General features: G+C 51.6%; 199 protein-coding genes and 2 pseudogenes (2 of these 201 only partly in view). 166 read left to right on the forward strand and 35 right to left on the reverse strand.

Translation table 11 applies throughout. The features are described 5' to 3' along the window. From NST43_RS13235 to NST43_RS13245, 3 genes are all read left to right on the forward strand, one after another. Nucleotides 1-523 carry the 3' portion of an enoyl-CoA hydratase/isomerase family protein gene (locus tag NST43_RS13235; protein ID WP_339224831.1) on the forward strand. Its footprint begins 314 nt before the window's first position, so only the last 523 of its 837 coding nucleotides appear in the window; its start codon lies off the left edge, out of view; its stop codon occupies nucleotides 521-523. A gap of 17 nt (nucleotides 524-540) precedes the next feature. Then, nucleotides 541-1749 (forward strand): L-serine ammonia-lyase, iron-sulfur-dependent, subunit alpha, encoded by a 1209-nt coding sequence (locus NST43_RS13240; protein ID WP_339224832.1) that lies wholly within the window; start codon nucleotides 541-543, stop codon nucleotides 1747-1749. Between the two features lie 192 nt (nucleotides 1750-1941). After that, entirely contained in the window at nucleotides 1942-3102 is a 1161-nt protein-coding gene (locus NST43_RS13245; protein ID WP_339224833.1) for a Gfo/Idh/MocA family oxidoreductase, read from the forward strand. Between the two features lie 71 nt (nucleotides 3103-3173). On the opposite strand, the gene NST43_RS13250 is transcribed toward NST43_RS13245, so the two are convergent. Further along, entirely contained in the window at nucleotides 3174-4067 is an 894-nt protein-coding gene (locus NST43_RS13250) for an AraC family transcriptional regulator (RefSeq protein ID WP_339224834.1), read from the reverse strand. Nucleotides 4068-4191: 124 nt separating this feature from the next. Between NST43_RS13250 and NST43_RS13255 the strand changes: the two genes are divergently transcribed. From NST43_RS13255 to NST43_RS13265, 3 genes are all read left to right on the forward strand, one after another. Then, nucleotides 4192-5079, forward strand: coding sequence for a sugar phosphate isomerase/epimerase (locus NST43_RS13255; RefSeq protein WP_209986214.1), 888 nt, complete (start codon nucleotides 4192-4194; stop codon nucleotides 5077-5079). Between the two features lie 15 nt (nucleotides 5080-5094). Further along, nucleotides 5095-6165: a Gfo/Idh/MocA family oxidoreductase gene (locus tag NST43_RS13260; protein ID WP_209986217.1), complete on the forward strand. Its 1071-nt coding sequence runs from the start codon at nucleotides 5095-5097 to the stop codon at nucleotides 6163-6165. Nucleotides 6166-6469: 304 nt separating this feature from the next. Beyond that, the gene (locus NST43_RS13265) at nucleotides 6470-7021 is read left to right on the forward strand and encodes an SAM-dependent methyltransferase (protein WP_339224836.1); all 552 of its coding nucleotides are present in this window, start codon (nucleotides 6470-6472) and stop codon (nucleotides 7019-7021) included. Between the two features lie 96 nt (nucleotides 7022-7117). Here the strand turns inward: NST43_RS13265 and NST43_RS13270 are convergent, their stop codons facing one another. Beyond that, on the reverse strand, nucleotides 7118-7324 hold the full coding sequence (locus NST43_RS13270) for a DUF1657 domain-containing protein (RefSeq protein ID WP_209986222.1): 207 nt from the start codon (nucleotides 7322-7324) through the stop codon (nucleotides 7118-7120). 219 nt (nucleotides 7325-7543) lie between these two features. Between NST43_RS13270 and NST43_RS13275 the strand changes: the two genes are divergently transcribed. From NST43_RS13275 to NST43_RS13305, 7 genes are all read left to right on the forward strand, one after another. Continuing rightward, the gene (locus tag NST43_RS13275) at nucleotides 7544-8404 is read left to right on the forward strand and encodes a DUF421 domain-containing protein (RefSeq protein ID WP_339224837.1); all 861 of its coding nucleotides are present in this window, start codon (nucleotides 7544-7546) and stop codon (nucleotides 8402-8404) included. A 114-nt stretch (nucleotides 8405-8518) separates the two neighbouring features. Next, the gene (locus NST43_RS13280) at nucleotides 8519-9496 is read left to right on the forward strand and encodes an aldo/keto reductase (protein ID WP_339225411.1); all 978 of its coding nucleotides are present in this window, start codon (nucleotides 8519-8521) and stop codon (nucleotides 9494-9496) included. A gap of 163 nt (nucleotides 9497-9659) precedes the next feature. Then, nucleotides 9660-10637, forward strand: a complete 978-nt coding sequence (locus NST43_RS13285) for an AAA family ATPase (RefSeq protein ID WP_339224838.1) — start codon at nucleotides 9660-9662, stop codon at nucleotides 10635-10637. A 3-nt stretch (nucleotides 10638-10640) separates the two neighbouring features. Further along, nucleotides 10641-11729, forward strand: coding sequence for a DUF58 domain-containing protein (locus NST43_RS13290; RefSeq protein WP_339224839.1), 1089 nt, complete (start codon nucleotides 10641-10643; stop codon nucleotides 11727-11729). Next, nucleotides 11726-13057, forward strand: coding sequence for a hypothetical protein (locus tag NST43_RS13295; protein WP_339224840.1), 1332 nt, complete (start codon nucleotides 11726-11728; stop codon nucleotides 13055-13057). The genes NST43_RS13290 and NST43_RS13295 overlap by 4 nt, the downstream gene beginning before the upstream one ends. Before the next feature lie 43 nt (nucleotides 13058-13100). Further along, complete coding sequence (locus NST43_RS13300) at nucleotides 13101-13508, forward strand: MerR family transcriptional regulator (protein ID WP_339224841.1); 408 nt, start codon at nucleotides 13101-13103, stop codon at nucleotides 13506-13508. A gap of 102 nt (nucleotides 13509-13610) precedes the next feature. Further along, nucleotides 13611-14576, forward strand: coding sequence for an alpha/beta hydrolase (locus NST43_RS13305; RefSeq protein WP_339224842.1), 966 nt, complete (start codon nucleotides 13611-13613; stop codon nucleotides 14574-14576). Nucleotides 14577-14621: 45 nt separating this feature from the next. Here NST43_RS13305 and NST43_RS13310 read toward each other — a convergent pair whose 3' ends face one another. The 3 genes from NST43_RS13310 to NST43_RS13320 form a co-directional block, all read right to left on the reverse strand. After that, a complete protein-coding gene (locus NST43_RS13310) occupies nucleotides 14622-14948 on the reverse strand; it encodes an AzlD domain-containing protein (protein ID WP_339224843.1) in 327 nt (108 codons plus the stop codon). Next, on the reverse strand, nucleotides 14939-15703 hold the full coding sequence (locus NST43_RS13315) for an AzlC family ABC transporter permease (protein WP_339224845.1): 765 nt from the start codon (nucleotides 15701-15703) through the stop codon (nucleotides 14939-14941). Before NST43_RS13315 ends, NST43_RS13310 begins: the two co-directional genes overlap by 10 nt. A 571-nt stretch (nucleotides 15704-16274) precedes the next feature. Continuing rightward, nucleotides 16275-18338, reverse strand: coding sequence for a beta-galactosidase (locus tag NST43_RS13320; protein ID WP_339224846.1), 2064 nt, complete (start codon nucleotides 18336-18338; stop codon nucleotides 16275-16277). A gap of 144 nt (nucleotides 18339-18482) precedes the next feature. Here NST43_RS13320 and NST43_RS13325 point away from each other — a divergent pair, with 144 nt between their 5' ends. The 5 genes and pseudogenes from NST43_RS13325 (at nucleotide 18483) to NST43_RS13345 (ending at nucleotide 25616) form a co-directional block, all read left to right on the forward strand. Then, entirely contained in the window at nucleotides 18483-19316 is an 834-nt protein-coding gene (locus NST43_RS13325) for an AraC family transcriptional regulator (RefSeq protein WP_339224848.1), read from the forward strand. Between the two features lie 184 nt (nucleotides 19317-19500). Continuing rightward, complete coding sequence (locus tag NST43_RS13330; RefSeq protein WP_339224849.1) at nucleotides 19501-22101, forward strand: hypothetical protein; 2601 nt, start codon at nucleotides 19501-19503, stop codon at nucleotides 22099-22101. Nucleotides 22102-22155: 54 nt separating this feature from the next. Further along, nucleotides 22156-22815: pseudogene (locus NST43_RS13335) on the forward strand (ABC transporter ATP-binding protein); the annotation flags it as partial. A 281-nt stretch (nucleotides 22816-23096) separates the two neighbouring features. Further along, nucleotides 23097-24488, forward strand: a complete 1392-nt coding sequence (locus NST43_RS13340; protein WP_209986254.1) for an ABC transporter permease — start codon at nucleotides 23097-23099, stop codon at nucleotides 24486-24488. 27 nt (nucleotides 24489-24515) lie between these two features. Further along, a complete protein-coding gene (locus NST43_RS13345; protein ID WP_209986256.1) occupies nucleotides 24516-25616 on the forward strand; it encodes an efflux RND transporter periplasmic adaptor subunit in 1101 nt (366 codons plus the stop codon). 107 nt (nucleotides 25617-25723) lie between these two features. Here the strand turns inward: NST43_RS13345 and nagZ are convergent, their stop codons facing one another. Next, nucleotides 25724-27061: a beta-N-acetylhexosaminidase gene (gene nagZ, locus NST43_RS13350; RefSeq protein ID WP_209986259.1), complete on the reverse strand. Its 1338-nt coding sequence runs from the start codon at nucleotides 27059-27061 to the stop codon at nucleotides 25724-25726. 115 nt (nucleotides 27062-27176) lie between these two features. Between nagZ and NST43_RS13355 the strand changes: the two genes are divergently transcribed. From NST43_RS13355 to NST43_RS13415, 13 genes are all read left to right on the forward strand, one after another. Then, the gene (locus tag NST43_RS13355; RefSeq protein WP_209986262.1) at nucleotides 27177-27680 is read left to right on the forward strand and encodes a ferritin; all 504 of its coding nucleotides are present in this window, start codon (nucleotides 27177-27179) and stop codon (nucleotides 27678-27680) included. A 321-nt stretch (nucleotides 27681-28001) separates the two neighbouring features. After that, complete coding sequence (locus NST43_RS13360; RefSeq protein WP_209986265.1) at nucleotides 28002-28865, forward strand: cation diffusion facilitator family transporter; 864 nt, start codon at nucleotides 28002-28004, stop codon at nucleotides 28863-28865. A gap of 408 nt (nucleotides 28866-29273) precedes the next feature. Further along, nucleotides 29274-30179: an NUDIX hydrolase gene (locus NST43_RS13365; RefSeq protein ID WP_209986268.1), complete on the forward strand. Its 906-nt coding sequence runs from the start codon at nucleotides 29274-29276 to the stop codon at nucleotides 30177-30179. A gap of 120 nt (nucleotides 30180-30299) precedes the next feature. Next, on the forward strand, nucleotides 30300-30713 hold the full coding sequence (locus NST43_RS13370) for a hemerythrin family protein (protein ID WP_209986269.1): 414 nt from the start codon (nucleotides 30300-30302) through the stop codon (nucleotides 30711-30713). 123 nt (nucleotides 30714-30836) lie between these two features. After that, complete coding sequence (locus NST43_RS13375) at nucleotides 30837-31277, forward strand: HIT family protein (protein ID WP_209986272.1); 441 nt, start codon at nucleotides 30837-30839, stop codon at nucleotides 31275-31277. Nucleotides 31278-31324: 47 nt separating this feature from the next. Beyond that, nucleotides 31325-32146 (forward strand): Rpn family recombination-promoting nuclease/putative transposase, encoded by an 822-nt coding sequence (locus NST43_RS13380; protein ID WP_339224850.1) that lies wholly within the window; start codon nucleotides 31325-31327, stop codon nucleotides 32144-32146. 178 nt (nucleotides 32147-32324) lie between these two features. After that, entirely contained in the window at nucleotides 32325-33512 is a 1188-nt protein-coding gene (locus tag NST43_RS13385) for a metallophosphoesterase (RefSeq protein WP_339225412.1), read from the forward strand. A 171-nt stretch (nucleotides 33513-33683) separates the two neighbouring features. Further along, nucleotides 33684-34130, forward strand: coding sequence for a MarR family transcriptional regulator (locus tag NST43_RS13390; RefSeq protein WP_339224851.1), 447 nt, complete (start codon nucleotides 33684-33686; stop codon nucleotides 34128-34130). Nucleotides 34131-34253: 123 nt separating this feature from the next. Continuing rightward, nucleotides 34254-35075, forward strand: coding sequence for an SDR family oxidoreductase (locus tag NST43_RS13395; RefSeq protein WP_339224852.1), 822 nt, complete (start codon nucleotides 34254-34256; stop codon nucleotides 35073-35075). A gap of 109 nt (nucleotides 35076-35184) precedes the next feature. Next, on the forward strand, nucleotides 35185-35862 hold the full coding sequence (locus tag NST43_RS13400) for a response regulator transcription factor (protein WP_339224853.1): 678 nt from the start codon (nucleotides 35185-35187) through the stop codon (nucleotides 35860-35862). Further along, nucleotides 35859-37247 (forward strand): HAMP domain-containing sensor histidine kinase, encoded by a 1389-nt coding sequence (locus NST43_RS13405; RefSeq protein ID WP_339224854.1) that lies wholly within the window; start codon nucleotides 35859-35861, stop codon nucleotides 37245-37247. Before NST43_RS13400 ends, NST43_RS13405 begins: the two co-directional genes overlap by 4 nt. Before the next feature lie 281 nt (nucleotides 37248-37528). Further along, nucleotides 37529-38653 (forward strand): ABC transporter permease, encoded by a 1125-nt coding sequence (locus NST43_RS13410; RefSeq protein WP_339224855.1) that lies wholly within the window; start codon nucleotides 37529-37531, stop codon nucleotides 38651-38653. Next, on the forward strand, nucleotides 38650-39339 hold the full coding sequence (locus NST43_RS13415) for an ABC transporter ATP-binding protein (protein ID WP_339224856.1): 690 nt from the start codon (nucleotides 38650-38652) through the stop codon (nucleotides 39337-39339). The genes NST43_RS13410 and NST43_RS13415 overlap by 4 nt, the downstream gene beginning before the upstream one ends. Nucleotides 39340-39405: 66 nt before the next feature. Here NST43_RS13415 and NST43_RS13420 read toward each other — a convergent pair whose 3' ends face one another. Both NST43_RS13420 and NST43_RS13425 read right to left on the reverse strand, forming a co-directional pair. Continuing rightward, nucleotides 39406-40260, reverse strand: a complete 855-nt coding sequence (locus tag NST43_RS13420; protein WP_339224857.1) for an SDR family oxidoreductase — start codon at nucleotides 40258-40260, stop codon at nucleotides 39406-39408. Nucleotides 40261-40308: 48 nt separating this feature from the next. After that, nucleotides 40309-41001, reverse strand: a complete 693-nt coding sequence (locus NST43_RS13425) for a GntR family transcriptional regulator (RefSeq protein WP_339224858.1) — start codon at nucleotides 40999-41001, stop codon at nucleotides 40309-40311. Between the two features lie 154 nt (nucleotides 41002-41155). On the opposite strand from NST43_RS13425, the gene uxaC reads away from it, so the two are divergent. Then, nucleotides 41156-42565, forward strand: coding sequence for a glucuronate isomerase (uxaC, locus tag NST43_RS13430; RefSeq protein WP_339224859.1), 1410 nt, complete (start codon nucleotides 41156-41158; stop codon nucleotides 42563-42565). Between the two features lie 556 nt (nucleotides 42566-43121). On the opposite strand, the gene NST43_RS13435 is transcribed toward uxaC, so the two are convergent. After that, on the reverse strand, nucleotides 43122-43955 hold the full coding sequence (locus NST43_RS13435) for an AraC family transcriptional regulator (protein WP_339224860.1): 834 nt from the start codon (nucleotides 43953-43955) through the stop codon (nucleotides 43122-43124). Nucleotides 43956-44113: 158 nt separating this feature from the next. Between NST43_RS13435 and NST43_RS13440 the strand changes: the two genes are divergently transcribed. Genes NST43_RS13440 through NST43_RS13455 form a run of 4 tightly spaced genes read left to right on the forward strand, consistent with a single transcriptional unit; the run spans nucleotide 44114 to nucleotide 48247 of the window. After that, entirely contained in the window at nucleotides 44114-45277 is a 1164-nt protein-coding gene (locus NST43_RS13440; protein ID WP_339224861.1) for a Gfo/Idh/MocA family oxidoreductase, read from the forward strand. 53 nt (nucleotides 45278-45330) lie between these two features. Next, the gene (locus tag NST43_RS13445; RefSeq protein ID WP_339224862.1) at nucleotides 45331-46107 is read left to right on the forward strand and encodes a sugar phosphate isomerase/epimerase; all 777 of its coding nucleotides are present in this window, start codon (nucleotides 45331-45333) and stop codon (nucleotides 46105-46107) included. Beyond that, nucleotides 46104-47192 carry a Gfo/Idh/MocA family oxidoreductase gene (locus tag NST43_RS13450; protein ID WP_339224863.1) on the forward strand — a complete coding sequence of 363 codons (1089 nt, stop codon included), beginning with the start codon at nucleotides 46104-46106 and terminating at the stop codon, nucleotides 47190-47192. The genes NST43_RS13445 and NST43_RS13450 overlap by 4 nt, the downstream gene beginning before the upstream one ends. Nucleotides 47193-47230: 38 nt before the next feature. After that, the gene (locus NST43_RS13455) at nucleotides 47231-48247 is read left to right on the forward strand and encodes a Gfo/Idh/MocA family oxidoreductase (RefSeq protein WP_339224864.1); all 1017 of its coding nucleotides are present in this window, start codon (nucleotides 47231-47233) and stop codon (nucleotides 48245-48247) included. Between the two features lie 180 nt (nucleotides 48248-48427). Here the strand turns inward: NST43_RS13455 and NST43_RS13460 are convergent, their stop codons facing one another. Continuing rightward, on the reverse strand, nucleotides 48428-48988 hold the full coding sequence (locus NST43_RS13460; protein WP_339224865.1) for a TetR/AcrR family transcriptional regulator: 561 nt from the start codon (nucleotides 48986-48988) through the stop codon (nucleotides 48428-48430). Between the two features lie 357 nt (nucleotides 48989-49345). Here NST43_RS13460 and msrA point away from each other — a divergent pair, with 357 nt between their 5' ends. Next, complete coding sequence (gene msrA, locus NST43_RS13465) at nucleotides 49346-49858, forward strand: peptide-methionine (S)-S-oxide reductase MsrA (RefSeq protein ID WP_339224866.1); 513 nt, start codon at nucleotides 49346-49348, stop codon at nucleotides 49856-49858. Nucleotides 49859-50173: 315 nt separating this feature from the next. Then, a complete protein-coding gene (locus tag NST43_RS13470; protein ID WP_339224867.1) occupies nucleotides 50174-51547 on the forward strand; it encodes a glycoside hydrolase family 64 protein in 1374 nt (457 codons plus the stop codon). Here NST43_RS13470 and NST43_RS13475 read toward each other — a convergent pair. After that, nucleotides 51528-52364: a hypothetical protein gene (locus NST43_RS13475; RefSeq protein ID WP_339224868.1), complete on the reverse strand. Its 837-nt coding sequence runs from the start codon at nucleotides 52362-52364 to the stop codon at nucleotides 51528-51530. The two genes, NST43_RS13470 and NST43_RS13475, sit on opposite strands and share 20 nt — an antisense overlap. 81 nt (nucleotides 52365-52445) lie before the next feature. Between NST43_RS13475 and NST43_RS13480 the strand changes: the two genes are divergently transcribed. The 10 genes from NST43_RS13480 to NST43_RS13525 all read left to right on the forward strand — a co-directional run bounded on the left by NST43_RS13480 (nucleotide 52446) and on the right by NST43_RS13525 (nucleotide 67397). Continuing rightward, nucleotides 52446-53165, forward strand: coding sequence for an HAD family hydrolase (locus NST43_RS13480; RefSeq protein ID WP_339224869.1), 720 nt, complete (start codon nucleotides 52446-52448; stop codon nucleotides 53163-53165). A 485-nt stretch (nucleotides 53166-53650) separates the two neighbouring features. Continuing rightward, on the forward strand, nucleotides 53651-55564 hold the full coding sequence (gene thrS / locus NST43_RS13485; RefSeq protein ID WP_339224870.1) for a threonine--tRNA ligase: 1914 nt from the start codon (nucleotides 53651-53653) through the stop codon (nucleotides 55562-55564). A 60-nt stretch (nucleotides 55565-55624) separates the two neighbouring features. After that, nucleotides 55625-56221, forward strand: coding sequence for a GNAT family protein (locus tag NST43_RS13490; RefSeq protein ID WP_339224871.1), 597 nt, complete (start codon nucleotides 55625-55627; stop codon nucleotides 56219-56221). Nucleotides 56222-56580: 359 nt separating this feature from the next. Beyond that, a complete protein-coding gene (locus NST43_RS13495) occupies nucleotides 56581-57471 on the forward strand; it encodes a hypothetical protein (protein ID WP_339224872.1) in 891 nt (296 codons plus the stop codon). After that, entirely contained in the window at nucleotides 57468-58973 is a 1506-nt protein-coding gene (locus tag NST43_RS13500; RefSeq protein WP_339224873.1) for a hypothetical protein, read from the forward strand. Before NST43_RS13495 ends, NST43_RS13500 begins: the two co-directional genes overlap by 4 nt. 12 nt (nucleotides 58974-58985) lie before the next feature. Then, the gene (locus NST43_RS13505; protein WP_339224874.1) at nucleotides 58986-59744 is read left to right on the forward strand and encodes a DUF6063 family protein; all 759 of its coding nucleotides are present in this window, start codon (nucleotides 58986-58988) and stop codon (nucleotides 59742-59744) included. Continuing rightward, the gene (locus NST43_RS13510) at nucleotides 59731-64242 is read left to right on the forward strand and encodes a hypothetical protein (RefSeq protein ID WP_339224875.1); all 4512 of its coding nucleotides are present in this window, start codon (nucleotides 59731-59733) and stop codon (nucleotides 64240-64242) included. The genes NST43_RS13505 and NST43_RS13510 overlap by 14 nt, the downstream gene beginning before the upstream one ends. 41 nt (nucleotides 64243-64283) lie before the next feature. After that, nucleotides 64284-65117, forward strand: coding sequence for an aldo/keto reductase (locus NST43_RS13515; protein WP_339225414.1), 834 nt, complete (start codon nucleotides 64284-64286; stop codon nucleotides 65115-65117). 129 nt (nucleotides 65118-65246) lie between these two features. Continuing rightward, a complete protein-coding gene (locus tag NST43_RS13520) occupies nucleotides 65247-66737 on the forward strand; it encodes a TPM domain-containing protein (RefSeq protein WP_339224876.1) in 1491 nt (496 codons plus the stop codon). A gap of 150 nt (nucleotides 66738-66887) precedes the next feature. Next, a complete protein-coding gene (locus NST43_RS13525) occupies nucleotides 66888-67397 on the forward strand; it encodes a GNAT family N-acetyltransferase (RefSeq protein ID WP_339224877.1) in 510 nt (169 codons plus the stop codon). A gap of 146 nt (nucleotides 67398-67543) precedes the next feature. Here the strand turns inward: NST43_RS13525 and NST43_RS13530 are convergent, their stop codons facing one another. Further along, a complete protein-coding gene (locus tag NST43_RS13530; protein WP_339224878.1) occupies nucleotides 67544-68362 on the reverse strand; it encodes a DUF4303 domain-containing protein in 819 nt (272 codons plus the stop codon). Nucleotides 68363-68536: 174 nt separating this feature from the next. On the opposite strand from NST43_RS13530, the gene NST43_RS13535 reads away from it, so the two are divergent. The 4 genes from NST43_RS13535 (at nucleotide 68537) to NST43_RS13550 (ending at nucleotide 72736) form a co-directional block, all read left to right on the forward strand. Next, nucleotides 68537-69676, forward strand: coding sequence for a phosphodiester glycosidase family protein (locus tag NST43_RS13535; protein ID WP_339224879.1), 1140 nt, complete (start codon nucleotides 68537-68539; stop codon nucleotides 69674-69676). A 127-nt stretch (nucleotides 69677-69803) separates the two neighbouring features. Then, nucleotides 69804-70736 carry a LysR family transcriptional regulator gene (locus tag NST43_RS13540; protein ID WP_339224881.1) on the forward strand — a complete coding sequence of 311 codons (933 nt, stop codon included), beginning with the start codon at nucleotides 69804-69806 and terminating at the stop codon, nucleotides 70734-70736. Between the two features lie 15 nt (nucleotides 70737-70751). Further along, the gene (locus NST43_RS13545; RefSeq protein ID WP_339224883.1) at nucleotides 70752-71870 is read left to right on the forward strand and encodes a 5-methyltetrahydropteroyltriglutamate--homocysteine S-methyltransferase; all 1119 of its coding nucleotides are present in this window, start codon (nucleotides 70752-70754) and stop codon (nucleotides 71868-71870) included. A gap of 416 nt (nucleotides 71871-72286) precedes the next feature. Further along, the gene (locus tag NST43_RS13550) at nucleotides 72287-72736 is read left to right on the forward strand and encodes a GNAT family N-acetyltransferase (RefSeq protein WP_339224884.1); all 450 of its coding nucleotides are present in this window, start codon (nucleotides 72287-72289) and stop codon (nucleotides 72734-72736) included. 14 nt (nucleotides 72737-72750) lie between these two features. Here the strand turns inward: NST43_RS13550 and NST43_RS13555 are convergent, their stop codons facing one another. After that, on the reverse strand, nucleotides 72751-73983 hold the full coding sequence (locus NST43_RS13555; RefSeq protein ID WP_339224885.1) for a hypothetical protein: 1233 nt from the start codon (nucleotides 73981-73983) through the stop codon (nucleotides 72751-72753). 80 nt (nucleotides 73984-74063) lie between these two features. Continuing rightward, on the reverse strand, nucleotides 74064-74279 hold the full coding sequence (locus NST43_RS13560; RefSeq protein WP_339224886.1) for a hypothetical protein: 216 nt from the start codon (nucleotides 74277-74279) through the stop codon (nucleotides 74064-74066). A 417-nt stretch (nucleotides 74280-74696) separates the two neighbouring features. Between NST43_RS13560 and NST43_RS13565 the strand changes: the two genes are divergently transcribed. From NST43_RS13565 to NST43_RS13645, 17 genes are all read left to right on the forward strand, one after another. Further along, complete coding sequence (locus tag NST43_RS13565) at nucleotides 74697-75416, forward strand: YebC/PmpR family DNA-binding transcriptional regulator (RefSeq protein ID WP_209990275.1); 720 nt, start codon at nucleotides 74697-74699, stop codon at nucleotides 75414-75416. Nucleotides 75417-75553: 137 nt separating this feature from the next. Then, the gene (locus NST43_RS13570) at nucleotides 75554-75733 is read left to right on the forward strand and encodes a hypothetical protein (RefSeq protein WP_339224887.1); all 180 of its coding nucleotides are present in this window, start codon (nucleotides 75554-75556) and stop codon (nucleotides 75731-75733) included. Between the two features lie 349 nt (nucleotides 75734-76082). After that, the gene (locus tag NST43_RS13575) at nucleotides 76083-76361 is read left to right on the forward strand and encodes an NUDIX domain-containing protein (protein WP_339225415.1); all 279 of its coding nucleotides are present in this window, start codon (nucleotides 76083-76085) and stop codon (nucleotides 76359-76361) included. Between the two features lie 108 nt (nucleotides 76362-76469). Beyond that, on the forward strand, nucleotides 76470-77234 hold the full coding sequence (locus tag NST43_RS13580) for a TSUP family transporter (RefSeq protein WP_339224888.1): 765 nt from the start codon (nucleotides 76470-76472) through the stop codon (nucleotides 77232-77234). 23 nt (nucleotides 77235-77257) lie between these two features. Then, nucleotides 77258-77698 carry a GNAT family N-acetyltransferase gene (locus NST43_RS13585; protein ID WP_339224889.1) on the forward strand — a complete coding sequence of 147 codons (441 nt, stop codon included), beginning with the start codon at nucleotides 77258-77260 and terminating at the stop codon, nucleotides 77696-77698. Further along, nucleotides 77695-78867: a DHHA1 domain-containing protein gene (locus tag NST43_RS13590; protein WP_339224891.1), complete on the forward strand. Its 1173-nt coding sequence runs from the start codon at nucleotides 77695-77697 to the stop codon at nucleotides 78865-78867. The genes NST43_RS13585 and NST43_RS13590 overlap by 4 nt, the downstream gene beginning before the upstream one ends. A gap of 139 nt (nucleotides 78868-79006) precedes the next feature. Continuing rightward, the gene (locus NST43_RS13595) at nucleotides 79007-81358 is read left to right on the forward strand and encodes an ABC transporter permease (protein ID WP_339224892.1); all 2352 of its coding nucleotides are present in this window, start codon (nucleotides 79007-79009) and stop codon (nucleotides 81356-81358) included. A gap of 266 nt (nucleotides 81359-81624) precedes the next feature. Next, entirely contained in the window at nucleotides 81625-82401 is a 777-nt protein-coding gene (locus NST43_RS13600) for an ABC transporter ATP-binding protein (RefSeq protein WP_339224893.1), read from the forward strand. A 22-nt stretch (nucleotides 82402-82423) separates the two neighbouring features. Then, the gene (locus NST43_RS13605) at nucleotides 82424-83104 is read left to right on the forward strand and encodes a response regulator transcription factor (protein ID WP_209990293.1); all 681 of its coding nucleotides are present in this window, start codon (nucleotides 82424-82426) and stop codon (nucleotides 83102-83104) included. After that, entirely contained in the window at nucleotides 83091-84377 is a 1287-nt protein-coding gene (locus tag NST43_RS13610; RefSeq protein WP_209990296.1) for a HAMP domain-containing sensor histidine kinase, read from the forward strand. The genes NST43_RS13605 and NST43_RS13610 overlap by 14 nt, the downstream gene beginning before the upstream one ends. Before the next feature lie 29 nt (nucleotides 84378-84406). Beyond that, nucleotides 84407-85240, forward strand: coding sequence for a GNAT family N-acetyltransferase (locus NST43_RS13615; RefSeq protein ID WP_209990299.1), 834 nt, complete (start codon nucleotides 84407-84409; stop codon nucleotides 85238-85240). Nucleotides 85241-85268: 28 nt separating this feature from the next. Further along, nucleotides 85269-85829, forward strand: coding sequence for an AAA family ATPase (locus NST43_RS13620; protein WP_209990303.1), 561 nt, complete (start codon nucleotides 85269-85271; stop codon nucleotides 85827-85829). A 95-nt stretch (nucleotides 85830-85924) separates the two neighbouring features. Then, nucleotides 85925-86908 (forward strand): aldo/keto reductase, encoded by a 984-nt coding sequence (locus NST43_RS13625; RefSeq protein ID WP_209990306.1) that lies wholly within the window; start codon nucleotides 85925-85927, stop codon nucleotides 86906-86908. Nucleotides 86909-86917: 9 nt separating this feature from the next. Further along, a complete protein-coding gene (locus NST43_RS13630) occupies nucleotides 86918-88954 on the forward strand; it encodes a translation factor GTPase family protein (protein WP_339224894.1) in 2037 nt (678 codons plus the stop codon). Then, a complete protein-coding gene (locus NST43_RS13635) occupies nucleotides 88947-89348 on the forward strand; it encodes an NUDIX domain-containing protein (RefSeq protein ID WP_209990312.1) in 402 nt (133 codons plus the stop codon). The genes NST43_RS13630 and NST43_RS13635 overlap by 8 nt, the downstream gene beginning before the upstream one ends. 185 nt (nucleotides 89349-89533) lie before the next feature. Continuing rightward, entirely contained in the window at nucleotides 89534-89959 is a 426-nt protein-coding gene (locus NST43_RS13640; protein WP_209990314.1) for a DMT family transporter, read from the forward strand. Between the two features lie 18 nt (nucleotides 89960-89977). After that, complete coding sequence (locus tag NST43_RS13645) at nucleotides 89978-90481, forward strand: DMT family transporter (RefSeq protein WP_339224895.1); 504 nt, start codon at nucleotides 89978-89980, stop codon at nucleotides 90479-90481. 107 nt (nucleotides 90482-90588) lie between these two features. On the opposite strand, the gene NST43_RS13650 is transcribed toward NST43_RS13645, so the two are convergent. The 3 genes from NST43_RS13650 to NST43_RS13660 form a co-directional block, all read right to left on the reverse strand. Then, nucleotides 90589-92118, reverse strand: a complete 1530-nt coding sequence (locus NST43_RS13650) for a collagen-like triple helix repeat-containing protein (protein ID WP_339224897.1) — start codon at nucleotides 92116-92118, stop codon at nucleotides 90589-90591. A 246-nt stretch (nucleotides 92119-92364) separates the two neighbouring features. Beyond that, nucleotides 92365-93420, reverse strand: coding sequence for an anthranilate phosphoribosyltransferase (locus NST43_RS13655; protein WP_339224898.1), 1056 nt, complete (start codon nucleotides 93418-93420; stop codon nucleotides 92365-92367). 12 nt (nucleotides 93421-93432) lie between these two features. Next, nucleotides 93433-94029 carry an ANTAR domain-containing protein gene (locus tag NST43_RS13660; protein WP_209990328.1) on the reverse strand — a complete coding sequence of 199 codons (597 nt, stop codon included), beginning with the start codon at nucleotides 94027-94029 and terminating at the stop codon, nucleotides 93433-93435. A gap of 339 nt (nucleotides 94030-94368) precedes the next feature. Here NST43_RS13660 and nirB point away from each other — a divergent pair, with 339 nt between their 5' ends. The 5 genes from nirB (at nucleotide 94369) to NST43_RS13685 (ending at nucleotide 99356) form a co-directional block, all read left to right on the forward strand. Next, the gene (nirB, locus tag NST43_RS13665; protein ID WP_339224899.1) at nucleotides 94369-96798 is read left to right on the forward strand and encodes a nitrite reductase large subunit NirB; all 2430 of its coding nucleotides are present in this window, start codon (nucleotides 94369-94371) and stop codon (nucleotides 96796-96798) included. A gap of 18 nt (nucleotides 96799-96816) precedes the next feature. After that, nucleotides 96817-97128: a nitrite reductase small subunit NirD gene (gene nirD, locus NST43_RS13670; protein ID WP_076086655.1), complete on the forward strand. Its 312-nt coding sequence runs from the start codon at nucleotides 96817-96819 to the stop codon at nucleotides 97126-97128. A gap of 38 nt (nucleotides 97129-97166) precedes the next feature. Next, complete coding sequence (locus NST43_RS13675; protein ID WP_339224901.1) at nucleotides 97167-98036, forward strand: formate/nitrite transporter family protein; 870 nt, start codon at nucleotides 97167-97169, stop codon at nucleotides 98034-98036. Continuing rightward, on the forward strand, nucleotides 98033-98800 hold the full coding sequence (gene cobA, locus NST43_RS13680; protein WP_339224902.1) for a uroporphyrinogen-III C-methyltransferase: 768 nt from the start codon (nucleotides 98033-98035) through the stop codon (nucleotides 98798-98800). The genes NST43_RS13675 and cobA overlap by 4 nt, the downstream gene beginning before the upstream one ends. Nucleotides 98801-99035: 235 nt before the next feature. Then, on the forward strand, nucleotides 99036-99356 hold the full coding sequence (locus NST43_RS13685; RefSeq protein ID WP_209990338.1) for an iron-sulfur cluster biosynthesis family protein: 321 nt from the start codon (nucleotides 99036-99038) through the stop codon (nucleotides 99354-99356). A 63-nt stretch (nucleotides 99357-99419) separates the two neighbouring features. On the opposite strand, the gene NST43_RS13690 is transcribed toward NST43_RS13685, so the two are convergent. Next, nucleotides 99420-100178: an SDR family oxidoreductase gene (locus NST43_RS13690; protein ID WP_339224903.1), complete on the reverse strand. Its 759-nt coding sequence runs from the start codon at nucleotides 100176-100178 to the stop codon at nucleotides 99420-99422. Nucleotides 100179-100313: 135 nt separating this feature from the next. Here NST43_RS13690 and NST43_RS13695 point away from each other — a divergent pair, with 135 nt between their 5' ends. From NST43_RS13695 to NST43_RS13705, 3 genes are all read left to right on the forward strand, one after another. Next, nucleotides 100314-101699, forward strand: coding sequence for an FGGY family carbohydrate kinase (locus NST43_RS13695; protein ID WP_339224904.1), 1386 nt, complete (start codon nucleotides 100314-100316; stop codon nucleotides 101697-101699). Between the two features lie 345 nt (nucleotides 101700-102044). Beyond that, nucleotides 102045-102680, forward strand: a complete 636-nt coding sequence (locus NST43_RS13700; RefSeq protein ID WP_339224905.1) for a type 1 glutamine amidotransferase family protein — start codon at nucleotides 102045-102047, stop codon at nucleotides 102678-102680. A gap of 131 nt (nucleotides 102681-102811) precedes the next feature. After that, entirely contained in the window at nucleotides 102812-103729 is a 918-nt protein-coding gene (locus tag NST43_RS13705; RefSeq protein ID WP_339224906.1) for a class I SAM-dependent methyltransferase, read from the forward strand. A 4-nt stretch (nucleotides 103730-103733) separates the two neighbouring features. On the opposite strand, the gene NST43_RS13710 is transcribed toward NST43_RS13705, so the two are convergent. Next, complete coding sequence (locus NST43_RS13710; RefSeq protein ID WP_339224908.1) at nucleotides 103734-104318, reverse strand: hypothetical protein; 585 nt, start codon at nucleotides 104316-104318, stop codon at nucleotides 103734-103736. A gap of 226 nt (nucleotides 104319-104544) precedes the next feature. Continuing rightward, the gene (locus NST43_RS13715; protein ID WP_339224909.1) at nucleotides 104545-105018 is read right to left on the reverse strand and encodes a hypothetical protein; all 474 of its coding nucleotides are present in this window, start codon (nucleotides 105016-105018) and stop codon (nucleotides 104545-104547) included. Between the two features lie 205 nt (nucleotides 105019-105223). On the opposite strand from NST43_RS13715, the gene NST43_RS13720 reads away from it, so the two are divergent. The 9 genes and pseudogenes from NST43_RS13720 (at nucleotide 105224) to NST43_RS13760 (ending at nucleotide 115863) form a co-directional block, all read left to right on the forward strand. Next, nucleotides 105224-105706 (forward strand): GNAT family N-acetyltransferase, encoded by a 483-nt coding sequence (locus NST43_RS13720; protein WP_339224910.1) that lies wholly within the window; start codon nucleotides 105224-105226, stop codon nucleotides 105704-105706. 156 nt (nucleotides 105707-105862) lie between these two features. Next, complete coding sequence (locus NST43_RS13725) at nucleotides 105863-107995, forward strand: deaminase domain-containing protein (RefSeq protein ID WP_339224911.1); 2133 nt, start codon at nucleotides 105863-105865, stop codon at nucleotides 107993-107995. A gap of 11 nt (nucleotides 107996-108006) precedes the next feature. Then, entirely contained in the window at nucleotides 108007-108414 is a 408-nt protein-coding gene (locus NST43_RS13730) for a hypothetical protein (protein ID WP_339224912.1), read from the forward strand. A 420-nt stretch (nucleotides 108415-108834) separates the two neighbouring features. Next, nucleotides 108835-108942: pseudogene (locus NST43_RS13735) on the forward strand (DUF2004 domain-containing protein); the annotation flags it as partial. A 51-nt stretch (nucleotides 108943-108993) separates the two neighbouring features. Next, on the forward strand, nucleotides 108994-109275 hold the full coding sequence (locus tag NST43_RS13740; RefSeq protein WP_339224913.1) for a hypothetical protein: 282 nt from the start codon (nucleotides 108994-108996) through the stop codon (nucleotides 109273-109275). A 122-nt stretch (nucleotides 109276-109397) separates the two neighbouring features. Next, the gene (locus tag NST43_RS13745) at nucleotides 109398-109748 is read left to right on the forward strand and encodes a hypothetical protein (RefSeq protein ID WP_339224915.1); all 351 of its coding nucleotides are present in this window, start codon (nucleotides 109398-109400) and stop codon (nucleotides 109746-109748) included. Between the two features lie 35 nt (nucleotides 109749-109783). Next, nucleotides 109784-110773 carry a deaminase domain-containing protein gene (locus NST43_RS13750; protein WP_339224916.1) on the forward strand — a complete coding sequence of 330 codons (990 nt, stop codon included), beginning with the start codon at nucleotides 109784-109786 and terminating at the stop codon, nucleotides 110771-110773. A 32-nt stretch (nucleotides 110774-110805) separates the two neighbouring features. Continuing rightward, nucleotides 110806-111501: an Imm3 family immunity protein gene (locus NST43_RS13755; RefSeq protein WP_209990356.1), complete on the forward strand. Its 696-nt coding sequence runs from the start codon at nucleotides 110806-110808 to the stop codon at nucleotides 111499-111501. 453 nt (nucleotides 111502-111954) lie between these two features. Continuing rightward, entirely contained in the window at nucleotides 111955-115863 is a 3909-nt protein-coding gene (locus tag NST43_RS13760; protein WP_339224917.1) for a CARDB domain-containing protein, read from the forward strand. A gap of 200 nt (nucleotides 115864-116063) precedes the next feature. On the opposite strand, the gene NST43_RS13765 is transcribed toward NST43_RS13760, so the two are convergent. Beyond that, nucleotides 116064-116909, reverse strand: a complete 846-nt coding sequence (locus NST43_RS13765) for an SAM-dependent methyltransferase (RefSeq protein ID WP_339224918.1) — start codon at nucleotides 116907-116909, stop codon at nucleotides 116064-116066. A 429-nt stretch (nucleotides 116910-117338) separates the two neighbouring features. Between NST43_RS13765 and NST43_RS13770 the strand changes: the two genes are divergently transcribed. From NST43_RS13770 to NST43_RS13840, 15 genes are all read left to right on the forward strand, one after another. Then, entirely contained in the window at nucleotides 117339-119129 is a 1791-nt protein-coding gene (locus NST43_RS13770; RefSeq protein WP_339224919.1) for an ABC transporter ATP-binding protein, read from the forward strand. After that, entirely contained in the window at nucleotides 119123-120874 is a 1752-nt protein-coding gene (locus NST43_RS13775) for an ABC transporter ATP-binding protein (protein WP_209870508.1), read from the forward strand. Before NST43_RS13770 ends, NST43_RS13775 begins: the two co-directional genes overlap by 7 nt. Before the next feature lie 55 nt (nucleotides 120875-120929). After that, nucleotides 120930-121994, forward strand: coding sequence for a radical SAM protein (locus tag NST43_RS13780; protein ID WP_339224920.1), 1065 nt, complete (start codon nucleotides 120930-120932; stop codon nucleotides 121992-121994). Between the two features lie 205 nt (nucleotides 121995-122199). After that, entirely contained in the window at nucleotides 122200-122631 is a 432-nt protein-coding gene (locus NST43_RS13785; RefSeq protein WP_339224921.1) for a lasso peptide biosynthesis protein, read from the forward strand. Between the two features lie 22 nt (nucleotides 122632-122653). Next, nucleotides 122654-122929, forward strand: coding sequence for a PqqD family protein (locus NST43_RS13790; protein ID WP_339224922.1), 276 nt, complete (start codon nucleotides 122654-122656; stop codon nucleotides 122927-122929). Beyond that, entirely contained in the window at nucleotides 122926-123933 is a 1008-nt protein-coding gene (locus NST43_RS13795) for a hypothetical protein (protein WP_339224923.1), read from the forward strand. Before NST43_RS13790 ends, NST43_RS13795 begins: the two co-directional genes overlap by 4 nt. A gap of 42 nt (nucleotides 123934-123975) precedes the next feature. Beyond that, a complete protein-coding gene (locus NST43_RS13800; RefSeq protein ID WP_339225416.1) occupies nucleotides 123976-124917 on the forward strand; it encodes a nucleotidyltransferase family protein in 942 nt (313 codons plus the stop codon). 35 nt (nucleotides 124918-124952) lie between these two features. Continuing rightward, entirely contained in the window at nucleotides 124953-125615 is a 663-nt protein-coding gene (locus NST43_RS13805; RefSeq protein ID WP_339224924.1) for a hypothetical protein, read from the forward strand. A 28-nt stretch (nucleotides 125616-125643) separates the two neighbouring features. Next, a complete protein-coding gene (locus tag NST43_RS13810) occupies nucleotides 125644-126027 on the forward strand; it encodes a VOC family protein (RefSeq protein WP_209870528.1) in 384 nt (127 codons plus the stop codon). 13 nt (nucleotides 126028-126040) lie between these two features. Continuing rightward, on the forward strand, nucleotides 126041-126283 hold the full coding sequence (locus NST43_RS13815) for an acyl carrier protein (protein WP_339224925.1): 243 nt from the start codon (nucleotides 126041-126043) through the stop codon (nucleotides 126281-126283). 15 nt (nucleotides 126284-126298) lie between these two features. Then, entirely contained in the window at nucleotides 126299-127861 is a 1563-nt protein-coding gene (locus NST43_RS13820) for an HAD-IIIC family phosphatase (RefSeq protein WP_339224926.1), read from the forward strand. 13 nt (nucleotides 127862-127874) lie between these two features. Continuing rightward, on the forward strand, nucleotides 127875-128873 hold the full coding sequence (locus NST43_RS13825; RefSeq protein ID WP_339224927.1) for a hypothetical protein: 999 nt from the start codon (nucleotides 127875-127877) through the stop codon (nucleotides 128871-128873). A gap of 276 nt (nucleotides 128874-129149) precedes the next feature. Continuing rightward, nucleotides 129150-130700, forward strand: coding sequence for a peptide ABC transporter substrate-binding protein (locus tag NST43_RS13830; RefSeq protein WP_339224928.1), 1551 nt, complete (start codon nucleotides 129150-129152; stop codon nucleotides 130698-130700). A 200-nt stretch (nucleotides 130701-130900) separates the two neighbouring features. Then, nucleotides 130901-131671, forward strand: coding sequence for an NAD(P)H-dependent oxidoreductase (locus NST43_RS13835; RefSeq protein ID WP_339224930.1), 771 nt, complete (start codon nucleotides 130901-130903; stop codon nucleotides 131669-131671). Between the two features lie 153 nt (nucleotides 131672-131824). Beyond that, nucleotides 131825-132646 carry a chromosome condensation regulator gene (locus NST43_RS13840; RefSeq protein ID WP_339224931.1) on the forward strand — a complete coding sequence of 274 codons (822 nt, stop codon included), beginning with the start codon at nucleotides 131825-131827 and terminating at the stop codon, nucleotides 132644-132646. Between the two features lie 55 nt (nucleotides 132647-132701). Here the strand turns inward: NST43_RS13840 and NST43_RS13845 are convergent, their stop codons facing one another. After that, nucleotides 132702-133685: an SHOCT domain-containing protein gene (locus NST43_RS13845; RefSeq protein WP_339224933.1), complete on the reverse strand. Its 984-nt coding sequence runs from the start codon at nucleotides 133683-133685 to the stop codon at nucleotides 132702-132704. A gap of 231 nt (nucleotides 133686-133916) precedes the next feature. Between NST43_RS13845 and NST43_RS13850 the strand changes: the two genes are divergently transcribed. The 25 genes from NST43_RS13850 (at nucleotide 133917) to NST43_RS13970 (ending at nucleotide 167595) form a co-directional block, all read left to right on the forward strand. Continuing rightward, nucleotides 133917-136577 (forward strand): sensor histidine kinase KdpD, encoded by a 2661-nt coding sequence (locus NST43_RS13850; protein WP_339224934.1) that lies wholly within the window; start codon nucleotides 133917-133919, stop codon nucleotides 136575-136577. Further along, a complete protein-coding gene (locus NST43_RS13855) occupies nucleotides 136570-137286 on the forward strand; it encodes a response regulator transcription factor (RefSeq protein ID WP_173127303.1) in 717 nt (238 codons plus the stop codon). Before NST43_RS13850 ends, NST43_RS13855 begins: the two co-directional genes overlap by 8 nt. A 228-nt stretch (nucleotides 137287-137514) precedes the next feature. Next, the gene (locus NST43_RS13860; protein WP_339224935.1) at nucleotides 137515-137841 is read left to right on the forward strand and encodes a hypothetical protein; all 327 of its coding nucleotides are present in this window, start codon (nucleotides 137515-137517) and stop codon (nucleotides 137839-137841) included. A 327-nt stretch (nucleotides 137842-138168) separates the two neighbouring features. Next, on the forward strand, nucleotides 138169-139845 hold the full coding sequence (gene kdpA / locus NST43_RS13865; protein WP_339224936.1) for a potassium-transporting ATPase subunit KdpA: 1677 nt from the start codon (nucleotides 138169-138171) through the stop codon (nucleotides 139843-139845). A gap of 18 nt (nucleotides 139846-139863) precedes the next feature. Next, complete coding sequence (kdpB, locus tag NST43_RS13870) at nucleotides 139864-141897, forward strand: potassium-transporting ATPase subunit KdpB (protein ID WP_339224937.1); 2034 nt, start codon at nucleotides 139864-139866, stop codon at nucleotides 141895-141897. Nucleotides 141898-141913: 16 nt separating this feature from the next. Then, nucleotides 141914-142543, forward strand: a complete 630-nt coding sequence (gene kdpC / locus NST43_RS13875) for a potassium-transporting ATPase subunit KdpC (RefSeq protein ID WP_209990391.1) — start codon at nucleotides 141914-141916, stop codon at nucleotides 142541-142543. Then, nucleotides 142530-144851 carry a universal stress protein gene (locus NST43_RS13880; protein WP_339224938.1) on the forward strand — a complete coding sequence of 774 codons (2322 nt, stop codon included), beginning with the start codon at nucleotides 142530-142532 and terminating at the stop codon, nucleotides 144849-144851. Before kdpC ends, NST43_RS13880 begins: the two co-directional genes overlap by 14 nt. A gap of 170 nt (nucleotides 144852-145021) precedes the next feature. Then, complete coding sequence (locus NST43_RS13885; protein WP_339224939.1) at nucleotides 145022-145963, forward strand: 2-dehydropantoate 2-reductase N-terminal domain-containing protein; 942 nt, start codon at nucleotides 145022-145024, stop codon at nucleotides 145961-145963. A 333-nt stretch (nucleotides 145964-146296) separates the two neighbouring features. Further along, entirely contained in the window at nucleotides 146297-146782 is a 486-nt protein-coding gene (locus tag NST43_RS13890; RefSeq protein ID WP_339224940.1) for a nitroreductase family protein, read from the forward strand. Nucleotides 146783-146826: 44 nt separating this feature from the next. Next, complete coding sequence (locus NST43_RS13895) at nucleotides 146827-148572, forward strand: ABC transporter ATP-binding protein (RefSeq protein ID WP_339224941.1); 1746 nt, start codon at nucleotides 146827-146829, stop codon at nucleotides 148570-148572. Continuing rightward, nucleotides 148556-150397 carry an ABC transporter ATP-binding protein gene (locus NST43_RS13900; protein WP_339224942.1) on the forward strand — a complete coding sequence of 614 codons (1842 nt, stop codon included), beginning with the start codon at nucleotides 148556-148558 and terminating at the stop codon, nucleotides 150395-150397. The genes NST43_RS13895 and NST43_RS13900 overlap by 17 nt, the downstream gene beginning before the upstream one ends. 695 nt (nucleotides 150398-151092) lie before the next feature. Then, a complete protein-coding gene (locus NST43_RS13905; RefSeq protein WP_209990409.1) occupies nucleotides 151093-151773 on the forward strand; it encodes a response regulator transcription factor in 681 nt (226 codons plus the stop codon). Further along, nucleotides 151770-153524 (forward strand): HAMP domain-containing sensor histidine kinase, encoded by a 1755-nt coding sequence (locus NST43_RS13910; protein WP_339224943.1) that lies wholly within the window; start codon nucleotides 151770-151772, stop codon nucleotides 153522-153524. The genes NST43_RS13905 and NST43_RS13910 overlap by 4 nt, the downstream gene beginning before the upstream one ends. Before the next feature lie 40 nt (nucleotides 153525-153564). Beyond that, nucleotides 153565-154089 carry a CDP-diacylglycerol--serine O-phosphatidyltransferase gene (gene pssA / locus NST43_RS13915; RefSeq protein WP_339224944.1) on the forward strand — a complete coding sequence of 175 codons (525 nt, stop codon included), beginning with the start codon at nucleotides 153565-153567 and terminating at the stop codon, nucleotides 154087-154089. Nucleotides 154090-154095: 6 nt separating this feature from the next. Then, nucleotides 154096-154590: a DedA family protein gene (locus NST43_RS13920; protein WP_209990417.1), complete on the forward strand. Its 495-nt coding sequence runs from the start codon at nucleotides 154096-154098 to the stop codon at nucleotides 154588-154590. Nucleotides 154591-154715: 125 nt separating this feature from the next. Further along, nucleotides 154716-157835, forward strand: coding sequence for a GNAT family N-acetyltransferase (locus tag NST43_RS13925; protein WP_339224945.1), 3120 nt, complete (start codon nucleotides 154716-154718; stop codon nucleotides 157833-157835). 20 nt (nucleotides 157836-157855) lie between these two features. Next, nucleotides 157856-158728, forward strand: a complete 873-nt coding sequence (locus NST43_RS13930; RefSeq protein ID WP_339224946.1) for a TatD family hydrolase — start codon at nucleotides 157856-157858, stop codon at nucleotides 158726-158728. A gap of 382 nt (nucleotides 158729-159110) precedes the next feature. Next, complete coding sequence (locus NST43_RS13935; RefSeq protein ID WP_339224947.1) at nucleotides 159111-160238, forward strand: FAD-dependent oxidoreductase; 1128 nt, start codon at nucleotides 159111-159113, stop codon at nucleotides 160236-160238. A 161-nt stretch (nucleotides 160239-160399) separates the two neighbouring features. After that, nucleotides 160400-161998: an ABC transporter substrate-binding protein gene (locus tag NST43_RS13940; RefSeq protein WP_339224948.1), complete on the forward strand. Its 1599-nt coding sequence runs from the start codon at nucleotides 160400-160402 to the stop codon at nucleotides 161996-161998. Then, the gene (locus NST43_RS13945; RefSeq protein ID WP_339224949.1) at nucleotides 161995-162984 is read left to right on the forward strand and encodes an ABC transporter permease; all 990 of its coding nucleotides are present in this window, start codon (nucleotides 161995-161997) and stop codon (nucleotides 162982-162984) included. The genes NST43_RS13940 and NST43_RS13945 overlap by 4 nt, the downstream gene beginning before the upstream one ends. Beyond that, the gene (locus tag NST43_RS13950) at nucleotides 162981-163850 is read left to right on the forward strand and encodes an ABC transporter permease (protein WP_339224950.1); all 870 of its coding nucleotides are present in this window, start codon (nucleotides 162981-162983) and stop codon (nucleotides 163848-163850) included. The genes NST43_RS13945 and NST43_RS13950 overlap by 4 nt, the downstream gene beginning before the upstream one ends. Further along, on the forward strand, nucleotides 163847-164611 hold the full coding sequence (locus tag NST43_RS13955) for an ABC transporter ATP-binding protein (RefSeq protein WP_339224951.1): 765 nt from the start codon (nucleotides 163847-163849) through the stop codon (nucleotides 164609-164611). Before NST43_RS13950 ends, NST43_RS13955 begins: the two co-directional genes overlap by 4 nt. Then, nucleotides 164602-165354, forward strand: coding sequence for an ATP-binding cassette domain-containing protein (locus NST43_RS13960; protein ID WP_339224952.1), 753 nt, complete (start codon nucleotides 164602-164604; stop codon nucleotides 165352-165354). The genes NST43_RS13955 and NST43_RS13960 overlap by 10 nt, the downstream gene beginning before the upstream one ends. A 25-nt stretch (nucleotides 165355-165379) precedes the next feature. After that, nucleotides 165380-166444, forward strand: coding sequence for an aminotransferase class V-fold PLP-dependent enzyme (locus NST43_RS13965; protein WP_209990443.1), 1065 nt, complete (start codon nucleotides 165380-165382; stop codon nucleotides 166442-166444). Next, nucleotides 166441-167595, forward strand: coding sequence for an amidohydrolase family protein (locus NST43_RS13970; protein ID WP_209990446.1), 1155 nt, complete (start codon nucleotides 166441-166443; stop codon nucleotides 167593-167595). Before NST43_RS13965 ends, NST43_RS13970 begins: the two co-directional genes overlap by 4 nt. Before the next feature lie 393 nt (nucleotides 167596-167988). On the opposite strand, the gene NST43_RS13975 is transcribed toward NST43_RS13970, so the two are convergent. Continuing rightward, nucleotides 167989-168924, reverse strand: a complete 936-nt coding sequence (locus NST43_RS13975; RefSeq protein ID WP_339224953.1) for a hypothetical protein — start codon at nucleotides 168922-168924, stop codon at nucleotides 167989-167991. 236 nt (nucleotides 168925-169160) lie between these two features. Here NST43_RS13975 and NST43_RS13980 point away from each other — a divergent pair, with 236 nt between their 5' ends. After that, nucleotides 169161-170012: an HAD family hydrolase gene (locus NST43_RS13980; protein WP_339224954.1), complete on the forward strand. Its 852-nt coding sequence runs from the start codon at nucleotides 169161-169163 to the stop codon at nucleotides 170010-170012. Nucleotides 170013-170312: 300 nt separating this feature from the next. Further along, a complete protein-coding gene (locus NST43_RS13985) occupies nucleotides 170313-171794 on the forward strand; it encodes an Lsa family ABC-F type ribosomal protection protein (protein ID WP_339224955.1) in 1482 nt (493 codons plus the stop codon). 8 nt (nucleotides 171795-171802) lie between these two features. On the opposite strand, the gene NST43_RS13990 is transcribed toward NST43_RS13985, so the two are convergent. Then, nucleotides 171803-172720: an AraC family transcriptional regulator gene (locus NST43_RS13990; protein ID WP_339224956.1), complete on the reverse strand. Its 918-nt coding sequence runs from the start codon at nucleotides 172718-172720 to the stop codon at nucleotides 171803-171805. Between the two features lie 178 nt (nucleotides 172721-172898). Here NST43_RS13990 and NST43_RS13995 point away from each other — a divergent pair, with 178 nt between their 5' ends. From NST43_RS13995 to NST43_RS14005, 3 genes are all read left to right on the forward strand, one after another. Next, nucleotides 172899-173879, forward strand: a complete 981-nt coding sequence (locus NST43_RS13995; protein WP_339224957.1) for an aldo/keto reductase — start codon at nucleotides 172899-172901, stop codon at nucleotides 173877-173879. A gap of 252 nt (nucleotides 173880-174131) precedes the next feature. Next, complete coding sequence (locus tag NST43_RS14000; protein ID WP_339224958.1) at nucleotides 174132-176942, forward strand: glycoside hydrolase family 2 TIM barrel-domain containing protein; 2811 nt, start codon at nucleotides 174132-174134, stop codon at nucleotides 176940-176942. 180 nt (nucleotides 176943-177122) lie between these two features. Beyond that, the gene (locus NST43_RS14005) at nucleotides 177123-177443 is read left to right on the forward strand and encodes a MazG-like family protein (protein WP_339224959.1); all 321 of its coding nucleotides are present in this window, start codon (nucleotides 177123-177125) and stop codon (nucleotides 177441-177443) included. Between the two features lie 68 nt (nucleotides 177444-177511). Here NST43_RS14005 and NST43_RS14010 read toward each other — a convergent pair whose 3' ends face one another. Together NST43_RS14010 and NST43_RS14015 are read right to left on the reverse strand one after the other, a co-directional pair. Continuing rightward, the gene (locus NST43_RS14010) at nucleotides 177512-177934 is read right to left on the reverse strand and encodes a GNAT family N-acetyltransferase (protein ID WP_339224960.1); all 423 of its coding nucleotides are present in this window, start codon (nucleotides 177932-177934) and stop codon (nucleotides 177512-177514) included. A gap of 52 nt (nucleotides 177935-177986) precedes the next feature. Next, a complete protein-coding gene (locus tag NST43_RS14015; RefSeq protein WP_339224961.1) occupies nucleotides 177987-178880 on the reverse strand; it encodes a LysR family transcriptional regulator in 894 nt (297 codons plus the stop codon). A 158-nt stretch (nucleotides 178881-179038) separates the two neighbouring features. Here NST43_RS14015 and NST43_RS14020 point away from each other — a divergent pair, with 158 nt between their 5' ends. From NST43_RS14020 to NST43_RS14060, 9 genes are all read left to right on the forward strand, one after another. Then, nucleotides 179039-179833 (forward strand): SDR family oxidoreductase, encoded by a 795-nt coding sequence (locus tag NST43_RS14020; protein ID WP_339224962.1) that lies wholly within the window; start codon nucleotides 179039-179041, stop codon nucleotides 179831-179833. 464 nt (nucleotides 179834-180297) lie between these two features. After that, nucleotides 180298-181005: a response regulator transcription factor gene (locus NST43_RS14025; RefSeq protein WP_209990477.1), complete on the forward strand. Its 708-nt coding sequence runs from the start codon at nucleotides 180298-180300 to the stop codon at nucleotides 181003-181005. Continuing rightward, a complete protein-coding gene (locus NST43_RS14030) occupies nucleotides 180983-182407 on the forward strand; it encodes a HAMP domain-containing sensor histidine kinase (RefSeq protein ID WP_339224963.1) in 1425 nt (474 codons plus the stop codon). The genes NST43_RS14025 and NST43_RS14030 overlap by 23 nt, the downstream gene beginning before the upstream one ends. 24 nt (nucleotides 182408-182431) lie before the next feature. Next, a complete protein-coding gene (locus NST43_RS14035) occupies nucleotides 182432-183019 on the forward strand; it encodes an AAA family ATPase (RefSeq protein ID WP_339224964.1) in 588 nt (195 codons plus the stop codon). Between the two features lie 129 nt (nucleotides 183020-183148). Next, the gene (locus NST43_RS14040) at nucleotides 183149-184219 is read left to right on the forward strand and encodes a hypothetical protein (RefSeq protein WP_339224965.1); all 1071 of its coding nucleotides are present in this window, start codon (nucleotides 183149-183151) and stop codon (nucleotides 184217-184219) included. A 117-nt stretch (nucleotides 184220-184336) separates the two neighbouring features. Continuing rightward, nucleotides 184337-184681 carry a YojF family protein gene (locus NST43_RS14045; protein WP_339224966.1) on the forward strand — a complete coding sequence of 115 codons (345 nt, stop codon included), beginning with the start codon at nucleotides 184337-184339 and terminating at the stop codon, nucleotides 184679-184681. A 23-nt stretch (nucleotides 184682-184704) separates the two neighbouring features. Continuing rightward, nucleotides 184705-185418 (forward strand): bacillithiol biosynthesis deacetylase BshB2, encoded by a 714-nt coding sequence (gene bshB2, locus NST43_RS14050; protein ID WP_339224967.1) that lies wholly within the window; start codon nucleotides 184705-184707, stop codon nucleotides 185416-185418. 16 nt (nucleotides 185419-185434) lie between these two features. After that, nucleotides 185435-185977 (forward strand): GNAT family protein, encoded by a 543-nt coding sequence (locus NST43_RS14055; protein WP_339224968.1) that lies wholly within the window; start codon nucleotides 185435-185437, stop codon nucleotides 185975-185977. A gap of 56 nt (nucleotides 185978-186033) precedes the next feature. Beyond that, complete coding sequence (locus NST43_RS14060) at nucleotides 186034-186342, forward strand: hypothetical protein (RefSeq protein WP_339224969.1); 309 nt, start codon at nucleotides 186034-186036, stop codon at nucleotides 186340-186342. 141 nt (nucleotides 186343-186483) lie between these two features. Here the strand turns inward: NST43_RS14060 and NST43_RS14065 are convergent, their stop codons facing one another. Then, nucleotides 186484-187884 carry an MFS transporter gene (locus NST43_RS14065; RefSeq protein ID WP_339224970.1) on the reverse strand — a complete coding sequence of 467 codons (1401 nt, stop codon included), beginning with the start codon at nucleotides 187882-187884 and terminating at the stop codon, nucleotides 186484-186486. Between the two features lie 111 nt (nucleotides 187885-187995). Between NST43_RS14065 and NST43_RS14070 the strand changes: the two genes are divergently transcribed. From NST43_RS14070 to NST43_RS14080, 3 genes are read left to right on the forward strand one after another with little or no spacing between them, the layout of a single operon-like run. After that, a complete protein-coding gene (locus tag NST43_RS14070; protein WP_339224971.1) occupies nucleotides 187996-188868 on the forward strand; it encodes a LysR family transcriptional regulator in 873 nt (290 codons plus the stop codon). A 22-nt stretch (nucleotides 188869-188890) separates the two neighbouring features. Further along, nucleotides 188891-189577, forward strand: a complete 687-nt coding sequence (bshB2, locus tag NST43_RS14075) for a bacillithiol biosynthesis deacetylase BshB2 (protein WP_209990507.1) — start codon at nucleotides 188891-188893, stop codon at nucleotides 189575-189577. A gap of 28 nt (nucleotides 189578-189605) precedes the next feature. Further along, nucleotides 189606-190217, forward strand: coding sequence for a sugar O-acetyltransferase (locus NST43_RS14080; protein WP_339224972.1), 612 nt, complete (start codon nucleotides 189606-189608; stop codon nucleotides 190215-190217). A 9-nt stretch (nucleotides 190218-190226) separates the two neighbouring features. Here NST43_RS14080 and NST43_RS14085 read toward each other — a convergent pair whose 3' ends face one another. From NST43_RS14085 to NST43_RS14095, 3 genes are read right to left on the reverse strand one after another with little or no spacing between them, the layout of a single operon-like run. Further along, nucleotides 190227-190931, reverse strand: a complete 705-nt coding sequence (locus NST43_RS14085; RefSeq protein WP_209990510.1) for a lactate utilization protein C — start codon at nucleotides 190929-190931, stop codon at nucleotides 190227-190229. Continuing rightward, the gene (locus NST43_RS14090) at nucleotides 190928-192355 is read right to left on the reverse strand and encodes a LutB/LldF family L-lactate oxidation iron-sulfur protein (protein WP_339224973.1); all 1428 of its coding nucleotides are present in this window, start codon (nucleotides 192353-192355) and stop codon (nucleotides 190928-190930) included. Before NST43_RS14090 ends, NST43_RS14085 begins: the two co-directional genes overlap by 4 nt. Next, entirely contained in the window at nucleotides 192352-193101 is a 750-nt protein-coding gene (locus tag NST43_RS14095) for a (Fe-S)-binding protein (protein ID WP_339224974.1), read from the reverse strand. Before NST43_RS14095 ends, NST43_RS14090 begins: the two co-directional genes overlap by 4 nt. A 168-nt stretch (nucleotides 193102-193269) precedes the next feature. On the opposite strand from NST43_RS14095, the gene aldA reads away from it, so the two are divergent. The 15 genes from aldA to NST43_RS14170 all read left to right on the forward strand — a co-directional run bounded on the left by aldA (nucleotide 193270) and on the right by NST43_RS14170 (nucleotide 209712). After that, nucleotides 193270-194715 (forward strand): aldehyde dehydrogenase, encoded by a 1446-nt coding sequence (gene aldA, locus NST43_RS14100; protein WP_339224975.1) that lies wholly within the window; start codon nucleotides 193270-193272, stop codon nucleotides 194713-194715. 270 nt (nucleotides 194716-194985) lie between these two features. After that, the gene (locus NST43_RS14105) at nucleotides 194986-195360 is read left to right on the forward strand and encodes a BlaI/MecI/CopY family transcriptional regulator (RefSeq protein ID WP_209990519.1); all 375 of its coding nucleotides are present in this window, start codon (nucleotides 194986-194988) and stop codon (nucleotides 195358-195360) included. Nucleotides 195361-195369: 9 nt separating this feature from the next. Then, nucleotides 195370-196797, forward strand: coding sequence for a M56 family metallopeptidase (locus NST43_RS14110; protein WP_339224976.1), 1428 nt, complete (start codon nucleotides 195370-195372; stop codon nucleotides 196795-196797). A gap of 163 nt (nucleotides 196798-196960) precedes the next feature. Then, nucleotides 196961-197572, forward strand: a complete 612-nt coding sequence (locus NST43_RS14115) for a class I SAM-dependent methyltransferase (RefSeq protein WP_339224977.1) — start codon at nucleotides 196961-196963, stop codon at nucleotides 197570-197572. Nucleotides 197573-197965: 393 nt separating this feature from the next. Beyond that, nucleotides 197966-199204, forward strand: coding sequence for an FprA family A-type flavoprotein (locus tag NST43_RS14120; RefSeq protein WP_339224978.1), 1239 nt, complete (start codon nucleotides 197966-197968; stop codon nucleotides 199202-199204). Nucleotides 199205-199220: 16 nt separating this feature from the next. After that, complete coding sequence (locus NST43_RS14125; protein ID WP_339224979.1) at nucleotides 199221-200435, forward strand: FAD-dependent oxidoreductase; 1215 nt, start codon at nucleotides 199221-199223, stop codon at nucleotides 200433-200435. Between the two features lie 26 nt (nucleotides 200436-200461). Continuing rightward, nucleotides 200462-200644: a rubredoxin gene (rd, locus tag NST43_RS14130; protein ID WP_076075525.1), complete on the forward strand. Its 183-nt coding sequence runs from the start codon at nucleotides 200462-200464 to the stop codon at nucleotides 200642-200644. A 46-nt stretch (nucleotides 200645-200690) separates the two neighbouring features. Then, complete coding sequence (locus NST43_RS14135; RefSeq protein ID WP_209990535.1) at nucleotides 200691-201401, forward strand: Crp/Fnr family transcriptional regulator; 711 nt, start codon at nucleotides 200691-200693, stop codon at nucleotides 201399-201401. A gap of 187 nt (nucleotides 201402-201588) precedes the next feature. Beyond that, nucleotides 201589-202275: a response regulator transcription factor gene (locus NST43_RS14140; RefSeq protein ID WP_339224980.1), complete on the forward strand. Its 687-nt coding sequence runs from the start codon at nucleotides 201589-201591 to the stop codon at nucleotides 202273-202275. Continuing rightward, entirely contained in the window at nucleotides 202272-203390 is a 1119-nt protein-coding gene (locus NST43_RS14145; protein WP_339224981.1) for a HAMP domain-containing sensor histidine kinase, read from the forward strand. The genes NST43_RS14140 and NST43_RS14145 overlap by 4 nt, the downstream gene beginning before the upstream one ends. Nucleotides 203391-203423: 33 nt before the next feature. Next, nucleotides 203424-205754 carry an FtsX-like permease family protein gene (locus NST43_RS14150; protein WP_339224982.1) on the forward strand — a complete coding sequence of 777 codons (2331 nt, stop codon included), beginning with the start codon at nucleotides 203424-203426 and terminating at the stop codon, nucleotides 205752-205754. Nucleotides 205755-205758: 4 nt separating this feature from the next. Then, nucleotides 205759-206517: an ABC transporter ATP-binding protein gene (locus tag NST43_RS14155; RefSeq protein WP_339224983.1), complete on the forward strand. Its 759-nt coding sequence runs from the start codon at nucleotides 205759-205761 to the stop codon at nucleotides 206515-206517. Nucleotides 206518-206634: 117 nt separating this feature from the next. After that, a complete protein-coding gene (locus NST43_RS14160; RefSeq protein WP_339224984.1) occupies nucleotides 206635-207726 on the forward strand; it encodes a PRK06851 family protein in 1092 nt (363 codons plus the stop codon). Nucleotides 207727-207935: 209 nt separating this feature from the next. Then, nucleotides 207936-208709, forward strand: coding sequence for an endonuclease/exonuclease/phosphatase family protein (locus tag NST43_RS14165; protein WP_339224985.1), 774 nt, complete (start codon nucleotides 207936-207938; stop codon nucleotides 208707-208709). A 139-nt stretch (nucleotides 208710-208848) separates the two neighbouring features. Continuing rightward, entirely contained in the window at nucleotides 208849-209712 is an 864-nt protein-coding gene (locus tag NST43_RS14170) for a glycerophosphodiester phosphodiesterase family protein (RefSeq protein WP_339225417.1), read from the forward strand. Between the two features lie 153 nt (nucleotides 209713-209865). Here NST43_RS14170 and NST43_RS14175 read toward each other — a convergent pair whose 3' ends face one another. Next, nucleotides 209866-211041, reverse strand: a complete 1176-nt coding sequence (locus NST43_RS14175) for a serine hydrolase domain-containing protein (protein ID WP_339224986.1) — start codon at nucleotides 211039-211041, stop codon at nucleotides 209866-209868. 209 nt (nucleotides 211042-211250) lie between these two features. Here NST43_RS14175 and NST43_RS14180 point away from each other — a divergent pair, with 209 nt between their 5' ends. Further along, the gene (locus NST43_RS14180; RefSeq protein WP_339224987.1) at nucleotides 211251-214757 is read left to right on the forward strand and encodes a glycosyl hydrolase 53 family protein; all 3507 of its coding nucleotides are present in this window, start codon (nucleotides 211251-211253) and stop codon (nucleotides 214755-214757) included. Nucleotides 214758-214907: 150 nt separating this feature from the next. On the opposite strand, the gene NST43_RS14185 is transcribed toward NST43_RS14180, so the two are convergent. Beyond that, nucleotides 214908-215870: an HTH domain-containing protein gene (locus NST43_RS14185; protein WP_339224988.1), complete on the reverse strand. Its 963-nt coding sequence runs from the start codon at nucleotides 215868-215870 to the stop codon at nucleotides 214908-214910. A 97-nt stretch (nucleotides 215871-215967) separates the two neighbouring features. Here NST43_RS14185 and NST43_RS14190 point away from each other — a divergent pair, with 97 nt between their 5' ends. Next, the gene (locus NST43_RS14190; protein ID WP_339224989.1) at nucleotides 215968-216453 is read left to right on the forward strand and encodes a GyrI-like domain-containing protein; all 486 of its coding nucleotides are present in this window, start codon (nucleotides 215968-215970) and stop codon (nucleotides 216451-216453) included. 25 nt (nucleotides 216454-216478) lie between these two features. Further along, the gene (locus NST43_RS14195; RefSeq protein WP_339224990.1) at nucleotides 216479-216943 is read left to right on the forward strand and encodes a phage tail protein; all 465 of its coding nucleotides are present in this window, start codon (nucleotides 216479-216481) and stop codon (nucleotides 216941-216943) included. Between the two features lie 123 nt (nucleotides 216944-217066). On the opposite strand, the gene NST43_RS14200 is transcribed toward NST43_RS14195, so the two are convergent. Together NST43_RS14200 and NST43_RS14205 are read right to left on the reverse strand one after the other, a co-directional pair. Continuing rightward, a complete protein-coding gene (locus NST43_RS14200; RefSeq protein WP_339224991.1) occupies nucleotides 217067-218311 on the reverse strand; it encodes an MFS transporter in 1245 nt (414 codons plus the stop codon). Further along, nucleotides 218308-219144, reverse strand: coding sequence for a helix-turn-helix domain-containing protein (locus tag NST43_RS14205; RefSeq protein WP_339224992.1), 837 nt, complete (start codon nucleotides 219142-219144; stop codon nucleotides 218308-218310). Before NST43_RS14205 ends, NST43_RS14200 begins: the two co-directional genes overlap by 4 nt. Nucleotides 219145-219386: 242 nt before the next feature. Between NST43_RS14205 and NST43_RS14210 the strand changes: the two genes are divergently transcribed. Next, nucleotides 219387-220010 carry a lysozyme inhibitor LprI family protein gene (locus NST43_RS14210; RefSeq protein ID WP_339224993.1) on the forward strand — a complete coding sequence of 208 codons (624 nt, stop codon included), beginning with the start codon at nucleotides 219387-219389 and terminating at the stop codon, nucleotides 220008-220010. 80 nt (nucleotides 220011-220090) lie between these two features. Here NST43_RS14210 and NST43_RS14215 read toward each other — a convergent pair whose 3' ends face one another. Next, a complete protein-coding gene (locus tag NST43_RS14215) occupies nucleotides 220091-220825 on the reverse strand; it encodes a DUF1835 domain-containing protein (protein WP_339224994.1) in 735 nt (244 codons plus the stop codon). Nucleotides 220826-221026: 201 nt separating this feature from the next. Here NST43_RS14215 and NST43_RS14220 point away from each other — a divergent pair, with 201 nt between their 5' ends. From NST43_RS14220 to NST43_RS14235, 4 genes are all read left to right on the forward strand, one after another. After that, on the forward strand, nucleotides 221027-227422 hold the full coding sequence (locus NST43_RS14220; protein ID WP_339224995.1) for a GDSL-type esterase/lipase family protein: 6396 nt from the start codon (nucleotides 221027-221029) through the stop codon (nucleotides 227420-227422). Between the two features lie 504 nt (nucleotides 227423-227926). Further along, nucleotides 227927-228223 (forward strand): transposase, encoded by a 297-nt coding sequence (locus NST43_RS14225; protein ID WP_339223802.1) that lies wholly within the window; start codon nucleotides 227927-227929, stop codon nucleotides 228221-228223. Nucleotides 228224-228234: 11 nt separating this feature from the next. Continuing rightward, nucleotides 228235-229092 (forward strand): IS3 family transposase, encoded by an 858-nt coding sequence (locus NST43_RS14230; protein ID WP_339225375.1) that lies wholly within the window; start codon nucleotides 228235-228237, stop codon nucleotides 229090-229092. 364 nt (nucleotides 229093-229456) lie between these two features. After that, nucleotides 229457-230686: the 5' portion of a BNR-4 repeat-containing protein gene (locus NST43_RS14235; protein WP_339224996.1), read on the forward strand. 42 nt of this gene lie beyond the right edge of the window; the window shows 1230 of its 1272 coding nt (coding positions 1-1230); it begins with the start codon at nucleotides 229457-229459; the stop codon falls past the right edge of the window.

Genomic DNA, 230686 nt, shown 5'->3' on the forward strand with positions numbered 1-230686 from the left:
ACTTAGAATGATTGAAAATATGGTTCAGTGCATCGACATCCCCACGATTGGGGCGGTTAATGGCACTGGCGCACACTGGCAGCTGGGAACGCTTTGTGATATTACGATCTGTGCGGAAGACACGGCGTTCTTCGATGCCCATTATCTGGGCGGTGTTCCGCCTGGAGACGGAATCGTCCTGGCACTTCAAAGGATACTGGGAACCAAGAAAGCGGCATACTATGCATACACGGGCTTGAACATTAATGCTCAAGAGGCATTAGATCTCGGTCTGGTCAGTGAGGTGCTGCCTCGTGAACAGCTTCTTCCACGGGCATGGGAGCTGGCAGAGCTGATCATGCAGGCACCCCGCTCAACAAGACATCTTACGCATTCGATTGTGTCGCACCCGTGGAAACAAGCTTTTGCAGAGAATCAAGGTCTTCAGCTTACCCACCAATTGGTTGACATGGCTATTGATGAAGAAGGGATTCATGAGCGGCTGATGAAGTTTAAGGAACGTTTTCAGAGGAATGACAACTGAGAAGGGATAAGGGTGCTATGAGATCGTTGACTGAGCTATTTAAGATTGGCAGCGGACCGTCCAGCTCCCATACCATGGGACCGGAGAAAGCGGCCGGAATCTTCAAAGCAGAAAATGAAGACGCAGACCAGTTCAAGGCGTTGATCTATGGTTCCCTTGCCAAAACAGGTAAAGGCCATATGACGGACAAGGCTATTATTCGGGCACTCTATCCCGTCCGGACGGAGGTTCAATTTGTTCCGCAGCCTGACTTTGATTTGCCTCATCCCAATACAATGGACTTGTTCGCTTACAAAGACGGTCAGCAAACAGCCTCCATGCGTGTTGCCAGTATCGGTGGTGGGGAGATCGTGATTGATGGGCGGGAGGAGACGCGGGGACCTGATGTCTACCCGGAGAACAGCTTTGCCGAGATCAGTGCCTATTGTAAAGCGAATCATATCCGCTTAAGCGATTACGTCGAGCAGCATGAAGGCCTGCAGATCTGGGAGTTCCTCCAAGGCATCTGGGAAGCGATGAAGCGGTCGATCGACGAAGGACTGTCTGTCACAGGTATTCTGGAGGGCGGCCTGAATGTCGAGCGCAAGGCGAAATATCTGTATCATCAGGGGACTGTGGATGAGAGCCCGGAGACGCGGGAGAACCGGATCGTCAGCGCTTACGCTTTTGCCGTCAATGAACAGAATGCGGCTGCCGGTACAGTCGTAACGGCTCCAACCTGCGGGGCCTGCGGTGTTGTACCCGCCTCGCTCGGTTATATGCAGGAGAAGCTGCAGGTCCCGGACGAACGAATTCTCCGGGCGCTGGCCGTCGGCGGGCTCATTGGCAATCTGGTCAAGCATAACGCCTCGATCAGCGGTGCTCAGTGCGGCTGCCAGGCGGAGGTGGGCACGGCTTGCTCTATGGCAGCGGCAGCGCTGGCTGAGCTGTCCGGGATGGAGATCGGCCAGATTGAGTATGCGGCGGAGGTTGCCATGGAGCATCACTTGGGGTTAACCTGTGATCCGATTAACGGATTGGTTCAGATTCCTTGCATCGAGCGGAATGCGGTCGGTGCGATGCGGGCGATCAATGCGCTGAGTCTGGCTAAGTTCTTGTCAGGTACCCGTAAAATATCCTTTGATCTGGTTGTACAGACCATGTACGAAACTGGCCTGGATATGAACAGCAGGTACCGTGAAACTTCAGAGGGCGGGCTCGCTAAGTTCTACAACATGGGCAGTTAACTGATAATGATATCGCTCTAGACGAGGAACGTCCCTTGCTGCCGGTTGGCAGAAGGGGCGTTCTTTCGTTTTGCGGGAGGATCTGTAGGACGGAGCCTGGTGTATGAAAAGAAGTGATTTGACGGAGGGCGGCCGGGATGAGAAAATGTATGCGTGTACATGCAGCAGTGAATTAAGTAGAGGAGGCACCAAATGGAACAGCTACGCATTGGAATGATAGGTTATAAATTCATGGGCAAGGCCCACAGCAATGCTTACCGCAGCCTGCCGATGTTCTTCCCCAAGGCAGTTAAGCCGCACATGTCCGTCATCTGCGGACGTAATGAAGAAGCGCTGAAGGAGGCGGCAGACCAACTGGGCTGGGCAGAGAGTGTAACCGACTGGAAAGAACTGATCGGGCGTGACGATATTGATCTGGTCGATATCAACGCGCCGAGCAATGCCCATAAAGAAATTGCCCTTGCGGCTGCGGCAGCAGGCAAGCATATCTTCTGCGAGAAGCCGCTGGCCCTGAACCTGGAGGATTCCCGCGAAATGCTGGAGGCTGCCGAAAAGGCGGGAATTGCGCATATGATCGGCTTCAACTACCGTTTCTCCCCGGCGGTGCGGCTGGCGAAGCGTCTGATTGAGAGCGGCCGGTTGGGCACAATCTATCACTTCCGCGCGTGGTTCCTGCAAGACTGGATTCTCGACCCGGAATTCCCGCTGGTCTGGCGGCTGCAGAAAGAGATTGCCGGCTCGGGATCGCATGGTGATCTGGGGGCGCATCTGATTGATCTGGCTCATTTCCTGGTAGGGGATGTGCAGGAGGTCATCGGCATGAGCGAGACCTTTGTCAAGGAACGGCCGCTGGCCATGGAAATGACAGGTCTGAGTGCTAAGGCAGGCAAGGATGCTCCACGCGGTCCGGTAACCGTAGACGATGCCACGTTGTTCCTGGCCCGTTTTGCAAACGGTGCCCTGGGCAGCTTTGAGGCTACACGTTTTGCTGCCGGACACCGGTCTACTAATTCTTTTGAGATTAACGGCAGTCTGGGCAGTGTGAAATTTGACTTCGAGCGGATGAATGAGCTGGAGGTCTATCTGACCTCGGATGACGAGGATGTGCAGGGCTTCCGCCGGGTGCTTGCGACCGATCCGTCCCATGACTATGCGGAGGCCTGGTGGCCGCCGGGTCATACCATCGGGTTCGAGCATACATTCATTCATGAGATGCTGGAGCTGTCGAATGCCATTGAGGAGGGACGCCAGCCGGAGCCGAACTTCAAGGACGGCGTGAAATGTCAGGCGGTACTTGAAGCTGTAGAACGTTCGATTGAGCAGCGGCGCTGGGTTCCGATATCTGAGATGTAAGTACATCCGCACAACAAACACCGCCGAGCGCTCCGGGCTTTGGCGGTGTTTTTGCACATAGGGCTGATTGGTTACTCCTGCTTCCGAGCCTGGGAAGGGGTTAGACCCTTGTACTGCTTGTACAGCTTGGTGAAGTAATTCGGATTGTCGCAGCCGACACGGCCTGAGATCTCGGTAATCGTCAGGTCAGTCTCCAGCAGCAGCCGCTGCGCCTCATCCATTCTGCAGAAATTCACATAATCGATGAACGTCCGCCCGGTGAGCTTCTTGAAGGTTTTGCAGAAATGAAAAGGGTTCAGATTCACGAATTTGGCAGCAGCCTCAATCGACATCTTCTGATCGGCGTGGTTCTCCAGGTGTTCCAGCAGCGGCTTGAAGCGCTCCCGGTGGATGGAATGGCGTTCGCTGTGCTCCCGCTCGCTGCGCTGCCGGGCCGGGAAGGCCCGGGACATCAGGGTGAAGAACAGGTGCAGCTGATTCTTGACCACGAGTTGAAAGGCCGGCTGTTTCGCCTCCACTTCGGCAATCACCCGCTCCAGTAAATGATAATAAGCGGCGCATTCAGGCTGCTGGGCGGCGGGCATCACAGGGAACTGATTCAGATTATTGAGGTACGGAGCTACGAATTGCTCATGCTGGGAATCCTGGTTCCGGTCCTTGAACAGCGAGGCATGGAAGACAATCGAGACATACGACAGGTCACCGCTGCACTGGCTATAGCCGACATGAAGCCCGCCGGACGGCACCATAAGGACATCCCCCGGCCCGGCCTCATAAGGCTTACTGTCCACATGGAAAATAGCCTGACCTTCGCGCATAATGATGATCTCGAAATGCTCATGCCAGTGCAGAAACAGGATGTTCTGTTCAGGCGCTACCTCCCGGCAGGTGTTGAAGAACAGACGGAACGGATACGTTTTCTCTTCCAGCCTGGGATATTCCTTAAGTTCCTTCGGATAGGTCATGCTTGGTTCAACTCCCGCAAGATTCAGCTAGTTTAGCACAAGATAAGTAGAGATTTTGCCCAAAATGAGCGATATACTAGGAATGTTGCATTAACTATAAACCAATATTGGAGTGGCATACAAGATGCAGGATACATTAAGAATCGGAACACTGGTTGGAGGTGGGGATGCGCTCAGAGTCATTCCTCAGATTATAGGGCATGGATTCGAATCCTTCAGCTTAACCTTCTGGCAGACTACGGGAACTACCGATCTGGCGGAAACAGCGGCACGGTTGCGTGAACTGGCTGCGGAGCATGATTTCACGATTTCTTCAGTCGGCATATTTGGGAATCCGCTTACAGGGACAGGCGACAATTCAGATACGCTTGCCAGCTGGGAACGGCTGATCGATCATGCCCATTTGTTCGGGACGGACCTGGTCTCCGGCTTCACCGGGCGTCTGCCCGGCGTATCTATAGATGAGTCGATTCCGAAGTTCGCTGAGGTGTTCGGTGAGTTGTCGAAGCGGGCGGCGGAGCGCGGGGTCAAGATCGCTTTTGAGAATTGCTCGATGGACGGGAACTGGCGGGCAGGGGACTGGAATATTGCGCATAACCCTACAGCCTGGGAGAAAATGTTCAACGCGGTCAATGCCGATAATCTCGGCCTGGAATGGGAGCCTTGTCACCAGATGGTGCAGCTGATTGACCCGATTCCGCAGCTGCGCAAATGGACGGATAAGATCTTCCATGTCCACGGCAAGGACGCAACCATCGCCTGGGATATTATTAAGGAATACGGAATCCACGGGCCTAAGCCTTATGTGTGGCACCGGACGCCGGGCTTCGGGGATACGAACTGGACAGATGTGATCTCGATTCTTCGTCAGGCCGGGTATAAGGGAACGATCGATATCGAAGGCTGGCATGATCCTGTCTACCGTGACGATCTGGAGATGACCGGTCAGGTTCATGCACTGAATTATCTCAAAACCTGCCGGGGCGGCAGCTTCATCCCGAACCCGGTGTAACTGGAGGAAAGAGTGATGACAGCAGGACATCGTGTGGTTGTGGCGGGTTGCGGGGCTATGGCTAATGAGTGGATCACCTATGCACTGAAGCATGTTGATGGAATAGAGATTGTAGCGCTCGTGGATATCCGGCCGGAGTCCGCTCAGGCCATGGCAGAAAGGCACGGGCTTACTTGCCCGGTATTTACTGAATTGGAGCAGGCGATTGCGGATACAGCAGCTAATCTGGTATTCGATGTGACGGTGCCGTCCAGCCATTACAGTATTGCTAGTACGGCGCTTGAGGCAGGTTGCCATGTGTTCGCGGAAAAGCCGCTGGCGGAGACGATGGAGCAGTGCAACTCAATCGTCAGCATCGCTGAACGTACCGGCAGGAGCCACGCGGTGATGCAGAACCGCCGGTATGATCCGCGCATCCGCTCATTGCGGGAGCTGATAACTTCAGGGGGTATAGGGCGGACAGGCTCTATCAGCGCGAATTTCTTTCTGGCTCCGCATTTCGGCGGCTTCCGGGATGCGATGGACAGCCCGCTGCTGCTGGATATGGCGATTCATACCTTCGATCAGGCCCGCTATATAAGTGGTGCTGATCCGGTAAGCGTGTATTGCCAGGAGTTCAATCCGCCGGGATCGTGGTATGCAGGGAATGCGGCGGCTGTCTGTATTTTTGAAATGTCGGACGGCTCCGTGTTCTGTTATCAAGGCTCCTGGTGTGCGGAAGGCGCGCCTACGTCCTGGGAAGCTTCATGGCGGGTTCAAGGTGAAAAGGGCGCTGCTATCTGGGATGGCCGGGATCTGCCTTATGCCGAGGTGATTAGTGCCGGGAGTGAACACTCCGGCCAGTTCCTCCATGAATTCGAGCAGGTCGAAGCGCCGGAGGTACAGATGGAGGAGACCTTCCATCAGGGCTGTCTCGATGAAATGTTCCGTTCGCTGGCAGAAGGCCGTCCGGCCGAGACGGATTGCCGCGATAACCGCTACAGCATGGCCATGGTGCTGGGCGCTCTGGAGAGTGCGCGGACAGGCCGCAAGCTGAGTATTGGAGAATTCATAGAGGGCGCTAAGCTGACGGGGAGTAAGGAGTAGGAGATTTTAGAGTAAGGGTTAAGGATCAAGTAAGGGATTACGGTAAAGGATCTACAGGGATATTATTAGGGCAGCCGCGAGGCTGCTTTTTTTCTCGTTGGCGTGTCAACGAGAAAAACCAAACACAATTGGACTGGGCGCGCCTCGAAATTAAGACGCGTTTTTCCACTTGTTGGGTGAAGTTTCAAACTGTTTTGAAGTCACATAATTCCATATTCTCCTCACATCACTGTATTCCAGATCTGTGCAATGAAGATTAGAATAAATACCAGACAGTGGATGTAACTTACAAGGAGTGATTCCGATGGATGAGCAGTTAAAAGTGGTGATTGGGAGCGGCGGAAGTCGGCATAATCAGGGGTGGCTGCATACGGAGGAGAGGGAGCTTAATCTTTTGCAGGATGAACAGTGGGCCAACAGGTTCAAGAAAAGCTCCATAAAAGCCATCCTTGCGGAGCATGTCTGGGAGCATCTGACGTATGAGGAGGGGATACAGGCGGCAAGAATCTGCTATCCTTATCTGGCACCTGGCGGGTATATACGCTGTGCTGTGCCGGACGGGTATTTTCCGGATGAAGCTTATCAGAAAATTGTACAGGTCGGGGGACCGGGTCCCCTGGATCATCCCGCGGCGTCTCACCGCATCGTACATACTTACAATACCCTGCGAGGCATGTTCACGGCTGGCGGCTTCAAGGTCAAACTGCTGGAATATTGCGATGAATCCGGGCAGTTCCATTATAACCACTGGGATGAGAGCGGAGGTTTTATCTACCGTTCCAAGCGCTTTGACCACCGCAATACAGAGGGAAGGTTAGGTTTTGTCTCGCTAATAGTAGATGCCGTTAAGAGATGACACACAGCATCCGCTCCTAACAAAAAAGGCTGATTCCCGCAGCACTACTCGCTACGCAGAGATCAGCCTGTCCTTCATTCAATCAACCCGCCCGGGCTAGAAGCCCCGGTATTGCGGTTCTTCCTTTTCCAGCTCAGTTACGCGTCCTTCTACTTGCTGGACAACCTGCTGGGTCTGCTCGGCCGCTTGGGTGAACAGGGTCTTGGCTTCTTCATTCTGCGTTTCCATGGCGAATTGCTCCAGGCTGGCCTGGGCGCTTTTCAGCGAAGCTACGCAGGTCTTGACTTGTGAGGCGACTGTCATCGGTATACCCTCCTCCATATCATCGAAATGGATCATAATCCACGGATTCTAGTATCTGCAATCCCGCAGCTCATATTCTGGGAAATCACTCCAACCTCACAAGAGCATAATCAACCGGCACAAAATCTTTTGGTTAATTCACCCCTAGTTTGACAAATACTGAAGCTGAATGTTTGACTACACAGAGCATGAAATATCACAATACAGGGGGTTATTCGAATGCCTGAAGCGCTGGAGGTTGTCGTACGGACCTTGTTTGCTGTGGTCGTAATGTTTTTTTTAACCAAAATACTCGGCAAACGGCAGGTTTCGCAGTTGTCTTTTTTTGAATATATTACGGGAATTACGGTGGGGAGCTTGGCTGCGTACATCTCGCTGGACACGGATAAGACCTGGCATCTGGGCCTGATTGCCTTAGGCGTCTGGGTTGCCTGTTCGCTGGGAATCGAATATCTGCAGATTAAGAGTAAGAAGGCCCGCGATTTCATTGACTTCAAATCGACGGTGCTGATTAAGGACGGCAAGATTCTGGAGAATAATATGAAAAAAGAGCGTCTGAGTGTCGACGAGCTGCTGGAGGAATTGCGCAAAAAGGATGTCTTCAAGGTGGCCGATGTGGAATTTGCGATTATGGAATCGGATGGTGCGATTAATGTGCTTTTGACCAAGGAGAATCAGCCCTTCACCCCCAAGGATCTGGGGATAAAGGTCGCCCCGGAGAAGGAGACGCTCGCTGTGATTATGGATGGTGAGATTCTGGACGAGCCTCTGGATACGCTGAATCTGTCACGGAAATGGCTGCAGACCGAGCTGGAAAAGCTGAATCTGACCGTGAAGGAGGTTTTCCTCGGGCAGGTAGATTCATACGGTGAGCTTACCGTGGATCTCTATGCCGACAATGTGAAGGTGCCGCAGCCGCAGGATAAACCTCAGCTGTATGCGCTGCTGAAGAAATGCGAAGCCGATCTGGAGCTGTTCGGTCTGTCCACCAAGAACAAAGCGGCGAAGCAAATGTACGGAAATTGTTCAGAGCAAATGCAGGAGCTGCTGCAGAAGCTGAAGCCTTTTATCCAGAACTGACAGCCCAATGCTTGAACGGGACAATAGGGGACATTTTCCATTCATGCGTTGTAGAGGTATACTATAATCGATTTCATAGGATCTACTTCAAGTATAGGGAGGATGCTATCGATTATGGATTATGTGAAGCTGGGGACGACCGGACTGGATGTATCACGGATCTGCTTAGGGTGTATGAGCTATGGGGTGCCGGAGCGCGGTACCCATCCTTGGTCGCTGAATGAGCAGGAGAGCCGGCCGTTTATCCGCAAGGCGCTGGAGCTGGGCATTAATTTCTTCGACACGGCTAATATCTATTCGGATGGGACCAGTGAAGAGATTGTCGGACGGGCCCTCAAGGAGTTTGCCTCCCGTGACGAGATCGTGCTGGCCACCAAGGTGCACGGGCGCATGCGTCCCGGCCCCAATGGCGGCGGACTGTCGCGCAAAGCCATCCTGAGCGAAATCGATCACAGCCTGAAGCGGCTGGGCACAGATTATGTGGACCTGTATCAGATTCACCGCTGGGACCCGTCCACGCCGGTTGAGGAGACGATGGAAGCCCTGCATGATGTGGTCAAAGCGGGCAAAGCCCGCTATATCGGCGCTTCCTCCATGCCTGCATGGCAATTCCTTAAGGCACTGCATACCGCTGAGCGCCATGGCTGGACCCGGTTCGTATCGATGCAGAACTATGTGAATCTGCTGTACCGGGAGGAGGAGCGGGAGATGCTGCCGCTGTGCGCCGCGGAAGGAATCGGTGTGATTCCCTGGAGTCCGCTGGCCCGCGGCCGTCTGACCCGGGACTGGCAGGAGACAAGCGCCCGCTCGGAGAGTGATCAGTTCGGCAAGCTGCTGTATTCACAGACGGAGGAAGCGGATCGGCTGGTGGCCCTGCGGCTGAAGGAGATTGCGGAGCAGCGGGGAATTCCCCGTGCACAGGCGGCACTGGCTTGGGTTCTGCAGAAGAAGCCTGTCACGGCGCCGATTGTTGGAGCAACCCGGATGAGCCATCTGGAGGATGCCGCCGCAGCGGTATTGGTTACCCTCACCGATGAGGAAATCCGCCGGCTTGAGGAGCCTTACGTGCCTCATCCGGTGATGGGCTTTTAGCACAGGCATTCTATGATAATGTGATTTGAACAGGAGCCGGATGACGGCTCCTTATTTGTTCGTCCTCGCTTGGAATACTCACTATTATATAATGTAGGCGCTTTCTGGTATGATTAGCTTATATGTACATACCTTTTTTTGGAATAGGATGGTGTTATTATTCATGAATCTTCAAGAAGCAACCGCTCTAATTGAATCGATCCGAAGTAATCTGGCAAAAGTTATTGTGGGCAAAGAGGGCGGCGTGAATCTGCTGCTGACCGCCTTGCTGGCGAATGGTCATGTGCTGCTGGAGGATGTGCCCGGCACCGGAAAGACACTGCTCGCCAAAACACTGGCCCGTTCCCTGGACTGCACGTTCAAGCGGATTCAGTTCACGCCCGACCTGCTGCCGTCCGACTTAAGCGGCATCAACTACTATAATCAGAAGAGCGGTGAATTTCAATTCCGCCCAGGTCCGGTATTTGCCAGCATTCTGCTCGCGGATGAGATCAACCGGGCCACGCCGCGCACCCAGTCCAGCCTGCTGGAGTGTATGGAGGAGCGGCAGATTACGATTGACGGCGTGACGCATGAGCTGGAGCGGCCGTTCCTGGTCATTGCTACCCAGAATCCGGTGGACAGCCAGGGGACCTTTCCGCTGCCGGAAGCGCAGCTGGACCGGTTCCTGATGCGGATTACCAGCGGGTATCCGACATTTGAGGAAGGGGTACATATCCTCCAGAGATTCCGCCAAAATAACCCGCTGGAGGATACCGCTGCGGTGGCTACGGCCCGGCAGATTCAGGACATTCAACGTCTGGCTGCGGAGGTTGCCGTCAGTGACGAGCTGCTCGCTTATATGATGCGCGTAGTCGAGGCCACACGCACCTCCCCGGCGGTCCGGCTGGGAGCAAGCCCCCGGGCAGCTTTCGCCCTGCTGCGCGCTTCGCAGGGATACGCACTGATCCAGGGCAGAAGCTACTGTATTCCAGATGATATCAAAGAAGTTGCTGTTGCCGTGCTGGCGCACCGGCTGATTCTTCAGCGCGGCCCCGGAGTCCGTGAAGGCCAGTCGGCAGAGGTAGTGCTTCAGGTGCTGCGTGAAATTGAAGTGCCTGCTGAGCCTGCAGTCTTGTCCAGAGGCGGAAGGGTGGAGTAATCCATGTCGCTGCCGTGGTTCATTGCAAGTACGTTCATCCTGCTGGTCCTGATCTCGCTGGTCTATGACCGGAATGCACTGAAGAAGGTCAGTTATACCCGTTACTTCTCTGCCAAAGCGGTGTACGCCGGTGAACAGGTAGAGATGGTTGAGGAGATTATGAACAAGAAGCTGCTGCCGCTGCCGTGGCTGCGGCTGGAATCCAGCATAGCCAAGGGGCTTGAATTCGGTAACCAGGAGAATCTGGGCATCAGCAGCGGAGAGATTTCCCAGAATCATGTCAGCCTGTTCTTCCTGAGGTCTTTCCGCCAGATCAAACGGCGGCATAATATCACTTGCAAGGAGCGGGGCTTGTTCGTCCTGGAGACGGCAACCATGACTACCGGCGATCTGTTCGGACTGAGCCGCAGCGCCAAGACCTTCCCGCTCCATCTGGAGCTGCTGGTCTACCCCGGACTGCTGCGTTTCCATGACCTTCCGTTGCCGGTTCACAGCTGGCTTGGAGAGCTGCCGGTCAAACGCTGGATTGTTGAAGATCCGTTCCTGACCGCCGGTACAAGAGAATACAGCGCCGGGGATTCCCTGGCGAGCATTAACTGGAAAGCGACAGCCCGGACGGGAAGTATGCAGGTGCATCGGAAGGATTACACCGCCGATTCCCGGCTGGTCATCTGCCTGAACGTGGAGACCAGTGAGTCCATGTGGAGAACGGTTACCGATGTGCAGCGCATAGAGCTGGGTATCCGCTATGCGGCGACTGTGGCCGAGTATGCGATCAGCCACGGTATTGAGGTCCGGTTGCTCAGCAATGGAAGACTGGACGGCAGCGGGGCAAGAGATTCGGTTGATACCTGGTCCATTGCCCATACCGAGGAGTTCCTTGGCCTGCTGGCCAGACTGAATCTGGACCGGACTGTGCCTATGAGCAGGCTGATGGAGATCGAAGCGGACAAGGGTGAGGGAAATATGGATTATCTGATCATTACCTGTCACCGGGGAGCGGAGCTGCAGCTGGCAGCATCGGGATTAAGCTTCCTCGGAAACGGTGTAGAGTGGCTGGATATTCCTTCTGAAGGGGGCGGTGAGCTATGACTTCCCGAATTCCGGATGCCTTCAAAGAAAACTTCGCCATATGGATGTCAGCCTTCATCGAATGGCTGCTGCTGCTCCCGGTATGGCTGGTGCTCCAGACTTATTTCCAGCCGGAGGCCCAAGCAATGCGCTGGATCTATCTGCTGCCGGTACTGGCCGCAGCCGGTGTGCTGCTACGGGAGATATGCAACCGCCGCTGGAAGCAGCTCCTCGCGGCGCTGGTTCTCGGAGCAATATCAGCGGCGTTAACCGGTACGATGACACTTATAGGTCTTCCGCTGGCAGCCGGAGCGGCAGTGTCTGCCTTCCTTGGCATGACAGCAGCCACAAGGGTGAACCGGCTGTGGCTGTATATCAGCGGGATCATGCTGTATTTTGTCGCTTCCATTGCCTTCTCGCGCATCCCCGGTCTCCAGCCGAGTGCCCCGGTGCTCACCTGGAGCGGCAGCTTGTGCCTGATCCTGGCACTGCTGGCTACGAACAGCACCCACCTGCGTTATAGCTCCTTGAACGGAGGTGCAGGAAATCTGCCTCAAGGACTGCGGCGGCATAACCGGATGTTCGTGGTCGGCTTCATTATCCTGGCAGCACTGCTTGCAGCGGGGGGCGGCAGGGCGGTTGGGATGCTGCTATGGAATATGACGCGGGCATTCTTCGCCTGGCTCAGCCGGTTATCCTCCGGTTCCGAGGAGGCACCGCCAGCAGAAGCTCTGCCTGAGGCCATCCCTCCCATGCCGGCAGCGGAGCCGGGTGAACCGGGCTTGCTGTCGATGATTCTGAATATAGGCTTCTATATTCTAGGGGCGGCAGCCATTCTTGCGGTACTGTATTTTATCATGCGTTGGTTATACAGAAATACAGGAGGCATCCTGCGCAGAACGATGGACAGGCTATTATCCCTGCTGCGCAGAGAGACACCAGCGGCTTCGGGGTATCAGGATGAGGAGACCAGCCTGTTCAACTGGGAGCAGACCGTCCAGGACTTCCGCCAATACGTGCGTTCCAAGCTGACACCAGCCAGCCGAAGGGACCGCTGGGAGGGGATGGACGGAAGCCGCGAGCGTATCCGCTGGCTCTACCGGCACTGGCTGCGGGCCAGACATGCGGAAGGGTATGAGGTGAAGCCCTACCTGACCCCGCAGGAGACAGCAGCTGATGTAGCCGCCTGGTCGCAAGGCCAGAAACGCTCAAGCAAACAGTCTGGCGGAGATGCCTCTGTCAATGACCGGCTGCTCGGCCTATATAACAAGGCCCGCTATACGGAGGAGGAGCTGCCTGAACTTACTGCCGCTGAGGCGGCAGCGCTTAAGGAGCAGTTGAAGCTGTAGCAGCTTCATCACGTTCAGCGAATACGGGAAAGGAGCGGCAGGCATGACCCCTTATCTGCGCGGTGAGCTGGCTAAAGAGGCTCAGATTAATATAGAAACACTCAGGTTCTATGAGAAAAACGGGCTGATCCCGCTGCCGCAGCGTTCAGCAGGCGGATATCGGCTGTATCCGGAGGAGACGCTCCTCCGGATTGCTTTTATCCGTAATGCCAAGAACTGCGGGTTCACACTTCAGGAGATCAAGAAGGCACTCGTTAAATCTGCCGACCGCAGCATCGGAATCAGTGATTTCGCCGAAGTCATTGAGCGGAAGATCGCCGCTGTCGATCTGGAGATTGCCCGGAGGAACGAGACACGCAGTCAGCTTGAAGCGTTAAAGTCCGGCATTCTGTCTCAAGACAGGCACCCGGGCGTGCAGGATACACTTGCTATGTTGAACATGAATGATTAATTCGCTGCCACCTGTAATACTTGAGGAATTGCCGCTTGACTCTGTATACAGCTACAGGGTTTATAGTATGGGCATCCCAGGATAACAGGAGGAATTACACGTATGTTGTATCCGAGCAGCACCCTGATTGAACAGTTGCAGGCCATTAGAGCTTATCTGAAAAGCAATAATAGTTACTCCAGAAGACAGGTTCAGGAGATCCGGGCGGCGGCAGTGGAAGCTTCCAGGCAGTTACCCATACTTGAAGGCGTGAAGGTTAAACCGGTTGAGGCGGAGACCTTCAGCGGAGAGTGGGTCAGGGCGGAGGGGGAAAGTCTACTAAGTGAAGGACAATTGCAACCCACGAAGAACAAGGTGATTCTATATTTTCACGGTGGAGGGTTCGTGTCTGGCAGCTGCGAGATCTATAGGGGTCTGGCAGCCCGTCTATCTGAAGCAGCTGGGGGAATTACCGTTTTAACTGTGGAGTACCGGCTTGCACCGGAGTTCTGCTACCCGGCAGCCAATGAGGATTGCCTTGCCGCTTACCGCTGGCTACTGGAACAAGGCGTTCATGCCGGGAATATCATAGTCTGTGGAGATTCCGTCGGAGGCACGCTTGCGCTGATGACCTTGATTACGCTGCGGGACCAGGGGGGCAAGCTCCCTGCCGGTGCCTGCCTGCTATCTCCCCATGCCGATCTTGTTCATTTGGATGGGGAGTCGTATGACAGCCGTGCGGGAACGGACCCGACAGGAAGCCGGGAAGCGAATCAGAGAATGATTGTGGAATATATGGGGGACTACAACGGTGCATGGCCTGCAATATTATCACCGCTAAGAATGGATCTCGGGGGCTTGCCGCCCCTGCTCATACAGGCGGGCGATCATGAGGTGCTGCTGAGTGATGCAGAACGCTTGGCTGAACAGGCAAGGGCGGCGGGCATCACTGTAGAGCTTCAAATCTGGGAGAACATGTGGTGCGCCTTTCAGCTGATGGCTGCCATGCTTCCTGAAGCGCAGCAGGCCATCGGAAATATAGGCAGCTTCATTAAGAAAGTATTGCAGTTGGAGGGCAGGCAAGATTAGCGCCGCAGCCTGAATGGGATCGTACAGCGTATCCAGTGGACGGGGTCAGAACAGCAGACGCAACAGCATCAGCGTCATAATACCGGTCAATACGGTGGCCAGCAGGCTGCGTGTCTTGACGGCTACCCAGAAGGTGGGGAGGGCAGCGATTAGCTCCACATTGGTAGACAGGACTGCGAACCTGCCGCCGGTTACGAGCAGCTCTTGGGCAACCAGTGCAGCCATGACGGCAATCGGCACATAGCTCAGCCAGCGCATGCCCCATTCCGGGATAGCGATCCGGCTTAGCAGCATCAGGGGAAGGACACGCGGAATGAAGGTGACGAGCGCGGCTCCGAGAATGATTATGGCAATATCCAGTCTTATTTCCATTGTTCCATCACCACTCCAATCGTTGAGGCTACCAGCGCCGCAGCTATAACGCCCATGCTGGGTGACCACAGCACTGAGACGAGCACGGCGACCACAGCGGCCGCTAGGCCGACAGTGATATCCAGTTTATACTTGCGCCGGCCCATAATGGTTAGGACCGGCAGTCCGATGAACATGGCTGGCAGGGCGAAATCCAGTCCCCATTTCTCAGGGCTGGATATCCATTGACCGAGAATAGCACCAGTGATATTAGCCAGGAACCAGTTCAGATAAGCGGTAATATTCAAGCCGTGCATCCATCTCTCGCTGATTTGCTTCCTTGTGGCGCTCTTCTGAATGGCTACGCCGAAGGTCTCATCTGTAAGCAGCGAGCCGATCAGCAGGTTGCGCAGCGGGGGCAGATGGCGGAAGTAAGGCGACAATGCTGCGCTTAACAGCAGATGGCGCAGGTTAACCAGCAGAATCGTAATGACAATACCGGAGGCGCTGCTCCCGGCGGCAATCATGCCTGCGGCAATGAACTGGGCCGAACCGGCGTATAGGATGATGGAGATCATGGCGATTTCGGCAAGGGTCAGCCCCGCTGTTTTCTCCACAACGCCTGCGGCGAACCCGATGCTGAGATAACCGAGCAGGGTGGGTAGGCAGTCCTTGACCCCTTGCCAGAACGTATCGCTGTTCTGCGGAACGCTTGGGCTATCTGTAACCAGGCTGCCGCCGGATAGCGGCTCCTGATGAATGGATTCAGGCTTCATGGGCATACTCCTTCAGGTTCATGGAATAACGACAAGTACAGCGTCAGATTTAAACTAGTGGATGGGGCGCTATCATACCTGAATGAGTACAGGAGTGGAGCCCCCTACAGGTGTCATTCCCAGATGAAGACGAGAGTTGTCCATTAGGGACGTTGGCCTGACGTAACGGACTGAGGTGCGCTTATTCTGGTATAAAGTCACCACTTGGGCAAGTTATGGACCTCATGGAGCTTATTCATGGAATTTCTACTCCTAAACCTCTCGTAGAGAGACGATAAGGGCTACTCAGTCCGTTAAACCGCAAAAAGTGGCGTTTGACTGGGGATAGGGTCTCTCAGGTCCGTTAGGAGCACACTCGAACGGCCGGTGATGTTTCGTTTTACGGAACCTCCGGGATTCGACTCTATTCACAGAATTACATCGGATACTCTACTATCGCCGATAATAAATACATTGTATTAATATCTAATAATTCCTAGCGAATTGCAAGGGAATATGAGCTGTAACTGTAAAAAGGGTTCCGCCGTCCACAGAGCGATCTGCGGCAGCGGAACCCTTTTGGAGTTCATGGTTATTTCAAGACCAGTACACCGAACCCTTCCATCGTGTAGCTCCCCGACAGGGTCTGGCCGCTTAAGAGATCCGTCTTGGCTGTCTTAAGCACAATCTGTGCGGGTTCTTCGCTGTAGTTGAGCAGGAAGGCGACACCGGAAGAGGCGTCTTCCCCCATAGCACGAATCTGCAATTCAACCTCTGGCGGCAGCTCCGCCCAATCGGCGGCTGGCGAGACCAAACCCAGACCGCCAAGTATCTGCAGCACAGCAGGCTCATTGAACACGGCGCCGTAATACCATACTTCGCCTTTGCCCCTGGTGTTGCGGGTTACCGCCGGTTTGCCGGCATAGTAGTCGGACGCATAGGTTGCTATGACCTCGACGCTGTCCTCTTCCACCTGCAGAATGTCATTGAAGGCATCTGCACCGGTCAGTGCTTCAGGATCATGGTTCCAGCGGATGGAGGTAGGCTTGCGCGTTCCTTTGACCAGCGTGAATTCTTCCACGGTTACCCCGCACATCTCCTGCGCCGCTCCGGGAAAAGGCCGCATGTAGCATTGTCCGGTAATATCCTTATAGCCTGTGCGGCAGCCGAAGACCAGCTTCCCGCCTTGCTGTACATACTGGTCCAGCAGGGCCGCCGTATCATCGGTCATAATCGCCGGATGCGGGTAGACCAGCACTTCATAACGGGCAAGCTCTGCAAGGGTTGTATGGCTGCGCAGGTACAGAACGTCATTCGGAATATGCTTCCGCTGCAGAGCCTTGAACCATTCCTTGTTGCTCTGCCACATAAACGGGCCGTGCCAGACATCATATTCCCCGTCCCACTCATTGTCATAATCACGTACGATAGCAACGCTCGCCTGAGTCCGGCTGCCGATGAACTGCTGTCCGATGCTGGCCAGCTCGCGGCCGATCTGCTCCGCTTCCCTTACCCTCCGGTTAGGCTGGTTATGGTAGTCGTTCAAGCCGTGCCAATAGATCTCATTGCCCATCGTAGCGGTCCGCCAGCGGAAATAGAGCAGCATGTCAGCGCCGTGGGCGACGGACTGGTATGTCCAGAGACGCATCTGCCCCGGCTTTGGTGAAGGCATGTCCAGCCGGTTGACCCAGCCCCCGGGACCGGATTGCTGTTCCATGACACAGAAGTTGCTGCTGACCGAACGTACAGCCGACAGGGACAGGCCCCAGCCGCGGTCAAGCATCGGGTTCACCTCAGCCGGATCGAAGCCGATGGTGGAGAATTGCGGGTACGAGTCATAGCTGAAGAAATCCAGCAGCTCGTCATTCAGCTCATGGCTGTCCAGATGTCCGAACAGACCGTTCGTGGTAACCCACTGATTAGGGGCCAATTCCCGGAGGATATCTGCCTGGATTTTGGCGAAATGGATGGTGTTGTCAGAGATGAAGCGCTTCTCGTCCAGAGCCTGGTGCGGATTCGGCTGATTCGGTGAAGGGGTAGGCCGGGTGAGGCAGACCTGAGACCAGCTCGTATAGGTCTGATTCCAGAACACCGTGCCCCAAGCCTGATTAAGCTTGTCCAAGGTGACATACTTCTCCTGCAGCCAGAGGCGGAAGGCCTGATGATCACTCTCCGAGTAGAATACATTGATCTCACAGTTCAGCTCGTTGTCAATCTGCCAGCCGACAACGCCCGGATGATTGCCGTAATGTTCAGCAAGCTTCGTTACAATTCGGGCACAGAGCTCACGGTATTTGGGACTGCTGTAATTGTAATGGCGGCGCATGCCGTGCTGTAGCGTCACACCTTCATAAGTAACATTCAAGGCCTCAGGGTACTTCTCTGTAAGCCAGGCAGGTGGAGTGGCCGTAGGCGTTCCCAGAATGACCTTCAGCCCGTAGCTGTGTGCCATGTCGACCGCACGGTCAAACAGATCGTATTGAAATACGCCTTCTTCCGGTTCAAAAATGGACCAGGCGAACTCAGCCAGACGTACAATGGTGAATCCGGTTTCAACCATACGCCGGTAATCGTCAGCCCACATGGATTCAGGCCAGTGCTCGGGATAATAGCAGACGCCCAGTTCAAATCGTTCTGCTGCAACAGGTTTCTTCATCTTAACCTCCAAGTGTAAAAATATGCTTTAATTAAGCTACCAATCTATTGTATTATCAGCAGTGTATCCACTTATATAACAGAATATTGCTATTATATCATTATATTGCGTGCTTGATTCAGCGCAGGGCAGGAGGAGATTCACATGAGAAAACACTGGGTTCTGCCGCAGCCCGCTTATGCCCACTATGTATGTTATCCGGAGATGCTGGGGCATTACAGCGACTTCCCGGAGCATGCAGAGCGCAGAAGCGAGGGGTTCTTGAACAGCTATAATCTCCACATGGTTTTCGGGGGAGAAGGATATGTGTTTCAGGGAGGGGAGCGGATATCCATGAGGCGGGGCAGCGGGTTTCTTTTTCCTAGGGGGGCTTATCAGCAGTACGGTTCTGATCCCGGAGCCGCCTGGGATGTGCGCTGGATGCACTTCGCCACGACTATGCCTCTGCCTATGCTGGAGGAGGCGGATCAGTCACGCGGCTACTTCTTCACCTTTGATCCCGCCACCGGCTATGAAGCGCTCTTCGAGGAAATGTACCGGCTCAGCGCAGGCTATGAGACCCGGAGTGAACCGCGCCTCTCCACATTGCTCTATGAGATTCTGGTTACGCTGATGCAGAACTCCGAGCCGCTCCACGGCTCCGTTCCGCTGGAGATCCGGCATTCCATCCGGCTTACAGCCGACAGGATCTACAGTGAGTGTGAGCGGCCCTGGACGCTAGAGTCTATGGCTAGACTTGCCGGTTATAGCAGCTACCATTTTCTTCGCCTGTTCCGCAGCATTATGGGCAAGACGCCGAACCGGTATTTGAGCGATTGCCGGATGGCCCGGGCCAAGCTGCTGCTGGCTTCCACCAAACTGTCCGTTGCACAAATTGCGCTGCAGAGCGGCTTTCAACAATCGAGTTATTTCATCAAGGTGTTCAGACAGCTGGAAGGGATGCCGCCGAACCAATACAGACGTTCCTTTAACTCATAGAATCAAGTCTTTTTAGGACCAAGTATTAAGAAAGTTTGTTACATTTATGGCAGAGTTCACGCCGCGACAGTCTTGATTATGTGACAGAAAGTTACAAATGGAAACAAAGGGTTACAAAGTGGATACAAATTCCACGCGCCAAGCAACTATACTATTGCTAGTAAATACATCTGGAGGGAAATAAATGAGAAAGTATAGAGTTACATATGCTGCATTGCTGGTGAGTTCACTCGTTGCCGGCCAGGTGGCTGGCAGTATCACTGCGCCTGCTGCACATGCAGCCCCGGCGGCGAAGGCCCCCGCAATATCCGCTCCGGCGGCATTCAAGTTCAATTCCGTTCCCATGGGTGCCGGAGTGACCGCAGTACTGGAGAATATCAACATATGGAGCCAGTCCAGCGGGAACATCTTGTCATACACACTTAAATATACGAATTCCGGCAATTCAAGCGCAAGCTTAATGCATTATTTCTCACGCGTGGTCACTCTTGGTGGGTCAGTGCTTCCAGGTAATCCCTTAGGTGCGGATGCCCTGAAGAAGAAGGTCGGCGCCAAAGAAACCCTTAGCGTGACCTACTATGTAAATGTGGGACAAACCTCCTCTTTGCAGGGGATCAAAATCTCGATGCTGGTCTGGGATGCCAAGGCGAAGGGGTACCTGAAGCAGACGGGATCTTTTGGAGTGCCAGCTAATTATTCAACTACAGCTGCAGTTGGAACAAGCCTGAATACAGCCATGAACGACATCCCCGTTGCAGCTAGTGCAGATTCCCTCCAGCTCTATAAATACAGCGGCAAGGTTTATGCCAAAGTAGGGGTCAGTCTGACCAACAAGGGCAATAAAGTCCTCAGTGATCCGGGCTATTCGGCTTATCTGGTATCAGCCAGCGGCACCTCCTTCGAGCTGGCGCTGAGCGGCACACAGGCCGATTATAAGATTCAGCCGCAAGAGAAGCGGAGCATTTATTATATTACCGAAATCCCGGCCTATCTCAAAACAGATAATATGAAGCTGCAATTCACGAAGAAGGATGAGACCGCGAAGCTGGAGCTGGCAAAATCCTCTTATAAGCTGCCCGCAGCAAGCTCGCCTGATCTGGTAGTGGGCAGCGGGGTAGTCAAAAAGATTGTAGTCAATAACAACACAGTAGACACGCTGCTCCGCAACGCCAATGTGTACGCACAGGATGCAGATGCGGTATGGACGTTCCAGATGCAGCTTAAGAATACCGGCAACAAGGCGGTAACCCTGCCAAGCTACGACCTGGCGGTCAAATCGGTGAAGGGCAAGGTCTTTCCGGTGAATTCCAAAGGCGTAAGCGGAGTCACCCTCAAACCTCTCGAGACCAAAATCGTACCGCTTACGGTTCGCGTACCGCTTGAAGTCGATCAATCCGGACTACAGCTCATGATGATAGAATCGGTAGGCGCAGAGAGCCCAAGTGTACCTGATCCGAGCGGAACCGGCGAGACACCCGGGAATACCGGGACACCGTCCACTGCGGCTCCTGCAACACCGACTGCCAAAGTGATTTTCCCGGTCGCCTACTTCGTCATTCCATACGCACTTCGTACGGAAGTCATGTCCGGCCAGGAGTATATGACCACGAATTCATACGGCTCCTTCTCATACAGCATTCAATCTCTGCAGCGCTATCCTTGGAGAGATGATGACATCGTAGCTGCCAGACTGAGAATCACTAATACCCAGAACGTGTCTCTTACGCTGCCTGAGCTGAAGGGAACCATTAAGCTGGATAAAGAAAACCTGCCCGTGACTACAGAGCTGTATTTGGACAATAAGGATACTTCTGTCCTGGCGCCAGGGAAGTCGGTGGAGCTGTATGTACTCGGCAAAATCGCCTATACCTCTGAGTTTCAGAATATGCGGATTGCTCTGAACGGCACACAGAATTCAGAGACCGTTCCGTTCCTGGATGTCAGCGTCAACAACTCGATTAACAGTATTCCGACCATCGAGAAGGGCAAGAGCTACACCATTAGCGGCAAAGGCAAGACGGCCAGTGTACAGGAGAACCGGACAACGATCTATCAAGGGGAGAGCCACAATCTGGTATACACAGAGCTCTATCTGAGCAGTGAGGAGAAAAGACAGAGCAAAATGGCCCGTCTCCAGGCTTACTATAAGACCAAGGACGGCCAGTATTTCGAAGCGGGCACCAGCCAGTCGGAGAACAGCGCGTCTCCGGGTGCCAAGCAGCTCGTAGTCCTGTGGGCCAAGGTGCCTAAGGCTACAGACCTCGCGGATGCCGCGCTCTACCTCGGTTCCGGTATCAAAGAAGGCAAGCTGATCGAGGCCAAGGAGGAAGCAACCGGATTCGTCAATGTGGCAGCACTGCAGCTGAATCCGCAGGCTAACGTACCGAAGAATACGCTGGAATCTACGGTCTTATATCCTTATACGATTTCTGTTCTGACCTCTGAAGGCAAGCGGATGAAGTCATCGGATACCTTGGACATTACTATGAACTACAGCCTGAGGAAGGATAACCTCTACGATGCAGGCGTTCTGGAGCATAAGCTGATTCTGCAGATTACCGATCCGTTCGGCATCGCTACCGAGAAGGTTCTTACACTGGGGACAGACTTGATTGAAGGGACGAACAACCAGTATTCCTTCTCCCTCAGCAGACCCGTGTACAAGACGATGGACGGCGGCGCTTATAAGTTAGCTTTCTATGATGAATTCCAGGGTGAACGTCTGATGCTGGGCAGCCAGGCCTTTGGAGTCACTAACGTGGTTCCGAACAAGACACAGGAATAATCGTCATTCGCTCAACTACAACATTCTTGTATTTTTAAAAAAGGAGCAGCTTCCATGTTGCGTGTTGAAGATATTACGCATTCGTACAAAAGCGGTAATGAATGGACATCCGTTCTTCATAAAATCAATTTCGTTGTCAAAAAAGGGGAGATGGTTGCACTGCTGGGCAGTTCAGGGTCCGGTAAGTCAACGCTCCTCAATCTGATGGCCGGCTTGATGAAGCCGACGGAAGGCCATATCTACATTGCCGATCAGGATATTGTGAAGATGGGCGAGAATAAGCTGGCCGAGTTCCGCCGCAAGAATATCGGATTTATTTTTCAGGCCTATGAGCTGATTACCAGCCTGACAGTCCGCGAGAACGTGGAGCTTCCGCTGGTCTTCCAGTCAGTATCGCCCAGGGCCCGCAAGGCCAAGGCGCTTGCACTGCTGGAGCAGGTGGGGATTCCCGACAAGGCGGATGTGTTCCCCTCACAGCTCTCCGGGGGACAGCAGCAGCGCGTCAGTATCGCCCGGTCACTGATCACAGAGCCGTCGGTCATCTTCGCCGATGAACCGACGGGGAATCTGGATTCCAAGACTGAAGAGGAGATTATCGGCATTCTGCTGAACCTGAACCGTACGATGAAGACGACATTTATTGTCGTTACGCATGAATATAAGGTGGCTGAACAAATGCAGCGGATTTTCACGCTGAAGGACGGCTTCCTGGTCACTGAAACGCAGGCAGAACCGCACATAGAACCGCACACAGTAACAGAGCCGCAGATCGAACCGCAGCTTGAGCTGCAGACTGAAGTACAGATTGAAGAGCAAATCGCTGAGGAAGCTGAACCGCAGACCATGGTAGAGGTTGAAGAACAATTAGCTGCAGGAGCTGAACAGGAAGCTGTAGAGCCAATACCGCAGACAGCAGCAGTGGATGAAGATCCGCCAGCTGATGAATCTGAACACCAGACCGCTGCGGAAGCTGATCCTGCAGAGGGAGGGAAGCCGTGAAGATCAGAGACATTTCACGGATGGCCTGGGAACAGGTCAAACGGCGCAAGGTGGTTACAGGTCTGTGTATGACCGGGATTTCCATCGGCTGCGCAGCCATTATTGTAGCCCTGAGCGTAGGTCAGTCTGCACAGGTCTATGTGACTGAACAGGTGAACCAGAATTTCAAAATGGATGAAATCATGGTCTCGCCGGGCGGCGGGCCTCCAACGAACGGGAAGAGCGGAGGTGGAGGCGGCGGATCGGGTGAGGTGAATGAGAATCTCGACCCCGGCAAGCTGACCGACCAGAAGCTGAAGATTATCCAGGGGCTGAATCATGTGAAGGCGGCTTCGCCTTTTCATCAAGCAGGATATCTGCAGATGGTAACCATAGACAACAAGATCTCCGATGTTCAGGTCGTTGTCGCCGATTTACAGAAGCTGACGGCGTACGACCACAAGTTCAAGCAGGGAGGGGCGAATGGTCAGCTCGGATCCATTGTGCTCAATCACGGGGCTACACTGGGCCTGATTGACCTGGAGACCCGGCAGAAACTGTTCGATCAGATGAGTACCGATCCGTTCAACCAGGAGCTGTACCAGCAATATGACAAATTAGCTACTGTGCCTACTGAACTGTACCGCAAGCAGGTTCAGATTCAGGCGCAGGACTATAGCTCTACATCACCGGTGTTCAAGCTTAGCTCGCCCCTGCAGATCTCCGGAATTCTGGCGCTTCCCAAGGGAATGGATGAACTGCGGTCATCCTATGAGAAGATTATGTATGTGTCTCCCGAGACCGCACAGCAGCTCTCGAAGGAGCTTGCATTCGATAATTCCACCACCAGTGTGCTTACACTCCCGCCGGAGGGCAGCTATAACTCGATTACAGTCAAGGTGGACGACGTGGCGAACATCAAGCCGGTAGAGCAGATGATTCAGAAGCTGTCACTGAGTGCTCAAGACAATCTGTTCCAGCAGGAGATGCTGAAGGAGCAATTTGATATGATCAAAATGGCGGCGCTCGGCATCGGGGTATTCATCCTGATCATCGCCTCCATCTCCATCATAGTGGCCATGACCATGTCCACCCATCAGCGGCGGCGCCAGATTGGGATTATGAAGGTCCTAGGGGCCAACATGGGGCAGATCCGTAATATGTTCATTACCGAAGCTGCACTTTTAGGGCTGCTCGGGGGCATGCTGGGCGTCGCTTTCTCCTATTTAATTGTCATGGCGCTCAACAAGCTGGTGGGCAGTGCAGGGGATGGGATGAATTTCTTCATTCCGACGACGAATCTGCCGATCGGGATATCCTTTGCCATTATGACCGGCGTGCTGTCGGGGATCTATCCTGCGATCAGCGCCTCCAGAACCGATGCATTAACTGCTATTAAACGAGACTAACCCTATGCTAGAAAGGAAGCCGAAACGATGAAGAGGACTCTAAAGAAGAGCCTGAAATGGATCATAATCTTAGGTATCATCGGAACTGCCGGTTATTTTGGATATACCAAATTCTTCAAGGCTGATGAGACCGCAAATCTCCCGGTTGAAGAGGTGCAGGTGATCAGCTTCCCGGTAACGGAAGAGACGTTAACCAGCTCCGTGCAGATCAAAGGCAGATCGCAATATCAGAAGGAGACGCTGGTATATGCCCCCTTTGCTTCCAAGGTCACTTCCTGGAAGGTGGAGAATGGGGCCCAGGTGAAGAAGGGCCAGGTGCTCTTCACCCTGGATCAGAGCACACTCCGTAATGAGATTGCGACGGCGGAGGCAGCCGCCCGTAAGGCGAAGCTGGAAGGGGAGCTGAACGCTTTTGTCAGCCAGCAAGAGGATGATTCATTGGCCCCGGCCGGTACAGAAGCGGAACGGCTGAAAGCCTTGGCTGCCCAGGAATCCGCCCGTCTGAGTGAGGAGCTGAACCAGGTGAATGCCGAGATTCAAGCCAAAGAGCTTACGGAGAAGAAGGCGAAGCTGAACACTGCGGTATACCATGCACCGGAGAACGGCATCTTTCTCTTCGACAGCAGTGCGGAACGGCCGCAGACCGTCACCGACAATCAGTACATCGGTAAGATTGTGGACACGAACAAGGTAGAGTTCATAGCACAGGTCGGGGAGCAGGACATCTTCCGCATCAAAAAGGGCATGAAGGTGAAGGTGAAGATGACCGCTGTAAAAGATCTGGTCCTGGACGGAGAGGTAACCGGAGTGGCCAAGTTCGCTACGACGACCACCGGACAAAACACGGCAGGCCAGCTTCCGCAATTCGAGGTGGTCATCTCCATGCAGCCGGACGAGCATTTGATGGGCGGCCTTAGCCTGAGTGGAGACGTAGAGACTTCGCGCAAAGAGAAGGCGGTAGTTGTATCCAATATCGCCGTCATCCGTGAAGGGGATCTGGCCTTCGTTATGGTGGACAAAGGAAACGGCCAGTACGTACGTAAAGAGATCAAGACCGGAATGGAAACGACGGATAAAACAGAGGTGCTGTCGGGACTGAAGGCAGGAGACACCGTGGTTCTACAATAGTTAGCAGTTGTTAGAAGTAGTTGAAAACAGCTGAAAGCCCCAAACCCGGGTATTAACCGGATTTGGGGCTTTTCTGCGGATTGTAGCCTGAGTGGGGGCAGCAGTTGTTACTTCCGTATGAACGGCTTACGCCAAGCCTGGATGTCACTGTTCAGTCCGGCGAGATCTGGCAAGGACACCGCTTCGTCCGTTAACTGATACTTGGCCTTCAGCGCCAGAATACGGTAGACACTCTCATCAATGCGGGATTCAGAAATCTTGCCGTTCTTGACACTGTCCAGCAGTGCGGTCCGTACGGCCTGTTCGTTCTTGTACTCATGAGCGACCAGGAGGATGTCACTTCCGGCCAGTACGGTGTCTACTGCGGCAGCCGGGAGGCTGTAGTTCTTGACAATAGCGCCCATCGTCAGATCATCCGTAATCACAACCCCGTCATATCCCATCTGTCCGCGTAACTGCTGGCCGATAATCACTTGGGACAGAGAGGCAGGCTTGTCCGGGTCGAGCTTCGGATATAGAATATGGGCCACCATTACAGCATCGGCCTTCTCCCGGATTGCTGCCTGGAATGGCAGCCATTCCAGTTCTGCCAGCTGGGCCTCTGTCTTGTTGATGACCGGCAGCTCCAGATGAGAGTCTACTGAGGTATCTCCATGGCCCGGGTAGTGCTTGACTACAGGAATGACGCCTTCACGTTCAAGCCCCTGCATCTCGGCAATGCCAAGCCGGGTGACCAGCTCTGCGCTGCTGCCGAAGGAACGGTCACCAATCACCGGATTATCCGGGTTGCTGTTGATGTCAAGCACGGGCGCGAAGTCCATATTGAAGCCGGAGGATTTCACCGCCCGGGCAAGCAGTTCGCCCATCGTTCCCGCAGCAGCGGCGTTGTCTCCGCTGCCGACAGCAGCGTTCGAGGGGAAGGTAGCGTAATCATCAGGAAGACGGCTGACCTTGCCGCCTTCCTGATCGACACTCATGAACAGCGGCGCGGGATTCCCCGCATTGCTCTGCTTCAGGGCGTTGGTCAGCTGCACCAGTTCCTTTAAGTTGCCGACATTATTGGAGTACAGAATGATTCCGCCCACCTTATCTTCGGCAATCATCTTCCGCGCTTCAGCTCCTGCCGTTTTGCCTTGGATGCCGACCAGCAGCATCTGCCCGATCTTCTCCTCCAGGGTCATTCCGGCGAGCTTCCGGGAGATGGGGTCAGGAGTGGCCGAAGCCGCTGGTGACGGTGTCGCTGGAGCTTCGGTTGCCGCAGGCGTCTGTGCAGCAGCCGGGGAGGCTGACACCGCTGCCGGAGCGGAGCCGGTGGTGCTACCCTGTGCGGAATTTCCATTCCCCTCGCAGCCGCTTGCCAGAAGCAGGCAGGCGGAGGCGGCGAGCAGGAGGAGAGAGCGGCGGGGGTACTTATTTTTTATTTTTTGGCGGCTGAACCATTTCATCGGGGGAATCTTCCTTTCGATTGCGGTTTGGCGGATAAGGATGATAGAATGAACAAGACATTACATAAGCACTGCTTCAAGCATAATCAATACTATAGGATGAGGTGACCTGTCAATGAAAGAGCAATTAATGAACTCGCTTAATGAACAAATGAATTTCGAATTCTATTCTGCTCATGTCTATCTTGCGATGGCGGCGTATTGTTCCGGTGAGAGCCTGGACGGCTTCGCCAATTTCTTCCTGGTGCAGGCTGAAGAAGAACGGTTCCATGCCATGAAAATCTACAAATTCCTGAATGACCGCGATTACCGGGCCACCCTTGCGGCGATGCCTGAACCGAACAATGAGTATAGCTCCATGCTGGATGCGTTCGAGCATGCCTTCGCCCATGAGCAGCAGAACACGAAGAAATTCTATCATCTGGCGGATCTGGCCCTGGATGAACGGGAGCATGCGACGATCTATTTCCTGAAATGGTTCATTGATGAGCAGGTGGAAGAAGAGGCGCTCTTCAGCAACATTATCGCCAAGCTCAAACGGATCGAAACCGACAGCAATGCCTTCTATATGCTGGATGCAGAATTTGCAGGACGGTCGTTCACTCCGCCAGCGGAGTAGAGGACAGCCAGTGTAACCGACCATACGCAAGCTCAGCGGCGTTCTCCTGAAGAGGGGAAGCCGCTTGTTTTTGTGCGCCGACTTAGGGTTTCCATATAGTTAGACTACGTTTTTGGGGAAAAGTTACACGGCCTGTCAGCAGCAGATGAGCTGCAAAGTTGAACAAGGGCAAAGAATGTAGGGGACCGCAACTTACTTCCGGCTTCCCAACTCTATTTAGCGGGGTTAACTCTTGCGCTGTCCGGCAACACTGTTTCTCTAGACCCACCCGTAAGTCAGCGTGTAGTATGGAACAATACTAATCTTTGGAGGTCCTTTTTCTTGGAAAATTACAGCGACATCAAACAAAGTGAAAAAGGAGCATGGCTAAGTCTTTTAGCATACATACTCTTATCTGCCGTCAAATTATTCATAGGAACGGTGTCAGGCTCTCAGGCACTCCTTGCTGACGGGCTGAATAACAGCACCGACATTATTGCTTCCCTGGCTATCCTGACCGGGCTTAGGATTTCCCGCAGACCCCCGGATTCCAACCATAGCTATGGTCATTTCAGAGCAGAGACAGTTGCCGCACTGGTCGCCTCTTTTATCATGATTGCTGTAGGCTTCCAAGTGCTCTATCAGGGTGTGAACAAATTCATTCAGCCTTCGCTGGAGACCCCTGATCTGATTGCCGCGTGGACGGCAGCTGCCTGTGCTGTGGTGATGATCGCCGTATACCGTTACAACATCAGGCTTGCCCGCAACCTGAACAGCAATGCAATGCATGCAGTGGCGCAGGATAACCGTTCGGATGCGTTGGTCAGCATGGGAGCCTTTGTCGGTATTATCGGCTCACAGTTTGGAATTCCCTGGTTAGATCCGCTCACTGCCACGATTGTCGGATTGCTGATCTGCAAGACGGCCTGGGATATTTTCCGCAAAGCTACACATGACCTCACCGACGGCTTCGATGCCGGTAAGCTTGAGCTGATGAAGCAGACGGTCGCGGAGATTGAAGGCGTGGAGTCAATTAAAGATATCAAGGCCCGTATTCACGGCAATAATGTGCTGGTAGATACCACAGTGCTGGTGGATTCCAATCTGAATGTGGTGCAGAGTCACGATATTACCGAGGAGATCGAAGATCAGCTTAAGGACCGTCATCAGGTCGCTACCGTGCTGGTCCATATCGAACCAATGTGATCAACAGGTGCACAACAAGAATAAGTTACATGAATTGCCTTGCTTTCGGGTGGGGCGATTTTTTTGTGTTAGATAAGGCGCACTAAAGAAATTAACGAAAAGCAAAAAGAAGCGGAGGGGAAATTTGGAACTGTAGGAGCGATAGCGATCGCCTTTGTCACCGGATTTCTACCACGAATAGTGGTTTAAATCAAGAAATCTGGGGGCGGGCAGCGGCCGGAAGTCCAAATGTTCACCGCAGCGACAACCAAGCTTCGAGTTCAAACCTTGAGTACGTCTTATATAGATTGGGAAAAAACGTTCTTCCCCCGGGCCCAGACTTGCCCGCATTCCAGGAACATGTATATAATATCAATATGTTATTAACAAACGAATCCTATTAATCAATTCAAGACAAGGAGAATATCCATGCCAAATCAACCGTTCACCGACCCTAACGGCTTAAACGAGGAGCAATTCCTGCAGAATTATAATGCGGGCAGCTACGAACGTCCGTCTGTCACCGTCGATATGCTGATTTTCACCGTGATGGAGCAGGAGCAGAATAACTACCGCAAGCTGGCGGATAAGTCCTTGCAGCTCTTGCTGATTCAGCGCGGGGAGCATCCTTTTCTGGGACAATGGGCCTTGCCCGGAGGGTTCGTAGGGATCAGCGAGAGCGTAGAGGAAGCAGCCCGCCGGGAGCTGTACAGCGAGACTAATATCGATAACATCTACATGGAGCAGCTGTATACCTGGGGCGATGTAGACCGTGATCCGCGGATGAGGGTGATCAGCTGCTCCTACATGGCGCTCGTGGACCGCAAGGCTCTGGACGTACAGGCAGGGGATGATGCAGCCGCAGCCGCCTGGTTCGACGTCTCGTACCACATTCTGGAGACCCGCCGTGAGGCGCTGGAGCAGGACGTCCGCCAGGAGACACTGGTGGAGATTATACTGGAGAGTGAGCAGGAGAAGCTAAGCGGGGTGATCAAACTTACGGAGACTATTCAGGGGCATGTCCGCCAGGTCAGCCGTGAGATCGTGCGCAGCGCGGGGTTTTCTTTTGACCATCTGCTCATGGTGCAGTATGCCATCGAACGTCTGCGCGGCAAGGCGGAATACACGGATATCATCTTCAATCTCATGCCGCCGCTGTTCACCTTGTCCGAGCTGCAACGCGTCTATGAGATTATCCTCGGCAAAGAGCTGCTCGCCGCCGCCTTCCGCCGCAAAATCGCAGAGCGGGTCATCGAGACGGATCAGAGCACCCGGGATGCCGGACACCGTCCCTCGAAGCTGTACCGGTATAACCGGGAGTGGAATTTATTTTGAGAATGCCCTCCTGTCCGGCAACGCTGCCTTGTGATGTTGTTAATAGAACTTTCATAGGGAAAAGCAGACAATTAGTTATATTTTGACTATTGTGTTTATGGAAAAGGACAGGGTGAGCCTATGATTAGCTGGAAGGATTCGTATGATATCGGAGTAGAAAAGATTGATTGTCAGCACAGACAGCTGCTGATGAAGCTGAATGATTTTTTTGAAGCCTGCAGCAACCAGCAGGGCAAAGAAAAGATCGAAGAAACGCTGAGGTTCCTCAAGGACTATACCGTGGAGCATTTCGGCAGTGAAGAGCAGCTGATGAAGGATATCGACTTCCCGGAGCTGTCGGAACACCAGAAGACCCATGCAGAGTTCGTGCAGACGGTGTTGGAACTGGAGGAGACGATCAAGACCAAGGGCGTATCCGTCTTATCCACAATCAAGCTGAACCGGACGCTGACAGACTGGCTGATCAATCATATTCATAAATGCGACAAGCTAATCGGTGAATGCATCGCTGCCAAGGGGAACCGGGCGGTCTAACTGAATGATCGGAAACAAGGAGATGCTGTAAGGCATTTCTTTTTTTATGTTAGCTGCTTGGACCGGATGTATACGAATTGATATTATCATAGTATTCATTGTGTTTAAGGGGGGAGGATCATCATGGATTGCCTGGGCTGTAGAATTGCGAACGGGCTGGAGCCTGATCTGAATATCGTCTATGAGAATGAATATATAACCTGTGTACTCGATATCGATCCCTTCAATGAAGGTCATACCCTGATTCTGCCGAAAAAGCACTATTGGGACGTCGATGAGATGGATGCGGAAACTGCACACGCAATTATGGAGGCTTCACAGAAGCTCTCCGCGCTGCTCAAATATCTGTACCAGCCGGACGGGATCAGAATTATTGCTGATGGCGGTAAATTCAACGATCTAACTCACTATCATATGCATGTCATTCCCCGGTATGAGGGGGACGGGCTACTGTGGGGAGAACCGCTGCACCCGGACGGAGCCGGGGAACGGCTGGGGGAGACGAGACGGAGAATGGTAGAAGTGTTGGTGAATGAAGCCAAGGGAAGTATGTTTAATCAGTAAGGATAAAATGGTATACTGAAAATAATCAGGAATGGAGTGAGAGGCTCATGCTTGAACTGCTTGATCCGCGAGTAGATGTTATTTTTAAACGAATCTTTGGCAGCGAGCATAATAAGGATGTACTGCTGGCTTTTCTGAACAGCACATTCCGCGAGGCGGGCGAACCCCCTCTGACTGAGATTGTCTTGCTTAATCCTTACACGGAGCCTGACAGTCCGAACGATAAGCAATCGATTATGGACATTAAGGCGAAGACGGCGAAGGGCGAGCTTTTAAATATTGAAATGCAGTTATTTAACCCATACCATATGGAAAAACGCACACTTTTCTATTGGTCTGAAATGTATTATCATCAGATTCCTAAAGGCGGAAATTACAATACGTTGAGGAAATGCGTGACTATTAATATACTGAATTATTCATGTCTGCCTAATGACCGTTATCATAGTGTATTTCATCTGCGAGAGGACCGTACGGGAATTCCGCTGCTGGATGATATTGAAATTCATGTAATTGAGCTGACCAAGCTGAGTGAACATGCGGTAGAGCTTGAAGAAGGCGGACTGGTGAACTGGCTGCTGTTTCTAAAGGGAGTCGATCAATCCAACTGGGAGGTGCTGACCATGAAAGAGCCGATGCTAAAAAAAGCGATGGACACCCTGGAATTTCTGAGCCAGGATGCGGCAGCGCGAATGGCTTATGATGCCCGGATGAAGGCGCTGAGCGATGAACATTCTCGTATTGAAGGAGCCAAGGCCGAGACGAGTAAAGAAATTGCCATTAAACTTCTGGAGCGCGGCATAGACCTGCAAACCATTTCCGATGCCACCGGGTTATCGCTTGAAGAAATTAAGGGACTGAGACAATAAGCGAAAGCACGCATTCTATCTACGGCAGCCGCAGGGCTGTCTTTCTTTTTTTATCCAAGGGGAACTCAGGTTTATCACAGGTTGACGGCACAGTTTATACCTGGTGAATACTTTGTGTTATGATTTGAAGTAGATAGGATAGAAACTTACTTTAAGGGAGTGGAATGAAGTGAGAAACATGCGGATGCTGGCCGGGGCTGCGGTCATGGTGCTGGTGCTTGGACTGGTGAATGTCTATATTGGATGGCATCTGTCCGTATTGCTCCAGGCATGGCTGCCGGGGATGAATATTGCTGCGTACTGGACTGTCTTTCTTGTCATTTCCTTCTCTTATATGATTGGCCGGGTGCCGCTGCCGCAGGCGCTGAGACCGGTAGGCAGGTTGTTCAAAGTGATCGGCTCTTATTATCTGGCTTGTATGGAGTTCGCGGTGATCATGCTGCCGCTGACCGATTTGCTCTATGGTGTGCTGGTGCTTGCAGGCGTAGGACTCTCCGCATTCGTGACGGAAGCAGGGACTACAGTGCTGGTATTGCTCGCCGTCTTCCTGATCTGGGGATCACGCAATGCCTGGAGTACTGTGGTGCGGACCCACCGGCTTAAGGTGGACAAATCCATCGGAACCAGCGTTCCGCTGACGGTAGCAGTAGCCTCCGACCTCCATCTGGGCAACATTGTCGGCAACCGCCATCTACGAAGAATGGTCAGGGAGATGAACGCGATGAACCCGGATATCGTGCTGCTGGCCGGGGATGTGCTGGATGACAGCATTGAGCCTTTTCTCCGCAATGGGATGGAGCAGCAGCTGAAGCAGCTGAAGGCACGTTATGGAGTCTACGCCGTGCTGGGGAATCACGAATACTACGGCGGCTCGATTGCGCAGTATACGGAGGTTATGCGGAGTGTCGGCATTCAGGTGTTACAGGATGAAGTGGTGGAGACGTCGGGAGTCTACGTGGTCGGGCGCAAAGACAAGACTGCCGAGCACATGGAGGGTGGACGGCTCAGCGTGGAGACTCTTCTACATGGAGTGGACCGCAGCAAGCCGATCCTGATGATGGATCATCAGCCGACCGGCTTTGGGATCGCTTCACAGGCTGGAGTGGATGTGCTGCTGTCAGGACATACCCACCGGGGGCAGATTGCACCGAATCACTGGATTACCAGACGTTTGTTTGAACTGGACTGGGGATATCTGCTCAAAAACAAGCTGCATGTCATTGTCTCTTCCGGCTACGGAACCTGGGGGCCGCCGATCCGGCTGGCCAGCCGCTCTGAACTGATCAAGCTGGAAATTGTGCTGGATGGCAGCATGAGCTATGGTGAAGACAAGGTGTCAGCTGCGGCTAAGCCTGTTTTGATCTAATGTAATTCTGCATGTGGCTGTATCGATCCCTCTGCCTTTCTTAGGAAGGATAGGGGGTTTTTGTTTAACTAAGAGGGAGTTGTTCTGTTTCTTTTGACAATCCGGACAGAATCAGCTACTCTATCTGTAGATATAGTTAAGCTATTAACTAAATGGAGTTGACGACTGCTAATGGATGATTTACAAAAGTTTGTGCTTGAGCTGCCGCTTGAAAATGAGGTTTTCTTCGCCTTGGTGGGAGCGACTGCCGGCACTGTGGCCGTCTCCGAGAAATACTGGCAGGCGCAGGGGCTGAACGGGGCAAGAATCCGCGTTCTGGTTGAGATTGCGAAGCAGGGAGGATCGATCCTGCCCTCACTGCTTGCTGAGCGAATCGCGGTAACCAAAGCCAATATCAGCCTGCTGCTGACTCCGCTGGAGAAGGATGGCTATATTACGAGGGCGGCTCACGCACAGGATGGGCGTAAGACGGTCATTTCACTGGCCGAAGCAGGTAAGCGCCTGCTGCTGGAACAGCTGCCGGGGAACCGGGAAGCGGTTGCGGCAGTAATGAACCGGCTGGATGAAGGGGAGCTGCACCTGCTGCTAGGGCTGCTGAACAAGCTGAGCAGAGGATAGAAGGTCTGGAATGTTTCACTTGCCTGGAGGCTGCCCGCAGACAGAGATTATATATAGCGGCTTGAATATGCCGATGGATATGTGAAGAAATCTGATTTCAATAAGGAAAGGGTGTTATCGCCTATGACGACAATAATGATTACGGGAGCAAACGGGCAATTGGGGAGTCTGATTCTGGAGAATCTGCGCAGCCGCATCCCTGTAGGGCATATCATTGCCGGAGTAAGAAGTGTTGAGCAAGCTTCTTTTATCCGGGAGCAGGGAATTGAAGTCCGCAAGGTGGATTATGATGTGCCGGAATCACTGAATGAAGCTTTTGACGGGATTTCACGGCTCCTGCTGATCTCCAGCTCGCACACGGATGATAATGTTCGTCTGGCTCAGCATAAACGGGTGATTGATGCGGCCGTGCGAAGCGGGGTGGGGCATATTCTCTACACGGGCTTTGCCTTCTCACAGCAGAGATCAGATCCGGGCAAGCCGGATAATGTGCATACCCTGACGGAACAGGCGATTATGGAGTCCGGGATGGAATATACCTTTTTGCGCAATGCTCTTTATATTGATTTCGTTGGGGTGCTGGGACTGAAGGAGGCGCTCTCCAGTGGAGAGTTGGTGACGGCACCGGGAGAGTGGAGGTTCAACTCGGTTGGCCGCCGGGACCTTGCATTGGCTGCTACTGCTGCTGTACTTGGCGAAGGGGGAGCAGGCAACCGTATCTATGAATTGACCGCTCCGCAGACCTGGGATTTTGGCGATCTGGCTGAGGTTCTGACAGAGGTTGCCGGGAAGCCGGTGGTGCACCGCCAGGATGACGGAGTTCAGCACTGGATCTATGCTTTTATGAGCAAGCTGGATACTTCGTCTACCTCCGGAGATCTGGAGCGGCTTATGGGCAGACCGGTCACCCCGCTGAGGGACAGCATTCTGCCTTTTATAGTGTAGAACGTACTGGCCTAACTGAGCTTGTTGGTGTGGAGTCCTATTGTTTTGAGCAGGGTTTGTTGCTAGTATGATGACATTGATCAGGCAAGCCGGAGGGAGCGTATGTAAGTTGAAAAAGATACTGGTAGCCGACGACGATGTTCATATCCGCACGCTGCTGCGGCATGTTCTTACCAGAGAGGGATATCAAGCGATAGAAGCCGGAGACGGGCTGGAAGCGGCGGCACGCATGAAGGAGCAGACGGTCGATCTGGCGGTGGTGGATGTGATGATGCCGCATATGGGCGGATTGGAGCTGTGTGCATACATAAGGGAGAACTACGATATTCCCGTAATTCTGCTGACGGCCCGTCAGCAGCTCAGTGATAAGGAGCAGGGTTATCTGCACGGGACGGATGATTATGTAACCAAGCCTTTTGAGCCGGAGGAGCTGCTCTTTCGCATCAAGGCCTTGTTCCGCCGTTATTCCATCGCCTCAGATGACCGGATTCGCCTGAATTCGCTGGTGATAGACCGTAAGAATTACGAGATCAGTGACGGGACAGAGGTGCTGCTGCTGCCGGTGAAGGAATTCGAGCTGCTGGCTCAGCTGGCCCAATATCCGGGACGCCTGTTCACGCGTGGTGAGCTGATTGAGCTGGTCTGGGGAGCGGACTACGAAGGGGACGAGCGGACGGTGGATGTGCATATCAAACGCCTGCGTCAGCGGTTCAGCGAATACCAGAACGATTTTATCATCCGTACGGTCCGGGGAATTGGCTACAAAGTGGACATGGTGAACCCATGAGATCGCTCTATGTAAGGATGAGTATTATCTTCTGCTCGGTGATTATGATCAGCAGTGTGCTGGGATTTCTGGTCTCCAACCTGTATTACCAGTCACAAATCAAGCCGAAAAATGATGCTAAGCTGACCCGGATGGCCATAGGTTTGCAGCAGTTTATTGAGGATCACCCGGATGCGGTGGAAGAATATCTCCTGAGTACGGCTTCCCTGGGGTACAAAATGTATCTGGTCAATGCTGGCGGAGAAGAACGCTTCTACGGCCTGCCTTTCCGCAAAAATGACCTCAAGGAGGAGTCGCTGCGCAAGGTGTTGGACGGGGAGATCTACCATGGGGTGGGGAATTTCCCCGGCCAGCTGTTCGTGACCGGCTTTTTCGATAATCAGCTCAGCAATTCCATTGGGGTGCCGGTCCATATTAACGGGGAGACCTATGCCTTGTTCATGCGTCCGGATGCCCAGGTGCAGTTCGGGGAGCTGCGGATCTTTTTTGTCGTGATCATTGGGGTCATTATTCTGCTAAGCCTGTGGTTCATGCTGATTACTGTATTTCATGTGGTGCGGCCGATCACCCGGCTGACCGAGGCCACGCTCCTAATCTCCAAGGGGCGCTACGACATCAAGCTCTACACCGCACGCCGCGACGAGATCGGCCAACTGGCTTCCCACTTCATGACGATGAGCCGAGAACTGGAACGCACGAACCGGGCAAGACAGGAATTTGTCGCCAATGTCTCGCATGAGATTGAATCGCCGCTAACCTCTATTCAGGGCTTCGCTCATGCGCTCCAGGATGGTACCCTGCCGGAAGCTCAGCGTCTGGAGTATCTGTCTATTATCGGGGATGAGAGCCGGCGGTTGTCCATGCTCAGCACGCAGCTGCTCACCTTGTCCTCGCTGGACTATGACGAGCATGCCCTGCAGAAAAGAAGCTTCGATCTGCGCGCCCAGCTGCGCCAGGTAATTCAGATTATGGAGTGGCATCTTACGGAGAAGGAGCTTGCGGTACGGCTCCATGCCGGAGAGATCACGCTTGCGGGTGATTCCAATCTGCTCTATCAGGTGTGGATGAATCTGGTGACGAATGCGATCAAATACACCCCGGTGGGCGGGACCCTCAGTATCGCAGCGCATGTGGAAGGACAGCAATGTATAGTAACCGTAACCGATAACGGTGCGGGTATTCCGGCGGAGCAGCTGCCGATGATCTTCGACCGGTTCTATAAGGTGGACCAGTCGCGCTCCCGTGAGCCAGGCAGCAGCGGGCTGGGACTGGCAATCGCTCAAAAGATCGTCCAGGCGCATGGCGGAACCATCGAGGTGACGAGCACAGTAGGAGAAGGAACTACGTTCACTGTTTCTTTGCCCTGCCACCCTGCCGCTATATAAGTTGAACTGAAAATTTAGAGTTAAAGGAAAAGTGGCGGAGGGGAATTTTGGAACTGGAGGAGCGGTAGCGTCCGCCTTTGTATTTGGATTTCTACCGCGAAGAGCGGTTCAATCAGGAAATTCAAATACAACAGCGGCCGGAAGTCCAAAACTTCTCTGGAGTCACGGCAATCCCAAAACATAGACTTATAAGTTCAATCTATATAGTGTAATTCTCTATTCATACTCCGTTCATCTTCACTCGCTAAACTGTGGATATACAGATTAGAAGGAGTGGTTATATGTTCTTGGCAATTCGGGAGATGAGGCACTCCAAAGCACGCTACAGTCTCATTATGGTGATTATGCTGCTGGTCTCATTCCTGGTGCTGTTCGTCACCGGCCTGGCCAGAGGTCTTGCTTATGCCAATATTTCGGCGCTGAAAAATATGCCCGCCAATTACTTTGCCGTGCAGAGCGACGCGGATCATACCTTCAGACGTTCACAGTTAACGGATACGGAGCTTGCAGCTGCCCGGTCGGTAGCCGGAGAGGCGAATGCGACTCCGCTGGGGGTACAGACCAGTACAATTATGGCTGCCGGTGCAGACATTAAAGCGGATATTACGTTTTTTGCCGTAGATATGACGGGGATGCTGGCTCCTGAAGTAACGGAAGGCGCCGGATTCACCAATGAGGTGCAAGGGAGCGCGGTTGCAGACTCCAAGCTGGAACAGTCCGGCGTTACCATTGGCAGTACGATCCGTGATCAGGCTTCCGGCATGAGCTGGACGGTTACCGGCTTCGTGAAGGACAGCTCCTATAGCCATACTCCGGTGGTCTATATCAATCAGCTGGACTGGCAGGCGATGAAACAGGGAGCGGTTCAGGGAGGCGGTAGCTCAGGCAATGCCAATGCCCCTTACAATGTTATTGCGCTGGATGTAACGGCGGCTCAAGCTGCGCAGATTGCGGATCAGCAGCAGTCCATAGAGGTAATTACACAAAAACAGGCGATCGCCAGTGTTCCCGGATATTCCGCCGAGCAGAATTCGCTGCTGATGATGATTGTGTTCCTGTTCGTGATTGCTGCAGTAGTTCTTGCTGTATTCTTCTATGTCATTACGATCCAGAAGACCAGCCAATTCGGCATTCTGAAGGCGATGGGGACCAAGATGTCCTATCTGGCCTGGAGTGTAGTCGGTCAAGTGATGCTGCTGTCTGTCGCCAGTCTGGCGCTGGGCATTCTGCTTACGCTTGGGATGAATATGGGCCTGCCCGACACAATGCCGTTTGAGCTGGATGGACAGACGATGGCGATGACAAGTCTGCTGTTCATAGGGATGTCCTTGCTGGGCTCGTTAATTTCGGTAGCAAGAGTAGCCAAGGTGGATGCCTTGGAAGCGATAGGGAGGACTGGAGCATGAGTGCGAAATTAGTGATGAAGGAGGTAACCAAGACTTACGGGGATGGGGACGGGGCGATGACTGTTCTGAACCATCTGGATCTTACGGTGAACGAAGGCGAATTCATAGCAGTACTGGGACCATCCGGCTCCGGGAAAAGCACGTTTCTCTCCGCAGCCGGTGCGCTGCTTACGCCCACCAGCGGAGAGATCCTCCTCGACGGCGAGTCGCTGCGTGACAAGGACAAGGGGGAACTGACGGAGCTGCGGCTGAAAAAAATCGGCTTCATGTTCCAAAGTGCGCAGCTGTTGCCGTTCCTGAAGGTAGAGGAGCAATTGCTCTATGTAGCAAAGCTGGCTAAGCTGAGCCAAAAGGAAGCGAAGGTGCGCGCCGCCTATCTGCTGAAGCGTCTGGAGATCTGGGAACGCCGCAACCATTACCCCGAACAGCTGTCCGGGGGCGAAAAGCAGCGGGTAGCGATTGCCCGGGCGTGGATGAACAAGCCAGCCATTCTGTTCGCCGATGAACCAACGGCCAGCCTGGATTACAGCCGTGGCCGCGAAGTCGTGCGGATGATCGCCGACGAGGTGCGGAGCGAAGGCAAGGCCGCCGTGATGGTAACTCATGACGAACGGATGCTGGACTGGTGTGACCGGGTACTGCATCTGGAGGATGGTGTGCTGGTTGAAGCGCATAGCCTTAATTAATTGGAACTGAACCCTGGGGACGGGGTTCAGTTTTTTTAAATGCCGGTTTCCCGCTGCAGAATGCCTTCACACGCCAGAGTAGGACATAAACCCGCCATCCACCGGCACGGTGATGCCGGTCACAAACCCGGACATTTGCTCATCGGCCAGCCAGAGCAAGGTGCCGAGCAGATCCTCCGGTGTGCCGAAGCGGCGCATCGGGGTCTGGGAGATGATTTTGAGCGAACGTTCGGTTAGTTCACCCTTCGGGTCCTTCAGCAGCTGTTCATTCTGCGCGGTGACGAAGAAGCCGGGGGCGATAGCATTCACCCGTATGCCGGATTCAGCCAGATGCACCGCAAGCCACTGCGTGAAATTGTTGATGCCTGCCTTGGCCGCGCTGTAAGCCGGAACCTTGGTGAGTGGAGAAGCGGCGCTCATAGATGAAATGTTGATTACCGCAGCTCCGGGGCGTCCGAGCATCTGCTTGGCGAAGATTTGGGTTGGAATTAATGTTCCAGTCAGATTCAGGTCGAGGACCGTGCGGAAGCCGCTTACGGACAGATCGAAGAAGGAGACGACATCGGGATTCTCCAGGTCTCCCGGCTCTAATGTCTCCTTGGTGGTGATCGCCGAAGGCTGATTGCCCCCGGCTCCGTTGATTAACAAGTCGCAAGGACCCCACTGCTTAAGAATCTCTTCTGCTGCCTGCCGGACACTCCCGGCATCCATAACATCGCAGGCCAAGGCCAGGGACTGGCCGCCCCCGGAAGTGATCTGTGCAGCCAGAGCCGCTCCCTTGGCCACCGTACGGTTCAGGATGGCGACCTTCACGCCTTGACGGGCCAGCTCCAGCGCCATGGCGCTGCAGAGGGCTCCGGCTCCTCCGGTAATTACAGCGGTTTTGCCTGCCAGTGCAGGCTGTAATGCCAACTCGGACATAGTGATCCAACCCTTCTTGGTGAAAGTATGATCGTGCGTCAGGTTATATCAGTCTGCGGATCTTTGCTTATAATACTGCGGATATTTCTCCATCAGCATCTCCTGGTCGGCGATCGTCAGGGCCATATGCTCCTGCATAATCTGATCCCCTTGCTGAATACTATGCTGCTCAATGGCTTCATATAGACCATAATGCTGCCGGTACAGATGCTCCCAGTTGTGATCCGCCGTGAGCTTGAGCATCCGGCTGCGGTTCAGGTGAACCTTGATCTGCTGGATGACCTCCCAGGTATTCTTTTTATTGCAGCCCATGAAAATCACATGATGGAACTCTTCGTCCAGCATGAACATTTCTTTATAGTCCTGGTCCTCGATGCAGAGCTTCTGCTTGTCCAGATTAGCCTTCAGTTCAATAAGATTCCTGGCCTGGAAGTTGCTGCACGCTTCCCGGATGATTGCCCGCTCCAGATGCTCACGCATGAAGCGGGCTTCTTCCACGAGCTCGGAATCAATCAGGGAGACGACCGTGCCCCGCTGGGGATATACGGCAAGCAGGCCCTCCTGGGCCAGACGGACAAAGGCCTCACGGACCGGGGTGCGGCTGACATTGAACTTCAGTGAAATCTCCTTCTCCGAAATCCCCGTTCCGGGCGGCAGCTCCAGCAGCAGAATCTGATTCTTCAGTGAACGATACACGATGTCCCTAGTGGAGAGTGCTTGTGTACCGATAGTGTATTCCATCGTGTAACCCTCCTGTTATCGATTTTGTAAGCACTACCATACTACCATACAAGTATGGTAGTATGGTAGTGCGAATGGGCAGAAGCAACTGCTGTCCGCTTACGGACAGTATCTGTGGCCCGCCAATATCATTGACGAGAGGCTGGAGAACAATATGAGTACCTCATCTTTTATTCATGACGACTGGCTGCTGTTAAGTTCAAGTGCACAGAGACTGTATCACGATTATGCCGCCGCAATGCCGATTTATGATTTCCATAGTCATCTGAATCCGCAGGAGATCAGCAGTAACCGCAGGTTCCGCAATATCGCTGATCTTGCCTTATCCGGGGACCATTACAAGTGGCGGGCGCTCCGCTGGCTGGGCGTAGACGAACAGCTAATTACCGGGAATGCGCCGGACAAAGACAAATTCATGATCTGGGCGCGTTCCCTGCCTGAGATGGTGGGCAATCCGCTCTACCACTGGACCCATCTGGAGTTGAAGCGCTACTTCGGGATCGACGAGCTGCTCTCCAAGGAGACAGCGGACAGTGTATGGGAACGCTGCAATGAGCAGCTCCAGGGAGATGAACTGACTACGCAGGGAATTCTCAAAAAACTCAAGGTCAATGTGGTCTGCACAACGGATGATCCGATTGATTCACTGGAGCATCACATTCAGCTTAAGAAGGATCATGCGCTTCAGACGGTGGTTGCGCCAACCTTCAGACCGGACCGGGTACTGAATATCCGTGATGATGGGTTCACTGGATACGTGAGCCTGCTTGGTGAGGCGAGCGGTCTTGAAATCCACGATTACTCCGGGTTCCTCCAGGCTGTTACAGCGCGGATCGATTATTTCCATAAGCATGGCTGCCGGCTGTCAGATCAGGCCTTCGGCGAGCTGCCGCATGCCCAGTCTACAGAGCATGAAGCGGCCTACATATTCGCCCGGGCCTTCAAAGGGGAAGAGATCAGCCCGCACGAGGAACAGAAGTTCCAGAGCCATACGCTGATCAAATTAGGCCGGCTCTATCATGAGCGGGGCTGGAGCATGCAACTGCATATCGGAGCGCTGCGCAACAACAACGCACGTATGTTCAGTGCCATCGGCAAGGACAGCGGCTTCGATTCTATTCTGGATTTCAATATGGCCCGCAGCCTCAACGCGCTGCTGAATGAGCTGGATGCCAGCGGACAGCTGCCGAAGACCATCGTCTACACGCTGAACCCTTCGCAATATGAGATGATCGCCACCGCAATCGGCAACTTCCAGGGGGACGGCATCAAGGGCAAGGTGCAGATGGGCTCCGGCTGGTGGTTCCATGATCAGAAGGAGGGCATGCTGCAGCAGTTGAAGGCACTCTCCAGCATCGGGCTGATCAGTCCATTTGTCGGCATGCTGACTGACTCCAGAAGCTTCCTCTCCTTCACGCGCCATGAATACTTCCGGCGCATCCTCTGCAACCTGTTCGGCACGTGGATGGAAGAGGGAGACCTGCCGCGAGATTATGCCTTGATCGGCCGGACCATTGAGAATATATGCTACAACAATGCGGATGCGTATTTCGGGATCAAGTAGGCGGGCGTCCGCCCGTTCCGTTGTTTAAGTCTAAGGTGTTCCATTCCAAAAACAGCAAGACTCCTAAAGGGTGGAGGCTTGCTGTTTTTGTTGTATATGGCTTGCAAGGGGAGCGAAGGCATGCTGATCTTAGTGAGGTGGTGTGTGGCGGAAGCTAGTTGGATAAACGTCATCTAATACCGCGGCAAACCCTGAATCTGGAGAATTAGTTGGAAAAACCGAACTTAATCCCACTGAAAATGTGGGTTAACAGGAGATCCAGCAGAATTAAGTGCCGAATTTCCACTTAGTCCCGATCAAGCAGCTCCAGCAGGAAAATTAAGCTACAAAAATCCAACTGCTATGTCCCCCACACAGGCGGAAGGGGCCACATAACAGTCAGGATCAGCACTTGTTGTCCTACAGGCGGAGGGAGATGCATAACAACCGGGTCCAGCAACGGATCAACTCGCAGTATAAATGGATGAATGGTACATCGAATCTCGGCAACGTGAAAAAGCGGAAGCGTCCATCCAAACCTGCTAATGTTGATCGTACTTAGGTACTAATTAGCCCCCTACCTCGTACTGCTCCGGTAAGCAGACGGGGATACGCCTGTCGACTTCTTGAACACCTTGGAGAAGTGGGCCAGCTCCATGCCGACCTGCTCAGCGATACTGGAGATGCTGAAATCGGTGTAGGAGAGCTGCCTCTTGGCCAGCTCCATCCGTTTCAGCTGGACGTACTGCATCGGCGGAACACCGATGAATTTCTTGAAATAGGGAATGAAATAGTTCGGGTGCAGATGGACCCGCTCTGCCAGCTCCTCCACCGTCAGCGGCCGCATTAACCGTTGATCGATGTAGCCCAGCACATTTGCCAGCTTACCCTGGTCGCTCGTATGCGTCAGATCGTCAAGGAAATTGCTATATCCTCCCGATTCCAGACAGAGGGACAGCAGCGTAAGCAGCGCGGCCTGCGTCCGCAGGGTAGCGAGGAAGCCGGTATCCTGAAACCATTCAATCATCTCCGCGAACATCGTCCGGGTGGCCTCCGGATCAGGCACATCACAGATATAGAGCTTATTCGCCGAATGAAACAGCGGCCATTCCCCGATCTGCGCATCGAAGTGGCAATAGTAGCGTGTATAAGGATCATCACGTGAAGTATCCGTGGTCTGGGTGGAGCCTGCGGGCATAATCATCAGCTGTCCGGGTCTCGGATAGTACGTCACTCCGTTGATAATCACCTTGCCTTCGCCGGAATCAATATAGTACAGCCGGTTGAAGGCAGGGGTCTCATTCGTCCGGTTCCATCCCGGATATCTGCTGGTTAACTGGGCATGGGTAACGGTAACCGTCAGGTTGTGCAGCAGGCGTCCGGTCAAATTACCGTTCGCAATTATATTCATGTCTGGGCTCCTCCATTAAGGATATAAATCTATTATAACGCTTCCATTTATCCAATACATCTTATTATTATACAAATATACCTTAATTACAGTCATGTTCACCACCGGCAAATAGGGTTATCCTCATAACATAAACTGTTTCAGGAAGGGAATGGGAGATGGATAAGGTACGTTATGGAATTATTGGCGTTGGGGGTATGGGGCGGACCCATGCACAGAGTCTGCTGAGTGATATTAAGGGGGCCGAGCTAACCGCCGTCTGCGACATCAGCCCTGAGCGGCTGGAATGGGCAGAGGAGCTTTTGCCGGATCATGTGCAGCGCTTTCTGTCGCCGGAGGAACTGTTCAAGTCCGGGGTCATTGATGCGGTGATGATTGCCACCCCGCATTATGATCATCCGCCGCTGGCGATTGAAGCGCTGGGCTACGGGCTGCATGTTCTGATCGAGAAGCCTGCCGGTGTCTATACGAAGGCAGTACAGGAGATGAATGACGCCGCAGCGAAGTCTGACCGCAAATTCGGAATTATGTATAACCAGCGGACGAATCCGCTCTATCAGAAGCTGAGAGAATTGATTCAGTCCGGGGAGCTGGGAGAGATCCGGCGCACGAATTGGATTATCACCAATTGGTACCGCTCTCAGAGCTACTATGATTCCGGCGGCTGGCGGGCGACCTGGGGCGGGGAAGGCGGCGGAGTGCTGCTGAACCAGGACCCGCACCAGCTTGATCTCTGGCAGTGGACTACCGGAATGATGCCTAAGCGGGTACGCGCTTTTTGCCAGTTCGGGAAGTACCGGAATATTGAGGTTGAGGATGATGTGACCGCCTACGTGGAGTATGAGAATGGCGCAACCGGGCTGTTTATCACGACTACAGGGGAAGCACCGGGGACGAACCGGTTCGAGATTACAGGCGACAACGGTAAAATCGTCATCGAAGACGGCACGCTGACCTTCTTCCGCCTTCGCACCCCTGAGCCGAAGTTCAATGCGGAATATACCGGGGGCTTCGGAGCGCCGGAATGCTGGAAATGCGAGATTCCGGTGGACTCCGGAAATGGAGAGCAGCATAAGGGGATTCTGCGTAACTTCACCAATGCGATTCTGCATGATGAGCCGCTATTGGCTCCGGGGGAAGAGGGCATTCACGGGCTGACCCTGTCCAATGCCATGTATCTGTCTGCGTGGACCGACAACTGGGTGGACCTGCCGATCGACAGCGAGCTGTTCTATGAGAAGCTGATGGAGCAGGTGGAGAATTCGACTTTTCAGAAAGCTCCGGTCAGCCAGAAAGCCCTTGATGTATCGGGTACCCACTAGATTAACTTTACTCTCTTACGCCAATTAAACTTATCTAGGAGTGGATGAATACAATGAACCGTTCAACGATTGCCGCCCAAATGTATACCCTGCGTGAATATACCCAGACGCCGGAAGCCTTGCGGGAGAGCCTGCGGAAGGTGAGCAGCATCGGGTACCAGGCTGTCCAGATCTCCGGGATCGGTCCCATGGACCCTAGGCTGGTGAAGGAATATGCCGATGAATTTAATCTGAAAATATGTGCGACACACGTTCCCTGGGACCGGCTGGTGAATGATCTGGATGCACTCGCCGCCGAACATAAGCTGTGGGACTGCAAATACATCGGTCTTGGCTCGCTGCCTGCGGAATATCAGACCAGCCAGGAGGGCTACCGCACCTTCGCCAAGCTGGCTTCCGGCATTGCACGTACACTTAAGGAAGAGTATGGTCTGCAATTAGTTTATCATAATCATGATTTTGAATTTGAACGTTTTGACGGTCTGACCGGTATGGATGTGCTGCTGCAGGACAGTGATCCGGAGGTCTTCGGGTTCGAGCTGGATCTATACTGGGTTCAGGCGGGGGGCGGAGATCCTGTAGAGTGGATTCACAAGGTGGAAGGCAGAATGCAGGCCGTGCATTTCAAGGATATGACTATTCTAAACCGTAAGGCTGTGTTCGCTGAGATTGGCGAAGGCAATATGAATTATGGAGCGATTATTGATGCCTGCCGCAGGACGGGTGTGGAATGGCATATCGTAGAGCAGGATGTATGCCAGCGTGATCCGTTCGAGAGCCTGGAGATCAGCCTCCGGCATCTGCATTCCAGATTGGAGGTGCAAGCATGAGCCGCAAGGATGGAATGATGTATGCCCCGGTACATGAGGCGAAGCCAGTGGTGGGACCGGGTGAATTCGTAATCGCCGCGCTGGCACTGGATCATGGGCATATCTACGGGATGTGCAACGGGCTGGTAGAAGCGGGAGCCGAGCTGAAGTGGGTATACGATCCTGATCCCGAGAAGGTAAAAGCGTTCCAGAACAAGTATCCCGGCGTCAGAGCCGCACGCTCTGCTGAAGAGATTCTTGAAGATCCTGAGGTCCGGCTCGTAGCAGCAGCGGCCGTTCCTTCGGAGCGCGGTCCGCTCGGTCTGCGCGTGATGGCACACGGGAAGGATTATTTTACAGACAAATCTCCGTTCACTTCTCTGGACCAGCTCGCGGCAGCACGCCTTCAGGTGGAGCAGACGGGGCAGAAATACATGACGTATTACAGTGAAAGACTGCATGTAGAGAGCGCTGTCTATGCCGGTCAGCTGGTGCAGCAGGGGACGATTGGCCGTGTGCTTCAGGTCATGGGACTGGGTCCGCACCGGTTAAATGCACCCAGCCGGCCGGAATGGTTCTTCCAGCGTGACAAATACGGCGGCATTCTCTGTGATATCGGCAGCCATCAGATTGAACAGTTCCTCTTCTATGCGGGCTGCCGTGATGCCAAGGTACTGCACAGCAAGGTCGCCAACTACAACAATCCGGCCTACCCCGAGCTGGAGGATTACGGTGATGCTACGCTGGTTGGGGATAACGGGGCTACACAGTATTTTCGCGTGGACTGGTTCACTCCGGCTGGGCTCGGGACCTGGGGCGACGGACGGACGATCATTCTCGGTACGGAAGGCTATATCGAACTGCGCAAATACAGCGATATCGGCCGCTCCAGCACCCCGGATCATGTCTTCTGGGTAGACGGCGAGGGAGAGCATTATGAGCATGTGGCCGGGAAGATCGGCTTCCCGTTCTTCGGTGAGCTGATTCTCGACTGCCTGGAACGGACCGAGAAGGCGATGACCCAGGAGCATGCGTTCAAGGCGGCTGAGCTGTGTCTGGAGGCACAGCGGCAAGCGGTGAATCTGACCCCGGATACGCTCAAATAGTTGCAGGACAGCTAGCAGAAGATCGGAAGGTGGTTAAGATGAATACCAATGGAGCAGCGATTATCGGCTGTGGGGCGATTGCCCCGCTGCATGCCAGAGCCATTGCTTCGATAGAGAATGCGCAGCTGGTAGCCGTGGTGGACAGTGACCCTGTTCAGGCAGCACAGTCTGCTCAGGATTACGAATGTGAAGGCCTGACAGATTACAGGGAACTGCTGGAACGTGCAGATATCGGCATCGTCCATCTCTGCACGCCACATCATCTGCATGCCGGAATGGCGGTAGAGCTGCTGAAGGCCGGCAAGCATGTGTTAACCGAGAAGCCCATGGCGCTGGATGTGCCTTCGGCCCGTTTGATGCAGGAGGCGGCGGAGCATGCAGCGGGTCAGCTGGGTGTAGTGTTCCAGAACCGCTATAATGAACCTTCGGTGCGGATCAGACAAGTGATCGATTCCGGCAGCCTGGGCAGTCTCCTCTGCATGAAGGGTCTGGTGACCTGGACCCGGAGTGAAGAGTATTACACGCACAGTCCATGGAGAGGCCGCTGGGCTACGGAAGGCGGAGGGGTATTGATCAATCAGGCTATCCATACCCTGGATCTGCTGCAATGGTTCGGCGGTGACATTGATTCCGTGAAAGGCAGTGTTAGCACCGATGTGCTGAACGATGTCATTGAGGTTGAGGACAGCGCACATGCGTGTATCGATTTCAAGAACAAGGCACGGGGACTCTTCTACGGAACCAATGCCTATCAGGCCAATTCGCCGGTGGAGCTGGAGCTGGTCTTCGAGCAAGGGACCCTGCAGCAGCGCCGGGACAGTCTCTATCTGTGGAAGGATGGTCACGAGACGCTGCTCTGTGAGCCGCAGAACATCAGCAGCGGCGGGAAATCCTACTGGGGCACCGGGCATTCACGGTTAATTCATGACTTCTACGCCCACATCCGTGAAGGCCGCAGGTTCTGGATTGACGGTGCTGAGGGCATCAAAGCGCTCACACTGATTGCAGAGATTTATAAGTCCTCGGGGAGCCGTAATCTGGTCCCTCAGGTCTAGTATTCTTGAGCCGGCTGATGCCGGAATAGGCTGTCTCCTATGCAGAGGTTCTGCTTGGGGATAGCCCTTTTTGAAATATAGAATTTATAGGTTGCACACGATAAATTATCCTTCTATTTCTCGTTGAAACGGTACCGTCCTTTAAAAGGACGGCAAAGCCGTTTCCACTTGTGTTAGCCGCTATAGCTTAATCGCAAGCCAACATGCTTCAATGGTCTGCTGAATCTGCTGCTCGTTAAGCGGGTACTTTTCATCCAAATAGCCCTTGATCACAGCAGTCAATATCCCGTAGATCAGCTGATAGCACAGGCATACATTCATTTCCCGGATGATCCCCTGCCGCTGACCTTCTTCAATGATGGAGAAAATCTCTAAGGTGGAGGGGGCTGGCGTGTTCCGCAAATCCTCGGAAATATAGGGTGAGGAGCAATAGTTCTCAGTGAAATCAACCTCTTTGGGGTAGTGCAGCGAGTAGTTGGCTGTATTCTTCAGGAGGCTCTTCACACGCTCATAGATCGTTAATCCAGAGTCATAGCCGTTCATGACGAACTCATTTTTATGTATGCGGACTTTGAGGTACAGCTCATTGACCAGTTGCTCTTTGTTCTCGAAATAATGGTAGAATGTGCTGGAGCCGACATTGGCTCTTTTGAATATTTTAGCAAAAGTAACAGATTGTAAGCCCTCTTCAGTAATCAAATCAAGGGTTGCCTGAAGAATATCATCGCGTTTACCCATCATTACACCTCGTTACGGAAAAATCATTCTATAGAATAGTACAACTCCTGCAAGGAATTGTCAATTCACAGAATATGTATTCTACTCTCAAGTATCAAAAAGATAGATTTTGTGGTGAAATAGACAATAAGAAAGCTATTTATTAGTCATTATTCTGCAAAAAGGAATTTCCATTCCGAACACACTTGAAGTTTAATTATTCTCTTTCTGAACTATCAATAGAATAAACATTCTATTTCTTGAGTTTATCTAAGGGGCAGGCCTAGCGATCAAATTGACTTTCAGACCATTAGGCATTATCTTCAAATACAGGGTTTAACAAGAGTCAGCAGATGAGAGACAGGGAGTGGGAGATAGGCTATGGAACAGGCAATGTTTGCCGGAGGCTGCTTCTGGTGCATGGTTACACCGTTCGAAGAGCTGCCCGGCATTCACGGGATTGTATCAGGTTACGCCGGAGGAACGGTAGAGAACCCTACTTATGAGCAGGTGAAGACCGGAACAACCGGTCACTATGAGGTGGTTCAGATCACTTATGACCCGAAGCTGTTCCCTTATGAGCGGCTGCTGGAGCTGTTCTGGCCGCAGATTGACCCGACGGATGACGGCGGGCAGTTTCAGGACCGGGGAACACAGTACCGCACGGCGGTATTCTACTATACGGAAGAGCAGCGGCTGGCTGCGCTGGCCTCCCGGGAGCAGGTGGCGGTTAGCGGCAGATTTGAGGGGCCTGTGGTGACGGAGATTCTGCCTGCACCTTATTTTTATCCGGCCGAGGACTATCATCAGGACTATCACAAGAAGAACCCGAAGCACTATAAAGAGGACCGCGAGCAGTCCGGGCGGGATACCTTTATTTCGCAGCATTGGTAGAAGCGGATACGGAATATTGAACGAAGAAAAGCCTATAACCACCTGATGTCTGGGGATTATGGGCTTTTTGTTATTTTCGCAGCATAAAACCAAAATATGGGAACCTGAATCCGAAATTCCATGCCTACTAAATGGAGAAAAGCGCTACTATAATGATAGTTGTAAACGCATACATTAATAGGCAATTCTGGCTCTTACCCGGAGGAAAGGAGGGAAGGTCTCAGAGAGGCAGCTACTGAATACTGAACGGCCGTTAGCTTCCTGTGGTTCAAGGTAATGATTACAGCAGTACCACTATAATTCAGGAGGAATATGATGATGCCCAAAAAATGGCGTATGTCCATGCTTGTGTTCGTGCTTCTGCTCTCCTGCCTGCCCATGTTTGGCTCCAAGGCTGCCGCCGCCGATTATACCCAGGGGGTTGAACTGTCGGGCACTACAGCGACGATCTGGTTCAAATCCACAGTAAATACCAGTTGGGTGGATGTCCATTACAAGGTGAATTCCGGGACTCAAAGTAATTTCCGCTCAACGTATAACAACAGCAAAGCACGTTATGAGCAGGTGGTTACAGGAATCGCCAGCGGCACAGTACTCTCTTACTTCTTCACCTACAACAACGGAACTCCGGCTTATGACACCGGCTGGTTCAACTACACGGCAGGAACCGCACCGACAACCGGGCCGACAACTCCGCCTTCCGGTTCTTCCGGCTCGATCTATTCCATTGCCGCCTCCTCGATTCCAACCCCGCCGAGTGGGGCCGTATCCGTCAAGGTCATGAACGGAACGGGCGGAGCCTATCCCGACAACCAGATATACTGGGGTGTGATCGGCATCAATCCGGTCAATGGCAAATGGAGTTATCTGGATCTCAGCGGCAATCTGGTACCCATCTCCAATGCGCTTAATAATGCCTCCGGCCGTCTGACCAAGAACGGGGTTAACTATGCCAACATCTATCACACAATTAATCAGGCTTCCTGGGTAACGCTGCCCAAAATCACCTCCGGCCGCATGTTCCTCAGTGTCGGCACACCGCTGTACATCAAGACTTATGATGACGGCTTTGCCGGGCCGGATATTGATAACCCGACCGATCCTAACCGTAATCTCTATTTCGACTTCGTCGAATTCACCGTAGATGCTACAGGCTATCACGGCAATACGACACGCGTAGATGCCTTCGGCTTCCCGATCCAGCACCGGCTGGTAGGCTTGTCTGGCGGCTATGACAAGACGGTAGGCGAGCTGGAATCGGAGACACGGGCCGGCATTTTCACCAAATACCAGAATGAAGTCCCGTCTGCCTTCAAATCACTGGCAACCGATCAGGCACCTTACCGTATTATCGCTCCGGTCCATGGATCGTTTAGAGCCGGAGGGGCCAACGCGAATTACTTCGCAGGATATTCCAGCTATAGCACCCAGGATATTCTGCGCAATGACGGTTCGCTAATTGATGCCGCTACTTCCGCTGCGATCAACCGCCATGTCTACACCACTAGTAACTGGAACAACGTAGCGAACTATTACAATGCGGCTCCCGCCAACTTTTATGCGAAATTCTGGCATGACCACAGCATCAGCGGCTTAGCCTACGGCTTCCCGTATGATGATGTCAACGGACAGGCCGCCTATCTCGAAGTCGGCGATCCCAAAGGCTTGATTATCCGCGTGGCCTGGTAAGCATGGAGCCGATGCCTTCCTGCAGTGCAGCTTCCTCAATCATCAGCAAATGAGTGATATCGTGTAGAGAGCCGGTCCTGAATATAAGCAGGCTGCCGACTCTCTCACACGATTGAAGCTGGGAATACAGGGAAGGATCATCATCCAGCGAAGGGAAAACCACACTCGCAGGCACAGGCTCATATCCGGCAAAAGCCCATTCACCGATTCGTGCCATCGTTTCAGGATCAAACAAAAAGAACCGCTCATTCGTATTTTGCGTGAGGACTTGACCGTTCTGAAGATAGAGCATGCCATACCCCGGATAATGGTCTTCTTCCTCATACTCATCATCGTAGTCCCCATCGTTCAGGCCCTGTTCCTCTAGCAGCTCCAAGGCTGGATAGGAGAAACAGGCATACACCTGCGCATCATTCTCCAAGGTGAACAGCTGGCTGCCGTCAGGATGCCAAGCGGGTGAGAGATAACATCCCTGCGGGAACATCTCCCGGCTGCATAACCCGTCCTGCTGAATAAACAATTCATACACGGATATACCATCCTGACCGGCCGCAAGCTCCAGCGTTACAGCATCCGACCCGGGGATATCCATCAGCCGCAGGGCACTGTCACCGAAGGGATCTTCCAAGTCTAGTGAATGTGCCAACGTTCCGTCCCCACTATGAAACAGCGAAATCCGCAGATTTTCTTCATCCAGCCTATCTACAGACCAGATTAGACCCCCATCACGTGAGAAAAGAACACATACATACGCCCCGGCTTTGCTCCACAGCAAGCGGCCTGTAAAGTCTCCTGCGCCCATTGCCGCATTCTCCATAATGAAAGCCGCCAGCTCCTGATCCTTGAATTGCCCTGAATTATAGCATCCTGAGGATGGAAAATAAACAGGAAGAAAGGTATGATAGATAGCAATTGCACAAGAGGGGAGCATCAGGGAGAGATGAAGGACAGCTTGAAGCACATCTTATTTGATCTGGACGGCACACTGACCGATCCCAAGGAAGGCATTACCAAAAGCGTGGAGTATGCGCTTAACCAATTCAGCATCGAGGTGGAGCATCCTGACCTGCTGATTCCGTACATAGGCCCGCCGCTATATGATTCTTTTATCGAAATTCAGGGCTTCACGGCGGAGGCAGCGGCACAGGCGGTGGAGTTCTACCGGGAGCGTTACCGGACGCTGGGGATGTTCGAGAATCATGTCATTCCAGGCATTCCAGAGCTGCTGCAGAGCTTGAGAGCCAAGGGGTTCGAGCTGTATGTGGCGACCTCCAAGCCTATTGTATTCGCTGAGCAGATCCTCCGGCATTATGAGCTGGACGGGTTCTTCAAGTATGCGGCAGGCAGCAATCTGGACGGGACACGCTCGAAGAAGCGTGAGGTCATTCAGCATGTGCTGGAGGAGAATAATCTTCTTGCTTCGCAGTCGCTGATGATCGGGGACCGGGAGCATGACATTATCGGGGCAAAAGCCTGCGGTGTAGCTTCAGTGGGCGTGTTGTTCGGCTATGGTTCCGGGGAGGAATTATCGGCGGCCGGAGCGGATTATATTGCGCATACAGTGGAAGAAGTGGGGGATATTATTCTGCGGTTGCAGCGGAATGAGCTCAATGAGTAAGGCCCATGGGTTGCGGGATTAAGGGACTAAAAGTTTAAAGAACTAAGCGGTCAAACGGGAAGCGGATTTCAAGTTTTTTTCTGCGCGGTATTGACTTTTGACGAAGGCCGCGCGTATTATGTAACCAGCAACACTAAACCTAAGGCAATGACTAGAGACAGGATATCCCGTGAGGACTGACCAGAGAGAGAAGTGCAAGGTGCGAGCTTCTTACAGAGACCAGCCGGATGTTACCCCTCTATAGCCGTGATACTGAACCCTCCTGCTGTTAGCGAGGCTGTAAATGTCACCGCCCCATCCCCGTTAACGGATGCCATGAGGATTGTACTGATCACGTTTCCGCCGAACAGCCGGGGGTGAAGTGACGTATAATCGAATTAGGGTGGAACCACGAGCTTAAGACGCACTCGTCCCTTTCCGGGATGAGATGCGTTTTTTTGTGTTCAAATATACTAATATAAACTCAAGAAATGGAGGCCATAATCATGGAGATTCAAGTGCAGCTGCCGGATGGAGCAATTAGGAGGTATTCGCGTAACACCACAATTGCGCAGATTGCGGAGTCGATTAGCGTAAGTCTGAGAAAGAATGCAGTAGCCGGCAAAATCGATGGCAGACTCGTTGACCTTGATTGTCCGGTTGAAGGGGACAGCCTCGTGGAGATCGTGTTAGCGGACAGCAGCGACGGGCTGATGATTCACAGACACAGCACAGCCCATGTGATGGCCCAGGCGATCAAACGGATCTATGGAGAACGGAACGTGAAGCTGGGCATTGGTCCAGTGATCGAGGACGGCTTCTATTACGATATAGATATTGCCCAGCCCCTGTCCAGCGAGGATCTTGCTGCGATTGAGCGGGAGATGGGGAAGATCATCAAGGAGAACCTGCCGATCTGGCGCCGGGTGGTGAGCCGGGAGGAAGCGGTGCAGTTCTTTGAACAGCTGGAAGAGCCGCTGAAGCTGGAGCTGATCCGGGATCTGCCGGAGGACGCAGTAATTAGCCTGTATGAGCAAGGTGAATTCACGGACCTGTGCCGGGGGCCGCATCTGCCCTCCACTGGCCGGATTAAGGCGTTCAAGCTGCTAAGTGTAGCAGGTGCCTACTGGCGCGGAGATGCTGACAATCAGGTGCTTCAGCGGATATACGGCACGGCTTTCCTGAGCACAGCCCTACTTGAGGAGCATCTGCACCTGCTGGAGGAAGCGAAGAAACGGGATCACCGCAAGCTGGGTAAGGAGCTGGAATTGTTCATGTTCTCCGAGGAAGCGCCGGGCATGCCGTTCTACCTGGCCAAAGGGATGCTGATCCGCACAGCGCTGGAGGATTTCTCCCGCAAGCTGCAGCGTGCCGACGGGTATGAAGAGGTCCGCTCACCACTGATGATGAACCGCCGTCTGTGGGAGCAATCCGGACATTGGGATCATTACAAGGATGAGATGTATTTCACGAAGGTGGATGAGACAGATTTTGCACTGAAGCCGATGAACTGTCCGGGACACATGCTGATCTACAAGAACAGCCGCCGTTCCTACCGGGATCTGCCGATCCGCATTGCGGAATACGGCCAGGTTCACCGCCATGAATCCTCCGGCGCGTTGAACGGGATGATGCGGGTCCGTACTTTTTGCCAGGATGATGCCCATTTGTTCGTGCTGCCGGAGCAGATTGAGTCTGAGATTACACGGGTGCTGGAGTTGATCGATCAGTTCTATTCCATCTTCGGATTCGAGTACAAGGTCGAGCTGTCTACACGCCCGGAGGATTATATGGGGTCCGAAGAGCTCTGGGATCAGGCGGAGGAGTCGCTTGAACGGGTGCTGAAGAAGAATGGAATCGAATACCGGGTGAATGCGGGAGATGGTGCTTTTTACGGACCGAAGATAGATTTCCATGTCCTCGATGCCCTGAAGCGGAGCTGGCAATGCGGTACAATTCAACTGGATTTCCAGATGCCCGAGAAGTTCGACCTGACTTACATTGGCGAAGATAACAACAAGCATCGTCCGGTTGTCATCCATCGTGCGGTGTTCGGCTCCATTGACCGGTTCATGGGTATTCTTACAGAGCACTATAGCGGAGCGTTCCCGCTGTGGCTGTCTCCGGTGCAGGTCAAGCTGCTGCCAGTCTCTGTGGTTCATGACGAGTATGCCGAGCAGGTCAGAAGACAGCTGGCGACAGCCGGACTACGGGTGGAGGTAGATTCCCGGAATGAGAAGCTGGGCTACAGAATCCGTGAAGCTCAGCTGGAGAAAATCCCTTATATGCTGGTGCTGGGAGATCAGGAGCAGAATGACGGAACAATCTCGGTACGAAGCCGTGCGGATAACACATTATTCACACTGAACGCCCAGGAGTTCATTCAGCAACTGACAGCTAAGATTGACGGCTGGGAATAAATCGCTTCATATATAATAGGTGAAAAGTATAATAGGTAAAAAGATATAGGGGGAAGTCAGTTGACAGCAATAGAAGCAGGCCAGCTTGCAGGCAACGTAATCCGGCTTGTGCCTTTGACGGAGGAGCATAAGCCTGAGCTTATGAAGTTGCTGCACCATCCGCGGATCTGGGAGTACACCTGGAGGCGGATCAGCTCAGAGGAAGAGGCAGGACAACTGGTGGATGCGGCTCTGGCGAATCAGGCGGCAGGCGAGGATATTCCTTATGTGATGGTGGAGCAGACATCCGGCCGGATCGTAGGGACTACGCGGTTGATGCATCTGGACCGTAGGCATCGTAATGCAGAGATCGGCTGCACCTGGATCTCACCGGAATATTGGAGAACTGCGGTGAATACGGAGTCGAAGCTGCTTTTGCTGAAATATGCCTTCGAGGTGCTGGGGCTGATCCGGGTGGACTTCTCCATTGTCAGTGACAATCTGCGCTCGCAGCGTGCCATTGAGCGGATTGGAGCGGCCTTGGAGGGCGTCCTGCGCAAGCATCGGATCACCGCTGACGGTACAGTTATGGACAATATGCTGTACAGTATTATTGATGAGGAATGGCCTGCGGTGAAGAAGAATCTGCAATATCTAGTGAATGAGAAATACAAATAGCGCTTTAACATAGAGGGGTCCCTGCGCGGGCTCCTCTATTTATTTTGCAAATAGCCATATCTATGAAAGATTGATATAATAGAATGACATGAGAATAGAAACATACATTCCCATTTTCCTTCACCCTGCGGTGCGGATTTGGGTTTATGTTATGTTGTGAGGGTGATGGGATGAAAGAGCGTATTAAGCAAGTGTTAGAAGGCAAGTTTAGAAATTCTCACACAGCCAGAAGCATAATCAGGATTAAGAAGCTGGAAGAAGCAGTTACGAAATCTTTTGCTTATAATACAGACTATTATCAAGAAGGTGGACTCTCAGCGTTTGTCAGAGGAATTGAAGGACTATTAACAGAGGGATATTTGACCCCTATTATAAAGAAGACAAAGTATAGTTCTACTCATCTGGAAGAAGCCTATTGGCTGGCTGCACCTCCTTCCTCTCCGGCTAGATGGAGCGAGACGGCCATGATGCGGGTCATCGGCGCGAAAGGGCTGAATCTGGATTACTACCGGAATCATCCTGAAGCCCAGACGGTGGACACGTGGAAGTACATAGAACGGATATATGAATTTTTGCGAACAGCAGAGAACAGGGAGACGATTACTCGGGAAGAGCGCTCGCTGGAGCTTTTTGATCAGGAGAAATATTTGGCAGAATCGGAGGGGAAACAATTTCTGTCCAGACTGGGCATGAACTTAGAACTGCTCCGTGCCGAGATTGTACGTGAAGATTTCGAGGCATATATGGTGCCGGATAGACCTATACTTTGTATCCTTATTTCAGAGAACCATTCTTTCTATCAATCTGCCAAAAGATTAATGGTGAAAGGTACGACAGTATGCGGCTTGCAGCCGGACATGCTGATCTACGGCGAAGGCTGGAAGATCGTCAGTAGTCTGTCTTATCTGGAGGAACGGGGGATCGATCTGTGTGAAGCGCAGCTGCTCTATGTGGGAGATATGGACAAGAAAGGCTGGGAAATCTACGGCAATCTGAAGCTCAGCTATCCCGAGCTGAACTTGAAGCTGGCATTGCCGGTGTATCGTTCCTTGCTCAGCAACGCCACTCGGTCGTACGATTATGTGAAAGAACAAACTGACTGTCCTCTGCCTCATCTGGAGCAGGTGCGTCAGGAGTTCTCTGCTATTCCGGGACTACTGTTGTGTATGAATACCCTGCTTACTGAGAACAAGAGGATTCCGCAGGAAGTCTTAAATTATGAAGTGATGGCGAGGTTGGCAAGAGGATGAACTGGAATGATTTCGGAGAACGAAATAAGCGGCTGAACCCCTTATGGAGTCTGGGCGCAGGCATGAATCTGGGTGAGCTACAGCCGTATAAGGAAATGATTGCGCTTAGTGTGCTGCTGCAGGTCTATTATCTGGAGCTGGAATCGAATGAACAGCGTGCCAGGGAGGATCTGGTGGATCTGGCCTGGAGCTCGCTTGAGCGCTTCGGCATAGCGAAGCTGGGCAGCCCGGAATCGGTCGAACGGCTGGTAGACGGACTGCTGTGGAGCGGCAGCGGCGGGGATTTCGAGGCCCATTATTATGATGACCACACCCGGCAGATCGGGGTCCAGAAATACAAGTATTTCACCGTGGACGAGGATGCTACGCGTATCAGCTGGGAGGAGAACGGGACTACTATTTACCGGCTCTCCGAGTATGCGATGGAGCTGATCTTCATGAGCCACGAGATTATCGACGAGTTCCAGGTCAGCATCAAGCTGCTGGAGATTCAGATGCATATCAAGCATGGACGGGTTACCCGGGCGATGCAGGATGTGAACGAGCTGATCTCACGCGTGCGCAAAATGACCCAGCAGCAGCAGGAGTATCGCAATGCGCTGCGCCGTAATCCGAAGCATATCTTCAGCGAATACGGCACCCAGCGGCATGAGCGTCTGGAGGAGATCCACCAGCAATTTGACGAGGAACGCAAGCAATTCGATAATATACACCGTTCGCTGGCCCGGCTGGCCAATGATGAGAAGGATGTCATTGATTTCAATGAGCTGCGTCAGCTCTCCGAGCGGGTGGAGCTGTCCCGGCGGGTGCATGATGAGCTGGCCGAGGTCGTGCTGAGCATCTTCGAAGCGGAGACGAATCTGCGGCTGAACTTCCCGGAATTATTCTGGGGAGCAGCGGGCTTCAACTTCCGCACCCATGTGTGGGAGGAATGGGTGAAGCCGGAAGGGCTGCGGGATGGGGATAGCCTGGAGGGCCTGATCAGCGGGCTGTTCTCGCCCAGTCAGGATTTCATCTATCCGCTGGCTTGGGCCTGGGAAGAGCAGGAGGTCGGTTTCCTGCCGGAGGATACGCCGGAGGCGCCGGATGAACCCGGGGAAGATGAGGACATCCATTATATGCCCAAAGGCATTCCCTGGACTGAGGTATGCGAGCTGTGGCTGCCCGTCATAGCCGGAGTGGCTGCGCAAGGCAGCTTCACCTTCACTGCGGAGGCGTTCACGGAGCAGGAACAGCGGCGCTGGGCGGATTGCCCGAATGCCGTGGATTTGTGGGTGCAATTTTTCCATACCGTAATTACTGTTGAGGCGCAGGATGCAGAGGGCCACGGCGTGGCGGACGAATGCCAGAAGCTGCTTCAGCGGCTGATGGCCGAACATCCTGAGCTTGAGACGCTGCGTGGCAAGCTGCTGCGTACAACTATCCGTCCGGGCCAACAGGAGAGTATCCGCTTGCCCGGCCTTGAGATCAGCCCTTATACCATTAATATAGTAGAGAAGTGAGATGATACGGATATGAGTTATTCCTTAGAGCAAGTTCAGCAGGCATCGCGGCTGTTCTTCGACCTGCTTCGCCGCAAGGTGATTCCGCTGGATGATCCCGCTGCCGCCGAATGTCTGCAGGATACAGCTGCTTATGATGCCCTGCAATATGTAGCCAAAGAAGCCGGCTGCCGGATTATGAATTCCGGTCACCGCCTGCACCTGCTCGTGAGTCCGATCGGCTCCGGATTCGCCAGTAACTTCACTCAGCTGCGCAATAAATATTCACGGATTGAGCGCAAGACACATCTGCATATCATTAACGTTATTATTCTTGTCTTCCTGGCGGAGATGGATCAGGATGAGCAGCACTTCAAGCCGGGACAGGACAGCATGTCCTATATTCAGTTGTCGGATCAGGTATCCGAGCTGTTCCAGACCTGGGTTGGGATGGATGAGGACGGCAGCTTTAGCAAGCAGTGGCGCCTGGATATCCAGGCGATGCACAAGGTGTGGACCAGCCTCTACATGCAGACCAAGAGCCAGGAGGAAGGCGATTCGCTCAGCCGGGGAGCCGGTTCACGGATCGGTCTGATCCATGAAGGCATGAAGCTGCTGGAGGAAGAGCATCTGGTGTTCATCTCCGAGAATGAGAAGCGGATATTCCCCCGGGAAGAGCTGTACGAGCGGATGCGTTATCTCTACCACGATGTGGACCGGTACAAAGAGCTGAAGGCTCTGGTTGGCCGCACACTCAGCGGACAGGAGGGTGAAGCCCATGCCGCGCATTGAGCGAATCCGCATCGCCGGACTCAAATACGAGAAGATGCTGAAGAAATATGAGGATATGATCCTCGATATGTGTAATGAAGAAGGCCCGGCCAATACCCTGATTACGCTGATGAACGGCGGGGGGAAGGGTGTTCTGCTGCAATCGATTTTCCAATTGCTGATGCCTAGAGCCGCCTGGGGCAAGAATAATGAGAACCAGGTCGAGGCTTTTTTTCATAATCACAAAAAACAGCTGAAGCCCTACACCTTCCATGTAGCCATCGAATGGCGGCTCGACGATAAGGAACGGACGGAGTATATCACCACCGGGATCGCAATGACTGCCCAGCACTCCATGGACCAGCTTGAGATCAAAGTGGATTATCTGCTGTACGCGCTGCTGAAATATGAGGAGACGGCTGAGCTTACACTCTCCACCCTGCCCTTATATGATCATGAGCTGAACAGTCCCGCGAGCTTCGAAGCGATTCAGCAGTTTGTACGGGAGCGGCGGGGTGAGATTAACGTCTACGGCAGCAGCAGCTCCGATCTGAAGAAATACTATGCCTACCTGGCTGACCATGATATCCATATCGAAGAATGGCGTAATATGCGCAGAATCAACGGTGAAGAGGGCGGCATCAAGGGCTATTTCCAGAAAAATGATGCCTTCACCAATCATAATCTCTTCGAGCGGCTGATTATCCCGGAGATCGGTTCCAGTATGGGGGGAAGCCTGGGCGAGGATGAAGGCTTGCTTCAGCGGATGTTCGTGGATACCGCTACGGTTGCACAGCGGCTGCCGATGCTGGAGCAGCGTGAGCGGGCTTTTGCCGAGTTCACCTCTCTTGCGGCTCCTTTGTATGAAGCGGTGAAACTCGGAACGGAGGCGGACCTCAGCTTCCGGGAGACCGAGCGGCTAGGAGCACAGCTCTATACCGTTATTCATGATGAACTGAAGCAGGCGGAAGACAAGCGCCGCAGAAAGGCGGAAGAGCAGGCCGGACATTATCTGGAAGCGAAGACGCTCAGATTCGAGAGCGATAATCTGAATTATCTGCGGCTGAAGGAAGAGCATGACGGCAAGCAGGAGCACTTCAGAGCCGTCTCGGACAATCAGACACGGGCCAAGCAGCGTCTGGAAGAATCGAAGCAGAGAGAGAAGTCGCTGGAGGTCGCCCATTATCTGGCCCGGCGCAAGCTACAGCTCCGTCAGATGGAGCAGTGGCAGAAGGAGATAGAAGCCATCGAAGGGTCGCTTGCGATGAAGGAACGCCAAGAGGTAATTCAAGGTGCCAAGCAGGAGCTGCGGGTACAGTGGGAGCAGGTATACCGGCTATGGCAGGCGAAAAGCCTCTTCTACAGCGGACAGCAGCAGTCCCATGCAGCGGAAGAGCAGATCCTGCGTACAGGCAGGGAAGAGTTCCTGGTGGATCTGGGTAGGCTGGATGGGAAGCTGCGGGAATTAACAGCCATGATCCGTCAGTATACAGAGGATCTGGGCGAGTTCGCTTCCCGCCACGGGCAGGAAGCCGCCCACTCACCGGCAGCCGCCCTTCAGCGTACGCTGATTGCGGTCAGAGGACTGGCTGAGCAGATTGATGCCTTGAACGAACAGCGCAAGACCGCTGAAGACCAGAAGCTGCTCCTGCATACGCAGTATACCCGGCTGGCTGAGAAGCTGCTGGGGGCCGAAGCTCAGGCAGAGGAGCTGACCGGGCGAATCGAAGCGCAGATGAACAAGGAATCACAGCTCTGGTCACAGCTCGTAGTGCTGCTGGAGATGTACGAGGAGCATCAGCGCTTAGGCGCGACAGCTCTATTCGAAGCGAAGCCTCTAATCCAGGAGCGGTTCATCCGCAGGCTGGAGGATACCGAGCAGCAGACGAAGCGGCTGCGGCGGGATTATTATCAGCAGCTGCTGGATGTTGAGCTGCAGCAGGAAGCCTACTGGCTGCCTAACCATGATATTGTAACGGTGAAGGATAGGCTGGATGCCCTCAAGATTAGTTCCATGACCGGCACCATGTATCTGAACGATCAGCCTTATCTGGTCCGCGAGGAGGAGCTGGAACGCCATCCGCTGCTTCCTTACGGCCTGATTGTCACGAAGCGTGAAGCGGCTAAGCTGCAGCCGGAGCTGCTTAAAGAGCTTCTGCTTAAGGCTCCGGTTCCGATCTTCGTGCGCGAGGAGATGGCGGAGGGCGGTAGAGACGCCTTCCTGCTGCTGGCGCATCAAGGGCCGCAGATGATATTGCAGCCGGATCATTTTCAGGAGTGGAAGCGGGGGATGGCCTCCAGACTCCGCGAGCAGGAGGAGGAGCTTCAGGCGGAGGAAGCATATCTCGCCAAGCTGAGATACGCCCGGCAGGAATATGAACGTCTGCATCAGGGCGAGCATACCGTAAGTCTGCGGAGCAGACAGAAGAGTGCGGAGACCCTGCTGCAGGAGCTTCGCAGCCAGCTGAATGAAATGAACGCAGAACAGGCACGCTATGATGAGGTTCTGGCTGGATTTTCCAGAGACCTGTCGGCCTGTGAAGCGGATAAGTCCGAGCAGGAGACCCGGGCGGCGGCTCTGCGGGAGTGGAGTGAGCGGAGCCGGAAGCACGAGCTGAACTATACAGACAAGCAAAAGTCTGTGGAGCAGAAGAATAATTTGAGCAAAGAGATTGCAGTTAAGGATCAGCAACTCACCCGGCTGAAGGCGGAGATGGACAGCCTGGCCTTACAGCGCGAGAAATGGATCGGGGATGCCCGTTATTCCGTATTCCCGCGGCTGCAGAACTGGTTCCCGGATATAGAGTTCCCCGGTGAATCTGCGGGTGCGAAGGTTCAGGGTGCTGATGCTAAGGCAGATGAAGCTGCTGCTGATGAAGTGCTAAATGAGACGGTACAGGACAAGCTGTTGCAGTTGCTCAGTACGGTTGAGAGTCTTCAACAGTCGCTAAGCCAGAATGAGCTGGAGATCCGCACAAGAACAGCCCAGATCAAAGCAGCCAGAGAACAACTGGGCGAGCTGGAGGCTGCTGTGCAGCAGGTAGATGCTAGATGGCCGTCTGCCCCCGAGCCGCAGGAGTCACCGGATATGATTCAGTCCGCCAGAGTCCGCCAGAAGAGCGACACGATGATTCTGGACGAGGACTACCAACAGCTCCGTGATTCCTTCATCCGCTGCCAGACCGAGCTTGACAGCCTGCGCAAAGAGCTGGGCAAGTCCGAGAAGGCGATCAAGGAGAAGCACGAACGGACGGTAGAGCTGTGGCATGAGCCGCTGGAACAGAAGGAGGAAGAGATCAGTCTGCGGGTCCGGGAGAATGAGCATCTGCTGAATACCAGTAAGCAGGCGCTGGCTGCCATGGATCAATGGCTGCTCATTCTGGGCAATCAGAGCCGGATCATGGATACCCATGTCGAGAACCGTGTGCCGCTCCGGGAGGTGCCGGAAGAATTGCAGCTGAGTGTACGGGAGAGCTGCGAGACGCTGGTGGAGGATTGGCTGCAGCGCAGCAAGGAGAGCCGCAGCCAGCGGGCAGATATCTCCCGCAAGGTGAAGGAAGAGAAGACTGAGCTAAGCGGCAAGGTGGCCAAGTCCGGCTGGAATGCAGATCTTGAGACCAAGATTCAGGAACGCCTGAACAATGTTCACTGGGATGATTTCGCTATCGCCTTGCAGGTACTGGATTCCATGCTTCAGAGCTCGCGTGATCAGATGGAGAGCATCCGCAGCGATAAAGAGGATATGGAGCTGTCCCGCAAGCTGTGGGTAGGCCGGGCAGCCAAGCGTGTGGTGCAAATCGTTGATATTCTGAAGCGAATGGAACGCCGGATGATCATTCACAATGAGAACGGCCATGCCTTCCCGCTGGTTAAGCTGAATTACAAGAATATTAATGTTCCACGAACGACCGATGACATCGAACCGCTGGTCAGCGAATATTTCAACCGCTGCATCAGCAGCCTGCTGGAGCGGTTCCCGAAGATGGAGCAGGTTCCGGCTTCAGCCGTCAGAGAGCTGATTAACGATGGACGCATGGTGTACGCGGCGTTGCAGAACCGCTTCCCGGTGTTGCAGGTGTATAAGCCGGTGACGGAGAATTACTTCCTGTATGCCGCTCCCGAGGACTATCATTATTCCGATTGGGAGGTCATCAACCGCGGCGCGCTGGATGAGGCGGTAGGCAGCGGCGGACAGCGCCAGTCTGTTCAGCTGCTGGTGGCGATGATGATTATGACCCACAAGCGTGTTAACCGGGAAAATAAAGGCTGGACGGTCTTCCTGTACGATAACCCGTTCGGTGAGATGGTCTCGAATAACGTGCTTGATCCGGTCTTCGAGATCTCGAAGGCGCTGAAGTTCCAGTGGCTGATCGTCACGCCGCCGGAGCTGGTCAAGAATGATGTCAGCATCCGCTTCGGCGTGTATTGGCAGCTGTATTTTGGCGGAGATAAAGGGGATGCCCTGGATTCGACTCTGATCAAAGGCGGGCGCAAGCTGATCCCTGCTTCATTATTCTAGATAAGCTAACAAAACAAATCCAATAGACAGGTGGTAGTATGATCATGATGAATCTTAAATCGGCAACGAAATTAGCTAACGGTGTAGAAATGCCATGGTTCGGGCTGGGCGTCTTCAAGGTACAAGAGGGCCAGGAGGTTATTGATTCGGTCAAAGCAGCCATCAAGGCCGGTTATAGAAGTATTGATACCGCATCCGTATATGGAAATGAAGAAGGGGTCGGACAGGCTATCCGTGAATCGGGAGTTGCGCGTGAGGAGCTGTTCATCACCACCAAGGTATGGAATACAGAGCAGGGCTATGATTCTACACTGGCCGCATTTGACCAGAGCTTAAGCAAGCTGGGACTGGATTATGCCGATCTCTACCTGGTACACTGGCCGATCCGGGCCAAATACAAAGACACCTGGCGCGCCATTGAGAAGCTGTATGCAGACGGTAAAGTCCGCGCCATCGGAGTATCCAACTTCCAGATCAATCATCTGGAGGATCTGCTGGCTGACGCTACCGTGAAGCCGATGGTCAACCAGGTGGAGCTGCATCCGCTGCTTAACCAGCTTGAGCTCCGCGAATATTGCAAGGCGCAGGGCATTCAGATTGAAGCTTGGGCCCCGCTGGCCCAAGGGCATCTGCTGGATAATGAGGTACTGGCTGATATTGCAGCCCGACACAACAAAACACTGCCGCAGGTCATCCTGCGCTGGGATCTGCAGAACGGAATCGTGACGATTCCGAAGTCGGTCAAAGAGGAGCGGATTATTGCGAATGCCGATATTTTTGACTTCGAGCTGTCTGAAGAGGAGATCAGCCGGATCAACGGCTTGAACCGCGATCAGCGCTTCGGCTCTCACCCGGACCGGTTCAATAACGAGTAAAGGGCCCGGCGGTCTCTTTCGAATATTTGCTAGATTCGGACATACACATAAGAGAGATGGAACTATTAGTCCATCCTGTGCGTAACCGATATAGTAATAGAAGAGATTTGAGAAGCCGGAGGGGTAATTATGAATCGTAAAAGTATACAAGCAGCACTTACCGCCATCCTGATGATTGTGCTTCTGCTGCCGCTGGCACCCGGGCGGGCGGAGGCTGCTGTTCCGAAACATTCAGAATCATTCTATGTGAATGACTTTGCAGGCGTAATTGATGAGAAGACCGAGAATTATATGGTCAATTACGGGGTGAAGCTGCATCAGAAGACTGGAGCCCAGGTGGTGCTGGTCACCGTGAATTCGACGAACGGCGTCTCTATGGAGAAATATGCGACCTCGCTGTTCAATTCATGGGGAGTCGGCTCGGCGGATAAGAACAATGGACTGCTGCTGCTGCTCTCCATTAAGGACGATGATTACTGGGCCGTTCCCGGCAAAGGACTGGAGACTGAGCTGAACAGTGGTGTAATCTCGAAGATTCTCTCGGCATCGCTGGAGCCGGACTTTGCTGCCAAGAAGTATAGCGCCGGTGCTAATAAAACCTATGGCTCCTTCATTCAGAAGCTCGGCGGAAGCTACTCGGAAACACTAGGCACCCGAAGCTATGTCTCGGACAATGCGGGCGTCCTCCCACAAGTCACCAAGGATTATCTGAACCAGTCTAGCAACCGTTACGCGGCTACCACCGGGAGCGGAATCTATGTTGTAACTGTTAAGAATACTGGCGACAAAAGCCTGCAGGATTACACCTATGCGAAGTTCGCCGGTGTTGCAGCCGGACCCAGGGATGTGATGCTGGTGCTCGATATCGGCGGGGATAACTATCATGTGCTACAGGGCAAGTCGATCGACAGAGTGCTGACGAATGACCGGATCAGCGGGATTCTGAATACGGTGCTGGAGCCGAAATTTGCGGCAAAAGATTACGCAGGCGGCGCAACGGGGACAGCGAATGCCTTCTACAGCTTCTTCCTGGCGCGGGCAGATGCTGCTTCGGGAAAAGCCGCAGGCAGCTCCGCATCCGCAGCAGCCTCCACCGTCAGCAAAGCACCTGTGACAGCGAAGGAACCAGTGGAGCTGGTGCCTGTCTCCAGATCGAAGGGGATGATGATTCTCGGGATTTTCCTGGTTCTTGTCGCACTAATCAGTCTCGTGGCTGCTTCGCGCAACCGTTATGTTGCCCGTTACGGGACACGGATAAATCCGCATAACCCGCGCAATATCCGGCGCTACGGCGTCTGGACCGGCCAGCCTGGTTATGGCTACAGCCAGAGAAGAAGATACCGGCGGCCGCACCATCACTCCTCCTCGGGGAGCAGCTCATCCAGCTCCAGCAGCTTCTGGGGCAGTAACTCCGGGGGCGGCGGTTCTTCGAGCGGAGGGGGAGCGGGGCGGTATTCCTCGCGTGACGACGATGATGACGATGACAGAAATCATGGCGGTGGCGGGTCCTCAGGCGGCGGCGGAGCCGGCCGGTATTCCTCCAACGATGACGACGATGATAGCAACTCCGGGGGCGGCGGCAGTGCAAGCAGTGGTGGCGGTGTGGGCAGACACGGGTGAGCCTGGCACTCTAACCCGTTAAGGGTTAGGCGTTGTTCGTCCACATGCTGAAGTGCAACACGCACAGAATGGACAAGTGGGGGAAGCCGTGCAGAGATGCGCGGCTTTTTTTCAAAAGCACAGTGCAACTGGAAAGGAATGATTGACTTTATGAGTACTTCTATAAGGGTCCGCCGGATGAAGTCCGAGGACATTACATGGATACATGAAGGGCTGGCCCCGCATGATGTCAGCAAACCCGTAGAGTATATTGAACAGTGTTGGAAGGAAAACGAAGGGGAGAAGCGGCTTACGCTCGTAGCCTTTCGTGAGGATGAGTTTGCAGGCTGGGGACATATCGTGTATACCTCAAACTATCCTTATTTTGCAGAAAATCATATTCCAGAGATTCAGAATCTCGATGTGATCTCTACCTTACGAAAACGCGGCATAGGGAATGTGCTGATGGAAGCCCTCGAAGCAGAAGTGTTCGCTACATTCGATACGATTGGAATTGGGTTTGGACTGTATGCCAGCTACGGTACTGCACAACGGCTGTACACCAAACGCGGCTACATTCCGGATGGCCGGGGACTCATGTATGACAACCTGCCCGCTGTTCCTGGAAGCCAGGTTCGGGTGGATGATGAGCTTACGCTATACTTGACAAAATCAAGGTAGAGCACGAATTACCATTACAATAGCGGTAGTCAGGGATATTAATGTCCGGGCTGCCGCTATTAGGTTTCTTTAGATTTCAGCATCATAGCGTGCCAAAAAATCAGGAACCCATTGAGGATTTGTCATAAGCGCCACCGATTCATACTCTAATTCCTCAGCAACTCATCGTCGGTCATGGATACAAAGAAGGTAATGTCCTCTTTGGTTTGATTATATTTTGTGAATAAATCGTCCTTGGTTTCATTAACAACCTTGGCAATGATTTTGACCATTTCATCTTTATATTGGTATACATTATCCTCTGCATATAAAAAACGGCTGATATGATTGAAATGCGAATGCTCTCCATATTGAAATTCGGAAATTCCCCATTTGTAATAAAGCTCTGTTTCAGCATCATCACATAAGCCTTCACTTGTCATATCGGCAATATGTCTGGCAAGTGATTGCTCTGTATTGACAGCAAGGAACAGAGTGACAAAGTCGCTATCCGTCCCGACTGCACAGACATATACCTTCTCATGTGCTACTTCCTCTAAAATAGCTTCAAGGTCAGCCACAAAGCCCTCGCGAATCCGTTGTTCAAATTCAGTTAGAAAATCGTTCATTATAACCCTCCTTATATTACGAAATGGTGTTAATTCTGTTCGTGCGAGTGCTTGCATCTCTATTAATTCAGAGCCGTTCATACCCCAGCCGGTTTGTCCTAAGGTTAGGTGAGGAAGGTAGCTGTCCAGCTCAAAATAACGGGCGATAAGCTCTGGTGAAGGTGAAACGGCCCTTACAAGTCTACTATGTAACTCTGATAAATGCTGCGAACGAACGCCTAAACCTATGACAGAATCTCCTATACTTATCGGAGCATTCAAAGATAACTCAAGCGGCGAACATGAGGAACAAACTCTTTTCACGTGCTGCAACCACTCTAAATCCTGATATAGTCCGCCCTGAGCTACTGCATTCAAGCTCCTCTTTTCCTTTGTATCCTTATGCTTAGAATATAACTTCACTCTACCATAAATTAGAAGCAACTTTACTAGTTTACAGTTTCTGGACAGAGTTAAACAAACTGAAACTTTTAAATCAGAGATTTCGTCTATCATGGAAGTTGTGAGTTTATAGACTTAACCATTATCAGTATGTTAGGGAGGATTTCAGAAGTGAGCTCTTTACCACAACGTTCTACTGTCCGCAAGAAGAAGAAGCCAGCGCCGAAGCGCAAGAAAAGGGGTTTTTTCCGTACACTCTTCAGGGTGTTCATGGTCTGTTTCATTCTAGTTATAGCAGCCGGAGGCTGGCTCTATTTCGCACCGTCGGCCAAGAATACACGCTTCCTGATCGCAGATACGCTGATTACAACTCAACACCGGCACTGGGCCAAATATATTATCGGCGAAGAGGAACTGAAGCACCGCGTCAGTGATTATACCAAGCGCTTCGAGGAGATGGGCGACGAGGTTGATACCCATGAGATCAAGCCTGAGCCTGTAAAGGAAGCTGAGCATACACCGCTCGTCCAGATTGAAGAAGTCACGGGCAGCGGCTATAGCGGCTATGTCATGATTGTGAACGACCCCAAGAAGGTACGCCTGGGTGTACCGGGCAAAATCGGCTCCGGAGAAAAGGTATCCAGCATGGTGGCACGGACGGGGGCTATCGCCGGGGTCAACGGCGGCGGCTTCGCCGACCCGAACTGGAAGGGCAATGGCTTCAAGCCGATCGGGCTGGTGATCTCGCAAGGGAAGCTGTTCTACAATGGACTGGGCGGCAAGAAATCCACTCAGATTGTCGGCATCGATAAGGAAGGCAAAATGGTCGCCGGTAACTACACTCTGGATCAGCTCAGCAAGATGGGGGTGCAGGAGGCGGTTTCTTTTCAGCCACGGATTATTGTGAACGGTAAAGGCCAGATTAAGAATGCCGCCGAAGGCTGGGGCATCGCGCCAAGAACAGCAATGGGCCAACGGGCAGACGGTGCGCTCATCTTCGTAGTGATTGACGGACGGCAGCCGGGCTACAGCATCGGAGCGAACCTGTATGATGTGCAGCAGATTATGCTGAAGCATGGAGCGGTCATCGCGGCCAATCTGGACGGGGGATCTTCGACGGTGCTGGTGAAGGACAATGAGATTGTCAACAAGCCCTCTTCGCAGTATGGGGAGCGTTACTTGCCAACAGCATTCCTGGTATTCGATGACCCCGAGAACGCGAAGATCAAGAATATCTGGGAAGGGCTGGACCCGTCCAAGATCGACGCAGGCAAGAAGCGCAGCCAGTAACATCCGCTAGGCCGCCTGCTTCAATAATCTATAGTAGATCAGACGCGGCAGGTGTGCTAGGATAACAAGTAAATTCTTATTTTGCTGAACCTGCCAGGTGAAGTCCTTGATCGGAGGGGGAAAAGGTTTGACTTTGCAGCAGCTCCGCTACGCGATTGAGATTGCGAACAGCGGTTCTATGAATGAAGCGGCCAAACGGTTATTTGTGTCGCAGCCCAGCCTCTCGAATGCTATCAAGGAGCTGGAGAGCGAGCTTGGCATCACGATTTTTGAACGGAATAACCGGGGGATCAGTATCTCTGCGGAAGGCATGGAATTCCTGGGCTACGCCCGGCAGATTATTGAGCAGACCGAATTCATGGAGAACCGCTATACCGGCAAGAAGCGCAGCCCGATCTATTTCTCGGTATCTACACAGCATTATGCGTTTGTTACGGATGCTTTTGTGAAGCTGATGAAGGAGAGCAAGGTGCAGGAATACAATTTCAGCCTGAGAGAGAAGCAGACCTATGAGATCATCGAGGATGTGCGTACCCTGCGCAGCGACATTGGGATTCTGTATATCAATGAGAGCAACTATAAGATCATGAACAAGCTGTTCAGTGACGGGAACCTGAAGTTCACCCCGCTGTTCAATACGAATCCGCATGTCTATGTGCGGGCAGGGCATGTATTGGCTGCAAAAGAGTGGATCACGGCGGAGGATATTCATCCGTATCCTTACATTACTTTTGAGCAGGGGGATAACAATTCGCTGCATTTCTCGGAGGAGATGCTTAGCTTCACGCAGATTGAGAAGAATATTAAGGTGACCGACCGGGCCACGCTGACTCATTTGCTGCTCGGAAGCGATTCGTATACCGTAGGGACCGGGATTATGGCCTCTGAGCTGGATGATGCGGGGCTGATCACGATTCCTTTTGACAGCAAGGAAGTGTTCTCAGTCGGCTGGATTGCCCACAAGGACCGCAAACCGAGTGAGATTATGTCTACATATATTGATATTCTGAATGATCTGGTGTCGGGTAATGTTTTCGAGCTTGAATCTTTCTTACTATAAGAGCAGGAGGGACGTATGAGCAGTCCAGTTATCGGATCGACTAGAAACGCACCGCCCTTCCGCTACGACATTGTCGGGAGCTTCCTGCGTACAGATGCGATTAAGAATGCGCGCAGCCTGCATGTAAAAGGTGAACTAACTGCGGGACAACTGCAGGAAATTGAGAATGCGGAGATTCTGAAGCTGCTGGAGCAGGAGAAGGCCCTTGGGCTGAAGGCTGTCACAGACGGCGAATTCCGCCGCTCCTGGTGGCATCTGGACTTCTTCCTCGGGATCGAGGGGACAGGCAAGATCACTCTTGGCGGTACTCCCGGCGCTACCAAAGAACAGCTGAACCGCGCTGAGAGCTTTAGAATTACCGGTAAAATCGCCTTCGGAAACCATCCTATGATCGAGGAATTCCGCACCTTGCAGCAAATGGCCGGAGAGACGCTGGCCAAAATGACGATTCCTGCACCCTCTTTGTTCCATTTCGTGCAGGAGTATAACGGAAACGATGTTTATTCCGATACCGAAACGCTGTACGGAGATATCATTCAGGTGTACCGGACGGCGATTCAGGCCTTCTATGATGCCGGTTGCCGTTATCTGCAGCTGGACGATACCACCTGGGGGACGCTGTGCAGCGGCAGACATCGTGCTCATCTGCGCAGCAGGGGCGTTGACCCGGATCAGCTTGCGAAGGATTACGTCCGGCTGATTAATGAGAGCATTGCCGGCCGCCCGGCGGACATGACCATTGCCCTGCATGTATGCCGGGGCAATCTCCGCTCCACCTGGTTCGCCGCCGGCGGGTACGGGCCGGTCGCCGAGGAGCTTTTCTCGAATACGAACGTGGACGCGTTCTTCCTCGAATACGACAATGAACGCTCCGGCGACTTCGAACCGCTGCGCTTCATCCGGGACCAATTCGTTGTACTGGGACTGGTGACAACCAAGCATGGTGGCCTGGAGAGCAAGGAGCAGCTCATCGCGCGTATCGAAGAAGCTGCACAGTATGTAGACATCAACAAGCTATGCCTAAGCACACAATGCGGCTTCGCCTCTTCGGAGGAAGGCAATATTTTGACGGAAGAAGAGCAGTGGGATAAGCTGCGGCTGGTGATTGAGACGGCGAATGAGGTTTGGGTGTAGTGTTGGATTAGTTGGGATGAATTGAGTGGGGAGGATTGCCGGGGGCGGCGATCCTCCTTTTTGTATGGCTCTAAGCAGCGGCCGGATAATAGGTGGATTTCATCCACTTGCTGATGAAGGAACAGACTTTGTTGGGGCAGCAGTTGGATAAATGACACTTAATTTCTCGCATATTATGCCGTAGCGGCCTATCCCGATGCAGTAGTTACTGTTTTTCCACTTGTATACCTGAAACTACTAGAAACAGGGGATTTAAGATACATTATTCCATTTGTTTGCTGCGGAGGGCGGGTGTGTTCTGTGTGCTTGTAATTCTAGAAGCTGTAGTCTTCTTTTTAAACCATTGTGTACCCATCACAGGGATTGCATCTACAGTATAATGTTGGAAGCGGATTTATATGTCTGGAGGGAATATCATGGTTATTGAACTACGACCTGTATCGGTCGAGAACTGGTATGATTGTACGCAGTTAAAGGTGAAGCAAGAACAGGAAAGTATTTTTCCTGCGCCGGTGGTGAATTGGATTGCAGAATCGAAATTTGTACAAGAGTATGAACTGCGGGCCATCTATTCAGGAGCTGCGGTGGTAGGATTTATTGTCTTTTGCACAACTCCCGATGAAGACGGTAACTGCTGGATACCCGCCCTAATGATTGATGAGCATCATCAGGGAAAGGGTTATGCCAGACAAGCAATGGGACAGTTAATCGAGCATATGCGAAATGAAGGGTGTACCCGATTAATGATCGGACATAGACCTGACAATCAGATTGCCGGATCGCTGTATGAGTCGCTTGAATTCCAAAAGGTCAGTGAAGAGTTATGTGACGGTGAGGTTGTGCGTTGTTTGGAGCTTAATCAATAATAGGGTATTAACTTCTATCTCACTGTTGCTGCGGAAAATTTCAAATTTGACATGTTTATATAATACAATTTAGGTTCGAGCTCCTCTCCGGTGTTGGGGTCTTTATATCTCATTGTGATTAGGAGCTTGTCATTATATCTCGAAATATTAATCATATAATACCTTTTGTCATCAGCATTAAACGTAGTTTTTCTCATCGTGCCGTCTGAGTAACTTAATAGATATAAGTCGTTTTTTTTGCCAAACGATTGATAAAATAAACCTGAGAGTTCACTTTTTGCAGATTCTGAAGACATTTCAAATTCCGGATTAACCTCTATAATAGGACGCAGAGATTTATTTTTTATTTTTCCCAAAAATCTTGTGATACTAAAATTCGCATAGTAGATATAATTGTTGGCAACAACAAAATTAGATACCCCTTGACGCAATTCATTCTGAGTCGCATCCGTAGAATTGGGTGAAATCGTCGACACATCCACGCTATTCTGGAATTTCATGTCATGATCGTATACATCCAGAAACAACTCTGATTTACCATCCGAGTCTATTTTTAAACGTAGTAATGAAATTGTATTCTCGTCAGATGTGATTTGCCGGATGGCTTCACCTGTATTTGCTTTGTCATCAAAGTCAAATTTCTTAAGAATTTTTCTCTCCATCGTTTCTAAATTATATTCTTCTAACTCCGAACCGCCAGCAGCGATCACTCTAATCATTAATAATTTTTTATCCACAGCGGTCATGCTGTTATAAGGAAATCCGCCTGATTCAGAAAAAACTACGGTCATAGTATTACTCTTTAAGTCTATTTTATAGAGACGAAGTGTTCTGCTTGTAATATCCGATATATCACCAGTTGTGACAAACATGTATAAAGAGTTATCAATGAAGGTTGTATCATACTTAGCTTCATATGACCAATTATTAACTGTACCTAGTTTTACATTTTCTTTTGTTTTAAAAATGTAACGATAATAATCCATTTCGGATATCGAGTCAACTGACCCCGTTGGGATCTTATTGTAGATTATACTGTCATCGGTTAGCACTAACGCTCCATAACGTTCAATTTTTCCGATTTTTGTGTTGTTAATGTCATAAATTGAAATGGCTTCATTTGAAATTGAAGCATTGGGGTTAAGTGTTTGTTTTAAATCTTGTGTTTTTTGATTTTTGGCATCGTCATCACAACTACATAGTATCAATATAAAAATCAAGCCAATTAACCCTATTATTCTTTTCAAACAAACCCTTCCTTTTCGTAAATGCTATTTACTTGAATTCGAGAGGTGTTTGTATAACAACACCTCTCGATTAATGAATTTTACCAAACTACCATAGTAGAAACAGAACTAGCCATAGCTGCTGTTTTTTCGTAAAAAGATGGCCATCCAGATTGTGTTCCGCCAAGTGGATCGGCAAATTGCACAATGGACTTGTCGTTATAAATTGCATTAACCTCCAAATTGTGACCAGTTGTTGCATAATGCCAATTTGCTCCAGTCGAATTTGAAATCCCCACCGACGAAGGTGCTTTCATAGTTACGACGTCGTAATATAAATTATTGAACAGTAATTATTTTGTGACTGTTGATAGATAGTAAACGTACCTGGTATTGAAATCCTAGTTGCTGATGCTGCTCGAGCTTGATTCCCGAGTTCTTCTGCAACATTCTCCGCACTCTGGATTTTCTCGTTTATCATCTCCTGTTCATTTTTAATACTTTGCAATATTCTTGATTTGAAAATGCCAATGCTAACAAATATTACTATACTCCTCAACCCATAATACGCCAATATATGTTATATGTTTTCATAAATGTAATTATGTTCGACGCACGCTGGCCTTACTCGATTTGTGAAGGAGCGCCGGACGGCCCTTTACGGGATCGATTGAAGAGAGGTATAATGTACAGGACTATTTAACATCAAATGTTGGAAAGCGAGCGGTAACGATATGGGTCGTAAATGGAATAATATTAAGGAAAAGAAAGCATCCAAGGATGCTAATACAAGTAAGGTCTACGCCAAGTTCGGGGTAGAAATCTATGTGGTTGCCAAGAAGGGTGAGCCTGATCCGGAATCCAACCGGGCGCTGAAAGTGGTTCTGGAGCGTGCCAAGACCTACAATGTGCCGAAGGCGATTATTGACCGTGCCCTGGAGAAAGCCAAAGGCAGCGGCGATGAGAATTACGTAGAGCTGCGTTATGAGGGCTTCGGTCCAAGCGGCTCGATGATTGTAGTCGATGCGCTGACGAACAACGTCAACCGTACAGCTCCGCTGGTTCGCTCTACCTTCAGCAAGAACGGCGGCAATATGGGCGTCAGCGGATCGGTTACGTATATGTTCGATCCAACGGCTGTCATCGGGGTGGTAGGTAAATCTGCGGATGAGGTGATGGAGCTTCTAATCGAAGCAGACCTGGATGTCCGCGATGTGCTGGAAGAGGATGAGGCGGTAATCGTATACGCGGAACCGGACCAGTTCCATGCAGTGCAGGAAGCCTTCCGCAGCGCAGGGATTACCGAATTCACGGTAGCTGAGCTGACACTGCTTCCTCAGAATGATGTGGAAATTCCTGAAGATGCACAAGCCCAATTCGAGAAGCTGATCGACGCGCTTGAAGATTTGGACGATGTACAGCAGGTTTATCACAACGTGGATTTGGGAGAATAGAATACGCTGCATGACTAAGCGGACAAGCTGATTTCAGGCTTGCCCGCTTTTCACTGTCTATATGTTGTATATTATCTGCTGATCTTTGCCACAATAAGCCCGAAGTGAACAGCATACTACCTGGAGGAGGCTATATAGTGGAAGAGTACACACAGCCGGACAAGAATCTGGTCAATACTGTCAAGGAGCTTGATCAGGAGCCGGTCACCAGTCAGGAAGCCCAGCAGATGGAACAGAAGAAGAGTGACATCCGCAAGGAATCTCTGAGGGACGATAGAACAACCTATAAGAAGAATGAGCAGAATACGTATAAGTGAAGTGATTGTAACGGCGGACAAGTCATGAAGTAAGCAAACGGCGGTGAGGTAAGCTCACCGCTTATTTGCATTAGATCATTATGAAGCAGTGTAACCTTCTTCTAATGATATACTAATTTGTAATATGATATATTCGGGATGCAGCTGCAAACAAGTGTTCGAGTATCCCCGATAAGAATAAGGAGGAAGAAGCCTTGGAACCCTTTCGTGTAATGTGCGTTGTACACGTATTCCTGATCAGAAACGGAGAGATTCTGCTGCTTAGACGCAAGAATACCGGTCATCATGACGGGAGTATGGACTGCCCGCCGGGAAGCTTGATGGCGGCGAGCCGCTTCATGCCGCCGCCATCCGTGAGGTCCGGGAAGAATGCGGCGCTGTTATTGCTCCCGCAGATCTTACCATGATTGGTACGATGCATCTGCATACCTCCGGGGACGAACGGATCGATTTCTTCTTCAGGGCGGAGCAATGGACCGGGCAGATTAGCAACATGGAGCCGGACAAATGTGATGTTCTGCGCTGGTTCCCGGTTGATGATATTCCGGATAATGTAATTCCTTTTGTTCTGGAAGCCTGGAAGAAGTTCAGGGACGGCGTCTGGTTCGCTTCTTATGGCTGGAAATAACCGCTATTGAAGCTCACAAATCTATGGCACAGGCTTGAAAAATTGTGTATGCTGGAGGGTGTTTACTGAAACAAAATGATACTTACATAGCGGGAGGCTTTAAGCTGAATGGAAGACTGGACGCTCAGTATGGTTCTTATATTGGTGGTATGCGGATTTCTGGCCGGATTAATTGATTCTGTAGTGGGCGGCGGCGGACTGATCGCGATTCCGGCACTGCTGTCGGTGGGGATTCCGCTTCCCTTGCTGCTCGGCAGCAGCAAATTGGCCGGATCGATGTGTTCGCTGACCAGCACCGCCTCGTTCGTGCGTTCCGGCAAAATCAATTTCAAGCTGGTCCGCACCCTCATCCCGTTATCCGTCATTGGGGCGATGGCCGGAACGCTGACTGTCCGTCAGGTGCCTTCCGAGTTCCTGAAGCCGCTGGTGATCGTGATGCTGATCGTAATTACAATCTATACCTTGTTCAAAAAAGCCTGGGGAGACGTCTCCACCTTCTCTGCAAGCAACGGTAAATTACGTCTGGCGGGAAGCATGGCAGCGCTGGTTATAGGCTTCTATGACGGGTTTTTCGGCCCGGGAACGGGGTCGTTTCTGATTTTTGCTTTTCTGATGATGGGGTTTGAATTTGTCACCGCCGCAGGCAACGCCAAGATCCTGAATTTTGCCAGCAACATCACCAGCCTGCTTACGTTCATTGCCCTGGGCTCTGTCAGCTACACCCATGGGCTAATTCTGGGGATTCCGATGGTGATCGGAGCCATTGTCGGCTCCCGGATGGCCATCCGCAATGGAGCTGCGTATATTCGGCCGTTATTCATTACAGTGACTGTGATATTGATTGGCAAGCAGATATGGGATACGATGCACTAAGCACAACTAATGGAGTGGATGAGATGGAGATCAAACTTATACATAAGGAAGAAGTCTGGAAGCTTAGGCATGAAGTAATGTGGCCCGAGCGGGAGCCGGATTATATTAAGCTGGCAGATGACGATCAGGGCAAGCATTACGGGCTGTATGTGGAGGATCGGCTGGTCTCGGTGTTATCTCTGTTCGTCAACGGCACAGAAGCACAGTTCCGCAAGTTCGCCACCCTGGAGCTGGAGCAGGGCCAGGGCTACGGAAGCAAGCTGCTGAAGACGGTCCTTGCGGAAGCGGAGCAGGCGGGGGTGCGGCGGATTTTCTGTAATGCCAGAACCTACAAGGCTGGCTTCTATAAGAAATTCGGCATGCAGAGGACGGATGAAGTGTTCAGCAAAGGCGGCAAGGATTATGTGGTCATGGAGAAGTTCTTCGGACCTGCAACGGATGCGAAGGGGGAGCTTAAGGGATGACCAAGAAGCTATATTATGATTCAGCTTATATTCAAGAATGGAGTACCGTGATCACCTCCGCGATGGAGCGTGAAGACGGGATCTATGTGAAGCTTGCAGAGACGGCCTTCTACCCGCACGGCGGTGGACAGCCTTGTGATACGGGAACCATCGGCGGGATTGCTGTACTGGATGTGGTGCTGGAGGATCAGGAGGTGCTGCATAAGGTAGCACAGCTTCCCGGGCAGACTGAAGTTGAATGCGTAATCGACTGGACACGGAGATTCGACCATATGCAGCAGCATAGCGGCCAGCATCTGCTGTCGGCGGTATTCCGCGAGCTGTATCAGGCATTGACACTGAGCTTCCATCTGGGCAGCGTCTATGCCACGATTGACCTCGAAATGCAGGAACTGTCAGCGACGCAGCTGGCGGAGGCTGAACAAGAGGTGAACCGTCAGATCTATCTGAACCGCGCAATTACCAGCTACTTTGTGACTGCAGAGGAAATGGCCAGACTGCCGCTGGTGAAGCTGCCCAAGGTAACGGAGGATATTCGGATTGTTGAGATTGAGGGTGTGGAGCACAATGCCTGTGGAGGAACCCATGTCTCTTCGACCGGTGCTATAGGAATGATTAAGCTGCTGCGGTCCGAGAAGCAGAAGGGCAATATCCGGATTACCTTCAAATGCGGCAACCGCGCGCTGGATGAATTCAATGATAGTCTCCAAATCCTGAGTAAGCTGTCTGTTAAATTTAATACCGGCAAGGACGAAATCATCGACCGGATAGAGAAGTGGGAGCAAGAGCAGAAGCAGCTTCAGACTGAACTGGCTGCCATGAAGGAGCTGAACGATAGTTATCTGGCCCGCGAGCTGTTATCTTCTGTGGAAGCTGGCTGCCAGGTGATCACCCATATCTCCGATAACAGGCCGCTTAAGGATTTGCAGAGTCTTGCGGCGAAGCTGACGGCGCAGACTGAGCTTCCGGTGCTGCTGCTGAGTGCGGCGGAGAATAAGGCAGTGCTCGCGCATAGCGGATCTGCGGATTTCTCGTGCGGCGCCTTCTTCAAGGCTCACCTGGGCGAATACCACGGCAAAGGCGGGGGCAGCGACAAGCTGGCTCAGGCCGGATTCCCTTCATGGGAAGCGGCGCAGGCGTTCTATGATTTTGCCAGACAGCAGTTCTAATCAAGACAAGCCAAGAGCTATGGGAGTGTGTATTCCTTAGCTCTTTTTTTGTGCGGATTATTAGTAGGTCCACTTAAGGATTATTTAATAATTGCCCCCTTATAATCAGGACAGAGCTTGACGAAGGGAGAAAACAAACGTGTTCCTGACTATTCTAAAAAAGGATTTGCGGCGTAAAAAGGTGATGAATACCGTTCTGCTCATACTCATTATCCTGGCCTCGACACTCGCCGCAAGCAGCTCCAGCCTGATGTATTCCACCTCCAGTGCCCTGGACAGCTTCATTGAAACCAGCAAGGTGGCGGACCTCAATGTTACGCTGGCCAATACGCCCCGCTATAATACGGCAGTGCAGGACTGGGTGAAGCAGGAGAAGAAGGTGGAAGCTGCTTATACAGAGCGGCAAATTAGTCTGTCACTGGAGCAGATTACGATGCCTGAAGGCCGCAAGAGCTTTTCCGGAAATATAAGCTTCGTGTTGGCTACTATTCCAGAACAGGTGAACCGGGTCTTCGGTGAAAACAATGAGCCTTACAAGCTTCAGCCAGGGGAGCTCGGCCTTCCGGCCAGTCTGATGCTGAGCAGCGGTATCCAGGCGGGTGAGCAGCTAATGATCCAGTTCGGCGGGATCAAGAGAACGTTCACGGTGAACGGTTACTTCAAGGATGCATTCATGGGGGCTGATCTGCTGGGCCTGAAGCGTATCCTGTTGTCTACAGAGGATTTCAGAGAAATAGAGAAGCAGCTGCCCGAAGATACGCTGATGAATCTATGGAGCTTCATGGCGGTGCCGGGTGTAGATTCAACTGAGATATCCGTTTCCTTTGCGAACAGTGATCTGCCAGTTAACTTTGAAGTCGATAAGGCTCTGGTGACGATGACTTATATGACCGACCGGATTATCTCTGCGATGATGTTCGCGATCAGCGTCTTCCTGATCTTCATTGCCTTTCTTACCCTGCGGTTCACGATTGTCTCCACCCTGCAGGATGAATACAAGGAGATTGGCGTTATGAAAGCAATCGGGTTCAGATCCCGGGCGATTAAGCAGCTCTATTTGACAAAATACACAGGTCTGGCCTGCCTTGGCGGCATTCTCGGGCTCGGCATCAGTCTCCCGCTTACAACGCTGATGTCCCGGCGGACTTCACAGTATATGATTCTGCCCGGAGGCAGCACCAGTATCATGATCTCGGCGCTCAGCACGGTGGTCATGATCGCTTTCATTCTGTTGTTCTGCTTACTCTGCATGCGCAAGATTAACAAGGCATCGGCTATTGATGCGATCCGGCAAGGCCAGACCGGGGAACGCTTCAAGGCTTCCCGGAGCATTCATCTCCATCGCAGCCGCTTCCTGCCGCCCCCGTTCTTCCTCGCTCTGAGCGATGTGATGAACCGGTTGAAGAGTTACACTGCTCTTATATTGACGCTGATCTTAAGCACGGCGATTATCCTGATTCCGGTCAATCTGACCAATACGATCGTTACTCCTAAATTCCTGGAATATTTCGGTACGGTCGGTGCAGACTTTTATACCAAGTCAGTGATTGCAGAGAAGACCGTGGAACAGATCCGGCAGGAAAAAGAGCTCCTCACGCAACGCCTGAAGGATCAGGGCTTCGAGGTCACGCTTGCCGCGAATTATGCGGTATTGACCAAATATATCTCCGATAACGGGCAGGAGAACCGGCGGATTAACGGCCAGAAGAATGATCAGAACGTGTCGGTTGAGATTCTGGAGGGAACGGCCCCGATTCTGGGGAATGAAATCGCCATTACGACCATCATGTCCGAGAAGTACGGGAAGCAGGTCGGCGACAATATCACGTTTGAAATTGACGGGGTACCCGGTACCTTCATGATCAGCGGACTGTTCCAGAGTATCTCCAACGAGGGGTATGCGGTCTGGATTGCCCGGGACTATGAGCTGAAGATGGTATCGACTTATCTGTTCTCCGGCGATCTCCAGACTCCAGAGCCAGAGAAGGCCGCGATGATGAAGGCCATTCAGCAGCAGTTCCCGGAACAAGGTATCAAAACATCGCTCGAAATGCTGGAAGAGATCACCGGCGGCTTCATGGGCCAGCTCCAAAGCATCAATGCGCTGCTTACAGCAATCATCTGCTTGATTACGTTCTTCATCACCAGCCTGTTCGTCAGACTGATGATTGCGAAGGAAGTGTACGGCATCGCGGTCATGAAAAGCATCGGCTTCACGAATGCCGCTATCCGGCTGTGGCAGGTATTGCGTATTCTGATCATCATGGCTGTCTCGCTGGTTCTGGGTGTGATCGCTGCGAATACCCTCGGCGGCCGCCTGCTGGGTCTCATCTTCCGGATCTTCGGCCTGACGAGCCTGGAGATGAATATACTCCCGCTTCAGGTCTATCTATGGTATCCGCTGCTGATCCTGGCCGTTGTTATGCTGGCCGTATACACCAGCTGCGGCCAAATCAAGCGTGTGCAGATCTGGAATATGAATAAGGAATAAGCGATTGGATTCTACAATAAGAATCACGGGAAATAACGAAAAGCGAAAGGAACGGAGGGGAAATTTGGAACTGGAGGAGCGGTAGCGTCCGCCTTTGTCAACGGATTTCACCCGCGAAGAGCGGATTGAATCTAGGAAATCTGTTGACAACAGCGGCTGGAAGTCCAAATGTTCACCGCAGTGAAGATTAAGCTTAACGTTTAAATCTTAGAGATTCTTATATTAGATCCAAGCGTTTAATTTAAGAGAAGAGAAGGAGTGGCGAAATGGCAGCAGTACTCGAAGTAAGCAATCTATGCAAAACCTATATCGTCAATAAAGGACAGAACAATGTCCTGCGGAATATTAATTTCACGCTTCATGCCGGGGAGTTCGTATCTGTCATGGGGCCGTCCGGTTCGGGCAAGTCCACGCTGCTCTATACCGTCAGCGGGATGGACCGCCTTACAGCGGGAGAGGTGGTCTTCGACGGGCAGAGCCTCTCCCGGCTCTCCGAGAAAGGCATGGCCGAACTGCGTCTGCACCGCATGGGATTCATCTTCCAGCAGATGCATATGCTAGGCAATCTCTCGATTTATGATAATATTATTCTATCAGGCTATCAATCGCTGAGCGGTAAGGACAACGGACGCAGCCGCAGCGAGGTGAATGAATATGCCGATGAGCTGATGCGGAAGCTGAACATCATTGAGACGGCAGGCCATGACATTACGGAGGTGTCCGGCGGTCAGCTGCAGCGGGCCTGCATCTGCCGGGCGCTCATTAACAAGCCGGCGATGCTGTTCGCCGATGAGCCGACAGGTGCGCTTAACTCCAAAGCCGCACAGGAAGTGATGTCCGAGCTGTGCCGGATCAACCGTGAAGGGACCACACTAATGATGGTTACTCATGATGTGAAGGTAGCCGCACAGAGTGATAAGGTACTCTATATGGTGGACGGCAATATTCAGGGGGAGCATGTGCTGGGCAGATTTTTGCCGGAGCAGGGTCTCAGGGAACGTGAACACAGCCTGACGGGCTGGCTGATGGAGATGGGCTGGTAGCAGGCAGCAGGGGGAGATAGCCGTGGCGGACATTCTGATCATTGAGGATAATGCGGAGCTGGCGGAGGTGATGAAGGATTTTCTGGAGGTGGAGGGATATTCCGTGTGTAATACGGCTTCCGCTGAAGAGGGATTGGCTTATTTGGAGGCGAATGCCGTCAAGCTGCTGCTGCTCGATATTATGCTGCCCGGGCTTGACGGCTTCACAGTGTGCAGACTCGCCAGGGAGAAGTTCAATCTGCCGATTCTGATCATGAGCGCACGCCACGGGGACGAGAATAAGATTATCGGTCTGGAGCTGGGGGCGGACGACTACCTGGAGAAGCCCTTCTCGGTGCCTCTGCTGACGGCCAAGGTCAAGGCGCATCTGCGGCGGAGTTATGATATGAACGAGAACAAGCTGCTGCTTACCGATGGCGAACTTACCGTGAATCAGACCTCCAGGGTGGTATATCGAAGCGGCCAGCCGCTCGGGATGACAGCCAAAGAATACGAGCTGCTGGTGCTGCTGATGGGCAACAAGGGCAAGGCGCTGCGCAAAGAGTGGCTGTTCCAGCAGGTATGGGGAGCAGACAGCTTCAGTGAGCCGTCCACGCTGACCGTACATGTGAATAAGCTGCGGGACAAAATCGAGCCTAACCCCAAAGAGCCGAGGCGTATCGTTACCGTCTGGGGGGTCGGATATAAATATGAGGGCATTTAACAGGCTGATGCTCTGGACGGTTCTTATCGGGTTGACGCTGATCGCCGCTCTGAACGGATATGTATCCTACAAGAAGACACAAGAGCCAGGTAAGGCATACCGGGTAGAGATCAACCGGATCTTAGACGAGGTGAGGAGCGGAATTCGGCCGGAGGATATCGTGCTGGATCAGAACCGTTATACATACGTGAACGGATTAAGCTGGATAGGGAAGGGTGAGGGGGCGGAGGCTGTCCAGCAGTTTTTTGCCGGTACAGACATTGCGGGAACCCATGAGTTCATGATCAAACCTGTCTATGAAGAGCAGCAATTGGCGGGGTATTTACGCTTCTCTTACCGGATGCCCGGGCCGGACTACAGTATTCCGCTGGTGCTGAATCTGTTCCTGCTGGCGGCGCTTGGAGCGGTGATGGTGTTGCTGTTCTATATCCGCAAGCAGATTCTGCGGCCGTTCCATATCTTGCAGGAATTACCCTATGAGTTATCCAGAGGTCAGGTGAACATAGGCATGAAGGAGCACCGGAGCCGGTTCTTCGGCCGGTTCATCTGGGGGCTGGATCTGCTGCGGCAGACACTGGATGCCCAGAAGCAGACCAATCTCCGCCTGGAAAAAGACCGCCAGACCCTCGTCGCCTCCCTGTCGCATGAGCTCAAAACACCCGTCGCCACGATCAGGCTCTATGCCAGCGCCCTGGAGGGCAGTCTGTATGACAGCGAAGTCAAGCGGCACACAGCCGCCCGGCTGATCGGCCAGCAAGCAGAGCAACTGGAGCAGCTGATTGGCGGTATGATTACCGCTTCAGTCTCCTCTTTGCAGAATATACAGGTTGTTCCGGGAGAGTTCTATATCAGCGGACTGATCCGCACCGTCATCCATAACCACAAGGGACGGCTGGAGCTGCTGAAGACGGAGCTGGAGGTAGGAGAATATCAGGACAAGCTGCTGCTTGGGGATGAAGAGCGGCTGCTTGAGGTGCTGAACAATCTGATTGAGAATGCCATCAAGTATGGAGACGGGAAGTCCATCTCTATTACCTTCCGTGAGGAGGATTACCGCCAGCTGATCGTCATTGAGAATTCGGGGGCCCCGCTGCTCCTGAGCGAGCTGCCCCACATCTTCACCAGCTTCTGGCGCGGCTCCAACGCCGATGGCAAGCCGGGCAACGGCCTGGGTCTCTTCATCTGCAAGCAGCTGCTACAGAAGATGGGCGGCGATATCTTCACGGAGCCGCTGGAGCGGGGGATGCGGTTTGTGCTGGTGCTGCGGTATTGAAGTGAGATACATACATGGAGGGAAGCGTAATGAATGAGCTGAATAAGCTTTTGGAGCTGCAACCTGAGAATTTTGCCGCAGTTTATGATTTTTATGCCGGTACGAAGCATCACCTTCCTGCCTTATCCGTCCTGCTTGAGAATTATCCCGGGCGGGTATTTGCTGATCATACGGAAGCGCCGACACTGGCTGTGGTATGGGCTACGGGGAGATGGATGTATGCTGCCGGAGATATCAGTGCTGAGATTAACCGGCTGAAGCTGATGGGCTTTTTGCAGACGGTAGTTGTGCCTGATTGCCTGCAAAGACAGGAGAAAGGGTTCGAGATCTATACGGAAGATAGTGATTCATGGACGGAACTATTGACGCTTGAGATTGCCGGACTGAGCGTAGACAGACATATGGAGTCGGTCTATGAGTTCAATAGCGAACGATTTGTTCAGCTGAAAAACAGGCGTGCTGCTATCCCCTTGGAGGGAGAGCTATCTGTCGCCTGCGAGGAATTTCCCGTGCTCGCCCTACCGGAGCATAACAGGTCTGCAAGAGATGACAGGTTCGTTGGGCTGACAACCACTGGTGCTGTAGTGAAGGTTAGGGATAAGGTAGTCTCCATTTGTAAAAATAACGGCTTCAGCGTGAATAACAGGTACTTCATTGATGTAGATACTTATGCAGAATCGGAGCGCGGGAAGGGCTATGCTACGCTCGCCGCTGTATCATTAATTAGTCACTATCTCGTTCAGGAAATGCTTCCCTTATGGGAAACAACTCATGAAAATGTGGCTTCACATAAGCTCGCGCTGAGGCTTGGCTTCGAGCCGGTGGAGAGTTATCCGGTATTTGCTTTTGTCATGGAAGGATAATACCTATTAACGTTAAGGAGTGGTATTAATGAAGAGGTTAGCAATCCTTACAGTCGGTAAAACGCATAGCGGGAAGACCACATTTGCCAGAGAATTAGAGCGGTGCTTACCTGAATCAGTTGTTATTGACCGGGATGATCTGGCTGAATTCATCAATACCCGGTACGAAAGTCTGCTGCCCAAGCAGGGGGCGAATACGCTCAAGGACGCCCTGACCCGAACGTTAGTGGATTATGCCGTTCATGAGTCGGAGCAGCACATTATCATGTGTAACGCTAACTCCAATAAGGAAGGCCGACTGCGAATGCTGGATTGGTTTCACCAGAAGGGATTGGTTAGTGTGCTGGTATATTTCAACTTGCCTGATGAGATGCTGTATTCGCGTATAGCGAGTAGTGAACGGAGTACAACTATCCTTAGAAAATCAAACAGCTTCGACGTATTGCTGACCCGGCAAATCGCGGATTCACATAAGGGACTGGCGCAGCCGCCAACGGAGAGTGAATCGGAGCATCTGTTTGTAATCAACGACAGCGATGAAGTACCCGGCACGATTCAGCAGATCGTCCAGCTTGCAGGCGGGAAGTGAAGTCCGGCCGCCAACTGGACCTGACCGCCCAAACCCTTCATAATAAGAAGAGTTGTGAACGGTTCCACACAAACTCATAAACGGAGGTTCATAGGATGAAATACCGCGAACTGGGAAATACGGGTCTGTCTGTTAGTGAGGTCAGCTTTGGCACTTGGGCGATTGGCGGGGATTGGGGCAGCAGCAAGGATGAAGACGGGCTGAGAGGCTTAGAGGCGGCGATGGAGCAGGGCGTGAATTTCTTCGATACCGCAGATGTCTATGGCGGCGGCCATGCGGAGGAGCTGCTCGCCAAGGCGACCCGGGGCAAGCAGGATGAGATACATATTGCCACGAAGTTCTGCCGCGCCGGAGATATCCATGACCCGGAGAATTACTCCACGCGCCGGATCAGTGAATACTGTGAGCAGAGCCTGCGGCGTCTGGAGCGGGAAGCGATTGATCTGTATCAGATCCATTGTCCGCCGATAGAGATTCTGCGCGATGGCAGTGTGTTCGCAGCGCTGGACCAGTTGAAGGCCGAGGGTAAAATCCGTCACTACGGTGTCAGCGTAGAAACTATCGAGGAGGGCTTGCTCTGCCTGGAGTATCCTGGCGTTGCGGCGCTTCAGGTGATCTTCAATCTGTTCCGGCAGCAGCCGGCACAGGTGCTATTGCCGCAGGCTGCGGCCAAGGGTGCAGGAATTCTGGTGCGCCTGCCGCTGGCCAGCGGTCTCTTGACCGGCAAGTTCACGGCGTCCAGTACCTTCCAGGAGAACGACCACCGCAGGTTCAACGCGAACGGGGAGCAGTTCAATGTGGGCGAGACCTTTGCCGGTCTGCCTTTTGGTAAGGGAGTGGAGCTGGCGCAGAAGCTGGATTGGATCGCTGAAGGACGCGGTAATATGGCACGGGCCTCCATGCGCTGGATTCTGGATCATCCGGCAGTCAGCTGCGTGATTCCGGGCTTCAAGAATGAGGCTCAGGTAAATGATAATCTGGCCACACTGGATGTACCCTCCTTCAGCCCAGGGGATATGGAGCGCCTGGCTGCCTTTTACCAGTCAGAGGTGGTTCCGCATATCCGTGGAGAGGTGTAGCGGTACTCTATGAATATAACTGTCGGACTGCTCGCCCATGTAGATGCCGGGAAGACGACCTTCGCCGAGCAGCTGCTCTACCATACCGAAGCCATCCGCAGCAGGGGGCGTGTGGACCATCAGGATACGTTCCTCGATACCCATGAGATTGAAAAAGCACGCGGGATCACCGTCTTCGCCGATCAGGCGGAGTTCACCTATAAGGATGCCCGCTATTTCCTGCTGGATACGCCGGGCCATGTCGATTTCTCCCCGGAGATGGAGCGCTGTCTGCAAGTGCTGGACTATGCAGTGGTGATTCTCAGCGCGGTGGAGGGTGTAGAGAGCCACACCGAAACGCTCTGGCAGCTGCTGCGCCAGCACCGGATTCCGACCCTGTTCTTCATTAACAAAACCGACCGTGCAGGCAGTGATCCTGAGCGAGTCCTGGAAGAGATCCGGCAGCTGCTTAGCGGTGATGCCTTGCTGTTGCCGGAGCAGCCGGAAGCTGCGTGGACCGAGGAGACGAAATCGTTCCTTGCCGAACGCGAGGAGACGCTGCTGGAACCTTATCTTGAAGGCACGCTGACGGACAGCGATTGCCGCAGTGCGCTGAGGTCTATGGTGAAGCGCGGAGAGATTTTTCCGTGTATGCAGGGCTCTGCGCTGCTGGACCAGGGCGTGGGTGAGTTTCTGGAGGTTCTGGATGCGCTCACCTTCACGGAGTACGATCATAGGCTGCCTTTTGCCGGGAGGGTCTACAAGATCCGCCACGATGCCAGAGGGACCCGCATCACCTACATCAAAGCCCTTCAAGGCGTGCTGAAGAACCGCGAGAGCTTGGCGTATGGACCCGAAGCGGAACAAACTTCCGAACGGATTACCGGAATACGCAAGTATAACGGTACCGCATATAGCGCTGCTGACTGGGCTGCCGCCGGGGAGCTGTTCGCCGTTGTCGGCCTAAGTTCCGTGCTGCCGGGTGCGGGAGTGGGTGCACTTCAGGACGCGCAGGGCAGCGGACTTATTCCCACCCTGAAATCCAAGGTGCTCTTCAAGCCGCCCGTGCACCTGAAGGAGCTGATGCATGCCTTCGGACAGCTCGGTGCGGAAGATCCGTCACTGAATGTAAGCTGGGATGAAGATCTCCAGGAGCTGCATATTCATGTGATGGGCGGGATACAGCTTGAGATTCTGGAGCAGATCGTGGGGGAGCGGTTTCAGCTTAAGATCTCTTTTGGCCCGCCGGAGATTCTCTATAAGGAGACTATTGCCGGTACGGTCTATGGCTGCGGGCATTTCGAGCCCCTGGGCCACTACGCCGAGGTTCATCTGATGCTTGAGGGAGGGGAACGGGAGAGCGGGATCACCTTCATTAACCGCTGCCACCCGGATGATCTTGCGGCAGGCTATCAGCATCAGATTGAGCAGCATCTGCTGGAGAGCGGCCATCACGGCCTGCTGACCGGTTCCCCGCTCACGGATCTGAAGATCACCCTGCTTACAGGAAGGGCGCATAATAAGCACACGAGCGGCGGTGATTTCCGGGAAGCGGCGTACCGCGCCTTGCGCCAGGGGCTGGAGCAGGCAGAGAATCTGCTGCTGGAGCCGGTCTACGACCTGAAGATCCGGATAGATCCGGACGATGTGGGAAAGGTTATGAGTGATATCCAGCAAGCCGGCGGCCGCTTCAATCCCCCGGATATTACACCGTCCAAGGCGGTAATTACGGGCACAGTTCCGGCGGCAAGCTTCATGAATTACGGGGTGAGACTGGCGGCGATGACGCAGGGCAAGGGAGCGATGTCGCTCAGAGTAGCCGGATATGAGCCCTGCCACAAGACCGGGGCGGTGGTGGAGCAGCGGAATTATAATAAAAATGCAGATCCGGCCTATTCCTCGGCGTCTATTTTTTGTGCCAAGGGTGAGGGGTATGCTGTACCCTGGGAAGAGGCCGGAGCGCATATGCATATTCAAGCAGCAAGCAGGAACGGGTACACGGTTCTTAAGAGAGCAGTACCGTTTCAGCGTGAAGTAGAAGGAAAGGTGCAGATTAACAATGACTAATGTAATAGATAAAGTAGCCTGGATCTATGTTGTGGACGGCAAGGTGCTGGGTGCGCGTTCCACAGGCAAGGACACCTATTATTTCCCCGGCGGCAAGCGGGAGCACGGTGAAGGTGATGCCGAGACCCTGGTCCGCGAGATTGAAGAGGAGCTGTCGGTGCAGATCCTGCCGGAGACGATTGCGGAGTTCGGAAGCTTCGAGGCCCCGGCCCATGGCAAAGCGGAAGGCGTCCTCGTGCGAATGACCTGCCTGACCGCAGATTTCACAGGCGAGCTTGCCCCGGCTTCGGAGATTGAAGAGCTGGCCTGGTTAACCTATAAGGACATAGACCGGGTGTCGGCGGTCAGCGTCGTCATCATGGACAAGCTGCGGGAGATGGGCCTCATCTCCTGAATATAGAAGAGAGAGTAAGCCCGTTTTGAGCCGGAACCCGGCCTGAAACGGGCTTACTCTCTCTTTAGCAGGGCGATGCAGGCGGCGCGGCAAGCACACTTTTACCGAATAGGACATATGTCCTTCCCGAATCCGGCGAACTGGCTTTTAATAAGTACAGAGAAGCAAAAAGAGGAGAGAGACAGATGAGAGGGATACTATTCGCATTTTTGGCCGGGGCCTGCATTACACTTCAGGGGGTAGCCAATGCCAGAATCAGCCAGGATATCGGCACGTGGCAGGCTGCCACCATTACCCAGCTTACCGGATTCATTATGGCGTTAGCGATAGCGCTGGTGGTACGGGACGGCAAAAAGCACGGCTTCCGCAAGGTACATCCGTTATACATCAGCGGCGGCGGTCTGGCCGCCTTCGTGATTTTCAGTGAGGTGACGGCCATTCAGAACATTGGGGTTACGCTTACGATCTCGGCGCTGCTGATTGCCCAGCTCTGCCTGACCTTTATCATTGATATCAGGGGCTGGTTCGGAGTCGTCCGGCAGAAGATGAAGCTTCCGCAGTTTATCGGCATCGGGATGATGATTCTCGGGGTAGTTGTACTGAAGTTCTAAACGAAGGGGGCAAGAGAAATGTTAACAGGGTTAGTACTTGCACTGATCGCGGGGGCGCTGGTCAGTTTACAGAATATTTTCAACACTAAAGTCAATGAACAAACAGGCTCTTGGTCGACCACTACACTAGTGCTGGGCATGGGCTTCGCCGCTTCCCTCGTCATGGGGCTGATTATGGAAGGGAAAAATATGTTCACGCTGCAGCACATGCAGCCCTGGTACTGGTTAAGCGGAATGATCGGCGTGGGGGTCGTAATCTGCCTGGTCCAGGCTACCAGAATCCTTGGTGCCACCTATGCCATCTCGATTGTACTAACTGCCCAGCTTGGCTTCGCCTTGCTCTGGGATTCCATGGGCTGGCTGGGGTTGGCGAAGGTTCCGTTCTCGTTCAACCAGCTAATCGGCGTGCTTATTATCGTAGGCGGGATATTGGTGTTCAAGCTGGGTGGAGGGCGTGAGCCCCAAGCTCAAGAAGACCACTCTGGAGCAGAGCATAAGAAGCATGCAGTGGAATTGAAGTAGGCTTGCTGGAGATCAATAATGAATGATTCCAGAAACAAACAAGAAGCGCATGTTCGTGAATAACACGGGCATGCGCTTCTATTGTCTGCAGATAATGGCAGCTTAGATTAACGGGAGTCCTGTATCGTAGCAGTGCTGTTATTAGCGCTAAGAGCTGTCAACGGATCAAACGGAGGACCTGTAATCGTTCCAACGAGCAGTGCGATATCCACAGCATTCACCGGACTCCCCCAGGCGTTGCCTGAATACACCATAACGGCCCGGTCATTTACGAAGCCGCGTGTATTGTAAACAATGTTATTAATGACCTCACCCGTTGCGTTCTGATTAAAATAGGCTGGCTGGCGCAATGAATAAAAAACATTGTTCCGCATGATCAAATTGGTCATGTTGTTGGCAGCTGACACTAACCCCCGGTTTACCACCCAGCCGGAGGAAGGTCCGGCCTGCGGCGGACCATAGATCACATTATTGATGATGGTATGATTGGTTCCCGCCACTTGAATGAACTCAACAGCATATGGGTTATCACTCGTTATGGTCAGGCCATCGATCGTCACTCCGCTGCCGGTAACAGTAAAGACGATGACCGCTGCCTGAAGAATAATCAGGCTATTTGGAAATCCTTTTATGGTTACACCTGCTTTACTAATTCCGATATTAGCCGTTATTGGATACGTCCCGCCCATAATATAAACTGTACCATTGGGTGATACGGCTGTCACACCCTGTTGAATGGTACCAAAAGGGCTGGCTTGTGTCCCGTTTCCCCCAACAGCTCCTGCCTGGACGTATACCTGAAAAGGATCTGGCAGTACTGTTCCCGTAGCCCCTGTGGTTCCAGTAACTCCTGTAGCCCCCGTAGCCCCAGTAGCCCCCGTAGCCCCCGTAGCCCCCGTAACACCAGTAGCACCCGTAGCCCCAGTAGCACCCGTAGCCCCAGTAACACCCGTAGCCCCTGTAACTCCAGTCCCCGTAGCTCCAGTCGCTCCAGTCGGTCCAGTGGCACCCGTCGCTCCAGTCGCACTGCCAGAGGGACCAGTTTCTCCTGTAGCCCCAGTCAACCCTGTCACTCCTGTCACTCCCGTAACCCCTGTAGCTCCAGTCATTCCGGTAACTCCTGTAGCCCCAGTCAACCCGGTAACCCCTGTAGCTCCCGTAGCACCTGTAGCCCCAGTCAACCCGGTAACTCCTGTAGCCCCCGTAGCCCCAGTCCCTCCTGTAGCCCCGGTCAATCCAGTAGCACCTGTCACCCCCGTGGCTCCAGTCGCTCCAGATATGCCTGTTCCACTTCCTATCATTTCTGAAGCTACTAAACGATGAGCTGTAACAAGCGCCCCGGTACTGCTTTTGCCCCATGATGAAGCTGCGAAGTTCGCGGAACTCACACCTGTGAAGGTGATCACAAAGTCAAAGCTGAAATTCGCATAATAATTATTGGTGGCTACTCCATTTGGAGCAAGCGAAATAGATTGACTGACATACAATGTTCGGCTTCCATTCAGCATATATCCTTGAATCGTTACTGAGGCGAAATTGGAAGGGTCGCTATTTTCGAGCTTAACGGTTAATGATTGGGTAGGTCTTGTCCCATTTACTGGATTGTTTTCAATGGGACCAGTGGATAGAACAGCCATTGTCATTCCTCCTAATAATCTGATAATTGTGTAAAGCACTCGAATCCCGGTTGTTTAATATATTCAAGGAAAGGTGAAAGGTTCATAGATGTAATAAAATAGACAAAATAGTTGAGATTAGGAGATTCGAAGCCTTTGTTTGATACAGGAGTGCTAATATTCGATCTATTTTCAATAGTAGCTGAATGACGCACTGAAAAAGCAGACTGATGATCAGTCTGCTTTCATTGCTAGAGCTAGTGTCCGTCAAGCCTGGGCTTGCCCAAGAGAAGCCGCTGTGCTGCAGAGTATTGCACTTTTCCATTTTGAATACGCGGTCCATGCCCGCCCGTTATCCAGCAGAGGCTTACAGGTATAGACGCCTTCCTCAATAGAATTCACACGCCCGGTGGCATGCAGTCTCGCAGCGGCGTTCAGCAGCGTCTGGTTGTAGTAGGCCATGTGCCCGCCGCCTTGCAGGACCTCCTCTGCTATACGGAGCTGCCGCAGAGCCGTCCACTCCTGCTCCTCAGGGAGTGTCACCTCCAGGCCAAGCGCCTCGGGGTCAATGATATCCAGCTCCGCTGCTCCATCCTGAATCCGGTATACGCGGTTCGGCCGGTCAATGTACAGATCCTCCGAGCCTTCCACACCCTGCACCACCAGCCCCTGCTGATAGCCGAGCTTCACAATGAGCCGGGAGATCCGGTCGAATACCGTATTATGGAATATCCCGAATACAATAAACGGTGAGCAGGAATAGTCAATCAGCTTCTCAGCCGTATTAAAAATCGTCCGCATGCCAATGTCCTCACGGAGTCCGCGAAGCTCCCCCAGCGGCGGGCACCACTGCTCCGACTTCACGAACAGAACCCCGCTGGCTTCAGCGGCATGAACCGCGTTGCTGCGGCTCAGTCCGGCTATATCCACTCCGCCGGCCTGGATAATATCCTGTAGCGTAATGCCCCATTTGGGCGGCAAACCCGCTGAACCATGCAGGGTAACCGACAGACCTGCGGCTGACAGCAGAAAGGCCGTGGGGAAGGTTGCGATGAATGAATGCACTCTCCCGTCATACGGACCGGCACAGTCGATTCCCTGGTGAACAGGCTCACGGAAGGCGTATTTACGGCAGACTGCTACAAAAGCCTCCAGCTCCTCCAGGCTCTCCAGCTTCATGCGCTCTGCAATCAGGAACGCGCCGATCTGCACCGGCGAAGCGGTCTGACAGAGTATGGCTTCCGCCGCATATTCGGCTTCCCCGTAGCTTAAATCCTTCGCACCGCGTTTGCCGCGGGCAACTTCCTTGAGAATATTAATCATATGGCGTTCTCCTTAAGTTTGATCCTGCAGCATCTGGTAGACCTTGACGATGGAGGTAGCTACATCGACGATCCGTTTGCGTTCATTCATCGCCTGCTTGCGCAGCAGGTCGTAGGCTTCCGATTCGCTGATATTCTTGGCCTTGGACAGAATGCCCTTGGCCATATCAATCCATTTGCGTTCCTCGATCCGGGAGAGCAGCTGCTCCCGTTCCTTCAGCCATTGCTTACGCTCGAAGCATTGCCTGGCACTGAAATGAAGCGTCCAGTGAATCTCCGGCGGCTTCATGGCAGGGGACAGAATGCCGTCCACCATAATATCGTCGCCGCAGGCAGAGACGGAGAGGTTAGCGGTATGCGGGGTACACCACCAGATTACCGGCGCGATCCTTTGCCGCACCAGCAGGGATCTCCAGTGGCTGATATCCGTCACCGGAAGATTGAGGATGAAGGCGTCGGCGTCGCCGATGAACGGAGCGGCCTGCTCCGGTGATGCTGCGGTTCCTACTACATAGCCGCAAGAGCTTAAGATGTGGTCAGGGCCTCCAGAGGAGCGCGCTTCTGCGGGATTCTCTGTTCCGGCAGGTTCTATAACCAACAGGGAATGCATGGGGGACGACGCTCCTTTTACCTAAGAATAGAGACATCTTGAATGATTGCTGACAATCCAATTAGAGGATAGAATATGTTATATTATATAACACGAATTCAGTATTCTTGTCGATAAAATAAATTAATTAAATTTTATATGTCATAATTATTGACGTATCGTAGACGGCTGTAGTATAGTCGTTTTAACAAATTCAACAATTCACGAATACAACGATGTATTCGGCTGAAGCGGCAATGGCGCCTGCTCTCACTTATATCGCTTACGGGAAATGTATCTTTTCCGGGCGGAGTGAAGCGGGCTATTTCTGTTGTTTACCTGGAGAGGAGAGAGATACAGATGACAGTGAAGCGTAAAAAACTGATATTAATCGGCAATGGGATGGCGGGGGTCAGAGCCATTGAGCATCTGCTCAAATTGGCGCCGGAGGCGTACGAGATTACGATTGTTGGCACAGAGCCTTATCCCAACTATAACCGCATCATGCTGTCTTCCGTGCTGGCAGGCGGGGCAAGCCTGGATGAAATCATAATTAATGATCTCGAATGGTACAGCAGCTTCAATATTACCTTATATACGGGACACACAGTAACTTCTATTGATACTGCTGCACGTACAGTTTATACGGATAAAGGAGTTACCGCCGCGTATGACGAGCTGATTCTGGCGACCGGCTCCAATCCCTTCATGCTGCCGATTCCCGGAACGGAGAAGGAGGGCGTCATTGCCTTCCGTGACATCAAGGATACGCAAATCATGCAGGACGTCTCGCAAAAATACAGCAAAGCGCTCGTCATCGGCGGCGGTCTGCTCGGACTGGAGGCGGCCAGAGGGCTGCTGCATCTGGGGATGGATGTCTCGGTGGTTCACATTCACGAGTATATTATGGAGCGTCAGCTGGACGAGGCGGCATCCCGGATGCTGCGGGGAGAGCTGGAGGCTCAGGGCATGAAGTTCCTGCTGAAGAAGCAGTCGGAAGCCATTCTCGGCAAAAAGAGAGTCAAAGGCCTGCTGTTCGCAGACGGCGAGATGGCGGAGGCCGATCTGATCGTGATGGCGGTCGGGATCAAGCCGAATGTTATGCTTGCCCGCAGCAGCGGGATTGAGGTGAACCGGGGCATCGTGGTGAACGATTATATGGAGACCAGCCTGTCCGGTATTTACGCCGTCGGGGAATGTGCAGAGCATCGCGGCATTGCCTACGGTCTGGTAGCCCCGCTGTATGAGCAAGGCGCTGTGCTGGCCAAAAGACTGGCAGGCGCTCCCACAGAGGGCTACGCCGGTTCGGTGACTTCTACGAAGCTGAAGGTGTCCGGCGTCGATGTTTTCTCGGCAGGACAGTATATCGAGCAGCCCGGAACGAAGGCGCTCCGTTTCCAGGATGAGACGGAGGGAATCTATAAGAAGCTGGTGATCCAGGAGGATAAGCTGATCGGCGCTGTCCTGTTCGGCGATACGAATGATGGCGCGCAGCTCTTCTCGATGATCAAGAAGGGCGAGAATATCAAGGGGCGCGAGAAAGAGCTGCTGCTCGGCATTCCGGCCGATGCGCTGGCTTCGCCCAAGGGCAACCGGCTGGAGGGGATGCCGGATGACGAGATCATCTGCGGCTGCAACGGAGTAACGAAGGGAACCATTGCCGAAGTGATTACCGCCGGCGGCTGCACCAGTGTGGGCCAGATCAAAGCCTGCACCAAAGCCTCCGCTTCCTGCGGCGGCTGCAAGCCATTGGTAGAGGGACTGCTCCAGCTCTATGCCGGAGAGGCGGCTGTTACGGTCAAAGAGGGCATCTGCGGCTGCACGACGCTGGGCCGGGATGAGATTGTCGCCGAGATCAAGCGGATGAAGCTGACCACGGTGAAGGAAGTCATGCATGTCTTGTCCTGGAGCAACGAGGAAGGCTGCCCGAAATGCCGCCCTTCACTGAACTATTACCTGGGCATGCTCTGGCCCGAGGAATACGTGGATGAGAATGAATCCAGATATACGAATGAGCGCTACCATGCCAATATCCAGAAGGACGGAACTTATTCTGTGGTGCCGAGAATCTACGGCGGGGTCACTTCTCCTGCGGAGCTGATCAAGATAGCGGAGGTCGCGGTGAAATACGATGTGCCGCTGGTCAAATTCACCGGCGGGCAGCGCCTGGATCTGCTGGGCGTGAAGAAGGAGGATCTGCCGAAGATGTGGGAGGAGCTGGATATGCCGTCCGGCCATGCCTACGGCAAGACGCTGCGCACCGTAAAGACCTGCGTAGGCTCCACCTTCTGCCGGTTTGGGACCCAGGATGCGCTGGGGATGGGAATTCGGCTGGAGAAGGCTTTTGAACGGCTGAATGCTCCGGGGAAGGTGAAGCTTGCTGTATCCGGGTGTCCGCGCAACTGTGCGGAAGCGACAATCAAGGACTTCGGGGTGGTGGCGATTGACGGCGGCTGGGAGCTGCATGTCGGCGGCAACGGCGGTGTTCATGTCCGTGCGACCGATCTGCTCTGTGTAGTGAAGACCGATGATGAGGTGCTGGAATGGGCAAGCGCGTTCCTGCAATATTACCGCGAGCAAGCCGGATGGAATGAACGGACCGCACAGTGGATCGAGCGCGTGGGCCTGGACAGCATCAAGCAGGCGCTGGAATCCCCGGAGGAAAGGGCGGCGCTGGTGGAACGAATTCAGAAGACGCTCAGTCTGACCACCGATCCATGGAAGCAGATTGTGAATACGCCGGAGCTGCGCAAGAATTTTGAGGCGATCTCGTTACCCGAGACGGTCTAAGGAGGAACCGAAATGACAATGACCAAACTGCTAATCGGCAACCTGAATGAGGTGGATATCAAAGGATCACGAAAATTACGGGTAGGCGATACCGAGATTGCCTTGTTCCGGCTAAGCAGCGGAGAGGTGCTGGCGGTGGAGAACCGTTGTCCGCACAAGGGCGGCCTGCTCTCCGAGGGCATGGTCTGTGGCTCCAAGGTGCACTGCCCGCTCCATGACTGGCGGATCGAGCTGCATACAGGCGAGGTGCAGGCTCCCGATACGGGACATGTGACCACCTATGAGGTGGAAGTCGATCACGCTACAGGCAGCTTGTACTTAACGATCTGATTCATTCATACATGGACACGTATAAAGGGGGATTCATAATGGACTATGTCAAACCAGGCGAAGTGCTGGGCTCCATGATTGAAGCGGGAAAAACCAAAGCAGAACTGGGCATCATGCAGCTCATTGTCCGCGGCAGTCTCGGCGGTGCTATTCTGGCATGCGCCACGACACTGGCCTTCACCGCAGCGGCACAGACCAAGATCCCTATGGCGGGCGCGATTCTTTTTCCGGTAGGCTTCGTGATGATTATTCTCCTCGGACTGGAGCTGGTTACCGGCAGCTTTGCCTTGATTCCGCTGGCCGTGCTGGAGAAGCAGACCACCATCGGGCGCATGCTGGGGAATTATTTCTGGGTCATTCTCGGGCATTTGATCGGGTGTGCCGTCTATGCCGCATTATACGGGTTGACGATTACGAAGATGGGCACTGATCTGTCGAACCCGATGGTGCAGACGCTGATTACGGCAAGTGAAGGGAAGACGACGGCTTATCAGAGCCTGGGGGCAGAGGGGCTGGCGCTGGCCTTCATCAAGGCGATGCTCTGCAACTGGATGGTTACGCTAGGTGCGGTAATGGCGATGACCTCGAAATCCACCTCCGGCAAAATCCTCGCCATGTGGCTCCCCATCCTGACCTTCTTCGGACAGGGCTTCGAGCACACGGTCGTCAACTTCTTCGTCATTCCGGCGGGGATGATGCTTGGAGCGAATGTGACTATGGCGGACTGGTGGATCTGGAACGGCGTTCCGGTGCTGCTGGGCAACTTCGCGGGCGGTCTGCTGTTCACGGGCCTGCTATTCTACTTATCGCAAAAAGGCAGCAGACCCGGAGCTACTGCAGCAGCAGAGCTTCCAGGACGCGGAGAAGCGGGGCTCGCGGGCACACCTGCCCTGGAGAAAAGCGTATGAAGCAGGGCAGCATATCCATTGTAGGCGCAGGTCCGGGTGATCCCGAGCTGATAACATTGAAGGCGCTGCGGCGCATTCAACATGCCGATGTGATTCTGTACGACCGGCTGGTGAATGAGGAGCTGCTGGACTATGCCCCAGGCGATGCGGTGCGCATCTACTGCGGTAAAGCGCCGGGACTGCATTCGATGCCGCAGGAGACCACGGAGCGGCTGATGATCCGCCATGCCGCAGCCGGAAGCCACGTGGTCCGGTTGAAGGGCGGCGACCCGTTCGTGTTCGGCAGGGGCGGGGAAGAAGCGTTGTCCGCAGCCGCAGCCGGTATTCCCTATGAGGTGATTCCCGGAATCACCTCGGCGGTCGGCGCAGCCGCTTCTGCGGGCATTCCGCTGACCCATCGCGGTGTGGCGGCCTCCTTCGCTATCGTGACCGGCAGCCGCTGCCAGACCCAAGATTCGCCGCTGCGCTGGGATGCGCTGGCACACGGTGTGGATACGCTTGTGATTTATATGGGCGTAAGCAAGCTGGGGGAGATCTGCAAGGAACTGCTGATACACGGCAAAGATCCGCAGACCCCGGTTGCCTTAATTGAGAACGGAACAACGGTGCGCGAACGGATCGTGACCGGCACGCTTGGCAATATCGACAAGGTCGCCGCAGCGATGAAGATCAGCAATCCGGCCATCATTATTATCGGTGAAGTCGTCCAGGTCAGAGCGGAGCTGCTCAGTCTACAGGAAGCCGTACGTTCGCAGATCGGGTGAAGCAGAATAGAGAAGGCGTTGATATCCCCAGGCGGTGGGCCGGGTTATGGCAGCGCCTGTTTCTGTGTTATATTCAGGAAGGAGATTTTATCGATTATTTGGCATGCTGCGCTGAAAGTCATATTTTCACATTCACAGTGACTGCTGTCACACGGGGCTGCGCAGATTAGGGACTATACTTGTCGCCTACAGTTACAGCATGCCGGGCAGATTGCCCTGAAAGGAGAAATTACAGATGCAGATTGAACTTAATGCAACCACCCGCGAACGGCTGGAGCAGAGTCTGGCCGGGAAGCCCGGTCAATTCAAAATGTTCTACGATACGGAGGACTGCGGCTGTAACGGCATACTGGTCATCCGGGTAGTCAGCGAGCCTTCGCCGACCGATATTGTGTTTCAGACCGAGCCGTTTACCTTCCTCTGTGACCGCCAGCAGGAATTGCTGTTCGATGACGTTATGCGCCTCGAAGCAGAGGCTGGATATCCGGCCTACAAGCTGACGAGTGATTCCACCTTGTTCGGGAGCAATATCAGGGTGCAGGATGCACGGAACTGAAACAGATGAAGGCAGTATAAGCAAGGAGGCCATCTTCCCGCAGCATGCGGGGGATGGCCTTTGCTAATAAGCAGTCCATCCGCCGTCTGCGGTAATGACAGCCCCATTCACAAAGCCTGCTTCCTCTGAAGCCAGGAACAAGGCGAGCTGTGCGATTTCAGCGGGCTGGCCCATCCGTGGATTAAGCGCCATACCCGGCTGTGTACGTTCCATGCCAAATGGATTGATATGGGTCATGGTTGTACCAATATTGGTCTCCACGCCGCCCGGCGCAATCGCATTGCAGCGGATTCCCTTGGCAGCATACATGAATCCGGTGTTCTTCGTAAAGCCGATAACCGCATGCTTCGAGGCTGTATAAGCCGCACCGGCACGGGCACCGAACAGACCGCCTACCGAGGCAACGTTAATGATAACACCCTGTTGTTTTTCCAGGAAAATAGGCAGTACCTTGCGCGTAGCACGCATCACCGAAGTTGTATTGACAGCGAGAACCCGCTCCCAGCTCTCATCCTCAACATCACCCGCCGGTTCAAAATTATCCATGATCCCCGCATTATTCACCAGAATATCTACTGTGCCGTAAGTGTTGACTGTACTGTCGATCAGATTCTGGATATCAGACTCATCTGCAACATTCGCTTGTACCGCTAGGGCTTCCCCGCCGCCAGCTTTAATGTCACCGGCCACCGTCTCCGCAGCCTCCAGATGAATATCCGCCACTACGACCTTGGCCCCTTCCTTCGCATACAGGACGGCAATCGCCTTCCCCATCCCGGATGCCGCTCCGGTCACTACTGCTACTTTGTTGTGAAGTCTCATATATGTACCTCCGTGTATAGTTATTTTTCTCTGGTCTAGTATCTTTTGCTTCCTAGTGTTTTATGCGCCTGGTTGACGCTATCCTTCGCCAAGGCTTAACATATGGGCTATACAACAGGGAAGAGGATGGAACCTATGATTACGGCCGGACTAGATATCGGAACCACATCCATCTCCGGGCTGCTCTACGATCTGGAGAAACGTACGATTCTGTGTAGTATTACAGAAGCACAAGCGAGCCTGCCTTTCAGCCTGAATCAGGAATGGGAGCGGCTGCAGGACCCGGAATTGATGGTGAAGCAGGTGGAACATATACTTGAACGTCTGCTGGCGCACCAGCCGGAAGTAACGGGAATTGGTTTAACCGGGCAGATGCATGGCATTGTCTATTTGGATACAAGCGGGAGAGCTATAGGTCCGCTGCATACCTGGCAGGATGGACGGGCGGGACAGCTCACCGGAGGGATGGATAGTCCTACCTATGCGCAGCAGTTCAGTGACCTTACCGGTTACACTGTAGCTCCCGGCTATGGACTCGCCACCCATTACTATAATGTGTCCGGGCAGCTTGTCCCTGAGCACGCAGTCGGCTTCTGCACGATTGCGGACTATATTGCGATGAGGCTGGTGAACGGTGATATTCCCCTGATCGATGCAACGCAGGCAGCGGGGATCGGGGGCTTCAGTCTGGGGACAGGGGATTTCGATAGAACCGCGATTAGTATGGCCGGCATCGATTGTTCGTTATTGCCGAAGGTCGTACCCTCCGGGACGGCAATCGGTAGCACGGCACAAGGCATTCCCGTATACACTTCGCTCGGAGATAATCAGGCCAGCTTCCTGGGCAGTGTGCCACAGCCCGGGGAATCCCTGCTGCTGAACATCGGCACAGGGAGCCAGCTCTCGGCCTGGGTGCCTGACTGCGCCAACGCTCCTTCCACTATGGAGGTACGCCCGTTCCCAGGCGGCGGGGTGCTGATGGTGGGAGCCGCCCTGAGTGGCGGCAAGTCTTATGCCCTGCTGGAGGGATTCTTCCGGCAGCTGATTACCGCATACACCGGAGAAGCGCCGACAGATGTCTATTCCCTGATGTCCAGGCTGCTCAGTGAAGAGGTGCTTGGAAGCGGCAGCACTGGACTTACAGTGAACACACAGTTTCTGGGGACGAGGACAGACCCGGAGAAGCGCGGCAGTGTGGAGGGAATCACGCTGGAGAATTTTACTCCCGGCGGGCTGGCCCATGCTTTTCTGCAAGGGATGGTAGATGAATTGCACAGCTCCCTGGCAGAGCTTGAACAGCAGGGCGCGGGCACATTCAGCCGCCTTATAGGCTCAGGCAATGCGCTGCGGAGTAATCCGGTGCTGTGCGTAAAGTTCGAAGCAGCCTTCGGACGGCCTCTTGAGCTCGGTGAGCATGCTGAAGAAGCGGCGGTAGGGGCGGCACTTTGTGCCGCTGTCGGCGGCAGGGAGATCGCAAGCTTCAGAGAAGCAGGGGCTTATCTTAGAGCAGAGCCTAACTGAGTTAACGGGAAGGGGGCTGTCTCAAAAGTGATTTTCTATGGCGGCGATAGCCCTTTGCAGAAATCTCCCGAAGCCCCGGTTGTTCTTCAGTTCGCGCTTAAACAGCAGAGCGGGCAGAACGATTGTGTACAAGCGAAGCGTTCGCCTTTGTGTCCGGATTTTCACCGCTAAGGGGGATGAAAAAAAATCTGGACACAACAGCGATGGGAACAACGTTCTGTTTGCGGAGCGTCCACCCAAGTGCTAACGTAGATTCTTCCCATTCTCCCTAACTTCCCTGACACCGTCTGTCAGGGAAGTTTTACTATAATAAGCTATATCAAATAGTGATGGGAGAGTTGAATTATGCACAACAGACAAGCTTATCTATATGTATTCAATACGATGTCAGACTGGGAATACGGGTATTTGGCCGCTGAACTGAACACAGGAAGATACTTCAAAAAGGGGGCAGCATCATTAAGAGTCATCACAGTATCCGCCACCAAAGAAAAGGTTACAACTATGGGCGGACTGACTGTACAGCCGGATCTCACCTTGGAGGAGTGCAGATTGGCCAGCGGCGATCTTTTGATTTTGCCTGGAGGGAATACGTGGGGAGAGGCGGAGAATCAGCCGGTTTTGGATAGGGCTCACGAAGCGCTCAAGCTCGGTGTTGCCGTTGCTGCTATCTGTGGCGTGACCATGGCGCTGGCGGATAAAGGTTATCTGGATTCTGTCCCGCATACAAGCAACAACCTGGATTACCTGAAAATGGTCAGCCCCGGTTATAAAGGGGAAGCTTATCATGAGGATGGGCCTGTAGCTGTCAGCGGGAAGCTGGTCACGGCATCGGGTATCGCTCCTCTGGAGTTCGCGAGGGAAGTGCTGAGGGTCTTAGAGGTATTTGCTCCAGCTACCTTGGATGCATGGTACAGTCTTAATAAGACACAGGAGACCGAATTCTTTTTCCAGCTAATGGGCTCGTTAGATCAGGAATGAACAGGGAATATTGTAACATCTGTCATTGACAAATAATATTATATATGCTATAATTTACATATTATTAGTTTGTGTATATAATAAGGTTCTCCTGGCCAGGGGAATCTTATTTTTGTATGGAGGAACCACCAATGAAGCAGAACAAGTCCAGCATGACTGCCTTAGTGGCCGCTTTTGGCCGTGCTTATCACAGTCAATATGACAGTCCCAAGATCTTCAATGATGATGTGGCGCACAAGCTGATATCTCCGCAGGAGTTCGCAGATATCCGCAGGAATATGGTGCAGGGGATTGCATTCTTCAATCCCGAGATTGCGGAGGGGTACCCGGATGATCCCGAATCCATCTTGAGATGGATTGTCCAGGTCCAATTATCGCCCACACCGCTGGCACGTGCTGCCTACTGTGAGGCTATTGTGCTGCATGAGCTGAGTCTCGGGCTGAAGCAGTATGTAATTCTTGGTGCGGGGCTGGACAGCTTTGCCTATCGTTATCCTACGCTTATGGAGCGGCTCACGATTTTTGAAGTCGATGCTCCTGCTACCCAGGCATCCAAGCAGCAGAGGCTCAGGGACGCACAGCTTGAGATTCCGGGCAATCTTCATCTCGTCCCCATGGACTTCACGGGCGAATACTCGTATTCCGGCCTTTTTAAGCAGGGGTTCGATCCTGAGGTGAAGACGTTATTCAGCCTGCTGGGAGTATCCTACTACCTCACCAAGGAGGAGAACGCCCGCCTGATTACGGAGCTGCTCGCAAAAGTTCCCTCAGGAAGCTCTATCGTTCTGGATTATGCAGATGAGTATCTAATGGAAGAGCAGGGCGTGTCCGGCCGGGTAGCCAAAATGGTGCAAATGGCTGCTGCCAGCGGTGAGCCCATGCAGTCCTGGTTCAGTTATTCGGAAATGGAGGAGCTGCTGGCCGGGGCTGGGCTGCTGGTCTACGAGCACCTGTCTCCGGCAGAGATCAACGAGAGGTTTTTCAGCGGCCGGAGTGATGCGTTAAGCGCTTTTGAGACGATTCATTATGTTCATGCGGTTAAGCGGTAGCTTCCTATCCATAAATAAAAGCTTCCACCGCCGCTACCGCGACATTCCGGTCGGGATGGGAATTGTCGATCTGCGCCACCTGTGCAGGCGGGAGCGGCCAGGCTACGGTGCGGGGGCCTAGCGAAGCGCTGAAGTTCTCCCAATGGGCGAACTTCCAGGTGTCGAGTGCGGAATGTCTGCCTTCAAGCCGTTCACGGAACATGGCTGCATCCGCAAGTCCTACCAGGACTACCTTGACCTCAACCTCCTTCAGCGTGCGCCCGATGCGCGCCAGTTCGCGGCCGATCCACTCCGGATCGGCCGCTTCTTTGGTGAAGGGACCCACCACGTATATATCACTGGACAAACCTATGTTATCAAGCGCTGCATCCATAGTAATGCGGTAGCCGAGGTCGCGGCATAATCTTTTATACTCATCGGAATCTCTATCGTCAGGGTCAAGCCCATGCATAGTCATGATCGCGGTTGCTGCCGGACGAAGCAGAATATCCATATCGAACACTGCCGCCGGACGCCGGGCTGCAACAGCCTTGGCTAATGTGGTCTTGCCCGCCCCTCCGGGGCCGAGGAAAAATACCAGCTTGTTCATCTGTCTCACTCCTTAAATTGCCTACAGTTACGCTGCCCAGAAGCTATGTGGTCATATAGTTGGTAGTATGTGAGCTGTCACGCGAATTTTAGTATAGCAGGAAGGGGCTTAAGGAGAAAGTCTAGGAAGAATATGCCGGATGTGTGGTTTGACCATAAGCCACCAAAAAGAATGTGCCGGGTTTAGGATTTCCCGTTAATTTAACAAACCAAGCTATGTCTAACTTTTAATAATCAGTTTCAAATATTTTATTGTTTTCAATACTTAAGAAAGTGATTTTTAGTTGAGCAGTAGGATTCCATATTCTATTATCCTTGATGATTAGATATTTCTCTCCTCCGTATTGATACTCTCTTGTTTTGCCATCTATAAGTACTACATAGGTCTTAGCATCTCTCAAGACTTGTAAATTATTTATTATCAGTCCTATTGAACCCTTCTCTAGACCACCGATGACAATCCCTTCTTTAATTAATCCAGTTGATTTAACATAATCAGAGGAACTTCGATAAATATAAACATATGGTGAGCTGAAAATATAATATTCGTTGTTATCTGATTTTTGTATCGACACATGTTCGAGGTTCTTACTGTTAATAAATTGATCAATTTCTTTTTGGGTGATAGCTTCTCTATCCTTACATCCTACTAACAGTAATAATAAACAAAAAAAGATTAGGTTTCTCCATTTGAATTTCATGTATCCTCCAACTATTTTATTGAATAAAATGTAATGTATTTACTCTTGAAGTATAGATACACAAGTTGCATTTTACAAGATTTCTATCACTGCTCTGAGCAGTACTTATCATTGTGACAGCGATCAGAGGGAAATGATATGATAGGTTAACTGTACATCGAAGCAGGAAACGAAGCAGATAGAGGGTAAAAGGAGGACAACTATAATGATTACCATCCGTCCCATTGAGCGCAGGGATAATGCGGCCATTGAGGGGATTATCCGGGAGTGCCTGATTGAATTCGGCGGTAACCGCGAAGGCTTGGCCTGGGCAGATGACAGCCTGCATGACTTATATACCTATTATAATAGCGCGGCGAACCGGGCTTACTGGATTATAGAAGTGGATGGGCAGGTGCTCGGCGGCTGCGGGATTGCAGCTTTTGACGAAGCACGACAGATCTGTGAATTGCAGAAAATGTACCTGTCCGCAGCCATCCGCGGCCAAGGCGTTGCAGCAGAGCTGTTGGATACGGCGATTGCATTCGCTAAGCAGCATTACCTTAAGTGTTACCTGGAGACGCTGCTGACGATGCAGGCCGCTGGCCGTTTCTATGTCAAGCACGGGTTCAGCCCGCTGGATGGCCCGCTGGCCGGTTCCGAGCATTATGCCTGCGATGCATGGTATATCCGAGACTTACATAACTGATTACTGCGGAAGTATGGGCACATGGAGAATTCACTTCTATAAACTTAATGGAAAATAAATCCGACAACAAAGGGATATGTATATCATTAATGGGTATATTTTGAATCCTAAATTTGTACATTGGAATCCATTCTGGAGAAGGAAGCAGGGGTCATAGTGTCTTCCACGAAGCTTGTATTTAACGAAGATGAAGTCAGGCGCCTGCAATCGAAGATTGGCCAGGTGAGTCAGGACACCAATCGGTTATATCTTCAATTGAAGGGCCAGTCCAGTAGCTGGGGCGGTATTCCCATGGGTAACCATATCTTCAGGGCCCAGGTTCTGATCAATGAATTAACCGTAGAAGCGGAGAAATTAGAGGATATCATCCGGGTCGCCCTGAGAGGCGTCTCGGAGCTACAGGAAGAGAATAAGCGGCAGGCGGACAAGCTGACAGGCCAATTTAATCTGTTGCTCGCGGCTTTCGGAAGCTTGGGGCTGCAACCAGCCGCCGGACGGGTCTCCATCCCTGAATTTGTGCAGCGAAGTGCGACGAATCTCATCACTTCTATTGCGGCTCTATCGGGAAAAGATGAGCTCAGCAGCGACCCGGTGGTGAAGCAGCTCAGAAATGTTATTCAGACCTCCGGCCTGCTGACCGTAGAGAGTATAGCTGCACAAAGTAAGCTGAACGATATCTTCGCGGCGCGGAATCAGATCGCCAAGGCACAGATGGCCTTCAAGGTGTATCAGGCATTTGGAAATCAGGCACAGATGGAGGCTGTCCACGCGCAGGCGGAAGAGGCCCGGCAGAAGCTGGCTTCTCTAGGCGTAGCCAAGATCTACTATGAATCCGGCAAGGACTTAAGCGCCCATTACAGACAACCAGCGGTTACAGCCTGTGAGTATGATCCGTCGATCACGGGGGACAAAGTTCCGTTACTACATAACGAAGAATATTTACTGCTCCTGAGTCTGGCGATGGAGAAGACCGCCGCCGGAGCGTATGCGCGGGGCCAGCTTGCAGCCAAGCGGCAGGAAATTCAGATCGCAGCGGCTCTTAAGCAGGTTCAAGAGCAGATTGAAGCGCAGCGGCGGTTGAACGGGCCGCCGCTCACCCTGCCGGATGGCACGCCAATTACCGCAGACAACAAGGAAAATGAGACCACGTTGGACTTTTATCAGGCGAAAGTCTATGTGCCAAATGAATATCTTACCCCGATGTACACCAGTTATCTGGGGTGGCTGGATCAGACTTACGGGCTTACGAAATGGGAGAGTCGGGTTCGTCAGGCGGACGCGGTGGTGCTGGCGTTTACCGAAGGATTGGTGAAAGAAGTCGTCATGGGCGTGGCGGATACGGCTACTTTTGTCTTCAAGCTAGTTGTAGACCCGGTCAAGACTACCACAGAAATGAAGAATCAGGCGAAATATCTGATTGACCATCCAGAAGTGCTAGTGGAAGCGGCGAAGATGGCGTATCGTCAGTTTGACGAAGGCACACCTGAAGAGAAAGCTGCGATGCTGGGTTCGGTTGCCTCCATCCTCGTCCCCGGACTACAAATCACCAAAACAGGTAAAGCAGCGAAAGTGCTGGGTGAGGTAGAAGACGTCGTCAGCCAAGCGGCGAAGGATGCCCTGCAAGGGATCAAGCAGAAGCTCCCGAATCTGGGTCCGGTGGTGCAGACGCCGGAAGGGTTTGTTTTCAAGATAGGGGAGATTCAGGGTACTCCAGCCTTGCCGAAGACGCCGGTGCAGCAGCGGTATTTGGATGGGGTGGAGGGGACGGGTAAAGATAAGATACCTAATAAATTAATTGACAGTCTTTATGAGAGAACGCAAAATATCAGAAATGATATTAATAAAGAAATTCAAAAAATAAGAAATTCTGACGAATACAAGAACCTTTCAAATACACAAAGAAAAAAACTTGATAGGAAACTAGATAATCTAACTTTTGGAAATGTCGCTGTAGCAGATGTAAATATTCCGGGTATTAAGAAAGAGTTTCAAGCACATAGTCAAATTCATTCCTCTGATGGCGTGGGAAGTAATGTTAGAGATTTAAGTTATTCCAAAGTAGATAAATCATTGGAAAGCTATGTCGATGATCAATTTCCACGAATTAATGACACGGAGGCAAAGATTCTTGAGGATATTGCTTCTCAAATAAAAGACCCTAATGTTAAAGGTCAAATAGATTTATTTACTGAACTAGATGCATGTCAAAGTTGCTCAAACTTAATTATGGAATTTAGACGTAAGTTCCCGAATATTCAGTTAAATGTTAATTCTAAAAGTATGAGATGAGGAGTGATAGTATGAACATTATGGGCTATGAAAGGATAAAAGATTCAGTAGTATTCGGCTTTGAGGAATATATAGATGAAGAGGGTTTAAATGTAGCACAGGCTTCAGCGAAAATTTTAGAAGAAGAATGGAGAAGAGTAAACGATAGTTCATTTACTAAAACATTATATTTTATTTCTATAGCCATTGAGAGTTTGAAATATAAAGAAATTGCTGATTTTATATATAACAAATTGGATATTTACCTAAAAAACGCTGAATTTGAAGAAAACATAGATAAAAATGACATTGAAAAGCTATTGCAGGACATTCAAATTTGTAAAAAGCTAATTTATAGTAAAGATGAATATAAAATTAGGGAAACAAGCTTTGCTAATAAGTCAAGAGTAGAATACATCTTAGGTTTGAAGGTTGATTAAAGTTAGTGTTGTACAGTGGTTACTATGAACATAATCTTGTGGGGGCTACCCAGTGCCGAATTAACCTTCAGTCAAGCAATAACAGTGGACTCACTTGAAGAATTGAAAGGATGGAAATAAACGCGGGATATTTTATTTCAAATCTTCGGAAATATTTTGATGTCATTTAATCCTGATATGGTGTTTGTGGAAAATGGTACGGATCATTTATTTAGGAAAGAGAATGATAATGTAATCGTAAATATAAACTTGGATCAATACCAGAAAAAGTATCTTTCAAAAAGCTAAACATGGATGTCGATATTTTCTTATATTGAAAAGGCGGGCCAGTTGAAACTCCTCTTTTTACCCCAATTTAATAATTATTTGAGAAGCTTTGGAAAGGTAGACGACTATGGATTATGAATTATTTTTATATTCAACTTATGGTTAACCTTTGACTGTACATGGGATGAAGAAAATGGGGTTGGTGTACGTTTGATCAATGAAGAAGTGGCTAGGGTAGGATACCAAGATGTAGCACTTTAAGTGTTATTGCACTGATATAATGGGCAAGATTCCATTTGGGAAGTGATAAGTATGAATAAGAAAAAACTTTTTCAAATATTAGTAGACCCTAAGGCATCAGATGCGGAAAAAGATGATGCAGTGATTGAGTTGGGAGAAAGCTTTCAAGATGATGAGACGGTAGAGTTTTTAATTAATGTGTCAAACGAAAGCAACTGTGATGAAATGATTGCAGGAAGTTGCGGCGAGTCAATCGGTCAAATTTGGCTTGCGACACAAACCATAAATTATGACATGTTGTCTCAGTTAAAAGGAATTGCCTTACAAGAGGCGCTATCTATAATTAAAGCGTAGCGCCCTGAAGTGGTACAAAACAAATTTGGAATGGTTTCCTCAATAATTATAACTAAAGTACTTTGCCCTAAAGTTCATTTACTTTAGGGCTTTCTTTTTCGGCGGGGGTTACCCATTACCGAATGAACCAACCATTCAAGGTTCCGTTACTACATAACGAAGAATATTTACTGCTCCTGCGTCTGGCCATGGAGAAGACCGCCGCCGGAGCGTATGCGCGGGGCCAGCTTGCGGCGAAGCGGCAGGAAATTCAGGTCGCAGCGGCTCTTAAGCAGGTTCAAGAGCAGATCGAAGCGGAGCAGCGATTGAACGGGCCGCCCCTTACGCTGCCGGATGGCACGCCAATTACCGCAGACAACAAGGAAAATGAGACAACATGGGACTTTTATCAGGCGAAAGTCTATGTGCCAAATGAATATCTTACCCCGATGTACACCAGTTATCTGGGGTGGCTGGAGGAGACTTACGGCTAACGAAATGGGAGAGTCGGGTTCATCAGGCGGACGCGGTGGTGCTGGCGTTTACCGAAGGATTGGTGAAAGAAGTCGTCATGGGCGTGGCGGATACGGCTACTTTTGTCTTCAAGCTAGTTGTAGACCCGGTCAAGACTACCACAGAAATGAAGAATCAGGCAAAATATCTGATTGACCATCCAGAAGTGCTAGTGGAAGCGGCGAAGATGGCGTATCGTCAGTTTGACGAAGGCACACCCGAAGAGAAAGCTGCGATGCTGGGTTCGGTCGCCTCCATCCTTGTCCCCGGACTACAGATCATCAAAGCAGGTAAAGCAGGGAAAGCGCTGGGTGAGGTAGAAGACGTCGTCAGCCAAGCGGCGAAGGATGCCCTGCAAGGGATCAAGCAGAAACTCCCTAATCTGGGTCCGGTGGTGCAGACAGCGGAAGGTTTTGTTTTCAAGATAGGAGAGATCCAGGGTACTCCAGCCTTGCCGAAGACGCCGGTGCAGCAGCGGTATATGGATGGGCTGGAGGGTGGGGTTGAGGGGACGGGTAAAGGTACATTCCCAACCAAATTGATTGATCCAGAAGCTGATAAACATATAATTGATAAAGTGACTGAAGCAAGAAGCGGATTATCTAATAAATATAAAAATAGTGGTAATTTTGCATATGCAGAAGTGAACGTTGCAGGTGTAAATAAAACAGATTTCTTTGCACATAGTGGTGTTCATGACGCATCAAAAGGAATTTCAGGGACAGGGGAGTTTTCATTCAAGCCCAGTGATCCGATATATAAGGCGACCGAAGCGCCTGATAATGCAGGGAACATTTATCTGAGGGATGGAGATACAGAGTATAAAATACTAAATGATGTTGCTAGTAAACTAGGCGATAATAAAGATGCAGCAGGAACAATTAGACTGTTCACTGAAAAGGATACATGTGGTAGTTGCAATAATATCATTCAGCAATTTCAAAAAGACTTTCCCAATATTAAAGTTGAAGTACTGCATAATGGCGATACACCCATCTCACCTTAAACTTCAAATAGTAAAATTAGGAGGTTGTATACATGATTTATAGCTGTAGTGAATATTCAGAATATATAAATGATACTTATAATGAATATATAAACGATGAAAAAGTGAGTAGAAAGGAGGCTATTGCACGAACATTTAATGAGTATGATATGTTAATGAAAAAAAGCGAGACAGATAAATTGGTCATAAGTGTAATAATTGCTGAAATTTTAGCTTCACATTCCAAAGCGTCCAATACATTTAAGAATTATATGGTAGAAACGTTATCAAATATAAATAATAATTTAATTGAACAGGAACATAAACTTACACAGGAGCAACACGATGATTTCTTCTTTCGTAAGAAACAAGTACTTATACAATTAGAAAAAATGCCATCAGACTTTTATCCCAGAGTATGTTGGTACTACGAAGAATTAACAGACGAAGTTAATAAGTTTTTTAGTGAAATCAACTTTAAGGATAGAGATGAAAAAGAGGTCGTTGAAAAAGTGATCAACCGTTTTGAGCGTGATTGCAAAAATACAGTAAGTGAAAAAATTGTAGTGTATACAACATTAGCTGAAAATTTAGTGCGACATGATTTAACGCAACAAATAAAGGGCATCAGTTTTATAGAAGATTTAAAGGGTTTTACAGTAAACAGTATTCAAGGTGAACAACTATCTGATGTTGAGAAAGAAAACTTGGCACAGCGCATACAAGTGGTTTTAAATTCCTTAGCTTGAAGCTTAAGCCTGAATTTTTAATCAGGCACAATATCTCAATTTGGTATTCACAACATTACAATACGAGCTAATGGCCCTTATTGTGGCTATTTTCATTCTGTGATATGGATGGGGCGGTAAATGAAATAGACACTACCCAGTGACGAATAAATCCATCATTCAAGCAATCACGCTAATAACGCTCTTATGTTCAATAGTACAGGTCAATTATGGTCAGATACTGCCATAGTTGATCTTTTTTTATGCTTGTCTAATCTCAATGATCAGTTTCATAGAATCACCTATCTTTTCCGTAGAAATAGCTCTTAAAGTGTTCTCTGCATTAAACCTATAATGAGTGTGTATTGCAGCGAGGGGAGGGTGGGATAGGGATCTCAATAATTGTAATCGCTATCATTGTAAGGCTATGAATAAAACTGTGTGTCGTTCCACATCAGATTAAGGAGGAATAGAATGCGCAACAAGTATGTTACATGGTCGCTTGTAGTTACGCTGCTTATCTCAACGCTATTCATGGCGGCTGGACCGCTTACCCGTTCGTCGGCAGCGGGCGGACCGAATCTTGCACTTAACAAAATCATTACCGCCAGCGGGCAATCCCAGAATTATACGCCGGATAACGTTAAGGACAGTAATCAGAATACGTATTGGGAGAGCGCAAATGATGCTTTTCCTGGGTGGATTCAAGTGGACCTGGGTACGCTCACCAGTATAGACCAGCTTGTATTAAAGCTTCCGGCAAGCTGGGAGACCCGGACGCAGACGCTGGCGGTACAGGGCAGTACGAATGGCACTAGCTTTACAGATGTTGCTGGTGCATCCGGGTACGAATTTAATCCTTCGGTGGCGGGCAATAGTGTCACGATTAACCTCACGGCTGTCAATACACGTTATGTCCGTCTGCTGTTCAGCGCGAATACTGCATGGCCTGCGGGCCAATTGTCCGAGCTTGAAATCTACGGTGCCAGCAGCGCAACGCCTGCGCCTACTGCCAGCCCGGCTCCAGCCGGTACCTATGAAGCGGAAGACGCTACACTCTCCGGGGGCGCAAAAGTGAACACGGACCATGCCGGATACTCCAGCACAGGATTCGTTGACGGCTATCTGACTCAAGGACCGGCAACCACCTTCACGGTGAGCGTGTCCGCAGCAGGTACGCGGAATGTTACGCTGAAGTATGCCAATGCAAGCGGAAGCGACAAGACGATCAGTATCTATGTGAACGGAGTTAAGCAGCGCCAGACCACCTTGCCTAACCTGGCGAACTGGGATACCTGGAGCACGAAGGCTGAAGCCCTGCCGCTCAATTCCGGCAGCAATACCATCGCTTACAAATATGATGCCGGGGATACGGGGAATGTCAATCTGGATCTAATTACGGTAGCGCAAGCCGTGATCGCCACTCCAGCCCCTTCACCTACGGCAGCTCCAACGTCAACCCCGGCTTCTACAGCTACAGTGGCACCAACCTCTACACAGGCGCCAACAGCCACGGCAACCCCAGCACCAACGGCTACGGCAACACCGGTGCCCACTTCAACGGCGCCCCCTGGAGGGAACATCGCCATTGGTAAGGCGATCAGTGCATCCTCCAACACGCAGAATTTCATTGCCGGTAATGCCAACGACAACAACACGGCTACTTACTGGGAGGGTAACGGCAATCCTAGTTCTCTGACGCTTGATCTGGGAGCGAATCATAACATTACTTCCCTTGTGCTGAAGCTGAATCCGGCGACAGAATGGGCAACACGGACCCAGAATATTCAGGTGCTTGGACAGAATCAGAGCAGTACAACCTTCAGCAATCTGGTATCCGCCCAGACGTACACATTCAATCCGGCTTCAGGCAATACGGTAACGATTCCTGTTACAGCTACGGTTAAGCAGCTGCAGCTTAACATTACGTCTAACTCCGGTGCGCCCGCCGGACAGATTGCCGAATTCCAGGTATATGGTGCACCGGCCGCGAACCCGGATCTGAGCATCACAGGTATGAGCTGGACGCCTGCTTCTCCGGTGGAGAGCAGCACGGTCACCCTGAATGCAGTGGTGAAGAACATTGGCAATGCCGCAGCGGCGGCTACAACGGTCAATTTCTATCTGAACAATGAGTTGGCCGGTTCTGCACCAGTAGCGGCATTGGCAGCAGGAGCTTCAGCTACTGTATCCTTGAATGCCGGTATGCTAACTGCCGGAACCTATCCGCTGAGTGCCAAGGTGGATGAGGCTAACCAGATCATTGAGCAGAATGACAACAACAACAGCTACACTAATTCAACGCCGCTTGTTGTGGCTCCTGTATCGAGCTCCGACCTTATCGGGACCACCTCATGGTCACCGGATACACCGGCAGCAGGCAGCAGCGTGACCTTCTCTGTCAATCTTAAGAATCAGGGCAATCTTGCTTCCTCCGGGGGTGCACACGGAATCACTGTTGCACTGAAAAACCAGGCAGGCGCCACAGTGCAGACCTTCACAGGGTCATACAGCGGTGCAATTGCTGCCGGGGCTTCGGTGAATGTCTCTGTTCCGGGCACATGGAGTGCAGTGAACGGAAGTTACACCGTCACTACGACGATTGCCGCAGATGCCAATGAAGTTATAGCCAAGCAGGCCAACAATGTAAAAACCGTTAATCTCGTCGTATACGCTCTGCGCGGAGCAAGCGTACCCTACAGCCGGTATGACACGCAGGATGCGACCCGCGGCGGTTCAGCGGCGCTGAAATCGGCACCGAATTTCGATCAAATGCTAACTGCTTCGGAGGCTTCGGGCCAGAGCTATATTGCTTTGCCGTCCAACGGCTCTTATGCACAATGGACAGTGAGAGCGGGTCAAGGCGGCGCCGGGGTCACCATGAGATTCACGATGCCGGATTCGGCAGACGGCATGGGCCTTACCGGAGCGCTGGATGTGTACGTGAATGGCGCCAAAGCCAAAACCATCCCGTTAACCTCCTATTACTCCTGGCAGTACTTCTCCGGCGACCAGCCTGGTGATGCACCGAGTGCCGGACGCCCATTGTTCCGCTTCGATGAAGTACACTGGAAGATGGATACACCACTTCAGCCTGGGGACACGATCCGTATTCAGAAGAGTAACGGGGACAGCCTCGAGTATGGTGTAGACTTCCTGGAAATTGAGCCAGTACCGGCAGCAATTGCCCGCCCGGCTAACTCCGTATCGGTTACTGATTACGGTGCAGTGGCAGGTGACGGCCAGGATGATCTTGCAGCTTTCAACAGTGCAGTAACAGCAGCAGTCGCAGGCGGCAAATCGCTCTATATCCCTTCCGGAACCTTCAATCTCAGCAGTATGTGGGTGATTGGCTCCGTCAGCAATATGATCAACAACTTTACGGTTACGGGTGCAGGTTATTGGCATACCAACCTGCAATTTACCAATCCCAATGCAGCCGGAGGAGGGATCTCCTTCCGTATCCTGGGCAAGCTGGATTTCAGCAATGTCTATATGAACTCGAATCTGCGGTCCCGCTACAACCAGAACGCGATCTACAAAGGCATGATGGATAACTTCGGCAATAATTCAGTCATTCATAATGTCTGGATCGAGCATTTCGAATGTGGAATGTGGGTGGGTGATTATGCCCGGACCCCGGCGATTTTTGCGAATAATCTGCTTGTGGAGAACAGCCGTATCCGCAACAATCTGGCGGACGGCATCAACTACTCCCAGGGAACCAGCAACTCTACCGTCCGCAATACCAATGTGCGCAATAACGGGGACGATGGTCTGGCCGTGTGGCCGAGCAACACCTTTGGTGCACCGGATGGTGTGAATAACACTTTTTCGTACAATACGATTGAGAATAACTGGCGTGCCGGCGCTATCGGCATCTTCGGTGGCAGTGGTCACAAGGCGGATCACAACTACATCATCGACACGGTGGGCGGCTCCGGTATCCGGCTGAATACGACCTTTCCGGGGGCGCATTTCAACAACAACACGGGGATGATTTTCTCGGATACGACGATTATTAACAGCGGCACCAGCCGTGACTTGTATGACGGGGAGCGCGGCGCGATTGATCTCGAAGCTTCGAGTGATCCGATCAAGAATGTAACCTTCACCAACATCGACATCATCAACACCCAGCGGGATGCGATCCAGTTCGGATACGGCGGCGGCTTCTCGGGTATCGTATTCAACAACATCAACATCAACGGCACAGGTCTCGATGGAGTGACAACGTCCAGGTTCTCCGGCGCCCATAAGGGAGCGGCAATCTACACGTATACCGGTAACGGTTCAGCTACATTCAACAATCTGACTACCAGCAATATTGCGTATCCAAGCCTGTATTATATTCAGAGCGGGTTTGGGCTGTTGATTCAGTAGCCTAGAGATAGACAGGGAGGGGCCTAAGCGGCTCCTCTTTTTTTGGTTTTAGCCAGTTGAGTGCGTGAAACGTGCAAAATCAGGACCACCCGTCCAACGGAAGGTCCTGATTTTTGTTTCTTAGAAGATCCCTGTTGGTGGTCTTCCTTTGAGTGGTCTGTTCTTCCCAACAAGATTAAGGACATGAAGATATGTATTTATTAAAATGAGTGCTTACTAAAACAATCTAACTCCGAGGCTCTATTAATGGCCGCATCGACTGAATATGAGTAGTCACTGTTTATATTTTTTTGATTATTATTTCCCCATTCCAAATAAATAAAAAATTCTAATGTACCATTGTTCCCTGTAACTTGACTATTGGTAATACCAATTATCTCATAGTCTTCGATAAAGTGATTACATAAATCGGTTAATATATCACGGATGGTATCGATACTGTCGAATTCCCCGCTTCTCCGTATATCAGAAGATGCTACTTCAAACAGAGGTTTAATTAAAGCAATTACAGTCCCGCAATCCCCGATGATTTCTCTACATAATGGCAGGGCATATTTTAATGAAAGGTATGACAAGTCTAAAGTGATTACTTCTGGAGAAGGGAATAACGAAAGCAGAACTTTGTCAGCAAGATTGGTTTTTTCCATATTCACTATTTTTTTATCGAATAGTAGTTTCCCTGCTAATTGACCGTACCCTACATCAACAGCATAAACAAGCTTTGCTCCATTTTGTATCAGGCAATCAGTAAACCCGCCAGTAGAAGCTCCGCAATCCATTACCACTTTTCCATTTACATCAATTCCAAAATCACTTAATGCGCCTGCTAATTTTAAGCCTCCTTTATTTACATACTTTCTTTGATAATACCTTTTAATTCTTACTGTTCCATCTACAGGAACTTTGTCGTTAACACTTATTATTAATTCATCGTTAACCAAAACTCGACCTAATATTATCCATTTTTTTGCCTCTTCAAAGCTATCAAACCAATTTTCCGAAATTAGTTTATCAATGACAGTACAACTTTTTTTATTTTTCTTCATTTGCGAAAACTCCAATTTTAGATAGAATAAGTGCCCTAGTAAAAGTAATTGCGCATAATTATCATTTAAATGTTCAAATGAATAAAATAATTTATTCATTTGTAATGATTAAATTAATAATTTATGATTTTCTTTTAATATTGTAATTAATACCATAGGAAAAAACATGAGTCAATAGATAAAAATGTAACAATATAAATCCGATATTTGTTTAATTTTTGTATTTAATTTTAAATAATTTCAATATTATTACAAATTAGTCGCTTTACAGATGGAAAATGCTGTGATAAGATGCAAATTAATTAGAAAGGAAGTGGTTTTATGTAATTGTAAAATGTAAACTTAAATGTTCATTTGTTTATTTGTTGGAGCGCAATTGAAGAAAACAATTTATTAAGTGAAAACACTAATTCCAAAAAACAAGGTGTGATGAAGCTGCAATTACTACAATATTGCCTGGACCCGATAAAAATCATGATAAAGTTTTGTAAAGCTCATGCCATACTCAAAATAATTTTGTTAATAGTGTCAGCCATTTTGGCACCGTTAAGCTTGTTGCTAACAGAAGATCTAATCGACAGTGTATCTGAATTATACAAAGGCAATGCGGGTTACACCCACGTGGGTCTGAACCTGGTGCTGCTGCTTATCACTATTTTGACAATCTCCCTTTGTACGTCGATGGAGGGTTACCTCAATATAAATTTTGATAGATTATTATTGAAAAACTGGACACCGGTCGTATTGAACAAGTATAAGCAGCTCAAATACAGTTGTTTCGAAGATCAAGAAACGCAGGATACTATATTTCAAATGAGTGACAATCCTAGCGAAAGTATCAAAAACAGTTTTCTTAATATCACGCAGATAGGCAGTTCTCTGCTTTCACTGGTACTACTAAATCTGGTATTTGCAAAGGTTTCTGTCTGGTTGTCAGTACTTTGTTTTTTATTCACGGTCCCCATGCTTTTTCTAAACTATAGAGCTATGACTATCCTCGACAGTCTTTTCTACAAACAATCTGCCGAAGATCGGAAGTTGGGATATTTGTTAGGGTTGTTGACTACTAAATCCTCCCTTTCTGAACTCAAATTATTTGGTGCGGTAGAATATATCGTTAATCAATGGGGAGGGATCAGAAGTAAAGTTTATAAAGAGAGGGTGGGCGCCAATGTAAAATCTCAAAAACTTATCTTTATCAATACTTTATGTGTTATGGCTTGGACAGTGCTAATTATTATTACGTTAGTAAATTATATGTACAACGGACTCATTACTTTAGGACTTTTTGTGGCTTTAATCGGCTCTCTCAATTCGATTATCAGTATATCGGAGCAGGTCTCCTGGGAATATTCCGAATACTCCCGAAATGTATTGAAGACAAAGTACTATAAGCATTTTATGTCTTTGCCTGAAAGTGAAGAGAGCGCTGATCTCAAAAAAGAGAGGTGTTTCAATAGTCCTGAAATTTGTTTCAATGATGTCTACTTTTCATATCCCCAGTCTCAAAAACCGATTCTGCAAGGTGTGTCCCTGACGATAAGACATAATGAGAGAATTGCAATTGTCGGTAAAAATGGTGCTGGAAAGTCTACGCTTATTAAGCTGTTGTGCGGGCTTTATCAACCTGATAGGGGTGAGATCACTATTAATGGTATAGCGCTTTCAAACTTGAGTCAGCATGAGATTTCTGCTCTTTTCAGCGTCGTCTTCCAGGATTTTATGAAATACAGTTTAACTGTACGGGAGAATATAGCCTTAGGGAATATTACAAAAATCCATAACGATGCAGCTATAGATAAGGCCTTGGGACAGGCTGAACCAATGGGATTCCTTAAGCTTACCGGGAAAGGACTGAATACGCCTTTAGGGAAGCTGGAGGATGACGGCATAGACCTGTCTGGAGGCGAGTGGCAGCGGATTACTATAGCCAGAGCACTTTTCGCCGATTCTTCATTTATCATTCTAGACGAGCCAACAGCTTCTTTGGACCCGGTTGCAGAAAGTGAACTTTATCAATCTCTTTCTTTGGTTATACAAGAAAAAGGTTCGATTATGATCTCACATCGTTTGGCAAGTGCCAAATTGGCAGACAAAATCTTTGTTATAGATGATGGGCGGATCTGTGAAGAGGGCAATCATGATGAGTTAATCGCCAAACAGGGAATATATGCTGAAATGTTCAAAGCTCAGGCGAAATGGTATGACATCATATGTTAAAGCAGCTGGCTAAAATATTTAGAATAGCAATGGACTCTTCGCCCGGATCGCTTTTGATTATTGTAGTTAGTTCGGCTGCCGGTTTCTTATATCCCGCAGTCTCAACCAGAATTTTGTCATCAATCTTTCATGAATTTAGCAACACGGCTTTGTTAAATCTGCATAAAATCTATTTTTTCATGGTGCTATTTATAGCGATTTATATCCTGAAAACCATCCTTCAGAGTATCGCCGGGTTATTTGTGTCTATTGGGATTTACGAGAAACTGGGATATCAGCTTAATATTTATATAGGTGAAAAGTGTACGAAGCTTCCTTTTATCAGCATGGAAACACCTGAAATATTAAATAAGTTAAATAGAGCAAAAGATTGTGTAACGAGAGCGGTAATTCCGCAATTACTTATGATTACAATCAGCGTGTTCTCCAGTTTCATCTCGGTGCTTCTTGTAATCACTCTATTGGCATCCTATAGCTTATGGTTTATTCCAATCTCCTTGCTTAGCGTGCTTCCTTATTTAATAGCCAGAATTATCCGGGGGAAAGAATTTTACTATTTGAAATGGTTTCAGGCCCCCAAGCGGAGATCCCTGGATTATTTCTGGAGTCTGTTCAATAATAAGCAGGCTGTAAAAGAGATGCGTGTTAACGGCAGCGGTGATTACTTGGCCGAGAAGTGGACCTATTATCGTGATGCTGTGTTGAGTCAAGAGTGGGATTTCAGAAGGAAAGATAGTCTGACTTTACTAGTGTGCGATTTTCTCAGGACACTTGGATACTTGACCAGCATATTTTTTGCCTACAGACTTGTTATCCATCATGAGATAACGCTCGGACTGTTTGGTGCGTGTATTGCTGCTTTTGCAATAGTGCAAGACCAGACAAGATCTTTCCTGGTGGAATTTGGCCGTTTTAAAGAACACTTGTTGTTCTCGAAAGACTATCTTGATTTCTTGGAATTGGAGGAAGAGGTTGAGGGCAGAGCGCAAATAAAAGGAGCTTTTAATCAAATTACTATGGACAATGTTTCTTTTCGATACCCGAATAAGACGGATTATGCTCTGAAAAATGTGAGCTTACAACTACATAAAGGAGAAAAGTTGGCAATAGTCGGAAAAAACGGGAGCGGGAAAACCACCCTGGCAAAATTAATCATGGGGATGTATTCATCCAGTAGCGGCAGCGTTTATTACAATGGCACGGATCTTAAGGATATCAATAAAACAAGTTATTATTCCCTCATTTCCTCTATATGGCAGGATTTTGTTACCTACAAACTTACCATCAGAGAGAATATTGCGATTAGTAAGACTCAAAAAATGGATAGCGATGAGGCTATTTTAAATGTTGTGAAAATGATGGGGATGGGGAAGCTTGTCAAAGAAAAAGGATTGGATACCCCTATCGGAAACGAATTCGGCGGGATTGAATTATCGGGTGGAGACAACCAGCGGCTTGGACTGGCCAGAACGATGTTCCGGGATAGTTCAATGGTTGTTCTGGACGAACCAACTTCTGCTATGGACCCGACCTTCGAATCGGAAGTGCTGGAGAAATTCCTGGAAATTTCAGAGAATAAAACATCCTTGGTTATTTCTCATAGACTGGGGCTATGCAGAGTGGTGGACAGGGTTATCGTCATGAATAATGGTGAAATTGTGGGAATCGGGACTCATAAAGAACTGCTTGAGAACAATGCTGAATACATAAAACTCTATACAGCTCAAGAACAGTGGTATCACTAGTCCACCCGATAGTTTTGAAAACTGATTTTAAATTAAATGAAGCGGGAGTGGAAATATGGTATTAAGTGAGCATATTCTCAGTGTATTGCGGGCTAAAAACGTACCTAGTCATGTTCAAATTGAATTAACCAAAAGATGCAACTGGAGATGCAAGTTTTGTTATGCCGAGTGTGATGAAGACGATGGATTAGATACTGCAACATTGTTCACTTTGTTGGACGATTTAAAAAGAATAGGCACGATTGAAATTAATTTTACTGGTGGAGAACCTTTATTAAAGAGAAGATGTATAGAAATATTTGAAAGGGCTAAATCATTAGGGTTTGGCCTGTCCCTTAATACCAATGGTTCACTAATAAATGAAAAAAACTATAGACAACTCTCTGAGCTGTTTTCGAGAATTGAGATAAGTTTGCACTCTGGAATCGAAAGCGAACATGATCAAATCGTACAGAGAACTGGAGCATGGAAAAAGACAGTCGATGCCATTAAATTGTTGACAGAAGCAAACGTGAAAGTGTTGATGAAATGTGTACTCACTCAAGAAACCCTTAACTCATTGAATTCATTAAATTTGTTATCCAAATCGCTGGGAGTCGAACTAGTAGTTGATTATAACATTACTTCAACATACAGCGGGAATACAAAACCTTTGCAATATAAATTAACTAATGAACAGATTTCCAAGTTAATAGAAACGGACAAATCAGTGGTTTATAAAGTATCTGATGATTATATAGAAGAAAATTATAAAAAAAGAAAACTTTCTGATGGCATCTGCCGGGCTGGAAGAACATCAGCTTTTATTGATGCTGAAGGAAATGTATTTCCATGTATTATTTTTAAAGATACTAGTGTGCCGGAAAACAGCGGTGGTTACACCGAGAACATTAAAACAAAACCGTTTGAAAACATCTGGAGGGACAATTCCTTATTTCATGAGATCCGTGCTTTGTCTGCGGCTGATTTTGATAAATGTTTAAGTTGTGAAATAGATAATTATTGCATTAAATGTATAGCGAAAAATTATAAGGCCTCCGGAGATCTTTCTAAACCGCAAAAAGATTTTTGTATCCAGGCTCACAGTACTTATGGCTGTTTAGCAGAAAGAAAATATTGAATATTAAATTTATAATATGGAAAGGAGGTGAACTCAATGAAGAAAACATATTTCAAACCAGAAATTGTATCTTATGGTGCACTTGAAACAGTTGTGCTTTCTGGTAACTCAGCAAGTAGCTGTCACACTGCATGCCCTTATTGATTGAAGGTATAATACCTGTTTTTTAAAATCGTCAAATATCCTTCGGGTGGCACTTTCCTTTTTGACGTTAGAAATGCCACCTGAGATATTTGTAATGCAGAAAGGAACCCCGATGCTGCAATTAATTTATGCTATGTTTTTATTGAGAGAGAAGAAAATGAATGAAGTCATTGAGTACTCCCTAAAGCATAAACGTTTAAATCCGAACCTGAAAAAATTTATAAACGTTACAAAAAAAATGCTTAGCGTAAGCAATAGTTCTTTGATTAATAGACATTTAGAACTTGGTTGTTTGAAGAGATCTCAGATCTTATTTTATTTAGCGTGCCGTTATGGTGTTTGTGTAACACTGAAGGTTGGATTCTGGCACTATTATGACAGTCATAACCGAAAAGTACTTTCTGGACATGCTTGGGTAGAACTAGACGGAGAGCCCTACTTCGAATCTCAGAGTATAAAGAAATACAAGGTTTCGTTTGAAGCGAAAAATTAGCTTTTGAAAAGGAGATACGATCATGATGTATAAACTTAACGCAAGAGATTTTGGATGGAACCAGATTGATGAAGATTTTGTTGTGTTTACAATGACGGACGAAAAATATCATGTATTTAACGAAACAGCCAAAGAATTATTTGAATTTATTCATGTACACGAAGGTTGTTCTATAGACGATATCAACAATTATTTTGAACAAAATTATGAAATTGAAAATCAAGAACAGCTAAGCCAAGATATAAAAATCCTATTAGAGCAAATGCAGCAAATTGGAATGCTTTACGAAATTTCATGAAAAAGACGCTTAGTTTAGGCAAGTATAAACTTATTGTAACCAGTAAAGATCCAAAATTATTTGATTCTTTGAATAGCTATCCGGACTATCAATACAGTGAGGATAGGAGAATAGACATAAAAGTATATTTTCAAAGTTTTGAGGGAGATCATCCTTATATAAATAAATCAAATTATGTTCTTTCCAAACACAGTGTGGATTTGGATCCTTCTATTATTAAAGGTCATTATGTTTCGCAGAAACTTCCTGCCTCCGATCTTATTTTATTGGAAAACATCATGATTTCAAGAGATTTTTTTCATAACAAATTATTTATTCTATATCGGAAAGATCAGGAGCATTATTTGATTACGGAATCTTTTGTAGAAACTTTTATCGCACAAGTCTTATATAGGAATGGAGAAATTCCTTTTCATGGAGCAGTACTGGTAAAAAACAACTCCTCCATCGGCTTTATAGGTAAATCTAATTCCGGTAAATCATCGACTATAGTCCAATTGTTTGAGGCTTGTGATGGGTTATTATGTAATGATTTTTTTTATCTGAATTTGAAGGAAAAAAAAGTATATTCCTTAGATAAAACAATTGGAGTACGAAAAAGTGATTTAAGATCAATAAATCGTTTTATAGCAAATATTCAAAGTGAAGACTGCTTTTTGGGCAACAAGGTTCAAGATTATTATGATATTTCTAAATTTTCAAAGCTGAAATTCTATACGACTCAGACTTTATCCAAAATTATTTATCTGGAGATTAAAGACGATATCGTTGTTCCTTCCATTAATAAGATAAGTAATTCTCAAGCTTTAAGATATTTTCTGGAGAATTCAATTCATCCCTCGAAATTACTGCCTGAGCAGCTGAATTTAATTCATTTATATCAAATTTTATCGAAAGATGTGTGTTTTTTTAAATTGTGCCTACCCAGATTCGAGGCGCTTGATTTGGGAGATATTGATAGTATTTTTGATGAAAGATTTATTGAAGAAATATTTAGAAACTAATCAGAAGGATGACTGTCTGAAGGAGAGAGACATTTGCATTTAGTGGAAGAATGGATTCAAACGCACCTGCGTTCCGAAAATAGACTTTTGTCAATAATCAGTCGTGTAAATTATCAAGAACTATCAGTATTTTGGGAAGTGATGAACGAAATTCCATATGCTGTTATAAAGGGAGAGCCGCTCTCATTATTGGCCTACAATAAATTTGGTTTCCGTGGACTCGGTGATGTGGATATTCTTATTGATCGGAAAAGCATTCCAAAAATGAAGGAGATTTTAAAAACGTGCGGCTTTGAAGCAATAAGCCGAGATGAAAAAAAAACCAATTTTTCAAGAGTGTTTTGTCTAGCGTCTTCTCACCAATTGGTTCCCTACGTCAAAGAATTGCAATCTAAAAAAGGCTGTCATGTCGAGTTGGACATTAACTTTGATTTATTTTGGGGGGAATATTCGGGGGAGAGGATCGATGTTAATCACTTCCTGGAAGATGCATCCGAAATGGAGATTTACGGGCATAAATTACAGACACTACCTCCAATAAAAGCACTTCTACAAGTATGTTTGCATCACTATAAAGAAATGAATTCTATCTACCATTTGGTTAACCATAACACCATAAACCTTCCAATGTTTCAGGATGTCTATTATTTAATCAAGAACAATCTTGATACAATCACAGTCTCAACAATTTATCACCTTAGTAATGAATATAAAATAACACCTTATATTTTTTATGTAATCTATTACACCCAGTTGATTTTTAAAGATCCTTGTTTAAATCAATTTTTAGAAGCGCTCAAGACAGAAGAAGGAGAGAAGCTACTTGATTATTATGGACTAACGGAACAAGAACGGAAAAAATGGCAAACGGATTTTTTTACAAGACTTCAAACAGATAAAAAACTTAATTTGATAAAAAACAATTTAACAGAAGCGGATATCCACAAATTACGAATTAATAATAAAGTATTTAGAGGGTACTGACTAGCTTCCTATATTCAACGGGTGGTGTTTATCTTATGGAACAAGTAAACAAACATAATTATATGACTTCTTTTCTTGACATGGTGCATACGTATTCCTTTTATTTGATGGACAAATATTACGACAGAAAATTAAAAATAGACACAGATAAGTATATTCTACTGAATAATAAATCCGGATACTCCAATTATCAACCAACGCCCTACTCGGCATTAAAGAAACTGTTTAAATATCAGCCGTTTACTCCAAATGATCATTTTGTGGATTTTGGCAGTGGGAAAGGAAGAACGGTTATTTGTTCCTCCTACTATGGATGCATGAATACATTTGGAGTGGAAATAAACGAAGAAATGCATTCTATTGCGCTGGAAAATGTTTCGAAATTTACACGAATCGAAAAGAGGGATAGGATTTCATTTCATTTATGCCCCGCCGAGGCTATGAATATATCTCCAAATATGAATAAGTTCTTTTTTAATAATCCGTTTGATCTGAAATATTTTATGAAGACTACGGATAATATATTATCTTCGGTAAGAGAATTCAACAGAACAGTTTTTTTGTATTTATATTCTCCGAATGAATATTACACCCGTTATCTAAATCGTAATAAGAACTTTAATCATACTAAAAGAATATCTACAGGTCTGTTTCATATGAACTACCCCTACATTGATATCTACACAACAAACATTTAATACATTCGATGAGAATAAAGGTGAAATCATGAAAATTCATCATTTAGGTTTTATTGTGAAGGATATGAAGAAAGACCGAATAATTTTCGAAGCTCTTGGTTTTGTGGAAATTGGCGAAGTTGTCTATGATTTCATACAAGATAACAATATTATGTTTCTAGAAAGTCAAGATGGCAGTTTGCTTATTGAATTAATCGAAGCAGTAAGTGAAAGGTCGAGCGTTCGAAATTTCAAATCGGGTTATCATCATATCTGTTTCGAAAGTGGAACAAAAATGGATATGAATCAATGGTTTAAAGCTTTAAAGATAGGAAAAATCTTCACAAGACAGATTACAGCGCCTGCGCTACAAAATAGAAAAGTTGTTTTCGCATGCTTAAATAATGGGAGTTTAATTGAGTTTATTTTATAGTGGAGGATACGAAATGGATATTACCTTTGAGACAATACACTCTGCGCTACTAGAAGCACTTGATGTTGCTGATTTGCCATCTTTAGCTGACAGGAATCGTGATTTGACAGAGGTTGGCTTAGATTCAATTGGTTTTATCAGATTTATTGTAACTTTGGAAGCAGAATTGGGTGTTGAAATTCCAGAGGAATATATAATACTTGCCCGTATGAATACTCTTAACAAGGTGATGCAAGTTCTTTCCACCGTCAAATGAAGGGAGTTCACTTCTTTGTATATTCAAGGTAAGGATCTGAACATTTCAGTTATTTCTAACATAACGATTGAACACTTTTTTGGAATGCATATTAACAGCTTATTCGATACTCCATCTGAAATTAATTATATACCTAGTAATGTATGCTTTGAAAACCGTCATATTGAAGTAATGCAAAAGTCGGATCTAATATTGGTTTGGCTGAATATCAGGAAATTAAGCCCGGGAATACTCTCAAACATAGGTTTCAAAGATGAATTGCAGATAGTTTATAAAGATGTACTAGAATACATCAAAGTCATATATTTAAAGCTGCGTAATGAAGTTAATTCAAAAATAATATGGATGGGTTTTGAAGACTATTTTGATTGTTTGCATGAGGTTGTTGGAAATATTCTTCATAATTATAATTTCATTGACCGCTTGAATCAAGAGATCAAAGATCTATTGAGTGAAACTTCTGATATAGTTATTGACCTGAAAAGGTTAATATCTTATATCGGAACCAGAGATGCATATGACACCAAAGGATTGTACCGCTGGAATTCCCCATACACATCCGATCTTATCTATTTAGCTGCAAAAGAGATTTTTAAACAGTTCCGTATTTTAAAGAGAAATGAAAAAAAATGTATCGTATTGGACTGTGATAATGTTCTGTGGGGTGGGATATTAAGTGAAGATGGTATTGAAAATATAAGTTTAGCCTCTAATGGCCCGGGACAGTTTTTTCAAGATTTCCAACGATTCCTGTTAACTTTACATACCTTAGGGATCATTTTGACTGTTTCAAGTAAAAATGATTTATCAGATGTTTTAAAGGTATTCAATAGTCATAGTGAAATGATCTTAAGAGAAGAGCACATCGCAAGTTTTCAAGTAAATTGGAACAATAAAGCAGAGCAAATTCAATTAATAGCCGAAGTTTTAAATATAAGTTTGGATAGCATCGTATTTATTGATGATTCTATTTTTGAAGTGGAATCGGTAAATAGCATTTTACCAGATGTTAAAGCAGTACTCTTTAAAAAAGAAAATATTTACAGCAGTTTATCTTTGTTCAACTTGTCTCTTGATTTCGATGCAAATCTTATTGCAATAAGGAATAATACGTATCAATCAAATGTGCATAGGACGGTTTTGAAAGAGAAGACAGCTTCATATGAGGAATATTTAAACGCTCTTGATACAAAAATTAATATACATATAGCAGATGATTTAGAGTATTATCGAATTTCAGAATTAAGCCAAAGAGCGAATAAGTGTACGGTAGGTAAAAGGTATACTGTATCTGAAATAAAAGAGAAAATCAGTACAAAAGGTTATAAATTATATGCAGTTGATGTGTCGGATAAATTCAGCGATTTAGGTCTTGTCGGAGCATTTGGTGTCATACAACTATCTGGAATATACTATTTAGATTTGTTTTGTTTATCTTGCCGGGTATTAGGAAGGAATATTGAAAATCAACTTATTTCTTACGTAAAAACGAATTTTAAAGATATCAAAGTAGAGAGCTGTATAAGAACTCAAAAAAATGATGGTTTTATTGACTTGTTACTTTTGCATTTAAATTAGAGGAGGAAAGTAAATGAACTCTAAAATCTTACCAATGAAGTATCCAATTATAACTTCTTGGCAATGGCAAGCTAATTTATTTTCAATTCTATCCAATTATCCTGAAACACAACCATGGATCTATAGCAATTATATTCAGTTGCATATGATCAGAGACGAATCGCACGACAAAACCTTTGTTGACTTTTATAAATATCCTATATTAGAGGTTTGCCCATGGATTTATAATCAACATCTAAAACGAGAAACCATTTTGTTTTTTAAAAAAGATATTTGTGAGTTTTTTATCGAGTGTATCGATCTTAATAATTATATTTATGGCGTGTTTGAACAATCCTATTTCGGCCGCTCAGAATTTTTTCCTCACGATACATTTATATATGGTTACAATATGGAAAAGAAAGTATTTTACATAGCTGATTTTTCTATTAAAGAGAAATACTCTTATACAGAGGTATCATTTTCACAAATTGAAAAAGCATATTTAGCCATTGAGGAAAAAGATGATTGGCTTTTAGATAAAGGGGGACTGCAGCTTCTTAGTTTTAATGCTAAAGGCATATTTGATTTTAAACCCTCGTTGGTAATAGAATTCTTGGATGAGTTCTTACAGTCTAAAAATAGCTTTGAAAAAAGTTGTTTTTATATAAACAATCCTAATAAAAGTGTATTTGGATTAGAGGTTTACAGGAAAATAAAGGAGGATTTAATAAATAAGAATACGGATTTTAGACATATCCATGTTATTTATGACCATAAGGTTTTAATGCTTCATCGTATAGAATATATGCAAACTCACGGCTTTCTTAACCAAGCAGAAGTTATATATAAACTTTATAAACAATTGGAGCAGAAAACTCTTTCAGCAAGAAACCTTTTACTTAAGGCAATTATAACTCAGAATGATAAACAGATGGATCAGATCATTAGATTGTTGGGGGAAATAGAATGTATGGAAATAGAGGCGATGAATTTAATGCTGAATAACATAAAGCAGTGTAAAATATATTAATTTAGACGAGTGAGAAAGAAATTATTCTTACTGAGGAGATTACAGTGTATTACGGCTCAAGATAAAGCTCTGCTGGTCAGGGAGCATGAAGACCACAACCTTTGATTTGATCCTTTGATTATGGACTTTTTTACATGGAATATAATTATTGATCTTCGATAAATTACGACAGCGTAATATCTGCCCCCCATGCTATTCTATTACTAATACATAATAGCTTACAAAGGGGAAACGTTGATGAAAAGGTTGCTTTATATCATTTTGGCAGTAGGTTTAATGATGAGTGTAACGCTCACCGGAGGGACAGATACTTCATCTGCTGCACAAGCAAATAAGATTTTACGTATCGGTCTGGGAAGTCTTCCTGATCAGCTTGATCCGGCAGCAGCTGCGGATGACAGCACAGTGACGGTTGTCAAAGGGTTATTTGAAGGACTGGTCCGCTTGAATGCGGCTGGTCAGGCCGTTCCGGCAATTGCAAAATCATGGACCCTCTCGAAGGATGGCAGAACATATACCTTTGCACTCCGCGGGGATGCGAAATGGAGCAACGGGCAGCAGGTGCTGGCCTCGGACTTCGAGTATGCCTGGAAGCGGGCGCTGGCTCCGGAAGCCAAGAATGTTTATGCTTTTAATATGTACATGATTAATAATGCGCAGAACTACAACGAGGGACTTCTGAAGGATACCTCCAAAATCGGCGTAAAGGCTCTGAATAACACCACACTCCAGGTCACATTAAAGGAGAAAACCTCCTACTTCATCCAGCTGCTCGCAGAGAGTATCTATCTGCCGGTGTATGCTAAGACCGCGAAGGCCAACAACCAATGGGCTACAGACATTAAGTCTATGGTAACCAATGGTCCCTTCAAGCTCAATACATGGAAGAGTAATAAGATTTCTATAGTTAAAAATCCTGCTTATTATGCGGCCCAAGAAATTAAGCTGCCGGAGGTACGTCTGCTGCTGCCTGGGAATCCGACCGCCGCTTATATGAATAAGGAGGTTGACTGGGTTGGAGGCGGAGGGGAGGAATCGGTGGATTATACATCTTTAGATAGCGCATCTTCCCGCGACCTGCATGAAGGACCGTATGCTTCCACCTATTTTTATCAATTCAATCTGACTAAGCCGCCGTTTGACAATCTGAAGATCCGCCAGGCATTGGCGATGGCGATTGACCGCGAAGCCTTGCGTTACGGCAATCCGGCGTTTGGATTGGTGCCGCCAAGTATTCATGGGACCCAGTTGAATTTCCGCACAGAGATGTCGGACAAGATGTACTTTCATGAGGATGTGGCGGCGGCCAAGCAATTACTGAAGGAAGGCATGAGAGAAGCGGGACTCACCAAGTTCCCCAGCTTCACTATTATCGTGAATGAATATATCAACCATGACGTTATCGCAAGTAAAGTGATTAAGGACTGGCAAAAGAACTTAGGTATTGAAGCAAGTGTAGAAATCCAAAGCTTCGAGGAACTGCTGGATAATCGTATACATCAGAACTATGCTATAGCAAGAGCGGGGTGGAGCGCTGATTTCAATGATCCGGCCTCGATGCTGGAGCTGTTCAGTTCACAGAATGTCTCCAATGATACGGGGTGGAGCAATGCAGGGTATGACCGTTATATACAGCAAGCCCGGCAGGCGGGTGACCCCGGCACACGTATGCAGATCTATGCCACGGCCGAACAGCTGCTAATGAATCAAATGGCGGTTATTCCGCTGTTTTACAGTGTGACTGATTATTTGAGTCATCCTAATATCAAAAATGTATATGTTGACTATGACGGGTCCATAGCTTTCACAAGAGGGTCGTGGCGGTGAAAAGCGTATAGAATACAAGGGTCAGGAGGCCATGAGCAGATTGCTGCTTGTGGCTTCTTTGCGTTGTCTTGAAGTCCTTCACCAATTGTTCAAGAACAGGCAGTATCCGAACTGAAAACTAAGAATATCTATGTTAGTATGAAATGAACGAATTATATTATATTCATTCATATTCAGTATTCTATTCTGGAGGGACAATCATGAAGAAGGTCATCGCAATTATCGGCAATCAGCAAAAGAACAATACGTACAGAGCGGTCCGTGAGTTTGAAGCGCAGCTCAGAACCTATGAGGAGATTGAGTTTGAGTATATTTTCCTCAAGGACTATAGGCTAGAGTTCTGCCGGGGCTGCAAGACCTGTTTCAGTAAAGGCGAAGAATATTGTCCGCTGAGGGACGACCGGGATGTGCTGGTGGAGAAAATGGAGGGCGCAGACGGTGTGATTATGGCGACCCCCAATTATGCATTCCATGTATCGGCAGCGATGAAGAATCTGCTGGACCGGCTGGCGTATGTGTTCCATCGGCCGCAGTTCTTCGGCAAGACGTATACGGCGATCGTCAATCAGGGAATTCATGGCGGCAATGCGATTGTCAAATATCTTAGCAGCATGGGAGAGAACTTCGGGTTCCAGGTTACCAAAGGGTGTGTGCTTAGTACGATGGAGCCAGTTACCACGGCAGCAGCGCAGAAGAATGCTGTGAGAATCCGCAAGTCTGCGGCCCGCTTCTACAAAGGACTGATGCGGCCGGCACCGCCGACTCCCACATTGTTCCGCTTGCTGATGTTCCGGCTGTCCCGGACCAGTATTCAGCATATGCTGGATGAGCGGTCGAAAGATTACCGGCATTACCAGGCTAACGGCTGGTTTGAAGCGGCGTATTATTATCCGGTCTCTCTGGGTCCTGTCAGGAGCTTAGCAGGACATCTGTTTGACAGAATCGGTAAAAGAATGGCTAAACGCGCTTAATAATGAATGAAATTAAATATATTCATTCACGACCAGGAGGGTCAACATGAGAGAATGCCCTTCACAAGGGCGTTGAAATGTAACAAATATTTTGCAATACTAGCTATACCAATGAGATCCTTATACGCAACAGAACCCAAAGGAGCAATGCATATGCATACCGACTCATTATCCGCCATCGCGGCGGGATACCGCCATTCAGTTCTGCTCTTGCTGGACGGAACCGTGCGGGCTTGCGGCGAAAATACATACGGGCAATGCGAGGTAAGCGGCTGGCGTGATATTGTTGCGGTTGCAGCAGGCAATGCTCATACAGGTAATTCGCATACAGTAGGGCTAAGAGCAGACGGAACGGTGGTCGCTGCCGGCTGGAATAAGCATGATCAATGTAATGTGGGCGATTGGCGCGATATCATTGCGGTTGCGGCAGGCTGGCGGCGTACGGTCGGGCTGAAGGCGGACGGAACGGTGATTGCGGCGGGAAGAAACAACGAAGGGCAATGTGAAGTCAGTGGCTGGGCGGATATCGTTGCGGTTACAGCAGGAGACTGGCACACACTTGGACTTAAGGCCGATGGTACGGCTATTACAGAGGGGAACAACCGCTATGGGCAGCGGAATGTGAATGGCTGGCAGGAGCTGACGATGATCGCAGCGGGTTATCTTCATACGACCGGACTTAGAGCAGACGGCACAGTAGTAGCTACAGGTCTGAATAAGCGCGGACAATGCGAAGTTGGCGGCTGGCGCACAATGAAGGCCATTGCGGCAGGCAGTCATCACACCGTAGGTCTACAATCCGATGGCACAGTGACGGCTACAGGCTGCAATGATTACGGACAATGCGAGGTAAGTGGCTGGACGGATATCGTTGCTATTGTGGCAGGCTGCACCCATACGCTAGGTCTTCAAGCGGATGGCGTGGTAGTTGCGGCAGGGAGCAATGCATACGGGCAATGTGATGTTGAAAAATAGCTATGAACGCTACCTAAAACAGGGCTCATAGCTATTCATGAACAATTACACGGAATCAGCCGTTCAACAATTCCGACTTTTTACGGTCAAATTCCTCTTGTGTGATCGCGCCCATATCCAGCAGCTGTTTGAATTTCAGCAGTTCATCAGCCACACTGAAGTTCTCTTTGCCCGCAGCAGATGAGGTTACCGGTTCTTGCTTCGAGTCAAAGCCCAAGTCAAAGAATTCTCCTTCGATTACGTTAATCTCTTCATCTTCTGCCGAACGCTTCACTTTCTCGTAATCCTGCTCGAACTGTGCCTCTGAGTAGTCGCTGCTGGCAGCCGATAGGGCCTCGCGCAGACGGTTACCCATTGGTTTCATCGAGAAATAAGTCATTCCGCCCGAGAGGAGCCCGCCGAGGACCGGTACGAACTTTGATGCACCTTGAGCGAAGGTTTTTTTAGTGATTTTGATTCCAATATAAGCTGAGATTTTCTTAAGAATCGGATAGTACATGGTTTGGGTCAAAGCTTGCTGCGGAAGCTTCTTCAATAGCTGCTGAGAGATTCTTGCCGTCAACAACCTCATCATGGAAGCTGAACCTGCAACTCCAAACATTACTCCCAAATACAAAGTTAGTTCCCGGGTAACATGCTCTGAATCTGCGGGGTCTTCTTCCCACAGGTCGGTGCGGCCATACAGATAAGCGAGTTCTTGAGACATTCGCAGCACTACGCCAAAAAACTGCAAAGTATCTGCCGGAATGGTCGCCGCCATGGCTAATCCGCCTGGAAGTCCAACGGCTGTCGAGGCTGCTGTACTCAGAAGGGTCCGTTTCTCAATTATCGTTTTCGCCATTTTATCAATCACAGATAGGTTGATTCCGGCTTCAAGCGGCCCTTTATCCAGTATCGTGTGCATGTTTCCATAAGAATCATATTTGGCAAACTGCTGAGCGAGGAATTCACGCCGGTCTACCCGTACCCCGGGAATTTTGATGGCATTCGTCAAAATCACTTCCATTGTACCTTGTGTGCTGTGCTGTTCGTTTGTCATCTCAGATCTCCTTAGAATCGGTATGTAAGAATTAGGCCTCTGAGCATATATTCGGGAAGCATGTTGATTTACCCTCTATTGACTTACACTAATCTTAATGCAATCTTAATCCCACAGCAGAATCCGTAATACTATGCTGATTATGCACATGCTATACTGACGCTAGAGTGTATAATGGCTGGGAGAAATCCATGGAACAATGAGGTTCATAAGAGGAAAGGAAACATTCGGATGACAGGGCAGATTACGGCAGAGAAACGGCGGGGCCGGCTGAAAATATTCTTCGGATATGTACCGGGAGCAGGGAAGACCTGTGCAATGCTGGATGCCGCCCGTGCAGAGCAAAAGGAAGGGACTCAGGTAGTGGCCGGCTATATTGAGACCCATGACAGAGCAGAAACAGCAGATCGGCTTAGAGGATTGGATCTTCTTCCACTGATGGAAATATCTATTAACGGGGCAATCGTCCGGGAATTTGACCTTGACCAGGCGATCCGCAGGAGACCGGAGCTGATTCTGCTGGACGAACTGGCCCACATCAACGCTCCGGGAGTACGCCACAAAAGGCGGTATCAGGATGTGGAGGAGCTGCTGCGGGCTGGAATTAATGTGTACACTACCATCAATATTGAGCATATTGAAAGTGTGACCGATGTGGTAGCCTCCATTACAGGGATTCCTGTACCCGAGCGTATTCCGGATAGTGTGTTCGATCGTGCAGATCAGATTGAGTTCGTTGATATCGCACCCGGAGACTTCATAGAACGTCTGCAAAAAGGGCGGATCTGTCCCGATGAGCAGCTGCAACAGATATACGGGGAGATCTATCAACCGCAGAAGCTGATTGCCCTGCGGGAAATCGCCTTGCGTTATACAGCGGATCAGTTAAACCGGATTGCTCTGCAGTTCGGGGAGGGAGCAGGCGCGGCTGGCTTTTATACCAAGGAACATATCCTGGTCTGTCTGTCGTCGGCAATGTCCAGCAAGAAGGTCATCCGTACAGCGGCCAGAATGGCCGAAGCCCTACATGGAGAGTTCACCGCACTCTATGTGGAGACCTCCAGGACGAAAGAATTGACACTGAGGAACAAGTCGGAGCTGAGGGAGAACCTGAGACTGGCCGAACAGCTGGGGGCCCAGATTGCGACAGTGTACGGTGAGGATGTTCCGGGACATATCGCCGAATATGCCAAAACCAGCCGGGTCTCCAAGATCGTCCTGGGTCGTTCACAGCATAAAAGCCGCTTACCGACCAGCTCTAATTTTGTCGATAAGCTGACGGCGGCCGCTCCAACTATTGATATCTATATCATCCCGGACCATGAGACTGCCGCGCACCCGAGAATTCCGCTGTATGCCAGACCTCCGCTGCTGTCACTGGCTGATACCGCCAAAACGCTGGGCATTCTGCTGGTCTGCACGCTGATCGGATTATGGTTCAAGGTTCTGGGCTTCAGCGAAGCGAACATCATCACCGTCTATATTCTGGGTGTTCTGCTGGACGCGATGGTTACGAAGGGACGGCTGTATAGCGCGGCGACTTCGATTTTGAGCGTGCTGGTGTTTAACTATTTTTTCACAGAGCCTTATTTCTCGCTGAAAGCCTATGATTCCGGTTACCCGGTGACGTTCGTCGTCATGCTTGCCGCCTCGTTCATCACCAGTACGCTGACGCTGCGGGTCAAGGAACAGGCGCGGGAATCGGCACAAAAGGCTTACCGGACGGAGGTGCTGCTGGAGACCAGCCGGAAGCTGCAGCAGGCCAAAGACACCCCGGCCATTATCAATGAGACGGCACTGCAAATGCTGAAGCTGCTGGACCGGAGCATTATCATCTATGAGGTTGAGGGAGATGAACTCTCGGAGCCGCTCGTCTATCCCAAGGCTGGAAGTGCTGTGGAGGCGGAGAGGGATACACTGGAAGCTGAACGCGAGGTTGCGGAGTGGGTGCTGCGGAATAATAAACGTGCCGGAGCCTCTACCGATACGTTCTCGATGGCCCGTTGTCTGTATCATGCGGTACGCAGCGGGGATGCCGTATTTGCCGTGGCAGGAATCGTGATGGAGCAGGAAGAACCGCTGGAGGTATTTGAGAAAAGCCTGATGATCGCCATGCTTGGCGAATGCGCGCTGGCCCTGGAGAAAGACAAGCTGAGTGAGCAGCAAAAAGAAAGCACGCTGCAAATTCGTCAGGAGCAGCTGCGTGCCAATCTGCTGCGCGGCATTTCGCATGATCTGCGCACGCCGCTTACCAGCATCTCCGGCAATGCAGGAATTCTGATCGGCAACTCGATGGTCCTTAGTGAGGACCAGAAGCAGGAGCTGTACAGCGATATCTATGATGATTCGATGTGGCTGATTAATCTGGTGGAGAATTTGCTGTCCATTACCCGGATCGACAATGGTGCGGTTCACCTGAACTTCCAGGCGGAGCTGCTGGAGGAAGTCATTGCGGAAGCGCTGCTGCATGTGAACCGCAACAAGGAGGATCATGTGATCCGGGTCCTGCTCGAAGATGAGCTGCTGATGGCCCGAATGGATTCACGGCTGATTATTCAGGTGATCATCAACCTGGTAGATAATGCGATTAAATACACCGGTTCCGGGTCACATATTACATTAACCGCCAGACAAGAGGCGGGCTTCGTTGTGGTAGAAGTCGCTGATGACGGACCGGGAATATCCGCCGAAGCCAAGGCCAAGGTGTTCGAGATGTTCTATACGGCGGACAATGTCCGGGGAGACGGCAGGCGCGGGCTGGGTCTGGGACTTGCGCTCTGCAAATCTATTATTCATGCCCATGGCGGGCATTTTGAAGTACAAGATCATGCTCCGCAGGGGACGGTATTCCGCTTCACCCTGCTGGCAGAGGAGGTGAACGTCCATGAATAAACCAATGATTCTGGTCGTCGAAGATGACAAGCCTATCCGTAAGCTGATTACCACAACACTGGAGACTCAGGGCTATAAATACCATACGGCGGAGACGGGGGAGGCTTCCATCCTGGAGGCGGTATCCAGTCAGCCGGATCTGATGATTCTGGATCTTGGTCTGCCCGATATGGACGGCGTTGATATTATTAAGAAGGTCCGGGCCTGGTCCAACCTTCCGATCATCGTGGTCAGCGCCCGCAGTGAGGACCGGGACAAGATCGAGGCGCTGGATGCCGGGGCGGATGATTATCTGACCAAGCCCTTCAGCGTGGAGGAGCTGCTCGCCCGACTGCGGGTCAGCCTGCGGCGAATCCGGGGGGACAGCGAGAAGCTGATGAAGGATTCGTCTGTCTTCACCAACGGGAATCTGCGGATCGACTATTCGGCGGGCTGTGTCTGGCTGGGCCAGGATGAGATCCATTTGACGCCCATTGAGTATAAGCTGCTGGGTCTGCTGGCCAAGAATGTGGGCAAAGTTCTGACCCATAATTATATCCTGCATGAAATCTGGGGCAGCCCAACGTATGACATTCCGGCGCTCCGTGTATTCATGGCGACGCTCCGCAAGAAGATTGAGCGCAGCCCTTCACAGCCTAAGGTGATCCAGACGCATATCGGTGTCGGTTACCGGATGCTCCAGATCGGGGACGACAGCAGGGTGATTTGAACAAGCAAGCGGAATCCGCATAGCGATTAAGAAATAAAGGATTCGTAACCATGCCTGTACAGGCATGGTTTTTTGCCGTTCCTGCTGACAGAGAGCAACGGGGGTTACAGCACGCTGGCGATTTTTTTACGTAATCTTAATCCGCTGAAGCAAACCCTAATCCTGAACTAATGGCGGGAGTGGTACGCTAAGTCCTGAAGTGAACCACATTAGAGAGAAGGCATGGAGATGGATGTGTGGCTAAGAAATATCGGACTGATGACAGTGCTGACTGCGGTGCTTGTGCTGATCAAACGGAAATATGACCGGGTCTATCTGCTGCAGGGCTGCTCCTACGAGAATAGCCTGGTATACGCTGCTGCGGGTAAGTTTGCCGGGGGCGCAGAGGCCGGGGAGGTCAGGGAGATGCTGATCAACAGCTTCGAGTTCGATCCGAAGGAGACAGAGCTGATTCTGGCCAGGGCGCTGCCGCACAGAATGGAGCCGGATGGAGGGTATGGCGCTTTTATCAAGGAGGTCAATCAGCTGCTGGGTGAAAACATTTACCGCTCTTAATTCAGTCTTAACGGGATCTTAATGCGCCGGAGGAAACCCTAACCCTGAACTTATGGCAGAAATGATACGCTAGACCGGAGTTACAAGAGAGAGATTACATTAGGATGAGGAGTGGCAAAGACGATGATGGATGTGTATATGACAGTGGTTATGGCAGCTCTGTTCACTTTGTTCTACGCGTTTGCACAATGGTGCGGCCGTGTGGTGGATGAACAAGGGGGGAATGAGTGATGGCGGTTGTGCTTGCAGCGACTGCGCTGCTGTTTCTTTACCTGGTCTATGCTTTGATTCATCCCGAGAAATTTTAAATATTAAGGAGGGTCATCCGTGGGGATTGTACAAATGCTAATAGTGATCTTAATACTCGTACTGCTGGTGAAGCCGGTGGGAACTTATCTATATCATGTCTTCTCGAATGAACCGAACCGGACAGACCGGATATTCGGCAGAGCGGAGAAGGGGATTTATCGTCTGATCGGGCTGAAGCAGCGGGGCGGGATGTCCTGGAAGAAGTATGCGGTCAGCTTCATTGTAACGAATATAACACTGGTCGTATTCAGCTATATTTTTCTGCGGTTACAGAAGGGGCTTCCGCTCAACCCGAACGGGATCGGCAACATGGAAGAGACGCTCACCTTCAATACGGTAATCAGCTTCATGACCAATACGAACCTCCAGCATTACAGCGGGGAGAGCGGGGTATCTTACTTCTCGCAGATGGCGGTAATGACGATGCTGATGTTCACCTCGGCAGCCAGCGGCTTCTCGGTTGCGGTTGCTTTTGTCAGAGGGATTACAGGACGCAGCACGGTGGGGAACTTCTTCGAAGACTTCGTCAAAGCGCATATTCGGATCTTCATTCCGCTTGCACTGCTTGTAACAATGGCGCTTGTTGCGCTTCATGTGCCGCAGACTCTGAAACCGACACTTGAGGTGACCACGCTAGAAGGCCAGACACAGCAGATTGCCATTGGCCCTGTGGCCTCCCTGGAGTCCATCAAGCATATCGGCACGAACGGCGGCGGTTTCTTCGGAGCCAACTCGTCCCATCCTTTTGAGAACCCTAGTCCGCTAAGCAATGTGCTGGAGATTCTCTCCATGTGGCTGCTGCCGGCATCTCTGCCGTATATGTACGGGAAGTTCGCTAAGAACAAACGTCAGGGCTGGATGATTTTTGGAGCGATGATGACGTTGTTCGTGCTGCTGCTGGGATTGAATTATGCGGCTGAACGTGCGGGTAATCCGGCGATTAACGCGATGGGCATTGATGCCTCACAAGGCAGTATGGAAGGAAAAGAAGTCCGGTTCGGGATTGCCCAGTCGGCGCTCTTCACAACTGTCACCACAGCGGCAACCACCGGCAGTGTGAACAATATGCATGACACGCTGACGCCGCTTGGCAGCATTACGCCGCTAACCCTGATGATGCTGAACAATGTGTTCGGCGGCAAAGGTGTCGGACTGATCAATATGCTGATGTATGCGATACTCGGTGTTTTCCTCTGCGGACTGATGGTCGGACGAACGCCGGAATTCCTGGGCCGCAAGATTGAAGCAAGGGAAATGAAGCTGATCGCCATCGCTATTCTGATCCATCCGCTGATTATTCTGGTGCCGACGGCGGCCGCTTTTCTGACGGATCTCGGTAAGGGCGGCATCACCAACCCCGGATTCCACGGGATGACCCAGGTACTGTATGAATATGTGTCCGCTGCTGCCAATAACGGCTCGGGCTTTGAGGGATTGGCGGATAATACGTCCTTCTGGAATATAACGACGGGTATGGTTATGCTGCTGGGCCGGTATGTCTCGATGATTGCGATGCTGGCGGTCGCCGGTTCTCTGCTGCGCAAGAAGCCGGTGCCGGAGACAATTGGAACGTTCCGCACAGATAACGGGCTGTTCACAGGCATTCTGATTGGTACGGTGCTGATCATTGGCGCACTGACCTTCCTGCCGGTGATTGTCCTCGGTCCGGTTGCAGAATATTTGACTCTACGGTAGGGAGAGGGAGAGAAGAGAATGAGTACTGTACAACGCAAAAAATTGCTGACCGGCCCCATCCTGTGGAGTGCTGCCAAGGACAGTCTGGTGAAGCTTAATCCGGTGACTCTAATGAAGAATCCGGTTATGTTCGTGGTTGAGGTGGGTACGGTCATCGTACTGCTTATGGTGCTGGCGCCGGGGTATTTCAACGCTGAGCATGCCATCGGGTTCAATATTGCCGTATTCTTCATTCTGCTGTTCACCGTGCTGTTCGCTAACTTCGCGGAAGCACTGGCTGAAGGCCGGGGCAAGGCCCAAGCCGATTCGCTGAAAAAAACAAAGCAGGACATCACCGCCCGCAAGCTGGCGGGTTCAGCCATCAAGGAGGTACCCGCCTCGGAGCTGCGCAAAGGCGATGTGGTGGTCGTAAGCCAGGGAGAATTCATCCCCGGTGACGGTGAAGTGATCGAAGGGCTGGCTTCTGTCGATGAATCGGCGATTACAGGGGAGTCGGCACCGGTCATTAAGGAGGCCGGGGGGGACTTCGGCTCCGTGACCGGCGGTACCCGTGTAGTCAGCGACCAGATCAAGGTGCGGATTACCAGTGATCCGGGAGAGTCCTTCCTGGACCGGATGATCTCACTGGTCGAAGGGGCCAAACGTCAAAAGACACCAAATGAAATTGCCCTGAACACCCTGCTGATCAGCTTGACGATTATCTTCCTCATTGTCGTGGTAACCCTGCGTCCCATCGCTGATTATATCGGCGTTAAGCTGGAGATTCCGGTCATGATCGCGCTGCTCGTCTGCTTGATTCCGACTACCATTGGCGGGCTGCTGTCAGCGATCGGGATTGCCGGGATGGACCGGGTGACGCAGTTCAATGTCCTGGCGATGTCCGGTAAAGCGGTGGAAGCCGCCGGGGATATCAACACGATGATTCTGGATAAAACCGGTACGATCACCTTCGGCAACCGGATGGCGAGTGAATTCGTCACGGTAGGCGAAGCGTCAGGAACAGAGCTTGCCGTCTGGGCGGCGGTCAGCTCGCTGAAGGATGAGACTCCGGAGGGGCGTTCCGTCCTGGAGCTGGCGAAGAAGCTGGAACTCCGGTATGACAGCAGCCTTGCAGACGGAGGGGAGTTCATAGAGTTCAAGGCAGAGAGCCGCATGAGTGGTATTGATCTGCGGGATGGACGGTCGGTGCGAAAGGGAGCTGTAGACTCCGTGAAGAAATGGGTGCTGGCGCAGGGCGGTGAAGTCCCGTCCGATCTGGACAATAACTCGGATGCCATTGCCAGATTAGGCGGCACTCCGCTTGCCGTTGCAGTAGACAGCCGGATCTATGGGCTGATCTATCTGAAGGATACCGTCAAACCCGGGATGAAGGAGCGCTTCGACGAGCTGCGCAGTATGGGGATCAAGACGATCATGTGTACCGGGGATAACCCGCTGACCGCCGCCACGATTGCCCGGGAAGCCGGGGTCGATGATTTCATTGCCGAGAGTACGCCGGAGGACAAGATTGCGGTCATCCGCCGGGAGCAGAATGAGGGCAAGCTTGTAGCCATGACCGGTGACGGCACCAATGATGCCCCCGCCCTGGCCCAGGCCGATGTGGGGCTGGCGATGAACAGCGGGACAACCGCAGCCAAGGAAGCGGCCAACATGGTGGATCTCGATTCTGATCCGTCCAAGATTATTGAGGTAGTAGCGATCGGGAAGCAGCTGCTCATGACACGCGGAGCGCTGACTACCTTCAGCATCGCCAATGATATTGCCAAGTATTTCGCCATCATTCCGGCCATGTTCACACTGGCCATTCCCGAGATGGAGGCCCTGAATGTGATGGGGCTGGGGTCTCCCAGCTCGGCGATTATCTCGGCGCTGATCTTCAACGCCATTATCATTCCGCTATTGATTCCGCTCGCCATGCGCGGGGTATCGTACAAGCCGATGAGCTCAACCCGGCTGCTGGCGCGCAATATTGTCATCTACGGGCTTGGCGGTGTGGTTGTTCCATTCGCAGGCATCAAGCTGATTGACCTGATTGTCAGGATCTGGATCTAGAGGAGGCATAATTATCATGGCACAATCCATTCATGAGACCAACGTAGAACAGGCATCGCCATCACCAGCTGCCTACTTCTTCACTATCGTAAGATTAAGCATAGTATTCATTATTCTCTGCGGAATGATCTATCCGCTGGCGTCTACGGCGCTTGCCCAGGTGCTGATGCCTGCCCAGGCGAACGGAAGCCTGCTGAAGAATTCAGACGGGAAGGTTGTCGGTTCTGCGCTGATCGGGCAGAAATTCAGTGATCAGGCGTGGTTCCAGAGCCGTGTGTCCAGTATTGAATACAAGGCGGAAGCTTCGGGATCGAATAACTACGGGCCGTCGAATCCTGATATGCTGCAGCGTACTAAGGACTCGATTGCCCAGTGGAAGCTGGACAATCCCGGTATCCCCGCCAGCCAGCTGCCTGTTGATCTGGTTACGAACTCAGGCTCCGGCCTTGATCCGCATATTACACCGGCTGCGGCACTCGTACAGATTCCCAGAATCAGCCAGCTGACCGGTATTCCGGCAGACACCCTTCAGGCCCTGGTGACCAAGCAGACCGAAGGCCGTGATCTGGGACTCTTCGGGGAGAAACGGGTAAATGTGCTGAAGCTGAATCTGGCATTATCGGAACTCACCCGTGGCACCCTATAAACGCAAGTCCCCTGAGGAAATCTTATATTCCATCTATCAGCTCCAGCGGGGGCGGCTGAAGATTATTATCGGCTCGGTCAGCGGGTCAGGCAAAACCTATCACATGCTGGAGGAAGGCAAGCTGCTGAAGCAGCAGGGCATTGATGTGGTGATCAGTGCCGTATCCACTATGGGCCGGGCGGAAACCGTCCAGCAGCTTGGCGATCTGGAGCGGGTCCCCAGCATTCACTGGTGGAAGGACGGCAAGGAAGAGAAGGATCTGCCGCTTGAGGCTCTGGTGGAACGTAACCCCGAGGTGCTGCTGGTGGATGGTCTGGCGCACCGCAACCGTGAAGAGGCCCGCTTCCAGACACGGCTGGAGGACATCCGGTATCTGATGGATCAGGGTATCAGTGTAATCACTACTATCAATGTCTATGAGCTGGCCGGTGTGGGTGAGCAGATCTATGAGATGACCGGCATCCGTTCAGAGGAGACTGTTCCGCTGAATACCTTGGAATTGGCTGACGAGGTGCGGCTGATTGACGTCTCTCCGGAGACGATCCTGAAGCGGCTGGAGGAGGGCGTGCTTGGTGAGGGGGCGCATCCGGCACTATCCCTCAGGGGTAACCTTGGCGTGCTCCGTGAGGTATCGCTGCGGCTGATGGCGGAAGGGGTCAATGACTCCTTGGAAAAGCACCGCGAGGCCGAGGGACTGATCGGTCCCTCCGGCGCAACCGAGCGGATTCTGGTCTCGGCGCAGTATCATTGGAATGGCTCTCTGTATATAAGAAGGGGACAGCAGATCGCCAAACGGCTGAACGGTGATCTGATTATCGTGACCTTCCTCTTGCGCGGCCGTCCGCTGACCAAGGATCAGCAGGTATTCAAGCGCTCCATCCGCAAGCTGACCGAGCGGATTCACGCCCGGTTCGAGGAGCTGGAGCTGCTGCGTCTACGGATGCTCCCGTCCATGCTTGTGCGCTATGCCATTCAGAACAATGTTACCCGAATTGTGATGGGGCATTCACAGAAAAGCGGCTGGCAGGAGAAGTGGCAGGGCTCCATTGCCAGCCGCGTCCTGCGGCGGACGCGCAATATAGATGTGTTCCTGATGGCAGACCGCGCGGAGCAGGATGGCGAACGGATTCTGCCGGTCCGGCCAGCCCCGAAGGAGACTGCGGAGCCGTTCCACCGTCTAACCACCCAGGAGCTGGAGAAGAAGATTGAGCATATCCGCCGGGGAACCTTCAAGGTATATATCGGCTCAGCCCCCGGAGTTGGCAAAACGTACAAAATGCTTCAGGAAGGCAATCTGCTCCGCAGCAGGGGAATTGATGTGGTTATCGGGCTGCTGGAGACCCACGGAAGGGAGGAAACCAGGCAGCAGGTAGGCGGATTAACGCTGATCCCCAGAGCGCGGATTCCGTATCAGTCTACGGAGCTTACCGAGATGGATACCGAAGCGATCATCGCCCGGCATCCCGAGGTGGTGCTGGTGGATGAGCTTGCCCATACGAATGTTCCCGGAAGTATCACGAGGAAACGGTATGAGGATGTCATCCGGCTGCTGGAGAACGGAATCTCTGTCATAACCACCGTCAATGTGCAGCATCTGGAGAGCCTGAACGATGCAGTGGAGCAGTTAACCGGTGTGCGGGTCCGCGAGACGGTGCCGGATGCGATTCTGCGGATGGCGAGCGAGGTGGAGCTGATTGACGTTACGCCGCAGATGCTGCAGCAGCGGATGCGGGAAGGGAAGATCTACGCGCAGGAGAAAGTCAATCAGGCCCTGGAGTCCTTCTTCCGAATCGGCAATCTGATCGCGCTGCGGGAGCTGGCCCTGCGCGAGATTGCCGATGATGTCGATGAGCGCCTGGAGGCCTGGGAACGGGAGCCTGCCCTGCGCGGCCCTTGGAGCAGGCGGGAAGTCATCTTCGTCTGCGTGGATACGGGCCCGCAGGCCGAGCGGCTCATCCGGCGCGGGTTCCGGATCGCCCACCGCCTCAAAGCCGAATGGCATGTGCATTACGTACACTGCTCCCGCATACAGACACCGGAAGAACAGAAGCGGCTGAATACGCTGAGGCACCTGACGGAGCGGCTGGGCGGTGTGATGGACATCACCGAGGCGGGAAGCCGCAAGCATCTGCATAAGCATCTGCTCCAGCTGATGAATGATCGGCAGACTACACAGCTGATCATCGGACAGTCACGCAGGCATTGGGCGTATAGCCTGTTCTCGATGAGCTTCGTTCAATATCTGCTGCGGCATGCCCGGCATATGGATATGCTGATCGTGGCCGTTCATACGCAGATAATGGAATGAGGCAGCTTAGCGTCGTAGGAGCGGTACGGGTAATGTACAATTTACACGGGTTTGTTCAGTAATTGACATCCTTGGCACCATTGGCAATTGCGCGATAGAGTCCCCGCTGCTAACCTAATGAACAGATGTTCATTTCAATACAACTGTTTGAAGCGGAGAGGGGATTCGAGATGCGAGTATTAGTGATGGGTGCGGGGGTAATAGGCAGTTATTTGGCCCATGTGTTGGTGCGGGGCGGGAATGAGGTCACAGTGCTGGCCAGAACGAAGCGGGCGGGCCAATTGCAGAAGGACGGACTGGTCCTCCGGCATTATTTTCAGCGTAAAACGACTGTGGATCAGGTGAAGGTAATATCCGGGCTACGGAGGGACGACGTCTATGATCTGATCTTCGTAGTGATGAAATACAATGACTTCCCGGCGGTGCTGCCGGCGCTGGCGGACAATGGAAGTAAGAATATTGTGCTTGTCGGCAATAATGGGGATACCCGCGGGATGCAGCAGTTCTTCAAGGAGAACAGCCGGATTCCGCAGAATATTGCGTTTGGCTTCCAGATTAACGGGGGGACCCGTGAGGAAGACGGGCGTGTTATCGTTGTAAGCGGTGGCGGCAAGATGGTGCTGGGCAGTCTGGAAGGTGAGATTCCGTTCAAGATGGAGCTTACAGCGGCCTTCCATAAGACGAAGTATAAGCTGGATTATTCGCAGGATATTAACGCCTGGCTCCTGAGTCACATGGTTTCAATTATCCCGGTGATGTCGGTCATTTATCTCTATGATTTTGATTTGGCAAAAGCAAGCAGAGACTCCGCCCGCTGGAAACAGGCAGTTGTCTTAATGGATGAAGGGTTCCGCGTGCTCTCCGCGCTGGGCTTACCCGTTAATCCCGCCTCCCTTGTTAACGGGGCGAAGAAGCACCCGGCACTGCTCGCCCAAGGGTTGAGATTGATACAAAAGCTGCCCTTCATGAAGCTGATCGATGGCTCCTTTAGCGAGATTGCAGCGCTCTATCAAGCCTTTGAACCTCTGATGCAGCAAGCCCGTCTGTCCACACCGGCGTGGGATGATTTCAAGCAGCAGACGATGAGGAAATATGCTTTGGAGCAGGGCTGAACAACTCCACCAATGAACAGCTCAGGAAGCTCCGCTTAGGCGGAGTTTACTGGGCTGTTTTTGCTAATTAAGTAAATCACTATGGTTTTCTTATGTGGATGCCAAAAACCACACACAATTTATCAGCCTTAAGTTGTGTGAGCATGCTGCCGCCCAAAAGGAGCAAATGAGCGGCAGCCATTGCAGCAACATTCCCATGAATTCGCCGGATGCAGCCATTAACACCATATACATAATGTTCCAATCTACTTATATAGTCTTGTAATTTAACGTGTTAAAGAGATATGCTTATTACCATGTGGATACCAATACAACAGAAGGAGTGGACTAACTATGACTATTATCGATACTATTCAAACGAGAAGAACGATCAAAGCCTTCCGGCCAGACCCGATTAAAAAGGAGGAGCTGAATACTTGGCTGGAGGCCGCCAGCTATGCTCCGAACCACCGGATGAATGAGCCGTGGGAGCTGCTGTTCATTGGGCCGCAGACGCGGGCAGCGCTGAACCATAAGACCGATTTCGGCGGTGCTCCAGTGCTGATTGGCGTCTTATCCAAGTCTGCTGCTACCACAATGGAGCGCGAAGAGAACATCATGGCTGTGTCCTGCTATATCCAGAATTTCATGCTGGCAGCCCATGAGGCAGGAGCAGGTGTGTTCTGGTCATCACTCGGCGGTACAGCCAAGGGCCGTGAGGTGCTAGGCGTTCCTGAAGAACAGGATGTTATTGCAGTACTTGCCGTAGGGTATCCCTCGGAAGTTCCTGCTGCCAAGCAGAGAACGCCAATGACCAACAAAATCACATATTTACCCTAAACGGATGAACGGATGCAACGACTGATGAGATGAAGGTGAACTGAATGTGGAAGCTCAAGGGGTTCATGAAGCCTTATGCACTCTGGAGCGTGCTCGCCCCGCTGTTAATGGTAGTTGAAGTAGTGATGGACCTGCTGCAGCCTGCACTTATGGCGAGCATTGTAGATAAAGGCCTGATGAAGAATGATTTATCGCATATCCTTTCGACAGGCGGAATTATGATTGGAATCGCAGTCATCGGGATGACTGGCGGCGTGGGCTGTGCGATATGTGCAAGTATCGCTTCACAGAATTTCGGCAATGATCTGCGCCTCAAGCTGTTTGAGCATATCCAGACCTTCTCGAACCGTAATCTGGACCGGATGAAGACCGGCTCGCTGATCACCCGGCTTACGAACGATGTAGTGCAGCTTCAGACCTTCGTGCAGATGATTCTGCGGAGCTTTGTCCGGTCACCGCTGCTGCTGATTGGCAGTCTGGTCATGGCGGTCCGGATCAGCCCGTCCCTGGCGATGATCCTGCTGGCTGCGGTTCCGCTGTTGTTCATCCTGCTGTTTGTGCTGATCCGGCTCTCTTTTCCGTTATTTGCCCGGATGCAGGAGAAGCTGGATGGGGTGAGCAATGTGCTGCAGGAGAATCTCACCGGCATTCGCGTAATCAAAGCCTTCGTTCGTGGGGACCATGAGCAGAAGCGCTTCGATACCGCCAATACCGGCTATACGGATACCGGAATCCGGGCGATCCGCCTGATGGCGCTGAATATGCCGCTTATGATGCTGATTCTAAATGCGAGCATTATTGCCGTCCTCTGGTTCGGGGGCCTACAGAACTGGAACGGGGCGCTCCCCTTGGGTGAACTGATTGCCTTCATTAACTATGTTACCCAACTGCTCATGTCGATGATGATGCTGAGCACGATGCTTGCCTTCGTATCACGGGCCAATGTGTCGGGGGACCGTGTGAATGAAGTGTTCGCCGCCACAAGTGAAATTACCGAAGCGCCTGCGGCGGATCATGCAGCCATTACGCTCGGACGCATAGAATTCAGCAATGTCTCTTTCGCCTATAATCGTGCAGATGAGAATCTTGTGCTGGAGGATGTCAGCTTTGCAGCCAGCCCCGGGGAGACGATCGCTATACTAGGAGCCACCGGAGCAGGCAAGTCTACCCTGGTAAGCCTGATCCCAAGATTCTATGAGGTCTTGTCCGGTGCCGTTCTGATCGATGGAACAGACATTCGGGAGATTAGCCTGGAGCATCTGCGGAGCCGGATCGGCTTCGTAATGCAGCAGTCCCTGCTGTTCAGCGGCAGTATCAGGGATAATATCCGTTACGGACGGCCGGAAGCAACAGATGAAGAAGTGGAGCAGGCGGCTGTAGCCGCAGAAGCACATGGATTCATCACAGCGATGCCGCAAGGATATGACACACAGCTCGGACAACGCGGGGTGAACCTGTCAGGCGGACAAAAGCAGCGTCTGTCCATTGCACGCGCGCTGTTAATTAAGCCGGCCATTCTGATCCTGGATGACAGCACCAGCGCTCTGGATGCGGTTACCGAAGCGAGCATCCGTCTGCTGCTGAAGACGGAGCTTCAGAATTGTACAGTGGTTATGATTGCCCAGCGGGTGTCTTCTATTATAGATGCCGACCGGATCTTGATTCTGGAGAACGGCCGGATCGCCGCGCAGGGTACGCATACCGAGCTAATGGCAGGCAGTGAGATCTACCAGGATATCCGCCATTCCCAGCTGAAGGAAGAGGAGGAGCCCTATGTCCAGTCAACGTAAAAGGGAGCAGGCTCCCGGCGGACCTGGAGCGTTAGGCGGAGGGCCTCCAGGCCGGGTTGGTGTTACACCCAAGGTACGCCCGAAGAATAGCAAGGCAACGATCATCCGCATCTGGTCCTATCTGAATCGTCAGCGGACCGGGCTGATTATGGTTTATGTATTCACGATTTTGAATGCTGTTCTTGCCCTAATCGGACCCTACCTGCTAGGAAAAGCCATTGATACCGCGATCCTCCCGCAGGATTACAGTCTGCTCGTCCGGTTCTGTCTCCTCTTGGGCGGCATCTATCTGCTGGGCAGCGCCGTCTCTTGGGTGCAGGCTTACGTGATGACCTCCGTCTCTCAACGCACGGTGTATGAGCTGCGGCGGGACCTGTTCGCCAAATACCAGGAACTGCCGGTCAGCTTCTTCGATACCCATGCTAACGGTGAGCTAATGAGCCGTGCAACTAATGACATTGACAACGTCTCAAATTCCCTGAATCAGAGTGTAACCCAGCTGCTGAACAGTCTGATTACACTTAGCGGCTCCCTGGTCATTATGCTGATGCTGAATGTGCCGTTGACGGGAGTTGCTCTGGTAACGATTCCGCTGGTCGTGTTGGCGAGCCGCCGGATTACCGGCTTAAGCCGGATCTATTTCAAGGATCAGCAGCAGCATCTAGGTGAGCTGAACGGCTTCATTGAAGAAGCGGTGAGCGGCCAAAAGGTAATTAAGCAATACCGCCGAGAACAGGCGGAGGTTAACAGATTCCGTGGAATAAGCGGGGAGCTTAACAAAGCAAGTATTAAGGCGCAGATTGTATCCGGCCTGGTAGGACCGGTAATGAACCTGATTAACAATCTGAACTTCGCACTGATTGCCGGAATTGGCGGCTGGATGGCCTATCATGAGCTGCTTACTGTGGGGGTTATCGTAAGTATGCTGAATTATGCCAAACAGTTTGGCCGGCCCATCTCCGACCTTGCGAACCAGTATAACCTGATCCAATCGGCAATCGCCGGAGCAGAGCGCGTATTCGAAGTCATGGATATGCCCTCCGAGTACAGCGGGGAGCAGCCGCAGGAGCTGGAGCGGATAAGCGGGGAAGTTATTTTCCGGGATGTGGTGTTCGGTTATAAGCCGGACGCGCCTATTCTGAACGGTGTAAGCTTCACCGCACATCCGGGTGAGACCATCGCCCTGGTCGGGCCAACCGGAGCGGGGAAGACGACCATTGTCAACCTGCTGACGCGCTTCTATGAAGTGAGCGGCGGTGAAGTGCTGATCGACGGCAGGGATATCCGGGAGCTGGGTAAAAACGGGCTGCGCCGCCAGCTCGGAATGGTGCTTCAGGATGCCCATGTCTTCTCGGGAACCATCCGTGAAAACATCCGGTTCGGCCGGCTGGAGGCCACGGACCGTGAAGTGGAAGAGGCAGCCAATCTCGCCAACGTCAGCGGCTTCATTGCACGGATGCCGCAGGGGTACGACACGCTGCTGGGCACGGACGGGACTACCTTAAGCCACGGCCAGCGCCAGCTGTTGACCATCGCCCGCGCCATTCTGGCCGATCCGGCCATCCTCATTCTTGACGAGGCAACGAGCAGCGTGGATACGCGGACAGAGATGCATATCCAACAGGCCATGCGGACACTGATGAAGGGCCGTACCAGCTTCGTGATCGCCCACCGGCTCAGCACCATTCAGGATGCTGACCGGATTCTGGTCATCCAGGGCGGCCAGATCGCCGAGCAGGGAAGCCACAGCCAGCTCCTTGCGCTGCAAGGTATATATTCTGAGCTGTATAACAGCCAGTTCAAGCAAGCCTTTGAAGCCGGGTAACTGAGGCGCCGAATAATGTATCATATGAACGTAAACAGCGATCCTCCGGTTATTCGAGAATCGCTGTTTTGCGTTTATGCTTGAGGGGATTCCTGCACAGAATACAACAATGTGCATTATCCAGCACCGTGCTCATGGAATTCCTGCACTAATTACAACAATCTGCGCTCCTCAGCTGTGAATCTAACCGAATTCCTGCAATAAATACAACAATGTGCATGATCTGAGCTCAAACGAACGGAGTTCCTGCAAAAACTACAACATTTGTGTTCAGTGCGGTATTCAGTGCGGTATTCAGTGAGGTTTTTAGTAGGGCGTTCGGTGAGGCAACTTTCTCTTTCAGATTTGTGCACAGTGGGACCACGTTCTCTTTCAGTATCAGTATGTTTTAGGTCCACTCACACCCAACACTCAAACAGCGGAGCGGGCGGAACGATTGTGGAAAAGCGGAGCGTTCGCCTTTGTGTCCGGATTTTCACCGCTAAGGGGAATGAAAAAAATCTGGACACAACAGCGATTGTAACAACGTTCCGTTTGCGTAGCGTTCACCCGAGCGCTAACTAATCGCCTACTCCAGCATGGTTTTCTAACACCTTTTTCCACTTAATTATCAGCTAATTTCACACCAGGACACATAAAGGACATAACACTCGACTATGCTGAGAGGTATAAACGGGTTGAAAGCAGGGAGTATATTGAAGAAAAAGCTACTGCTTGTCGAAGACGAGCTGCGTATCCGTGAGCTGGTGTCGGATTACTTCATACAGGACGGTTGGGAGGTGCGCGAAGCCGCTAATGGGCAGGACGCGCTCCTGTGGTTCGATTCACTTGGGCCGGATCTGTTGATTCTGGATATTATGATGCCCAAAATGGACGGATTTCAGGTATGCCAGGAGATCCGCAAGAAATCGGCGACCCCGATTATCCTGCTGACCGCCAAATCCGCCGATGACGACAAAATACACGGCTTCGAGCTCGGCGCCGATGATTATGTGACCAAGCCCTTCAGTCCCAAAGTGCTGGTGGCCCGGGCTGCGGCCCTGATGAAACGGGTCGAAGGCGCACATCAGCCTGAATCCAGCGTGGTCAGATTCGGCTCGGCCATCTTCAATACTATGGCGCACCGTCTTGAAGTGGAAGGCGCCGATGTCGAGCTGACCCCGAAGGAATATGATCTCCTGTGGCTGCTGATCCGCAACAAGGGCCATGTGATCTCGCGGGACACCATCCTCAGCCGGGTCTGGGGAATTGAATTCGAGGGGGACTCCCGGGTCGTGGACAGCCACATCAAGAAACTGCGCAGCAAGCTGGGATATGAATCCCGCCACATCCGTACGGTCATTGGAACCGGCTACAGATTCGAGGACGAAGAATGAAAAGATGGGGAATTACCTTCAAGCTGTTCGTGATGACCGTGATCTTCTTCGTCTGTTTCTACGGGATGGTAATCCTCAGCCAGTTCCTGCTGTTCGACCGCTTCTACCAGACGCAGAAGGAGACCCGTGTGGAGAAGCATCTTAAGAGCTTCGGGACAAGCTACACCAAAGAAGCCTGGGGCAGAACCCGGACTTCCCGCGAGCTGGTGCGGTTCATGCTGCGCAATAAGACACAATTGGTGATTCTGAAGCTGGATGGCCGGATGAAGTCCGAAGATCCGTTCCGCATGAAGCTGATTGACGAGAAAGGCCAGACGCAGGTGATCCCCATGTCCCTGTTCATGAATCAGTTCGGGGATATGCTCCGTACGGCCCACTTGCAAGAAAATGATCAGGTTACTATCCAGGGTGAGCTTGTCACTGGCGAGAATGACCTCAGCAATCAGTTCTTCCCGCTCACGATTACCAAACAGGGGTTACCTCCAGTAGGCGAAGAGGCGGAGCAGGGCAACACAAGCATTACCGGAACCATCACAGAGCTGGTCCTGCCGGATCTGAAAATATGGAATCCGCGCCAGGGCATCCTTTTCGAGGCCATCGAGGACTGGTTCCCGTTAAATACGGGGCAGCTGGAGAGCCTGGGTAAGCTGAATTTGGTCAAGGAAGAGTGGACGGCGCCCTGGAGCGGTATCCGCAACTCCGTGATGATTCTGCCCGTTAAGCAGGCAAGCGGGGAGATTGAGCTGTTGTTCTCGGTCACCTCATTGCAGGACGTTAAGGATTCCAATGAAGCGCTGCGCTGGTTCTTTTTATACCTGGGGCTTGGCGGGTTCGTGCTGATTCTGGTCCTGTCGCTGTTCTATTCCAAGATGGTGACCCGGCCCTTAATCAAGCTCAATAATACAGCCAAACGGATGGTTGCGCTGGATTTCACCGGCCATGCCTCCATCCGCCAGAAGGATGAGCTGGGCAACCTGTCCAGAAGTATGTTCACCTTGTCCCAAAGTCTGGATACTGCACTGGGCGAGCTTCGGGACACGAATCAGCAGCTGGTGGAGGAGATGGAGCAGAAGAAGAAGCTGGAGCAGATGCAGCAGGACTTTTTTGCCAGTGCCTCCCATGAGCTGAAGACGCCGCTTAGTATTATCAAGGGCTTCGCCGAAGGGCTGGAGGACGGGGTGAGCGCCGGCAAGCAGGATCATTACATCAAGGTCATTATCGAAGAGGCCGACAAGATGGAGTTCCTGGTAAAAGATATGCTGGACCTGGCCCGGCTGGAGTCCGGCACGATCAAGCTGCGCAAAAGCTCCTTCATGCTGAGCGAAATGACGGAGAAGGTTACGGGCAAACTGGTGCATTCCCTCCAGAATAAGCAGTTGGATGTGGTCATTATTCCGGCGAATGAATTGCCTGTATATGCGGATGCTACATGGATTGAACAGGTGCTCAGCAATCTGCTGACCAACGCAATCCGTCATGCGGAAGAGGGCAGTACCATAACCGTTAGGCTGGAGAGTCAGCCCAAGAAGCTTTTGTTCACCATACACAACAAAGGGGAGCGAATCCCCGAGGATCAGCTGGCGCATATCTGGGAGCGGTTCTACCGGATCGAGGCTTCACGCAGCCGTCTGACGGGCGGGACCGGACTCGGATTATCCATTGCGAAGCAGATTTTAGATATGCATGGCTGCCGGTATGCAGTGATGAACACCTCGGACGGCGTCTGTTTTAGTATAACCTTTGGAGGCTGAGCCGCCCTATTACTAACTTGTCAGGAAAGGAGTGAACAGCATGAAATGGAGCTGGCTGCCTTCAATGTGCACACTGGGAAACCTGGGCTTCGGATCAGTTTCCCTGCTATTCACGATTCAGGAACGTTATGATCTTGCTTTATTAATGATACTGCTGGCTGCGATATGCGATGTTATGGACGGACTGCTCGCCCGGATGCTGCATTGCACCAGTGATTTCGGCAAACAATTGGACTCTTTGGCGGATATTATTTCTTTTGGCATCGCTCCCGTCTTTCTTATTCTGTTATACCGGCTGGAGAACGTGCAGTGGGTCGGGCCTGTGGCTGCGGTCGCATTCCTGATCTGCGGGGCGTTGCGGCTGGCCAGATTCAATATCTCGGCTCCTTCCAAGGGTTTCGTGGGCATGCCGATTACGGCAGCCGGATTGCTTCTGTCGATGACCACACTTATAGGTGAACGGCTGAAGCCGGAAATGCTCATTTTAATTATGGGACTGTTGTCTATACTGATGATAAGCAGGGTCCCGTTCCCTTCGTTCAAAAAATTCGTTAACAGGAAGTGATTGTTCATGCCATGGGTCATCGAGATGATCTCACAATACGGTTATATAGCTATATTCGCGCTGCTGGCGCTGGGGCTTGTCGGACTTCCCGTTCCCGATGAGCTGCTGACGCTGTTCGTTGGCTATCTCTCCTCTACCATGGTATTGGATTTCTCGCTTTCGGTTCTGGTCTGTTTCATAGGTTCGATTACAGGCATGCTGATCAGCTACACCATCGGTCTCAGAGTGGGGCAGCCTGTCGTGGACCGGTACGGGAAATGGGTAGGCCTGACGCCTAAACGGTTCGCCTATGTCAAACGCTGGTTTTTCCGGTTCGGCAACTGGACGATATTCATCGCTTATTTCGTTCCGGGCATCCGGCATGTGACCAGCTACATCTCTGGCATTAGTGCCATGTCTTTCCGAAAATACTTAATGGTCACTCTTGCTGGTGCCTTTATCTGGTCACTCCTGTTTGTCTCGATCGGTTATCTGATCGGTTCGAGGCTAAGCTTCGCTTAAGTTAAGTAATATTCTTTTATAATCAAACAGGATCTTACAGTGGCTATTCGTTCTGTTATATACTGCAAGTAGTATTTATGGCTATGAAGCTAGGAATTATAGCGATACGAGGAGGTATGACTGTAATGCCAGAGTTACAAGATATAGTAATTGAAGAATACGTGCCGGCTAGGCACGCCGCTTCCATTGCCGAGATGTGGAACAGAAGCGCAGAGAGCTGGGGCGGAGAAGGAACGTACCGGACAGAGGAAAGCGTGCTGCGGGAACATGAGAACAGCCCGATGCTCAAGTTATTCCTGGCGGTAAGCGGCTCAGAGGTCATCGGATATTGCAGCTTCTCCCACTATAAAGAGGATACCGGAGCGCTCTATATTGCTCTGCTCAACGTGAGACCGGATTACCATGGACGCAAGGTGGGCAAGCGGCTGGTAAGGCGTTCGATCGAAGAGACAATTAAGCTGGGCTGGCCGCGGCTGGATCTCTATACTTGGCCCGGTAATGTCAAGGCGGTGCCTACGTATAAGAAAAGCGGGTTCTTCTGGGAGAACCGGGATGATACGACTCACCTGATGAACTTCATTCCCTCGGTGCTTCAGACCGGAGCGGTGAAGGCTTATTTCGAGAAGATAGACTGGTATAATGACAGCATCCGCGAGATCAAGGTGGAGCCTGACGGTCATGGGGAAAACGGCTTTGACTATTTTACATATGAATGGCTGAAGGATGGCCTCTCGCTGAAAATGGAATATGAGCGGACCGGCCGTGGCTTGCGCCTGATTGAGACGGAGGATTACCGGATACAGGTAACGATTCCTGAACAGCATGAGCTGCCGTTTGGAGCGGAATACCCTGTCGTTTATGAAGCTGTTAACAAAAGCGGAAAGCCTCTGTCGCTCGAGATTAGCGGTAAAAGCAATGCGCAAATCCGCTTGGAGCTGGACGCCGCTCAGGATATTGAATCCGAAGCGCGGATCGAAGGCCGCTTCTTCATCCATCCGGTGGTGGAGGAGCAGGATCTCTATCAGACCCACCCTGTGGTCGAGGCAGAACTGCTCATTAACGGCCTGCCTGCCGTATTCAAGCTGGGCATTAAGCCGAAGTTCCCGGTCAAAGTGAAGCTCCAGGTACCGGACAGAACGCTTTTCGCGGGTGAAGAGGTGGAGCTGGATGTAACGGTGGAGAATGAGTACAGCACAGACACCGTGTTCAGCTTTGAGCTGCCGGAGGACGAGATTCTGTCGTTCAGTCAAAAGCGTTACACCGTAGAGGTTCCGGCGAAGAGCCGGCGAACCGTTACCGCAGCGGCCCGGCTGCTCGGGTACGGGATTTGGCACCATACGGTGAGCATCCGCAGTGCAGAAGAAGGAGCCGATTCGGCTATACTGGAACAGGAGCTGAGCCTGGTCTTCACCGGAGCAGAGACGGCCTTTGGCGGCCCGACCGACAAGGACTGGATCATCAGCAATGGCCGTTATTCGGCCGTTCTGAACAAAACGAACCATTGGCTTACTTTTTTCCAGAACCGTAAATACCTGATGAACCTGCCTTATCCGAAGCTTGGCCTTCCTTATACGAATGAATTCAACAAATTCTCGGCGCTGGATGTGAAGATCTCGAGGGAACAAGAGGCTATCGTGCTTGAGGCTACTTATGAGGTCGGCATCCGGGAAGGCTTGCTGCTGACAATGGTTGTGAAGCTGTTCAGCAATGGTATAGTCTCCCGTTATTTCAGAATCGACAACCCGCAGGCTACCGTTCAGGAGGAAGAACTGTTCCTGAGGGACGGCTTCCGCTTCAACCTGCATGGAGGCGTCATCCCTTACCGAGGCAAATATATAGATCTGAGCGCAGGGGCTGAAGCCTCCGGCATGGATTACTGGGAAGCGCAGGAATTCACGGAGAACTGGATGTTCGCTGCGGATGAAGGCTTCTCCAGAGGGATTAGCTGGCCGTCAGAGCTTAAGCTGATTCAGGACTCGTGGATGCATGCCGTAGAGCATTCCCTGGGGCGGATTCCCGCCGGCGGGCGTAAGGAGACGCCGCCGCTGCGGATCGCGCTGGGAACCTGGGACCATTGGCAGGATTTCCGTGCCTATGCGCTGCAAAGCGGTAACAGCAATGCTGAGGAACTGACCACTACAGAGCAGCTGGAGCTCAGTCTGAATAACGGAAATCCGTTCATAAGCGGAGAGGCTAAGCTTCTCCTTCAGGAGCAGAAGAAGAGCTATCTGGCGGGTGAGATTCGGATCTCTTCCGAAGCAGGTAGCACGGAAGAATCCCGGATCACGGTACAAGAGGAAGAGAAGCTCAGAGAAGCGGCTCTGCCGCTGACAGTACCGGCAGGCGCTGCCCCGGATGTACTGACCCTGCATCTGGATATGGACAGTTATGTGCAGGATCACTCCTTCCTGGTCTTGCCTGTCGCGGATGAACGTGTCCGGCAGGAGAGACTCACAGCAGAAGGGGCACAGGTACTGGCTGTGGACAACGGCATTCTGCGGATACAGGCCAGCCCTGACTTCGCGCCGGGATTGTTCTCGCTTGCCCATCAGGGCGAGGAATGGCTTGAATCTTCTTTTCCGCAGCCGATTGCAAAGTCCTGGTGGAATCCATGGGTAGGCGGAATCGTAACCAGTGTGGGCGACATTGCCTTGCGCAGCTTCATGGAGGAGCCGTTAACGGCTGATTTCGCCGAATTGACCGATAACAAGGGGAACCGCTGGTCAGGGATACGGATGAGCGTAACCATTCAGAAGAATGATAAATACAAAGGACTCGTACTGCATCAGTATTTCATGCTGCTGCCGGGCGTTCCGGTGCTTGTCTCTACGGTACATGTGGAGCAGAATACAGGCGGTCCGCTATGCCCGTTGAAGCTTGAGACCTCAACCTTCTATACTGCCGCTTCCGACATGAAGGATGGCAGAGCGTACCTTAAGAACAGCAGGGGTCAAGAGCTTACCTACAAGTCAGGCCGCGGACAGGCAGAGGATGCCAGCCATAACGGGATTCTGCAAGTCGGTTCCATGGAACGCGAGCAGCGTCTATCATTAGTTACATCATTTAAGCATCCTTCACCTTCTCTGATGGTCAATTCCGTCGCGTTGACGTCTTATGCGGAGGAGTACCTGCATCTACAGGATGGCAAGGAGCAGTTCAGCAAGCCGCAATTCTATCTGATCTCGGATCTCCAGGTACCTGAGCAGGCCTATGGCGATCTGCTGTCGATCCGGTTCAAGAAGTGAGCCAGAGAAAGGAAGCTTCTATGAAAATCATTGACGCACATGTGCATTATTCCAATATTGCAGCCTTCCACGAAACGGCGCAGACCTTGGCGCATATCGATTATACCGGCGAGGGACTCCTGGAGGAGTTCCGCCGCAGCGGTGTCATTGCCGGAGTTGGCATGGGAGTGACCGAGACGGTTGCCGGAGCTTTTCCCGATTCCGCTGCCCTCAATCCTATGCTGCTTGACCTGAGCGAGACACTGCCGGACAATCTGTTCACCTGCGTGGGCATTAACCCGCTCACCCTTCATCTGGAGGGGCAGCTCGAAGCACTGGAGCAATCGCTGCAGCGCTCCGATGTCGTTGGCATCAAGCTGTACGCCGGGTATTACCACTTCAATGTGGGGGATGAGATCTATGATCCGGTCTACAAGCTGGCTGCGGCCTACGGTCTGCCGGTAGTCATTCATGGCGGACTGACTTACGCGGACCAGGGATTGTTGAAGTATTCCCACCCGCTGTCCATGGAGGAGACCTTCCTGAAGCACCGGGAGATTACCTTCATGCTATGCCACCTGGGCGATCCTTGGGTTATGGACACCGCAGCTCTGCTGGAAAAGAATCCTAACCTCTACACGGATTTGTCCGGCTGGATTGTCGGCGATCAGGCCAAGGTGGACCGGCTGCTGACCGAGCAGACCTATACCGATCATTTCCGCCGGGCGCTGGTGTTCGCCGAGAAATACGACCGGCTGGTCTTCGGCACCGACTGGCCGCTGGTCCCGCTGGACGCTTATATTACCTTCGTGAAGCACCTGGTGCCAGAAGCCTATCATGAGGATGTCTTTTATAACAACGCACTCCGCGTGTTCCCTAAGCTTGCGGAGCGGATCAGAGAACTGAATCTGTAAGGTTTGTGTGCTTCCCCCCGGAATGGTGTTCCGGGGGTTTTTGCATTATTGCGCTGGGAAGCGGGGCGGGCTACTTCTTCTAAGGAACGACCTGTGGTAAGCTGTGGTAAGCTGAGATTTGTACAGCATCAGCTTTAACACTGTAAGTGATTGTATTTCCTGCAATAGAAAATGCATAGCAGACCGTAAAATGAGATTCTACTGTATTTCATACAGTGGAATGTTGTGTTTTGGGTGAAAAATGGCCTTTTTTCAATATTCAATTGTACGGAATACAATAGATGCTATTTCGAAGCCTTTTTTACAGCAATCTATTGTACAAAATGCAGTTACTATCGTTCAAGTGCCTACAGCATCCGACTGCCACAGAAAGGGCGTACAGATGAAGAAAGTTATTGTGATCGGAGCAGGTATTCTCGGGGCATCGGCAGCTTACCAGTTAGCAGTGATGGGCGCGGAGGTGCAGATTATAGACCGTCAAGACCCTGGACAAGCTACGGATGCAGCGGCAGGCATTATCTGTCCCTGGCTGTCGCAGCGGCGCAATCAGGCCTGGTACCGGCTGGCGAAGGCGGGGGCACGGTTCTATCCCGAGTTGATTAACCAGCTTAAGGAAGGGGGCGAAGCGCATACCGGTTATGCCAGGGTTGGGGCGCTTAGTATACATACGGATGAAAGCAAGCTCGACAAAATAGAACAGCGGGCACGGATGCGGCTGGCAGATGCCCCGGAGATAGGAGTCATCACGCGGCTTAGCGCACAGCAGACCCGTGAACGGTTCCCGCTGCTGGCAGAAGGATACGCCTCGGTTCATATCAGCGGTGCTGCCAGAGTGGATGGCCGCGCCTTGCGGGACGCTCTGCTTCATTCTGCACAGCAGCAGGGCGCGGTCATGGTTACCGGTGACGCTGAGCTTGCCTTTGAACCGGGCCGGGTAACAGGAGTCCACGCAGGGGGACACTATTATCCGGCGGATGAAGTGATTATCTGTGCAGGCGCATGGGCGAACCCGGTGCTCCGGCCGCTTGGTATTGACTTCAAGGTGAGCTATCAAAAGGGGCAGATCATGCATTTGCAGGTATCTGACCACAAGGATACGGAAGTCTGGCCGGTGGTGATCCCGCCAAGCGATCAATACCTGCTCGCTTTTGCCGGGCAGCAGATTGTGATCGGAGCTACTCATGAGAATGACGTAGAAGGATATAATACCAGAGTGACCGCCGGCGGTATGCAGGAGATTCTGGCTAAGGGACTGGAAGTAGCGCCTGGACTGGCGGACGGTACCTATAGTGAAGTGAGGGTCGGCTTCCGTCCGTTCACTCCGGGATTTCTGCCGGTCATAGGGGCTGTCCCCGGGTGGAGCGGAGTCCTTGCGGCCAATGGTCTGGGAGCTTCAGGACTTACGATGGGGCCGTATATCGGTTATCAGCTGGCGAAGCTGGCACTCGGCAGAGAGCCTGATCTGGAGCTGGACGATTATAGCCTTCTGAGAGCCATAACGGGCGGATGATAACGAATACATTTCCTTCATTGGAACATTATGATTCAATTCGGATTGCCGGATGAATTTTTGTTTGACAGAAGTGAAGGTCTGATCCATAATACAATCCATACTAAACATATATGATTTATAGGAAGGGTGGATCACACGTGATTAATTTAAAAGCTTCTATGAGAAAAACAGCAGGGCTCGGTACACTTGCGGTATTATTCGTATCGCTGCTTGCCGGCTGCTCTGGGTCTGCTAATCCTGCGGATTCGAGTAATGGGGCTCAGGCCAGTACGGCTCCAGCCGCAACGGAAAGTGCAAGCACAGCAGAGCCTGCAACTGGAGGCACCTTCGTGTATGGCCGCCCGGCTTCCGTAACGTCGTTTGATCTGCATAACCAGATTACATCGAATAACGCATTCGCGATTGATAAAGTGTTTGAGTCACTGGTTGCTTTTGACAGCAAGGGTGAAATTACAGATCAGCTCGCAGCCTCGCATACGATCAGCGAAGACGGCTTAACTTATACGTTCGTGCTGCGTGACGGCCTGAAGTTCTCGAACGGTACGCCGGTGACACCAGAGGATGCGGTATTCTCCCTGCAGCGGCATCTGAAGGTTGGCGGTCCGCTGGCTATCTCGGCCAAGGTGGATACGGTGAAGGCACAGGATGAGAAGACACTCGTAATCACGCTAAAAGAGCCCTACACCCCGTTCATCTCGGAGCTGTCGAACTTCTCGAACGGAATTATCCCGAATAACTTCGGCGGAGTGACCGAAGAGGAATTCTTTAAGAAGCCGGTTGGCACGGGGCCGTTCGTGATCGAGACATGGGACCCGGCAGGTGATGTTACCTTCACCAAGAATACCAACTACTGGAAGGAAGGTCAGCCTTATATCGACAAGCTTGTCTATAAGCTGATCCAGGATGACAGTCAGGCCATCAACCAGCTTAAGGCGGGGGCCGTGAATGCTGTTGAAGCCCTGTCGCTACAGAATGCGGGCGAGATCAAGGATGGTGCAGACACAACAGTGGTAACGAACGGCAGCTGGGTGACTGAACAGCTCTTCTTCAATACACTGGATAAGCACTTCTCCGATGTGCATGTCCGCCGGGCACTGGCGCTTGCGCTTGACCGTGACGGCCTGACCAAGGCCTTGACCTTCGGCTATGCGCAGACGGCGACTTCCCTGCTGCCGTCAACGATTCCTTACAATGCCAATGACAAGATCAAGGCACTGAGCTTCGATCCGGCGGCTGCCAAGGCAGAGCTGGCCAAATCGGCCTTCCCTGACGGATTCTCCACCAAGCTGCTGGTGGCTTCCGGCAACAGCACCCGGGCCCAGGAAGCCCAGATTATCCAGGCAGCCGGCCAGGCGATCGGGATCAAGATTGAGATTGAATCGGTGGAGCTGGCTACCTTCCGCGAACGCTTCTTCGCTTATGATTTCGCGGCGATGCTGAACAGCGGCCAGGCGGATTCCCCGGAAGCGAACTCGATTCTGGCGTTCCAGACCGACCCGGAAGGCTTCAGCAAATCGTACTGGACGCATTACACGAATGAGAAGGTAACCAAGCTGCTATATGAAGGCCAGAAGACAGCTGACGGTGAAGGACGGGCTACGATCTACACCGAGCTTTTACAGACGCTTGCAGATGAAGTTCCTTACATCCCGCTGTACTATCCGGATATCCTGATCGGCGCCCGATCTTCTGTAGACGGACTTGTGGTTCTGCCTAACGGCAGTATCCGTCTGGAAGATGTCCGACTAGCTAAATGATGAAATCCAAGCTGACCCTGAGCGGTGCAGCTGGAAACAACGGTTCTTACAAGTGGCTGGCCTTAGCCCTTGTAAGAGCCTTAATTGTTATCCTCTGCGTAATGACGGCGGTCTTTTTCCTGATTAGAATAGTACCCGGTGACCCCGCCAAAATGATTCTCGGTGAATACAGCACACCTGAAGCGCTTAAGAATATGCACCACACGCTCGGACTGGATCTCTCCTTGTGGGATCAGTTCACCCGGTTCGTGAAGCTGCTTTTCACTCAGGGAGATACCGGAAACTCTATTATTGCCGGCACCTCGTCGAGAGAGCTGATTGCAGAGCGTGCTCCGGTCACACTACTGCTGATTATAATCGCCTCGGGGCTTGCGATCATTACAGCACTCCTGCTGGCAACGGTTGCTGCCACCCACAAGGACAAGCTGCTCGACCATCTGATCCGCATTATTCCAGCGGTCACCCTAGGGATGCCGGTCTTCTGGGTTGGGATTCTGTTCATTTTGTTCTTCAGCGTGCGGCTGGGCTGGTTCCCCGTAGGGGGAATTGGCGAGGGCTGGTCGGGTACGCTCCATAGTCTGGTGCTACCGGCGGTCACGATTGCTTTTTCACAGATTCCTACGCTGGTCCGCTCGCTGCGTGCGCAAATGCTGGAGGTGCTTGAATCCGAATTCGTTGTCACTCTCCGGGCAGCTGGAATCCCGTCCAGAGTGATCCTGTTCAAGCATGTGCTGCGCAATTCGGCATTGCCTACCTTGATGCTGCTGGGAGTGAATGTGTCCTACCTGATCGGGGGAACGCTCGTTGTGGAGCAGGTCTTCGGTATCAAGGGCATCGGCAGCCTGCTGTTCACCTCCATCTCGAATAGGGATTTTCCGGTGATTCAGGGGATTGCGCTCTATTGTGCGCTGGCTGTTGTGATCATCAGTCTGCTGATCGAAATGATCTCCGGGTGGCTTGATCCCAGAACGAAGGGGAAATCATGAATACTACACAGATAGACACAACCCTCCCGGACACCCTGAAGCCCACAAGCGGACTCCGAAGAGTACTTAACACCCCGTCACTACTGATCGGGATCATTATGTTCGCTATACTTATACTGCTCGCCATATTCATCCCTTACTTAAGTCCATATAACCCGACGGAGCAGAATCTGAGCGCCTTCCTGCAGCCGCCTTCCGCAGCCCACTGGCTCGGTACCGACCAGCTTGGCCGTGATTTGTTCACCAGACTGGTCTATGCCGCCCGGACGGATCTGACGATCATGGTGCTGGCTGAGATTATTCCGTTCTGCACGGGCGTCATGCTGGGCATGATCTCGGGGTACTATGGCAAGTGGACCGATAGAATCATATCGCTGATCACGGACACTTTTATTGCCTTCCCATTCTATTTGATCGTCATTATCGTGGCCTTCGCCAGCGGGGCAGGGGAGCGCGGAATCTACATCACCTTCATTCTCGTAGGCTGGATTGTATTCGCCCGTGTGGTCAGAGGACTCAGCGCTTCCTTCCGTAAGCAGGAATGGATTGCCTCGGCGCAGACGCTTGGTCTGCCCGGACACCGCATCCTTCTGCGCCATCTTCTGCCGAATGTATTGCCGCAAGCCGTTGTCGTGCTGATGACGGATATGATCGGACTCCTGGTAGCCATTGTTACGCTGGGTTATCTGGGCATCGGGATTGCCCCGCCTACGCCGGACTGGGGAACGATGATCGCAGACGGACAACCCTTCATTACCACAGCCTGGTGGCTGTCGGCGGTTCCCGGCTTCGCAGTCGTGTATACGGGAATTGCGTTGTCTCTCCTGGGAGACGGACTGGCCGATATCTGGAGGAGAAAAGGATGACCACACAACCTGTACTTGAACTCGAAAAATTGACACTCGCAGCCTCTTCCACAGAAATCCTGGTCAACAGCGTCAGCTTCTCCCTTGAACGCGGCGAAAGCCTGGGACTAGTCGGCGAGTCCGGCTCCGGCAAATCGCTGACGCTGCGGGCCATTCTCGGCCTGCTTCCGCGCGGTGTGGGGCAGACCGGAGGAACGGTCCGCAGCAAGGTAAGCAGTGCAATGGTGTTTCAGGACCCCAGAGGAGCGCTGGACCCGCTCTGTCCGGTAGTGAAGCAGCTGACCGAGGTTGTCTATTACAGACAGAGAACCAGTATGAGGGCTGCACGGCGCATTGCCCTGGAGCTGCTTGAACGGCTCGGTCTTCCAGCTTCGCTGAAGACAACAGACCGCTACCCGGGCCAGCTCTCCGGCGGCCAGTGTCAGCGTGTGGTCATTGCTCTGGCGCTGGCCTGCAAGCCGGGCATTCTGCTCTGCGATGAGCCGACCACGGCGCTGGATGTGACGGTTCAGCGCCAGATTATAGATACGATTACCAGTCTGCAGCAGGAGCTGGGCTTCGCTATGGTCTTTGTGACCCACAACCTGGCGATTGCCGCCAATCTCTGCTCCAGACTGGTTGTAATGAAGCAGGGCCGGATCATTGAGCAAGGCGAGACACATAGCCTGCTGCGGCATCCGGCTGAGGCTTACACACAGATGCTAATGGATTCGGTGCTCCCTCTGCCGGAGCTGGAAGGAGGCGGGGGCTCATGGAAATAGCATTACAGGTGCAGGATATAACCGTCCGTTATGGCGGATTCACCGCCCTCGATCAGATCCGGCTGGAGCTTGAGCGGCATACCACGCTCGGGCTTGTCGGTGAGTCCGGCTCCGGGAAGTCTACGCTGGCCCGGGTCATTGCCGGACTGATCACCCCGGATGAAGGACAGCTTCTGCTGGGTGCAGAGCCGTTAGGGAAGAAGCGGAGCAAGGCACAGTATAAGCAGATTCAGATGATTTTCCAGAACCCGGATTCTTCGCTGAACCCCCGGCATACCGTCCGGCAGATTCTGGCTGAAGCCTTGCTGTTCCACCGGATTGTAGAACGTTCACAGGTGGAGCGCAGAAGTAAGGAGCTGCTTAGCCGGGTGCAGCTGGATGCCAAGTCTCTGGACAGATATCCGCATGAATTCTCCGGCGGCCAGCGCCAGCGGATCGCCATTGCCCGTGCGCTTAGCGTGGAGCCTAGCCTGCTGATCGCCGATGAGCCTACCAGCGCACTGGATGTCTCGGTGCAGCGCAGTGTGCTGGAGCTATTCCATACGCTGCAAGCTGAGCTTAATCTTACGATGCTGTTCATCTCCCATGATCTGGGAGTTATTCATGCCGTCAGTGATACCGTCGCTGTGATGCGTCAGGGGCAGCTGGTCGAGGTGAATTCGAAGGATGAATTCTTCGTCCGGCCCCAGCATGAATACAGCCGTGAGCTATTGTCTGCGGTTCCCAAGATGCCGCAATATTGAACATTCAACACATCAGGAGGAATATATGAACCGTCAAACTACAGGATTCGTACCACTCACGCTATCTGAGCTGGACACATTAACACAGCAGCTGTCCCGGCTATTAGGGACACAGCATCCTCCGGTAATCATTCCGGGGGAGGCGATTCTAGGCATTGAGGCGGTAGCGGCAGGAATTGCAGCGCCGGGACGTACGATTCTGAACATAGTGACCGGACCTTACGGCAGCTTGTTCGGCGAGTGGCTTACGCGCGGCGGGGCCACAGTGGCGGAAGTGAAGGTTCCCTTCGACCAGGTGGTTACGGTAGAGGAGGTGGCCGCAGCGATTGAGCTGCATCAGCCGGTTGCGATTTCTTTGGTGCAGGCTGAGGTGGTTACAGGCGGCTCGAACCCTGCGGAGGAGATCTTCAAGCTGGCCCGCAGGCATGACCTGATTACGGTAACGGATTCCGTGTCGGCTGTCGGGGGAGAGGCGCTGTCCGTGGATGAGTGGGCAGTAGATTTCGCAGTGATGGGTGCGCAAAAAGCACTCGCCGGTCCTAACGGAATCAGCGCGGTCAGTATTTCTCCCCGCGGCTGGGCCTTCCTGGAGTCGAACGAACGGGCTCCGCGCAATTCCATTCTGTCCTTGCTGGATCTGCAGCGGTCCCCGGATGGCGCAGCGCAGCTCCGCGTCCCGCCGAATATCCCGGTCCTGGAAGCCAGAGCTCTAATCGAAGCACTGGAGGCTGTTGCCGAAGAGGGACTGTCACAGGTAATCCAGCGGCATGAACGCGCGGCGGCTTCTGCTGTCGCCGGAATCTCGGAGCTTGGGCTTGCGCCTTGGCAGAAGGACAGCAGACATTATTCTACGCTGACTACGACTATTCGGGTTGACGAGCAGCCGCTTCTGCTGATCAAGCAGCCTATCGGTATCGTAGCTCCCGGGGACGGCGAGTTATTCGGTCAATTGCTGCGGATGAACCATTTCGGAACGAACGCCAGCCGCGAGAGTGTGGAGGCGGCGGTACAGACGCTGGCCAGACTGCTGAAGCTGGATGCTGAACCGGCAGTGCAGGCCGTCCGCCAGGTCTGGGGGGAAGCGGAATGATCCTCAAGCAGCCGCAATTTCAGGCATACACGGGAATTCATATTGCAGGTACCCAGGGGAAACGCTTCGATATCGAGATTACGAACGGAAGGTTCACCGCAGTGGCTGAAGCGGTGCCGCAGCCGGAACAGGCGGAAGGCTCCCGGCAGCAGCAGCTATGGATCAGTCCGGGCATTCTGGATCTGCATACCCATCTGGCCTGGACCGACTTCGACCATGAGGATCAGCTCCGCCGGGACCCCCGAGAGATTGAGGTGATGCAGGCGGAGGCCTTCGCCGCTACCTTGCGGACGGGGGTAACAACAGCCCGCGACGCCGGCGGTATTCTGCCTGCCACGATCCGGCATCTCGTGAAGTATTACCAGCAGCCGCTGCGGGTAGAGACCAGCAGTGAAATGCTGGGAGCTGCCGATGCCAAGGGGATCAAGCATCTGGAGAACCGCCTGACGGAGATCTACGCGACCGGGGCAGGCTGGGTCAAAATCATGGCGACCGGCGGCCTTGGCGCTGAGACCGAGAAGGTCACGGAGCCAAACTTCTCCGAGGAGGAGTTCGGCTTCATCGTCCGACATGCCCATGCGAACGGGAAGAAGGTTCTGGTGCATACCTGGGGCGGGGTAACGATTGACTGGTCCATTCAGGCCGGTGTGGAATCTATTGAGCACGGGATGTTCATGACCTGGGATCAGGCCGGAAGACTGGCCGAATCCGGCGTGGCTTATGTGCCGACCACTTCTATCTACCGGATCGCTGCTGATCCGAAGGGAGTGCTGGCGCTAAGTCCGCTCATCTGTGAACGGGCAGCCCGGGCAGCTGATGCTCACGCTATAGCGCTTGGATATGCCAGAGAGGCGGGGGTGCGGCTGGGCTTCGGCACCGATTACGCTACGCCTGCGCTGCATGGCTACAACCTGCAGGAATTCGACACCCTGCTGGACTACGGGCTGAGCCGGGCGGAAGTATGGCGGTCAGCCACCGAAGACGCGGCCGGGATTCTCGGAAGCGGCCATGAGCTGGGCCGGATAGCGGAAGGCTATATATCTGATGCCGTCATCTACGCCGCCGATCCGTATCAGGCCAAGAATGCAGATCAGCTACGCACAAGTATTGTTACGGTTATTACCGGCGCGCAGGAAGAGGATTTACTGTAACGGATGTGCAAAGAGGCTGTCCTTTCTGATGAAGGACAGCCTTCTTGCGGTCTGATGGCCGAGGCCAAATGTAATCGAAAAACCGATCACATTAGGGCACCACGGAGGTGAGTGGCCCAATGTAATCGAAAAACCGATCACATTGGGGCGCAACATACGCGTGTGGTCCAAATGTGATCGAAAAACCGATCACATTAAGGCGCTACGTAGGGGTGTGGTCCAAATGTGATCGAAAAACCGAACACATTAGGGCTCTACGGAGGTGAGTGGCCCAATGTGATCGAAAAACCGAACACATTGGGGCGCAACATACGCGTGTGGTCCAAATGTAATCGAAAAACCGATCACAATTGGACCCGGTGCGCATCTATCAAGCTAATCCAATTGTACTAATCAAAGCTCAGTATACTGCTTAACCACTTGATCCAGATAGGCTTCCACCGCAGGCGTCTTTTGATTACCGGAAGTATTCAGAAGCGTTACCAGCTTGACCAAGATGTTCAGCACTTTGTTATCGCCTGTTCCCTCCGTTGTTTGGGCATGGTCGTAGGCCTGGCGCAGTTCAGGGTCGAGTGCATTAGTGTCATAATCGTAGGCTGGGGTGTTATCCGAGCCGAGTAGTACTAGGGGAACCGTATAGGATAATTCATTGCGGATGGCCGCCGTCCGGTTCGACTTCGGATAATCCTGGACGAAATCACTCATGTTGGCCGCTCTGCCGATCAGCTCATCCCAGGTAATTACAATGCCGGCGTCGAAGGTAGACGGCTTGTTGCTCTCCGTTGCCATGATATCAATATAAGCGGCGATATCCTTGCTGACATAAGGCTTGAATGCCTTGAAGCCCTCATAATGCATGACCGGATAATACATGCCTTCGCTGGTCTCCAGCTTGTAACCTTTATCCCAGATTTCCTCCATCAGCTTGCGGACCGCAGGCGCTTTAACCCGCTTCAGGATCTCCGTATAGGTCATATCGTTGTTAATTTGGGCATCCCACAGCGCCTTTTGTACAGAATCACTATACAGCTTCTCGGAGAACCGTTCTAAGCCGGCCTTTTGGACATTCTCAAGTTGAAGGATCATTACTGTGCCGTACCAGGAGCCAGCTTTGGAGATATGATTCATAAGATATTTGCGTGCCTGGGCCTGGCTTGCGGGATTGCTGACATATTTGCGGAACTGGTTATAGACCGCCTGAGCATCCGCTGTGGATGCCGCAGCCACTGGCTGTGCACCTGCAAACACTGTGCCGCCTGCCAGAGTCAGCGATGTACCGAGCAGCACCGCTCTTGCTGTTTTTGCTAAGGAATCTGGTAATGTTCTCATTATGTACCTCCCACGGGATATGAAATCTGGTGACAACAGCGGCCGGAAGTCCAAATGTTCACCGCAGTGACGACCAAGCTTCGAGTTCAAACCTAAAGTGTATCTTATCTATCCTATCTATTTGGACAAATCTGGGCTCGATGAATCTGGCGGCCTTTCCGGAAATAACGCTTGACTTGGAACGCATTTCATAACCTATAGTTCAGTGGAAGACTAGACCAAGGGGAGAAGAGGACATGAATCAGACCAGCAGCAAGATTATTTTCATCGATATTGACGGAACGCTTCTCATGGAGAATGGAATGGTCCCGGAATCGGCAGTGCAGGCGTGCAAGCAGGCAAGGGAGAATGGACATTTGCTGTACCTGTGCACCGGACGCTCCAAGGCTGAAATCTATGATTATATCTGGGAGATCGGGTTCGACGGGTTGATTGGAGCGGCCGGCGGATATGTGGAGAGCGGTGGTGAAATGCTTTATCATAAAAAAGTGACCCCGGAGGATGCGAAGCATTTGATCGATTATTTTAACGCGAACGGGGTCGATTTCATTCTGGAATCCAATACGGCGCTTCACGGCAGCCGCCATTTACAGCCGCATCTGGAACGCAGAATCTATGGCGACTTGCTGAATGACCCTGAGGCGCAGGAGAGAAAACGGCAGTCGCCCCACCCTTATATCGCAACGCTTACTTATGGGGACGAGGAATTATATCTGGATGACGTTAATAAGGTATGCTTCTTGGAGAGCAGCTTGCCCTTTGATCAGATTCAGGAGGAATTACAGGACCGGTTCACGGCGATTCAGTGCTCCATCCCGATCTTCGGGGAGAACAGCGGGGAGCTGATGATGCCTGGCGTTCATAAGGCTGCGGCTATTGCTGATGTCCTGCATCATTTGAATATCCCGCTTGAGGACAGTATGGCGATTGGCGATGGACTTAACGATCTGGAGATGCTGGAATATGTCCAGGTGGGGGTTGCTATGGGCAATGCCCGCGAGCCGCTCAAAGCAATTGCTGACGATATCACCGATTCGATTGAGAACGATGGACTATATAATTGCTTCCTGAAGTACGGACTGATCTGATTAACGGGTTGATCTCCGGGAAGACTCGTGTTAGAATGCACTTAATTAAGCGATTGGAGTTGAAGAGTATCGTGCGGACAATTCTTGCGTAATGTAACCAATAAACAAGCGTTATTTGTGGCGCGCAATTTATGGTTTATATGCAGGAAGGGTCTGCCTCTTTTCACTCTGGTCCAAATATCCTTATTCAAGTCTGCCTGGAGGTAAGTGTCCGGGGAACAGATTTGCTGTGTTTATTTGAGCTGCGGGAGGAGAACCTTCTTGCAGCTTTTATTTTTGTGAATACAGGAGGATATGTGTATGTCTTTGATTAATGTGAGCAAGCTGACTTTTGCCTATGAGGGCACTTACGATAATATTTTTGAGAATGTGAGCTTTCAGCTGGATACAGATTGGAAATTGGGGTTCACCGGACGCAACGGCCGCGGCAAAACAACCTTCCTGAACCTGCTGCTCGGCAAATATGAATACAGCGGGACGATATCCGCACAGGTGGGCTTCGAGTATTTCCCGTTTGCGGTGGCTGACCCTGCGGCTCTGACCGTGGATGTGATGCAGGAGATCGACCCGGAGATGGAGCAATGGAAGCTGATGCGCGAGCTGTCGCTGCTGCGGGTGTCCGAGGATACGCTGTACCGGCCGTTTGAATCGCTATCGAACGGGGAGCAGACGAAGGTGCTGCTGGCCGCTCTGTTCGTGCGCGAGAACCAGTTCCTGCTCATTGACGAGCCGACGAACCATCTGGATGCGAAGGGCCGGAAGCTGGTCAGTGACTATCTGCGTACGAAGAGCGGGTATATTCTGGTGTCGCATGACCGTGCTTTTCTCGATAACTGTGTGGACCATATCTTGTCGATTAACAAGACCAATATTGAGATCCAGAAGGGCAACTTCAGCAGCTGGTGGGAGAACAAGTCCAGACAGGATCAATTCGAGCTGGCACAGGACGAGAAACTGCGGAAGGACATCAAACGTTTGTCAGATTCGGCGAAACGGACCAGCGGCTGGGGACATGAAGTCGAGAAATCCAAGAACGGCAGCCTGAATTCCGGATTAAAAGTGGATAAGGGCTATGTCGGCCACAAGGCCGCCAAGATGATGAAGCGTTCCAAGTCGATTCAGCAACGTCAGGAATCCGCCATCGCCGAGAAGTCGAAGCTGCTGCGGAATCTGGAGAGCGCGGACAGCCTGAAGATTGCACAGCTTCCCTATCATAAGCAGCAATTGGTGGAGCTGGAGGAGCTGTCGATCCGCTATGACGACAAAACGGTATGCTCCGGCGTTAGCTTCGCTCTGGAACAGGGGGACCGGATCTCCCTCTCCGGCAGCAACGGCTCAGGCAAATCAAGCATTCTGAAGCTGATCTGCGGCGAGGACATAAGCTATACCGGCCACTTCGCGCGGGACAGCCAGTTGTCTATCTCTTATGTATCCCAGGATACTTCGCAGCTCAAGGGAGACTTAAGTGAATATGCGCGAGAGCAGGGGATCGACGAGAGCCTGTTCAAGTCGATTCTGCGGAAGCTCGATTTCTCACGGCTGCAATTCGAGAAGGATATGTCCACGTACAGCGGCGGGCAGAAGAAAAAGGTGCTGATTGCCGCCAGCCTCAGCGAGCAGGTGCATCTGCACATCTGGGATGAACCGCTCAACTTCATCGATGTCATCTCCCGGATGCAGATCGAGGAGCTGCTGCTGGAATATACACCGACGATCCTGTTCGTGGAGCATGACCGCGAATTCTGCGCGAATATCGCGACTAAGCAGGTTGTACTCGACTAAGCAGGTTATCAAATCTGTACCGGAAGCTCAAATTTCTCCTTCAACCGCTTGATGTCGGCCCGCGGGGGAGCGCCGAACATACGGGAATATTCCCGGCTGAACTGTGAGGCGCTCTCGTAGCCCACCCGGAAGGCAACATCGGCTGCATCTGCAGACTCGGCTAATAACAGCCGGCGAGCCTCCTGCAGGCGCAGCTGCTTCTGGAACTGGATTGGGCTCATGGCCGTAACTTCCTTGAAGTTGCGGTGGAATGCGGAGACGCTCATATTGGCGATATCGGCCAGCTCGTCAATCCGCAGGGCCTGTTCACTATGGATGACAATCTGTTCAATTGCTTTCCTGATCCGGTAAGTGCTGCTGCCTTCCATGGCAATCTGGGCGAGCGTTACTCCATAAGGGCCCTGCAGCAGTTTATACAGAATTTCCTTAGTATATAGAGGGGCAAGAAACGGGATGTCTTTGGGAGTATCGAGCAACCGCGTCACACGGAGGAGCGCATTCAGCAGGTCCGTGTCGATGTGCCCGACGAATAAGGCACGCCGGGCATTCTCCCTGGGCAGAATCTGCAGTTGTGATTCATGGAGGACCTCCAGAATCTGGCTTTGCGTGAATTCCATTTTGAAGCTTAGATAGGGAACGTCCGGGGACGCCTTAATCACTTGTCCCACTACCGGCAGGTTCATGGAAGCCACCAGGAAATCAGAAGAGGTATATACAAAATGCTCCTGGGCCAGCATAATCTCCTTCACGCCTTGAGTAATGAAGCAAAAACACGGGTTATACACTCGGTAAGCAGGCTCACTCGCCTGGGAGTAACGGATGAATTGCAGTGCAGGCACGGCCGTTTCATGAGCGCCGTCCCGGCCTGTATGCCGCTCAATCAGCCGGCACAGCTCAAGCTTTTGCATTACGATTGCTTCAGTCACTTGAGAGCCTCCTAGTTTCATATGGTTTCATTATAGGGCATATCCGGCGGGAGTGTTAATGAGAACGGTAGGATTAGGCAATCATTCGCGACTATTGTGATAACGCCAATCCGTTATCTGTTGCACAATAAGAGAGACTGTAATATACACTATTCTCAGGAAAGCAGGGAACAAGCGAATGGAATATACAAAAATGGGCAATACCGGCCTTGATGTCTCCAGACTGTGCCTGGGCTGTATGAGCTTTGGCGATGCCAAGCGCTGGGTGCACCCTTGGGTGCTGGATGAAGAGCAGAGCCGGACGATGATTCGTACCGCACTGGACCTGGGTATTAATTTCTTCGATACGGCCAATGTCTATTCGGATGGCACGAGTGAAGAAATGCTCGGACGGGCTTTGAAGGACATGACTACTAGGGATGAGGTGGTGATTGCCACCAAAGTATTCTTCCCTATGCGAACCGGACCGAACGGCGGAGGATTGTCCCGCAAAGCGATTATGAGCGAGATCGACCACAGCCTAAAGCGGCTGGGAACTGATTACGTTGATCTGTACCAGATTCACCGCTGGGATTATACTACGCCGATTGAAGAAACGATGGAAGCCCTGCATGATGTGGTGAAGGCGGGAAAAGCCCGCTACATTGGCGCTTCCGCCATGTATGCCTGGCAGTTCCAGAAGGCGCTGCATGTTGCTGATATGAACGGCTGGACCCGGTTCGTCTCCATGCAGAACCATCTGAATCTCATCTATCGTGAAGAGGAACGTGAGATGCTGCCGCTCTGCAAGGAAGAGGGCATCGCGGTCATCCCCTACAGTCCGCTGGCCTCCGGCCGGTTGACCCGGGACTGGACGGAATCTACGCTGCGCTCGGAAACGGATCAGGTACAGAGATCCAAATATGACGCTACAGCCGATAAGGACCGCCTGATTGTTGAGCAGGTGGCTGCCATTGCGACGGAGCGCGGAGTTCCACGCATCCATGTTGCACTGGCCTGGCTGCTGCAGAAACAGCCGGTAACTGCGCCGATTATCGGGGCGACGAAGCTGTCGCATATTACCGATGCGGTGGGAGCGTTATCCCTTCAGCTGACAGCTGAAGAGATTACCCGGCTGGAAGAGCATTACGTCCCGCATGCCATCGTTGGAGCGCTTTAAAAGTTTCTATTCAGCAGACAACGGAATCAGTTTCATCCATTGAGCGCGTGCCGGTATCCTTCCGGCATGCGCTTTTTGCTGGAGCAGGAAACAGCCCTGCTTAGGGAGAAACTAACAGGGAGCCGGGAAGTGCTGGCGGAGCGTTTGATTAAGGATTAGACCGGAGGCTGGATGCGCAGTGATGAACTGCTGGATTCATGCTGGCATCTGGCCGCAAGAGTATAGAGATTACCATGATTAGGAGTGATAATTGTGCTGTCAAAGATCAGTCTTGAAGGCGAGTGGAAGCTGCAGCTGGAAGAGAAGGGGAAGGGACTGGTATTACCTTTTACCGATGCAATCATGCTGCCGGGAACTACCTCCTTCGCCCGTAAAGGGCCGAAGAATGAGGAGATTCTGGTAGGCGCTCTGACGGATGAATACCGTTATGAAGGACCGGTCTGGTACTCCAGAGAGGTTGTGATTCCGGAAGAGCTGGCGGGTAAGCGCTGCTGCTTATATCTGGAACGTACAAGGCTTACCACCCTCTGGCTGGACGGTCACGAGATCGGCAGCCGCGACAGCTTGAATACTCCGCATGTATATGAGCTGCCGCAGCTGCAGCGCGGGAGTCATACGCTTACTATCCGGGTGGACAACACCGGCTATCCGACCAAAGGCGGACATATGACCTCGCCGGATACTCAGACCAACTGGAACGGGATTACCGGCCGGATTGAGCTACAGTTCTATGGGGAAGCCCGGATTAGCGGCATCCGGCTGAATTCTGATCTGCCTGCCCGTACAGTCCGTATTACCGCAACTTTGGACAGCAAGCAAGGTGCTACACTCGCGGTATCTGCCAATAGCTTCAATAGTGAGGCAACACATTCCGTAGAGGAAGAGGAATATGTCATCGCACCGGGTCCGTTCACTATAGACTATGTACTTGGTCCCGAGGCGCTGCTGTGGAGTGAATTCGCTCCCAATCTGTATACCGTCACCCTTGTTCTCAAGGGCAGCGATGGAATTCCCGTTGACCGGCAGGAGGTGATCTTTGGACTCAAGTCATTCCGGGCTGAGGGGGACAAGTTCAGCATCAACGGGGAAAAGACTTTTCTGCGCGGCAAGCATGACGGCCTGATCTTCCCGCTCACAGGCTATGCTCCGACCGATGTGGAGGAATGGGTACGAATTCTGGGGATCTCCAAGTCTTATGGGATCAATCATTACCGCTTCCACACCTGCTGCCCGCCGGAAGCTGCGTTCACCGCTGCCGATCTGCTCGGAATCTACATGCAGCCGGAGCTGCCGTTCTGGGGAACCATTACAGTAGAGACGGACGAAGGGCATAACCAGGCGGAGCAGGATTATCTGATCAGCGAAGGATATGCCATCCTGCGGGAGTTCGGCAATCATCCATCCTTCGTGATGATGTCGCTGGGCAACGAGCTGTGGGGCAGCAAGGAGCGGATTGATTCATTCCTGAAGGACTACAAAGCCTTCGATGACCGGCCGTTATACACCCAAGGCTCCAATAACCATCAGTGGGTGCCGGAGGTGCTGGAGCATGACGATTTCTTCAGCGGCGTGCGCTTCACCCGGGACAGATTGTTCAGAGGCTCCTATGCGATGTGCGACGCTCCGCTCGGCCATGTCCAGACTTCGTTGCCAAGTACAATGAAGGATTACGACGACCAGATTATTCCGCCGGGCTTCGGGAGCGGTGAAGGAGTATCCGCTGAGGCAGGCGGCGAGATCCTGATCCAGTACGGTACCGAAGCCAAGGCCGTACAATCCGGCAGCGAATCCGGTGAATGGATACCGCAGGTTCCGGTAATCTCGCATGAGATTGGCCAGTATGCTACGTTTCCGGATTTCGAGGAAATCGGGAAGTACACAGGCCCGCTGAAGGCCGGGAACTTCGCCATTTTCCGCGAACGGCTGGAGAGTAAGGGGCTTGGCCATCTGGCCGATGCATACTTTAAAAGCTCAGGCCAGCTCGCTGTCGCTTGCTACAAGGAAGAACTAGAGGCTGCCTTCCGTTCCCGCCGGCTAGCGGGGTTCCAGCTTCTGGATCTTCAGGACTTCAGCGGCCAGGGTACAGCATTGGTAGGTGTTCTGGATGCCTTCATGGATTCCAAGGGGCTGATTAGCCCGGAAGAGTGGCGGACCTTCTGTAATGATGCCGTGCTGCTGGCAAGATTCCCTAAATATAACTACGGCGCCGGGGAGACCTTCGAGGCCCATGTGGAGCTGAGCTGCTTCCGCAGCGGTATGCCGGATGCCATCGAGCTTCACTGGGAGCTTGCGGTTGAAGGGGGAGTTCGGACAACGGGCTCAGCCGGAGCCTTTATTCCTGCCGGAACCCACTACATTGACATTTGTGATCTGGCGATTGAGCTTCCGGCGGTTGAGCATATGAGCCGGGCGGAGCTGACGCTCCGGGTCCAAGGAACTGATATCCGCAAGAGCTACGACTTGTGGATATATCCTGAGCAGAGTGATAACCCGCTTGAAGCTGAGGGCATCCATGTGTTCACAGAACTGTCTGAGGAGGCAGTCTCCCTGCTGGAGCAAGGCGGTAACGTGCTGCTGATGCCGGAGCCGGAATCGGTTCAGAACGGAATCGAAGGCTATTATTGCACGGATTTCTGGTGCTACCCGATGTTCCGCTCCATCTCGGAGAGCATGAACCGACCGGTTCCAATTGGTACCATGGGCCTGTTGATCGATAACGGGCATCCGGTACTGCGCGATTTCCCGAGTGAAGCGCATTCCACCTACCCGTGGTGGACCATCGCCCAGCATTCCAAATCGCTTATCATGGATGAGGCGGACCGCAGCTGGAATCCTATTGTACAGACCATCGATAATTTCGAGCGTAATCACAAGCTAAGTTTCCTCACAGAGTGCCGTGTAGGTAACGGTAACCTGCTGCTGTGTGCACTGGATGCCGCTAAGGTTAGCGGAACCCCTGAAGGCAGACAATTCTTGACCAGCATAGCAGGTTATATGAATTCTGCTGATTTCAAGCCGCAGTACCAGGCAACCATTGAAGAGATTCAGACATTGATTCGTTAAAAAGACTTGATAGAGCTGTCCCAAAGCCGTGAAGCGGCTAGTGAGACAGCTCTTTATTTGAATATTGCGCCAGAATTTATATGCTTCACGCTATAAACTAAATAGATTGTTAAGCTTCAATATGGTATTATTATTTTCGAGTTTTTGAGATCGAGCAATCTTGTTATACCGGAGGGAAACATGGATATTATTGAATTTCAGCAATGGGTTAAGGAATATTATAAGAATCGCAACTGGTCAGACTTAGATATCTTTGTCCGTATTGGATTTCTTGCTGAGGAAACCGGGGAGGTAGCTCGTGCAATTCGTGCATTAGAGATTGGTAGGGATCGTCCAGATGAGGTTACAGGTACATATCAAGAGAAAAAGTCTGAATTAACAGAAGAACTTGGAGATGTTTTAGGAAATCTCATTGTGATCGCAAATAAATATGATATTTCGCTTGAAGATATCCTAATATCACATAAACAAAAGCTTCAGGCACGTTACGCAGAAAATTAAAACAAACGATGGTAGATGGCTGAATTGGCAGATGGATTTATTGCTCTTCCTGGTAGTCGTGTGGTTCGCTAAATCTCTTTATCGAGCACAAGCTGCGATTTTTTAATTGTAAAACCAATTCGATTATAGAATTGGACGGCATCTGATCTAGTTTGATTGGTGCGCACTCTAATTTTTGTGAATCCGGATTGTGCTGCCCATTGTTCACATGCTTGTACTAATTGTTTGCCAATCCCATTTCCTCGGTAGGCACTGTCGACGACAAGTCCAGCTATTTCAACAAACGGTGGCGATTCGATTAAAAAACGTACATTAGCATGAATCCATCCGAACAAAACGTGGTTTGATTCCATCACATAAACAATATGGTCGTTGTGGTTAGAGATACATTTGAGTCTCTCTTCAAGTTGGGAGACATCCACTGGATAGCCCAATTGGCTTGAAAGCCTTGCGATCTCTGGGCAATCTCTCAGAAACGCTTTTCTAATCAAAATAATAACACCCTTTCGATGCAAGATATCAAATAATGGTTTAAGGTATTACTCAAAAAATTAAATCGGATACTTCACTACTCTGCCGAATATACTCCATGAATCTTCTGGAGGCGGGGGACAGGTAATGGTCCCGGCGCCATTGCAGGCCCACCTCCCATTCCCAGCCCGGTTCCTGAATGGGAATCCAGACCAGACCGTCAAGCATCAGTCCGAGCGTCTGTGGAAGCACGGAGACGCCGAGCCCGGCTTTGATGAAGCCGGCCACAGTAATCAGATCCTCCGCATAATAGGTAGAGGCCAGCTCGAAATTAGTATTTTGGAAGAGGGAGGTGATTGTGTTCTTGAGTCCGCAATTCGTCTTCAGTCCTACAAACGGCTCGCCCGACAGCTCGAACAGACTCAGCGAGGAACGCGAGGCGAACCGGTGGGAACTGGAGACCACAATATAAATCGGCAATCTGCGAATCACCATCCATTCCTTATTCTCCGCCGTAGTCTCTCTGGACGTAATCAGCATATCCGAGGTCCCGTTATCCAGCGCTTCGTCGATATCCCCGTGATTCCCCTGATACAGATCAAACCGTACCTTCGGATGGTCAGCCTGATAGTCTCTGATAAGTGATGGGATCAGGTCCACGCCAAGAATATTCAGATAAGACAGATGAACGGTTCCACTCTCCGCATTGGACGACTCCTCAATCTCCCGCACCCCATTCCCGATATTGCGCAGCGCTTCTTCGACCCGCGAACTGAACATAACCCCATAGCGGTTCAACTGGACATTGCGGCCCTTACGCTCGAATAAAGGAACCCCCAGCTCACTTTCCAGTTTGGAAATCGCATGGCTCAAGGCAGGCTGCGTAATTCGCAGCGCTTTGGAAGCAGAGGTCATATGCTCAAGCCGGGCTACGGTCAGAAAATACTCCAGTTGTGTAAGCTCCATACAGACAGCCACCTTTATATATTAATATTATTAATGAATTTAATGAAAATAATAAATTAGACGCTCATATTAATCAAGTCTAAGATATACATATAAACCTTAGACGGCTGGACTTCCAGCCTAACCTGAGGAATCCCTAATGAAATGAGGCTGTAACGATGGCTATAACTTATGCTAACCCGCTGACAGAATACGAAGGTAAAAGAATCCTGGTAACAGGCGGTACCAAGGGGATGGGACAGGCTATCGCACACAGATTCACTGCGGCAGGCGCTGAAGTTATGACTACCGCCCGGACACTTCCGACGGAAGGGCCTCAATCGGATTTGTTCGTCCAGGCCGATCTGTCCAAGCAAGAAGGAGTGGACCGGGTAATTGCTGCGGTTAAGGAGCGTTTCGGCCGCATTGATATCTTGGTGAATAACATTGGAGGAAGCTCGACACCTGCCGGAGGATTCCTTGCGACGAGCGATGAACACTGGATGGATGCGCTGAATCTGAACCTGCTGGCAGCTGTGCGGCTGGACCGGGGGCTGATCCCGCTCATGCTGGAGCAGGGCAAGGGAGTCATCATCCACATCTCTTCCATTCAAAGAGTGCTGCCGCTGATCGAATCGACCATCCCCTATGCAGCCGCCAAAGCTGCGTTGAGCAATTACAGCAAAAGCCTATCCAAGGAATTCTCTCCGCAGGGCATCCGGGTGAACCGGGTCGCACCGGGCTTCATTCAAACCACAGCGGCCGATGCCTTCTTGAAGAGTATCTCGGAGATGACAGGCAGTGTGGAAAGTGCGCTGCAGTCGGTAATGGACGCGCTAGGCGGCATTCCCATCGGCCGTCCCGGCTTCCCTGAAGAGGTGGGTGAGCTGGTAGCCTTCCTCGCTTCCGACCGCGCAGCATCCATTACGGGTGCCGAGTATGTGATTGATGGGGGAACCGTACCTACGGTGTAAGCTGATTCTGCATCCTCACCGGTAAAGCTGCATAAGCCAGCATATACCTCATACGACAGTCCGTTAAGCCATTCATTGGCTGTGCGGGCTGTTCTTTATGTCTGTTTCGGGCTATTATTTCTTTTTAGCAGCAAAGCTGAGCTAAATGACTGTCCAGTAAGGAAGCACTAAAGAAAAAAACAAAAAGCAAAAGAAGCGGAGGGGAAATTTGGAACTGGAGGAGCGGTAGCGACCGCCTTTGACTCCGGATTTCAACCGCGCACAGCGGTCCAATAGAAGAAATCTGGAGTCAACAGCGGCCGGAAGTCCAAATGTTCACCGCAGTGACGACCAAGCTTCGAGTTGTAATGTCAGTTGTAATAATTCTTTATCTTTTCTTTAGATTTGGTTTAGACTGGATTAAGAATGGCAGGCTATAGTTACAAAGAGCGCGGCTTGCATGACAAGATAGAGGGGGATTCACCATGTATACCATTCTCATAGCCGATGATGAATCGGAGATTGTTGAGCTTCTGCAGCTGTATCTGGAGAAGGAATATAATATTTTGACAGCAGAGAACGGAATTGAAGCCTTGAAGCTCATGCAGAATAACAAGATTGACCTGGCGCTTCTGGATATTATGATGCCGGGGATGGACGGGCTGCAGCTGCTGAAGCGGATTCGGGAGCACGAGCATTTCCCGGTACTATTCCTGTCTGCCAAGAGCCAGTATCATGACAAAATCCTGGGGCTGGAGCTTGGAGCGGACGACTATATCGCTAAGCCTTTTAATCCGCTGGAGATTGTGGCGCGTGCCGGGGCCATGCTGCGGCGGGTGCATCAGTTCGATGCCAAGGCAGCGGAGGAGGAGAAGCCGAATGAGCAGATCGTGCTCGGCAGGCTGACACTGGACCGGAGCACCTGTCAGGTTGAGGTGGCCGGGGAGGCTGTCGCTCTGACTTCTACCGAATACAAAATCCTGGAGCTGCTGATGCAGCAGCCGGGCCGTGTGTTTACACGCAAGAAAATATATGAGACCGTCTGGGAAGATTTCTACGTCTACGAGGACAACAGCATCATGGTGCACATCAGCAATATCCGCGACAAGATCGAACGAGATTCCAAGAGACCGGAATACCTGAAGACGATCAGGGGATTGGGGTACAAAATTGAAGCACCCGTGGAAAAGTAGAGATAACCGCCCGCTTCAGACGTCGCTGACCATCGACTTTCTGCTGTTCAACTGTATGCTGCTCATGCTGGTGTTAGTGGTCTATCTGTTCGTACAAAAGGATATCGCCCAAGTCATCCGGGAGCGGATGACGCCTGACCCCAATTTGTCTGTGGAAGCCGGGACGTACCGGGAGGAGCTGGGCCAAGGGCCGGAGAGTGACCGTCTGCTGAAGAGCGGGGGCTGGCTGGAGCTGCTCGATTCCGGCAAGCGGGTGATTCAGGTGATTGGTGAGAAGCAGGATGAGGTTCAGCTTTATGACGAGGACAGCCTGTATATGGGACTGGAGAACCGCAGCGACCAGCCCTTTTATTATTCTATTACGAGCGTAACGGAGCAGGATACCGGGGCAGCCTGGATGTTGCTTAAGATTCCCCGCGATGTAATCAATATCTCCATTAACAACGAGTTTCTGGTCTCCTATCTGAATCATTCGGTGTTCTTTTATGTATTCCTGGTGAGCGGGTTGATTCTGCTGCTGATTTTTGTGTACAGCTATTGGGTCTCCAGACGGATCAAGAAGCCGCTGCGGGTGCTGAATCTAGGCTTGAACCGTATGATGGAAGGGCATTATAACACGCGGATCGCTCTGTATGCAGAGACCGAGTTCCTGCGGATCGGCCACAGCTTCAACTACATGGCTGATGTGATTGAGAAGACCACTGAGGAGAAGCGCCTGGCCGAGAAAAGCAAGCAGCGGCTGATGGTCGATCTGTCGCATGACCTGAAGACCCCGATTACCAGCATCCAGGGGTATGCGCAGGCGCTTATCGAAGGACGCGTTACCGACCCGGAGCGGCAGACGAAATATTTGAATTACATCTACACCAAGTCCGTTCAGGTCACGAAGCTCATTCAGCATATGCTGGATCTGCTTAAGCTCGACTCACCGGATTTCATCCTGCGGATAGAGCGCCTTGAGCTGGGCGACCATCTGCGGGAGATCATTGCCGACACCTACGGCGAGATTGAGCAAAAAGACTTCGAGCTTCACCTTCAGGTGCCCGAAGAAGAGGTCTATGCCCGTTATGATCCCGAGCTGTTCGCCAGTGTCATTAATAATCTGATCTCTAATGCTCTGGCCTATAATCCCGAAGGGACGCGCATCCGGGTATCTGTGATTCCCGAGGACACGCAGATCAGGATCGAGATTGCGGACAATGGAGTGGGCATTCCGAAGGAGCTGTGGTCTACGATCTTTGATCCGTTTGTTCGCGGTGATGAAGCGCGGACAACGGCCAGCGGAGGAACCGGACTGGGCTTGTCCATTGCCAAGAAGAATGTGGAGAAGATGGAGGGCACGCTGCTGCTGGAGAGCAGGGAAGGGGAACCGACGGTATTTGTGATTCACATTCCGAAGTAAGTATTTTTATGAGGAGGTGCTAAAATGATCGTTTGGATAAATGGAGCCTACGGCTCCGGCAAATCGACTTGTACCTATGAATTAAACAAAAGACTGCCTAATTCATTTGTATATGATCCTGAGAACATAGGCTATTTTATCCGTAAAAATATACCTCCCGACTTACATGAACCCAATTTTCAAGATCATACCCAGTGGCGTATATTTAATTATGAGATGTTGAAATATTTGTCTTCAGCCTACCAGGGTACTATTCTTGTACCTATGACATTGATCAAGCGTCAATATTATGATGAAATAATTGGTCGCCTAATTATGGACGGAATACAGGTAAATCATTTTATTCTCTATGCTGAAAAGGAAACTATTGAGAGACGGCTCAAAAAACGGTTTGAACGGGGGACCTGGGCAAAGTCACAGATTGAACAATGCATATATGCTTTTAATCATATTATTACAGAAGAAAAAATAACAACTGATGATAAGGGCATTGATCAACTGGTTGAGGAAATAGCATATCGAAGTAATCTAGACTTAATTAAGGATAGCAGAGGTGCTTTTAAGAAAATAATGGATAGATATACAACAACCTTAAAGCAAATAAAATTCTAAGACATTCTCTGCCACTTAGTCTGTGTAATGGAGGAAATAATTAACTTCTTGTCGAATGTACTGATCTGGAAGATTCCGGCACCTTGCCGGGACACCTAACTTACATCGGGGGAAGGAATTAGAACATCTATGAAAAAACTTGCATTACTGCTCACCACTCTGCTGCTCGCGCTCGGATTGGTCTATCCGGGAGGCGCCGGACGTGCAGCGGCCGCATCCGCACCAGCGTATACAGAGATTGCTACGTTTGTCGAAGGCAACCTGCTTATTTCGCCAGCCAAATCTGTACTAGTGAATGGCTCTGCCTATGTACCGGTTAAGCTTGCCGGGCAGATTCCTGGCTTCACTGTAGCGGCGGATGCTACTGGCGTAACGCTCACAGGCAGCAAAGGAAGCACCAAGCTGAAGAAGGATAACTCCATCTTGTATAAGAACACCAACTATGTAGCCTTCAAAACCCTGCTGAAGCTTGGAGCGATCGACGGCAAATATGCCTCCAGCGCCATAGCGTTGTTCGTCTGGAGCACAGAGGATGGCAAGAATAAGAGCAATAGTATGCTCTACGCCATCAGCAAGCTGCCAGGAACCATGGGCATTGTATTAGGCAAAAAGGTCTATTTATATGGGCATCCGGGAAGCCATTGGGTGAAAAGTGTACAGTATGTTGATGACAACAACCAGAACTTTGTGATGCAAAATGAAGCCGGAACCGAGTGGGTTCTGGACTTGAACGATTTTGTGGACAATACTATGTACACCATGGAGAATATTGATTATTTGAAGTATTACTATAATGGACTAACGGTGTGGACCCGGAACGCCATGATTACCGATAGTCCGTTCAAGAACTTTGAGAAAGCAACCATCGCCAATTTCCGCCCGAACCCAGCCAATGGTAATTTAGAAATGATCATCCGCCGGGCCAACGGGCAGGAGGTTCCGCTCAAGATTGAACCTCGTGATGACCCTAGTGAGTATGTCGAAGAGGTACTGTTTTTCAAGAATCCGCAAACGAACTTCAAGATCAGCGATAAAATGTGGTCAGCCATCCGTGAAGAGCGGGCGGTCAGCGGCATGACGATCACAGAGCTTCTGCTCTCCTGGGGAGACCCGGACGAAGTTTATGACGGGTATGTAGTGTACGGCGACCAATACGTCTATTTCATCAATGATAAGGTCTTCTCTATAGTTAATCTTTAATTCTTAGCATCTCCAGGCTTGTTTAAGGACTTCATGGAGTTCCTTGGGCAGGCTCTTTTTTTCATGTATAATGAATGCACTGGAACCAGCTATTCTTGTACACTATAGGAGGACATTATGCAGCTCATTCAACCCGAGGCCATTCAGACTCGAATCGACAATTTCGTCTCTGAGGATCTATATATCCATCTTGAACTTACAAACGGAGCATATGCCAGCCATTTCGACAGCTCCCGTGCTCCGGGCTCGGTGTTCATCAGCAATGCCGAGATCCGTTACACCCACGGCTCTATCTCAGGTGCGGGACCCTACCGGGTGGGCCTGAAGACAGAGAAGGGCTGGATCTACGCAGAAGGCCTGACCCATGTGGATGAGCAGGATACCGAGCGGCTGATTCTGGCCGGTCATGACAGTCAGGGCAAGCTGATTGTGGCGTTGCAGCTTAGCCGCAGCCCTTTTTAACGATACTGGAGGATTAAGCAGCCATGAATAACAGATCTATGAAGAATAAAAGAATCCTGGTGATACTTCCCCATCCCGATGATGAAGCGTACTTCGTATCCGGGACACTGGCGATGTATATCGCAGCAGGTGCAGAGGTGACCTATGCCTGTCTGACACTGGGAGAGATGGGCCGGAATATGGGCGTTCCGCTGATTGCGAACCGTATCTCCCTGCCGGCCATCCGCCAAGCGGAGCTCGAAGCTTCCTGTAAGGCCATTGGAATTCAAGACCTGAGGATGCTGGGCTTCCATGACAAAATGATAGAGTTCGAAGATCCGGCGCTTCTTGATCAGCGGATTGAATCGCTCGTGAAGGAGCTTACCCCGTCGCTGGTTATTACGTTCTACCCTGGCTACAGTGTACACCCGGATCATGATGCTACTGGTGCTGCGGTGATTCGTACCATTGCCCGGCTGCCCGCTGCGGAACGTCCGGTTGTTCATAGTGTCGCCTTCTCGAACGGCCATCAGCAGCGGATTGGAGCAGCCGATGTAGTCATCGATGTAACGTCTTTTATCACTGTCAAAATCAACTCCATCCTCGCGCATCGCACCCAGTTCCAGCCGGAGAAAGTGCTTGGCGGCCTTGAGCCAACAGATGCAGCGATCTGCGGCAAATACGGAACCGAACGCTTCTGGACCTACCGGTTCACAGAATGCAAGGAACAGCCGGAGGAAGCGGCATTGTGCAATTAAGAATGGAGGCGTAGAGATGACAGAACAACGGGTATACATCCGGTTCCCCGAGGCGGGAGATGCTGCGGAGCTGATGGGGATGTACTTGCGTAACCGTGAATTTTTTGAAGAGCATTCGCCGGAGATCAGCGAGGATTTCTATACGGAAGAATATCAGCGCGAGCGGATTGCGCAGTATGAAGAGGAGCGGGCAGCGGACGAGAGATACGACTTTCTGGTCATTCACAAGGCTGACCGCCGGATCATCGGCAGTGTCAGTCTGTCTTTTGTGGTGCGGGGACCGCTGCAGAGCTGTATGATCGGGTACAGTCTGGACAAGGATTATAACGGTAAAGGCTATATGACAGAGGCGGTGAAGCAGGTCGTGCGCTATGCCTTCGAGGAGCTGAAGTTCCACCGGATTTCAGGGGAAGCCTCACCGGATAATCCCGGTTCTATCCGTGTGCTGGAGAATGCAGGCTTCCACAAGGAAGGCATTGCCCGGCTGAATGTGAAGATCCGCGGGGTGTGGAAAGACCATCAGATTCTCGCGATTATCAACCCGGCCGATATTAGTTAATGGAGTTAACACGAACGGATTATTAGCTTAACTATTAACCTTGTGGAGGATCATCAATGAGCCAGCGTTTACGAATTACCCGTTCCATGCAGGAAGAGAATGCAGAGCAGGCGCTAACCTTAGAAGAATGCAAGCAATACTTTGCCGCTAAATCCGGCTTCAATTATTCACAGGTCTACACCGTTCAAGGTGCGGAGAGTGCGATGTCGATCGAGGGGGATTTTTTCATGTGGAGTCATGAGGGGGCAGAGTATCCGTTCCGGCTGTACATGGGCGATCTGTACGTGGCCTTGTCCCTGGAGGCGATTGTGCCTGTGATTCTTGAGATTGCCGCGGACCTGCGGGCCGATGTGGTTGAGGGGTAGGCTGAGTAAAGTTCGGATTAAGCTGTTTTTTACACATTCTGTACGCTCCCCGGACAGTGAAGCCGTTGCAGGCAAGCTGCAGCAGCTTCTGGACGAAGCTTAGATTTTCCAGCGGGGTCAGAACCGTCTTCCAAGCGCTCCCTAGCGGTCATCAAGACTGTGAAGGGAGTCTTTGGGTTTGTGGGAACGCCGCCGGGACATGAACACCAGACACAGGGCAATCACGGCGAGGATGATCCCCAGCACCCGGAAGCCGCTGAAGCTGAACTGATTGCCCATAATGATTCCGATCAGCAGGGAGGACAGGATTGTCCCGAAATATCTGGATGTGCTGAATAAGCCGGAGGATACCCCGATGATCTCTTTCGGTGAGTTATTGAACAAGGCTGCTTGCATGGCGACATTGTTCAGTCCGTTGCTGATTCCGAAGGCAGCCAGGGCCAGAATGATACTGATTACAGGCGATGCCGGACTCAGCATCACAATCCACACCGACCCGATGGTCATGAGGATTGCCGATACTGCCTGCGCTGGCCGGGGCCCTGAGGCATTGATCCATCTTCCGGCGAGTGGAGAAACGGCGAGCGAGCATAGACCCAGGCTTAACATCAGCAGTCCGGTGTGGAATTCACTGACCTGACGGACGAGCTGCAAATAAGAAGGAAGACCGAAGAAGACGGAATAGAATAACAGATTAACCAGCATGAATTCGGCATTGACACGGATCAGCCCGGGATATCTGGCGAAGGTACGCAGAGGAATGAAGGGCATCGCTGTTCTTAACTCATGCCTTACGAAGACCGCAAGCAGGACCAGCCCGGACAGGCCGATGATTACATTGAATGGGGAGACATGACCGGAGGACTTGGCGGACAGCATCTGTCCAAGCACAGCCACCAGCCCTGTGGTGAACAGCAGAATTCCAGGCGCGTCTATCCGGTTCATCCATTGCCTTAGGGACGGCTTGGTTACTATATCTGCTGACGGCTTGTCTTGCGGGATGGTTCTCCAAGCTAACAGGAAGCTGGCCGTTACAAATGGAAGGTTGATATAGAAGATGGAAGACCAGCCCCACACATGGATCAACACCCCGCCGATAAAAGGTCCTACTGCAGCTGCTCCCGATGTGAACATGGACAGCACCGACAGCGCGGACGCTTGCTTGTCTGTAATATTCACCCGGATGATCGCCATGCCGACCGCGACCACCATACTAGTTCCAATGGATTGGACAACCCGCAGAACGATGAGTCCCCCGAAGCCCGGAGACAAAGGCGTGAGCAGGGAGGCAGCGAAGACGATCACCAGTCCTGCCAGGAAAATTCTCCGGCGGCCGAAGATATCGCTCGCTCTGCCCATGACAGGCTGGGCAATGGCGCTGCCAATATAGAATGAAAAAATAATCCAAGAAACCACGGTGAATTCAAGCTTGAACGCTTGCTGCAGCCTCGGGATCGCCACAGCCACCATCGAAGAGTTAAGCGGGTTAAGCATCATCCCCAGCCCAACGGATATCATTAACCACCAATTCCGTGCATTCATTGTTATTCCCCCTCAAGTGCTGTACAGTTATCGTACAGGATAAGAGTTATTTACTCCAACGCATTTTATGTTATGATTTCATAGACTTGAGGGAATGAATGGAGGCGGGATATGGAACTTCTTCAATTGCAGTATTTCATCGCGGTTGCCCGTCTGGAGCATATGACCGAGGCTGCACACAGGCTGCATGTTACCCAATCCTCCCTGAGTAAGACTATTCAACGGCTGGAGGAGGATCTCGGAGTTCCATTGTTCGACCGTAGCGGGAGGAAGCTGCGGTTGAACGAGCCGGGACGCAGATTTCTTGAGCGTGCAGAGAAGGCGCTGTTTGAATTGGAGCAGGGGAAGCAGGAGCTTAAGGACCTGTCCAGCCTGGAGTCCGGCACCCTTGAATTAGCGGTAACCACCGCAAGCACATTGCCCGGGATTCTCCGGGCGTTTCGCCTTAAGCAGCCGGACATCCATTTTCACGTACAAATGTTGCCCATGCAGGAGATGATTACTCTTCTCCAGCGGGGAGAAGTTGATTTCTGCTTGTCCTCCCCTCCGGTCAGAGGGGAAGATTTGGAATGTCAGGTGGTCTGTAACGATCACATTTACCTTGCCGTTCCAGCCGGGCACCACCTGGCCGACCATAAGAGCCTCGCCTTGATAGAGCTTAAGGATGAGTGGTTTGTGGGTGTCAAACAAGGCTACGGGATTCGTGATCTGGTGGATTCCGTCTGCCAGGCTTCAGGATTCCTGCCACGCTATGTGTATGAAGGAGACGAACCGGCCCGCTTGATTGACCTGGTGGAAGCCGGAATCGGCCTGGCCTTCATACCGGGTACGGCGAGGAATACGCAGGATCGTATCCGTCTGATTCCGCTGGAGGACCAGGGACTGGTCAGGGAAATAGCCTTGTTATGGCATAAGAATCGCTATATTTCACAGGCGGGCCTGATTTTCCGCGAGGTTGTTATCGAGTATTTCGCTAAGCTATAATGTCACCGGGAGGAATGAACCTATGAACGATACACAGACTACAGAACACAAGCGCATACTGGTGGTGTTCCCGCATCCTGACGATGAGGCTTTTGGAGCGGCTGGCACTATTGCGAAGTATATTGAGCAAGGTGCAGAAGTGACCTATGCCTGCCTGACGCTGGGGGAAATGGGGCGCAATATGGGGATTCCGCCGTTTGCCAATCGGGTGACGCTGCCAGAGATCCGCAAGGAAGAACTGCGAGCGTCCTGCCGGGCCATCGGCATACAAGACTTAAGAATGCTGGGCTTCCACGATAAAATGATTGAGTTCGACGACCCGCGCCTGCTGGAGGATACGATGCTGTCTTTACTCCGGGAGCTGACTCCGTCCCTCGTGATTACGTTCTATCCCGGCTACAGCGTGCATCCTGATCACGATGCTACCGGAGCAGCGGTTATCCGGGCGGTTCACCGCCTGCCTGCCGCTGACCGGCCGGTGGTTCACTGCTTGGCATTCGCCATTGGCCATGAGGAGCACATTGGCCTCCCGGATGTGCATGTCGATGTCACCGCATTCCTGGACAAGAAGATGGCCTCTATCCAGGCACACCGTTCGCAATTTCAGGCGGCGGAGCTGGTCGGCAATCAGGTGCTGACGGCCGAGGAGATTCAGCTCCGCTTCGGACAGGAAGCCTTCTGGACCTACCCCATGAACACACAACACTAAGCGAAGGCAGGAATACCTTATGAATCTTATGAATCAGAAAGACAGAATGCTCGCAGGATTACCTTATAAAGCATGGCTGGACGGATTAACCGAAGAACGGACAGCCGCCAGGCTGCTGGTTCACCAGCTCAATTCACTCTCTCCGGACGCACACGAGGAGAGAGATGAGCTAATCCGCAAGCTTTTGGGCAAGACAGGGGAGCTTGTGCATATTGAGACTCCCTTCCGCTGTGATTATGGATCGAATATCACCGTAGGGAATAATTTCTATGCCAATTTCAACTGTACGATTCTTGATGTAGGCAAGGTGGTTATCGGCGAGAATGTCATGTTCGCTCCGAATGTATCGCTCTATACAGCAGGCCATCCCGTCCATCCCGATTCCCGGAATTCAGGCTATGAATACGGGATTGCCATCACCATCGGCAACAATGTGTGGATCGGCGGCAATGTCATTGTGAATCCGGGCGTAACCATCGGGAACAACGTCGTTATCGGGGCAGGCAGCGTAGTGACTAAGGATATCCCTGATAATGTGATCGCCGTAGGCAGCCCGTGCAGAGTTGTCCGTGAGATCACGGAGGAAGACCGGAAATATTACTACAAGGATCGGGAATTTGACGTTACGGATTACAAGTAGGCTATAACGCTATCCCGTAATCAGCACATAGGTGGCTCTCAGCGGCCCGTGTACCCCGACCACCAGCTTCATTTCAATATCCGCAGAATTGGAGGGACCGGAGATGAAATTAATCGATGAACCCACCGGTTCTCCCGCCTGAATTCTACGGTTAAACGCTGCGGCGGCATCCGTGGAGCGAAGCACCAGCTTCTCACGTTCAATCACCGCAATATAATGAGCGGGCAGGAAATGGAGCGACCGGCCCTGATCGGGGCGGCTCTCCACCACGACCGTTCCAGATTCCGCAAGTGCACAGTCGGCGAAGACTATTGCTGTATTCGCCGATTCAGCACGCCTGATATTCTCCGCCCGTCCCGCCGCTTCTTCCCATACGGCAGCATCCGGGAAGGCCAGCCCGTATTCCCTGAACCGGGGATCACCCGAAGTCATCACGGTCCCGCCGCCATTTGCCTCTAACAGATCATCTAACGTTCTCTGCAAAAGCTCCCGCGTCGTTTCAATCACCTGAGTGTGGATGAAGAAGCATTGCTCCTTAAGCATCTCTACAAGATCATCCTGGGTAAGCGGGCCGTAGCTGTTCGGTATTAACTCCCGGATTGCAGGACGCTGAACCTCAATCCTCCGTTCCCGGCCCAGCTTGGAGGCAATCGTATTCAGAAAAGCCTCCTTATTCGTGTTTCTGTTCGCGCTCGTGTTCGTGGTTGCTGTCATTGCTCCGAGCCTCCTTTGCGCTTCTCCAGCCATGCCCGGAAGCTGTCCTTCTGCCTGACGGGCTGCTTCAGATCGCGTGAATGAATCCACCCCTGAATAATAGCCGGCCCCCGCACAATATGCCCGTGCTTGCTCATGATCCGGCTGGCAGAATGGGCGAGTCTGAGGGTTTTGCCGAACAGGGCAGGGGAAGAGAGCAGCTTGGCGGCGGCCTTCATCTGGATTCGGTCGGCAACGCCGGTTCTCTTCTGCTTCACAATGTTCTGGCGGTGCATAATGAGCTGCTCATGCAGCGGGATGCGCACCGGACAGACATCTGTACACGCCCCGCAGAGGCTGGAGGCATACGGCAGCTCCTTATAATCGTCATAACCGCCAAGCAGCGGCGTAATGACCGCTCCAATCGGACCCGGATAGATGGAACCGTAAGCATGCCCGCCGATATGGCGGTAGACCGGACAGACATTCAGGCAGGCACCGCAGCGGATACATTGCAGAGCTTCGTTGAATTCACTCCCCAGAATATCGGAGCGGCCGTTATCGACGACCACCAGATGGAATTCCTCCGGTCCGTCGGTCTCCCCCGCCGCTGAGGGACCCATGACCGTGATATAGCTGGTCAGCTTCTGGCCGACAGCACTGCGGCAGAGCAGATTATCCAGGATCTCCATTTCCTCAATCGTCGGTACAATCCGCTCCATACCCATGACTGCGATATGCGTCTTGGGAATAGCGGCGGTGAGGTCGCCATTCCCTTCATTCGTGACGAGATTAATTGCGCCCAGGTTAGCGATGGCGAAATTACAGCCCGTAATCCCGACCTCCGCATCCAGGAACTTCTGGCGCAGTACGGTGCGGGCGAACCCGGCCAGCTTCTCCGGCGTCTCATCGCCGGTATATCCGAGCTTCTCTGCGAAGACGCGCCTGATCTGCTCCCGGTCTTTATGCAGGGCGGGGGCTACGATATGGGAGGGAGGGTCCCAGTCATCCATCTGCAGGATATACTCTCCCAGATCCGTCTCAATCAGCTCACAGCCTGCTTCGAGCAGTACACGGTTCAGTTCAATCTCCTCAGTAACCATGGACTTGGATTTGACGACCCGGGTCGCCTGCTTGCGTTCAATGACATCCCGTATATAACTGCTGGCCTCTTCCTTGGTCGCGGCAAAATAGATCTGTCCACCCTGCCTCTCAACATTATCCGCAAGCTGCTCCAGATAAAAGTCCAGATTCGCCAGCGTATGCTGACGGATAAGCTGGCCGGCCGACCGCCACTGCTCCCAATCGCCCAGCGCGGTAGCGGCCGTCAGCCGCCTAGTCTTAAGGCTGTCCTGTGCCGACCCCACGGCACTGCGCATAAAGGAATCCCCCAGGCCCTCCGAGGTCCGTTCGCTGAAGTTGCGTGAATCCGTTTGCAGGCTCAAGTCCGGCTTCCCCCTTTGCTGACTACAGGCTGATGTTGATTCAGCACCTCTGCAATGTGCATGATCCTTACAGGCTCGCCTTTGCGGGACAGGCGTCCCCCGATATTCAGCAGGCAGCCCATGTCTGCACTGATCAGGATATCCGCTCCTGTATCCAGCACACAGCCGCATTTCTCATTGGCCATCTGCTCCGAGATTTCAGGCATTTTCACTGCAAAAGTTCCGCCGAACCCGCAGCAGTTGTCGCTGTTCTTAAGCGGCTCAAGCTTCAATCCCTTAACCTGCTCCAGCAGCTGGAAGGGCGTTTCCTTCTCGCCCAGCAGCCTCGTCATATGGCAGGAGCGGTGGTAGGTAGCCGTTCCTTCGAGCGTGGCACCGACATCGGTGACACCCAGCACTTTTACAATGAACTGGGTGAGTTCATAGGATTTTTCTTTTAGAGCAACCGCTTTCAATTCCCAGTCCGGGTCACCGCTGAAGATCTTCGGATATTCATGAAACATAGCGATGCAGGAGCCGGAGGGACCTACGACATAATCCGAAGCCTCGAAAGCAAGCATCATGTTCTGCATAGCAAGCTTGGATTCCTGCAGATAACCGCTGTTGTAAGTTGGCTGGCCGCAGCAGACCTGTGAAGCGGGGTAATCAATCTCGCAGCCGAGCCGCTCCAGGACCTCCACCATGGCAATGCCGGCCTTCGGAGCCATAAGATCTACCAGACAAGTGGAAAAAATACTGACTCGCACTCTCATCCCTCCCATCAATGAAAATCTATATTCACAGCTTAACTCAACAAGTCAATGAAAAACAACACAAAAACAAATAAAAAATGTTAAACTTATTGACAATAAATAATGATAGCGTTTACACTGTGGGTGGGATAATGGAATAATCTACCTTGAGGGGGAGAAACAGTGACCAAGCATTTGATGTATATCAACGGCCAATTTACGGAATCCGAAGGCAAAGAGTGGATGGATGTTACCAATCCGGCAACCGATGAAGTAATTTCACAGGTTCCCAAGGCTACAAGGAATGATGTCATACGCGCCATTGATGCAGCAGAGCAGGCCCAAGGGGAGTGGGAGGAGACTCCGGCGGTAGAGCGCGGCAAGTATTTGCATGCGATTGCTGACGGCATTCGGGCAGAGGCGGACAGCATCGCCAGGCTGATCTCGGAGGAAGTCGGCAAGACCCTGGAATTGTCCACCGTCGAGGTTCATTTCACTGCGGATTATTTGGATTATATGGCGGAGTGGGCACGGCGTTATGAGGGAGAGATCGTGCAGAGCGACCGTGATAATGAGCATATTTTTGTATTCAAAAGAGCGATTGGCGTCACCACAGGGATTCTGCCCTGGAACTTCCCGTTCTTCCTGATTGCCAGAAAAATGGCCCCGGCGCTCATCACCGGCAATACGATTGTCGTGAAGCCCAGCGCCGAATCTCCGAACAATGCAGCGGCGTTCAGCCGGATCGTGGATCAGGCCGGATTGCCTAAGGGGGTATTCAACCTCATTACAGGCAGAGGGGCGGAAGTGGGGAATGAACTGGCCAGCAACGCGAAGGTTGGCATGGTTAGTCTTACCGGCAGCGTACCGGCGGGGCAGAAGGTTATGGAGGCGGCCGCTGAGAACATCATCAAGGTCAGCTTGGAGCTGGGCGGCAAAGCACCTGCCATCGTAATGAAGGATGCCGATCTGGCGCTGGCTGTTCAGGCGATTGTGGCTTCCCGGGTCATTAATACAGGCCAGGTCTGTAACTGTGCGGAGCGTGTCTATGTCCATGAAGATATCAAGGAGGAGTTCACCACTCGGCTGGTTGAAGCGATGAAGGCCGTGAAGTACGGAGACCCGCTCAAGGACACCGGTATCCAAATGGGACCGCTCATCAACAAGGCCGCGCAGGAATCGGTACAGCAGAAGGTGGACCGGGCCGTTCAGGAAGGGGCTAAGATTGCCCTGGGCGGTAAAAAAGTAGAAGGAAGAGGCAGCTTCTTCGAGCCGACAGTGATCACAGACGCTACGAATAAGATGGAGATTGTGCAGGATGAAATTTTCGGTCCGGTCATCCCCGTCATTACGTTCTCAACCCTGGATGAGGCGATTGCCCTCGCAAATGACAGTGAATTCGGCTTAACCTCATCGCTATATACGCAGAATCTGAATGTCGCCATGAAAGTGATCAAACGGCTGAAGTACGGAGAGACCTACATTAACCGCGAGAATTTCGAAGCGATGCAAGGCTTCCATGCAGGCTGGAGAAAATCGGGCATCGGCGGCGCTGACGGCAAGCATGGCTTGAATGAATACCTCCAGACGCATATAGTCTACCTGCAATATGACAAGTCGGTTAACTGAATACGCAGCGATTTTTTGCTGCTTGCTGATAACGGCCCTTGTTTTTTGGGCCGTTTTTTGTTGTTTTCTGGAGGTTTCCGTTGCTCTGGGAGGGGAGCTACAGTGTGAAATTTAAGGCCCGTGACTTGGGCCGTACCTGCTGCCAGAAAGTGGCATCCCCTCAGGCAGGATATACATTTGACTAACCACTACATTATGTAGTAGATTATAACTACTACGTAGTGTAGTAATAATGTTATGGACGCATAACAGATCTAAGAGGTGTTCACAGTGAACAAGATTCAGAAGCTATCGGATACAGAATTAGAGTTAATGGAAGCCATTTGGGCGAGTATGCCGCCAGTTACTTCAACGGAGCTGCTGAACCAGTTCATGCAGAAGGGAAGGGATTGGAAGGCGCAGACGATCTCTACCTTTTTGTCACGGTTAGTAGATAAGGGGTTTCTGACCGCTACCCGGCATGGGCGGCTGAACAAATATGTGCCCGGCATTTCGCCTGAAGACTATAAGCTGGTCGAGACTCAGCATGTCCTGGACGGGCTGTATCAGGGTTCGGTTAAGAATCTGATCTCCGCCATGTATGACGGCGACAAGCTGTCGGACCAGGATATTGACGAGCTGAAGCAATGGTTCTCGGAAAAGTAGGTGATGACGATGAAGATCTTACTCGATATTCTAATCCCGCTAACCGTTGCCGGAAGTGTAGTGACACTCAGCATACAGGCGCTGGGGAGGTTATCCACCGGACATTTCCCGGCCAAATGGCGTTATGGGCTCATTAAGCTGGCCTTAATCTTTTATTTGTTTCCTATAGCTCTGATCCTGCCGTGGTTATCCCATCACCTAAGCGCGCCGCGCGTAGCCACAAGTGTACAGAATTACCAGAGCGGGAGGCTGACCGGGTATGTAGCGGAATCTCTGCAGCCTGCTCTAGCCCTTACCGCAAGTACCGCATATATCCTGTTAGGGATCTGGGTAGCGGGAGCCATCACTTTTGCCGCCTGGCAAGGGTATGCGTACCGCAGGTTTACCAGAGTACTTAAGCGAAACCGTATCATGGTACCGGAGAATAGTGAGACAGCCATGCTGCTGAGCAGCATCAAGGAGGAGCTTGGCCTTACATGTAGCGTGAAGCTCGCTTACAGTCCTGTCGCACGCAGTCCTTTTCTGGCCGGTCTATGGAGACCCTCGATCTATCTGCCTATAGAGAGTCAAAGCAATCTGGATATGGAGATGGTGCTGCGCCATGAATTGGTTCATCTGAAGCGCAAGGATCTGTGGATCAAGGCTGCATTGCTATTCGTCCGTACCTTGCACTGGTATAATCCGCTGGTTCATACGGTCCGTCATGAGCTTCATACCTGGAGCGAGCTGACCTGTGACCAGGAGGTGGTGCAAGAGATGTCTCATGCCGACCGCAAACGTTACGGCGGGACCATTCTGAATGTCATGGCAGGCCCAACCAGTCAACCCGGAGCGTTCTACGCCTCATTATCCGGTGACGGCAAACAATTACAAAGGAGATTAACCCATATGCTTAACGTCAAAAAACTAAACAGACAGACCCTCTTCCTATCGGTTACCGCAGCCCTGTTAATTGCCGGAATCGGCACCTCCACTGCAGCATTAGCCTCTAAGATGACACCGCAAGTAGTCGCCGACTCGGAGTATACTTCTTCTGATAATGCCGCTTCCGAGATTGCAGCTTCTAAAGTGCCCGAAGGTAAAATAACCGAGCCTGTCAAAGCGTCTGGCACCAAGTCTGCCGAGAGCAGCACCATCCCCGCCCAGGAATATAATGCAGGAGAACTCGTTGCAGGGCCAGCCGAATCTGCTGATTCTGCAACGGTTCCCGCAGAAGTGGCTCCTGGGGCTGCTCAAGCAGAGCCGCTGCCTAATAAGCTTGTAGCAGCTCCTGCTGAAAGTGCTCACGTAACCGTGCCGAAAGCAAGCGCTGCCCAATCGGACTCCGGGCTTGCTCCTGCACCAGCCCCTGCCCAGGAAGGGGCTGTCACAGAGGCGCTTCCCGAGCTAGTTCCAGCTCCAGCTCCTGCTGAGAATCTTCTAGCACCGGCAAAGTAACATAAATATTAATAATTACAGGAGCGGCTTCCTTGTGGGGCTGCTCTTGTTCTATACGTTGTGATTTGATACTGACTATATTTATAGAGATATGTTACAATTCTCTCGGCTGCGATCCTTGGAATCTTCTCGGGCGGAGCATTTGAAGTTTGGGGGCGAACGAATGGACAGGTTAGCCAGAATCAGATCCGAAGAGAAGATATATCATGATCAATGTTACGATAGCAGCAAGCTATTTGAGCCAGGCTCCTGGCTGCACAAACCTGTTACTACAGTCATTAATCTTATCAATAAGTATAAGGATCAAGAATACATAAGCATACTGGATCTGGGAGCTGGGGTTGGCCGGAACAGCATTCCGGTCGCCGAATCGATTAGGCCAAGGAATGGAAAAGTGGTATGTGTAGACCTGCTGGAATCAGCCATAGCGAAACTGGAGAGTTACAGTCAGCAGTTTGGTGTAGAGCCTTACATTGTACCCATTCTATCTGATATTGAACACTTCTCTATTGAACCAAATGAATATGATATTATCGTAGCCGTATCTTCATTGGAACATGTGAGCTCGGCACAGGTACTGGAGCAGAAACTGAGTGAAATGAATACCGGGACAAGAGCGGGCGGGGCGATTTGTATTATCATCGCGTCCAATATACAGGAAATGCTTTTAGAGAATAGGCAAGAGCTGGACCCCATGTTTGAAGTGAATCTGTCTACGGAAAGAATGTTGGAATTATTGGATGAGAAGTATGATGGATGGTCATATCCCGCTTAAACAGCGGAGAGGACGGAACGATTGTGTAAAAGCGGCAGCGGTCGCCTTGGTCTCCGGATTTTCACTGCTAAGGGGAATGAAAAAAATCTGGAGAACACAGCGATTGGAACAACGGGCCGTTCACGCAGCGTCCACCCAAGTGCTTAAGTCGATCCTGCTCAAAAACAAAGGGCTGTCCTACTTGCATCTAACAAATACGATAAAGAATTATTCTTCTCCCACTGTGACCGCACGCACCCCTCCTTTTGTTCAATCGGCTACATTAAGAGTATAGCAAATGAAAGATTTCACTAACTTCTGAAATTTGATTTGAATCCTCCTTTTTAAACGGCAGCCATACTAGAATGAAGGTGCTGATAAGGATTATCAATCAAATATTGGAGGCTAACACTAATGAGTACACAAACCAGACAAATCGCTGAAGACATCCACTGGGTAGGCAAAATAGACAACCGTCAAGTCCCGTTCCACCGCCTGATTCTGGCCAAAGGAACCACCTATAATTCGTATCTACTCAAAACAGGCAAGCCGACTGTAATTGATACGGTGGATATGGAGTTCGGCCGCGAATATGCCGAGTGCCTCGGCGGAATGATCGACCTGATGGATATTCATTACATCGTCATTAACCATACGGAGCCTGATCACTCCGGCGGACTTGCGGCTCTGGCTGCGCAGGCGCTGAATGCTACTATCGTATGTACCGAAATTGCTGTACCGGAGCTACAGGAAATGTACAAGCTGCACAGCCGCAACTTCCTGGTTGTCAAAGACGGGGATACGCTGGATATCGGAGGAAAAACACTGCTGTTCAAAGAAACGCCGTACCTCCATACCGCTGAAACGATGATTACCTATTGTATCGAGGATCAGATCCTGTTCCCTTGCGATATATTCAGCACACATGTGGCGGTTGACAATCTGTTCAGTGATGAAGCAGAGTTCGATATCACCGAAGATTACAAAGGCTATTATGCAGCCATTATCCATCCGCACAGAAGATATGTAAGAACACTGCTGGAAGCGGTGAAAGACCTGGAGATCCGCATGATTGCACCTTCCCACGGGTTCCTGATCCGCGAGGACATTCCTAAGTTCATTGGGCTATACGCCACCATGAGCCGTGAGACCACCCAGGGCAAGAAGGCTGTTATTGTCTATACCACCATCAAGAACAGTACGAAGAAGATGGCCGCGATCATTGAGAATTGCCTGAAGGAGAACAGTATCGAGACAGAAGTCTGGAATGCGGATAAAAGCAGCACCGCGGACATCCTGCGCAGCATCGAATCCGCAGACGCAGTCTTCATCGGCAGCTCTACGAAATATGCAGATATGATCGGCAACCTGGAGGAAGTACTGAAAGGGATGCAGGATATGAATCTGGAAGGCAAGCTTGCAACCGCCTTTGGCTCTTACGGCTGGAGCGGAGAAGCCATTGAAGTCATTCAGGACTACCTGAACGGAACGAATATGACCGTACAAAGCACCTCAGAAGTCATTAAAACCACCGGCATGACCCATGTGGAATTCCCGGTAAGAGTCAGATTCTCGCCTAAAGAGCCGGAGAAGGTGCAGAAGATTAAGAATGCGACTGAATTTGTCTCGGATCTGCTGCTCAGTTCAATTTAGGGAGGAGGAAGTTAACATGACGAAGCATTATGTAATTGTCGGAGGCGGCGTATCCGCCGTCCATGCGGCCAAAGCGATCCGCGATCAGGACGCGGAATCCGAAATATCGATTCTTGGAGAGGAAAGCGGGCTTCCCTACAACCGGATTAAGCTGACCAAAGGCCTGTTCACCGATCTGCACAGCGAGAAGGTACTGATCAAGAAGGAGAAATGGTACCGCGATAACCGCATAACGGTTAAGACCTCAACCCGTATCCAATCCATTCACCCGGAGCGGCAAACGGTAGAGACAGAGGATGGCCAGTGTGTGGAATATCATAAGCTGCTGCTCTGCATGGGAGCGAAGAACCGCGCATTATCCATCGAAGGTGCCGGACTTGCCAACGTCCACACGATCCGGGGCCTCTCCGATGCAGACCGGCTGAAAGACAGCCTGAAGGACGGCAGCCGCGTAACCGTGATCGGCGGTGGAGTGCAGGGCATTGAGACGGCCTGGGCGCTTCACGAAGCGGGATATACAGTGACTGTGGTCGAAGCAGCCCCTTCCCTGATGGGCAGACAACTGGACAGTTACTCTTCGGACAGACTGAAGCAGACGCTTGAGCAATCCGGAGTGAAGGTGCTGCTGCAAGCAGGTGTGTCTTCTATAGAAGGATCTGATTCTGTTACTGGTGTCACACTGAAGGACGGCTCCAGCTTCCCCTGTGATCATGTGGTCTACTCCATCGGTATTGTCCCAAATACGGACCTTGTTAACGGCTCGAATATTGAGGTCGGCCAGGGCATTATTGTCAATGAACATCTGCAGACTAGTGTTCCGAACATTTATGCAGCCGGTGACGTTGCCGAGTATGGCGGGCTGGTGGAAGGACTGTGGGGCGGAGCGATTGAACAGGGAAAAATTGCCGGAAGCAATATGGCAGACACTCTGACGGTATACCGCAGAGCCGTTCCGGTTACTTTGTTTAACGCGTTCGGGAGTTCTTTGTTCGCCATTGGCGGCACAGATGAGCGGTTCTGCGACCGGACAGTATGCGGAGAAGAGAACAGTGCCTATACACGTATCTTTGTGACAGACAGCATTATTACCGGTGCCATCTCCTGGCAGGGAGCAGCTGCGTCCTTGACCTACAAGGCTGCTATTGAGCAGGGAACCTCTCTGTCGGGGATTCAGCTTGACGGCCGGAGTATTACAGATATTATGGCCGAAGTCCAGTTCAGATTGAACTAAATATAACCTATTAGGAGCTGATAACGATGAAAAAATACATCTGTACCCCTTGCGGCTACATCTATAATCCGGCAGTAGGCGATCCCGATGAGGATGTCGCAGCCGGCACAGCCTTTGAAGATTTGCCTGAAGACTGGGTCTGCCCGGTCTGCGGGGAGGACACCAGCCACTTCGTTCCGGTTGAAGAGAAGAACACAATTGCCCACTAGAGGATTAAGGATGAGGTTCCACATTTCACATTACAGGGGGAACGGTATGAAAGAGCATTCCTGCCAGCACGCCGCAGAACCTTGTACACGCAAGGTACCGATTTTTGCCGCGCTGACCGATGAGGATCTTACCCGGATCAGCGCGATGATTAAGCACCGCAAATTCACCAAGGGGCAGCCGTTAATTCTCGAAGGAGCGCCGTCCGATACGCTGTACATTATTCAACAGGGGCATGTGAAGTTATCCAAGATCACCCCCGAAGGGAAGGAACAGATTTTACACATCCTGACGAACGGAGATTTCTTCGGGGAACTCAGTATTTTTAACAGTGATGAGCTTAGCAACTTCAGTGCGTATGCGCTGAAAGAAACCAATATCTGTATGCTGACCCGCAGCGATATGGAGCAGTTAATGACAGAGAATCCCGATATTTCACTGCGGCTGCTGAAAAGTCTAACCAAAAGACTCGCCCATACAGAAAATCTGGCGCAGAGTCTGGCGACCAAAGACCCCGAGATCCGGATTGCCTACATGATCATGGAACTCAGCGACAAATATGGCAAACCGCGCGGCGGACGTATTCATATTGACCTTCCGCTATCCCGTGAAGAGCTGGCGAGTTATGTCGGGGTTACCCGGGAGACCATCAGCAGGAAGTTCTCCAGGTTCGAAGACAGTGGTCTGATCAAGCTGATCGGCAACAAGCAGATGGTGGTCATGGACCCTGCGGGTGTGGAGCGGTTCATGGGAATATAAGGGGAGTAAATTAGACTAAGCGGCATTTCTACCATCGGGTGATGGGGAATGCCGCTTTTTGGCATAGACAGCCGATTGATATGATAAATCTTAAGGCAATGTTAAGGTTACCCGTGTTTAACTGAAAGGTAGGGCCAACATAATGAACTTACGGCCCGGAGGAATGAGCGGGAGGAGAGGTGAAATCATGAACCAAACAATTCTGATTGTGGATGATGAGCAGGAGATCCGGGAGCTCCTGCGCCTGTATGTAGAAAAGGACGGCTATACCGTGATCCAGGCCGGCAATGGACGGGAAGCACTGAAGCAGGCAGCGGCTGCGCGGATTGATCTGGCTGTTATCGACATTATGATGCCAGAGCTTGATGGCTATCAGCTGATTAAGGGCTTGAGAGAGCACAGCAATCTGCCCATTATCGTTGTCAGTGCCAAGACAGAGAATCACGAGAAAATTCTGGGGCTTGACCTTGGTGCGGATGATTATGTGACTAAGCCGTTTGACCCGCTTGAGGTGCTTGCACGAATCAAAGCCCAATTACGCCGCTATAGCGGTGGTGCAGCGGATTCCGCAGCGGCGGTGCTGACGGCTGGGGAACTGTGTATGGATATTTCTGTATGCAGTCTCCGCTTCGGCAGCGCCGCAATCCATCTTACCGCTACAGAATACAACATGATGAAGCTGTTCATGCAAAGTCCAGGACGCGTCTACACCAAACAGCAGCTGTATGAGGCGGCATGGCAGGAGACAGCTATCGTGGATGATAATACGGTGATGGTGGCCATCAGTAAGCTGCGCGCCAAGCTTCCCGGCGGCAGCGGGGTGTCCATTGGAACCGTGCGGGGATTGGGGTATCGGCTGGAGGTGCATCCATGAAGAACAAGCGCAGCTTCAGAAGAGTCATCATGCGCAGATTCATAGGCTACACCTTCGGCATTGCGCTGACGCTCCTGGTTCTGGAGCTATTGTACGGTCTGTTGACATGGAAGAACGGGATGAACTTCGCGGAGCTGGCCTCTTCCCCGCTGGCCAAGGGAACGGAATCGCTTCAGATCACGCTGTCCGTGATCTGGATTCTTATCACTGCGGCCATCTATTTCATTGGGATTGTCCTGTTCGGACGCGGGGTTAACAGGAAGCTAATGGAGCCTGTAAGGAAGATGGAAGAAGGGTTCAGGGAGGTAACGTCCGGACATTTAGAGACTAGGCTGGATTTTGAGACAGAAACGGAATTTGGAGAAATGAGGGACGCGTTCAACTTCATGGCGCGGAAGCTTAAGGAAGCCGAAGACCAGCGGATGAGCAGGGAGAAGGAACGGATGCAGCTGTTCTCGCATATTGCCCATGATCTGAGAACCCCAATGACAACGATATCGGGATATGCCGGGGCCTTGGTAAGCGGTATGGTGGAGGAGCCGGGCAAGCAGCGGGAATATCATCTGGCGATTCAAGCGAAATCGGCGCAGATGAACCAATTGATTGACCAACTGCTGGCCTACTCTAAGCTGGGTGCGCCTGAATACAAGTTGAATCTGGCGAAGGTTGATCTTGTGGAACTGCTTCGCGTATCTTGCGCTGCTTTGTTTGGTGAAATCGAAAGCAAACAGATGAGCTTAGAACTGCAATTACCGGACCAGCCCGTATTTTATATAGCAGACCCGCTGGAAATTAGCCGGGCTATCGGCAATCTGCTGACTAATGCAATCCGCCATAACCCGTCAGGCAGCCTGTTATTCGTAGGACTGACGGATGAGCCCAGCCGGATTACAATCCATATTGCCGATAATGGAGCAGCGATCCCGGAGGCCATCACCGGAAATCTCTTCGAGCCATTTGTCTCCGGCGATGCTTCAAGAACCACCAGCAGTGGAACTGGGCTAGGACTGGCTATTGTGCACAAGGTGATGGAACAGCATTCCGGGGGAGTTAGTGTAACAGACGCAGTCTCACCCTATACCAAGGAGTTCGTCCTCATTTTCCCCAAAGGTTAAACCTGTAAGGTCACAAATAGACGGAGGAGTGACATGTATCTAAAATTAATTAAAAACGGTCTGCGCAAAAGTAAGCTGATTACCGGCACGATTATGGCGTTCATCCTCGTTGCCGCCATGCTGACTTCGCTCGCCGCATCGCTTACAGTGAATCTGTCCGGCGCGATTGATAACATGCTTCTGTCGGCGAAGGCACTCCATTTCATGCAAATGCATACAGGCAGCGTAGACTTGGACCAGTTGCGGAGCTTCGCAGACACGAATGGAAGTGTTGAGGAATATCAGGTGCTGGAGTTCCTCAATATCGAGGGTGCAGAGATTGTGATCGGGAACGATTCGCTTGCTGGAAGCATTCAGGACAACGGTCTTTCCGTACAAGGCAAGAAATTCGACTACCTGCTGGACTTACACGGTGAAGTTATTCATCCGGCAGACGGTGAAATCTATGTCCCGGTCTACTACAGGCAGGAAGGTTATGCAGTACTTGGAGATACAGTGACGATCCACGGTATTTCCTTCCACGTTGCGGGGTTTTTGCGGGATTCAACCATGAACGCGGCGCTGGTAAGCTCCAAGCGTTTCCTTGTGAGCCCGGCGGATTTCGAGCAGGTTCGTGAGTTTGGACAATTGGAGCATCTGATTGAATTCCGGCTGTCCGAGGGGGTTAACTATACGGCATTTGAGGCAGCGTATTTGGATGCGGGACTCCCGGCCAACGGTCCGCCTGCTATCACATACAATCAGGTGAAGATGATTAACGGCATTACGGACGGCATTATGATTGCTGTGCTGGTGTTAATCGGCATGCTGGTCATCATCGTGGCCTTCTTATGTATCCGCTTTACGCTACTGGCAACGATCGAAGAGGATTACAAGGAAATAGGCGTACTGAAGGCCATCGGGATGCGGGTATCACAGATCAAGAAGCTGTACCTTGCGAAATACGGTGCGATCACGGGTGTAGCCTGCGTGCTGGGCTTTCTGGCTTCTCTGCCGCTCCAGATCCCTTTTATGCACAATATTCGTCTGTATATGGGTGATAGCGGGAGCCGGTTTCCCGGCTTGCTCAGCGGACTTGCGGGAGCGGTGCTCATCTTCGCGGTGGTCATGCTATATGTGAATGGTGTGCTGCGGCGCTTCCGTAACATCTCCCCGGCGCAGGCGGTGAGGTTCGGCGCATCGCGGGAATCCTCGAAACCGGGCAGAAGCTTCCGGCTGAGTCACAACAGGCTGTTCACCCGGAATATCTTTCTAGGCATCAAGGATGTGCTGTCCCGTAAGAAGCTGTATGTCACCATGACGATGGTGCTGGTCATCTCCTCATTCATTATGATTGTGCCGTATAATATCAGCAATACTATCTCTGCACCCGGCTTCATCACCAATATGGGTATGGGCATCAGTGACCTTAATATCGGAGTGCTGCGGACACAGGTGGAGGACGTCCAGGGGAAGGCGGCGGAGGTTACAGCTCGGCTGGAGGAGGATAAGAACGTTGAGAAATATGCACTCTTCACCAGCCGGATGCTAGAGAGAAGAGCGGATGACGGAACGCTAGAGAAGCTGCGGGTGACCTTCGGGGACTATTCCACCTTTCCGGTTACGTATTCCAAAGGCCGTGCGCCACAAGCTGAAGCGGAGATTGCCCTCTCGGTACTTAATGCGGAAGACCTTGAACAGAACGTTGGAGATGAACTCGTTGTTATCGCTGACGGCACGGAAAAGCACCTGAAGGTGTGCGGAATTTACTCCGATGTTACGAACGGCGGACGTACGGCCCAGGCGATTTTCAATATGAATCACGGGGAGATTCTAAGCGCCTCAATTGCAGTTACGTTCCGTGACCGTCAGAGCGTTCAGGCGGCAATAGCACAGTACCGGGAACAATTCCCCTCTGCCAAAATTACCGGGATCGACGAGACCATCGGGCAGATGCTTGGTCCTATGCGCAAGGCTATACAAAAGGCATCCATTGTTGCTACCGTGGCAACTGCTCTGCTCACACTGCTGGTAACAACGTTGTTTATGAGGATGCTGGTGACAAAAGACGGTTACCCCATTGCCATAATGAAATCTATCGGCTTCACTGGCAGGGATATTCGCAGGCAGTATCTTACACGCTCTGTTATCGTGCTGGGGATCGGTGTCATCACCGGTACGCTTTTGGCAAATACGCTGGGTGAGCTTGTGGGTGTGGCAATCGTGTCTTCCTTCGGCGCAGCAGCCTTCCATTTCGCGGTAAACCCGTGGTTTGTCTATTTCATTTCGCCTCTGCTGATTGCAGGCTGTGTCGTTGCTGCCACACGGCTGGGCATTTCCGCCATCCAGACCTTACAAATTTCCGAATATATTAAGGAGGTTTAGCAGAATGAGCAGCATCATTACAGGTACCCGTATCGTAAAAACCTACGGCAAGGGTACAGAACAGGCCACAGTGTTGAATGGAGTAGACGTAGTTATAACAAAAGGTGAGTTTGTTTCCGTAATGGGACCTTCAGGCTCAGGCAAAACCACGCTGCTGTTCGCGCTCAGCGGCATGGATGGGATTACAGGCGGATCAGTCAAATTTGGTGATACGGAATTATCCGGGCTCCGGGAAAATGTGCTTGCGGATCTTCGCCGGACCCGGATGGGGTTTATTTTTCAGCAGCCTACGATGCTGAGGAACCTGAATCTGCTGGATAATATCATGCTTCCCGCTGTGCAGGATGGTAAGAGAAACACAGCGGAACTCGCGCAAAAAGCGAGACACCTGATGAAGCAAACGGGCATTTCCGGGCTTGAATACAGGGATACCATGGAGGTATCAGGCGGCCAGCTCCAGCGGGCCGGAATCTGCCGCGCGCTGATCAATATGCCGGAGATTCTGTTTGCCGATGAGCCAACCGGTTCGCTTAACTCCAAAACGGCTGAGGAGATCATGGAGCTGCTGGTAGCCATTAATCAAGCGGGCACAGCCATCATGCTTGTGACTCATGATGCGAGAGTCGCCGCCCGCGCAGACAGGGTACTTTTCACGAGGGACGGGCATATCGTTTCCAGTCTGACACTGCCCAGGTTCAGCGGCGGGGATCTGGAAGCGAGAGGGGAGAAGGTGCTGGCCGGGATGGCAGCTGTTGGCATTTAGTTTAGCGTTTTCACGTGGACTGGACGTAATTCCCCCGCTTCCGGAACCTTACAAATACCTGACGCATATTGTATGGTTATAAGCCTGCCAGGCGACAACGGGAAAGGAAGTGGATGTATGGCTGCGCGGATTTTAAGATATTTTGCAGACGGTAATACGGCTCTTGGCTTCTATAGTTTGTTCGAATCGAATCTTCAGGGACTGCGGCGGATCTTCATCTTGAAAGGCGGTCCCGGTACCGGAAAATCCTCCCTGATGAATGCAATCGGCACGGAATGGGCGGAGCGGGGTTATGATATTGAGCTGATCCATTGTTCATCCGATAAGGATTCCATTGACGGGGTCATTATTCCGGCGCTTGGCGTGGGCATTGTTGACGGGACTGCGCCCCATGTGATCGAGCCCAAGGCTCCCGGAGCGGCCCGGGAATACGTGAACCTGGGAGAAGCGTGGGACTCGGCAGCGCTGATCAGCCAAAGGGAGATCATTGAGGAGCTTAACCGGAAGGCTGCGGATGCCTATGCGGCAGCGTACAGCAGGTTTGCAGAGGCCCTGAACATTCATGACGAATGGGAAAAGATTTACTTCGAGCATATGGACTTCGGCAAGGCGGATCAATTAACGGCCCTGATGCTGGAACAGCTGTTTGGCGAAGCGCATCTTCAGAGGAGTGCTGACGTCAAGCACCGGTTTCTGGGCGCAGCAACGCCGGCAGGATCGGTCGACTTTGTACCTAATTTGACCGAAGGGCTGTGGAGACGCTTCTTCCTCAAAGGCCGGGCCGGAACAGGCAAATCAACCATACTCCGCACAATCGCCTCCGAGGCGGAGAAGCGGGGCTTTGATACGGAAATCTATCATTGCGGCTTCGATCCCCACAGTCTGGATATGGTCATTGTGCGTGAGCTTGATTTTGCGGTCTTTGACAGCACCAGCCCGCATGAATATTACCCGGAGCGGGAGGGAGACGTAATCATCGATACGTATGAAGCTGTTGTAGCACCGGGAACGGATGAGCGCCTCGCCGGGCCGCTAGAGGAAGTAAGCACACAATATAAGGCCACAATGAAAACGGCGATAGCCGCATTGGCAGAGGCCAAGGTGCACCGGGACGAATTAAAGAAAATTTATACCGCAGCAATGGATTTTAGCGTGGCGGATGCGGCCAGGAACCGGATTTCCGCTGAACTGGCAAGGATATTGGCCTAACGGTTAATAGGCTCTGAACCAGGCTTGCCATTCACAGGGTAAGCCTCTTTCGGCTTAACTGGTTTCTTCAATGAACGGACATGGCTGCGGGCCAGAGTGGCGCGCCCCGCCGGTTGACGCGTTCTTCAACAAGGTATAAACTTATAAACCTCAATATGTAGTTCAGAGAGGATTAAAAGCGTTTACATTTCAGAGGGGAGAAAACAGTGATGACTACTTACGAAGTGGCTTCCTTTAATATCCGCGTTGACATTCCGGTGGACGGAGAGAACAGCTGGGCGTTCCGCAAAGAGCATTTGCTGCGCCTGATCCGCTATTACCGCTGGGACATCTTCGGACTTCAGGAAGCAAAGGGCAATCAGCTGAGGTATCTGGCTGCACTTGATGATTATGAGGTGGAAGGGATCAGCCGTGATCAAGATCCGGATGACGAACACTGTCCGGTCTTTTATAATAAGTCGGTATTCACCAAGGAAGACGGAGGCACGTTCTGGCTGACGGAGACGCCGGAGGTTCCCTCCAAGTCCTGGGGCTCTGATTACAACCGGATCTGCACCTGGGTAAGGCTGAAGGACACGAGAAACGGGAATAGGATTCACTTTCTCAACACTCATCTGGACCATATCAGCGAGGAAGCCCGATACCGCGGCGCTCTGATGATTCTGGACTGGATCCGTGATCAAGACGGGGACCTTCCGGTTATACTGACAGGGGATTTCAATGCTCTTCCGGACGAAAGATGTTACCGGGAGATTACAGGGCAGCTGACGGATACCCGCAGAGCGGCTGATGATGCACATTATGGCCCCTGGGGTACATTTACCGGTTTCCGCTATGATATTCCATGGAATGAGCTTATGGAAATCGATTATATTTTTACGGACAAGCAGGCGAGAGTACGGAAGACCCGGACGGTAACCGACAGCTATGACCGGAAATACCCTTCGGATCATTATCCAGTTACAGCAACTCTGGAATGGTAACATGGCACTCATAGATATAGAGACAATGGATTGTTTACGCGACATATGTCTGATACAGATACGCTAATCATATGAAAATGGGGACAGCTGCATGATGAGGATATTCAGACATAAGGGTTATTTTATCGGTGTGCATATAATGATGGTGATCTTCCTGTTCTCCACACTGTACGCTTATTCTCCGGCGATCCGGGTGAAGGTGAAAGAGATCATCGAGCCTGCGGACAAGGTCTATACGATTGCCCACCGCGGGGCGTCAGGTTATGCGCCTGAGAATACGCTTCCCGCCTTCCAGCTGGCCGCCCAGATGAAGGCCGATTCCATTGAGCTGGATGTTCATTTAACCAAGGATCTAATTCCCGTTGTCATTCATGATGAGACCGTGAACCGGACCACGGACGGCAAGGGCTATGTGAAGAACATGACCCTGGAGCAGCTCAGGCAGCTTGATGCCGGTTCATGGTTCAATCAGGACTACCCGATGTTCGCCAGGGATCTCTATATTGGTGTTACCATCCCGACCCTGGATGAAGTGTTCGACAAATTGGGCAGTGACATCAACTACGTCATTGAAATTAAGGACCCTCCTCCGAAGTATAATATAGAAGAAATTCTGAACGAAACCATTAAGAATCATCACCTGGAAAAGCTGGTAGCCATCCACTCCTTCAGCGCCGCCAGCCTAAAGAGGTTCCATGCCATTAACCCGGACATTCCCTTATATCAGCTTGTCTGGAATGATTATGCGGCTTCGAGGGTGACTCAGTCCTATCTGGATACCGTGAAGACCTATGCCGTAGGCATCAGCCCGAATTTCCAGGGAATCAGCGCAGCTTATGTAGCTCAGGTGAAGAGGGCCGGACTCAAGATCATCCCGTACACGGTGAACTACCAGCTCAACATGGATAAAGCCTATTCCTGGGGAGTCGACGGTGTGCATACGAATTATCCCGACCGCTTCCTTGAGGTGATTGCCGCCAACAGGGCAAATGCCAAATGGTAGGAGTGGACTCTCCGTAGTATATTAAGTGCCCTTTTTCCAACTGTTCCCTGGAGAGGGCTGTTCTGTTCAGGAGCAAGTGGAGAAAATCCACCTGTTTCTGGAAGCACCTAATTCCAGCTTCTCAAATTTAGTGAATCCATACAGCTTCGTCGCTTAAAATGCACTCAACACGATATTCCGCAGCTTGCGTGTAATCGGCATGGTACCGGAATCCTTCTTCTGGATCATGAACAAGATGGTCAGACGTTCTAGCGGACAATTGGCAAAATAAGCTCCCAGCCAGCCGTCCCAGCCGTATTCTCCCAGGCTGCCAAGTCCGCCCGCCTGGGCAGGATCGGTCAGGACACGCATCTGATTGCCGTAGCTGTAGCCTTGCAGCGAATGCCAAGGATTGAAGCCTTGCTGCTGCGAGTGGGTCAAGCTGGCCGAGGTCATAAACTGAACGGTGCGGGGCTTCAGCAGCTGCACCCCGTTCAAGCTGCCCTGATTCATCAGCATGGTGGTGAATTTGGCAGCATCCTCAATGGTTGAGACCAGCCCGGCTCCGCCTGCTTCGTAGGCCGGCTCCCGGTCCATATGATGGCTGACACCCAGGTGACTCGCCGAATACCGGGTCAAGCCGCCTTCGCCGTCATCCTGGTAGACGCAAGCCAGCCGGTCTCTCTTGTCTTCGGGCAGCCAAAAGCCGGTATCGTTCATTTGCAGCGGACCGAAGATCTCCTGCTGCAGGAATTCGCCGTACCGCATACCGCTGACGACTTCAACTAATGCACCTAGAACATCCGCAGAGGTTCCATACTGCCAGGAGGTTCCCGGGTCGAAAGACAGCGGGCCTTCGCCCAGCCGATTGGCGAATTCCTGTGTGCTCATCGGGTTCGTGCCAAGCAGGCGGCTGTTCAGTTCCTGGTACAGCGCCTCCGTATACTGACCCGCCAGGTCTTCTCCGCCGTAGACCAGGCCGGAGGTCATGTTCAGCAGGTCATTAATATCAACCTCCCGGCTAACGGGCACAAGCTCGCCGTTCTTTCCCACCTTCTGATTTTTAAATCCGGGTATGTACTGGCTAACCGGATCGAACAGGTCGATCTCCCCGCGCTCCAGAAGCAGCATAACGGCTGCGGCCGTAACCGGCTTCGTCATCGAGTATAAACGGAAGATTGAATCTCTGGACATTTTGCATCCAGCTTCAATGTCGGCAAAGCCGTCTTCGTGATACCAGCTTTCTTGTCCGTCCTGAATCACCATGAAGTTCGCACCGGCGATTTCCTTATTGGCAATGCTTGCGCTCAGCGCTTTGGTGATTAGACGGGTAGTGTTTGAATCGAGCATCTCTAGGTCTCCTTTGGTATGATCCGTTATCTATATTCCAGGGTGAATAGCATTTCACATAGAGAACATTATACGTCTTTCAGAGTGAAATGTAAGCGCATTTCAGTAAAAGAATTGAATAAGTATGGGTTTTCGTTGCTTCGCCTAATTCAATGTTACCTTCCTGGTCATTTATACTAACGGAGAGACTATTACAGGGAGGTAATATTTTGAAACTGAGAACAAGATGGCTTGCGGCAGTTCTTACTTTTACAATGCTAATCATGTCGCTGACTGGACTTGGATTACCGGCACAAGCCGGAGCGGTTCCTATTCCGCAATCCTTCGCCAAAGGCGCAGATGTCAGCTGGCTGCCGCAAATGGAAGCTGAGGGCCATAAATTCTATAACGATCAGGGAGTCGAAGAGGACCTGCTCCAGATTCTGAAGGATCACGGGATTGATTCCATCCGCATCCGGGCTTTTGTCAATCCGTCAGATGATCCGATTAACGGGCATAACAGTACAGAAGAGATGGTTCTGCTGGCATCCCGTGTAAGCGCTCTCGGATTCAGGGTGATGGTTGATCTGCACTACAGTGATTCCTGGGCCGATCCCGGGAAGCAGGTTACACCGGCAGCATGGGAGAGCGATAACCTGGAGCAGCTGAAGGCGCATGTCTCGGAGTACACCACAGAGGTGATGCAGGCGCTGAAGGACGCGGGAGTAACCCCCGAATGGGTGCAGATTGGCAATGAGATTAATAACGGGATGATGCACCCGCTGGGCAGCTATAGCAATACAGCGAATCTGGTGCAATTGATTCAGGCGGGGTCACATGCGGCCAAGGCTGTTTTTCCTGAGACCAAAATCATTATTCACAGAGCCAACGGAGCAGATAGCGGTGTAGATCCTTTCTATGCCGGTCTGGTCGAAGCAGGGCTTAAGGACAGCGATTATGACATCATCGGGTTATCCTATTACCCGGATTCTATCTATACTTCTTCCATTAATGAACTATCCTCCAACATGAATCTTCTGGCTGCAAAATACGGCAAAGAGGTCATGGTCGTCGAGGTTGGCGGCGATGTGAGCAAGAATGTGGATAATGTATACAACATGCTGGTTGCTGTTCAGAATGGCGTGAAGGCTGTGCCTGGCGGCCAGGGAACAGGTGTGTTTTATTGGGCACCAGAGGGAGTCTATTTCGGATATGGGCTGTCTGCCTGGAACCCGGACGGAACGCCTTCCTTCGCGATGGATGCTTTTATGGATGGTGCTTCTGCAATCAACCGGGTCCCGGTTCAGTCGGTAAAAGTGGAAAAGCAGGCCGCTATCCTAGAAGTAGGAGGAACCGGCAGCGTGAAGGCAACGATCAGCCCTGGGAATGCAACCTACAAGGGGCTGACCTTCACCAGCTCTGATGAAGCCATCGTCAAGGTAGACAAGTATAAAGGAACGATCTCCGGGCTTGCTGCCGGGACCTCTACAGTAACAGCGGTTACGTATGACGGCGGATTTACAGATTCAACTGAGATCACAGTCTCGCCAAGCACAAGCTTCATTCAGAATCCAGGCTTCGAGGACGGGCTGAATGGCTGGACTGTAAGCGGCGACAGCACGGCGGTCAATGTGGAGTCGGATGCCCATTCCGGTTCGGCTGCACTGCACTACTGGAGCTCAGGGGCTGCGGAATTCCAAATCTCCCAGACGGTCACAGGACTAGAGAATGGAACCTATCAGCTATCCGCATGGGTCTCGGGTAACGGCGGGGAAGAGACCGCTGAGATTTTTGCGGGCAATCAGAAGCAGCAGTTCGTCAACACAGGCTGGCAGCAATGGAGTAATCCAACCATCGATACCATTGAGGTTACAGATGGAACACTGAGTATTGGCGCTAATCTGAAATACCCGGGAGACAAGTGGGGAAATATTGATGATTTCAAGCTGGTCAAAAAAGCCGGAGCCGTCAGCACCGATCATCTAACGGTCAACGGCGCTAAGTCCGACTGGTATCTGAGCGGCACCAAGCCCGCTACCTTCGGGGACAGCAAAGCTTCAGGCGGCTTCGATTACGGGGATGACAAGCCGATTAACTTCAACCTTACTCATGAAATGACCGGACTGGAGCCCGGAACCTATACCCTCCAGGCCAAAATCTTCGGGGATAAGGGTGATCCTTCCCCAGGTTCGGTGATGTATGTGGTCTCCGAGGGACAGACGTATTCGGTGCCTGTTACCTATTCAGGCAGCGCCTGGCTGAAGCCCCGGACTCTGACGCTAAAGCATGTGCACATAGGGGAAGACGGCAGCGCATCGCTGGGCTTCAAGGTCATCACGGACTCGGATAATCATTACGGCTATCTGCAAGAGGTGACCTTCGTGCGTAATAGCACAACTACACCTGAGGTTCCAAGTGAACCGAGTGAACCAAGTGAACCTGTAACACCTCCGGTAACAGATCCGGTGACACCTCCAGTAACGGAACCGGGAACAAGCCCGGAAGAGAATCCTGTACCAAGTCCGGCAGCCAGTCCTGTGCCAAGCCCGACTACGGCACCAGGAACGGACTCCGGTTCAGGCTGGACAGCACCGCAGGCAACAGCTCAAGCATCAGCTACACCGCCAGCCACGCCGCAGCCGGAGATTCTGACTGTAACTGAGCCGAAGGTGAATGCACAGAATAAGATTGTGATTCCACTGGCTGAGGGTCAGAGTGAAGTAAGAATTCCCGCTGACGCCGCGGCCCTTAAGGGAATAGCCGGCCTGAAGATGGAAGGCAAGACGGTGGCTGTAGAGATTCCAGGCCAGGTTGTTCAGCAGCTTCAAGGCTTAGCCGGGCAGCAGCAGAAGGGCTCGATGATCTCTGTCGTGCTTGAGCCATGGTCCCTAGAGCAGAAGACGGCCTGGACACTTCGGGCCAATACCAAGAGTGAGGCTGAACTGAGAACAGCCGGAGAAATGTTCAATCTCAGTCTGTCTCTGCTGAATCAGCAGGGAGTTAAGACTCCGCCGACCTCCTTCGCGGAACCTGTTACGCTTCGCTTGAAGGTTCAGGAGAACGGGAACCCGATGCTTGCAGGTGTCTATGCGGCCGCAGACGATGGAACGCTTGAATATGCAGGCGGAACCTGGGAACAGTCCGTATTGACTGCACAGGTACGGCAATCCGGCAATTATGCTGTACTGGAGTATGACAAGAGCTTTGCAGATGTGAGTCCGGCGGATTGGGCCTACTCAGTGATTAAAGAGATGGCTGCCAAGCATATTATCGCGGGCGACCGGGAAGGACGCTTCGCACCGAAGAGAGAAGTGACCCGGGCCGAATTCGTTACGATGCTTGTCCGTGCCCTTGGGCTGAAGGCGGAAGGCCTGAGTTCGTTCGCTGACGTAGACAGCAGCAAGTGGTATTCGGGCGATGTAGCCGCCGCTTTTGCAGTCGGAATCGTTAAAGGGGACTCTACCGGCAAGTTCGCCCCCGAGTCGCGTATTACGCGGCAAGAGATGGCAACGCTGCTTGTGAGAGCCTACGAGCTGCGCTCTGGAAGCAAGGCTCCGGCAGGTTCCTTGCCAGCTTTTGCCGATGCCGGGAAGATTGACAGCTGGGCCAAGGAGGCCGTGACTGCCGCCGGTTCACTGGGCTTCATTACGGGAACTCCGGACGGATTCTTCATGCCCCAGACCAATGCGACGCGCGCAGAGTGTGCGAAGGTATTGAGTTTGCTGCTTAATCTGTGAGCAAGAGAATAAGAGTGTAAGTAGAAGTAGAGCAGCGATTCTCCTGGTTAGGGAGCGCTGCTCTTTTTACTGGCATGGGATAGTGTGCTGGAAGGCGAAGGGGCCGAGCCGGATGTAGACGGAAAACCGATCACATTGGGCGCGCGTTTCCTAATGATGATACAGGTATACCCTCGCTTGCAGCTCCGCTCGTACTTCATCTGGCACTTCCTTCATCGTAAGGTCATCGCCCAGGAACAACAGCCAATTCGTGACTTCTTTCAGCTCCTCCGTGCGGTTCACCTCGACCTCCATTTTCAGAATAGCGGTAGTTTGGTAGGGGTTAGTATAGGACAGCGCCACCCTGAACGGGTGATATTTGCGGTATTGGGCAATGGCCCGGGGACCGAGCTCCAGGACAAGGTTGTTCTTCACCTGCTGCTTGCTCAGCTTCTCCTGAATTTTTTTCCCGCTTGGCCTGTTGGAGCCCGGGTAGGGGATGACATCAGTTAGCTGATCAACCGGGATGATCCGTTTCCTGGAGGCGTCCAGGTCGAAGCACTCGATGAGCCACAGGCTTTTCTCCTGGTAGAGACGTAAAAGATACACAGCATAAGAGATATCCTTCTGGTCTTCCCGGCAGGTAATTAGCAGATATCGGTCCACCAATAGGAGCCGGATCAGCTTGTCCAGCATAGGGTGGGGGAGATCGGACAAGTCCAGCAGATCGGGATTGCCCGGGTGGGTGCCCTCGAACAGCAGGATCTGATTAAGTAGAACAAGCTCCTCCTGCTGATTCTCCGAGATGAGCGCCAGCAATTTCTCCGTCAGCGACTGGCGGCTCCTGAGATAAGGAAGCTGGCCGTTTCTTGTCGCCATGAAGGCAATGAACAGCGCTTTGACCTCGTTATCCGTGAACCGGACCACCGGAAGGATAGAGTTACGCATAACGGAATACCCGCCATCCCGGCCCACCTCAGCGACCAGCGGCATCCCGAGCGCCTCGATCTCACGGATATCCCGCTGGGCAGTCGAACGCGAAATATTGAATTCCCGCATGATTTCCGTCAGGGTAAAATGGGCACGATTGTTAATGTACCGCATGATGATGTTGATCCGTTCTACTTTTTTCATGGCGGCTCCTAAACAGGTTCATTTTTTGACATGATTCAAGGTTATCATATACATAGCAGGTGAGGAACATAAATATGAATAAAGGCGGGATATGACAATGGCAGGGTATACTATTGCAGAGAAAGACAGCTTTACGGTGATTGGTCTGGGCGTTGATCTTAAGAGTGATTACACGGATTATGCCGGGATATATAAGGAGAAGGCGGATTTTTGGCAGGCGGTCAGTGAAGATGGCAGGCTCGATTTGTTAAAAGGGATTGCGGCGAATAACTATGTGTTTGTGGTGAACGAAGCGGTAAACGGCAAGATGATGCATTATGCCGGGGTAATGGCAGGTGCAGCCGCACAGATTCCGCAGGAAGCCCGGGTGATTCAATTCCCGAAGGGGGAATACCTCGTAGTGGCAGGCGAAGGAGCGACAACGGAGGAATTAAGCAACACCTTGACGGGCCTGGCCTTCGGACAAGCTTTGCCGCAAGCAGAAGGATACGCCTACGTAGGAGGACCGAATGCGGCTGTGGAGATGGGCAGCCGGGACGGCTCGCTGTATGGTGAAATGTGGATTCCTGTCATAAGAAATTAAGTAACGTAATGGAGGATAACTAACTATGGCATACACAGTTGATTTCAAAGAGGTGTCTTTGCAAGGCCTGGAGTCGTCTCCGGTTGCTGAGGCGCTGGCGGGATTACGTGCGAATGAGGCGCGCTATTTCATGAACAAATATAAGCATGAATTCACAGTCGTTCCGGCCAGTGAAAGCCAGGAGACGCTGGATTACGTGAACGGGATTCTGAGCAAGGAGCGGGGTCTTGAATTTGCTGCCAAGCCACTGGAAACCTCGCAGTTCCAGGTCGAGAACATCCGGTTCGCCTACGTTTTCTATGAGGATGGTCTTGCGCTTAATGTGATGTACACAGTGGATGACCCCAAGAAGCGGGCGGTCGGCTTCAAGCTCTCGGAGGGAATGGAGATTCCGAAGGAGCTGGCGGATAAGTTCAAGTTCGCGCGGCAGAAGTCGAAGCTGGCCGGAACAATCCGGGGATCGTTTTTTGTGATTAAGGGAGAGTACTAATAAAAATCCCCACAAAGTGAAGTTTAAGCTTCGGAGTCTATTCAGATACTTTGCGGGGGCCTCAAAACATAAAGGTTCTTAAAAAGGGGCTGCCAATCTGGCAGCCCCTTGTATCGTTCAAATCTACTCCGCTGTATACGTCTTCTGGGTGCGGAGAACCGGGAAGAACCGGTACATCCAGAGCACGGTAATAATCAGGGTGCCCACTCCGCCGATGACGGTTGCAGGCACGGCTCCGACCAGCCCGGCCATCGTGCCGGACTCGAATTCTCCAAGCTGGTTCGAGGTACCGATGAATAACGAATTCACTGCGTTTACCCGGCCCTGCATCTCCTGCGGCGTGTTGACCTGCACCAGTGTCGAGCGGATAACGACACTCACAACATCCGAGCCGCCGATCAGAACAAGCGCAAACAGGGACAGCCAGAAGCTGTGGGAGATGCCGAACAGCATCGTGGCCAGGGCGAAGACGACCAGCGAGGCGAACAGCATCCGGCCGATGGCCCGCTCCACCGAATAGCGGGTCAGGATGAGCGAGACGATGATCGCGCCCACCGCCGGGGCAGAGCGCAGCAGGCCCAAACCGAGCGAGCCGGTCTTCAGAATATCCTCGGCGAAGATTGGCAGCAGTGCCGTGGCCCCGCCAAGCAATACAGCGAACAAGTCCAGCGAGATCGTACCCAGGATAATCTTGCGGGCGAAGACAAACCGCAGGCCGCTGAGGAAGGTGTCCATGCTGACTGCGTCCAGCTTTTTGACGAAGTGAACAGTCTTGACGAAGAAGATCAGCACTGTAGATACCAGCAACGCGGCAAGCGAGGCGATATAAGCGGCAGCTGTACCCCAGACCACGAGGACGCCCCCGAGGGACGGGCCGACGATCATCGCCGTCTGCATTGCAGACGCGGACCAGGCCGCTGCCTTCGGGAGCTGATCCCGATCCACAATGTCCGGCACCAGCGCTGCCGAGGCCGGACTCTCGAAGGTACGGCACGCGCCAAGCACTGCTGCGGCTGCCAGCAGGTGGACCGCGCCGAGCCAGCCTTCGATGCTGCCGAAGACGAGCAGCAGCACGATGAGGCACTCTGTAAGCTGGCACAGGAACACAATGGTTCGGCGGTCATAGCGGTCTGCCGTCTGTCCGGCAGGCAATGTCAGCAGCAGCATGGGCAGGAATTGGGCCAGCCCGACCAGTCCAAGCTGATAGGCGCTGCTGGTCAGCGCATACATCTGCCAGCCAATCGCCACCGACAGCATCTGGAAGGCGCTGGTGGAGAAGATCCGCGCGATCCATAGGCGCAGGAACGAACGGTTATGCAGTACAGACGAGCGTGGAGTATTCATATCTGGTGTATTCAATGTATTCAACGGGTGTCTTCCTCCAAGCGATAGGGATGGGGTTCAGTTGCGGGGGCCAGCTTCCGCCCGCGCATCTCAGGGTGTTCCTGGAATATTAAGGAGTAATTCTTGCCGTAACGCGCCTCCAGCTCCGTGGCGAAATCCTGCTCTATACGCATCATCACGACATCGTGATAATAAGACGTCTGTAGGACATCCAGCACAGCCGGATGGTTGCTCTCCAGCGCCGAAGCCTGCGAATGGCGGGTGAAGCTGCCCAGAAGCGAGGTCTCCTTATCCAGCAGGAGCGAGAAGTTCCGGGCGGCCTTCGGCCCGCCTGCAGGTACGCTATGCACAATGACACGCGACAGCGCTGTAGGTATGTCACCTATCACCATCAGGTGGACGGTAATTCCCCGCTCTTCGGCAGCAAGAAGTGTGTCTTCTATCTGGTGCAAATCCTCCGCCCAAATATCTACCAGAATCTCCGTGCTGGCATTGGCAGCAAGCCGCCTTACCGCCAGATCCACCTGCGCGTCTCCCTTCCAGTTGCTGAAGAAGGGCGGTGCGGCAGGCAGGTGGGTCAGCTCGTTCTCCAGTAGGCGGGCGGTGCGCTCAAATTCCGCCTGAAGCAGCTTAACGACCTGCCTTACCGGAATTGCAGCGAAGGTAACCGGCTCGCCTTCGATTGTCCGGCAGACTCCTTTATCTACCAGACTGCGCAGCGCGGCATATACATTGGACCGGGACACGGACACCTGCTTGGCGACCTCATAGCCCGAGGAGGGCGGCTGGCCGTGCAGCGCGAGATAGCAGCGGGCTTCCAGATCGGATAAGCCGAGCTTGCGTAATGCTTCAATCATGGGTGAACCGCCTTTCTGTGAGTGTGTAATGCTTCGTTGTAGTTTGTTACAAGTAGGAGTATTTCAAAATACTACTCCGATCATAAAGTGCTGTCAAGCAGCAATATCCGGCCTGCGGCAGCACCGGGCGTCTCACAAAAATGATTACAGTCGGGTGAAATCAGGTAATAACTCTCAAGACGGCTTTAAAAGCCGATATGCAAGAGAGTCTCGACTATAAACCAATGACAGGATGAGGACTTATGCGAAAAGCAATTCTGACAACCATGCTCATCTCCAGTCTGCTAATGGCTGGCTGCGGCAATAACGAGGCGGCGAATGGCGGTACGGCGGCTACTCCAGAGACCGGACAGGCAGCGACGGCAAGCCCGGAGGTCACACCAGAGATCACGCCGGAACCGGCAGCTGAGGCTACCGCAGAGCCTGCACCGGAAGCTACGGCACAGGCACCAGCGCAGACGACCGCACCGGAAGCCACGCCGAAGGCCAGTGCGGCGGCGGGGGATTCGCAGCGGCAGACTTATTTTGACAAGCTGGATAAGATTGAAGCGGGCCTTGGCGATCTGAAGGCTCTGTCGGACAGCGGCGTAACGGCAGATATGAAGGAAGCGGCCTCCAAGGAGCATGAGCGCTGGGACAAGGCGCTGAATGAAATCTACCAGGAGCTTAAAGCGCAGCTTCCCGAAGCCGATATGGCGAAACTGAAAGAGGAGCAGCTAAGCTGGATCAAAGAACGCGATAAGGCGGCAGAGGAAGCCGCTGCCAAATATAAGGGCGGAACAATGGAGGGACTGGAGTACGCGGCGACCTTGGCTTCAGTGACGAAGGAACGTTGTTATAAGCTGGTGGAGTTGTATATGAAATAATCAAATAACGCAGCAGCTCTCTCGTAAGGGGCCGCTGCGCTATTTTTTTGACCATTTGTATGGCTGATCAATTATTAATATTAACTTAATCCCTTCCTGACCTTATTGCGCTCTTGCTCCACTTCCAGTTCAATAACGGACCTAAGAATTACCTCATCCAGCGCGCTTTCATCACAGCTAATAATGGCAGCATCTTCCCATAGACGCAGCATTTGATTTTCCTCCGCCAGCCTCAGCCAATCTGCTTCGTATTCCTTTCTCTGATTAGATTCAAGGGGGAGGCCTTGACTATATTTTTTGACGATAAGCAAGTAACTCTCCTGATCGATGGCGCCGCTATAAAAGGGTACGACACCATCAGTGCTTTGAATCCCGGCTGATTGATATTGTTCTGTGACATTAACCATATGCACTGGCTGTATACGATCCCGCAACAAATGCAATACGAAACGCAGCCCGGTCTGGTCATGCGCATTATCCGCCACCCAAATGACAATTATGGCATGGTGCGGGATGCTCTTCACGGTCTGTGCCATGCGGACAAGCTGATTCTCTTGGTTGTAATGCTGGCTGATGCTGTAATCCTCATCACGTTCCATCATCCATAGATGCCTGTTCTGCATTCCGGGTATTGTATCCAAGCCTGATAAGGGCCCAATTGAGAACAATTCATTAAAAGACAGTACTTGGCTTGTCTCACGTATGCCGAGGGCGCTGAGCGTTACTTTTAAGGAACCCGCATCCGACATGCCGAAAAGAATATGTACATATTCTTGATCAATTCGTTCATTCATATCTCCCTGTGCCTTTTCCATAAACACCCTCCCAACCAATCATATCAAACTATAATACCACATATTGGAACTTAACTTACCCGTTATAAAAGTCGATTCTAGGCTGAAAGTGCTTTTTTTTGAGCAGAATGGATTCCCATTATTTGATACACTTGTGCATATTTAGTGGTGTGGTGTAAGGCCGCTGAATGGAAATCTAGAATCATAGGAGGAGTTAAGTCCATGGGTAGAAAAAAGAGGTCTCTTAAGAAATCATTGCTCACATTCTTATTATCCTGTCTGCTGGTCTTACCGCTTGCTCTCCCGCCCGCTCCGGCACATGCAGCTTCTACCGGAAATCTTCCCGCCAGGCAGGCAGAATATCTGGACCGCGGGTTGGTGGCGGTTCTGACGGATGGCGGCGTCTTTTTGAGCTGGAGGTACATGAATACGGATTCAGATGAAATCGCTTACAATGTCTATAAAAACGGGATTAAGGTCAACCCGGATCCGATCGTAGACTCTACCAACTATGTGGATGCGACGGGGGCGGACAGCTCGCAATATCAGATTTCTGCGATTGTTGCGGGGAAGGAGGAAATGCAGCCCGGGCGGGCAGCGGTGTGGCATAACGACTATCTGCCGATTCCGCTGGATAAGCCTGCTGATGGCCGGACCAAAGACGGGGGGACGTATTCCTATTACGCCGGAGATGCCTCTGTTGGGGATCTGGACGGGGACGGGGAATATGAGATCGTTTTCTTGTGGAGTCCCAGCAATTCGAAGGATAATTCACAAGCCGGCTATACCGGGAACGTCTACATCGATGCGGTCAAAATGGACGGCACCAAGCTCTGGCGCATTGACCTTGGCGTGAACATCCGGGCCGGGGCGCACTATTCGCAGCTGATGGTGTATGACCTGGACGGCAACGGCAAAGCCGAGGTCGTGGTCAAGACAGCGGACGGCACCAAAGACGGCCAAGGTACAGTCATCGGTGACGGCACCAAGGATTACCGCAATGACGGAGGTTATATTCTCAGCGGGCCGGAATATCTGACACTGTTCGACGGCCAGACGGGTGCTGCTGTATCCACGGTGGACTATGATCCGCCAAGAGGCAATGTAAGCGCGTGGGGAGACGGATATGGCAACCGCGTCGACCGGTTCCTGGCCGGGATTGCTTACTTGGACGGCGTGAAGCCAAGCGTTGTTATGGCCCGTGGCTATTATACAAGAACAACGCTTACCGCATATGACTACACGAATGGCGCGTTGGTGAAGCGTTGGAACTTCGACACGAATGAAGCTGGCGCACAATATGAAGCACAGGGTAATCACAACCTGAGTGTGCTGGATGCAGACGGTGACGGCCGGGATGAGATCATGTACGGTGCGCTGGCGATAGACGATGACGGCACGCTGCTCTATAGCACCGGACTTGGACATGGAGATGCGATGCACGCCGGGAAGCTTGATCCGAACCGGGAAGGGTATCAGGTCGTCAGTGTGCATGAGCATAAGGATGCTGCTTACGGGCTGGAGATGCGCGACGCTGCAACAGGCGAGATCCTCTGGGGCCAATTTACCGGAAAAGATACCGGGCGGGGCATGTCGGCGGATATCGATCCGGAGCATCCTGGTTATGAGTCCTGGGCGTCCACGATTGTGAACGGGCAGATGGACCCGTTATCCCGCGGCTATGCAGCGGACGGTGAGGTGATCTATGAGCAGAATGAAGTCCCGCGAAGCGCAAATTTTGCAATCTGGTGGGATGGTGATCTTCAGCGGGAGCTGTTCGACCACGACTGGAATAACACTACAGCACAAGGCGTTCCGCTCATTTACAAGTGGGATTACCGGAATAAGCAGCTGAAGGAGATTTTCCGGGCGGCGGGTGCGCTAACCAATAATCATACCAAAGGCAATCCGGCACTTCAGGCGGACCTTCTGGGCGATTGGCGCGAAGAGCTGCTGCTGCGCAGCGAAGACAGTAAGGAGTACAGACTCTATACCACTACGATTCCTACAACCTACAGAATTCCAACACTAATGCAAGATCCTGTGTACCGGCTGGGGATTGCCTGGCAGAATGTAGCGTACAACCAGCCGCCGCATACCGGCTTCTATCTCGGGACGGAGGCAACGGCATTTCCCAAAGCCAATCTGACACTGACCGGCGCACCGCAACAGCTGGAGCAGGTCCACCACTTCGGGTTCGGTACGCAGCCGCCAGCCGGAACAACTTCTGTGCAGGCTACGCCTTACACGGAGGGAACGGGATATGGTTTCGAGAGCATAAGCGGAATCACGCTGGGCGAGAGCCATGCTTCCCTGCCTGAGAACACCAAGTTTGCGGTGGACCTGCCGGATGCCAATTACAAGGTGACGCTCAAGCTGGGCAGCGGAGACAGAGACTCGAACGTTGGGGTCAAATCTGAATTTGTGCAAAAGCTTGCGCTCACCCAGGTCCGTGCCGGCACACCACTGCTCTATTCCTATGACATTGCAGTGGTGGATGGCCAGTTAGAGTTTATTTTCTCCGGCACGGCTGCCGATGTGCAGGAGATTAAGATCGAGAAATACCCGCAGAAGGTCCCGGGAAGCGGAACAACCATCTATATGGCTGGTGACTCGACGATGCAGTCCTACAGCGGAATGCAGGCTCCGCAGGAAGGCTGGGGCCAGCAATTCAGTAAATACTTCAGCAGCGGAGTAACGATCCAGAATGATGCCATCGGCGGCAGAAGCAGCAAGTCGTTCATGGTGGATGGCCGTCTGGATAGTATCCTGCAGCGGATCAGGCCGGGTGATTACTTCTTCATCTCCTTCGGTCATAACGATGCCAGCGCGGGTATTCCTGACCGTTATGCCTCTCCGGCAGATTATGCAGCGTACTTGACCCGCTATGTGAACGGAGCGAAGCAGCGCGGGGCCACTCCGGTTCTGTTAACGCCGGTAGGACGCAGGGACTTCAATACGATCACTCAGGAATTCAACGTAAGCTTCCCTGAATATGTGAAGGCGGCTAAGGAAACAGCAGCCGGGCTGAACGTTCCGCTGATCGATCTGAGCCAGTTGAGTATTGCAGATTATAACCGGATCGGCCTGGCCGCTACGGAGAAGATTTTCCTCTATGCCAATCCGGGAGAATATCCGAAGTACCCGAACGGGGTCAGCGATAATACCCATTTCAGCACCTACGGCGCGCAGGTCATAGCCGGTCTGGTGGCTGGCGCAGTGAAGGAGATGGACCTCAGTATATCCCCCTTTGTGATCGATCCCGGGATCACGGAACCGGAGCCAGAGCCGGAGGTACAACGTTACGAGGAGAACTTCGAGGGCGATCCGGCCGCTGCACAATACTCGATGGTGAATGCTACGGGCACTGCCGGAACGATGGCGGGGACGGTTACAGAAGAGAACGGGAACAAGGTATTATCTGTGACGGGTTCCGGCTCCGGCAACCGCGCCAAGGTATTCCGCCTGTTCGATGCGGTGAACGGTGACATTGTGAATGTCGATTTCAACTGGCATTCCGGCAATGTGGGCGCTGTCCCGTCGGAGGGGCATCTGAGTCTGCAGGATGCGAATGAGAATCTGATCTTCACCCTGTTCACCAAGACTGGAGCGGCAAGTCCGAATACGAACATTCATTATTTTACTGGCCCGTACACACCGGACTATGGTACCGGCATCACTGCCATTCCAGGGGGCGGGACCGCTACGACTATTCCCAAGAATCAGTGGGTAAATGTTAAGCTGAAGATTGATTTTGCCGGAAAAACCCTTGATCTCACCTTAACCAGTCTCGCTAACCCAAGTGTCACCCAGACGATCCGTGATATTCCGCTGAGTCCTGGCGTCTATGCGAATAACGTTAGGGGCTTACGGTTCCTGGGTACGCGAAAAGGAGGAGGAGGTACGCTGAACTGGACCACCCGGATCGACAACGTGAAAATGGAGGGCACCAAGTTGCCGGTGGCAGCAGGCGATATGGCGGCGTTGATTGCGCTGCATCAGGAAGTGAAGGCTATCGATCTCACATCCTACACGGAAGCCTCTGTAGCTGTGGTGCATAGAGCCTTGAGCGCTGCCGAGGCGCTGATCGGAACAACAGCCTCGCAGGCGCAGATCAATCATACGGTGAATATGCTGACCGTTGCACGCGACTCACTGACCCGTGAGCCTGCTGGGGATATTAGCGCGTATTCCTTTGATTTTGGCTCCGGCAGCGCAGCAGACGGCTATACGAAGGTGGATGCCAAACGGGCCTACGTGGAAGGGAACGGCTACGGGTTCGCCGACACCGCGCTGGTCCAGGACGAGAACCGGGGAACCGGCAACCCGCTGACAGAGGACTTCACCCGTGTGAACGGGACCTCTTTCGTAGTGGAGATGAAGCCGGCGAATTACCGTGTGACGATGACCATCGGGGATGCGCAAGAAGTGACCCAGACGGGTGTTACGGCCGAGCAAATGAACAAACTGCCGGTCACCACCATCCCCTCAGGCCAATTCAAGGAAGTGACGTATGATATCGCCCTGATCGATGGCATATTTAACTTCAGCTTCTCCGGCAGTACGCCGAAGATCAACGCACTGAAGATCGAGCGCCTGCCGGAGCAGGGGGCGGCCGATAAGCCAACTCTCTATCTGGCGAGCGATTCCACAGTGGCCAATTATGCGGAGAGCTACCGTCCGCAGGCGGGTTGGGGCGAGACGCTGGGCCGTTATTTTGACACAGAGAAGATCGGCATTGATAACCGGGCAGTCGGCGGACTAAGCAGCAAAACCTTCCTGAACGGCGGATATCTCAATAATATTCTGCTCGGTATACATGAAGGAGACTATCTGTTCATGCAGTGGTCACATAACGACTCCACGCCTTCCCGGCCGGAACGTTATCTTACCCCGGAACAGTTCAAGTTGTATCTGAAGGATTACATTAACGGTGCTGTGCAGAGAGGTGCGATTCCAGTCCTGGTTACACCAGTGAACCGGAGGGATTTCAGTGGTGAAGTGCTGAACAAAAGCTTCCCGGCATACGTGCAGGCGATGAAGGAAACGGCGCAGGAGACGGGGACGCTGCTGGTTGATTTGAATCAAGCGAGCTGGGAGTATTTTCAGGAGCTGGGCACAGAAGGCACCAAGTCGATCTTCATGTGGACGGGAACCACGGAGGACAACACCCATCTGCAGATGAACGGTGCGATTAAGGTCTCGGAGCTGGTAGCGGGGCTGGTGAAGGAGCTGAATATTCCGTTGTCCGCCTTAGTTACTCTGGGAGGAGAACAAGCGGACCAGACCCCGCCGCATACGGCTGCGGCAGTGAAGGGAGCAGAGCAGAACGGCTGGTACACATCTGCGGCAGAAGTGACGTTCACCGCGAGCGATGAGCAGTCCGGGGTTGACCAGACATATTTCAAGGTGAACGGCGGGGAGCTTCAGGCCGGCAGCAAGCTGACGATAAGTGAGGAGGGCAAGTACACCCTGACCTATTGGAGTGTGGATAAAGCTGGCAACAAAGAGGCTGAGCAGACGCTGGATGTGGCGGTTGACCTCTCGCCTCCGGCGGTCGTCATTCAGGGAGAGGCACAGTATACGATTGACCAGCAGGTCGAGCTTAGCTATACGGCTTCCGATACGGTGTCCGGTGTAGCAGATCTAAGCGGCGGGTTGCTGAATGCACCTGCGTATACACTTGAACCGGGTCTGCATAAAATAACGGCCAACGTCAGCGACCTTGCTGGCCGTGAGACTAGTGTAGACTTCAGCTACAGTATTTACGCTACGTTTGCGAGCCTGGCTGAATTGACCCGGGCCTTCGCGGGTGAATCTGCAGACCCGGATGCAGCGGCGCTTGCAGAGCAGCTCGTCAGTAAGTTAATGCTGGCGGAGCAAGCGGCGGGAGCGCGTGAAGGGGCGAAGGCCCGCTCGCTGCTTGCAGCATACAGCCAGGAGGTCAGCTCTGGGGCCGCTGCGGCTTTTCCGGTGGAACAAGGGAATGTGCTAACGAGATGGGCCGCATGGCTCAGTCAGGGAATACCGCTCGCGGACAGCGCTCCAGGTATGCCGGTGCTGTCAGATAATAACGGGCATGATACAGGGCTGCGGGACGGCGATTATACGGTTACAATGAATCTCTGGTGGGGCAATAATGGCACCCGCTTCAAGCTCTATGAGAATGGCGAAAAGATTGAAGAAGGCGCACTGACAGACCAGTCACCGTCCACCCAGTCCGTGCAGATCGATATTGCCGGCAGACCGAACGGGACTTACGTCTATACGCTGGAGCTGAGCAACACGCACGGATCAGTAACAAGCGCACCCTTGACGGTGACGGTCACCGATGCCTCCCCAGGGCAAGCAGTATTATCGGGTGATAACTGGGACGGGGATGGCAGCTATGCGGTTACGATGAATCTGTGGTGGGGAACGAATGCGACTGAATACCGGCTGTATGAAAATGGCGTATTGGTTGATACCCAGACTCTACAGGCGCATAACCCGGATGCCCAGTCCGCAGTCACGGCAATCTCCGGCAAAACCCCCGGAACCTATGAATACGAAGCCGTCCTGCTCAACGCGGCAGGCGAGTCCAGATCTGCGAAGATGACAGTAACGGTGCGGAAGTGAGTGGCTGGCTGAAGAGTGAATGATGCGCGTGGTGGTGTGAATGTGTGATCGTGTGAAATCTTCTAGAAAAGCCCGGGAAACCGGGCTTTTTGTGCTTTAAGAGATGCATTTCGTAGCTTGGGTTGAGTGTGGATGGAGGAGAAGCGGGAGGGCAGATGGGAAGGATGTATGTGAAAAACCGAATTGGGTGGCCAATTGTATGCGGAAAACTGGATGTAATCGGTTGAACCCGAAGGTTAGTGGGCAAAGTCTTGTTGAGGGAGAGCCATGAGGAGCATTAGTGCCCCTGAATTAAGCGAATGTAGGCGGCAATCGTAAATGAGGAGCACAAGTGCTCCTGAATTCAGTGAATGCGGGCCAGTCGGGCAAATATAGTGCACTAGTGCACCCGAATTTACCGGATACGGGCAAAACGAGCAAATAAGGAGCACTAGTGCTGTTAGTGTTAACCGTGGACACCCGTTAAGAGAATAGAGATAATAAGTTTAACGAGGAGGTGTCCCCATGAGTGGAACACGGAGAAGCTACAATGAAGAATACAAAAGACAGACCGTCAAGTACATCCAGGAGCAGACGAAAACGGTGGCGGAACTGGCCCTGGAACTGGATGTCCCCGCCAAAACGTTGCATAAATGGCTAGGACAGTACCGGCAGTTTGAGAATGAGCCCATCGTTACTCCAGACAAATACAGAGAGCTGGAACGTCAACTGAAGGAGCGGGAGCAACAACTCGCAGAGCTGACAGAGGAGATGGCAATCCTAAAAAAAGCCGTGCACATCTTCAGCAATCCAAAGAACTGAGATTTCAGTTTATTGAAGATCATCGCTCCGAGTTCCGCGTGGAGAAGATGTGCAATGTCTTTCAGGTGTCCCGGAGCGGGTACTACAAATGGAGAACAGCAAAGCCCAGCCCTCAAGCCAGCCGCAAAGCCTTGTTGCTGAAGCGGATTGCCTATCATTTTCATGACTCTAAGGGTCGCTATGGCAGCCCCAAAATCAAGGTTCTCCTAGAGCGTGAAGGGCACCAGGTCAGTGAACGCACTGTAGGCAAGTATATGAAAGAACTGGGTCTGCGCTCTTGTGTCGCAAAGAGATTTCGCGTATGCACCACCGACTCCAACCATCCGTTACCCATTGCCCCCAACCTGTTAAACCAGCAATTTCACACGGAAAAGCCGAACCAGACGTGGGTGGCGGATATCACCTACATTCCCTGCCGGGAAGGACGAATGTACTTGGCGAGTGTGCTGGACCTGTGTACCCGGGAGATTGTCGGCTGGCGGCTTAGCGACCGGATGACCACTGACCTCGTACAAGGCGCTCTGGACGCTGCCTACAAGGCCAAACGCCCCGGGAAGGGCTTAATTCACCATTCGGATCGAGGCTCCCAGTACGCCTCTGAAGACTACCGGGAACGCCTAAAGACGTACCAGATGACCGCAAGCATGAGCCGCAAAGGGAACTGTTATGATAACGCCTGTATCGAATCTTTTCACAGCCTCTTAAAAAAAGAGTTGGTGTACTGGAATCGATTTAAAACGAAGCAACAGGCGTATGATGCCATTTTCCAGTACATTGAATTTTTCTACAACCGCAAACGAATCCATGGGGCGCTCGGTTACGTTTCTCCGGTTCAGTTTGCAGCCACATTTAAGCGAAAAACGATGTAGTTGCTGTCTACTTTCTTGACAGGAGTCCATAGTGCACCTCCCTACGCCGGATGCCGCTAAAATTAAGCGAAGAGTAAAAGAGAGTGGGCATTCATGCAGCTTGGTGCAGCTATTACGATACAAGCCCCTTGTTACAGCAATCTTGCAATAGTACAGTAACAATCCTTTAAGCAGCATGCTATTCTTGGGCCAGTAACACTAGCAACTAGCGTACAGTAGCACATGTCACATTAGGACTAAGCTCGCGAATACCAGGATATTTGCTAGTACAGGGAGGCGGGGCCGGAGAAATCCGTATGCGTTTACATTGCTACACAGTATCTATTTATGTACGGAAGGCGAAGAGATGAAGGAGGTGTAATCGTTGAAGCAGATCAAACACTGGATACTTGCTCTAATTATGACGATGCTGCTGACTATACTACCTGCGGGGGCGGGGAGCGCGGCGGCTGTGCTGGAGGAGGTGCCTTTTCCGATGGATTCCAGCAATCAGGCGGGATGGTGGTCTCCTATTGCCACTTACGGGCTTGGCTATGAGTATGCCTATATGGCCTATAACGCCCCGGGGTCGATTCCCGGTAAGCATACGGTAGCTATTGCAAGAAGAGACAACGATGGGCTATGGAGCAAGCTTCCGCTCATGGATGGGACAACCCCTGCGGAATATCTGGACGATCTCGGGCATAACCAGCCTTCTATGGCGAGGGACGGGAGCGGGCGGTTCCACGTTTTTGCTTCCATGCACAGCAATGCCTGGCGCTATTACCGCTCAGATACTGTAGGCGGGATTCCGCAGAACCACTCGGCCGAGCTGCCCGCAGGCATGATGATAACCTATCCGGTAGTGACGACAGCTCCGAATGGAGATCTGTATTTACTGGTACGCGCTGACAAAGACCCGGCCGGCAAAAGAGAGGCCGTTCTGCTGCGCTGGAACAATGCCGATTCCGTATGGACTCAGGTCAAAATCATTGCAGCGCACCTGAACCGTTCTGTCTATCCGGATGACCTGGTCTTTGATGCGAACGGCGATCTGCATATCTTGTTCGAGTGGGCGTACTTCGCCGCCAGCCCGCTGCGCCATCAATTGTCTTACCTGAAGTACAACCCGTCCACGGGTGTGTTCAGCAAAGCAGACGGTACTCCGGTTGCAGCTCCGGTCTCCCTGACTACGGCGGATATTGTGCAGCCTATGGCTCCAAGCGAAGCCTATGTGCAGAGCGGCAGTGACCCCGGCGGTCCGGGCGTACAGAGCGCCAAGATGACGCTTGATTCAGCGGGCCGTCCGGTGATCGCTTACCGTTATCGTGAGGAGGGCAGCACAAGCTTTGCTGTGAAGCAGGCCACTTACGGTACAGGAGGCTGGAACTTGCAGACCGTCTATAACGCTGCTCCTACCAACGCGGCGATCGATGTGACCTGGACCGATACAGCCGCCAGAATCTATTATGTCCGAAGCAGTGGAGAGGCCCGGGCGTTCATGGCAGTGAATACCGGCGGAGGCTGGACAGAGAGCCCGCTTGCACCGGGTATCCCGGTTGAACGGCTGGCGGTAGACCGCAGTCCGAAGGGCATTGACACCTTATACCTGGTA

This window comes from Paenibacillus sp. FSL H8-0332 (genome assembly GCF_037963835.1).
Classification (GTDB): Bacteria; Bacillota; Bacilli; order Paenibacillales; family Paenibacillaceae; genus Paenibacillus_AQ; species Paenibacillus_AQ rhizoplanae.

Excerpts from the sequence above, each read along its gene's own strand:
- NST43_RS13240 (WP_339224832.1), top strand. The coding sequence starts at position 541 with ATGAGATCGTTGACTGAGCTATTTAAGATTGGCAGCGGACCGTCCAGC.
- NST43_RS13245 (WP_339224833.1), top strand. The coding sequence starts at position 1,942 with ATGGAACAGCTACGCATTGGAATGATAGGTTATAAATTCATGGGCAAG.
- NST43_RS13250 (WP_339224834.1), bottom strand. The coding sequence starts at position 4,067 with ATGACCTATCCGAAGGAACTTAAGGAATATCCCAGGCTGGAAGAGAAA.
- NST43_RS13255 (WP_209986214.1), top strand. The coding sequence starts at position 4,192 with ATGCAGGATACATTAAGAATCGGAACACTGGTTGGAGGTGGGGATGCG.
- NST43_RS13260 (WP_209986217.1), top strand. The coding sequence starts at position 5,095 with ATGACAGCAGGACATCGTGTGGTTGTGGCGGGTTGCGGGGCTATGGCT.
- NST43_RS13265 (WP_339224836.1), top strand. The coding sequence starts at position 6,470 with ATGGATGAGCAGTTAAAAGTGGTGATTGGGAGCGGCGGAAGTCGGCAT.
- NST43_RS13270 (WP_209986222.1), bottom strand. The coding sequence starts at position 7,324 with ATGACAGTCGCCTCACAAGTCAAGACCTGCGTAGCTTCGCTGAAAAGC.
- NST43_RS13275 (WP_339224837.1), top strand. The coding sequence starts at position 7,544 with ATGCCTGAAGCGCTGGAGGTTGTCGTACGGACCTTGTTTGCTGTGGTC.
- NST43_RS13280 (WP_339225411.1), top strand. The coding sequence starts at position 8,519 with ATGGATTATGTGAAGCTGGGGACGACCGGACTGGATGTATCACGGATC.
- NST43_RS13285 (WP_339224838.1), top strand. The coding sequence starts at position 9,660 with ATGAATCTTCAAGAAGCAACCGCTCTAATTGAATCGATCCGAAGTAAT.
- NST43_RS13290 (WP_339224839.1), top strand. The coding sequence starts at position 10,641 with ATGTCGCTGCCGTGGTTCATTGCAAGTACGTTCATCCTGCTGGTCCTG.
- NST43_RS13295 (WP_339224840.1), top strand. The coding sequence starts at position 11,726 with ATGACTTCCCGAATTCCGGATGCCTTCAAAGAAAACTTCGCCATATGG.
- NST43_RS13300 (WP_339224841.1), top strand. The coding sequence starts at position 13,101 with ATGACCCCTTATCTGCGCGGTGAGCTGGCTAAAGAGGCTCAGATTAAT.
- NST43_RS13305 (WP_339224842.1), top strand. The coding sequence starts at position 13,611 with ATGTTGTATCCGAGCAGCACCCTGATTGAACAGTTGCAGGCCATTAGA.
- NST43_RS13310 (WP_339224843.1), bottom strand. The coding sequence starts at position 14,948 with ATGGAAATAAGACTGGATATTGCCATAATCATTCTCGGAGCCGCGCTC.
- NST43_RS13315 (WP_339224845.1), bottom strand. The coding sequence starts at position 15,703 with ATGAAGCCTGAATCCATTCATCAGGAGCCGCTATCCGGCGGCAGCCTG.
- NST43_RS13320 (WP_339224846.1), bottom strand. The coding sequence starts at position 18,338 with ATGAAGAAACCTGTTGCAGCAGAACGATTTGAACTGGGCGTCTGCTAT.
- NST43_RS13325 (WP_339224848.1), top strand. The coding sequence starts at position 18,483 with ATGAGAAAACACTGGGTTCTGCCGCAGCCCGCTTATGCCCACTATGTA.
- NST43_RS13330 (WP_339224849.1), top strand. The coding sequence starts at position 19,501 with ATGAGAAAGTATAGAGTTACATATGCTGCATTGCTGGTGAGTTCACTC.
- NST43_RS13345 (WP_209986256.1), top strand. The coding sequence starts at position 24,516 with ATGAAGAGGACTCTAAAGAAGAGCCTGAAATGGATCATAATCTTAGGT.
- nagZ (WP_209986259.1), bottom strand. The coding sequence starts at position 27,061 with ATGAAATGGTTCAGCCGCCAAAAAATAAAAAATAAGTACCCCCGCCGC.
- NST43_RS13355 (WP_209986262.1), top strand. The coding sequence starts at position 27,177 with ATGAAAGAGCAATTAATGAACTCGCTTAATGAACAAATGAATTTCGAA.
- NST43_RS13365 (WP_209986268.1), top strand. The coding sequence starts at position 29,274 with ATGCCAAATCAACCGTTCACCGACCCTAACGGCTTAAACGAGGAGCAA.
- NST43_RS13370 (WP_209986269.1), top strand. The coding sequence starts at position 30,300 with ATGATTAGCTGGAAGGATTCGTATGATATCGGAGTAGAAAAGATTGAT.
- NST43_RS13375 (WP_209986272.1), top strand. The coding sequence starts at position 30,837 with ATGGATTGCCTGGGCTGTAGAATTGCGAACGGGCTGGAGCCTGATCTG.
- NST43_RS13380 (WP_339224850.1), top strand. The coding sequence starts at position 31,325 with ATGCTTGAACTGCTTGATCCGCGAGTAGATGTTATTTTTAAACGAATC.
- NST43_RS13385 (WP_339225412.1), top strand. The coding sequence starts at position 32,325 with ATGCGGATGCTGGCCGGGGCTGCGGTCATGGTGCTGGTGCTTGGACTG.
- NST43_RS13390 (WP_339224851.1), top strand. The coding sequence starts at position 33,684 with ATGGATGATTTACAAAAGTTTGTGCTTGAGCTGCCGCTTGAAAATGAG.
- NST43_RS13395 (WP_339224852.1), top strand. The coding sequence starts at position 34,254 with ATGACGACAATAATGATTACGGGAGCAAACGGGCAATTGGGGAGTCTG.
- NST43_RS13405 (WP_339224854.1), top strand. The coding sequence starts at position 35,859 with ATGAGATCGCTCTATGTAAGGATGAGTATTATCTTCTGCTCGGTGATT.
- NST43_RS13410 (WP_339224855.1), top strand. The coding sequence starts at position 37,529 with ATGTTCTTGGCAATTCGGGAGATGAGGCACTCCAAAGCACGCTACAGT.
- NST43_RS13415 (WP_339224856.1), top strand. The coding sequence starts at position 38,650 with ATGAGTGCGAAATTAGTGATGAAGGAGGTAACCAAGACTTACGGGGAT.
- NST43_RS13420 (WP_339224857.1), bottom strand. The coding sequence starts at position 40,260 with ATGTCCGAGTTGGCATTACAGCCTGCACTGGCAGGCAAAACCGCTGTA.
- NST43_RS13425 (WP_339224858.1), bottom strand. The coding sequence starts at position 41,001 with ATGGAATACACTATCGGTACACAAGCACTCTCCACTAGGGACATCGTG.
- uxaC (WP_339224859.1), top strand. The coding sequence starts at position 41,156 with ATGAGTACCTCATCTTTTATTCATGACGACTGGCTGCTGTTAAGTTCA.
- NST43_RS13435 (WP_339224860.1), bottom strand. The coding sequence starts at position 43,955 with ATGAATATAATTGCGAACGGTAATTTGACCGGACGCCTGCTGCACAAC.
- NST43_RS13440 (WP_339224861.1), top strand. The coding sequence starts at position 44,114 with ATGGATAAGGTACGTTATGGAATTATTGGCGTTGGGGGTATGGGGCGG.
- NST43_RS13445 (WP_339224862.1), top strand. The coding sequence starts at position 45,331 with ATGAACCGTTCAACGATTGCCGCCCAAATGTATACCCTGCGTGAATAT.
- NST43_RS13450 (WP_339224863.1), top strand. The coding sequence starts at position 46,104 with ATGAGCCGCAAGGATGGAATGATGTATGCCCCGGTACATGAGGCGAAG.
- NST43_RS13455 (WP_339224864.1), top strand. The coding sequence starts at position 47,231 with ATGAATACCAATGGAGCAGCGATTATCGGCTGTGGGGCGATTGCCCCG.
- NST43_RS13460 (WP_339224865.1), bottom strand. The coding sequence starts at position 48,988 with ATGATGGGTAAACGCGATGATATTCTTCAGGCAACCCTTGATTTGATT.
- msrA (WP_339224866.1), top strand. The coding sequence starts at position 49,346 with ATGGAACAGGCAATGTTTGCCGGAGGCTGCTTCTGGTGCATGGTTACA.
- NST43_RS13470 (WP_339224867.1), top strand. The coding sequence starts at position 50,174 with ATGATGCCCAAAAAATGGCGTATGTCCATGCTTGTGTTCGTGCTTCTG.
- NST43_RS13475 (WP_339224868.1), bottom strand. The coding sequence starts at position 52,364 with ATGGAGAATGCGGCAATGGGCGCAGGAGACTTTACAGGCCGCTTGCTG.
- NST43_RS13480 (WP_339224869.1), top strand. The coding sequence starts at position 52,446 with ATGATAGATAGCAATTGCACAAGAGGGGAGCATCAGGGAGAGATGAAG.
- thrS (WP_339224870.1), top strand. The coding sequence starts at position 53,651 with ATGGAGATTCAAGTGCAGCTGCCGGATGGAGCAATTAGGAGGTATTCG.
- NST43_RS13500 (WP_339224873.1), top strand. The coding sequence starts at position 57,468 with ATGAACTGGAATGATTTCGGAGAACGAAATAAGCGGCTGAACCCCTTA.
- NST43_RS13505 (WP_339224874.1), top strand. The coding sequence starts at position 58,986 with ATGAGTTATTCCTTAGAGCAAGTTCAGCAGGCATCGCGGCTGTTCTTC.
- NST43_RS13510 (WP_339224875.1), top strand. The coding sequence starts at position 59,731 with ATGCCGCGCATTGAGCGAATCCGCATCGCCGGACTCAAATACGAGAAG.
- NST43_RS13520 (WP_339224876.1), top strand. The coding sequence starts at position 65,247 with ATGAATCGTAAAAGTATACAAGCAGCACTTACCGCCATCCTGATGATT.
- NST43_RS13525 (WP_339224877.1), top strand. The coding sequence starts at position 66,888 with ATGAGTACTTCTATAAGGGTCCGCCGGATGAAGTCCGAGGACATTACA.
- NST43_RS13535 (WP_339224879.1), top strand. The coding sequence starts at position 68,537 with ATGTTAGGGAGGATTTCAGAAGTGAGCTCTTTACCACAACGTTCTACT.
- NST43_RS13545 (WP_339224883.1), top strand. The coding sequence starts at position 70,752 with ATGAGCAGTCCAGTTATCGGATCGACTAGAAACGCACCGCCCTTCCGC.
- NST43_RS13550 (WP_339224884.1), top strand. The coding sequence starts at position 72,287 with ATGGTTATTGAACTACGACCTGTATCGGTCGAGAACTGGTATGATTGT.
- NST43_RS13560 (WP_339224886.1), bottom strand. The coding sequence starts at position 74,279 with ATGAAAGCACCTTCGTCGGTGGGGATTTCAAATTCGACTGGAGCAAAT.
- NST43_RS13565 (WP_209990275.1), top strand. The coding sequence starts at position 74,697 with ATGGGTCGTAAATGGAATAATATTAAGGAAAAGAAAGCATCCAAGGAT.
- NST43_RS13580 (WP_339224888.1), top strand. The coding sequence starts at position 76,470 with ATGGAAGACTGGACGCTCAGTATGGTTCTTATATTGGTGGTATGCGGA.
- NST43_RS13585 (WP_339224889.1), top strand. The coding sequence starts at position 77,258 with ATGGAGATCAAACTTATACATAAGGAAGAAGTCTGGAAGCTTAGGCAT.
- NST43_RS13590 (WP_339224891.1), top strand. The coding sequence starts at position 77,695 with ATGACCAAGAAGCTATATTATGATTCAGCTTATATTCAAGAATGGAGT.
- NST43_RS13600 (WP_339224893.1), top strand. The coding sequence starts at position 81,625 with ATGGCAGCAGTACTCGAAGTAAGCAATCTATGCAAAACCTATATCGTC.
- NST43_RS13610 (WP_209990296.1), top strand. The coding sequence starts at position 83,091 with ATGAGGGCATTTAACAGGCTGATGCTCTGGACGGTTCTTATCGGGTTG.
- NST43_RS13615 (WP_209990299.1), top strand. The coding sequence starts at position 84,407 with ATGAATGAGCTGAATAAGCTTTTGGAGCTGCAACCTGAGAATTTTGCC.
- NST43_RS13620 (WP_209990303.1), top strand. The coding sequence starts at position 85,269 with ATGAAGAGGTTAGCAATCCTTACAGTCGGTAAAACGCATAGCGGGAAG.
- NST43_RS13625 (WP_209990306.1), top strand. The coding sequence starts at position 85,925 with ATGAAATACCGCGAACTGGGAAATACGGGTCTGTCTGTTAGTGAGGTC.
- NST43_RS13630 (WP_339224894.1), top strand. The coding sequence starts at position 86,918 with ATGAATATAACTGTCGGACTGCTCGCCCATGTAGATGCCGGGAAGACG.
- NST43_RS13635 (WP_209990312.1), top strand. The coding sequence starts at position 88,947 with ATGACTAATGTAATAGATAAAGTAGCCTGGATCTATGTTGTGGACGGC.
- NST43_RS13640 (WP_209990314.1), top strand. The coding sequence starts at position 89,534 with ATGAGAGGGATACTATTCGCATTTTTGGCCGGGGCCTGCATTACACTT.
- NST43_RS13645 (WP_339224895.1), top strand. The coding sequence starts at position 89,978 with ATGTTAACAGGGTTAGTACTTGCACTGATCGCGGGGGCGCTGGTCAGT.
- NST43_RS13650 (WP_339224897.1), bottom strand. The coding sequence starts at position 92,118 with ATGGCTGTTCTATCCACTGGTCCCATTGAAAACAATCCAGTAAATGGG.
- NST43_RS13655 (WP_339224898.1), bottom strand. The coding sequence starts at position 93,420 with ATGATTAATATTCTCAAGGAAGTTGCCCGCGGCAAACGCGGTGCGAAG.
- NST43_RS13660 (WP_209990328.1), bottom strand. The coding sequence starts at position 94,029 with ATGCATTCCCTGTTGGTTATAGAACCTGCCGGAACAGAGAATCCCGCA.
- nirB (WP_339224899.1), top strand. The coding sequence starts at position 94,369 with ATGACAGTGAAGCGTAAAAAACTGATATTAATCGGCAATGGGATGGCG.
- nirD (WP_076086655.1), top strand. The coding sequence starts at position 96,817 with ATGACCAAACTGCTAATCGGCAACCTGAATGAGGTGGATATCAAAGGA.
- NST43_RS13675 (WP_339224901.1), top strand. The coding sequence starts at position 97,167 with ATGGACTATGTCAAACCAGGCGAAGTGCTGGGCTCCATGATTGAAGCG.
- cobA (WP_339224902.1), top strand. The coding sequence starts at position 98,033 with ATGAAGCAGGGCAGCATATCCATTGTAGGCGCAGGTCCGGGTGATCCC.
- NST43_RS13685 (WP_209990338.1), top strand. The coding sequence starts at position 99,036 with ATGCAGATTGAACTTAATGCAACCACCCGCGAACGGCTGGAGCAGAGT.
- NST43_RS13690 (WP_339224903.1), bottom strand. The coding sequence starts at position 100,178 with ATGAGACTTCACAACAAAGTAGCAGTAGTGACCGGAGCGGCATCCGGG.
- NST43_RS13695 (WP_339224904.1), top strand. The coding sequence starts at position 100,314 with ATGATTACGGCCGGACTAGATATCGGAACCACATCCATCTCCGGGCTG.
- NST43_RS13700 (WP_339224905.1), top strand. The coding sequence starts at position 102,045 with ATGCACAACAGACAAGCTTATCTATATGTATTCAATACGATGTCAGAC.
- NST43_RS13705 (WP_339224906.1), top strand. The coding sequence starts at position 102,812 with ATGAAGCAGAACAAGTCCAGCATGACTGCCTTAGTGGCCGCTTTTGGC.
- NST43_RS13710 (WP_339224908.1), bottom strand. The coding sequence starts at position 104,318 with ATGAACAAGCTGGTATTTTTCCTCGGCCCCGGAGGGGCGGGCAAGACC.
- NST43_RS13715 (WP_339224909.1), bottom strand. The coding sequence starts at position 105,018 with ATGAAATTCAAATGGAGAAACCTAATCTTTTTTTGTTTATTATTACTG.
- NST43_RS13720 (WP_339224910.1), top strand. The coding sequence starts at position 105,224 with ATGATTACCATCCGTCCCATTGAGCGCAGGGATAATGCGGCCATTGAG.
- NST43_RS13730 (WP_339224912.1), top strand. The coding sequence starts at position 108,007 with ATGAACATTATGGGCTATGAAAGGATAAAAGATTCAGTAGTATTCGGC.
- NST43_RS13740 (WP_339224913.1), top strand. The coding sequence starts at position 108,994 with ATGAATAAGAAAAAACTTTTTCAAATATTAGTAGACCCTAAGGCATCA.
- NST43_RS13745 (WP_339224915.1), top strand. The coding sequence starts at position 109,398 with ATGAACCAACCATTCAAGGTTCCGTTACTACATAACGAAGAATATTTA.
- NST43_RS13755 (WP_209990356.1), top strand. The coding sequence starts at position 110,806 with ATGATTTATAGCTGTAGTGAATATTCAGAATATATAAATGATACTTAT.
- NST43_RS13760 (WP_339224917.1), top strand. The coding sequence starts at position 111,955 with ATGCGCAACAAGTATGTTACATGGTCGCTTGTAGTTACGCTGCTTATC.
- NST43_RS13765 (WP_339224918.1), bottom strand. The coding sequence starts at position 116,909 with ATGAAGAAAAATAAAAAAAGTTGTACTGTCATTGATAAACTAATTTCG.
- NST43_RS13770 (WP_339224919.1), top strand. The coding sequence starts at position 117,339 with ATGAAGCTGCAATTACTACAATATTGCCTGGACCCGATAAAAATCATG.
- NST43_RS13775 (WP_209870508.1), top strand. The coding sequence starts at position 119,123 with ATGTTAAAGCAGCTGGCTAAAATATTTAGAATAGCAATGGACTCTTCG.
- NST43_RS13780 (WP_339224920.1), top strand. The coding sequence starts at position 120,930 with ATGGTATTAAGTGAGCATATTCTCAGTGTATTGCGGGCTAAAAACGTA.
- NST43_RS13790 (WP_339224922.1), top strand. The coding sequence starts at position 122,654 with ATGATGTATAAACTTAACGCAAGAGATTTTGGATGGAACCAGATTGAT.
- NST43_RS13795 (WP_339224923.1), top strand. The coding sequence starts at position 122,926 with ATGAAAAAGACGCTTAGTTTAGGCAAGTATAAACTTATTGTAACCAGT.
- NST43_RS13805 (WP_339224924.1), top strand. The coding sequence starts at position 124,953 with ATGGAACAAGTAAACAAACATAATTATATGACTTCTTTTCTTGACATG.
- NST43_RS13810 (WP_209870528.1), top strand. The coding sequence starts at position 125,644 with ATGAAAATTCATCATTTAGGTTTTATTGTGAAGGATATGAAGAAAGAC.
- NST43_RS13815 (WP_339224925.1), top strand. The coding sequence starts at position 126,041 with ATGGATATTACCTTTGAGACAATACACTCTGCGCTACTAGAAGCACTT.
- NST43_RS13825 (WP_339224927.1), top strand. The coding sequence starts at position 127,875 with ATGAACTCTAAAATCTTACCAATGAAGTATCCAATTATAACTTCTTGG.
- NST43_RS13830 (WP_339224928.1), top strand. The coding sequence starts at position 129,150 with ATGATGAGTGTAACGCTCACCGGAGGGACAGATACTTCATCTGCTGCA.
- NST43_RS13835 (WP_339224930.1), top strand. The coding sequence starts at position 130,901 with ATGAAGAAGGTCATCGCAATTATCGGCAATCAGCAAAAGAACAATACG.
- NST43_RS13840 (WP_339224931.1), top strand. The coding sequence starts at position 131,825 with ATGCATACCGACTCATTATCCGCCATCGCGGCGGGATACCGCCATTCA.
- NST43_RS13845 (WP_339224933.1), bottom strand. The coding sequence starts at position 133,685 with ATGACAAACGAACAGCACAGCACACAAGGTACAATGGAAGTGATTTTG.
- NST43_RS13850 (WP_339224934.1), top strand. The coding sequence starts at position 133,917 with ATGACAGGGCAGATTACGGCAGAGAAACGGCGGGGCCGGCTGAAAATA.
- NST43_RS13855 (WP_173127303.1), top strand. The coding sequence starts at position 136,570 with ATGAATAAACCAATGATTCTGGTCGTCGAAGATGACAAGCCTATCCGT.
- NST43_RS13860 (WP_339224935.1), top strand. The coding sequence starts at position 137,515 with ATGGATGTGTGGCTAAGAAATATCGGACTGATGACAGTGCTGACTGCG.
- kdpB (WP_339224937.1), top strand. The coding sequence starts at position 139,864 with ATGAGTACTGTACAACGCAAAAAATTGCTGACCGGCCCCATCCTGTGG.
- kdpC (WP_209990391.1), top strand. The coding sequence starts at position 141,914 with ATGGCACAATCCATTCATGAGACCAACGTAGAACAGGCATCGCCATCA.
- NST43_RS13885 (WP_339224939.1), top strand. The coding sequence starts at position 145,022 with ATGCGAGTATTAGTGATGGGTGCGGGGGTAATAGGCAGTTATTTGGCC.
- NST43_RS13890 (WP_339224940.1), top strand. The coding sequence starts at position 146,297 with ATGACTATTATCGATACTATTCAAACGAGAAGAACGATCAAAGCCTTC.
- NST43_RS13895 (WP_339224941.1), top strand. The coding sequence starts at position 146,827 with ATGTGGAAGCTCAAGGGGTTCATGAAGCCTTATGCACTCTGGAGCGTG.
- NST43_RS13900 (WP_339224942.1), top strand. The coding sequence starts at position 148,556 with ATGTCCAGTCAACGTAAAAGGGAGCAGGCTCCCGGCGGACCTGGAGCG.
- NST43_RS13910 (WP_339224943.1), top strand. The coding sequence starts at position 151,770 with ATGAAAAGATGGGGAATTACCTTCAAGCTGTTCGTGATGACCGTGATC.
- pssA (WP_339224944.1), top strand. The coding sequence starts at position 153,565 with ATGAAATGGAGCTGGCTGCCTTCAATGTGCACACTGGGAAACCTGGGC.
- NST43_RS13920 (WP_209990417.1), top strand. The coding sequence starts at position 154,096 with ATGCCATGGGTCATCGAGATGATCTCACAATACGGTTATATAGCTATA.
- NST43_RS13925 (WP_339224945.1), top strand. The coding sequence starts at position 154,716 with ATGCCAGAGTTACAAGATATAGTAATTGAAGAATACGTGCCGGCTAGG.
- NST43_RS13930 (WP_339224946.1), top strand. The coding sequence starts at position 157,856 with ATGAAAATCATTGACGCACATGTGCATTATTCCAATATTGCAGCCTTC.
- NST43_RS13935 (WP_339224947.1), top strand. The coding sequence starts at position 159,111 with ATGAAGAAAGTTATTGTGATCGGAGCAGGTATTCTCGGGGCATCGGCA.
- NST43_RS13940 (WP_339224948.1), top strand. The coding sequence starts at position 160,400 with ATGAGAAAAACAGCAGGGCTCGGTACACTTGCGGTATTATTCGTATCG.
- NST43_RS13945 (WP_339224949.1), top strand. The coding sequence starts at position 161,995 with ATGATGAAATCCAAGCTGACCCTGAGCGGTGCAGCTGGAAACAACGGT.
- NST43_RS13950 (WP_339224950.1), top strand. The coding sequence starts at position 162,981 with ATGAATACTACACAGATAGACACAACCCTCCCGGACACCCTGAAGCCC.
- NST43_RS13955 (WP_339224951.1), top strand. The coding sequence starts at position 163,847 with ATGACCACACAACCTGTACTTGAACTCGAAAAATTGACACTCGCAGCC.
- NST43_RS13960 (WP_339224952.1), top strand. The coding sequence starts at position 164,602 with ATGGAAATAGCATTACAGGTGCAGGATATAACCGTCCGTTATGGCGGA.
- NST43_RS13965 (WP_209990443.1), top strand. The coding sequence starts at position 165,380 with ATGAACCGTCAAACTACAGGATTCGTACCACTCACGCTATCTGAGCTG.
- NST43_RS13970 (WP_209990446.1), top strand. The coding sequence starts at position 166,441 with ATGATCCTCAAGCAGCCGCAATTTCAGGCATACACGGGAATTCATATT.
- NST43_RS13975 (WP_339224953.1), bottom strand. The coding sequence starts at position 168,924 with ATGAGAACATTACCAGATTCCTTAGCAAAAACAGCAAGAGCGGTGCTG.
- NST43_RS13980 (WP_339224954.1), top strand. The coding sequence starts at position 169,161 with ATGAATCAGACCAGCAGCAAGATTATTTTCATCGATATTGACGGAACG.
- NST43_RS13985 (WP_339224955.1), top strand. The coding sequence starts at position 170,313 with ATGTCTTTGATTAATGTGAGCAAGCTGACTTTTGCCTATGAGGGCACT.
- NST43_RS13995 (WP_339224957.1), top strand. The coding sequence starts at position 172,899 with ATGGAATATACAAAAATGGGCAATACCGGCCTTGATGTCTCCAGACTG.
- NST43_RS14005 (WP_339224959.1), top strand. The coding sequence starts at position 177,123 with ATGGATATTATTGAATTTCAGCAATGGGTTAAGGAATATTATAAGAAT.
- NST43_RS14015 (WP_339224961.1), bottom strand. The coding sequence starts at position 178,880 with ATGGAGCTTACACAACTGGAGTATTTTCTGACCGTAGCCCGGCTTGAG.
- NST43_RS14020 (WP_339224962.1), top strand. The coding sequence starts at position 179,039 with ATGGCTATAACTTATGCTAACCCGCTGACAGAATACGAAGGTAAAAGA.
- NST43_RS14025 (WP_209990477.1), top strand. The coding sequence starts at position 180,298 with ATGTATACCATTCTCATAGCCGATGATGAATCGGAGATTGTTGAGCTT.
- NST43_RS14035 (WP_339224964.1), top strand. The coding sequence starts at position 182,432 with ATGATCGTTTGGATAAATGGAGCCTACGGCTCCGGCAAATCGACTTGT.
- NST43_RS14040 (WP_339224965.1), top strand. The coding sequence starts at position 183,149 with ATGAAAAAACTTGCATTACTGCTCACCACTCTGCTGCTCGCGCTCGGA.
- NST43_RS14045 (WP_339224966.1), top strand. The coding sequence starts at position 184,337 with ATGCAGCTCATTCAACCCGAGGCCATTCAGACTCGAATCGACAATTTC.
- bshB2 (WP_339224967.1), top strand. The coding sequence starts at position 184,705 with ATGAATAACAGATCTATGAAGAATAAAAGAATCCTGGTGATACTTCCC.
- NST43_RS14055 (WP_339224968.1), top strand. The coding sequence starts at position 185,435 with ATGACAGAACAACGGGTATACATCCGGTTCCCCGAGGCGGGAGATGCT.
- NST43_RS14060 (WP_339224969.1), top strand. The coding sequence starts at position 186,034 with ATGAGCCAGCGTTTACGAATTACCCGTTCCATGCAGGAAGAGAATGCA.
- NST43_RS14065 (WP_339224970.1), bottom strand. The coding sequence starts at position 187,884 with ATGAATGCACGGAATTGGTGGTTAATGATATCCGTTGGGCTGGGGATG.
- NST43_RS14070 (WP_339224971.1), top strand. The coding sequence starts at position 187,996 with ATGGAACTTCTTCAATTGCAGTATTTCATCGCGGTTGCCCGTCTGGAG.
- bshB2 (WP_209990507.1), top strand. The coding sequence starts at position 188,891 with ATGAACGATACACAGACTACAGAACACAAGCGCATACTGGTGGTGTTC.
- NST43_RS14080 (WP_339224972.1), top strand. The coding sequence starts at position 189,606 with ATGAATCAGAAAGACAGAATGCTCGCAGGATTACCTTATAAAGCATGG.
- NST43_RS14085 (WP_209990510.1), bottom strand. The coding sequence starts at position 190,931 with ATGACAGCAACCACGAACACGAGCGCGAACAGAAACACGAATAAGGAG.
- NST43_RS14110 (WP_339224976.1), top strand. The coding sequence starts at position 195,370 with ATGAAGATCTTACTCGATATTCTAATCCCGCTAACCGTTGCCGGAAGT.
- NST43_RS14115 (WP_339224977.1), top strand. The coding sequence starts at position 196,961 with ATGGACAGGTTAGCCAGAATCAGATCCGAAGAGAAGATATATCATGAT.
- NST43_RS14120 (WP_339224978.1), top strand. The coding sequence starts at position 197,966 with ATGAGTACACAAACCAGACAAATCGCTGAAGACATCCACTGGGTAGGC.
- NST43_RS14125 (WP_339224979.1), top strand. The coding sequence starts at position 199,221 with ATGACGAAGCATTATGTAATTGTCGGAGGCGGCGTATCCGCCGTCCAT.
- rd (WP_076075525.1), top strand. The coding sequence starts at position 200,462 with ATGAAAAAATACATCTGTACCCCTTGCGGCTACATCTATAATCCGGCA.
- NST43_RS14135 (WP_209990535.1), top strand. The coding sequence starts at position 200,691 with ATGAAAGAGCATTCCTGCCAGCACGCCGCAGAACCTTGTACACGCAAG.
- NST43_RS14140 (WP_339224980.1), top strand. The coding sequence starts at position 201,589 with ATGAACCAAACAATTCTGATTGTGGATGATGAGCAGGAGATCCGGGAG.
- NST43_RS14145 (WP_339224981.1), top strand. The coding sequence starts at position 202,272 with ATGAAGAACAAGCGCAGCTTCAGAAGAGTCATCATGCGCAGATTCATA.
- NST43_RS14150 (WP_339224982.1), top strand. The coding sequence starts at position 203,424 with ATGTATCTAAAATTAATTAAAAACGGTCTGCGCAAAAGTAAGCTGATT.
- NST43_RS14155 (WP_339224983.1), top strand. The coding sequence starts at position 205,759 with ATGAGCAGCATCATTACAGGTACCCGTATCGTAAAAACCTACGGCAAG.
- NST43_RS14160 (WP_339224984.1), top strand. The coding sequence starts at position 206,635 with ATGGCTGCGCGGATTTTAAGATATTTTGCAGACGGTAATACGGCTCTT.
- NST43_RS14165 (WP_339224985.1), top strand. The coding sequence starts at position 207,936 with ATGACTACTTACGAAGTGGCTTCCTTTAATATCCGCGTTGACATTCCG.
- NST43_RS14170 (WP_339225417.1), top strand. The coding sequence starts at position 208,849 with ATGATGGTGATCTTCCTGTTCTCCACACTGTACGCTTATTCTCCGGCG.
- NST43_RS14175 (WP_339224986.1), bottom strand. The coding sequence starts at position 211,041 with ATGCTCGATTCAAACACTACCCGTCTAATCACCAAAGCGCTGAGCGCA.
- NST43_RS14185 (WP_339224988.1), bottom strand. The coding sequence starts at position 215,870 with ATGAAAAAAGTAGAACGGATCAACATCATCATGCGGTACATTAACAAT.
- NST43_RS14190 (WP_339224989.1), top strand. The coding sequence starts at position 215,968 with ATGGCAGGGTATACTATTGCAGAGAAAGACAGCTTTACGGTGATTGGT.
- NST43_RS14195 (WP_339224990.1), top strand. The coding sequence starts at position 216,479 with ATGGCATACACAGTTGATTTCAAAGAGGTGTCTTTGCAAGGCCTGGAG.
- NST43_RS14205 (WP_339224992.1), bottom strand. The coding sequence starts at position 219,144 with ATGATTGAAGCATTACGCAAGCTCGGCTTATCCGATCTGGAAGCCCGC.
- NST43_RS14210 (WP_339224993.1), top strand. The coding sequence starts at position 219,387 with ATGCGAAAAGCAATTCTGACAACCATGCTCATCTCCAGTCTGCTAATG.
- NST43_RS14215 (WP_339224994.1), bottom strand. The coding sequence starts at position 220,825 with ATGGAAAAGGCACAGGGAGATATGAATGAACGAATTGATCAAGAATAT.
- NST43_RS14220 (WP_339224995.1), top strand. The coding sequence starts at position 221,027 with ATGGGTAGAAAAAAGAGGTCTCTTAAGAAATCATTGCTCACATTCTTA.
- NST43_RS14225 (WP_339223802.1), top strand. The coding sequence starts at position 227,927 with ATGAGTGGAACACGGAGAAGCTACAATGAAGAATACAAAAGACAGACC.